197 protein-coding genes, 10 tRNA genes and 1 pseudogene (2 of these 208 running past the window's edge) are annotated in these 230,686 nt (G+C 39.5%); 93 read left to right on the top strand and 115 right to left on the bottom strand.

The genetic code is table 11. The features are described from left to right. Window positions 1-187: the start of a glycerol kinase GlpK gene (glpK, locus tag ACYU0V_RS04195; protein ID WP_461849160.1), read on the bottom strand. It extends 1,322 nt beyond the left edge of the window; the window shows 187 of its 1,509 coding nt (coding positions 1-187); the start codon lies at window positions 185-187; its stop codon lies off the left edge, out of view. 373 nt (window positions 188-560) lie between these two features. Here glpK and ACYU0V_RS04190 point away from each other — a divergent pair, with 373 nt between their 5' ends. Together ACYU0V_RS04190 and ACYU0V_RS04185 are read left to right on the top strand one after the other, a co-directional pair. Next, window positions 561-1,892, top strand: a complete 1,332-nt coding sequence (locus ACYU0V_RS04190; RefSeq protein WP_461849158.1) for an MFS transporter — start codon at window positions 561-563, stop codon at window positions 1,890-1,892. 117 nt (window positions 1,893-2,009) lie between these two features. Further along, window positions 2,010-2,432: a hypothetical protein gene (locus tag ACYU0V_RS04185; protein ID WP_002115580.1), complete on the top strand. Its 423-nt coding sequence runs from the start codon at window positions 2,010-2,012 to the stop codon at window positions 2,430-2,432. A gap of 22 nt (window positions 2,433-2,454) precedes the next feature. Here the strand turns inward: ACYU0V_RS04185 and ACYU0V_RS04180 are convergent, their stop codons facing one another. Both ACYU0V_RS04180 and folD read right to left on the bottom strand, forming a co-directional pair. After that, window positions 2,455-3,123: a class I SAM-dependent methyltransferase gene (locus tag ACYU0V_RS04180; RefSeq protein WP_078221306.1), complete on the bottom strand. Its 669-nt coding sequence runs from the start codon at window positions 3,121-3,123 to the stop codon at window positions 2,455-2,457. A gap of 256 nt (window positions 3,124-3,379) precedes the next feature. Beyond that, complete coding sequence (gene folD, locus ACYU0V_RS04175; protein WP_002115552.1) at window positions 3,380-4,228, bottom strand: bifunctional methylenetetrahydrofolate dehydrogenase/methenyltetrahydrofolate cyclohydrolase FolD; 849 nt, start codon at window positions 4,226-4,228, stop codon at window positions 3,380-3,382. A gap of 152 nt (window positions 4,229-4,380) precedes the next feature. On the opposite strand from folD, the gene ACYU0V_RS04170 reads away from it, so the two are divergent. Both ACYU0V_RS04170 and ACYU0V_RS04165 read left to right on the top strand, forming a co-directional pair. Beyond that, a tRNA-Cys gene (locus tag ACYU0V_RS04170) sits at window positions 4,381-4,454 on the top strand. Between the two features lie 11 nt (window positions 4,455-4,465). Next, window positions 4,466-4,551 (top strand) — tRNA-Leu (locus tag ACYU0V_RS04165). A gap of 107 nt (window positions 4,552-4,658) precedes the next feature. Here ACYU0V_RS04165 and ACYU0V_RS04160 read toward each other — a convergent pair. Next, window positions 4,659-6,425, bottom strand: coding sequence for an alkaline phosphatase D family protein (locus ACYU0V_RS04160; protein WP_284115234.1), 1,767 nt, complete (start codon window positions 6,423-6,425; stop codon window positions 4,659-4,661). 196 nt (window positions 6,426-6,621) lie between these two features. On the opposite strand from ACYU0V_RS04160, the gene ACYU0V_RS04155 reads away from it, so the two are divergent. Beyond that, window positions 6,622-6,707, top strand: a tRNA-Leu gene (locus ACYU0V_RS04155). Window positions 6,708-6,747: 40 nt separating this feature from the next. Next, window positions 6,748-7,125, top strand: a complete 378-nt coding sequence (locus tag ACYU0V_RS04150; protein ID WP_228287688.1) for a hypothetical protein — start codon at window positions 6,748-6,750, stop codon at window positions 7,123-7,125. Here the strand turns inward: ACYU0V_RS04150 and ACYU0V_RS04145 are convergent, their stop codons facing one another. From ACYU0V_RS04145 to rlmE, 4 genes are all read right to left on the bottom strand, one after another. Then, entirely contained in the window at window positions 7,126-7,440 is a 315-nt protein-coding gene (locus ACYU0V_RS04145; protein ID WP_005067609.1) for a DUF5713 family protein, read from the bottom strand. It abuts the gene before it with no gap. A 135-nt stretch (window positions 7,441-7,575) separates the two neighbouring features. Next, window positions 7,576-8,427, bottom strand: a complete 852-nt coding sequence (gene folP, locus ACYU0V_RS04140; RefSeq protein WP_461849154.1) for a dihydropteroate synthase — start codon at window positions 8,425-8,427, stop codon at window positions 7,576-7,578. Between the two features lie 132 nt (window positions 8,428-8,559). Continuing rightward, window positions 8,560-10,455, bottom strand: coding sequence for an ATP-dependent zinc metalloprotease FtsH (gene ftsH, locus ACYU0V_RS04135; RefSeq protein ID WP_005803954.1), 1,896 nt, complete (start codon window positions 10,453-10,455; stop codon window positions 8,560-8,562). Window positions 10,456-10,588: 133 nt separating this feature from the next. Continuing rightward, window positions 10,589-11,239 carry a 23S rRNA (uridine(2552)-2'-O)-methyltransferase RlmE gene (gene rlmE, locus ACYU0V_RS04130; protein ID WP_000235573.1) on the bottom strand — a complete coding sequence of 217 codons (651 nt, stop codon included), beginning with the start codon at window positions 11,237-11,239 and terminating at the stop codon, window positions 10,589-10,591. Window positions 11,240-11,438: 199 nt separating this feature from the next. Here rlmE and yhbY point away from each other — a divergent pair, with 199 nt between their 5' ends. Both yhbY and ACYU0V_RS04120 read left to right on the top strand, forming a co-directional pair. Beyond that, window positions 11,439-11,762, top strand: a complete 324-nt coding sequence (gene yhbY / locus ACYU0V_RS04125; RefSeq protein ID WP_002115576.1) for a ribosome assembly RNA-binding protein YhbY — start codon at window positions 11,439-11,441, stop codon at window positions 11,760-11,762. A 16-nt stretch (window positions 11,763-11,778) separates the two neighbouring features. After that, window positions 11,779-12,315, top strand: a complete 537-nt coding sequence (locus ACYU0V_RS04120; protein ID WP_002115550.1) for a DOMON-like domain-containing protein — start codon at window positions 11,779-11,781, stop codon at window positions 12,313-12,315. Window positions 12,316-12,374: 59 nt separating this feature from the next. Here ACYU0V_RS04120 and ACYU0V_RS04115 read toward each other — a convergent pair whose 3' ends face one another. Continuing rightward, window positions 12,375-12,962, bottom strand: coding sequence for a hypothetical protein (locus tag ACYU0V_RS04115; RefSeq protein ID WP_005072962.1), 588 nt, complete (start codon window positions 12,960-12,962; stop codon window positions 12,375-12,377). 29 nt (window positions 12,963-12,991) lie between these two features. Continuing rightward, window positions 12,992-13,150, bottom strand: coding sequence for a hypothetical protein (locus ACYU0V_RS04110; protein ID WP_002115567.1), 159 nt, complete (start codon window positions 13,148-13,150; stop codon window positions 12,992-12,994). A gap of 124 nt (window positions 13,151-13,274) precedes the next feature. On the opposite strand from ACYU0V_RS04110, the gene carA reads away from it, so the two are divergent. The 5 genes from carA (at window position 13,275) to ACYU0V_RS04085 (ending at window position 19,492) form a co-directional block, all read left to right on the top strand. After that, window positions 13,275-14,414, top strand: a complete 1,140-nt coding sequence (gene carA / locus ACYU0V_RS04105; RefSeq protein WP_017402807.1) for a glutamine-hydrolyzing carbamoyl-phosphate synthase small subunit — start codon at window positions 13,275-13,277, stop codon at window positions 14,412-14,414. 14 nt (window positions 14,415-14,428) lie between these two features. Then, window positions 14,429-17,659, top strand: coding sequence for a carbamoyl-phosphate synthase large subunit (carB, locus tag ACYU0V_RS04100; protein ID WP_005067595.1), 3,231 nt, complete (start codon window positions 14,429-14,431; stop codon window positions 17,657-17,659). An 88-nt stretch (window positions 17,660-17,747) separates the two neighbouring features. Continuing rightward, complete coding sequence (gene greA, locus ACYU0V_RS04095; protein WP_002115570.1) at window positions 17,748-18,224, top strand: transcription elongation factor GreA; 477 nt, start codon at window positions 17,748-17,750, stop codon at window positions 18,222-18,224. A 74-nt stretch (window positions 18,225-18,298) separates the two neighbouring features. Beyond that, window positions 18,299-18,931 carry a CatB-related O-acetyltransferase gene (locus tag ACYU0V_RS04090; protein WP_069123928.1) on the top strand — a complete coding sequence of 211 codons (633 nt, stop codon included), beginning with the start codon at window positions 18,299-18,301 and terminating at the stop codon, window positions 18,929-18,931. 123 nt (window positions 18,932-19,054) lie between these two features. Then, the gene (locus ACYU0V_RS04085) at window positions 19,055-19,492 is read left to right on the top strand and encodes a universal stress protein (protein WP_049837314.1); all 438 of its coding nucleotides are present in this window, start codon (window positions 19,055-19,057) and stop codon (window positions 19,490-19,492) included. Between the two features lie 70 nt (window positions 19,493-19,562). On the opposite strand, the gene ACYU0V_RS04080 is transcribed toward ACYU0V_RS04085, so the two are convergent. Then, window positions 19,563-19,892 carry an MGMT family protein gene (locus tag ACYU0V_RS04080; RefSeq protein WP_081309557.1) on the bottom strand — a complete coding sequence of 110 codons (330 nt, stop codon included), beginning with the start codon at window positions 19,890-19,892 and terminating at the stop codon, window positions 19,563-19,565. A gap of 81 nt (window positions 19,893-19,973) precedes the next feature. On the opposite strand from ACYU0V_RS04080, the gene ACYU0V_RS04075 reads away from it, so the two are divergent. Continuing rightward, window positions 19,974-20,690: a zinc metalloprotease gene (locus ACYU0V_RS04075; RefSeq protein ID WP_461849146.1), complete on the top strand. Its 717-nt coding sequence runs from the start codon at window positions 19,974-19,976 to the stop codon at window positions 20,688-20,690. Here ACYU0V_RS04075 and ACYU0V_RS04070 read toward each other — a convergent pair. From ACYU0V_RS04070 to ACYU0V_RS04045, 6 genes are all read right to left on the bottom strand, one after another. Beyond that, a complete protein-coding gene (locus ACYU0V_RS04070) occupies window positions 20,687-22,417 on the bottom strand; it encodes a CapA family protein (RefSeq protein ID WP_461849145.1) in 1,731 nt (576 codons plus the stop codon). The genes ACYU0V_RS04075 and ACYU0V_RS04070 overlap by 4 nt on opposite strands. Before the next feature lie 14 nt (window positions 22,418-22,431). Continuing rightward, entirely contained in the window at window positions 22,432-24,069 is a 1,638-nt protein-coding gene (locus ACYU0V_RS04065) for a poly alpha-glucosyltransferase (protein WP_461849144.1), read from the bottom strand. Between the two features lie 144 nt (window positions 24,070-24,213). Then, on the bottom strand, window positions 24,214-48,681 hold the full coding sequence (locus tag ACYU0V_RS04060) for a BapA/Bap/LapF family large adhesin (protein ID WP_461850297.1): 24,468 nt from the start codon (window positions 48,679-48,681) through the stop codon (window positions 24,214-24,216). A gap of 458 nt (window positions 48,682-49,139) precedes the next feature. Beyond that, window positions 49,140-50,642 carry a cation:proton antiporter gene (locus tag ACYU0V_RS04055; RefSeq protein WP_002116022.1) on the bottom strand — a complete coding sequence of 501 codons (1,503 nt, stop codon included), beginning with the start codon at window positions 50,640-50,642 and terminating at the stop codon, window positions 49,140-49,142. 239 nt (window positions 50,643-50,881) lie between these two features. Then, a complete protein-coding gene (ypfJ, locus tag ACYU0V_RS04050; RefSeq protein ID WP_002116484.1) occupies window positions 50,882-51,781 on the bottom strand; it encodes a KPN_02809 family neutral zinc metallopeptidase in 900 nt (299 codons plus the stop codon). 27 nt (window positions 51,782-51,808) lie between these two features. Continuing rightward, a complete protein-coding gene (locus ACYU0V_RS04045) occupies window positions 51,809-52,738 on the bottom strand; it encodes a DUF808 domain-containing protein (RefSeq protein ID WP_461849142.1) in 930 nt (309 codons plus the stop codon). 208 nt (window positions 52,739-52,946) lie between these two features. Between ACYU0V_RS04045 and trpS the strand changes: the two genes are divergently transcribed. Beyond that, the gene (gene trpS, locus ACYU0V_RS04040) at window positions 52,947-53,960 is read left to right on the top strand and encodes a tryptophan--tRNA ligase (protein ID WP_002116097.1); all 1,014 of its coding nucleotides are present in this window, start codon (window positions 52,947-52,949) and stop codon (window positions 53,958-53,960) included. 407 nt (window positions 53,961-54,367) lie between these two features. On the opposite strand, the gene sucD is transcribed toward trpS, so the two are convergent. The 10 genes from sucD to sdhC all read right to left on the bottom strand — a co-directional run bounded on the left by sucD (window position 54,368) and on the right by sdhC (window position 66,025). Further along, window positions 54,368-55,258 (bottom strand): succinate--CoA ligase subunit alpha, encoded by an 891-nt coding sequence (gene sucD / locus ACYU0V_RS04035; RefSeq protein ID WP_000114637.1) that lies wholly within the window; start codon window positions 55,256-55,258, stop codon window positions 54,368-54,370. A 14-nt stretch (window positions 55,259-55,272) separates the two neighbouring features. After that, complete coding sequence (gene sucC / locus ACYU0V_RS04030) at window positions 55,273-56,439, bottom strand: ADP-forming succinate--CoA ligase subunit beta (RefSeq protein WP_001048573.1); 1,167 nt, start codon at window positions 56,437-56,439, stop codon at window positions 55,273-55,275. A gap of 148 nt (window positions 56,440-56,587) precedes the next feature. After that, window positions 56,588-58,021 carry a dihydrolipoyl dehydrogenase gene (gene lpdA, locus ACYU0V_RS04025; RefSeq protein ID WP_017386755.1) on the bottom strand — a complete coding sequence of 478 codons (1,434 nt, stop codon included), beginning with the start codon at window positions 58,019-58,021 and terminating at the stop codon, window positions 56,588-56,590. 61 nt (window positions 58,022-58,082) lie between these two features. Next, window positions 58,083-59,276, bottom strand: a complete 1,194-nt coding sequence (gene odhB / locus ACYU0V_RS04020; protein WP_016143315.1) for a 2-oxoglutarate dehydrogenase complex dihydrolipoyllysine-residue succinyltransferase — start codon at window positions 59,274-59,276, stop codon at window positions 58,083-58,085. Continuing rightward, a complete protein-coding gene (locus ACYU0V_RS04015) occupies window positions 59,276-62,116 on the bottom strand; it encodes a 2-oxoglutarate dehydrogenase E1 component (RefSeq protein WP_039763331.1) in 2,841 nt (946 codons plus the stop codon). Before ACYU0V_RS04015 ends, odhB begins: the two co-directional genes overlap by 1 nt. A gap of 157 nt (window positions 62,117-62,273) precedes the next feature. After that, the gene (locus ACYU0V_RS04010; RefSeq protein ID WP_086265650.1) at window positions 62,274-62,402 is read right to left on the bottom strand and encodes a hypothetical protein; all 129 of its coding nucleotides are present in this window, start codon (window positions 62,400-62,402) and stop codon (window positions 62,274-62,276) included. A 283-nt stretch (window positions 62,403-62,685) separates the two neighbouring features. After that, window positions 62,686-63,396: a succinate dehydrogenase iron-sulfur subunit gene (locus tag ACYU0V_RS04005; protein WP_002116292.1), complete on the bottom strand. Its 711-nt coding sequence runs from the start codon at window positions 63,394-63,396 to the stop codon at window positions 62,686-62,688. Between the two features lie 14 nt (window positions 63,397-63,410). After that, complete coding sequence (gene sdhA, locus ACYU0V_RS04000) at window positions 63,411-65,246, bottom strand: succinate dehydrogenase flavoprotein subunit (RefSeq protein ID WP_002116225.1); 1,836 nt, start codon at window positions 65,244-65,246, stop codon at window positions 63,411-63,413. A gap of 12 nt (window positions 65,247-65,258) precedes the next feature. Further along, window positions 65,259-65,624 (bottom strand): succinate dehydrogenase, hydrophobic membrane anchor protein, encoded by a 366-nt coding sequence (gene sdhD / locus ACYU0V_RS03995; RefSeq protein WP_000833672.1) that lies wholly within the window; start codon window positions 65,622-65,624, stop codon window positions 65,259-65,261. Then, complete coding sequence (sdhC, locus tag ACYU0V_RS03990; protein ID WP_075384165.1) at window positions 65,624-66,025, bottom strand: succinate dehydrogenase, cytochrome b556 subunit; 402 nt, start codon at window positions 66,023-66,025, stop codon at window positions 65,624-65,626. The genes sdhD and sdhC overlap by 1 nt, the downstream gene beginning before the upstream one ends. 472 nt (window positions 66,026-66,497) lie before the next feature. Here sdhC and ACYU0V_RS03985 point away from each other — a divergent pair, with 472 nt between their 5' ends. Both ACYU0V_RS03985 and gltA read left to right on the top strand, forming a co-directional pair. Then, window positions 66,498-66,623, top strand: a complete 126-nt coding sequence (locus tag ACYU0V_RS03985; RefSeq protein ID WP_081038229.1) for a hypothetical protein — start codon at window positions 66,498-66,500, stop codon at window positions 66,621-66,623. 343 nt (window positions 66,624-66,966) lie between these two features. After that, complete coding sequence (gltA, locus tag ACYU0V_RS03980) at window positions 66,967-68,241, top strand: citrate synthase (protein WP_002116327.1); 1,275 nt, start codon at window positions 66,967-66,969, stop codon at window positions 68,239-68,241. A 74-nt stretch (window positions 68,242-68,315) separates the two neighbouring features. Here the strand turns inward: gltA and ACYU0V_RS03975 are convergent, their stop codons facing one another. Further along, complete coding sequence (locus ACYU0V_RS03975) at window positions 68,316-68,801, bottom strand: DUF1289 domain-containing protein (RefSeq protein ID WP_005064555.1); 486 nt, start codon at window positions 68,799-68,801, stop codon at window positions 68,316-68,318. A gap of 111 nt (window positions 68,802-68,912) precedes the next feature. Here ACYU0V_RS03975 and trhO point away from each other — a divergent pair, with 111 nt between their 5' ends. Then, complete coding sequence (gene trhO / locus ACYU0V_RS03970) at window positions 68,913-69,845, top strand: oxygen-dependent tRNA uridine(34) hydroxylase TrhO (protein WP_002116523.1); 933 nt, start codon at window positions 68,913-68,915, stop codon at window positions 69,843-69,845. Window positions 69,846-69,969: 124 nt separating this feature from the next. Here the strand turns inward: trhO and ACYU0V_RS03965 are convergent, their stop codons facing one another. Further along, entirely contained in the window at window positions 69,970-70,494 is a 525-nt protein-coding gene (locus ACYU0V_RS03965) for a YecA/YgfB family protein (RefSeq protein WP_002116105.1), read from the bottom strand. Window positions 70,495-70,568: 74 nt separating this feature from the next. Next, window positions 70,569-70,775, bottom strand: coding sequence for a PA3496 family putative envelope integrity protein (locus tag ACYU0V_RS03960; protein WP_002116495.1), 207 nt, complete (start codon window positions 70,773-70,775; stop codon window positions 70,569-70,571). 358 nt (window positions 70,776-71,133) lie between these two features. Here ACYU0V_RS03960 and rpoD point away from each other — a divergent pair, with 358 nt between their 5' ends. The 6 genes from rpoD to ACYU0V_RS03930 all read left to right on the top strand — a co-directional run bounded on the left by rpoD (window position 71,134) and on the right by ACYU0V_RS03930 (window position 77,713). Further along, entirely contained in the window at window positions 71,134-73,020 is a 1,887-nt protein-coding gene (gene rpoD / locus ACYU0V_RS03955; protein ID WP_461849140.1) for an RNA polymerase sigma factor RpoD, read from the top strand. A 97-nt stretch (window positions 73,021-73,117) separates the two neighbouring features. Further along, the gene (locus tag ACYU0V_RS03950; protein ID WP_002116017.1) at window positions 73,118-73,405 is read left to right on the top strand and encodes a YbeD family protein; all 288 of its coding nucleotides are present in this window, start codon (window positions 73,118-73,120) and stop codon (window positions 73,403-73,405) included. A gap of 202 nt (window positions 73,406-73,607) precedes the next feature. Next, window positions 73,608-74,261 carry a lipoyl(octanoyl) transferase LipB gene (lipB, locus tag ACYU0V_RS03945; RefSeq protein WP_005064548.1) on the top strand — a complete coding sequence of 218 codons (654 nt, stop codon included), beginning with the start codon at window positions 73,608-73,610 and terminating at the stop codon, window positions 74,259-74,261. Between the two features lie 81 nt (window positions 74,262-74,342). Further along, entirely contained in the window at window positions 74,343-74,876 is a 534-nt protein-coding gene (locus tag ACYU0V_RS03940; RefSeq protein WP_005072911.1) for a hypothetical protein, read from the top strand. Between the two features lies 1 nt (window position 74,877). Further along, entirely contained in the window at window positions 74,878-76,062 is a 1,185-nt protein-coding gene (locus ACYU0V_RS03935) for an iron-containing alcohol dehydrogenase (RefSeq protein ID WP_017386748.1), read from the top strand. Window positions 76,063-76,327: 265 nt separating this feature from the next. Continuing rightward, window positions 76,328-77,713 (top strand): APC family permease, encoded by a 1,386-nt coding sequence (locus ACYU0V_RS03930; protein WP_014207482.1) that lies wholly within the window; start codon window positions 76,328-76,330, stop codon window positions 77,711-77,713. A gap of 37 nt (window positions 77,714-77,750) precedes the next feature. Here ACYU0V_RS03930 and ACYU0V_RS03925 read toward each other — a convergent pair whose 3' ends face one another. Continuing rightward, complete coding sequence (locus tag ACYU0V_RS03925; RefSeq protein WP_005064539.1) at window positions 77,751-78,311, bottom strand: flavodoxin family protein; 561 nt, start codon at window positions 78,309-78,311, stop codon at window positions 77,751-77,753. 117 nt (window positions 78,312-78,428) lie between these two features. Between ACYU0V_RS03925 and ACYU0V_RS03920 the strand changes: the two genes are divergently transcribed. Further along, a complete protein-coding gene (locus ACYU0V_RS03920) occupies window positions 78,429-78,809 on the top strand; it encodes a winged helix-turn-helix transcriptional regulator (protein WP_002116344.1) in 381 nt (126 codons plus the stop codon). A gap of 62 nt (window positions 78,810-78,871) precedes the next feature. On the opposite strand, the gene ACYU0V_RS03915 is transcribed toward ACYU0V_RS03920, so the two are convergent. The 7 genes from ACYU0V_RS03915 to rplU all read right to left on the bottom strand — a co-directional run bounded on the left by ACYU0V_RS03915 (window position 78,872) and on the right by rplU (window position 84,665). Continuing rightward, the gene (locus ACYU0V_RS03915; RefSeq protein WP_002116042.1) at window positions 78,872-79,345 is read right to left on the bottom strand and encodes a tRNA (cytidine(34)-2'-O)-methyltransferase; all 474 of its coding nucleotides are present in this window, start codon (window positions 79,343-79,345) and stop codon (window positions 78,872-78,874) included. A gap of 43 nt (window positions 79,346-79,388) precedes the next feature. Beyond that, window positions 79,389-80,762: a siroheme synthase CysG gene (gene cysG / locus ACYU0V_RS03910; RefSeq protein ID WP_206224171.1), complete on the bottom strand. Its 1,374-nt coding sequence runs from the start codon at window positions 80,760-80,762 to the stop codon at window positions 79,389-79,391. A 67-nt stretch (window positions 80,763-80,829) separates the two neighbouring features. Further along, complete coding sequence (gene serS, locus ACYU0V_RS03905; RefSeq protein WP_005072887.1) at window positions 80,830-82,101, bottom strand: serine--tRNA ligase; 1,272 nt, start codon at window positions 82,099-82,101, stop codon at window positions 80,830-80,832. Window positions 82,102-82,219: 118 nt separating this feature from the next. Then, window positions 82,220-83,020 carry an RsiV family protein gene (locus ACYU0V_RS03900; RefSeq protein ID WP_141315993.1) on the bottom strand — a complete coding sequence of 267 codons (801 nt, stop codon included), beginning with the start codon at window positions 83,018-83,020 and terminating at the stop codon, window positions 82,220-82,222. Between the two features lie 114 nt (window positions 83,021-83,134). Then, on the bottom strand, window positions 83,135-83,830 hold the full coding sequence (gene lolA / locus ACYU0V_RS03895) for an outer membrane lipoprotein periplasmic chaperone LolA (protein WP_004789378.1): 696 nt from the start codon (window positions 83,828-83,830) through the stop codon (window positions 83,135-83,137). Between the two features lie 247 nt (window positions 83,831-84,077). Beyond that, complete coding sequence (rpmA, locus tag ACYU0V_RS03890; RefSeq protein ID WP_002116037.1) at window positions 84,078-84,335, bottom strand: 50S ribosomal protein L27; 258 nt, start codon at window positions 84,333-84,335, stop codon at window positions 84,078-84,080. Between the two features lie 18 nt (window positions 84,336-84,353). Next, window positions 84,354-84,665 carry a 50S ribosomal protein L21 gene (gene rplU, locus ACYU0V_RS03885; RefSeq protein ID WP_000271409.1) on the bottom strand — a complete coding sequence of 104 codons (312 nt, stop codon included), beginning with the start codon at window positions 84,663-84,665 and terminating at the stop codon, window positions 84,354-84,356. A 441-nt stretch (window positions 84,666-85,106) separates the two neighbouring features. Here rplU and sdsA point away from each other — a divergent pair, with 441 nt between their 5' ends. From sdsA to ACYU0V_RS03845, 8 genes are all read left to right on the top strand, one after another. Beyond that, window positions 85,107-86,084, top strand: coding sequence for an All-trans-nonaprenyl-diphosphate synthase (gene sdsA / locus ACYU0V_RS03880; protein WP_002116233.1), 978 nt, complete (start codon window positions 85,107-85,109; stop codon window positions 86,082-86,084). Between the two features lie 14 nt (window positions 86,085-86,098). Then, complete coding sequence (locus ACYU0V_RS03875) at window positions 86,099-88,159, top strand: site-specific recombinase (protein ID WP_461849129.1); 2,061 nt, start codon at window positions 86,099-86,101, stop codon at window positions 88,157-88,159. A gap of 182 nt (window positions 88,160-88,341) precedes the next feature. Further along, window positions 88,342-88,968, top strand: a complete 627-nt coding sequence (locus ACYU0V_RS03870; RefSeq protein ID WP_086265312.1) for a phosphatase PAP2 family protein — start codon at window positions 88,342-88,344, stop codon at window positions 88,966-88,968. 24 nt (window positions 88,969-88,992) lie between these two features. Then, window positions 88,993-90,240 (top strand): multidrug efflux RND transporter periplasmic adaptor subunit AdeI, encoded by a 1,248-nt coding sequence (gene adeI / locus ACYU0V_RS03865; RefSeq protein ID WP_002116482.1) that lies wholly within the window; start codon window positions 88,993-88,995, stop codon window positions 90,238-90,240. Window positions 90,241-90,252: 12 nt separating this feature from the next. After that, window positions 90,253-93,429: a multidrug efflux RND transporter permease subunit AdeJ gene (adeJ, locus tag ACYU0V_RS03860; RefSeq protein WP_086265311.1), complete on the top strand. Its 3,177-nt coding sequence runs from the start codon at window positions 90,253-90,255 to the stop codon at window positions 93,427-93,429. After that, the gene (gene adeK / locus ACYU0V_RS03855; RefSeq protein WP_002116015.1) at window positions 93,429-94,880 is read left to right on the top strand and encodes a multidrug efflux RND transporter outer membrane channel subunit AdeK; all 1,452 of its coding nucleotides are present in this window, start codon (window positions 93,429-93,431) and stop codon (window positions 94,878-94,880) included. Before adeJ ends, adeK begins: the two co-directional genes overlap by 1 nt. Window positions 94,881-94,988: 108 nt before the next feature. Next, window positions 94,989-95,339: a YbjQ family protein gene (locus ACYU0V_RS03850; protein ID WP_416660578.1), complete on the top strand. Its 351-nt coding sequence runs from the start codon at window positions 94,989-94,991 to the stop codon at window positions 95,337-95,339. Between the two features lie 7 nt (window positions 95,340-95,346). After that, on the top strand, window positions 95,347-95,781 hold the full coding sequence (locus ACYU0V_RS03845) for a YbjQ family protein (protein WP_016143192.1): 435 nt from the start codon (window positions 95,347-95,349) through the stop codon (window positions 95,779-95,781). On the opposite strand, the gene ACYU0V_RS03840 is transcribed toward ACYU0V_RS03845, so the two are convergent. From ACYU0V_RS03840 to ACYU0V_RS03830, 3 genes are read right to left on the bottom strand one after another with little or no spacing between them, the layout of a single operon-like run. Beyond that, window positions 95,778-96,212 (bottom strand): nuclear transport factor 2 family protein, encoded by a 435-nt coding sequence (locus ACYU0V_RS03840; RefSeq protein ID WP_461849128.1) that lies wholly within the window; start codon window positions 96,210-96,212, stop codon window positions 95,778-95,780. The two genes, ACYU0V_RS03845 and ACYU0V_RS03840, sit on opposite strands and share 4 nt — an antisense overlap. A 53-nt stretch (window positions 96,213-96,265) precedes the next feature. Beyond that, the gene (locus ACYU0V_RS03835) at window positions 96,266-97,072 is read right to left on the bottom strand and encodes an SDR family NAD(P)-dependent oxidoreductase (RefSeq protein ID WP_461849126.1); all 807 of its coding nucleotides are present in this window, start codon (window positions 97,070-97,072) and stop codon (window positions 96,266-96,268) included. A gap of 25 nt (window positions 97,073-97,097) precedes the next feature. Further along, window positions 97,098-97,769 carry a hypothetical protein gene (locus ACYU0V_RS03830; protein WP_002116504.1) on the bottom strand — a complete coding sequence of 224 codons (672 nt, stop codon included), beginning with the start codon at window positions 97,767-97,769 and terminating at the stop codon, window positions 97,098-97,100. Between the two features lie 196 nt (window positions 97,770-97,965). On the opposite strand from ACYU0V_RS03830, the gene ACYU0V_RS03825 reads away from it, so the two are divergent. The 3 genes from ACYU0V_RS03825 to ACYU0V_RS03815 all read left to right on the top strand — a co-directional run bounded on the left by ACYU0V_RS03825 (window position 97,966) and on the right by ACYU0V_RS03815 (window position 103,074). Beyond that, window positions 97,966-100,863: a valine--tRNA ligase gene (locus tag ACYU0V_RS03825; RefSeq protein WP_461849125.1), complete on the top strand. Its 2,898-nt coding sequence runs from the start codon at window positions 97,966-97,968 to the stop codon at window positions 100,861-100,863. 65 nt (window positions 100,864-100,928) lie between these two features. Further along, a complete protein-coding gene (locus ACYU0V_RS03820; protein ID WP_461849123.1) occupies window positions 100,929-102,392 on the top strand; it encodes an AAA family ATPase in 1,464 nt (487 codons plus the stop codon). Next, window positions 102,385-103,074 carry an HNH endonuclease gene (locus ACYU0V_RS03815; RefSeq protein ID WP_461849122.1) on the top strand — a complete coding sequence of 230 codons (690 nt, stop codon included), beginning with the start codon at window positions 102,385-102,387 and terminating at the stop codon, window positions 103,072-103,074. The genes ACYU0V_RS03820 and ACYU0V_RS03815 overlap by 8 nt, the downstream gene beginning before the upstream one ends. Before the next feature lie 34 nt (window positions 103,075-103,108). Here ACYU0V_RS03815 and ACYU0V_RS03810 read toward each other — a convergent pair whose 3' ends face one another. Together ACYU0V_RS03810 and ACYU0V_RS03805 are read right to left on the bottom strand one after the other, a co-directional pair. Further along, window positions 103,109-104,125, bottom strand: a complete 1,017-nt coding sequence (locus ACYU0V_RS03810) for a molecular chaperone DnaJ (protein WP_461849121.1) — start codon at window positions 104,123-104,125, stop codon at window positions 103,109-103,111. 94 nt (window positions 104,126-104,219) lie between these two features. Further along, complete coding sequence (locus ACYU0V_RS03805; protein ID WP_461849119.1) at window positions 104,220-105,125, bottom strand: AEC family transporter; 906 nt, start codon at window positions 105,123-105,125, stop codon at window positions 104,220-104,222. A gap of 115 nt (window positions 105,126-105,240) precedes the next feature. On the opposite strand from ACYU0V_RS03805, the gene ACYU0V_RS03800 reads away from it, so the two are divergent. Then, window positions 105,241-106,125 carry a LysR family transcriptional regulator gene (locus ACYU0V_RS03800; RefSeq protein WP_461849118.1) on the top strand — a complete coding sequence of 295 codons (885 nt, stop codon included), beginning with the start codon at window positions 105,241-105,243 and terminating at the stop codon, window positions 106,123-106,125. A 303-nt stretch (window positions 106,126-106,428) separates the two neighbouring features. Next, window positions 106,429-107,616 carry an ammonium transporter gene (locus tag ACYU0V_RS03795; protein ID WP_032006525.1) on the top strand — a complete coding sequence of 396 codons (1,188 nt, stop codon included), beginning with the start codon at window positions 106,429-106,431 and terminating at the stop codon, window positions 107,614-107,616. Between the two features lie 48 nt (window positions 107,617-107,664). Here the strand turns inward: ACYU0V_RS03795 and ACYU0V_RS03790 are convergent, their stop codons facing one another. Further along, window positions 107,665-107,826 carry a hypothetical protein gene (locus ACYU0V_RS03790; RefSeq protein WP_417890439.1) on the bottom strand — a complete coding sequence of 54 codons (162 nt, stop codon included), beginning with the start codon at window positions 107,824-107,826 and terminating at the stop codon, window positions 107,665-107,667. A 69-nt stretch (window positions 107,827-107,895) separates the two neighbouring features. Here ACYU0V_RS03790 and ACYU0V_RS03785 point away from each other — a divergent pair, with 69 nt between their 5' ends. Beyond that, window positions 107,896-108,603 (top strand): phosphatase PAP2 family protein, encoded by a 708-nt coding sequence (locus ACYU0V_RS03785; RefSeq protein WP_461849116.1) that lies wholly within the window; start codon window positions 107,896-107,898, stop codon window positions 108,601-108,603. 1 nt (window position 108,604) lies between these two features. Here ACYU0V_RS03785 and ACYU0V_RS03780 read toward each other — a convergent pair whose 3' ends face one another. The 6 genes from ACYU0V_RS03780 to ACYU0V_RS03755 all read right to left on the bottom strand — a co-directional run bounded on the left by ACYU0V_RS03780 (window position 108,605) and on the right by ACYU0V_RS03755 (window position 115,571). Further along, the gene (locus ACYU0V_RS03780; RefSeq protein ID WP_002116013.1) at window positions 108,605-109,939 is read right to left on the bottom strand and encodes a two-component system sensor histidine kinase PmrB; all 1,335 of its coding nucleotides are present in this window, start codon (window positions 109,937-109,939) and stop codon (window positions 108,605-108,607) included. A 23-nt stretch (window positions 109,940-109,962) separates the two neighbouring features. Next, on the bottom strand, window positions 109,963-110,637 hold the full coding sequence (locus ACYU0V_RS03775) for a DNA-binding response regulator PmrA (protein ID WP_002116411.1): 675 nt from the start codon (window positions 110,635-110,637) through the stop codon (window positions 109,963-109,965). A gap of 14 nt (window positions 110,638-110,651) precedes the next feature. Then, window positions 110,652-112,301, bottom strand: coding sequence for a phosphoethanolamine transferase (locus ACYU0V_RS03770; protein ID WP_461849113.1), 1,650 nt, complete (start codon window positions 112,299-112,301; stop codon window positions 110,652-110,654). A 180-nt stretch (window positions 112,302-112,481) separates the two neighbouring features. Next, window positions 112,482-113,774, bottom strand: a complete 1,293-nt coding sequence (locus ACYU0V_RS03765) for a DcaP family trimeric outer membrane transporter (protein ID WP_461849111.1) — start codon at window positions 113,772-113,774, stop codon at window positions 112,482-112,484. A gap of 272 nt (window positions 113,775-114,046) precedes the next feature. Further along, window positions 114,047-114,238, bottom strand: coding sequence for a hypothetical protein (locus ACYU0V_RS03760; RefSeq protein ID WP_014207513.1), 192 nt, complete (start codon window positions 114,236-114,238; stop codon window positions 114,047-114,049). A gap of 73 nt (window positions 114,239-114,311) precedes the next feature. After that, complete coding sequence (locus ACYU0V_RS03755; protein WP_461849110.1) at window positions 114,312-115,571, bottom strand: MFS transporter; 1,260 nt, start codon at window positions 115,569-115,571, stop codon at window positions 114,312-114,314. Between the two features lie 128 nt (window positions 115,572-115,699). Here ACYU0V_RS03755 and ACYU0V_RS03750 point away from each other — a divergent pair, with 128 nt between their 5' ends. The 4 genes from ACYU0V_RS03750 (at window position 115,700) to ACYU0V_RS03735 (ending at window position 118,760) form a co-directional block, all read left to right on the top strand. After that, window positions 115,700-116,326, top strand: a complete 627-nt coding sequence (locus ACYU0V_RS03750) for a lysophospholipid acyltransferase family protein (RefSeq protein WP_002116508.1) — start codon at window positions 115,700-115,702, stop codon at window positions 116,324-116,326. Window positions 116,327-116,392: 66 nt separating this feature from the next. Next, on the top strand, window positions 116,393-117,310 hold the full coding sequence (locus tag ACYU0V_RS03745; RefSeq protein WP_014207516.1) for a patatin-like phospholipase family protein: 918 nt from the start codon (window positions 116,393-116,395) through the stop codon (window positions 117,308-117,310). Window positions 117,311-117,415: 105 nt separating this feature from the next. Beyond that, complete coding sequence (locus tag ACYU0V_RS03740; protein WP_086265300.1) at window positions 117,416-117,877, top strand: NfeD family protein; 462 nt, start codon at window positions 117,416-117,418, stop codon at window positions 117,875-117,877. A gap of 28 nt (window positions 117,878-117,905) precedes the next feature. Next, window positions 117,906-118,760: an SPFH domain-containing protein gene (locus ACYU0V_RS03735; RefSeq protein ID WP_032006515.1), complete on the top strand. Its 855-nt coding sequence runs from the start codon at window positions 117,906-117,908 to the stop codon at window positions 118,758-118,760. A 78-nt stretch (window positions 118,761-118,838) separates the two neighbouring features. Here ACYU0V_RS03735 and ACYU0V_RS03730 read toward each other — a convergent pair. From ACYU0V_RS03730 to prpF, 3 genes and pseudogenes are all read right to left on the bottom strand, one after another. Then, window positions 118,839-119,198 (bottom strand): annotated as a pseudogene (locus tag ACYU0V_RS03730) (MmcQ/YjbR family DNA-binding protein); the annotation flags it as partial. A gap of 58 nt (window positions 119,199-119,256) precedes the next feature. Further along, window positions 119,257-120,168, bottom strand: coding sequence for a polyprenyl synthetase family protein (locus tag ACYU0V_RS03725; protein WP_032006512.1), 912 nt, complete (start codon window positions 120,166-120,168; stop codon window positions 119,257-119,259). Window positions 120,169-120,332: 164 nt separating this feature from the next. Further along, on the bottom strand, window positions 120,333-121,520 hold the full coding sequence (gene prpF, locus ACYU0V_RS03720; RefSeq protein ID WP_461849108.1) for a 2-methylaconitate cis-trans isomerase PrpF: 1,188 nt from the start codon (window positions 121,518-121,520) through the stop codon (window positions 120,333-120,335). A 378-nt stretch (window positions 121,521-121,898) separates the two neighbouring features. Here prpF and ACYU0V_RS03715 point away from each other — a divergent pair, with 378 nt between their 5' ends. After that, window positions 121,899-123,278, top strand: coding sequence for an amino acid permease (locus tag ACYU0V_RS03715; protein WP_031946772.1), 1,380 nt, complete (start codon window positions 121,899-121,901; stop codon window positions 123,276-123,278). 79 nt (window positions 123,279-123,357) lie between these two features. On the opposite strand, the gene nudC is transcribed toward ACYU0V_RS03715, so the two are convergent. Beyond that, window positions 123,358-124,137, bottom strand: a complete 780-nt coding sequence (nudC, locus tag ACYU0V_RS03710) for an NAD(+) diphosphatase (RefSeq protein ID WP_461849107.1) — start codon at window positions 124,135-124,137, stop codon at window positions 123,358-123,360. Between the two features lie 287 nt (window positions 124,138-124,424). Here nudC and ACYU0V_RS03705 point away from each other — a divergent pair, with 287 nt between their 5' ends. Both ACYU0V_RS03705 and ACYU0V_RS03700 read left to right on the top strand, forming a co-directional pair. Beyond that, window positions 124,425-125,948 carry a cryptochrome/photolyase family protein gene (locus ACYU0V_RS03705; protein ID WP_461849106.1) on the top strand — a complete coding sequence of 508 codons (1,524 nt, stop codon included), beginning with the start codon at window positions 124,425-124,427 and terminating at the stop codon, window positions 125,946-125,948. A 4-nt stretch (window positions 125,949-125,952) separates the two neighbouring features. Next, window positions 125,953-126,093, top strand: a complete 141-nt coding sequence (locus ACYU0V_RS03700; RefSeq protein ID WP_081410660.1) for a DUF2256 domain-containing protein — start codon at window positions 125,953-125,955, stop codon at window positions 126,091-126,093. An 85-nt stretch (window positions 126,094-126,178) separates the two neighbouring features. Here ACYU0V_RS03700 and ACYU0V_RS03695 read toward each other — a convergent pair whose 3' ends face one another. Further along, a complete protein-coding gene (locus ACYU0V_RS03695) occupies window positions 126,179-126,433 on the bottom strand; it encodes a TIGR03643 family protein (protein WP_461849105.1) in 255 nt (84 codons plus the stop codon). A 308-nt stretch (window positions 126,434-126,741) separates the two neighbouring features. Between ACYU0V_RS03695 and ACYU0V_RS03690 the strand changes: the two genes are divergently transcribed. From ACYU0V_RS03690 to ACYU0V_RS03670, 5 genes are all read left to right on the top strand, one after another. Next, window positions 126,742-126,814, top strand: a tRNA-Arg gene (locus ACYU0V_RS03690). Between the two features lie 170 nt (window positions 126,815-126,984). After that, complete coding sequence (locus ACYU0V_RS03685) at window positions 126,985-128,310, top strand: tyrosine-type recombinase/integrase (RefSeq protein WP_461849104.1); 1,326 nt, start codon at window positions 126,985-126,987, stop codon at window positions 128,308-128,310. A 99-nt stretch (window positions 128,311-128,409) separates the two neighbouring features. Next, window positions 128,410-129,702 (top strand): hypothetical protein, encoded by a 1,293-nt coding sequence (locus ACYU0V_RS03680; RefSeq protein WP_461849103.1) that lies wholly within the window; start codon window positions 128,410-128,412, stop codon window positions 129,700-129,702. A 170-nt stretch (window positions 129,703-129,872) separates the two neighbouring features. Then, window positions 129,873-130,088 (top strand): transcriptional regulator, encoded by a 216-nt coding sequence (locus ACYU0V_RS03675; protein WP_336012997.1) that lies wholly within the window; start codon window positions 129,873-129,875, stop codon window positions 130,086-130,088. Window positions 130,089-130,090: 2 nt separating this feature from the next. After that, a complete protein-coding gene (locus ACYU0V_RS03670) occupies window positions 130,091-130,786 on the top strand; it encodes a phage antirepressor KilAC domain-containing protein (RefSeq protein WP_461849102.1) in 696 nt (231 codons plus the stop codon). Between the two features lie 153 nt (window positions 130,787-130,939). Here the strand turns inward: ACYU0V_RS03670 and ACYU0V_RS03665 are convergent, their stop codons facing one another. After that, complete coding sequence (locus tag ACYU0V_RS03665; RefSeq protein ID WP_153228076.1) at window positions 130,940-131,092, bottom strand: hypothetical protein; 153 nt, start codon at window positions 131,090-131,092, stop codon at window positions 130,940-130,942. Window position 131,093: 1 nt separating this feature from the next. Here ACYU0V_RS03665 and ACYU0V_RS03660 point away from each other — a divergent pair, with 1 nt between their 5' ends. The 4 genes from ACYU0V_RS03660 to ACYU0V_RS03645 all read left to right on the top strand — a co-directional run bounded on the left by ACYU0V_RS03660 (window position 131,094) and on the right by ACYU0V_RS03645 (window position 134,366). Beyond that, window positions 131,094-131,648, top strand: coding sequence for a hypothetical protein (locus ACYU0V_RS03660; RefSeq protein ID WP_461849101.1), 555 nt, complete (start codon window positions 131,094-131,096; stop codon window positions 131,646-131,648). 149 nt (window positions 131,649-131,797) lie between these two features. After that, entirely contained in the window at window positions 131,798-132,619 is an 822-nt protein-coding gene (locus ACYU0V_RS03655; protein ID WP_461849099.1) for a helix-turn-helix domain-containing protein, read from the top strand. Continuing rightward, window positions 132,619-133,992 (top strand): replicative DNA helicase, encoded by a 1,374-nt coding sequence (gene dnaB / locus ACYU0V_RS03650; protein WP_461849098.1) that lies wholly within the window; start codon window positions 132,619-132,621, stop codon window positions 133,990-133,992. The genes ACYU0V_RS03655 and dnaB overlap by 1 nt, the downstream gene beginning before the upstream one ends. Continuing rightward, on the top strand, window positions 133,992-134,366 hold the full coding sequence (locus ACYU0V_RS03645; RefSeq protein WP_461849096.1) for a hypothetical protein: 375 nt from the start codon (window positions 133,992-133,994) through the stop codon (window positions 134,364-134,366). The genes dnaB and ACYU0V_RS03645 overlap by 1 nt, the downstream gene beginning before the upstream one ends. 255 nt (window positions 134,367-134,621) lie before the next feature. Here ACYU0V_RS03645 and ACYU0V_RS03640 read toward each other — a convergent pair whose 3' ends face one another. From ACYU0V_RS03640 to ACYU0V_RS03600, 9 genes are all read right to left on the bottom strand, one after another. Then, window positions 134,622-135,659: a serine/threonine-protein kinase gene (locus ACYU0V_RS03640; RefSeq protein ID WP_417891005.1), complete on the bottom strand. Its 1,038-nt coding sequence runs from the start codon at window positions 135,657-135,659 to the stop codon at window positions 134,622-134,624. Continuing rightward, window positions 135,656-136,120 (bottom strand): hypothetical protein, encoded by a 465-nt coding sequence (locus ACYU0V_RS03635; protein WP_417891006.1) that lies wholly within the window; start codon window positions 136,118-136,120, stop codon window positions 135,656-135,658. Before ACYU0V_RS03635 ends, ACYU0V_RS03640 begins: the two co-directional genes overlap by 4 nt. A 66-nt stretch (window positions 136,121-136,186) precedes the next feature. Beyond that, the gene (locus tag ACYU0V_RS03630) at window positions 136,187-136,621 is read right to left on the bottom strand and encodes a hypothetical protein (RefSeq protein WP_461849093.1); all 435 of its coding nucleotides are present in this window, start codon (window positions 136,619-136,621) and stop codon (window positions 136,187-136,189) included. Then, window positions 136,618-137,124, bottom strand: a complete 507-nt coding sequence (locus tag ACYU0V_RS03625; RefSeq protein WP_461849090.1) for a hypothetical protein — start codon at window positions 137,122-137,124, stop codon at window positions 136,618-136,620. Before ACYU0V_RS03625 ends, ACYU0V_RS03630 begins: the two co-directional genes overlap by 4 nt. A 24-nt stretch (window positions 137,125-137,148) precedes the next feature. Then, window positions 137,149-137,631, bottom strand: coding sequence for a hypothetical protein (locus ACYU0V_RS03620; RefSeq protein ID WP_461849088.1), 483 nt, complete (start codon window positions 137,629-137,631; stop codon window positions 137,149-137,151). A gap of 94 nt (window positions 137,632-137,725) precedes the next feature. Next, window positions 137,726-138,226: a hypothetical protein gene (locus ACYU0V_RS03615; RefSeq protein WP_439915017.1), complete on the bottom strand. Its 501-nt coding sequence runs from the start codon at window positions 138,224-138,226 to the stop codon at window positions 137,726-137,728. Continuing rightward, window positions 138,214-138,726 (bottom strand): hypothetical protein, encoded by a 513-nt coding sequence (locus tag ACYU0V_RS03610; RefSeq protein ID WP_461849086.1) that lies wholly within the window; start codon window positions 138,724-138,726, stop codon window positions 138,214-138,216. The genes ACYU0V_RS03615 and ACYU0V_RS03610 overlap by 13 nt, the downstream gene beginning before the upstream one ends. A gap of 112 nt (window positions 138,727-138,838) precedes the next feature. Then, window positions 138,839-139,321, bottom strand: coding sequence for a hypothetical protein (locus tag ACYU0V_RS03605; RefSeq protein WP_461849084.1), 483 nt, complete (start codon window positions 139,319-139,321; stop codon window positions 138,839-138,841). Between the two features lie 12 nt (window positions 139,322-139,333). Further along, window positions 139,334-139,636 (bottom strand): hypothetical protein, encoded by a 303-nt coding sequence (locus ACYU0V_RS03600; RefSeq protein ID WP_461849082.1) that lies wholly within the window; start codon window positions 139,634-139,636, stop codon window positions 139,334-139,336. Window positions 139,637-140,409: 773 nt separating this feature from the next. Between ACYU0V_RS03600 and ACYU0V_RS03595 the strand changes: the two genes are divergently transcribed. Together ACYU0V_RS03595 and ACYU0V_RS03590 are read left to right on the top strand one after the other, a co-directional pair. Beyond that, window positions 140,410-141,279, top strand: coding sequence for a DUF2971 domain-containing protein (locus ACYU0V_RS03595; RefSeq protein ID WP_461849080.1), 870 nt, complete (start codon window positions 140,410-140,412; stop codon window positions 141,277-141,279). A 251-nt stretch (window positions 141,280-141,530) separates the two neighbouring features. Further along, the gene (locus ACYU0V_RS03590) at window positions 141,531-141,998 is read left to right on the top strand and encodes a hypothetical protein (RefSeq protein ID WP_461849079.1); all 468 of its coding nucleotides are present in this window, start codon (window positions 141,531-141,533) and stop codon (window positions 141,996-141,998) included. 97 nt (window positions 141,999-142,095) lie between these two features. Here ACYU0V_RS03590 and ACYU0V_RS03585 read toward each other — a convergent pair whose 3' ends face one another. The 5 genes from ACYU0V_RS03585 to ACYU0V_RS03565 form a co-directional block, all read right to left on the bottom strand. Then, window positions 142,096-143,229, bottom strand: coding sequence for a hypothetical protein (locus ACYU0V_RS03585; RefSeq protein ID WP_461849077.1), 1,134 nt, complete (start codon window positions 143,227-143,229; stop codon window positions 142,096-142,098). Window positions 143,230-143,689: 460 nt separating this feature from the next. After that, the gene (gene hchA / locus ACYU0V_RS03580; RefSeq protein WP_461849075.1) at window positions 143,690-144,565 is read right to left on the bottom strand and encodes a glyoxalase III HchA; all 876 of its coding nucleotides are present in this window, start codon (window positions 144,563-144,565) and stop codon (window positions 143,690-143,692) included. Window positions 144,566-144,773: 208 nt separating this feature from the next. Further along, window positions 144,774-145,784 carry an NAD(P)H-quinone oxidoreductase gene (locus ACYU0V_RS03575; protein ID WP_337078454.1) on the bottom strand — a complete coding sequence of 337 codons (1,011 nt, stop codon included), beginning with the start codon at window positions 145,782-145,784 and terminating at the stop codon, window positions 144,774-144,776. 31 nt (window positions 145,785-145,815) lie between these two features. After that, on the bottom strand, window positions 145,816-146,712 hold the full coding sequence (locus ACYU0V_RS03570; protein ID WP_461849072.1) for an AraC family transcriptional regulator: 897 nt from the start codon (window positions 146,710-146,712) through the stop codon (window positions 145,816-145,818). Window positions 146,713-146,870: 158 nt separating this feature from the next. Then, window positions 146,871-147,689 carry an undecaprenyl-diphosphate phosphatase gene (locus ACYU0V_RS03565; RefSeq protein ID WP_016143164.1) on the bottom strand — a complete coding sequence of 273 codons (819 nt, stop codon included), beginning with the start codon at window positions 147,687-147,689 and terminating at the stop codon, window positions 146,871-146,873. 353 nt (window positions 147,690-148,042) lie between these two features. Between ACYU0V_RS03565 and ACYU0V_RS03560 the strand changes: the two genes are divergently transcribed. Both ACYU0V_RS03560 and ACYU0V_RS03555 read left to right on the top strand, forming a co-directional pair. Further along, on the top strand, window positions 148,043-148,843 hold the full coding sequence (locus ACYU0V_RS03560) for a PaaX family transcriptional regulator C-terminal domain-containing protein (protein ID WP_461849071.1): 801 nt from the start codon (window positions 148,043-148,045) through the stop codon (window positions 148,841-148,843). Between the two features lie 105 nt (window positions 148,844-148,948). Then, entirely contained in the window at window positions 148,949-149,941 is a 993-nt protein-coding gene (locus ACYU0V_RS03555; RefSeq protein WP_461849070.1) for a fatty acid desaturase family protein, read from the top strand. 48 nt (window positions 149,942-149,989) lie between these two features. Here ACYU0V_RS03555 and ACYU0V_RS03550 read toward each other — a convergent pair whose 3' ends face one another. Then, window positions 149,990-151,015 carry an AraC family transcriptional regulator gene (locus ACYU0V_RS03550; RefSeq protein ID WP_461849068.1) on the bottom strand — a complete coding sequence of 342 codons (1,026 nt, stop codon included), beginning with the start codon at window positions 151,013-151,015 and terminating at the stop codon, window positions 149,990-149,992. 160 nt (window positions 151,016-151,175) lie between these two features. Here ACYU0V_RS03550 and ACYU0V_RS03545 point away from each other — a divergent pair, with 160 nt between their 5' ends. Further along, window positions 151,176-151,874 (top strand): NAD(P)H-dependent oxidoreductase, encoded by a 699-nt coding sequence (locus tag ACYU0V_RS03545; RefSeq protein WP_347746215.1) that lies wholly within the window; start codon window positions 151,176-151,178, stop codon window positions 151,872-151,874. Between the two features lie 597 nt (window positions 151,875-152,471). Further along, window positions 152,472-153,836 carry an outer membrane protein transport protein gene (locus ACYU0V_RS03540; RefSeq protein ID WP_060466062.1) on the top strand — a complete coding sequence of 455 codons (1,365 nt, stop codon included), beginning with the start codon at window positions 152,472-152,474 and terminating at the stop codon, window positions 153,834-153,836. 58 nt (window positions 153,837-153,894) lie between these two features. Here the strand turns inward: ACYU0V_RS03540 and thrH are convergent, their stop codons facing one another. Further along, window positions 153,895-154,512 (bottom strand): bifunctional phosphoserine phosphatase/homoserine phosphotransferase ThrH, encoded by a 618-nt coding sequence (gene thrH, locus ACYU0V_RS03535; protein WP_068565650.1) that lies wholly within the window; start codon window positions 154,510-154,512, stop codon window positions 153,895-153,897. A gap of 184 nt (window positions 154,513-154,696) precedes the next feature. Here thrH and ACYU0V_RS03530 point away from each other — a divergent pair, with 184 nt between their 5' ends. Beyond that, window positions 154,697-155,431, top strand: coding sequence for a phosphoadenylyl-sulfate reductase (locus ACYU0V_RS03530; RefSeq protein WP_005064416.1), 735 nt, complete (start codon window positions 154,697-154,699; stop codon window positions 155,429-155,431). 171 nt (window positions 155,432-155,602) lie between these two features. Next, the gene (locus ACYU0V_RS03525) at window positions 155,603-156,988 is read left to right on the top strand and encodes a WS/DGAT/MGAT family O-acyltransferase (RefSeq protein ID WP_461849065.1); all 1,386 of its coding nucleotides are present in this window, start codon (window positions 155,603-155,605) and stop codon (window positions 156,986-156,988) included. 27 nt (window positions 156,989-157,015) lie between these two features. On the opposite strand, the gene ACYU0V_RS03520 is transcribed toward ACYU0V_RS03525, so the two are convergent. The 6 genes from ACYU0V_RS03520 to ACYU0V_RS03495 all read right to left on the bottom strand — a co-directional run bounded on the left by ACYU0V_RS03520 (window position 157,016) and on the right by ACYU0V_RS03495 (window position 161,838). Continuing rightward, a complete protein-coding gene (locus tag ACYU0V_RS03520) occupies window positions 157,016-157,189 on the bottom strand; it encodes a PA1571 family protein (RefSeq protein WP_002116397.1) in 174 nt (57 codons plus the stop codon). Window positions 157,190-157,328: 139 nt separating this feature from the next. Next, on the bottom strand, window positions 157,329-158,783 hold the full coding sequence (rng, locus tag ACYU0V_RS03515) for a ribonuclease G (RefSeq protein WP_005064412.1): 1,455 nt from the start codon (window positions 158,781-158,783) through the stop codon (window positions 157,329-157,331). 114 nt (window positions 158,784-158,897) lie between these two features. Next, a complete protein-coding gene (locus ACYU0V_RS03510; protein WP_025465969.1) occupies window positions 158,898-159,458 on the bottom strand; it encodes a Maf-like protein in 561 nt (186 codons plus the stop codon). After that, window positions 159,446-159,937 (bottom strand): rod shape-determining protein MreD, encoded by a 492-nt coding sequence (gene mreD / locus ACYU0V_RS03505; protein ID WP_002116279.1) that lies wholly within the window; start codon window positions 159,935-159,937, stop codon window positions 159,446-159,448. Before mreD ends, ACYU0V_RS03510 begins: the two co-directional genes overlap by 13 nt. Further along, window positions 159,924-160,781, bottom strand: a complete 858-nt coding sequence (mreC, locus tag ACYU0V_RS03500; RefSeq protein ID WP_161282936.1) for a rod shape-determining protein MreC — start codon at window positions 160,779-160,781, stop codon at window positions 159,924-159,926. The genes mreD and mreC overlap by 14 nt, the downstream gene beginning before the upstream one ends. Window positions 160,782-160,797: 16 nt before the next feature. Beyond that, a complete protein-coding gene (locus tag ACYU0V_RS03495) occupies window positions 160,798-161,838 on the bottom strand; it encodes a rod shape-determining protein (protein WP_000601379.1) in 1,041 nt (346 codons plus the stop codon). Window positions 161,839-161,971: 133 nt separating this feature from the next. Between ACYU0V_RS03495 and gatC the strand changes: the two genes are divergently transcribed. The 4 genes from gatC (at window position 161,972) to ACYU0V_RS03475 (ending at window position 166,035) form a co-directional block, all read left to right on the top strand. Then, complete coding sequence (gene gatC, locus ACYU0V_RS03490; RefSeq protein ID WP_000107699.1) at window positions 161,972-162,286, top strand: Asp-tRNA(Asn)/Glu-tRNA(Gln) amidotransferase subunit GatC; 315 nt, start codon at window positions 161,972-161,974, stop codon at window positions 162,284-162,286. A 53-nt stretch (window positions 162,287-162,339) separates the two neighbouring features. Beyond that, window positions 162,340-163,818: an Asp-tRNA(Asn)/Glu-tRNA(Gln) amidotransferase subunit GatA gene (gene gatA, locus ACYU0V_RS03485; protein ID WP_461849058.1), complete on the top strand. Its 1,479-nt coding sequence runs from the start codon at window positions 162,340-162,342 to the stop codon at window positions 163,816-163,818. Beyond that, a complete protein-coding gene (gatB, locus tag ACYU0V_RS03480; RefSeq protein ID WP_461849056.1) occupies window positions 163,818-165,287 on the top strand; it encodes an Asp-tRNA(Asn)/Glu-tRNA(Gln) amidotransferase subunit GatB in 1,470 nt (489 codons plus the stop codon). The genes gatA and gatB overlap by 1 nt, the downstream gene beginning before the upstream one ends. Before the next feature lie 169 nt (window positions 165,288-165,456). Continuing rightward, entirely contained in the window at window positions 165,457-166,035 is a 579-nt protein-coding gene (locus ACYU0V_RS03475; protein ID WP_216076521.1) for a DJ-1/PfpI family protein, read from the top strand. A gap of 79 nt (window positions 166,036-166,114) precedes the next feature. Here the strand turns inward: ACYU0V_RS03475 and ACYU0V_RS03470 are convergent, their stop codons facing one another. Together ACYU0V_RS03470 and ACYU0V_RS03465 are read right to left on the bottom strand one after the other, a co-directional pair. Next, a complete protein-coding gene (locus ACYU0V_RS03470; RefSeq protein ID WP_445405761.1) occupies window positions 166,115-166,633 on the bottom strand; it encodes a hypothetical protein in 519 nt (172 codons plus the stop codon). A gap of 83 nt (window positions 166,634-166,716) precedes the next feature. After that, on the bottom strand, window positions 166,717-167,784 hold the full coding sequence (locus ACYU0V_RS03465) for a DUF1176 domain-containing protein (RefSeq protein WP_461849054.1): 1,068 nt from the start codon (window positions 167,782-167,784) through the stop codon (window positions 166,717-166,719). A gap of 124 nt (window positions 167,785-167,908) precedes the next feature. Between ACYU0V_RS03465 and ACYU0V_RS03460 the strand changes: the two genes are divergently transcribed. After that, on the top strand, window positions 167,909-168,658 hold the full coding sequence (locus ACYU0V_RS03460) for a DUF4850 domain-containing protein (protein ID WP_461849053.1): 750 nt from the start codon (window positions 167,909-167,911) through the stop codon (window positions 168,656-168,658). Between the two features lie 43 nt (window positions 168,659-168,701). Here ACYU0V_RS03460 and ACYU0V_RS03455 read toward each other — a convergent pair whose 3' ends face one another. The 7 genes from ACYU0V_RS03455 to ACYU0V_RS03425 form a co-directional block, all read right to left on the bottom strand. Then, on the bottom strand, window positions 168,702-170,750 hold the full coding sequence (locus ACYU0V_RS03455; protein ID WP_461849051.1) for a M13 family metallopeptidase: 2,049 nt from the start codon (window positions 170,748-170,750) through the stop codon (window positions 168,702-168,704). Window positions 170,751-171,016: 266 nt separating this feature from the next. Next, window positions 171,017-172,210 (bottom strand): peptide antibiotic transporter SbmA, encoded by a 1,194-nt coding sequence (sbmA, locus tag ACYU0V_RS03450; RefSeq protein WP_461849049.1) that lies wholly within the window; start codon window positions 172,208-172,210, stop codon window positions 171,017-171,019. A gap of 238 nt (window positions 172,211-172,448) precedes the next feature. Next, the gene (locus ACYU0V_RS03445; protein ID WP_461849047.1) at window positions 172,449-173,684 is read right to left on the bottom strand and encodes a threonine ammonia-lyase; all 1,236 of its coding nucleotides are present in this window, start codon (window positions 173,682-173,684) and stop codon (window positions 172,449-172,451) included. A 203-nt stretch (window positions 173,685-173,887) separates the two neighbouring features. Beyond that, a complete protein-coding gene (locus tag ACYU0V_RS03440; protein WP_033850753.1) occupies window positions 173,888-174,862 on the bottom strand; it encodes a patatin-like phospholipase family protein in 975 nt (324 codons plus the stop codon). A gap of 170 nt (window positions 174,863-175,032) precedes the next feature. Then, window positions 175,033-176,508: an alanine/glycine:cation symporter family protein gene (locus tag ACYU0V_RS03435; protein ID WP_005064394.1), complete on the bottom strand. Its 1,476-nt coding sequence runs from the start codon at window positions 176,506-176,508 to the stop codon at window positions 175,033-175,035. 99 nt (window positions 176,509-176,607) lie between these two features. Beyond that, window positions 176,608-176,748, bottom strand: a complete 141-nt coding sequence (locus ACYU0V_RS03430) for a hypothetical protein (RefSeq protein WP_086265163.1) — start codon at window positions 176,746-176,748, stop codon at window positions 176,608-176,610. Between the two features lie 183 nt (window positions 176,749-176,931). Next, window positions 176,932-177,135 carry a hypothetical protein gene (locus ACYU0V_RS03425; protein ID WP_005064392.1) on the bottom strand — a complete coding sequence of 68 codons (204 nt, stop codon included), beginning with the start codon at window positions 177,133-177,135 and terminating at the stop codon, window positions 176,932-176,934. 510 nt (window positions 177,136-177,645) lie between these two features. Between ACYU0V_RS03425 and ACYU0V_RS03420 the strand changes: the two genes are divergently transcribed. Then, window positions 177,646-178,353 carry a nitroreductase gene (locus tag ACYU0V_RS03420; protein ID WP_199977930.1) on the top strand — a complete coding sequence of 236 codons (708 nt, stop codon included), beginning with the start codon at window positions 177,646-177,648 and terminating at the stop codon, window positions 178,351-178,353. Between the two features lie 25 nt (window positions 178,354-178,378). Here the strand turns inward: ACYU0V_RS03420 and ACYU0V_RS03415 are convergent, their stop codons facing one another. Continuing rightward, window positions 178,379-179,593, bottom strand: a complete 1,215-nt coding sequence (locus tag ACYU0V_RS03415; RefSeq protein ID WP_461849043.1) for a multidrug effflux MFS transporter — start codon at window positions 179,591-179,593, stop codon at window positions 178,379-178,381. 127 nt (window positions 179,594-179,720) lie between these two features. Between ACYU0V_RS03415 and yccS the strand changes: the two genes are divergently transcribed. From yccS to ACYU0V_RS03395, 4 genes are all read left to right on the top strand, one after another. Further along, the gene (yccS, locus tag ACYU0V_RS03410) at window positions 179,721-181,895 is read left to right on the top strand and encodes a YccS family putative transporter (RefSeq protein WP_017400237.1); all 2,175 of its coding nucleotides are present in this window, start codon (window positions 179,721-179,723) and stop codon (window positions 181,893-181,895) included. A gap of 100 nt (window positions 181,896-181,995) precedes the next feature. Continuing rightward, complete coding sequence (locus ACYU0V_RS03405; protein WP_461849040.1) at window positions 181,996-182,571, top strand: SdpI family protein; 576 nt, start codon at window positions 181,996-181,998, stop codon at window positions 182,569-182,571. A 155-nt stretch (window positions 182,572-182,726) separates the two neighbouring features. Continuing rightward, a complete protein-coding gene (locus tag ACYU0V_RS03400) occupies window positions 182,727-185,315 on the top strand; it encodes a PepSY domain-containing protein (protein ID WP_461849039.1) in 2,589 nt (862 codons plus the stop codon). 114 nt (window positions 185,316-185,429) lie between these two features. Next, window positions 185,430-186,215, top strand: a complete 786-nt coding sequence (locus tag ACYU0V_RS03395) for a YdcF family protein (RefSeq protein WP_461849037.1) — start codon at window positions 185,430-185,432, stop codon at window positions 186,213-186,215. Between the two features lie 378 nt (window positions 186,216-186,593). On the opposite strand, the gene ACYU0V_RS03390 is transcribed toward ACYU0V_RS03395, so the two are convergent. From ACYU0V_RS03390 to ACYU0V_RS03355, 8 genes are all read right to left on the bottom strand, one after another. Beyond that, window positions 186,594-186,669 (bottom strand) — tRNA-Val (locus ACYU0V_RS03390). Window positions 186,670-186,735: 66 nt separating this feature from the next. Next, window positions 186,736-186,812, bottom strand: a tRNA-Asp gene (locus ACYU0V_RS03385). A gap of 36 nt (window positions 186,813-186,848) precedes the next feature. Continuing rightward, window positions 186,849-186,924, bottom strand: a tRNA-Val gene (locus tag ACYU0V_RS03380). 89 nt (window positions 186,925-187,013) lie between these two features. After that, window positions 187,014-187,090 (bottom strand) — tRNA-Asp (locus tag ACYU0V_RS03375). Between the two features lie 47 nt (window positions 187,091-187,137). Then, window positions 187,138-187,214 (bottom strand) — tRNA-Asp (locus ACYU0V_RS03370). Window positions 187,215-187,238: 24 nt separating this feature from the next. After that, a tRNA-Val gene (locus ACYU0V_RS03365) sits at window positions 187,239-187,314 on the bottom strand. A gap of 206 nt (window positions 187,315-187,520) precedes the next feature. Further along, complete coding sequence (gene elsL, locus ACYU0V_RS03360; protein WP_342063648.1) at window positions 187,521-188,024, bottom strand: cell wall-recycling L,D-carboxypeptidase ElsL; 504 nt, start codon at window positions 188,022-188,024, stop codon at window positions 187,521-187,523. Window positions 188,025-188,236: 212 nt separating this feature from the next. Then, a complete protein-coding gene (locus ACYU0V_RS03355; RefSeq protein WP_017400240.1) occupies window positions 188,237-188,605 on the bottom strand; it encodes a YbaN family protein in 369 nt (122 codons plus the stop codon). Between the two features lie 103 nt (window positions 188,606-188,708). Between ACYU0V_RS03355 and ACYU0V_RS03350 the strand changes: the two genes are divergently transcribed. The 3 genes from ACYU0V_RS03350 to dapE all read left to right on the top strand — a co-directional run bounded on the left by ACYU0V_RS03350 (window position 188,709) and on the right by dapE (window position 191,120). Continuing rightward, window positions 188,709-189,590, top strand: coding sequence for a DUF1853 family protein (locus tag ACYU0V_RS03350; protein ID WP_069124004.1), 882 nt, complete (start codon window positions 188,709-188,711; stop codon window positions 189,588-189,590). Between the two features lie 123 nt (window positions 189,591-189,713). Then, the gene (locus ACYU0V_RS03345; protein ID WP_014207555.1) at window positions 189,714-189,857 is read left to right on the top strand and encodes an entericidin A/B family lipoprotein; all 144 of its coding nucleotides are present in this window, start codon (window positions 189,714-189,716) and stop codon (window positions 189,855-189,857) included. A gap of 126 nt (window positions 189,858-189,983) precedes the next feature. After that, window positions 189,984-191,120 (top strand): succinyl-diaminopimelate desuccinylase, encoded by a 1,137-nt coding sequence (gene dapE / locus ACYU0V_RS03340; protein ID WP_005072799.1) that lies wholly within the window; start codon window positions 189,984-189,986, stop codon window positions 191,118-191,120. A 134-nt stretch (window positions 191,121-191,254) separates the two neighbouring features. On the opposite strand, the gene ACYU0V_RS03335 is transcribed toward dapE, so the two are convergent. From ACYU0V_RS03335 to pilG, 7 genes are all read right to left on the bottom strand, one after another. After that, window positions 191,255-192,136 carry an alpha/beta fold hydrolase gene (locus tag ACYU0V_RS03335; RefSeq protein ID WP_461849034.1) on the bottom strand — a complete coding sequence of 294 codons (882 nt, stop codon included), beginning with the start codon at window positions 192,134-192,136 and terminating at the stop codon, window positions 191,255-191,257. Between the two features lie 304 nt (window positions 192,137-192,440). After that, window positions 192,441-192,908 carry a hypothetical protein gene (locus tag ACYU0V_RS03330; RefSeq protein WP_069124007.1) on the bottom strand — a complete coding sequence of 156 codons (468 nt, stop codon included), beginning with the start codon at window positions 192,906-192,908 and terminating at the stop codon, window positions 192,441-192,443. Beyond that, window positions 192,905-197,434: a hybrid sensor histidine kinase/response regulator gene (locus tag ACYU0V_RS03325; RefSeq protein ID WP_069124011.1), complete on the bottom strand. Its 4,530-nt coding sequence runs from the start codon at window positions 197,432-197,434 to the stop codon at window positions 192,905-192,907. Before ACYU0V_RS03325 ends, ACYU0V_RS03330 begins: the two co-directional genes overlap by 4 nt. A gap of 147 nt (window positions 197,435-197,581) precedes the next feature. Then, a complete protein-coding gene (locus tag ACYU0V_RS03320; RefSeq protein ID WP_068565018.1) occupies window positions 197,582-199,663 on the bottom strand; it encodes a methyl-accepting chemotaxis protein in 2,082 nt (693 codons plus the stop codon). Between the two features lie 46 nt (window positions 199,664-199,709). Beyond that, on the bottom strand, window positions 199,710-200,246 hold the full coding sequence (locus tag ACYU0V_RS03315) for a chemotaxis protein CheW (protein ID WP_069124013.1): 537 nt from the start codon (window positions 200,244-200,246) through the stop codon (window positions 199,710-199,712). 56 nt (window positions 200,247-200,302) lie between these two features. Continuing rightward, a complete protein-coding gene (locus ACYU0V_RS03310; RefSeq protein WP_046811934.1) occupies window positions 200,303-200,665 on the bottom strand; it encodes a response regulator in 363 nt (120 codons plus the stop codon). Between the two features lie 23 nt (window positions 200,666-200,688). Next, complete coding sequence (gene pilG, locus ACYU0V_RS03305) at window positions 200,689-201,072, bottom strand: twitching motility response regulator PilG (protein ID WP_000389061.1); 384 nt, start codon at window positions 201,070-201,072, stop codon at window positions 200,689-200,691. A 284-nt stretch (window positions 201,073-201,356) separates the two neighbouring features. Between pilG and ACYU0V_RS03300 the strand changes: the two genes are divergently transcribed. The 4 genes from ACYU0V_RS03300 (at window position 201,357) to ACYU0V_RS03285 (ending at window position 208,061) form a co-directional block, all read left to right on the top strand. Then, entirely contained in the window at window positions 201,357-201,995 is a 639-nt protein-coding gene (locus tag ACYU0V_RS03300; RefSeq protein WP_044100316.1) for a hypothetical protein, read from the top strand. A gap of 68 nt (window positions 201,996-202,063) precedes the next feature. Then, entirely contained in the window at window positions 202,064-203,173 is a 1,110-nt protein-coding gene (locus ACYU0V_RS03295; protein ID WP_461849899.1) for an efflux RND transporter periplasmic adaptor subunit, read from the top strand. 15 nt (window positions 203,174-203,188) lie between these two features. Continuing rightward, window positions 203,189-206,287 carry an efflux RND transporter permease subunit gene (locus ACYU0V_RS03290; RefSeq protein WP_461849027.1) on the top strand — a complete coding sequence of 1,033 codons (3,099 nt, stop codon included), beginning with the start codon at window positions 203,189-203,191 and terminating at the stop codon, window positions 206,285-206,287. Between the two features lie 58 nt (window positions 206,288-206,345). After that, window positions 206,346-208,061, top strand: coding sequence for a proline--tRNA ligase (locus ACYU0V_RS03285; RefSeq protein WP_461849025.1), 1,716 nt, complete (start codon window positions 206,346-206,348; stop codon window positions 208,059-208,061). Between the two features lie 53 nt (window positions 208,062-208,114). On the opposite strand, the gene ACYU0V_RS03280 is transcribed toward ACYU0V_RS03285, so the two are convergent. From ACYU0V_RS03280 to ACYU0V_RS03265, 4 genes are all read right to left on the bottom strand, one after another. After that, window positions 208,115-208,456 carry a YegP family protein gene (locus ACYU0V_RS03280; protein ID WP_016143125.1) on the bottom strand — a complete coding sequence of 114 codons (342 nt, stop codon included), beginning with the start codon at window positions 208,454-208,456 and terminating at the stop codon, window positions 208,115-208,117. A 211-nt stretch (window positions 208,457-208,667) separates the two neighbouring features. Continuing rightward, window positions 208,668-209,012 carry a zinc ribbon domain-containing protein YjdM gene (locus ACYU0V_RS03275; RefSeq protein WP_064786062.1) on the bottom strand — a complete coding sequence of 115 codons (345 nt, stop codon included), beginning with the start codon at window positions 209,010-209,012 and terminating at the stop codon, window positions 208,668-208,670. 91 nt (window positions 209,013-209,103) lie between these two features. Next, window positions 209,104-209,460 (bottom strand): DUF488 domain-containing protein, encoded by a 357-nt coding sequence (locus ACYU0V_RS03270; protein ID WP_461849023.1) that lies wholly within the window; start codon window positions 209,458-209,460, stop codon window positions 209,104-209,106. 147 nt (window positions 209,461-209,607) lie between these two features. After that, window positions 209,608-210,060, bottom strand: a complete 453-nt coding sequence (locus tag ACYU0V_RS03265; RefSeq protein ID WP_014207573.1) for an SRPBCC family protein — start codon at window positions 210,058-210,060, stop codon at window positions 209,608-209,610. 38 nt (window positions 210,061-210,098) lie between these two features. Between ACYU0V_RS03265 and ACYU0V_RS03260 the strand changes: the two genes are divergently transcribed. The 4 genes from ACYU0V_RS03260 (at window position 210,099) to ACYU0V_RS03245 (ending at window position 212,863) form a co-directional block, all read left to right on the top strand. Next, window positions 210,099-210,215 (top strand): hypothetical protein, encoded by a 117-nt coding sequence (locus ACYU0V_RS03260; RefSeq protein ID WP_081309740.1) that lies wholly within the window; start codon window positions 210,099-210,101, stop codon window positions 210,213-210,215. A gap of 59 nt (window positions 210,216-210,274) precedes the next feature. Next, window positions 210,275-210,997, top strand: coding sequence for a CAF17-like 4Fe-4S cluster assembly/insertion protein YgfZ (gene ygfZ / locus ACYU0V_RS03255; RefSeq protein WP_461849020.1), 723 nt, complete (start codon window positions 210,275-210,277; stop codon window positions 210,995-210,997). A 146-nt stretch (window positions 210,998-211,143) separates the two neighbouring features. After that, window positions 211,144-211,854, top strand: a complete 711-nt coding sequence (locus ACYU0V_RS03250; protein WP_461849019.1) for a DsbC family protein — start codon at window positions 211,144-211,146, stop codon at window positions 211,852-211,854. 184 nt (window positions 211,855-212,038) lie between these two features. Continuing rightward, window positions 212,039-212,863 (top strand): tetratricopeptide repeat protein, encoded by an 825-nt coding sequence (locus ACYU0V_RS03245; protein WP_199992968.1) that lies wholly within the window; start codon window positions 212,039-212,041, stop codon window positions 212,861-212,863. Window positions 212,864-212,894: 31 nt separating this feature from the next. On the opposite strand, the gene ACYU0V_RS03240 is transcribed toward ACYU0V_RS03245, so the two are convergent. The 4 genes from ACYU0V_RS03240 to ACYU0V_RS03225 all read right to left on the bottom strand — a co-directional run bounded on the left by ACYU0V_RS03240 (window position 212,895) and on the right by ACYU0V_RS03225 (window position 217,824). Further along, window positions 212,895-213,818 (bottom strand): AEC family transporter, encoded by a 924-nt coding sequence (locus tag ACYU0V_RS03240; protein ID WP_461849017.1) that lies wholly within the window; start codon window positions 213,816-213,818, stop codon window positions 212,895-212,897. A 56-nt stretch (window positions 213,819-213,874) separates the two neighbouring features. After that, a complete protein-coding gene (locus ACYU0V_RS03235; protein WP_461849015.1) occupies window positions 213,875-214,984 on the bottom strand; it encodes an NADH:flavin oxidoreductase/NADH oxidase in 1,110 nt (369 codons plus the stop codon). A 9-nt stretch (window positions 214,985-214,993) separates the two neighbouring features. Beyond that, the gene (locus ACYU0V_RS03230) at window positions 214,994-217,123 is read right to left on the bottom strand and encodes a TonB-dependent receptor family protein (RefSeq protein ID WP_461849013.1); all 2,130 of its coding nucleotides are present in this window, start codon (window positions 217,121-217,123) and stop codon (window positions 214,994-214,996) included. Between the two features lie 134 nt (window positions 217,124-217,257). Next, a complete protein-coding gene (locus ACYU0V_RS03225) occupies window positions 217,258-217,824 on the bottom strand; it encodes a DNA-3-methyladenine glycosylase (RefSeq protein ID WP_461849011.1) in 567 nt (188 codons plus the stop codon). A gap of 75 nt (window positions 217,825-217,899) precedes the next feature. On the opposite strand from ACYU0V_RS03225, the gene mutM reads away from it, so the two are divergent. Next, the gene (gene mutM, locus ACYU0V_RS03220) at window positions 217,900-218,724 is read left to right on the top strand and encodes a bifunctional DNA-formamidopyrimidine glycosylase/DNA-(apurinic or apyrimidinic site) lyase (protein WP_461849009.1); all 825 of its coding nucleotides are present in this window, start codon (window positions 217,900-217,902) and stop codon (window positions 218,722-218,724) included. Window positions 218,725-218,743: 19 nt separating this feature from the next. Next, a complete protein-coding gene (locus ACYU0V_RS03215) occupies window positions 218,744-219,034 on the top strand; it encodes a peptidylprolyl isomerase (RefSeq protein ID WP_002051379.1) in 291 nt (96 codons plus the stop codon). A 14-nt stretch (window positions 219,035-219,048) separates the two neighbouring features. Here the strand turns inward: ACYU0V_RS03215 and ACYU0V_RS03210 are convergent, their stop codons facing one another. The 3 genes from ACYU0V_RS03210 to typA all read right to left on the bottom strand — a co-directional run bounded on the left by ACYU0V_RS03210 (window position 219,049) and on the right by typA (window position 222,051). Beyond that, entirely contained in the window at window positions 219,049-219,393 is a 345-nt protein-coding gene (locus tag ACYU0V_RS03210) for a gamma-glutamylcyclotransferase family protein (protein WP_119684672.1), read from the bottom strand. A 135-nt stretch (window positions 219,394-219,528) separates the two neighbouring features. Continuing rightward, window positions 219,529-219,960 carry a large conductance mechanosensitive channel protein MscL gene (gene mscL / locus ACYU0V_RS03205; protein ID WP_002116334.1) on the bottom strand — a complete coding sequence of 144 codons (432 nt, stop codon included), beginning with the start codon at window positions 219,958-219,960 and terminating at the stop codon, window positions 219,529-219,531. Window positions 219,961-220,215: 255 nt separating this feature from the next. After that, window positions 220,216-222,051, bottom strand: coding sequence for a translational GTPase TypA (gene typA, locus ACYU0V_RS03200; RefSeq protein ID WP_002116501.1), 1,836 nt, complete (start codon window positions 222,049-222,051; stop codon window positions 220,216-220,218). Between the two features lie 178 nt (window positions 222,052-222,229). On the opposite strand from typA, the gene ACYU0V_RS03195 reads away from it, so the two are divergent. The 5 genes from ACYU0V_RS03195 to ACYU0V_RS03175 all read left to right on the top strand — a co-directional run bounded on the left by ACYU0V_RS03195 (window position 222,230) and on the right by ACYU0V_RS03175 (window position 227,780). Beyond that, complete coding sequence (locus tag ACYU0V_RS03195) at window positions 222,230-223,588, top strand: uracil-xanthine permease family protein (RefSeq protein WP_002116159.1); 1,359 nt, start codon at window positions 222,230-222,232, stop codon at window positions 223,586-223,588. 63 nt (window positions 223,589-223,651) lie between these two features. After that, window positions 223,652-224,665, top strand: a complete 1,014-nt coding sequence (locus ACYU0V_RS03190; protein WP_461849006.1) for a methyltransferase — start codon at window positions 223,652-223,654, stop codon at window positions 224,663-224,665. A gap of 21 nt (window positions 224,666-224,686) precedes the next feature. Beyond that, the gene (locus tag ACYU0V_RS03185; protein WP_086265197.1) at window positions 224,687-226,147 is read left to right on the top strand and encodes an amino acid permease; all 1,461 of its coding nucleotides are present in this window, start codon (window positions 224,687-224,689) and stop codon (window positions 226,145-226,147) included. Between the two features lie 265 nt (window positions 226,148-226,412). Then, window positions 226,413-227,618: an RtcB family protein gene (locus ACYU0V_RS03180; RefSeq protein WP_461849003.1), complete on the top strand. Its 1,206-nt coding sequence runs from the start codon at window positions 226,413-226,415 to the stop codon at window positions 227,616-227,618. An 18-nt stretch (window positions 227,619-227,636) separates the two neighbouring features. Continuing rightward, window positions 227,637-227,780 (top strand): hypothetical protein, encoded by a 144-nt coding sequence (locus ACYU0V_RS03175; protein ID WP_171254252.1) that lies wholly within the window; start codon window positions 227,637-227,639, stop codon window positions 227,778-227,780. A gap of 121 nt (window positions 227,781-227,901) precedes the next feature. Here the strand turns inward: ACYU0V_RS03175 and omp38 are convergent, their stop codons facing one another. Continuing rightward, window positions 227,902-228,972: an outer membrane protein Omp38 gene (gene omp38 / locus ACYU0V_RS03170; RefSeq protein WP_031949255.1), complete on the bottom strand. Its 1,071-nt coding sequence runs from the start codon at window positions 228,970-228,972 to the stop codon at window positions 227,902-227,904. Window positions 228,973-229,351: 379 nt separating this feature from the next. Between omp38 and ACYU0V_RS03165 the strand changes: the two genes are divergently transcribed. Beyond that, on the top strand, window positions 229,352-229,867 hold the full coding sequence (locus ACYU0V_RS03165) for a GspH/FimT family pseudopilin (protein WP_461849001.1): 516 nt from the start codon (window positions 229,352-229,354) through the stop codon (window positions 229,865-229,867). Window positions 229,868-229,975: 108 nt separating this feature from the next. Next, on the top strand, window positions 229,976-230,686 hold the 5' portion of the coding sequence (locus ACYU0V_RS03160) for a thiolase family protein (protein ID WP_461849000.1). It continues 465 nt past the right edge of the window; 711 of the gene's 1,176 nt are visible here — the first part of the coding sequence; its start codon is at window positions 229,976-229,978; its stop codon lies off the right edge, out of view.

Genomic DNA, 230,686 nt, shown 5'->3' with positions numbered 1-230,686 from the left:
AAACAGCACTTTGCGTAGCCCAAATTTCCATAGGGTCATGCTCAACCCAGCCAGACTGAGGATAAATCTGAGTAAATTCTTTTTGAGCAATACTGACAACATTAGCATCATGGTCTAAAACAATTGCTCTTGAGCTTGTTGTTCCCTGATCAAAAGCAACAATATATTTTTTCGGGCAATTTGACATCTGAATGTCCCTTTCATTATTCACACACATCTAGTCCACAATGCCAAGACATCATGCCTAACTATATTTACTTAAAATTTTCTTTGGAATATATCATTATTTTTAAGGGGTATAGGTTTTCTTCGCCCAAACTCTACTCATTCTTTATCAATTTTTACTACTTGGAAAAAAATAATATGCCAAAGATCTCCACAATATTATAAACGTGAGCTGATCGGCTAATTTGAAATCACATAAATATTCAACTTATTCCTTTGCTTAAATAATAAACATTGTTTTACAGACATAAAAAAAATAAAGTGAAATACTCCTCTAGAAAATATGTAAAAACGGAATAAATCTTCTCTTTTTTAGCATTCAACCCAAGCGAAACATGGAGCGACTCATGGTTGATCAACCTTCTACCGCAACAACGCCACATTCTAATTTAGATACAAAAACTCGTCTAAAATCAATTTTGGGCGGTTCTGCCGGTAACCTTGTTGAATGGTACGACTGGTATGTATATGCAGCTTTCACGCTCTATTTTGCTCATGCTTTTTTTCCAAAAGGTAGCCAGACGGCTCAACTCCTTCAAGCGGCCGCAATTTTTGCTGTAGGCTTTTTAATGCGCCCGATCGGTGCATGGATTATGGGAATCTATTCCGACCGTAAAGGACGCAAAGCGGGTCTCACCCTTTCCGTCACTTTAATGTGTATAGGTTCGCTGCTTATCGCCGTGACACCAAGTTATGAAAGTATTGGTGTATTTGCCCCTCTTCTTTTAGTTGTCGCTCGTTTAATTCAAGGCTTAAGTGTAGGCGGTGAATATGGTGCTAGTGCTACCTATTTAAGTGAAATGGCTGAAAGAAATCGACGTGGTTTTTTCTCTAGCTTCCAATATGTAACATTGATTGCTGGTCAGCTCACAGCCCTATGTGTTCTATTAATATTACAAATGGTATTAACTGAAGAACAATTACATGATTGGGGATGGCGTATCCCATTCTTTATCGGGGCTTTACTCGCGATTGTAGTTTTCCGCATTCGACGTGGCCTATTAGAAACTCAATCTTTTAAAAATGCTCAGGCAGAAACAGACCAGCCAAAATCAGGCATGTTTGCTTTATTTAAACATTACCCTAAAGAAGCTTTCACAGTATTATTCTTAACAGCTGGCGGGACTTTAGCTTTTTATACTTACACGACTTATCTGCAAAAATATCTGGTCAACACCTCTGGATTCACCAAACCTGAAGCCACTCAAATTACAACTTTAGCGCTATTTATTTTTATGTGTCTACAGCCTTTAGCGGGTGCTCTGTCGGATCGTATTGGTCGAAAACCCCTTATGATTTTCTTCGGAATAACAGGTGTTTTATTCACATACGTTCTATTCGATGCACTTGCAAATACACATAATTACTGGACAGCTTTCTGGTTATGTTTTGGGGGTCTCGTAATGGTGACTGGTTACACTTCAATTAATGCCGTGGTTAAAGCTGAGCTCTTCCCTGCACACATTCGCGCTTTAGGAGTTGCATTACCTTACGCGATTGCCAATACATTATTTGGCGGAACAGCAGAGTTCTTTGCTTTAAGTTTTAAAGAAGCTGGGCATGAATCTTGGTACTTTATTTATGTAAGTATCATGATCTTCATTTCTCTCATTATTTATATTTTTATGAAAGACACCAAGCATCACTCAAAAATTAAAGAACACTAATATTTTATCAATAAGGGCTAATATCGTTCGCCGATGTTAGCTCAAATCATGAGATTAAGCCCCAACAACCTTTGTATTTTATGAGATACTAGCTATAAGAAAATAAGGACGATACTGATGAATAGAAGTATTTTATGCTTGGCATTAAGTAGTATGTTTGTTTTAACTGCTTGTCAGACTACCCCTCGACAATATAATGGTTCAACTGGATACCAGATTGAAAACCAAACAAAAACTTCGGCGACTTTAGCTTACACTTTAGCGGGTCGTAATAACCAGCAACTCGATGAACGTAAATTACAACGCGCTTGTCAGAATGTGCTAGGTGCTCAGAAAGTTTATAAATTATCAATTTTGAGTATCAATGAAATTCCTAATCCAGCGAAAGATGAGCATTATGGAATTCAACTCGGCGAAACTCGTGCTTCTTTTGGCTTATCAAATACACCTAGCTTAAATAATGGTGAAGACTATGCGACTCGCCAAGCGCTTGAAGCACGTCCAAGCACACTAAAAGTTGTTCGTTATACTTGTTCATAAAATAAAAAAAGACGCTGTTCTTTTACAGCGTCTTATAAAAACTTACATTTCTAAACTCTTTAGCTTCATCTAGATCAGGCCATGTAGAAGCACTTCTTTCACCAATCTTTTGATATTTGGGGTGACTAAAATTCTTAACACGACTATCAGCCACCCAGACTTCTGGTGCAAACTTTAAAAATTCATCTAAGAAAAAGCGGTTACATTGATCATATAAAACATCAGCTGCTAGCAAAACATCAACTTGCTCTGCTTTATACAAATCGTCCAGATATTCCAGCTCAACATCATTCAACAAAGCATTTTCACGGCAGGCAGCAAGACTAATTTGATCAATATCACAACAAATTACTCTTTTAGCACCAGCCATTTTAGCTGCGATTGCAACAACACCTGAACCAGCTCCAAAATCCAAAACAACTTTATCTTTAACATGTTGCGGCTCTGCAAGTAACCACTGTGCCATCGCTAAACCAGATGCCCAACAAAAAATCCAATACGGCGTGTCATTCCAAATACGACGAATAACTTCATCATCTAAGCGATCAGTTGGAAAAACTGGTGGAATCAACCATAAAGAAATAGGCGTTTCTGGTAATTGTTGTACCATCAACTCACAATTAGGAATAACTTCATTTAGTGCTTGAAGTAAATGTTCAGGGGCTTTAGACAGTTGAAAAGTGCAGCTCATCAGATTTCTTTTAATTCATTTTTATAACAAGCATAACAGAGTCATTCCATTATGATTTGAATTTTTAGAATAACCTTTGGTTGGACCTACTTTTCTTTCGGGAAAAGTAGGCAAAACCATTGTCATCCGCAAAACTCAGCAGATACTCTCTAGAATCGAAAGCATCGCAGAAACATTAAATTTTTAACGTATTTCTGCCTCAAACAATTGCGGATGACGGTTACGCGTATCAAATAACAGCCTAGCGTTAATTAAATTAACCTAAAGCTTTTTCAGCAGCTTCTACAGTTTGACGAATCAAAGTTGTAATAGTCATTGGACCAACACCACCAGGTACTGGTGTGTAAGCAGAAGCAATTTCTTCAATACCTTGTAGTTGAATATCACCTACACCACCGCCATCACGAGGATGGAAACCAGCATCTACAACCACTGCACCTTGTTTAATCCAATCTTTTTGGATAAGTTCAGCTTTACCTACAGCACCAACAATAATGTCAGCTTGTTTCACAAGCTCAGGTAAGTTTTGTGTGCGTGAATGGCAAATCGTTACTGTTGCATTCGCTTGCAATAGCATCATTGCCATTGGTTTGCCTAAAATTGCAGAACGGCCAACCACAACCGCATGTTTACCAGCAATTTCGATATTGTTTTCTTTTAAAATGGTCATAATGCCCGCAGGAGTTGCTGAACCATATGCAGCTTCACCCATAGCCATACGGCCAAAACCAAGACAAGTTACACCATCAACATCTTTAGCTAATGAGATTGCATCGAAACATGCACGCTCATCAATTTGCTCTGGAACAGGATGTTGTAAAAGAATGCCGTGTACATCTGGGTTAGCATTAAGTTTTTCAATTTCAGCTAATAATTGTTCTGTTGTCGTTTCTTGTGGCAATTCAATTTTTAAAGAGTCCATGCCTACTCGACGGCAAGCATTTCCTTTCATGCGTACATAAGTTGCAGATGCGCCATCATCCCCAACTAAAATAGTCGCCAAAATTGGGGTACGACCTGTTTTAGCTTTTAAAGCTTCAACACGTACTGACAAATTTTCTTCAATTTGCTTTGCTAATGCGCGACCGTCTAAAACCAATGCCACAGCACATCTCCAAGGTAGACATGAATTTAATGTGCCAATAATACATGATTATTTGGACAAATTTATTCTAGATGTTGCTTTTATGTTCATCTTATCTCAAAACAGTATTGTTTTTTTTGTAAAGGTTGCTAATATGTGCATCACCAAATGTAGGCGGGGTGGCAGAGTGGTCATGCAGCGGACTGCAACTCCGTGGACGCCGGTTCGATTCCGACCTCCGCCTCCAAATTTGGTAAAGCCCGGGTGGTGAAATAGGTAGACACAGGGGATTTAAAATCCCCCGCCCACAAAGCGTGCCGGTTCGAGTCCGGCCCCGGGCACCATTTTCTAGTACAGAAATTGGTGTCATAAAGAATCCAGCGAAAGCTGGTTTTTTTATGTCTAAAAAAAGGATACTTATTAGTTAGCATCCCTTTCTCGCCCCATATATTTAAGCAGTTTTTTGCTTATCTTTTTCAGGTGTTAAATTCGTATCCAACACCAATTGATAACCTCGACTAGAATCTACTTTATATTCTGCATTTTTAATTGAATCTACAAAAATCCAATCCGACAGCACCTGCTTATCATCTAGTGTAACCATCAAATAACCCCGCTGATTTAAATTACAATATGCCAATTCATCAATAAGCGTAGTAAAGGCAAATTCAAATTGCTGCAACTGAGCTAGCGGAATACTTAAATATTTTTCAAGACCTGGTGAAGAAACCGAACTTGTCGCCAGTTCAACACCGACATATTCACCCTTTTGGCTATATAAGTAAGATGTCCACGCATTATGGGTATCGCCTGCCAAAACAATAATTTTCTTATTAAACTCTGCCAATTTAGTGTAAAAAAACTCTCGCTCAGCATAGTAACCATCCCAAGCATCAAGGTTATATGGAACTAAAGTTGTGACTCGAGCTTTTTCCTGAACGGTCAAAGTTGGATCGCCCTGCTCTAATCGTAATTTTAATGTGACTAATTCTGTAATTTGCGCATTCATTTTAGCTAAAGCATCAGGTGAAGTTCCGCCTGAAGTAATTTGCCCCAGCGATGCCAATAACTCAGCTGGAATCCACATTTTACTCATTAAGACTTGCTGACCAATCACATTCCATGTTGCTGTAGATTGCTTTAATTTATCGACCAGCCAATCCCTTTGCGTATATCCCATTAAAGTACGCTTTGGATCTGTTAAATCAGCCTGAAACTTTTGAGCATCTAAACCTGAAGCTGTGATGTAGTCTTTATATTCAAGCTGTTTATCTCGCGCAATAATACGTGTATCCAACATCGTCAGCTCAACTAGTGAGCCAAAATTAAATTGACGATAAATATTCAAATGATCGGTACTAGAAACTGGGCGAATCGGCATCCATTCAAAATAAGCTTGTAGAGCAGCTAATTTACGCTCTAAGAAAGGGCCTTCATTACTTTGATGATTCTCTGCACCTTCGCGCCAAGTATCATTCGCTAACTCATGGTCATCCCAAATTACAATAAATGGGTGACGCTGATGAACCGCCTGTAAGTCTTTATCTTGACGATAGAGCGCATAACGTTTGCGATAATCATCTAATTTAATAATTTCTTTATTATTATCGGACGATAAAGTACGGCCCAGCTTTGCAGCATCTTCTGTCGCATAGCCATCAGCCCCATATTCATAAATATAATCGCCCAAATGAATGACTACATCCACATTCTGTTTTGCCATTTCACGGTAAACGTAAAAATAACCCGCAGGATAATTAGAACAAGAACATACTGCGAAGCTGACCTTATTGGTAGTTACAGGTAATGTTTTTGTTTGCCCTACTGGCGAGACTTTGCTACCAAATCGAAAGCGATAATAATAAGTCGTACCCGCTTGTAGACCTGTTGCATCCACCTTCACCGTAAAATCGTCAGTTTTAGTCGTTTGAACCGTACCAGTCTTTAAATTCTGCTTGAACTGATCATCGGTAGCAATTTCCCAAGTAACTCTAAGACGCGCATTAAGGTCTACTGGTGTTAACCGCGTCCATAAAATTACTTTATCTTGCAATGGGTCGCCGCTCGCAACTCCATGTAAAAAATCTGCTTGTGTTTCTGAACCCTCCTCCTCATCGGAACCATCATTACACCCCGTAAAAGCTACAGGCAAAGATAGCGCCCCAAAACCGAACAGACTTTTTTGAATTAATTCTCGGCGTGAAATTTTCTCTGACATAAAATTACCTAAGTTTTAAGCAATGAGTGTCTTAAATTTAGGTAGATAAGATGAACAACTGATCTCAGTTTAATGAACAAATAATGACACAAATTGGTTAATTTATATAAATACCAACAAGAACTGATTGAAAATAAAGCAAACTCTCTGATTTTCTCTTGCCAATCGCGCACTTGTCCTCTATTATTGCGCACATGCCCGGGTGGTGAAATAGGTAGACACAGGGGATTTAAAATCCCCCGCCCACAAAGCGTGCCGGTTCGAGTCCGGCCCCGGGCACCATTTTCAAATATTGAATTTGGTGCTACAAAGAATCCAGCGTATGCTGGTTTTTTTATGCCTAATCAAAATGAATTTTATGATAAGAATATTATTACTCTTTTGCACTACCCTTTTTATAACAAAGGTTTACGCCACAGATCTTTTCTCTGGTACCCTTTCTTTCAAAGACAACCATTGGTATTTTTCACGTTGCTCTATTACCAAAGATGATTATTTAGTTAAAGCACCCGAACAGATAATAGATAAATTTAAAAAGCTGGAACAAAAACGAGAAACTTATTGGGTCAGTTTGTTAGCGGACGCAGATTATCAAGAGAAAGGTGTTTTAGTTTTAAAAGTTAAAGAAATAGACGAAATACATTTAAAGGCATCTTGCCACTTGTTAGATGTATTTGAAGATATTGAAAATCGAGAGTAATCACCACTCTCGATTCATCACCAGCTCTTCCATTTCTAGATCTAAATATCCAGCTTCCTGTGCTACCATCATCATTGCTTCAGCAATATAGTCAGCAGCACTATCATCTAAAGAAGAATCTAGATCTTCGAACTGAGGTTTCATCTCATTAATTTCAATTACAGTTTGATGAGCATATCGATAGATATCCTGCTCAGCTAAGGCAGGCTTCTGAACTTTTTTAGCAAATTGTTCAATGAGCTGCTTGAGTTCAGCGACCAAAATATCTGGATAATATTCATCATCAAACATCGGGAGAAGTAAGTCTTCGAACATACAAAAGTTTACACAACAGCAAAAACTTGCCGCTTATAACATATTTTCAAAAGAATAACGATATTTTTCCCTGACTCAATCATCTAGCTCATTAAATTAATGAGCCACGACCTGATTTTTATAAAGCCTACTTTATTAAGCTTGTATCATCGCCTTCCAAACTAGAATTGCATCAGTCATTGCTTTGACATCATGCGCTCTAACAATGCATGCTCCTTGCTGAATACTAAGCAAATGCCCCGTAACGCTTCCTACCGCACGCTGATCTGCAGTTGCACCCTTTAATGCTTCACCAATAAAACGTTTACGAGAAAGGCCAGATAAAATCGGATAACCCATTTCACCAAGCTTCCAAAATTCTTTGAGTAGTCTTAAGTTTTGCTGCGCATTTTTTGCAAAACCAAAGCCAGGATCAATAATAATATTATGTTTTTTCACGCCCGCATTTAAAGCTTCATTCACGCGCTGCTGGAGTTCCGCTATAACATCTAAGGTTACGTCCGTATATTGGTCTAACTGATTCATTGTAGTCGGCTCACCACGCATATGCATGATCACTACGGGTATATCCAGATCTGCTGCCGTTTTTAAAGCATTGGGACGAGTAAGCGCACGTACATCATTCCAAATATGTGCTCCTGCTTTTTTCGCTGCGCGAATAACATCAGGCTGACTTGTATCAATTGATAGAACAATATTATGTTTAGCTAAAGCTTCAACTACGGGCACAACTCTTCGTATTTCTTCTTCTACGCTTACTTCAGATGCTCCTGGACGGGTAGACTCACCACCAATATCAATAATGGTAGCACCTTGCTCTATCATGGCTAGTGCATGAACAATCGCTTGATCTACTTGATTATGCTTTCCACCATCACTAAAAGAATCTGGTGTGACATTTAATATACCCATAACGTGAGGCTGTGATAGATCTAACTGAAGCTGTCCACACTGTAAAATTTGTTGAGGCAAAGGCATTAGTTGCATAAAAAGCTCCAGTTTAAAATCAGGCTGTATTTTAGCAATTATCATCTATGTATGGTGTTGATTTGTTTTCAGCTTTTAACAAAATCAAACCCATAAAAAAAGCCACATGACTGTGGCTTTTTTATTAACTAATTAGTTCATTGCTGGCAATGGTGGCGGTGTAGATGGACCATCTTTTGGTGGTTCAAATGCAGCCACTGGGTTTTCAGCAACATATACTTTAGGCGGTTGTGGCTCACGACCTTCCATAATGTCACGGATTTGATCACGATCAATAGTTTCCCATTCCATCAAAGCTTTTACCATCGCATGTGCAATATCTTTATTACCTTCTAAGATATTACGTGCAACTTTATATTGCTCATCAAGAATACGACGTACTTCTTCATCCACTAACTGTTGAGTTGCTTCAGAAATCGTACGGCTTCCTACATTACCAAAGAAACCATTTTGGTTTTCATCTTCGTAAACCATTACACCCATTTTGTCAGACATACCGTACTTCGTAACCATTGCACGCGCCATTTTAGTAGCTCGCTCAAAGTCATTTGAAGCACCAGTAGATTGCTGTTGGATAAATACTTCTTCAGCAATACGACCACCAAACAAAATTGCAATTTCGTTTAGCATCTTGTCTTTATAGTGGCTAATTTGGTCTTGTTCAGGTAACTGCCAAGTTACACCTAAAGCCCAACCACGCGGCATAATCGTTACTTTATGAACAGGATCTGTACCCGGTAAAATCTCAGCAACAATCGCATGACCAGCTTCATGATAAGCAGTTGCACGACGTTCTTCTTCACGTAAAACCATCGATTTACGCTCTGGTCCCATGTAGATTTTGTCTTTTGCATCTTCAAAGTCATGCATGTCGACAGTGTTCTTATTACGGCGTGCAGCAAATAATGCAGCTTCGTTAACAAGGTTTGCCAACTGTGCACCAGAGAAACCTGGAGTACCACGAGATAGAACTTTAACATCCACACCCGTAACTGAAGGTAATTTTTTCAAATGTACATTCAGAATCTGCTCACGACCACGAATGTCAGGTAAACCCACCATTACTTGACGGTCAAAACGACCTGGACGTAATAATGCTTTATCCAAGACATCAACACGGTTCGTCGCAGCAATTACGATTACACCTTCGTTACCTTCAAAACCATCCATCTCTACGAGCATTTGGTTCAAGGTTTGCTCACGCTCATCATGACCACCACCTGTACCTGAACCACGGTGACGTCCTACTGCATCAATCTCGTCAATAAAGATAATACAAGGCGCATGACGCTTCGCTTGCTCAAACATATCACGGACACGGGACGCACCCACACCCACGAACATTTCGACAAAGTCAGAACCTGAAATGCTGAAGAAAGGAACTTTAGCTTCACCAGCAATTGCTTTGGCTAATAACGTTTTACCAGTACCCGGAGGACCAACCATAAGTACGCCACGAGGAATGGTAGCGCCCAAACGTTTGAATTTTGCAGGATCTTTTAAGAAATCTACAATTTCAACAACTTCTTGTTTTGCTTCATCACAGCCGGCAACGTCAGAAAAATTAACTTTGATTTGGTCTTCAGAAAGCATTTTTGCTTTCGACTTACCAAAACTCATCGGTCCATTTTTTCCGCCTGCACCACCACCCATGTTACGCATAAAGAACATGAATAACAGAATGATTAACAGTACAGGGAAACTAGCAATGAGAAGTTGCATCAAAATGCCTTGACGTTGAGGAGCTGTTCCCTCTACAACAACATTTTGCTTATTTAAGCTCGGCATAAGCTCAGTGTCTTCAACTTGCGGACGAACAGTTTCAAACTGTGATCCGTTAGTTTTTTCACCATTAATATTTAAACCGTCAATTGTGACTTGCTTAATTTGGCCAGCATTCACCGCTGCAACGAAATCTGAGTATTTCATCGCAGTAGGCTTATTGCGGTCACTGATATTACTGAAAATTAAAATCAGAACACCAAGTATTATTAGCCACAATACGGCATTCTTGAAGTAATCGCTCAAAGCTTTATTCCCATATCGATCTAATTTGATCATGCCCAATCTTGGCTGATCGTCATAAAAACAGCAACTGTATTGCTTGCGGATAACCTAAAAGTACAAAATGCACAATTTTTAGGAGCTTGGCAAGTAAACTTTATTGCAATGCTTTCTTACGCCCTTGTCCAACCAAAAAAACTTCTTTAGAGCGCGCCCGAGAAGCTGCTGGTTTTGCTGTCTTTAACACATCAAAACTATCAACCACTTGTTTACGAAACTCATCGAATCCTGCGCCTTGGAACACTTTAACCACAAACTGTCCATTAGGACCAAGAACCTTTTGAGCAAAATCTAAAGCCAGTTCACATAAGTAAATCTGTCTAGGTTGATCAACAGCCCTATTACCTGATGTATTGGGGGCCATATCAGAAATTACAATGTCTACTTGTCGCCCATTTAAAATATTTAACAATTTTTCAAATACAGCTTCTTCTCTAAAGTCGCCTTGTAAGAAAGTGACATCAGGCAAAGCATCCATGGGCAAAATATCGGAAGCAATCACTAAACCTTTGCTACCCACAAGTTTTCCAGCAATTTGAGACCAGCTACCAGGAGCTGCACCCAAATCGACTACCGTCATGCCTGGCTTGATCAACTTATATTTTTCTTGGATTTCAAGAAGTTTATATGCTGCTCGCGCACGATACCCTTCCTTTTGTGCTTTTTTTACAAAAGGATCGTCTAGATGTTCCCTCATCCACGCACGACTACTTTTCGACAATTTCTGGTTTGTAATGCGTGTTGCCATAACTCACTAAATATCAAAAAAACTTCTGATCGTTCATTGTACGTGAAAATTACTCTCATTACAGTACGGATGTAGCGTAATCTCACCAAGTTTTACAGTTTTTTTCCAATAATGTTGATCGATTATTTATACAGTTTTTCGTACATCTGAATTTAAGTTTTTTGCTATACTAAGTCGTTTTTAAAATCAGGTATTTTTAATGGCCGCTTTATCTATCCATGAACGTAAACGTTTACGTCAAATTGGTCATGTGCTTAATCCGGTTGTCATGATTGGTGGACAAGGCTTAACAGATGCTGTTATCGAAGAAACTCTTCGTGCTTTAAACGACCACGAACTTATCAAAGTTAAAGTTGCTGGTGAAGACCGTGAAGCACGTACTGCTGTAATTGATGCAATTGTAGAAGCGACTGGCGCAGAAGCTGTGCAAAAGATTGGTAAAATTGTTTTACTTTACAAAAAAGCAGCTAAGCAAAACCAGCATTTGTCTAATCTTGTTCGCCACGCTCATTTAGCAAACTAAGTTGATTTGACAAACTATGGCAAGTTACGAACTTTCAGCTTTTGATCGTTTTCATGCTGTTTCTGTTGTTGGCGCAATTGAACAGCAAGCACCGCACACCTTAAATGTCGGTTTTTGGATTCGTGATCCAAATCAACTCATTGTCTGGCCCCAAGAAGTCGCGGCTCATCCTCGTCAGGATTTTTTGTGGGAAGAAACTTGTTTCGAAATTTTTGTTGGCGTGCATGATGAAGATTATTATCGGGAAATTAACCTTTCCCCTTCTCAAGCATGGCAGTCTTATCAGTTTGAAGAATATCGCTATCCAGAAAGTATGCCTCCCCTTGCTGCTTACGATATTGAACTGAACCATCTCAAGCGTACTCATTATGGCTTAAATGTTAGTCTTGATTTGGGACAATTTATGCAACAGCATCGCTTGAAATGGGCAAACCTTTATTTAGGTTTAACTGCAGTTTTAAAAACCAAAGAAGGTATGCAGTACTATGCAATGCAGCATAGTGGAAAAAGTGCAGATTTCCATAATAAGCGTGACTGGTTACATCAGTTTTAAAAGTAAAAAAGCGAGAAATTAATTCTCGCTTTTTTATAGCTAGCTAAAAGCTAAGATCATTAGTTATCTCTTGCTTTATTCCAAGCTTCAACTGCATTATTTTTAGTACGCTTAATACTTTCACTTAAAGAATCTTTGTGCTTCAAAGAAATCTGGCTAATATCCCCTTTAAGTTCTTTACTGACTTTAGTCAAATCTTCGATAAGCGCGTTAATTTCTGCTTTCAAAGCATTTTTAAGTTCAGATAATCCTTCTTGTGAGGTGCTAAACTGAGCTTTAATCACATCAAGACGTTGTAGAATATCTTGCTTAATTTGAACAAATTGATTTTGAATATTCTTGTTTAACTCATGAGTTTCAGCTTCAATTTTTTCTTGAGTTTCGCTTAAAACTTCTTTGACCTGCTCTTGAGTTTCAGTAATAGCTTCTTTCACCTGAGTTTTCGCTTCTGTAGCAACTTCTTTAATCTGCTCAGTTTTCTCGGCAACACTTTCTTTTACTTGCGCAGTTTTAGCAGTTACTGTTCTTTTCGCTTTAGTTGTAGTAGCAGCTACGGTTTCTTTCACTTCATTCACCTCAGCTTTTACTGAATCAACGACTGCTTGAGCTTTCTCGCTCACATCTTTTGAAACTTGATCATTACTCATGCTATTTCCTCATATTGTTTATTTTTTAACTAGCAATACAATAAATCCAGTTCTAAAAATTCAGCCAGCAAATTGTTAGACAATTTATCAAAAGTAACTGATTCGGATGAGCGGATAATTTTTTTGTAAAAATCAAGCAATGAATTATGTTTTTTAGCAGAAAATAAATAGACTTTTTGAGGTTCCATGCGTATAATGCGCTGTTAAGTTACAAGCGAGCAGACCGATAGGGAGGGGCATGTTTTATCACAACATCGCCTATCTTTTTTGGGTCTACTCGCTTTTTTACAGCCGAAATTCAGGAGCTTTGGTTTGAGCACCCCCGCCATTTTAGCCCTCGCAGATGGAACGATCTTTAAAGGAACGTCAATCGGCGCAACGGGAAGTACGACTGGAGAAGTCGTTTTTAACACAGCCATGACAGGCTATCAAGAAATTTTGACTGACCCAAGTTATGCACAACAAATTGTGACATTAACTTACCCTCATATCGGAAACACTGGCTGCAACGCAGAAGACGTTGAATCTGGTCGTATCCATAAAGTATGGGCGAATGGTTTAATTATCCGTGACCTTCCTCTACTACACAGTAACTTCCGTGCTGAGCAGTCTTTGAGTGAATATTTGCAAGAACACAATGTTGTTGCAATCGCGGACATTGATACACGTAAATTAACACGTATTTTGCGTGACAAAGGTGCACAAAATGGTTGCATCCTTGCTGGCGAAAATATTACTGAAGAAGAAGCAATTGCCAAAGCTCGTGCTTTTGGTGGCTTAAACGGTTTAGACCTTGCAAAAGAATGTTGCGATCCAACTGGTTTTGAATGGTCTGAAGGTTCATGGACTCTAGGCCAAGGCTTCTCTCAACCTGAATTCAAATATCATGTAGTTGCATACGATTACGGTGTCAAAACCAACATCTTGCGTATGCTTGCAGACCGCGGTTGCAAATTAACCGTTGTACCTGCAGAAACTCCGGCTGAAAAAGTATTGGCACTTAATCCGGATGGCGTATTCCTTTCAAATGGCCCTGGCGATCCAGCTGCTTGTGATTATGCAATCGAAGCTGTAAAAACTATTGTTGAAACCACAACATTACCTGTATTTGGTATTTGCTTAGGCCACCAAATCTTGGCACTCGCTTCTGGTGCAAAAACTGTAAAAATGAATCATGGTCACCACGGTGCTAACCACCCTGTACAAAATCTTGAAGATGGTACAGTGATGATTACTTCACAAAACCATGGTTTCGCTGTAGATGCTGAAACTTTACCGGCTAACTTAAAAGCAACGCATAAATCATTGTTCGATGGCACCTTACAAGGGATTCACCGTACAGACAAACCAGCTTTCAGCTTCCAGGGTCATCCTGAAGCAAGCCCAGGTCCACATGATTGTGCCCCATTGTTCGATCATTTCATCGAACTTATCGAAGCATCTAAACAGTAATTAAGGAGCGAATAATGCCTAAACGTACGGATATTAAAAGCATCTTAATTATTGGTGCTGGCCCGATTGTGATTGGTCAGGCATGTGAGTTTGACTACTCAGGTGCTCAAGCGTGTAAAGCGCTTCGTGAAGAAGGCTACCGTGTTATTTTGGTTAACTCTAACCCAGCAACCATTATGACAGACCCTTCAATGGCTGATGCAACTTATATTGAGCCAATTACTTGGCAAACAGTTGCACAGATTATTGAAAAAGAACGTCCAGATGCAGTATTGCCAACTATGGGTGGCCAAACTGCGTTGAACTGTGCTCTTGCACTTGATGAGCACGGCGTTCTTGAGAAATATAATGTTGAATTAATTGGTGCAACTAAAGACGCAATTGAGAAAGCCGAAGATCGTAAACTCTTCGATATCGCTATGCGTAAAATTGGCTTGGAATGTCCAAAAGCTGCCATTGCTGAAACAATGGAAGAAGCTTTAGAAATCCAGTCACGCTTTGGTTTCCCGGTAATTATCCGTCCATCATTCACAATGGGTGGTTCGGGTGGCGGTATTGCATATAACCGTGAAGAATTCCTTGAGATTTGTGAACGTGGTTTTGATCTCTCTCCTACTCACCAGTTATTAATTGATGAATCTTTAATTGGTTGGAAAGAATACGAAATGGAAGTTGTTCGTGACAAAAACGACAACTGTATTATCGTATGTGCCATCGAAAACTTCGACCCAATGGGCGTACACACTGGTGACTCAATCACTGTAGCACCAGCTCAGACATTAACTGACAAAGAATACCAATTGATGCGTAACGCTTCGGTTGCAGTTCTTCGTGAAATTGGTGTTGAGACAGGTGGGTCTAACGTTCAGTTCGGTATTAACCCGAAAGACGGCCGTATGGTTGTTATCGAGATGAACCCTCGTGTATCTCGTTCATCTGCGCTTGCTTCTAAAGCAACAGGTTTCCCGATTGCTAAAATCGCAGCAAAACTTGCTGTTGGTTATACTCTTGATGAATTGAAAAATGACATCACTGGTGGCGTGACTCCTGCAAGCTTCGAACCATCAATTGACTATGTTGTAACGAAGATCCCTCGTTTTAACTTCGAGAAATTCCCGCAAGCTGAACCAGTTCTTACCACTCAGATGAAATCTGTGGGTGAAGTGATGGCTATTGGCCGTAACTTCCAAGAATCTGTACAAAAAGCATTACGTGGTCTTGAAGTTGGTGTAAGCGGTTTTGATGAAAAAATCGAAGCTGGTGCAACAAATGCAAAAGAAATTATTCTAAAAGAACTTAAAGTTCCGGGTCCTGAGCGTATCTGGTATGTAGCGGACGCTTTCCGTCATGGTTTCTCTTTAGATGAAGTTTTTGAAGCGACTAAGATTGACCGCTGGTTCCTTATCCAAATTCAAGACATCGTTAAAACTGAAGCTCAAGTGAAAACTTTAGGTTTTGGTGACTTAAACGCTGACAACATCCGTTCGTTCAAGCGTAAAGGTTTATCTGACCTTCGTATTGCTCACCTCATGGGCATTTCACAAAAGCAATTCCGTAAACAACGTTGGAACTTGGGTGTTTATCCAGTTTACAAACGCGTTGATACATGTGCAGCAGAGTTTGAATCTGGTACTGCATACATGTATTCAACTTACGATGAAGAATGTGAAGCAAATCCATCAAACCGTGACAAGATCATGGTCATTGGTGGTGGTCCAAACCGTATTGGTCAAGGTATCGAATTTGACTACTGCTGTGTACACGCTGCCTTAGCTATGCGTGAAGACGGTTATGAAACAATCATGGTGAACTGTAACCCTGAAACTGTTTCTACCGACTATGACACATCTGACCGCCTATACTTCGAGCCTGTAACACTTGAAGATGTACTTGAAATCGTACGTACAGAGAAACCTAAAGGTGTAATCGTACAGTACGGTGGTCAAACTCCGCTTAAATTGGCACGTGCTTTAGAAGAAGCAGGCACTCCAATTATCGGTACATCACCAGATGCGATTGACCGTGCTGAAGACCGTGAACGTTTCCAACAAATGATTCAACGTTTACAGCTTCGTCAACCAAACAACAGCATTGTAAAATCTGCTGAAGAAGGTATCTCTGAAGCTGCAAAAGTAGGTTATCCGCTTGTTGTTCGCCCATCTTATGTATTAGGTGGTCGTGCAATGGAAATCGTATATAACGAAGAAGAACTTAAACGTTACCTTCGTGAAGCAGTTCAGGCATCTAACGAAGCCCCTGTTCTTCTTGACCGTTTCCTAGATGACGCAACTGAAGTTGATGTTGACTGTGTATCTGACGGTAAAGACGTTGTGATCGGCGGTATCATGCAGCATATCGAACAAGCGGGTATTCACTCAGGTGACTCTGCATGTTCAATTCCTCCTTATTCTTTATCAAAAGAAATTCAGGATGAAATGCGTCGTCAAACGATTGCGATGGCAAAAGAACTTGGTGTTGTCGGCTTGATGAACGTTCAGTTCGCTGTAAAAGGTGACGATATTTACGTTCTAGAAGTTAACCCACGTGCTTCACGTACAGTTCCATTCGTATCTAAGTGTATTGGTGATTCTTTAGCGAAAGTTGCTGCGCGTTGTATGGCAGGCCAATCTCTTGAGTCTCAAGGATTTACTAAAGAAATCATTCCAACTCACTTTGCTGTGAAGGAAGCCGTTTTCCCATTCGCTAAATTCCAAGGCGTAGACCCTATGCTTGGACCTGAGATGAAATCTACAGGTGAAGTGATGGGCGTAGGTAAAACATTTGGTGAAGCATTCTATAAAGCTGTTCTAGGCTCGAATGAACGCTTACCTGGTTTACCAACTGAAGGCGAAGTAAAGCATGCTTTCTTATCAGTACGTGAATCTGACAAGAAATATATCGCTGATATCGCTAAGAAATTAGTTGAATATGGCTTCAAGCTTGTTGCAACAGGTGGTACTTACCAAGTGCTTAAAGAAGCAGGTTTAGAATGCGAATCTGTAAATAAAGTTACTGAAGGTCGTCCACATATTGTTGACCGCTTGAAAAATGGTGAAATACACCTTATTGTCAATACCACTGAAGGTAAACAGGCTCAATATGACTCTGCAATGATTCGTCGTGCTGCCCTACAAGGCAAAGTGTATTACACAACGACCATCAATGGCGCAGAAGCTGTTTGCCAAGCCTTTGCTGTGAAATTGCCAATGGATGTATACCGCTTGCAAGATTTAACTGTAGGTTAATTTTTTTACCGATAAGTCCCGTCACCTTATCGGTGGCGGGATTTTTTCATTTTTTTAACTGTGTTTTCTCAACTTAAGAGGGACCGAAATGCAACGTTATCCAATGACCCCTGAAGGTAAAATCGCCTTAGAGAAAGAATTACAACATCTGAAATCTGTTGAACGTCCACGTATTACTCAAGCAATTGCTGAAGCACGTGAACATGGGGACTTAAAAGAAAATGCAGAATACCATGCTGCTCGTGAACAGCAAGGTTTCTGTGAAGGACGCATCCAAGATATCGAAGGAAAATTGGGTGCTTCACAAGTCATCGATGTTAAGGACTTAGAACAAAACGGTCGTGTTGTATTCGGTGTTACGGTAACGATTGAAAACCTTGATACTGAAGAACGCAAGACTTATAAAATTGTTGGTGATGATGAAGCTGATTTTAAAATCAATAAAATCTCAGTGAACTCACCAATCGCACGTGGCCTTTTGAGCAAGAGTGAAGGTGATGAAGTAAAAATCGTTACTCCTCAAGGCGAAGTGGAATATGAAATCGTAAGTGTAGAATATCTCTAAGATAATGCACAACTAGCCCCTCTTTATGAGGGGTTTTTATTCACTACCATCGATATATTTTTGGGAAATCACACATGGATAACTCTTTAATTAACACTCCAGTTCGTCATTGGTGTGAGTTTGAATTTATCCATAAAACTGTTAAAAACCCCAATATCCATATCAGTGGTCATTATTCTTATTATTCAGCCTATTGGGATCAAGGTTTTGAACGTTGTGTCGTGCGTTACTTACATGATAAAGCCTCGACACCAGACAAACCGATTGACCAACTTTATATTGGTAATTTTGTTTGCTTTGGCGCTGAATGCGTCATTATGATGGGTGGTAACCAACTTCATAGACCAGACTGGATTTCGACTTTCCCTTTTGATACCCGTAGTTTTTTAGCAGCTGGTAATACTGTAATTGCCGATGGATGCTGGATTGGTAGCCGTGCAATGATTATGCAAGGGGTCAAACTTGGTGAAGGTGCAGTGGTTGCAACCGGAGCTGTGGTCACTAAAGATGTTCCCCCCTATGCAATTGTAGGTGGCGTGCCTGCGAAAATTATTAAATATCGTTTTCCTCAAGAACAAATCGACAAACTGCTTGCTTTAAAACTTTATGATTTGGATGAGAAACAAATTTTAAAAATACGCGAATATTTACAAACTGAGGATATAGATGCTTTATCTACATATATGGAAAATTTGCGGAATCTATAAAAATATATCTACAAAAATTTGTTGGTATAAACTCACAAATGATTACGTGCTTGAATTTAAATCGTCAAAAAATAAGTATAAAGTATTGAATAAATAAGCATCATTACAATAAGGAAAACACTCATGTTATATCAACATATTCTTGTACCAATTGACGGTTCTGAAACTTCTTTAATTGCCATGAAAGAGGCAATCAAACTGGGAAAAGCGTTAAATAGCAAAATTACGGTTGTGCAAGTTATGGCTCTTGATCCGTTTATTGCTGACGCCTATGTAAAAACTGGTCAAACGAATGATTTGATTGAACGGACAAGAACCTATTTACTCGATATTTTAGAACACGCAAAACAAGAATTTGCCGATGAAGGCATTACTGTCGAAACCAAACTACTTGAAGGTTTTGTTGTACATGAAGAAATTATTCAGGCAGCTCAAGACTTAAATGCAGATCTGATTGTTATGGGTTCTCATGGCCGTACAGGGGTCCGAAAACTTGTACTGGGTAGTGTTGCACAAAAAGTCTTAGGCGAAAGTCATATTCCTGTTTTAATTGTTCGATAATTTCAATATTGCCTATTTTGTTAATTCTAATAATTTAGGCAATGATTTAAAAAAAGCCTTTTCAGGATCTTTAAGGCTGCCAAGCAAATTGCTTTAAGTTTACTTTACCGTTTAACAAATAGACTCCTTCAGCTTCTAGCTTTAACTGCTGAACATTTTCACCTTTGTCATTAAATTTACTTAGGCTAATTTTGCCTTGAGAATTAATTACACGATACCAAGGAACTTGATGATCAGCTTCAAGATGTTTCAAAACATAGCCGACTAATCTTGCATGTTTTGGTAATCCTGCCATACGAGCCACTTGTCCATAGGTTGCAACTTTTCCGTAAGGAATCAAAGCAATGACTTCTAAAATTTGCCGATGTAGTTCATACTGAGTTGTCAAAATGGACTCCATAAAAATTGACATCATTCATATCATATAAAAAATTTTGAACAAAACTAAATGCAATCCAAGGTGGGCTTGAGGGAAATCTGCATGAAAAAAATATTACTGGTGATTACTGGCACTTTACTATGCGTTTCTTGTACTACACGCCCTCCTCTTCCTTTAGGAGAAACACCTAAAGTCTCTGCAGATGGCCGTCCTCTTATTCCAGTCACTTTTGTTTTTACAACCAACTCTCCAGAAGCTATAGAGTTTGATAATTATCAACAGATGCGTAAGGAAATTAAAATATTAAATAAATACTATGTAGATGATAAAAATAATAAAATTTTTAAATTTAAGTTACATCGTTATATTCCTTATGAAGAATTTTCAAAATTACATTGTGATTTAAAACAACAGATTAATCAGCCCTACCCAATTACGATTGAAACCATTCCTGCCAGTGTAAATACGTGTTTTCCGAAACGAACTGCAAGTAAAGAAGTGATTGTTTTTATTTATAATGCCTATTCAACGAAATGGAAATTTGAAGATGTAACGAGTAGAGCCTTTCGTAATAATGGCAAACCCTTTATTTTATTAGACTGGAACCGCCTCAATTATAATATTCAGGCTGGTAGCGTGCATGAAATGGGACATGTGTTTGGTCTAAAACATGTTTGTGCGCCAAAAGCTACAAAACGTACTCCAACCAACATCATGGCAAGCGCCGAATGTAAATTAGGCAGTGGTGGCTTAAGAAATTTAGGATTTACGCCGGTACAACTTCAAACGATTTTATCAACGTACAAACAATATCCCTAAAATTTAATTTCAATATAAGTCCCTAAGTTATCTTGGGTAGCGATGTAATTTTCAGGGGTCAGTAAAGATGTCATGTAGGTACTAGCCTTGAAGAAATCTTCAGCATCGACTGGATACGGCTGCCAAAATGTTTTCAAATTATTGGTGTAAATTGGATAAAGGCGAAGTAAGTCTTTTGATAAATCTAACCTTGCTATACAGCCAAATGGTAAAGCATTGTGTTTTTCATATTCGCCATTGCTATTAAACACAGCATTGCCAATACCAAATACGACTGGCTTTTGGTTGATGATCTGGACAGGTTGAATAGTATGGGCACCATGGCCAATGATCAGGTCAGCGCCAGCTTGGATTAGAATCGTAGCAAGCTTACTCTGTTCTTTCGTAATTGGCTTAAAGTCGACACCCCAATGGCAAATAACAATAATTTTATGTTCAGGATGAATCAGCCTATAGCGACCTATTTGTTCAAGCAAAACACCATTTAAACACGCGACCCCACTCTTATGACCTAAAGCATAAAAATCATAATCGAGATAGGCAGTGTCTCTGTGCCAGTATCCGTTAAAAATAGCATAACGCTTATTTTCAAAAGAGAGTTGAAAGTAGTTATGAGCATCTTTTTGGTTTACACCTGCCCCGATATAAGAAATGTTAGCCTGATCCAACTGTTGTAATGTATAGGTCAGTCCACGATCCCCATAGTCTTTTAGATGGTTGTTTGCCAACACCACATGATTAAGGTGAATATTTTTGAATGCTGCTAATGTTTGTTCAACATCAGCTTTAAGAATAAATGGCTTTTTATGACCTAAAGGAGATTGGTTTTCTAAAGAAAATACCGCTTCAAAATTAGCAATATTTAAGTCATGTTCACCTAAAAAAGCTTTTATTTTTTTAAAAGAATAGTCATATCCATACTGTTGCAGAGCATCTATTTGCCCTCTAGCCTTACGTTTTTCAGTGTAGATTTCCCCAAAGTAGGTATCCCCTAAAATGTTAATAATGCCACTTGGAGCAGAGCAAACTTTAGGTTGTACGTTCTGTGCTTGAAAACAATGATAGTAAGGAACCAGGTGCTCAGCACGATGAATATCATCTAAAAAGGAAAAGAAACCGATCGTTTGGTTTTCTTCAAAGAACGTCAGATAAATTTTTCTAAATGAGTTTGTAAGATATAAGACCTCTACTACATTCTGTCCCATTAATGGTGTCTGAGGGAGATAAGACTTTCCTTGAAAATTCAGCTCTTTTATATAGAATTGTTTTCTGATTTCAGCTGGATAGCTATAAATTTTTCTGAGCAATAAAAACAAATGCTTTAGCTGATTTCGTAAACCTTCTTTTTTTAATGTTAAGTGATAGACATCAGCCCTTTCGGACAAAATTAAATGTGCTTTTTCACTTTTACCGAAGAGCATATTACTTAAAGCTTCTTTTACATCTACTGCTTGAGTAAAAATTAAGAACTGGAACAGTTTAGTAAATGTATACTTTTCAGATGCTTTTAAACCTAAATTTTGCTGCCCAATGTGCTTACTCATATTTTGTGGCACAACATAGACGTCTTGAGCCAGTACACTTTTTTGCTGAAATTGTTCTAATGCATAGTCGATCAGCAATAACATGGAGATGTCATCGTCAAATTCGAATTGCCATACAGCTTCATCAAAATTTGTAGTGTCGATATGAGTTAATAACTTGATTTCAACGGGTTGATACTTCATAGCTCATCACCTTTCTAATCTTTAACGTAAGCGATGTAACCCGATAAGTTATGCTCTTGGTCATCAATCCTTACTCGAAAACGGTCATGACGAATATAAAATGCATGTAAAATTTTATCTGGTCGTGCCATATACATAGCCACTTCTGGATAAAAAAATCCTGTTGTTTGAAAATCAGCTCTAAACTCAATTAATTTTTGAAGCTCTGGCATGTAAGCCTGCTCAAAAAGTGCTGTACGTCCCTGCTCTTTTAAGCGGCTAACCATTTTATAAGCAGCCATTAACATTTCTAATAAAGTCGCATAAGTTGTTTTTCGGTTACGAATAAAAATAAAATGTTTTAAATAATTATTTAAACCAAAAATAAAATATTTATCTTCATGGCATATTTTTGTAAGCTCATTAGTACAATAACTTAACCAATGGTCATGATATTTTTCATATCTCTTTTCAATAAAACATTCAAACATTAATTTAACAGTTTCTAATAATTTTTTATCCTGATTAATTTGATATAACCTTAATAAAGCTAAAGCTGCTTCACCATCATAATAAATAATTCGGAATTTTTCTTTTAAATCATAATCTGGATAATTTAATACGTGAGTTGTTGAGCCATTTGAATCTACTAATTTCAAAATACCATTTGCTAATTTCTCTGCATATTTTTGATAATCAGTTTTTTGAGTAATTTCTTGATATTTAGTGAACATTAAAATAGCAGCCGCATTGGCTCCTAATTTAATTTCAAATTCCCCTTCTTTACCATCAATCATAAAAGCAGTTTCTGAGTCTTTTTCTTTATAAAAGTTGGTCAATGCATATTGGATAGCAGCATGTATCTTGGGCCAATATTCTGGTTTGCTCTGCACTTCAAATGTTTCCAACAATGCATACACCGAGGTACAGTGGCGTACAGTATTGTAGTTACGAATATTGCGATCATAGGCAGAAAAATAGCCATAGATAAATTTGCCATTTTCTTGAATTTGATCATGCAAAAATGCCGAATTTTTTTCAATTAACGACTGAAAATGCTGTTTCTTATTGCTCGAAATCGCCCTAATACCATTCGCATCATAACCGCTCGCTAAATTAATGAATTGCCCATTTTCATAAAATGCTGCGTAGGTATCAAAAGTCCAAATGTCTTGTAGCTCTTGTAGTTTAATCTGTGGTTTAGTCGCGTTATATTTTTGCTTAATTGCATAATTTAGGTTTGTTTCATCAAAAAAGTTGGGTTTGTCATAGCTCAAACCTCGTATAATTGCCTTTCCATAAATCTCTTGCTCAAGAAAAACCACTGAACAGTGTTCATCAAACCCAATACCTTTACGGTAGTGGTTATTGTGAAATTGCTGATGGACCTGCTGCTCTACTACTTGCCAAGCTTGCTTCGTTAAATTATATGCAATATCAATTTTTATATAATCAGTAAGTATTTCCTGTGCAAACTGGTCATTAACGAAAGCTAATAATTGTATTTTTGCTTGTGAAAAGCTTGTTTTTTCACTATGCCATACGTTACATCTTTGGTCTTTAGGCCCATAAGATATAAATAAAATTGTTTCATCCTGAAAAGCGGAAGCATGTGGAGCGATATGTTCTAACCAAAGGTTCAGTTGTCTTTGGAAGTTTAAAAATGCTGTCACTCGAAATCAGTCCCTATCCGTTATTTGTTGTTCTATAAAGTTTTCAATCCATCATAGCATGAACATATAAAAAGCTAAGTTAACGTATTGTTTAAACATAAAAAAAGAGCCCTAAGGCTCTTTTTTTATTTGGTTAATTATCTATTAATAGATAATTTGACCATTAGCAAGTAACTCTGCCTCACTAGTAGTAACACCTTGTAAAACCAACAGATTCGTAAAGTTATTAGCCGGAATAAATCCTGTTAAACCATCACGGTCAATCTGAATAGTTGTATTACCACCACTTACAGTGACATTTAGATATTGTCCAATATTGGTGTCTGTTTGATCTCCATCGAGTAATGCTCTGATATCAATTAAATCAGCTTGCTGATCTGTAGCAACATTACCCACATGGAAGTTAGCCCAAGTATCTACACCATTACCGCCAGTAGTTGCACCATTACTAGCTGTTGCTGCACTTCCATTCAACACATGGTAGATCAAAGTATCTGAACCAAAACCAATCGTGCCAGTATCTGTATTGAACGTATCATTCGCTGCTGTGCTAATTACATGAGTATTGTAATCAGAAGTAGTCAGGTTAACCGTCAATGATGATAAAGACTCGGAACCATTCGCTGCCACTAACTTGTAGTTAATGGTATCGGTTGGGTTCGTTAATGTTAACGACGAAGTATTGGCACGATAATCATAGTCACCATTCGAATTGATCACAAATGTACCATTCGCAGTAGTGATAGATTGACCAGTAGCCTCAACATACACACCAGGACTTGTTTCAACATAGAGTTTGACACCATCAGCAGTAAAGGTACCACTGTCTGCAACCCCACCTATTGTGTCACCATCTATAATGTTGCCATGGATCCAATCAGATGAGTAATTGTTCAAGTGCGTTGTAGTAGTCGTTACTTGTGTATCCAACGTTGTTGTACCAAGTGTAATCGCTGTCAACGTATACTCAATACGGTATGTACCAGCTCCTAAGTGCAGAACAGCATCTTGGAAAGCCACTGTTCCGAGACTAATACCACCCACACTGGCAAGCGCTGCCGCCGAACCAGTATAAGTTGTATCAACCCATACTCCACCAACAAATTGTTGAACAACATAACTCACTGTTGGTAATGCACTTAATAATGGTTGATTAGCATAAGTTGCTGCTACCTGTACATCTACCAGATCTCCTGCCGCAACAGTGAAGCTATTAGAAACTACAGAAGTCGAACCAATCAAGTTGATTGTTATGTTCGGACTTGGAACATCTACAGGTGTATCAGTTGAGTTACTAAAATCAACTGTTGCAACAGCTTGGTCTGCATTGGCAACGATTTGAGTCGTACCATCCGTTCCAGGACTAGCAGTATTCCAAGTAATGCTGACATCAGGTGATCCAATCTGTATGTGCAATACCGCTGTACTAGTACCACCTGATACAGGATCAGTAATGGTGTAAGTGAAGCTGTCTACTTTACCAATGTTTGCGGCATTGGCAATTGGTGTATAGCTATATGAACCATTTGCAGAGATAGTAAGTGTTCCATAAGCTCCTGTTACTGGGGTTGAAGAACCAATAGGTGTTAATATCGCGCCTACTTGCTCACCAATCACTGTAGATACCACTGTAGTTCCAGTGATTGTATCTTGGACATATGAAGGACCATATATAGTCGAATCATCATCCGTAAGCACATTACCGCTCACTGTTGCTGCACTATATGTAGGTACTACTGTGTGATTATAATCATCGCGAACCACACTCATTGTGCCTAACAATCCTGCACCCACACCGGTATAGACCATAAACGCTCTATAAGAACCACTTGCCAAGTCTGTGATAGTCGCACCGAATCCATTACCACCAAGTATTCCGACGTTAATTAGCCCAGTACTAGCATCACCTGCAACATTCTGCCAAGAACCATCTGGTGCTTGTTTTTGTAAAACAATTTTATAGTCGTTAAGCAAAGACAAACTTAATAAAGCGCTATAGCTAATCGTTGCATCTGAAGTATGTCCAGCTGCAATACTGAAGCTCACACTCGGAGTACCAAGAAGCGATACGTTGAGATTTTCAGTTACACCTATCAATGCTAGATAGGTTGCAGAACCAGCATTAATACCCGTTGTAGTTAATGGAACAATATCAATTGCCACACTATCTACATTGTCATGTGCAGTAATTGTTGGCACAAGAACAAGGCCAGCAAGATTAGCGCCTGTACCCAAGTTACCTGCAAGGTCAGTATAGGTGTTATCCGCAACACTGATGCTTGGTGCTGTCGCAGTGCCATCTTGTGTGAAGGTCGCTGTCCAGGTCAATCCACCATCTGCTGTGCTCAAGCCTGCTAATGTACCGCCTGCCAAAGTCACATCCGATGCATCAAAGCCAGTCACTGCTTCACTGAAGGTGAAGGTTACTGTCGTGCTTTCACCAAGACCCAGATTCAGGTCAGTTGCTGTGATCGCAAGTGTCGGTGCCACCACATCTGAGGTCAGGCCAGCCAAGCTTGCGCCTGTACCCAAGTTACCTGCAAGGTCAGTATAGGTGTTATCCGCAACACTGATGCTTGGTGCTGTCGCAGTGCCATCTTGTGTGAAGGTCGCTGTCCAGGTCAATCCGCCATCTGCTGTGCTCAAGCCTGCTAATGTACCGCCTGCCAAAGTCACATCCGATGCATCAAAGCCAGTCACTGCTTCACTGAAGGTGAAGGTTACTGTCGTGCTTTCACCAAGACCCAGATTCAGGTCAGTTGCTGTGATCGCAAGTGTCGGTGCCACCACATCTGAGGTCAGGCCAGCCAAGCTTGCGCCTGTACCCAAGTTACCTGCAAGGTCAGTATAGGTGTTATCCGCAACACTGATGCTTGGTGCTGTCGCAGTGCCATCTTGTGTGAAGGTCGCTGTCCAGGTCAATCCGCCATCTGCTGTGCTCAAGCCTGCTAATGTACCGCCTGCCAAAGTCACATCCGATGCATCAAAGCCAGTCACTGCTTCACTGAAGGTGAAGGTTACTGTCGTGCTTTCACCAAGACCTAGATTCAGGTCAGTTGCTGTGATCGCAAGTGTCGGTGCCACCACATCTGAGGTCAGGCCAGCCAAGCTTGCGCCTGTACCCAAGTTACCTGCAAGGTCAGTATAGGTGTTATCCGCAACACTGATGCTTGGTGCTGTCGCAGTGCCATCTTGTGTGAAGGTCGCTGTCCAGGTCAATCCACCATCTGCTGTGCTCAAGCCTGCTAATGTACCGCCTGCCAAAGTCACATCCGATGCATCAAAGTCAGTCACTGCTTCACTGAACGTGAAGGTTACTGTCGTGCTTTCACCAAGACCTAGATTCAGGTCAGTTGCTGTGATCGCAAGTGTCGGTGCCACCACATCTGAGGTCAGGCCAGCCAAGCTTGCGCCTGTACCCAAGTTACCTGCAAGGTCAGTATAGGTGTTATCCGCAACACTGATGCTTGGTGCTGTCGCAGTGCCATCTTGTGTGAAGGTCGCTGTCCAGGTCAATCCGCCATCTGCTGTGCTCAAGCCTGCTAATGTACCGCCTGCCAAAGTCACATCCGATGCATCAAAGTCAGTCACTGCTTCACTAAACGTGAAGGTTACTGTCGTGCTTTCACCAAGACCCAGATTCAGGTCAGTTGCTGTGATCGCAAGTGTCGGTGCCACCACATCTGAGGTCAGGCCAGCCAAGCTTGCGCCTGTACCCAAGTTACCTGCAAGGTCAGTATAGGTGTTATCCGCAACACTGATGCTTGGTGCTGTCGCAGTGCCATCTTGTGTGAAGGTCGCTGTCCAGGTCAATCCACCATCTGCTGTGCTCAAGCCTGCTAATGTACCGCCTGCCAAAGTCACATCCGATGCATCAAAGTCAGTCACTGCTTCACTGAACGTGAAGGTTACTGTCGTGCTTTCACCAAGACCCAGATTCAGGTCAGTTGCTGTGATCGCAAGTGTCGGTGCCACCACATCTGAGGTCAGGCCAGCCAAGCTTGCGCCTGTACCCAAGTTACCTGCAAGGTCAGTATAGGTGTTATCCGCAACACTGATGCTTGGTGCTGTCGCAGTGCCATCTTGTGTGAAGGTCGCTGTCCAGGTCAATCCACCATCTGCTGTGCTCAAGCCTGCTAATGTACCGCCTGCCAAAGTCACATCCGATGCATCAAAGCCAGTCACTGCTTCACTGAAGGTGAAGGTTACTGTCGTGCTTTCACCAAGACCCAGATTCAGGTCTGCTGCTGTGATCGCAAGTGTCGGTGCCACCACATCTGAGGTCAGGCCAGCCAAGCTTGCGCCTGTACCCAAGTTACCTGCAAGGTCAGTATAGGTGTTATCCGCAACACTGATGCTTGGTGCTGTCGCAGTGCCATCTTGTGTGAAGGTCGCTGTCCAGGTCAATCCGCCATCTGCTGTGCTCAAGCCTGCTAATGTACCGCCTGCCAAAGTCACATCCGATGCATCAAAGCCAGTCACTGCTTCACTGAAGGTGAAGGTTACTGTCGTGCTTTCACCAAGACCCAGATTCAGGTCAGTTGCTGTGATCGCAAGTGTCGGTGCCACCACATCTGAGGTCAGGCCAGCCAAGCTTGCGCCTGTACCCAAGTTACCTGCAAGGTCAGTATAGGTGTTATCCGCAACACTGATGCTTGGTGCTGTCGCAGTGCCATCTTGTGTGAAGGTCGCTGTCCAGGTCAATCCGCCATCTGCTGTGCTCAAGCCTGCTAACGTACCGCCTGCCAAAGTCACATCCGATGCATCAAAGCCAGTCACTGCTTCACTGAAGGTGAAGGTTACTGTCGTGCTTTCACCAAGACCTAGATTCAGGTCTGCTGCTGTGATCGCAAGTGTCGGTGCCACCACATCTGAGGTCAGGCCAGCCAAGCTTGCGCCTGTACCCAAGTTACCTGCAAGGTCAGTATAGGTGTTATCCGCAACACTGATGCTTGGTGCTGTCGCAGTGCCATCTTGTGTGAAGGTCGCTGTCCAGGTCAATCCGCCATCTGCTGTGCTCAAGCCTGCTAATGTACCGCCTGCCAAAGTCACATCCGATGCATCAAAGCCAGTCACTGCTTCACTGAAGGTGAAGGTTACTGTCGTGCTTTCACCAAGACCCAGATTCAGGTCTGCTGCTGTGATCGCAAGTGTCGGTGCCACCACATCTGAGGTCAGGCCAGCCAAGCTTGCGCCTGTACCCAAGTTACCTGCAAGGTCAGTATAGGTGTTATCCGCAACACTGATGCTTGGTGCTGTCGCAGTGCCATCTTGTGTGAAGGTCGCTGTCCAGGTCAATCCGCCATCTGCTGTGCTCAAGCCTGCTAATGTACCGCCTGCCAAAGTCACATCCGATGCATCAAAGCCAGTCACTGCTTCACTGAAGGTGAAGGTTACTGTCGTGCTTTCACCAAGACCCAGATTCAGGTCTGCTGCTGTGATCGCAAGTGTCGGTGCCACCACATCTGAGGTCAGGCCAGCCAAGCTTGCGCCTGTACCCAAGTTACCTGCAAGGTCAGTATAGGTGTTATCCGCAACACTGATGCTTGGTGCTGTCGCAGTGCCATCTTGTGTGAAGGTCGCTGTCCAGGTCAATCCGCCATCTGCTGTGCTCAAGCCTGCTAATGTACCGCCTGCCAAAGTCACATCCGATGCATCAAAGCCAGTCACTGCTTCACTGAAGGTGAAGGTTACTGTCGTGCTTTCACCAAGACCTAGATTCAGGTCTGCTGCTGTGATCGCAAGTGTCGGTGCCACCACATCTGAGGTCAGGCCAGCCAAGCTTGCGCCTGTACCCAAGTTACCTGCAAGGTCAGTATAGGTGTTATCCGCAACACTGATGCTTGGTGCTGTCGCAGTGCCATCTTGTGTGAAGGTCGCTGTCCAGGTCAATCCGCCATCTGCTGTGCTCAAGCCTGCTAACGTACCGCCTGCCAAAGTCACATCCGATGCATCAAAGCCAGTCACCGCTTCACTGAACGTGAAGGTTACTGTCGTGCTTTCACCTGCCGCGAGTGCAAGGTCATCTGTGCTAATCGCAAGTGTCGGTGCTGTCGCATCAACAGTCACTGTACCTGTAACCGGTGTTGAAACGTTGCCTGCCACATCTGTTGCAGTCACGCTCACTGTGTGTGGAGCATCCGTCAACGCTGGAAGTGTATTGTCTGCAAGCGTCCAAGTACCGTCGCCATTGTTAGTCGCTGGGTAATCCACGCCATCCACAGTCACCACAATCGTTGCTAGCGGATCATCAACCGTACCCGTTAACGCTGGTGTAGTGTCATTGGTTGATACATCCGGGAAGGTCACAACCGGTGCAACGGTGTCGATTGTTACAGTACCTGTATCCGTACCCACATTACCTGCCAAGTCTGTTGCTGTCACAGTCACACTGTGCGCACCTTCTGACAAGCTTGGTAAGATATCGTTCGGTAAAGTCCAGGTGCCATCGCCATTGTTCACTGCTGGATAATCAATACCATCCACAGTCACTACAATCGTTGCATTCGGATCATTGATGCTACCTGACAAGTCCGGCGTTGCATCATTCGTCACTTCATCCGTTAACGATACCACTGGTGGTAAACCATCTCCGTCAACAATCTCTGTACCTGGCAATGAAGTATTGCCTGCAGGGTCAGTCGCTGTTGCTGAAATTGTATCTCCATCCACCAGGTTACCCGGGTTTGGTACTGACCATGTGCCGTCTGGTCCTGCAACTACAGTTGCTGTCGTACCGTTAGGGACGCTTACAGTCACGGTTGAATCTGGTTCTGCTGTACCTGTAATCGGATCTACCGCATTTACTGGATCGATGTCCGGTGCATTCGGTGCAACGGTGTCGATTGTTACAGTACCTGTATCCGTACCCACATTACCTGCCAAGTCTGTTGCTGTCACAGTCACACTGTGCGCACCTTCTGACAAGCTTGGTAAGATATCGTTCGGTAAAGTCCAGGTGCCATCGCCATTGTTCACTGCTGGATAATCAATACCATCCACAGTCACTACAATCGTTGCATTCGGATCATTGATGCTACCTGACAAGTCCGGCGTTGCATCATTCGTCACTTCATCCGTTAACGATACCACTGGTGGTAAACCATCTCCGTCAACAATCTCTGTACCTGGCAATGAAGTATTGCCTGCAGGGTCAGTCGCTGTTGCTGAAATTGTATCTCCATCCACCAGGTTACCTGGGTTTGGTACTGACCATGTGCCGTCTGGTCCTGCAACCACAGTTGCTGTCGTACCGTCAGGGAAGCTTACAGTCACGGTTGAATCTGGTTCTGCTGTACCTGTAATCGGATCTACCGCATTTACTGGATCGATGTCCGGTGCATTCGGTGCAACGGTGTCGATTGTTACAGTACCTGTATCCGTACCCACATTACCTGCCAAGTCTGTTGCTGTCACAGTCACACTGTGCGCACCTTCTGACAAGCTTGGTAAGATATCGTTCGGTAAAGTCCAGGTGCCATCGCCATTGTTCACTGCTGGATAATCAATACCATCCACAGTCACTACAATCGTTGCATTCGGATCATTGATGCTACCTGACAAGTCCGGCGTTGCATCATTCGTCACTTCATCCGTTAACGATACCACTGGTGGTAAACCATCTCCGTCAACAATCTCTGTACCTGGCAATGAAGTATTGCCTGCAGGGTCAGTCGCTGTTGCTGAAATTGTATCTCCATCCACCAGGTTACCCGGGTTTGGTACTGACCATGTGCCGTCTGGTCCTGCAACCACAGTTGCTGTCGTACCGTCAGGGAAGCTCACAGTCACGGTTGAATCTGGTTCTGCTGTACCTGTAATCGGATCTACCGCATTTAATGGATCGATGTCCGGTGCATTCGGTGCAACGGTGTCGATTGTTACAGTACCTGTATCCGTACCCACATTACCTGCCAAGTCTGTTGCTGTCACAGTCACACTGTGCGCACCTTCTGACAAGCTTGGTAAGATATCGTTCGGTAAAGTCCAGGTGCCATCGCCATTGTTCACTGCTGGATAATCAATACCATCCACAGTCACTACAATCGTTGCATTCGGATCATTGATGCTACCTGACAAGTCCGGCGTTGCATCATTCGTCACTTCATCCGTTAACGATACCACTGGTGGTAAACCATCTCCGTCAACAATCTCTGTACCTGGCAATGAAGTATTGCCTGCAGGGTCAGTGGCTGTTGCAGTCACTGTATCGCCATCCACCAGGTTACCTGGGTTTGGTACTGACCAGCTGCCATCTGTGCCTGCCACGACTGTTGCAGTGGTGCCGTCAGGGAAGCTGACTGTCACTGTAGAACCCGCTTCTGCTGTACCGCTCACCGGGTCAGTTGCATTGATTGGATCAAGTACAGGTGCATTTGGTGCTGTGGTATCAATGGTCACCACTGCTGTATCGGTACCTGCATTGCCTGCTGCATCTGTTGCCGTCACGGTAATGGTGTGTGGGCCATCAGTTAACGCAGGAAGTGCATTGTCTGCAAGCGTCCAGGTGCCGTCACCATTGTTCACTGCAGGATAATCAATACCATCCACATTCACCACCACAGTGGCTGTCGGATCGTTCACTGTACCAGTGAGTGCTGGTGTGCTGTCGTTAGTCAACACATCATCAAGTACAACCACTGGCGGTGTGATGTCTGCAGAGACTGTGCCTGTACCTGGCAATGAAATATTGCCTGCAGGGTCAGTGGCTGTTGCAGTCACTGTATCGCCATCCACCAGGTTACCTGGGTTTGGTACTGACCAGCTGCCATCTGTGCCTGCCACGACTGTTGCAGTGGTGCCGTCAGGGAAGCTGACTGTCACTGTAGAACCCGCTTCTGCTGTACCGCTCACCGGGTCAGTTGCATTGATTGGATCAAGTACTGGTGCATTTGGTGCGGTGGTATCAATGGTCACTACTGCCGTATCGGTACCCGCATTGCCTGCTGCATCTGTTGCCGTCACGGTAATGGTATGTGGACCATCAGTTAACGCAGGCAGTGTATTGTCTGCAAGCGTCCAGGTGCCGTCACCATTGTTCACTGCAGGATAGTCAACACCATCCACGTTCACAACCACAGTGGCTGTCGGATCGTTCACTGTACCGGTGAGTGCTGGTGTGCTGTCGTTCGTGAGTACATCATCCAGCGCAACCACCGGCGGTGTAATGTCTGCAGAGACTGTGCCTGTACCTGGCAATGAAGTATTGCCTGCAGGGTCAGTCGCTGTTGCAGTCACGGTATCGCCATCCACCAGGTTACCCGGGTTTGGTACTGACCATGTTCCGTCTGTGCCTGCCACGACTGTTGCAGTGGTGCCATCAGGGAAGCTCACCGTCACGGTTGAACCAGCTTCTGCTGTACCGCTCACTGGGTCAGTTGCATTGATTGGATCAAGTACTGGTGCATTTGGTGCGGTGGTATCAATGGTCACCACTGCTGTATCGGTACCCGCATTACCTGCAGCATCAGTTGCCGTCACGGTAATGGTGTGTGGACCATCAGTTAACGCAGGCAGTGTATTGTCTGCAAGCGTCCAGGTGCCGTCACCATTGTTCACTGCCGGATAGTCAACACCATCCACGTTCACAACCACAGTGGCAGTCGGATCATCCACTGTACCAGTGAGTGCTGGTGTGCTGTCGTTAGTCAACACATCATCAAGTGCAACCACCGGCGGTGTAATGTCTGCAGAGACTGTGCCTGTACCTGGCAATGAAGTATTGCCTGCAGGGTCAGTCGCTGTTGCAGTCACGGTATCGCCATCCACCAGGTTACCCGGATTTGGTACTGACCAGCTGCCGTCTGTGCCTGCCACGACTGTTGCAGTGGTGCCATCAGGGAAGCTCACCGTCACGGTTGAACCCGCTTCTGCTGTACCGCTCACTGGGTCAGTTGCATTGATTGGATCAAGTACAGGTGCATTTGGTGCGGTGGTATCAATGGTCACTACTGCTGTATCGCTACCCGCATTGCCTGCTGCATCAGTTGCCGTCACGGTAATGGTGTGTGGACCATCAGTTAACTCAGGAAGTGCATTGTCTGCAAGCGTCCAGGTGCCATCACCATTGTTTATTGCCGGATAGTCAACACCATCCACATTTACAACCACAGTGGCAGTCGGATCGTTCACTGTACCAGTGAGTGCTGGTGTGCTGTCGTTAGTCAACACATCATCAAGTGCAACCACCGGCGGTGTGATGTCTGCAGAGACTGTGCCTGTACCTGGCAATGAAGTATTGCCTGCAGGGTCAGTCGCTGTTGCAGTCACGGTATCGCCATCCACCAGGTTACCCGGATTTGGTACTGACCAGCTGCCGTCTGTGCCTGCCACGACTGTTGCAGTGGTGCCATCAGGGAAGCTCACCGTCACGGTTGAACCCGCTTCTGCTGTACCGCTCACTGGATCAGTTGCATTGATTGGATCAAGTACTGGTGCATTTGGTGCGGTGGTATCAATCGTCACCACTGCTGTATCGGTACCCGCATTGCCTGCTGCATCAGTTGCCGTCACGGTAATGGTGTGTGGACCATCAGTTAATGCAGGCAGTGTATTGTCTGCAAGCGTCCAGGTGCCATCACCATTGTTCACTGCCGGATAGTCAACACCATCCACGTTCACAACCACAGTGGCTGTCGGATCGTTCACTGTACCAGTGAGTGCTGGTGTGCTGTCGTTAGTCAACACATCATCCAGCGCAACCACCGGCGGTGTAATGTCTGCAGAGACTGTGCCTGTACCTGGCAATGAAGTATTGCCTGCAGGGTCAGTCGCTGTTGCAGTCACGGTATCGCCATCCACCAGGTTACCCGGGTTTGGTACTGACCAGCTGCCGTCTGTGCCTGCCACGACTGTTGCAGTGGTGCCATCAGGGAAGCTCACCGTCACGGTTGAACCAGCTTCTGCTGTACCGCTCACTGGGTCAGTTGCATTGATTGGATCAAGTACTGGTGCATTTGGTGCGGTGGTATCAATGGTCACTACTGCCGTATCGGTACCCGCATTGCCTGCTGCATCTGTTGCCGTCACGGTAATGGTATGTGGGCCATCAGTTAATGCAGGCAGTGTATTGTCTGCAAGCGTCCAGGTGCCATCACCATTGTTTATTGCCGGATAGTCAACACCATCCACGTTCACAACCACTGTTGCTGTCGGATCATCCACTGTACCAGTGAGTGCTGGTGTGCTGTCGTTAGTCAACACATCATCAAGTGCAACCACCGGCGGTGTGATGTCTGCAGAGACTGTGCCTGTACCTGGCAATGAAGTATTGCCTGCAGGGTCAGTCGCTGTTGCAGTCACGGTATCGCCATCCACCAGGTTACCCGGATTTGGTACTGACCAGCTGCCGTCTGTGCCTGCCACGACTGTTGCAGTGGTGCCATCAGGGAAGCTCACCGTCACGGTTGAACCCGCTTCTGCTGTACCGCTCACTGGATCAGTTGCATTGATTGGATCAAGTACTGGTGCATTTGGTGCGGTGGTATCAATCGTCACCACTGCTGTATCGGTACCCGCATTGCCTGCTGCATCAGTTGCCGTCACGGTAATGGTGTGTGGACCATCAGTTAATGCAGGAAGTGTATTGTCTGCAAGCGTCCAGGTGCCGTCACCATTGTTCACTGCAGGATAGTCAACACCATCCACATTCACAACCACAGTGGCTGTCGGATCGTTCACTGTACCGGTGAGTGCTGGTGTGCTGTCGTTGGTCAATACATCATCCAGTGCGACTGTCGGTGCAACTGCATCCACCACAGCTGTTGCTGGACCTGAGGTATTGCCCGCTGGATCTTCTGTTACTGCTGTTACCGTGTCACCATCATTTAAGCCTGGGTTTGGCACAGTCCAAGTACCATCCGGTCCTGCTACAACACTTGCTGTACTTCCGTCCGGATATGTCACAGTCACAGTTGAACTAGGTTCTGCTGTACCTGTAATTGGATCTGTCCCGTTAACCGGGTCAATCACTGGTGCTGCTGGTGCTGTTGTATCAACTGTCACCACTGCTGTATCGGTACCCGCATTACCTGCAGCATCAGTTGCCGTCACGGTAATGGTATGTGGACCATCAGTTAATGCAGGAAGTGTATTGTCTGCAAGCGTCCAGGTGCCGTCACCATTGTTCACTGCAGGATAGTCAACACCATCCACGTTCACAACCACAGTGGCTGTTGGATCGTTCACTGTACCAGTGAGTGCTGGTGTGCTGTCATTCGTCAACACATCATCAAGTGCGACTGTCGGTGCAACTGCATCCACCACAGCTGTTGCTGGACCTGAGGTATTGCCCGCTGGATCTTCTGTTACTGCTGTTACCGTGTCACCATCATTTAAGCCTGGGTTTGGCACAGTCCAACTACCATCTGGTCCTGCTACAACACTTGCCGTACTACCATCTGGATATGTCACAGTCACAGTTGAACCAGGTTCTGCTGTACCTGTAATTGGGTCTGTCCCGTTAACCGGGTCAATCACTGGCGCGTTCGGTGCAGCTGTATCAACTGTCACAACACCTGTATCTGTACCTACGTTACCTGCTGCATCTGTTGCAGTCACGGTAATGGTGTGTGGACCATCAGTTAACGCAGGCAGTGTATTGTCTGCAAGCGTCCAGGTGCCGTCACCATTGTTTACTGCCGGATAGTCAACACCATCCACATTCACCACCACAGTGGCTGTCGGATCGTTCACTGTACCAGTGAGTGCTGGTGTGCTGTCGTTAGTCAACACATCATCAAGTGCTACTGTCGGCGCAACCGCATCAACCACAGCTGTTGCTGGGCCTGATGTATTGCCAGCAGGATCTTCTGTTACTGCCGTTACTGTATCGCCATCATTTAAGCCTGGGTTTGGCACAGTCCAAGTACCATCCGGTCCTGCTACAACACTTGCTGTACTACCGTCCGGATAAGTTACTGTTACTGTTGAACCAGGTTCTGCCGTACCTGTAATTGGGTCTGTCCCGTTAACTGGGTCGATCACTGGCGCGTTCGGTGCAGCTGTATCAACTGTCACAACACCTGTATCTGTACCTACGTTACCTGCTGCATCTGTTGCAGTCACGGTAATGGTGTGTGGACCATCAGTTAACGCAGGCAGTGTATTGTCTGCAAGCGTCCAGGTGCCGTCACCATTGTTCACTGCAGGATAATCAATACCATCCACATTCACCACCACAGTGGCTGTCGGATCGTTCACTGTACCAGTGAGTGCTGGTGTGCTGTCGTTCGTCAACACATCATCAAGTACAACCACTGGCGGTGTGATGTCTGCAGAGACTGTGCCTGTACCTGGCAATGAAATATTGCCTGCAGGGTCAGTGGCTGTTGCAGTCACTGTATCGCCATCCACCAGGTTACCTGGGTTTGGTACTGACCAGCTGCCATCTGTGCCTGCCACGACTGTTGCAGTGGTGCCGTCAGGGAAGCTGACTGTCACTGTAGAACCCGCTTCTGCTGTACCGCTCACCGGGTCAGTTGCATTGATTGGATCAAGTACAGGTGCATTTGGTGCTGTGGTATCAATGGTCACCACTGCTGTATCTGTACCTACGTTACCTGCTGCATCTGTTGCAGTCACGGTAATGGTGTGTGGACCATCAGTTAACGCAGGCAGTGTATTGTCTGCAAGCGTCCAGGTGCCGTCACCGTTGTTCACTGCCGGATAGTCAACACCATCCACATTCACCACCACAGTGGCTGTCGGATCGTTCACTGTACCGGTTAACTCAGGTGTGCTGTCGTTAGTCAACACATCATCAAGTGCTACTGTCGGCGCAACCGCATCAACCACAGCTGTTGCTGGGCCTGATGTATTGCCAGCAGGATCTTCTGTTACTGCCGTTACTGTATCGCCATCATTTAAGCCTGGGTTTGGCACAGTCCAAGTACCATCCGGTCCTGCTACAACACTTGCTGTACTACCGTCCGGATAAGTTACTGTTACTGTTGAACCAGGTTCTGCCGTACCTGTAATTGGGTCTGTCCCGTTAACCGGGTCAATCACTGGTGCTGTAGGAGCTGCTGTATCAACTGTCACAACACCTGTATCTGTACCTACGTTACCTGCTGCATCTGTTGCAGTCACGGTAATGGTGTGTGGACCATCAGTTAACGCAGGCAGTGTATTGTCTGCAAGCGTCCAGGTGCCGTCACCGTTGTTCACTGCCGGATAGTCAACACCATCCACATTCACCACCACAGTGGCTGTCGGATCGTTCACTGTACCAGTGAGTGCTGGTGTGCTGTCATTCGTCAACACATCATCAAGTGCAACCACAGGTGCTGTGATGTCGGCAGAGACTGTACCTGTACCTGGCAATGAAGTATTGCCTGCAGGGTCAGTTGCTGTTGCAGTCACGGTATCGCCATCCACCAGGTTACCCGGGTTTGGTACTGACCAGCTGCCATCTGTGCCTGCCACGACTGTTGCAGTGGTGCCATCAGGATATGTCACAGTCACTGTAGAACCAGGTTCTGCTGTACCGCTCACTGGGTCAGTTGCATTGATTGGATCAAGTACTGGTGCATTTGGTGCGGTGGTATCAATGGTCACCACTGCTGTATCTGTACCCGCATTGCCTGCAGGGTCAGTTGCAGTCACGGTAATGGTGTGTGGACCATCAGTTAACGCAGGCAAAGTATTGTCTGCAAGCGTCCAGGTGCCGTCACCATTGTTCACTGCCGGATAGTCAACACCATCCACATTGACAACCACAGTGGCTGTCGGATCGTTCACTGTACCAGTGAGTGCTGGTGTGCTGTCATTAGTGAGTACATCATCTAGTGCAACCACAGGTGCTGTGATGTCTGCAGAGACTGTGCCTGTACCTGGCAATGAAGTATTGCCTGCAGGGTCAGTTGCTGTTGCAGTCACGGTATCGCCATCCACCAGGTTACCCGGGTTTGGTACTGACCAGCTGCCATCTGTGCCTGCCACGACTGTTGCAGTGGTGCCATCAGGATATGTCACAGTCACTGTAGAACCAGGTTCTGCTGTACCGCTCACTGGGTCAGTTGCATTGATTGGATCAAGTACTGGTGCATTTGGTGCGGTGGTATCAATGGTCACCACTGCTGTATCTGTACCCGCATTGCCTGCAGGGTCAGTTGCAGTCACGGTAATGGTGTGTGGACCATCAGTTAACGCAGGCAAAGTATTGTCTGCAAGCGTCCAGGTGCCGTCACCATTGTTCACTGCCGGATAGTCAACACCATCCACATTGACAACCACAGTGGCTGTCGGATCGTTCACTGTACCGGTTAACGCAGGTGTGCTGTCATTAGTGAGTACATCATCTAGTGCAACCACAGGTGCTGTGATGTCGGCAGAGACTGTGCCTGTACCTGGCAATGAACTATTGCCTGCAGGGTCAGTTGCTGTTGCAGTCACGGTATCGCCATCCACCAGGTTACCCGGGTTTGGTACTGACCAGCTGCCATCTGTGCCTGCCACGACTGTTGCAGTGGTGCCATCAGGATATGTCACAGTCACTGTAGAACCAGGTTCTGCTGTACCGCTCACTGGGTCAGTTGCATTGATTGGATCAAGTACTGGTGCATTTGGTGCGGTGGTATCAATGGTCACCACTGCTGTATCTGTACCCGCATTGCCTGCAGGGTCAGTTGCAGTCACGGTAATGGTGTGTGGACCATCAGTTAACGCAGGCAAAGTATTGTCTGCAAGCGTCCAGGTGCCGTCACCATTGTTCACTGCCGGATAGTCAACACCATCCACATTGACAACCACAGTGGCTGTCGGATCGTTCACTGTACCGGTTAACGCAGGTGTGCTGTCATTAGTGAGTACATCATCTAGTGCAACCACAGGTGCTGTGATGTCGGCAGAGACTGTGCCTGTACCTGGCAATGAACTATTGCCTGCAGGGTCAGTTGCTGTTGCAGTCACGGTATCGCCATCCACCAGGTTACCCGGGTTTGGTACTGACCAGCTGCCATCTGTGCCTGCCACGACTGTTGCAGTGGTGCCGTCAGGGAAGCTCACAGTCACTGTAGAACCAGGTTCTGCTGTACCGCTCACTGGGTCAGTTGCATTGATTGGATCAAGTACTGGTGCATTTGGTGCGGTGGTATCAATGGTCACCACTGCTGTATCTGTACCCGCATTGCCTGCAGGGTCAGTTGCAGTCACGGTAATGGTGTGTGGACCATCAGTTAACGCAGGCAGTGTATTGTCTGCAAGCGTCCAGGTGCCGTCACCATTGTTCACTGCCGGATAGTCAACACCATCCACATTCACCACCACAGTGGCTGTCGGATCGTTCACTGTACCAGTGAGTGCTGGTGTGCTGTCGTTAGTCAACACATCATCAAGTGCTACTGTCGGCACAACCGCATCAACCACAGCTGTTGCTGGGCCTGATGTATTGCCAGCAGGATCTTCTGTTACTGCCGTTACTGTATCGCCATCATTTAAGCCTGGGTTTGGCACAGTCCAAGTACCATCCGGTCCTGCTACAACACTTGCTGTACTACCGTCCGGATAAGTTACTGTTACTGTTGAACCAGGTTCTGCCGTACCTGTAATTGGGTCTGTCCCGTTAACCGGGTCAATCACTGGTGCTGTAGGAGCTGCTGTATCAACTGTCACAACACCTGTATCTGTACCTACGTTACCTGCTGCATCTGTTGCAGTCACGGTAATGGTGTGTGGACCATCAGTTAACGCAGGCAGTGTATTGTCTGCAAGCGTCCAGGTGCCGTCACCGTTGTTCACTGCCGGATAGTCAACACCATCCACATTCACCACCACAGTGGCTGTCGGATCGTTCACTGTACCAGTGAGTGCTGGTGTGCTGTCGTTAGTCAACACATCATCAAGTGCTACTGTCGGCACAACCGCATCAACCACAGCTGTTGCTGGGCCTGATGTATTGCCAGCAGGATCTTCTGTTACTGCCGTTACTGTATCGCCATCATTTAAGCCTGGGTTTGGCACAGTCCAAGTACCATCCGGTCCTGCTACAACACTTGCTGTACTACCGTCCGGATAAGTTACTGTTACTGTTGAACCAGGTTCTGCCGTACCTGTAATTGGGTCTGTCCCGTTAACTGGGTCGATCACTGGCGCGTTCGGTGCAGCTGTATCAACTGTCACAACACCTGTATCTGTACCTACGTTACCTGCTGCATCTGTTGCAGTCACGGTAATGGTGTGTGGACCATCAGTTAACGCAGGCAGTGTATTGTCTGCAAGCGTCCAGGTGCCGTCACCATTGTTTACTGCCGGATAGTCAACACCATCCACATTCACCACCACAGTGGCTGTCGGATCGTTCACTGTACCGGTTAACTCAGGTGTGCTGTCGTTAGTCAACACATCATCAAGTGCTACTCTCGGTGCAACCGCATCAACCACAGCTGTTGCTGGGCCTGATGTATTGCCAGCAGGATCTTCTGTTACTGCCGTTACTGTATCGCCATCATTTAAGCCTGGGTTTGGCACAGTCCAAGTACCATCCGGTCCTGCTACAACACTTGCTGTACTACCGTCCGGATAAGTTACTGTTACTGTTGAACCAGGTTCTGCCGTACCTGTAATTGGGTCTGTCCCGTTAACCGGGTCAATCACTGGCACGTTCGGTGCAGCTGTATCAACTGTCACAACACCTGTATCTGTACCTGCATTGCCTGCTGCATCTGTTGCAGTCACGGTAATGGTGTGTGGACCATCAGTTAACGCAGGCAGTGTATTGTCTGCAAGCGTCCAGGTGCCGTCACCATTGTTTACTGCCGGATAGTCAACACCATCCACATTCACCACCACGGTTGCTGTCGGATCGTTCACTGTACCGGTTAACTCAGGTGTGCTGTCGTTAGTCAACACATCATCAAGTGCTACTGTCGGCGCAACCGCATCAACCACAGCTGTTGCTGGGCCTGATGTATTGCCAGCAGGATCTTCTGTTACTGCCGTTACTGTATCGCCATCATTTAAGCCTGGGTTTGGCACAGTCCAAGTACCATCCGGTCCTGCAACCACAGTTGCTGTCGTACCGTCAGGGAAGCTCACAGTCACGGTTGAGCCCGCTTCTGCTGTACCTGTAATTGGGTCAGTTGCATTGATTGGATCAAGTACCGGTGCATTTGGTGCAGTGGTATCTACAGTCACTACAGCAGTATCAGTACCCACATTGCCTGCTGCATCTGTTGCAGTCACGGTAATGGTGTGTGGACCATCAGTTAACGCAGGCAGTGTATTGTCTGCAAGCGTCCAGGTGCCGTCACCGTTGTTCACTGCCGGATAGTCAACACCATCCACATTGACAACCACTGTTGCTGTCGGATCGTTCACTGTACCGGTTAACGCAGGTGTGCTGTCATTGGTCAACACATCATCAAGTAGAACCACAGGTGCTGTGATGTCCGCAGAGACTGTGCCTGTTCCTGGCAATGAAGTATTGCCTGCAGGGTCAGTTGCTGTTGCTGTAACAGTTTGACCGTCAGTTAAGTCACCTGGGTTTGGTACTGACCATGTGCCGTCTGGTCCTGCAACCACAGTTGCTGTCGTACCGTCAGGGAAGCTCACAGTCACGGTTGAGCCCGCTTCTGCTGTACCTGTAATTGGGTCAGTTGCATTGATTGGATCAAGTACCGGTGCATTTGGTGCAGTGGTATCTACAGTCACTACAGCAGTATCAGTACCCACATTGCCTGCTGCATCTGTTGCAGTCACGGTAATGGTGTGTGGACCATCAGTTAACGCAGGCAGTGTATTGTCTGCAAGCGTCCAGGTGCCGTCACCATTGTTCACTGCAGGATAGTCTGTGCCATCTACATTCACCACCACAGTCGCACTTGGATCGTTCACTGTACCAGTGAGTACTGGTGTGCTGTCATTGGTCAACACATCATCAAGTAGAACCACAGGTGCTGTGATGTCCGCAGAGACTGTGCCTGTTCCTGGCAATGAAGTATTGCCTGCAGGGTCAGTTGCTGTTGCTGTAACAGTTTGACCGTCAGTTAAGTCACCTGGGTTTGGTACTGACCATGTGCCGTCTGGTCCTGCAACCACAGTTGCTGTCGTACCGTCAGGGAAGCTCACAGTCACGGTTGAGCCCGCTTCTGCTGTACCTGTAATTGGGTCAGTTGCATTGATTGGATCAAGTACCGGTGCATTTGGTGCAGTGGTATCTACAGTCACTACAGCAGTATCAGTACCCACATTGCCTGCTGCATCTGTTGCAGTCACGGTAATGGTGTGTGGACCATCAGTTAACGCAGGCAGTGTATTGTCTGCAAGCGTCCAGGTGCCGTCACCATTGTTCACTGCCGGATAGTCAACACCATCCACATTCACCACCACAGTCGCACTTGGATCGTTCACTGTACCAGTGAGTGCTGGTGTGCTGTCATTGGTCAACACATCATCAAGTAGAACCACAGGTGCTGTGATGTCCGCAGAGACTGTGCCTGTTCCTGGCAATGAAGTATTGCCTGCAGGGTCAGTTGCTGTTGCTGTAACAGTTTGACCGTCAGTTAAGTCACCTGGGTTTGGTACTGACCATGTGCCGTCTGGTCCTGCAACCACAGTTGCTGTCGTACCGTCAGGGAAGCTCACAGTCACGGTTGAGCCCGCTTCTGCTGTACCTGTAATTGGGTCAGTTGCATTGATTGGATCAAGTACCGGTGCATTTGGTGCAGTGGTATCTACAGTCACTACAGCAGTATCAGTACCCACATTGCCTGCTGCATCTGTTGCAGTCACGGTAATGGTGTGTGGACCATCAGTTAACGCAGGCAGTGTATTGTCTGCAAGCGTCCAGGTGCCGTCACCATTGTTCACTGCAGGATAGTCTGTGCCATCTACATTCACCACCACAGTCGCACTTGGATCGTTCACTGTACCAGTGAGTACTGGTGTGCTGTCATTGGTCAACACATCATCAAGTGCAACCACTGGCGGTGTAATGTCTGCAGAGACTGTGCCTGTACCTGGCAATGAAGTATTGCCTGCAGGGTCAGTTGCTGTTGCTGTAACAGTTTGACCGTCAGTTAAGTCACCTGGGTTTGGTACTGACCATGTGCCGTCTGGTCCTGCAACCACAGTTGCTGTCGTACCGTCAGGGAAGCTCACAGTCACGGTTGAGCCCGCTTCTGCTGTACCTGTAATTGGGTCAGTTGCATTGATTGGATCAAGTACCGGTGCATTTGGTGCAGTGGTATCTACAGTCACTACAGCAGTATCAGTACCCACATTGCCTGCTGCATCTGTTGCAGTCACGGTAATGGTGTGTGGACCATCAGTTAACGCAGGCAGTGTATTGTCTGCAAGCGTCCAGGTGCCGTCACCATTGTTCACTGCAGGATAGTCTGTGCCATCTACATTCACCACCACAGTCGCACTTGGATCGTTCACTGTACCAGTGAGTACTGGTGTGCTGTCATTGGTCAACACATCATCAAGTGCAACCACCGGCGGTGTAATGTCTGCAGAGACTGTGCCTGTACCTGGCAATGAAGTATTGCCTGCAGGGTCAGTTGCTGTTGCAGTTACCGTATCGCCATCCACCAGGTTACCCGGGTTTGGTACTGACCATGTTCCGTCTGTGCCTGCTACCACTGTTGCAGTGGTACCGTCAGGGAAGCTCACAGTCACTGTAGAACCCGCTTCTGCTGTACCGCTCACTGGGTCAGTCGCATTGATTGGATCAAGCACAGGTGCATTTGGTGCGGTGGTATCAATGGTCACCACTGCTGTATCTGTACCTGCATTGCCTGCTGCATCTGTTGCAGTCACGGTAATGGTGTGTGGACCATCAGTTAACGCAGGAAGTGTATTGTCTGCAAGCGTCCAGGTGCCGTCACCATTGTTCACTGCCGGATAGTCAACACCATCCACATTCACAACCACAGTTGCTGTCGGATCGTTCACTGTACCGGTAAGTGCTGGTGTGCTGTCATTCGTCAACACATCATCAAGTGCAACCACCGGAGGTGTGATGTCTGCAGAAACTGTACCTGTACCTGGCAATGAAGTATTGCCTGCAGGGTCAGTCGCTGTTGCTGTAACCGTATCGCCATCCACCAGGTTGCCCGGGTTTGGTACTGACCATGTTCCATCTGTGCCTGCCACGACTGTTGCAGTGGTGCCGTCAGGGAAGCTGACTGTCACTGTAGAACCCGCTTCTGCTGTACCGCTCACTGGGTCAGTCGCATTGATTGGATCAAGTACCGGTGCATTTGGTGCTGTGGTATCAATTGTATAAGTTTGTGTATCATTAACAGTGCTGCTATTACCTACTGCATCAGTGAAGGTTACTTTGGCATCAATTGTTTTATCTGCATCCGCTGTTAAACCGCTACCAGGCACACTTACTGTCCATGTACCTGCTGCACTGTCTACAGTTGCATTATAAGTTACCCCATTAATAACAACTGTAACGGCTGTAGTAGCCGCATCTGAAGGAACGTTTGTCAGAACACCAGTAATCGTGACATTGCCAGCCGCTTCTGATGCATTAATTACATTGTCAGCTGTTACTGAATCAACTGCGAAGTTGACACCATCGGTATTTGGGCCAACTGCATCGACAATAGCTGTGCCTGGTAATGATGGGTTACCTGCTGGATCTGTAGCAATCGCTTCAACTTCATCGCCATCATTCAGGCCAGGGTTTGGCACAGTCCACGTACCGTCTGGTCCTGCTACAACACTTGCTGTACTGCCGTCAGGATAAGTCACAGTCACTGTTGAACCAGGTTCTGCTGTACCTGTAATCGGGTCTGTCCCGTTAACCGGGTTAATTACTGGAGCATCAGGTGCAGTGGTATCGATTGTATATGTTTGTGTATCGTTAACACTGCTGCTATTACCTGCTGCATCTGTAAACGTTACTTTGGCATCAATTGTTTTATCTGCATCCGCAACCAAACCGCTACCCGGCACACTTACTGTCCATGTGCCTGCTGTGCTATCTACAGTCGCAGTATACGTCTGGCCATTAATCACAACAGTGACCACTGTATTTGCTGCATCTGCCGGAACGTTTTTCAATACACCTGTAACAGTAACGTTGCCTGACGCTTCTGACGCATTAATCACATTGTCAGCTGTTACTGAATCAATCGCAAAATTTACTGACCCTGTATTCGGTGCAGCTGTATCAACTGTTACAACCCCTGTATCGGTACCCGCATTGCCTGCTGCATCTGTTGCAGTTACGGTAATGGTGTGTGGACCATCAGTTAACGCAGGAAGTGTATTGTCTGCAAGCGTCCAGGTGCCGTCACCATTATTCACTGCCGGATAGTCAACACCATCCACATTCACCACCACAGTTGCTGTCGGATCGTTCACTGTACCAGTTAACGCAGGTGTACTGTCATTGGTCAATACATCATTAAGCGCTACTGTCGGCGCAACCGCATCAACCACAGCTGTTGCTGGGCCTGATGTATTGCCTGCCGGATCTTCTGTTACTGCTGTTACCGTATCACCATCATTTAAGCCTGGGTTTGGCACAGTCCAAGTACCATCCGGTCCTGCTACAACACTTGCTGTACTACCGTCCGGATATGTCACAGTCACTGTTGAACCAGGTTCTGCTGTACCTGTAATCGGGTCTGTCCCGTTAACTGGGTCGATCACTGGCACTGAAGGAGCAGCTGTATCAACTGTCACAACACCTGTATCTGTACCTACGTTACCTGCTGCATCTGTTGCAGTCACGGTAATGGTGTGTGGACCATCAGTTAACGCAGGAAGTGTATTGTCTGCAAGCGTCCAGGTGCCGTCACCATTGTTCACTGCCGGATAGTCAACACCATCCACATTGACAACCACAGTGGCTGTCGGATCGTTCACTGTACCAGTTAACGCAGGTGTACTGTCATTCGTTAATAGATCAGTTATAACAACTGCTGGTGCAACTGCATCAACAGTAGCTGTACCTGGTAAAGATGGGTTGCCTGCTGGATCTGTAGCAATTGCCTCAACTTTATCACCATCATTCAAGCCTGGGTTCGGCACAGTCCAAGTACCATCCGGTCCTGCTACAACTGTTGCTGTGTCACCATTAGGATAGGTTACTGTTACGGTTGAACCAGGTTCTGCTGTACCTGTAATCGGGTCTGTCCCGTTAACAGGGTCAATCACTGGCGCTGAAGGAGCAGCTGTATCCAGTGTATAAGTTTGTGTATCGTTAACTGTGCTGCTATTACCTGCTGCATCAGTGAAGGTTACTTTAGCATCAATCGTTTTATCAGCATCAGCAACCAAACCGCTACCTGGTACACTTACTGTCCATGTACCTGCTGCACTGTCTACAGTTGCAGTATAAGTTACCCCATTAATAACAACTGTAACGGCTGTAGTAGCCGCATCTGAAGGAACGTTTTTCAATACACCAGTAATCGTGACATTGCCAGCCGCTTCTGATGCATTAACCACATTATCAGCTGTTACCGAATCAACTGCGAAGTTGACACCATCGGTATTTGGACCAACTGCATCAACAATAGCTGTTCCTGGTCCTGATGTATTGCCAGCAGGGTCTGTTGCTACAGCTGTAACTTCATCACCATTATTCAAACCAGGGTTTGGTACAGTCCAAGTACCATCCGGTCCAGCTACAACAGTTTTCGTACTACCGTCCGGATAAGTCACAGTTACTGTTGAACCAGGTTCTGCTGTACCTGTGATCGGGTCTGTCCCGTTAACCGGGTCAATCACTGGTGCATTTGGTGCAGTCGTATCAATTGTATAAGTTTGTGTATCTTTAACAGTACTGCTATTACCTGCCGCATCTGTAAACGTTACAGTAGCATCAATGGTTTTATCTGCATCAGCTGTTAAACCACTACCCGGTACACTTACTGTCCATGTACCCGCTGTTTTGTCTACAGTTGCATTATAAGTTACCCCATTAATAACAACTGTAACGGCCGTATTGGCCGCATCTGCTGGAATGTTTTTCAGAACACCAGTAATCGTGACATTACCTGCTGCTTCTGATGCATTAATTACGTTATCTGAAGTAACAGGGTCAACAGAGAAAGTGACTCCATCTGTATTTGGTGGAGTGGTGTCAGCAGGTGTTGAGTCATCATCATTATCACTATTCGATGCTGCAGCGATAATACCGCCCGCAACTAAAGGAATAGCTGCCCACAACCATGGGTTTACACCTGCATCGTGATAAAGTAATGGTTCAATTGAAGAAATAGGCTGGTAAATAACATCAGACACCAACTCTTGTGGCGCTTCTGCCGGTAAAGCAGCAAGTAAATCCTCAGCTACCAGAGCTTGTGGCTCAACATCACTGTCTGCATCAGCGTCCGCATCAGCATCGGCGTCCGCATCATTTTCAGCATCTTTGAATTTTGCCCAAATCAACTGTCCATTTTCATCTTGAAAAACAAGACTGTTATCTTTAGGCTCAGCTGTTCCACTAAAGAAGCCTTCAATAACAATAGTCTCGCCATTTTTCAGGCGAATGACTGCATTGGTACCCTCCCTATTCACTACCAATACATCACTGGCAGCCACTTTTACCAATACGACCGACGCTTCTGAAAGCTTCGCAGAAGTTCCCTTGATTGTTGACAAGGTATCGTGACTATCCTTGGCAATAATTTGTATTTCAGGCATATCTGTATTCCTTTTATATTATTGATTTAAATGATTTTATGTATAATTCTTTTTACTTAATCTTTCTAAGTTTTTGACCTACAACTTAAAAACATTAAGTAATGTGATCATTTTTACATTAAACACTTTAAAATAAAAAAAACAAATACTAAAGTACCTAAAGAAAAAATTTTAATTAATAGAAATTATATATAAGTCTTAGTTAAGTTTTTCTTATGTTAATTTAATGAAAAATCACGTTAAACGTTTTATATATAAAACAAATTTATTATTTTTCTATTTACCATTTGTTGAAAAAATCATTTAATTAAAATATTCATATAACAATTATTAATATCTTAATAAAATAAAATATATTATTAATGATATATATAGAAAAAAAAGGCTTTAGGTAATATTTTACTATTACACTAAAACCTCATTTTTAAATATCTTATAAATTTTAAAACTATTTATATTTAGAAATTATCTGGACTCTCAAATCTTTTTACTTCTTGTAACTTATTCGGGTCATGCATTGTTGCAATTCCATCCTCCGTTTTTTGGTCTACAAGAATATCTGGATTATAAACGGTGATTGTTTCTCTACCCAGCGCATCCTCCCCCACAATATACTGAAAACCTCTTCGGTTCATCTTATGGCACAACCTTTGATAGAAGCCTTTTAAGCCTTCAGTTTCTTCGTTGGGGTTGTAATAAAAAGCATTCATCACAGCTGGTAAACCTAGGCCGCACACAATACCTGATAACAATACACTAATAAATGTATATCCAATCAGGATACTACTATAGGGACTTAAGGCAGGGATATTGGCTACTGCCAAAATCAATGCAAGTGAAATTCCTCCTCGTACCCCACCCCAAGATAAAATAGTCAAACTACCGTTGTAGCTTTTAGTTCTACGCATTGTGGGAAAAAAAGCGAAAGCCATAAAGTTGGCAGCAAAACGAGAAATATGAAGAATAAAGAACGCAACAATACCGCCTAAAATCAGGCTAAAGTTTAGATCAAGAATAAATAACTCTAAGCCAATTAAAGTAAATAAGAATGAGTTAATGATTCCTTCTACTGTATGCCAAAAATGATTAACTTCTTGAATCTCTCGCTCTTCTCGTATTTCCTTCCATTTGTTTCCAACAATTAAACCGCCAATTACACAAGCAATCGGTGCTGATGCATGTGCAAACAAAGCAACCAAATATGCTCCACTTGCAAGTAAAGCTGTTGTTAAAATTAGGGACTCCATTTCGTGTTTACCACGTAATAGACGCAACACCCCTACCCCAAATGCCCAACCAATGCCGACGGCGACAACAATTTCATAAAGTAGAGCTTCTAATGTTGCCACTAATGAGAAATGTTCACCTTGCAAAACATTAAGCAAAGTCATAAACAATGCAATACACATTGCATCATTAAATAATGATTCACCTTCTAGCTTAACAATTAAATGATGAGGTGCGCGAATCGAACTAAGCACACCTTTAATACCAATTGGGTCTGTTGCCCCTAAAGCTGCACCTAAAAGTAACAGCACCAGAATTGGCACATGATATCCAACCAGTAATTGGAATCCGTAGAGTAAACTGCCAAATAATACGGCGCAAAGCACTAAGGCAATTGTTGCCAAAATACTAATTTGTTTCCAATAACTTTTTAGATCTGAAATTTTAAATTTGAGTGCAGAAGAAGTTAGAATAAAGCAAATAACACCATTAATTAAAAAATCATAAAAATCGATATGGCGTACAGCTTCCTCAATATTATGAATGTTAATGGTAATAAACTGGTTACCATTTAGTAGGCTGGCACCCCACTGTAGAATAAAGACAAAAATTGCTGAGACCAGAGGAACACCAATCGCCTGCGGAAAGCCTAAAATACGCTTATTAAAGATCGTGGTTGCTATTGATAATGCAAAAACCACTGTAAACGCTTGTAATAGAAAAAAATTACCCATGAATACCCTTCTTCTGGGTCAACGACCAAATAAGAAAATTTTGCTAGGTCGACCAAACTAAACAAAATGCAGGCATTAATAATGCCATGATCATAAAAAATGAAAATTCGGATGCAAGTTTAACGAATTGATTGAACAATCTATCAATCTGTTAAATTTCTTAACATTATTTATAGTTATGATCTGAAAAAAAGATGAGCTTATTAAATTATGTTTAACAAGACTCATCCTATAAAATTTTAAACTGGATTATTAAAAGTATCACATTGATTAATATCACCAGTTTTTAAACCAACCTGAAACCAATGCATTCGCTGTTCACTACTACCATGAGTAAAGCTGTCTGGAACGACCTGCCCCGTAGAGCGCTTCTGTAAATAATCATCTCCAATTTTTTGAGCAGCATCCATCGCTTCTTCAATGTCACCTTGCTCTAAAAATTGAGTTCGCTGTTGATTATGGCTCGCCCAAATACCCGCTAAACAGTCAGCTTGTAATTCTTGACGAACAGATAATTGGTTACCTTCTCTTTGGCTGACTTGTGCACGGGCTTGCTGTACTTGTGACGAAATACCCAGCAAGGTTTGAACATGGTGCCCTACTTCATGTGCAACCACATAAGCTTGTGCAAAATCCCCAGCTTGATCTTCTCTAGAAAGTTCAGTTTGGTTCTGCTCACCAGAAATTCCCATTTGCTGACGCATATCTTTAAAGAATTCTGTATCGATATAAACCTTTTGGTCTGCAGGACAATAAAATGGCCCCATTGCAGATTGAGCAGTACCACATCCTGACTGAACCATTCCACTAAACAATACTAATGTTGGTGGAGTATAGCTTTTACCTAACTGTTTAAATATGGGGGTCCAAGTATCTTCTGTATCAGCCAAAACCGTTCCAACAAAATCCGAGGCTTCTTTTTGCTCGGCCGTTAAACTTTCTGGCGCAGTTGCATTTGATTGTTGTGAAGCAGTAACTTGCTGCGTTGCTTGATAAGCCTGCTGTGGGTCAACACCAAAGAACTTCCACGCAACAAATGCAACAACCAAACCAATAATACTGATACCGCCAGCTCTAACACCGCCACCACCTCGACGGTCCTCAACATTGCTACTAATTCGTCGACCTTTCCAGCGCATAATTTCCCTCTTCTTTTTAGAATGGCATCATGAACCCGATGCTTTTTTAGGCCACATTTTTTGTATTAAGCTCACAATTAATAGAACAATTGCACCTGCAACAAGTCCTATTCCAAAGTTAATCAATGTTGGTGTTAAAGCACCAATGATATTACCTACCGCTGGTATTGTTTCCACATGATCCACTGTGTCTTCAGTTAAGTGATGAAGCAATGGAATCGTATGATTAATAATCCCGCCACCCACTAAAAACATTGCAATAGTGCCCACGATTGAAAGTAATTTCATCAAAATAGGAGCAAAAGCTAATAGGCTTCGACCTATAGTTTGTTTAAATGAGGTCGACTGTTCTGTTAAATATAATCCCAAATCATCAATCTTAACAATCATACCAACTAGGCCATAAACGCCAATCGTCATTACAACTGCAATAACACTTAAAACGCTTACTTTGGTCATTAAAGTAGCCGTAGCAACTGTACCGAGCGTAATCACCACGATCTCAGCCGATAAAATAAAATCAGTTCTTACTGCGCCTTTTATTTTTTCTTTTTCAAAAGTTGCTAAGTCTAATTCTTCATTTTCAAGCTCTGCTTTTGCCTCCTCTGATGTAGAAGCTTTTTTATGCATAATGGTATGAAGAACTTTCTCTACTCCCTCATAACATAAAAATAAGCCTCCGAGCATTAATAGCGGATTAATAAGCCAAGGTGCAATCACACTAATTAACAATGCTAAAGGAACTAAAATAAGCTTATTAACAAATGAGCCTTTAGCCACCTTCCAAACAATAGGTAGTTCACGATCTGCGCGCACACCTGTTACTTGCTGAGCATTTAAGGCCAAATCGTCACCTAAAACTCCGGCAGTTTTCTTGGCAGCCATTTTGCTCATTAAAGCAACATCATCTAAAATTGTTGCTATATCATCTAGTAATAAAAGTAAGCCACTCGCCATTTCTTATCCAAGTTTGTATTTATTAAGGCTATTGTAAGATGATTTTTTTGAATTTCTGTAATTTTACTGAATATATTCACAATATTATTTTAAGAAAAGTTTCCCCAATCGCTGACGAAAAAAATTTATTTCCCGTACAATAATGCCAATCTTTTATATTACAGGGCTTACTACCCCTGATTAAGCCAATACGATAGTGGAATAAATAATGAGTAATGTTGATCAGCGTCCAATTATTTTGACAGGCGACCGCCCAACCGGACAACTTCATCTTGGGCATTTTGTCGGTTCTTTGCGTTCTCGTGTAGGTTTACAGGATAGCCATCATCAACATCTCTTATTAGCAGATGCACAAGCACTAACAGATAATGCAGATAATCCAGATAAAGTTCGTCGTAATATTTTAGAAGTTGCTCTAGATTATTTAGCTGTAGGCATTGATCCAACAAAAACCACCATTTGTGTTCAATCTTGCTTACCAGCACTCAATGAACTCACAATGCTCTATCTTAACTTTGTGACAGTAGCGCGTTTAGAACGTAACCCCACCATTAAATCTGAAATTCAAATGCGTGGTTTTGAGCGTGACATTCCAGCTGGTTTCCTCTGCTACCCTGTTGCTCAAGCGGCTGATATTACTGCTTTCAAAGCAACTGTGGTTCCAGTGGGTGAAGATCAAATTCCAATGATTGAACAAACCAATGAAATCGTACGTCGAGTAAATCGCCAAATCGGTCAAGATCTTTTGCCTGAATGTAAAGCTTTGCTTTCTAATATGGCACGTCTACCTGGTTTTGATGGTAAAGCGAAAATGTCTAAATCATTAGGCAATACCATCGTTTTAAATGCTTCTGATAAAGACATTAAAAAAGCTGTTAATGCGATGTACACCGATCCAAATCACCTTCGTATTGAAGATCCAGGTCAAGTTGAAGGCAATATTGTATTTACTTATTTAGATGCATTTGATCCAAATAAAGAAGAAGTTGAAGAATTAAAAGCTCACTATCGTCGCGGTGGTCTTGGTGATGGTACGGTTAAAAAACGTCTTGAAGGTGTCTTAAAAGAGTTAATTACACCTATTCGTGAACGTCGCGAAGAACTTGCTAAAGATCCTGACTACATTATGGATGTTTTACGCCAAGGTACAGATAAGTGCCGTCTTATTACTCAACAGACTTTAGACGAAGTTAAAGATGGCTTAGGTTTATTTAAATTTTAATCCTCTTTAAAACTAAAAGCCCTTCGGGGCTTTTTATTTATTAGATTCATAATATTCATTTTTTAGAATTACTAACGTATTGATAGTTATTCACAGGCTTTTACCCTATTAACGTGAAGTAACACTTATTAACGCTAATAGCGATGAAGAATATCTTAACTTTATCTATTATCCTTTATGTAGGTTACATCATATGAGCCTCACGACATTTCTCCTTAAACCGAAACTGTTTTTACAGATTCGTTGTTCTACGCAATGATCACCCCAATCATTGCGTATTTTTTTGCCTAAAAATTTTATTTATGAATTAGCTATACTTATAAAAACTCTTATTTTTCTTTAATAAATAAAAAAAACACCGCATCATTTTTCAGATACGGTGCTTTTTAAGATTCAGCGTAAAGCGATTAAGCTAAACCTTTCTCTTTTAAAACTTGCAACATAGTTGAACCAAGCTCAGCTGGGCTACGAGTGTAAGCCATACCTGCTTTTTCAAATGCAGCGAATTTCTCTTCAGCAGTACCTTGACCACCAGAAATGATCGCACCAGCGTGACCCATACGCTTACCTTTAGGAGCAGTTACACCAGCAATGTAACCTACTACAGGCTTAGTCACGTTAGATTTGATGAATTCAGCAGCTTCTTCTTCCGCTGTACCACCGATCTCACCGATCATGATGATTGCATCAGTATCTGGATCGTCTTGGAACAATTGAAGCGCTTCGATTTGGTTCATACCTGGGATTGGGTCACCGCCGATACCGATACAAGTAGATTGACCTAAACCAAGCTTAGTTGTTTGAGCAACAGCTTCATAAGTCAATGTACCTGAACGTGAGATGATACCAATACGACCTGGTTGGTGAATGTGACCAGGCATAATACCAATCTTACATTCGCCCGGAGTGATCACGCCTGGACAGTTAGGACCAACTAAACGAGTACCGTTACCGTTAGTTTCTAAATAGCGTTTTGCTTTAAGCATGTCGATTGTTGGAACACCTTCAGTGATCACAACGATTAGGCCAACACCCGAATCAACCGCTTCAACGATTGAGTCTAAAACGAATGGAGCTGGTACATAGATTACAGATGCATCTGCATTTGTTTCACGTACAGCTTCTTTCATTGTGTTGAATACTGGTAAGTCAAGGTGAGTTGTACCACCTTTACCTGGAGTAACACCACCAACAACTTTTGTACCGTAGTCTAAAGCTTGTGCAGAGTGGAAAGTACCGTTTTTACCAGTAAAACCTTGTACCAATACTTTAGTGTCTTTATTAATTAATACGCTCATGATTGATACTCCCCTTACGCTTTAACTGCAGCTACAACTTTTTCTGCGGCATCAGACAAGCCGTTTGCAGAAATTAATTTCAAACCAGATTCATCAAGTAATTTAGCACCTAACTCAGCGTTGTTACCTTCTAAACGAACAACAACTGGAACAGTTACATTTACTTCTTGAACCGCTGCAATAATCGCTTCAGCAATCATGTCACAACGTACGATACCACCGAAGATGTTGATTAAAACACCTTGTACAGATGTATCAGCAAGGATGATTTTGAACGCTTCGATTACACGCTCTTTAGTTGCGCCGCCACCAACGTCAAGGAAGTTTGCAGGCTGACCACCATAAAGTTTAATGATGTCCATAGTTGCCATTGCAAGACCAGCACCGTTAACCATACAACCGATGTTACCTTCTAAAGCAACATAGTTAAGATCAAATTCAGATGCTTTTAATTCACGCTCATTCTCTTGAGATTTGTCACGTAAAGCAGCAACTTTAGGTAAACGGTAAAGCGCGTTAGAATCGATACCTACTTTCGCGTCTACACATAAAATTTCGCCATTTTCACGAACTGAAAGTGGGTTAATTTCAAATAATGCAAAGTCATTTTCAACAAATGCTTGGTAAGCAGCTGTCATGATTTTTACAAATTGACCGATTTGCTTGTCTTTCAAACCTAAAGCAAACGCTACTTCACGTGCTTGGAATGGTTGTAAGCCAACTAATGGATCAACTTCAACTTTGATAATTTTTTCTGGAGTTTCTTCTGCAACTTTCTCGATTTCTACACCACCTTCTGTAGAAGCCATGAAAGTAATACGACGGCTAGAACGGTCTACAACCGCGCCCAAATAAAGCTCACGCTCAACTGGATATACGTCTTCAGCAACAATGATGCTGTTTACTGGTTGACCATTTGCATCTGTTTGATACGTTACAAGACGAGTACCAATGATATTGTTTGCAAATTCGATAACATCTTCTTTAGATTTTGCAACTTTAACGCCACCAGCCTTACCACGACCACCAGCATGAACTTGCGCTTTCATTACCGCGAATTTACCACCAAGCTGTTCAAATGCAGCAACTGCTTCGTCTGCATTGGTAGCCAAGATACCTTCTTGTACTGGCATACCATATTCTTTCAATAACGCTTTAGCTTGATACTCATGTAAGTTCATTTAGTTACCTACTTAACTTTGTTTGTTGTCTTCAATTTGCGCAACATTCTCATGTTACATATACAAATTGCTGTCTACGTCTTTCACCTTGATGCTTTTTTAATCACACCATCGAATGTGAAAAAGAGCGGAGAACCCGCTCTTTATTTTATTTACGCTTACGTTGAATCGCGTGAATTGCACGACCATCTACAGCAAGTGCAGCTTCATGAACAACTTCAGAGAATGTTGGGTGACCAAAAGTCATCAACTGAAGATCTTCAACTGAAGATACAAATTCAAGAGCGATCATACCTTGGTGTACGATATCAGATGCAGCAGGTCCAATAACATGCATACCTAATAAACGGTCAGTTTTTGCATCAGCAACAAACTTAACAAAACCAGCACCTTCACCCGCTGCTAAAGCACGACCATTTACAGCAAAACCGAATTGACCAGTTTTAACTTCATGACCTTTTTCTTTAGCTTGTTCTTCAGTTAAACCAACCCACGCCGCTTCCGGATGTGTATAGATAACTGAAATGATTGTGTCATAGTTCACTTGAGCTGCATGACCGTGGATACGCTCAACAGCCATTACACCTTCTTCCATTGCTTTATGAGCAAGCATTGGACCGCGAACCAAGTCACCAATCGCATAAACACCTTCTACAGAAGTTGCACAGTGATCGTTTACTTCTACTAGACCACGTTCAGTCAATTTAATGCCTGAATCTTCAGCCAATAAACCTTCAGCATAAGCTTTACGGCCAACACAAACGATTAACTTGTCAAAAGTTTGAGTTTTTTCTTCGCCGCCTTGAGTGTATTTAACAGTCACTTCACGACCATTAATTTCAGTACCAGAAACTTTAGCACCGATACGAATATCAAGACCTTGCTTAGTTAAAAGTTTTTGGTAGTCTTTTGCCAAAGCTTTATCAGCCATTGGTAGGAATGCATCCATTGCTTCAAAAACAACAACTTCAGCACCAAGACGACGCCAAACAGAACCAAGCTCTAAACCGATTACACCTGCACCAATTACACCTAAACGCTTAGGTACTTCTGGGAAGTTCAATGCACCAGTTGAATCAACAATAATATCTTGATCTACAGGAGCTACTGGAATATTTACAGGTACAGAACCAGACGCAAGAATAACGTATTTAGGTTCTAAAACTTGAGTTTCACCCTCATGAGAAACAAACTCAACTTTTTTACCAGCAAGTAATTTACCTGTACCTTTTAACCATTCAATGCCATTGCCTTTAAGCAATTGATCGATACCACCAGTTAATTGGTCAACAATTTTGTCTTTACGAGCAAGAAGCTTAGCAAGATCAAAATTCACTTCACCTGTAGTGATACCGTGATCAGCTAAGTGATGTACTGTATCTTCATAACGGTGAGAAGAATCAAGTAATGCTTTAGAAGGAATACAACCTACGTTTAAGCATGTACCACCTAAAGATGGCTTACCGTTGTGAATACGTTTTTCGATACAAGCGACTTTAAAACCTAGTTGAGCAGCACGAATCGCAGCTTCATAACCACCAGGACCACCGCCAATAACAACAAGATCAAATTGTTGAGACATTGTTTATCTCCATGGTCCGAGATAGAGGATCACTCTACCTCGGTAATATTATTCGAAGAAATTAAAGATCAAGGATGAGTTTAGCTGGTTCTTCTAACAATTCTTTGATTGCTACCAAGAAACCTACAGCTTCTTTACCATCGATCATACGGTGGTCATAAGAAAGTGCTAAATACATCATTGGCAAGATTTCAACTTGACCATTTACCGCCATAGGACGCTCTTGGATTTTGTGCATACCCAAGATACCAGTTTGCGGTTGGTTCAAAATAGGAGTTGAAAGTAATGAACCGAAAGTACCACCATTAGTGATTGTGAAAGTACCACCAGTCATTTCTTCGATAGATAATTTACCATCACGTGCTTTACCAGCGTAAGCAGCAATACCTGCTTCAACTTCTGCATAGCTCATACGATCAGTATCACGCAATACTGGTACAACAAGACCACGATCAGAAGATACTGCAACACCGATGTCATAGTAACCGTGATAAACGATATCATCGCCATCAATTGAAGCGTTTACAGCTGGGTAGCGTTTAAGCGCTTCAGTTGCTGCTTTAACGAAGAATGACATGAAGCCTAAACGAGCACCATGGCGTTTTTCAAAAGCATCTTTATATTGCTTACGCAATTCCATGATTGGCTTCATGTTAACTTCGTTAAATGTAGTTAACATTGCAGTTTCTTGAGTTGCAGCAAGAAGACGTTCAGCTACACGCTTACGTAAACGAGTCATTGGAACACGTTTTTCGATACGCTCACCAACAGCTACGCTCAATGGAGTAACGTTAGCAGCTGGTTTAGCTTGATGGTTTGCAACATCTTCTTTAGTGATACGACCACCACGACCAGTACCTTGTACGTCAGCAGCAGCAATACCAGATTCAGTTAACGCTTTACGAACCGCAGGAGCTTGATCAGATACAGTTTCTGTACGTTCAACAACAGGAGCTGCACCAGCTTGAGTTTGAGCAACTGCTTGTTCTACTGCTGCAGGAGCAGCAGCTGCGCCAGCACCAGCTTCAAATTGAGCAATAACTTCGTCAGAAAGAACTGTATCGCCTTCATCTTTAATGATTGCAACCAAGCTACCATCTGCAGGAGCAACAACTTCTAAAACAACTTTGTCGGTTTCAATATCACAGATTACTTCATCGCGTGATACAGGTTCACCCACCTTTTTGTGCCAAGTTGCGATGGTTCCATCTGCAACAGACTCTGGGAATACCGGTGCTTTAATTTCGGTTGCCATTATTGAGAATCTCCTGATTGTTCAGCTTCGATTGCCAATGCATCATTAATTAGCTGAGCTTGTTGTTTTGCATGCAAGTACGGTGAGCCACAAGCTGGTGCAGCAGAAGCTTCACGACCTGCAAAACTGATACGGATTTGTTTGCCAGATTTTAAGATATCGTCATATAAACGCGGTGCGATAAATAACCATGCGCCTTGGTTCTTCGGCTCCTCTTGTGCCCAAACAAGTTCTTTCACGTTTGGATATGCAGCCAAGATTTCCGCAAGACGTTGCTCTGGATATGGATACAACTGTTCAATACGTACAATTGCGACATTAGTTAAGTTTTGTTCACGACGTTTTTCAAGTAAGTCGTAATAAACTTTACCGCCACAAAGTACAAGACGAGTTACATCTGACTTGTTAATTTGATCGATTTCGTCAATTACAGTTTGGAACGAACCATTTGCAAGCTCTTCTAAAGTAGAAGTAGCAAGTTTATGACGGAGTAAAGATTTCGGTGACATTACAATCAATGGCTTACGAATTGGGCGTACAGCTTGACGACGTAATGCATGGAAAATCTGTGCAGGTGTCGTTGGAGTGATCACTTGCATGTTGTCTTCAGCACATAACTGTAAGAAACGCTCTAAACGAGCTGATGAGTGTTCTGGGCCTTGACCTTCGAAACCGTGCGGTAACAACATTGTTAAACCACAAACACGTTCCCACTTAGTCTCACCAGAAGCAATAAACTGGTCAATCACAACTTGAGCACAGTTTACGAAGTCACCAAATTGTGCTTCCCAAATAATCAAGCTCTTAGGAATTGTAGTTGCGTAACCATATTCGAATGCAAGAACTGCTTCTTCAGATAAAAGAGAGTCATAAATCGCAAAACGTGGTTGGTTCTCTTTCACATGACAAAGTGGAATGTAAGTTGAACCATCAGCTTGATTATGCAATTTCGCATGACGGTGTGAGAAGGTACCACGACCCACATCTTCACCAGTAATACGAACTAGATAATCTTCATCTAATAAAGTTGCATAAGCTAAAGTTTCTGCTGCACCCCAGTTTAATGGAGTTTCACCAGTTTGCATTTTTACGCGATCTTCAATTACTTTTTGAACCTGACGCTGCATTACAAACCCTTCAGGAAGTTTGCTCATGCCCTCGCCTAATTCTTTTAAGCGATTTAAGTCAAATGAAGTATCCCAATCGTCTGTGTAGTCATGGCCCAAATATGGAGTCCAATCAACAAACATTTTGGTATTTGGTTCAAGAATCAATGCATTTGCTACATGATTACCTGCTTCTAAATCAGAACGGTAATCTTCAACCATTTGGTCTGCTTCAGCACGATCAAGTACTTTCTCTTGAACAAGTTGATCAGCATAAAGTGTACGAGTAGTCGCTTTCTTCGCAATTACTTGATACATCAATGGTTGTGTACCAGATGGCTCATCTGCTTCGTTATGGCCACGACGACGATAACAGAACAAATCGATAACAACATCTTTACGGAATTCGTGGCGGAAATCATGTGCTAATTGAGTAGCAAAGATAACAGCTTCAGGATCATCGCCATTTACATGGAAAATTGGCGCCTGAATCATTTTAGCAACGTCTGTACAGTATTCTGTAGAACGCGCATCACGAGGATCAGAAGTTGTGAAACCTACTTGGTTGTTCACAATAATATGAACTGTACCACCAACCGTATAGCCACGAGTTTGTGACATCTGGAAGGTTTCCATATTCACGCCCTGACCTGCAAATGCCGCATCACCATGAACAATAACTGGTAAAACGTCATCACCGCCAATGTCTCTACGACGTACTTGACGTGCACGTACAGAACCTTCAACTACAGGACCAACAATTTCCAAGTGAGATGGGTTAAATGCTAATGCCAAGTGAACTTCGCCACCTGGAGTCATTACATTACTTGAGAAACCTTGGTGGTATTTAACGTCGCCAGAACCTTTTTTATGAATTGATTTACCTTCGAACTCACCAAATAAGTCCGCAGGGTTTTTACCCATAATATTCACAAGAAGGTTTAAACGGCCACGGTGTGGCATACCGATAACAACTTCTTTACAACCTACAGCACCAGCGCGCTGAATAATCTCGTTTACCATAGGAATAAAAGATTCGCCGCCTTCAACACCAAAGCGCTTAGCACCGACGTATTTATTACCAAGATATTTTTCAAGACCTTCAGCAGCAGTTAAACGCTCTAAGAAGCCTTTCTTTTGATCATTTGTGTAATTGAATTTACCACGGGCACTTTCAAGACGTTGTTGAATCCAACGTTTTTCTTTTGTGTCCACGATATGCATGTATTCAACACCGATCGAACCACAATAGATTGCTTCCATTGCTTCAATCATTTCAGCAAGCGTTGCTTCGCTTTTGCCGATTTCAAGATTGCCGGTATTAAATACAGTGTCTAAATCTGATTTGGTTAAACCGTGAGCTGAAAGATCTAAATCTGGAATCTCTTCACGCTTAGCAAGACCTAATGGATCTAATTTAGCTTTTTGATGTCCGCGATTACGATAAGCAGCAATAAGTTGTAAAACGCCAATTTGACGACGCTCATGCTCAGTACTTACAGTACTTTGTACAACAGGTTGAACACGGTTAGCATTACGTCCTAGTAATAGGAATTGCTCACGCACAGCGCTGTGTGGTTGGTCACCCTTTGGATATTTATCGAAATATTGGCGCCAGTCCTCAGCTACAGAGGTTGGGGAAGTCAGGTACTGCTCGTAAAGTTCTTCAATATACGCTGCACTATCAGCGGAAAGTTCAGTGTCAAGACGCAATGCGTCAGCAACTTCTTGCATTTGTGGACCCATTTCCTATTGCAAAAAATATTACAGGCTGCCTTTTAAGCACACCCATGATGCATAATGCCAAATTGGTAAAAAAGGCATTACTTACCCAACAGGTCTCTAAGACCATGGGGCGTCATACTACCTAGAGAGAAAACTCCATAGGTAATTAATGAATCACAACGCCCTCAATGGCATCATCACTCACCTTATACTCGATTAAAACCGAGCAATTTTTTGCAAATCTTTTTAGAAAAATTAACGTTAAAATTAACTTTTCTAAAATGACTTTAACCATAAAAATTAAGCACAGATCTAAGATCGTGCTACTTAAATTAATTTCACTAGTATACGCTTTTTTCACCTATAACTTTGTGGCAAATCGTATCATGTTCTTAAACAACGATTGATTTTTTTGACACATACCACCTATAAATTGGCGAAATACATAAGCGATTTTATCTTTTAATATATAGTGCAATATATAAAATCCTCGCTCTTTTCGACCAAAGTCTAAAGTTTACATTATAAAATTAAAAAAAAACGCACATCAAGGATGCGCGTTTTCTATTTGTGCAGAATTAACCCGCTTGATCTAATAGCATGTTACGGATGTGACCGATTGCTTTAGTAGGGTTTAGACCTTTAGGACATACTGACACACAGTTCATAATACCTTTACAACGGAACAAACTGAATGGATCATCAAGACGAGCCAAACGGTCTGCAGTAGCAGTATCACGAGAGTCGATGATAAAACGGTATGCATTCAACAATGCTGAAGGACCCAAGAATTTATCAGGGTTCCACCAGAATGATGGACATGAAGTTGAACAACATGCACAAAGAATACATTCATACAAACCATTTAAGTGTTCACGCTCTTCAGGAGACTGTAAACGCTCTTTAGGTGGAGCTGGTTGGTTATTGATCAAGAATGGCTGAATTTTGTCATATTGATCATAGAATTGGTTCATATCAACAACCAAATCCTTAACAACCGGCAAACCTGGTAATGGACGAATTACGATTTTCTCAGGCAGGTCGTTTAAATTCCATAAACAAGCCAAACCATTTTTACCATTAATGTTTACACCATCCGAACCACAAATACCTTCACGGCATGAACGACGGAACGTTAATGATTCATCTTGAACCTTCAAAGCAAGTAATGCATCAAGCAACATACGGTGCTTATCAGTCAATTCAAGCTTGAAAGTTTGCATGTACGGCGCTTTATCCTTATCAGGATCATAGCGGTAGATTTCGAATGTACGAGTACCTCTACTCATCTTTATACTCCCGATTAGAATGTACGTGGTGCTGGTGGAATTGCATCAACAGTCAACGGTTTGAAGCGCACTGGCTTATATTCCAAACGGTTATCTGATGAATACCATAAAGTATGCTTCATCCACTCATCATCACGGCGACCGTATGAATAAGTTGGGTGATCAGCTGGCAATTCATAATCAACTACAGTATGCGCACCACGACATTCTTTACGTGCAGCAGCTGAAATTAATGTAGCTTTTGCAACTTCATATAAATTTTCAACTTCAAGCGCTTCAACACGTGCAGTGTTAAATACTTTAGATTTATCTTTCAAGTGAATGTTGCGCACACGTGGTTCAAGAGCAAGAATCTCTTTAACACCTTTATCAAGTAAAGCTTGAGTACGGAACACACCAGCGTGGTCTTGAACGATATCACGAATCGCATCAGCAACTTCTTGTGCATTTTCACCAGAAGTTGATTCATCCAACTTACGTACGCGATCTAAAGTTTGCTCTAATACATTTGTTGGAAGTGGCGCATATTCATCACCATGATGCTTAGTTACGTAGTCGATAATGTGCTCACCAGCAGCTTTACCAAATACAACCAAGTCAAGAAGTGAGTTAGTACCTAAACGGTTCGCACCATGTACAGATACACAAGAACATTCACCAATTGCATAGAAACCTTTTACAGGTTTAGTGTAGTTGTCTGTACCTGCTTCAGGTAAGCACACTTGACCATGCATATTTGTAGGAATACCGCCCATTTGATAATGGATTGTTGGTACTACAGGAATTGGTTCTTTAGTGATGTCAACGTTCGCGAATTTTTTACCAATCTCAAATACAGATGGTAAACGCTTCATGATTGTGTCAGCGCCCAAGTGAGTCATATCAAGTAAGATATAATCACCTTTTGGACCACAACCACGACCTTCTTTAATTTCTTGGTCCATAGAACGTGATACGAAGTCACGTGGAGCCAAGTCTTTTAAAGTTGGTGCATAACGTTCCATGAATGGTTCGCCGTCTTTGTTACGAAGGATCGCACCTTCACCACGACAACCTTCAGTTAACAATACGCCTGCGCCCGCAACACCCGTAGGGTGGAATTGCCAAAATTCCATATCTTGTAGTGGAATACCAGCACGAGCAGCCATACCAAGACCGTCACCAGTGTTGATATAAGCATTTGTTGATGCACGGTAAACACGACCAGCACCACCAGTAGCAAACAATGTCGCTTTTGCTTGGAATACTGCGATATTACCAGTTTCTTGGTCAATCGCTGTTACACCAAGAACATCACCTGCTTCGTTACGGATCAAATCAAGAGCGATCCATTCAACGAAGAACTGAGTACCCATTTTCACGTTGCTTTGATAAAGCGTGTGTAATAATGCGTGACCAGTACGGTCAGCAGCAGCACAAGCACGTGGAACTGGTTTATCACCATAGTTCGCAGAGTGACCACCGAACGGACGTTGGTAAATTGTACCATCAGCGTTACGGTCAAACGGCATACCCATGTGTTCAAGTTCATACACAACTTTTGGTGCTTCACGACACATAAATTCAATTGCGTCTTGATCACCTAACCAGTCAGAACCTTTTACCGTATCGTAAAAGTGGAAGTGCCAGTTATCTTCTTGCATGTTACCTAACGACGCACCAATACCGCCCTGAGCAGCAACTGTATGTGAACGTGTTGGGAAAACTTTAGTAAGTACTGCAACTTTCAAACCTGCTTGAGCAAGTTGGTAAGAAGCACGCATACCAGAACCACCACCACCAACGATAACTGCATCGAAAGTGAGGTTTTGAATATTTGAATAATCTTCTTTAGGGGTTATCGCGCCCATGATATCTTCCTATCAATTCGCCCAGAAAATCTGGATACCCCAGATTGCGTACACAAACACTGCAATAATGACAGCCGTCGTCAGTACAAGGCGTAAACCTTTCGCTGAAGGACCCATTTGACGAGTAGTGACATAGTCAGTGAAAACTTGCCACATACCAATCCATGCGTGTGCGATAAGCGATAAAATTGCTAATAAAGAAAAAATCTTCATTGGTAATGTCATCATGAAACCAGCCCACTGTTGATAGTCAAATCCACCTTTGCAGAGAATCCAACCAAAAAGAACAACAGTATAAGCTGCTAATACAACCGCACTTACACGCTGGATAAACCAATCACGAGAACCTGAACCAGTTAAACCTGTAGCACTTTTCATTAGAACATAATCCATACAAAGGCTGCGATAATGGCTACCACAGATAAGATCAATGAAATTGTCGCTGCAATACGACCACTTTGCAGTTCTTCAGCAAAACCTAAATCTGCAAGTAAGTGCTTAACTCCAGCAATAAAGTGGAATATTAGGCCGGCTGCAAATACCCAAACAACAAAACGTACAAGGATATTTCCAAAAACGACATTTTTAACGTAGTCAAATCCTTCTGGTGAAGATAATGATTTATCTAGAATCCATAAGAGAACTGGTACTAATAAGAAAACGATGACACCTGATAAACGGTGTAAAATTGATGCAATAGCCACGGGTGAGCGTAAATTTACCGCTAACACCTGACCCATGGACAAATTGACAGGTCTGTTGCTTTTCACAGCGGGCATCCTGTAGGTAGAAACTCCGACCGGAGTTTGTTGAATTAATTCCAAGGAAAGCTGGCATTGTTAGGCAAGCACAGCTCATGCCTAACCTATAAACGACACTGAATTATAAAACGCGAAGTATCAAAATACAAACAATCCACTTTGCCATTTCAGCAAAAAACCATTAAATAAGAATCATTCAAAACAATATTAGATTATTAGGTCAATAAAAAAACTATACCTATATACATCATGTCCTTGTTTAAAATAACTTTTTATTTAATTTCATTTTTTCTGAAATTTCTTTTAAATAAGCCGATTTTAGACTAAAGATAAAGTTATAAATTCCTCATATCAATAGAAAAATGATCATAATCCCCTATATTTTCAATGTGAACCACATTTCAAATAAGTGAACAGACTTATATTTCAGATAGATATTAAGCGATCTACACTAGTTTTTCGAAAGTGAATTTCATTAAAAACAGTTCTTATGATTTTAAACTCATCTGATAAGCTATTTTTTATACAATTAAACTTAAAAAAAGAACAATATTCTTTGTTACAACTAAATAGAAATACAATTTTTTTTGAGTATAAATTTGAAATTACATCATGAGTTTTATGATTTTTTTAAGGGGATTGGCATTTTCTACCGTCTTATTATTTTGAATTGCAATTTATAAATTTGCTTACAATTGTACTCATCCTTCATTTTTTTTCTGCACGTTCTTGTTGAATTGACTTATTATACCATCCCGATGCAGTGATTTTACTGACTTTTTTGCTCGGGTCTTGATGACTAACTCTCTGTGGGAACGTCATTTTTTATCCATAAGTATAATTGACAAAATTTCAGTACTCACTAATCTTATAGCAAATTTTGACACCGTCTGATTCGCACATGAGAACATTAGGATTTCGAGTCAGATCAACATTCACCAGGACAGGAGATCTATTGAATGTCTGAAGCAAATGGCAAAAAAGCCGTATTACATCTTGATGGCAAAGAAATTGGATTACCAATCTACAGTGGCACTTTAGGTCCAGATGTAATTGATGTCAGCAGCATACTGAAAGAAGGTCATTTTACTTTCGATCCTGGTTTTATGGCGACAGCCGCATGCGAATCTAAAATTACTTTCATTGATGGTGACAAAGGTATTTTATTACACCGCGGCTACCCAATTGATCAGTTAGCAACTCAAGCAGACTACCTTGAAACTTGTTATTTATTATTAAATGGCGAGCTCCCAACTGCTGAACAAAAAGTTGAGTTTGATACGAAAGTACGTGCTCACACTATGGTTCACGATCAAGTTAGCCGTTTCTTCAATGGTTTCCGCCGTGATGCTCACCCAATGGCAATCATGGTTGGTGTTGTAGGTGCATTATCTGCGTTCTATCACAACAACCTAGATATTGAAGACATCAACCACCGTGAAATCACTGCAATTCGCTTAATTGCAAAAATTCCAACACTTGCTGCTTGGAGTTACAAATACACAGTAGGTCAACCATTCATCTATCCACGTAACGATTTAAGTTATGCGGAAAACTTCTTACACATGATGTTTGCTACTCCTGCTGACCGAGATTACAAAGTTAATCCTGTTCTTGCTCGCGCAATGGATCGTATCTTCACGCTTCATGCTGACCATGAACAAAATGCTTCTACATCTACAGTACGTCTTGCTGGTTCTACTGGTGCAAACCCGTATGCATGTATCTCTGCTGGTATCTCTGCACTTTGGGGCCCTGCTCACGGTGGTGCAAACGAAGCAGTTCTTAAGATGCTTGATGAAATCGGTAGCGTTGAAAACGTTGCAGAATTCATGGAAAAAGTTAAACGCAAAGAAGTTAAGCTTATGGGCTTCGGTCACCGCGTTTACAAAAACTTCGACCCACGCGCTAAAGTAATGAAGCAAACTTGTGACGAAGTTCTTGAAGCTTTAGGTATCAACGATCCTCAATTAGCACTTGCTATGGAACTTGAGCGTATCGCATTGAACGACCCGTACTTCGTTGAGCGTAAACTTTACCCTAACGTAGACTTCTACTCAGGTATCATCCTTAAAGCGATTGGTATCCCAACAGAAATGTTTACTGTAATCTTCGCTCTTGCTCGTACAGTTGGTTGGATCAGCCACTGGTTAGAAATGCACAGCGGCCCTTACAAAATCGGTCGTCCTCGTCAGCTTTATACTGGTGAAACTCAACGCGACATCAAACGTTAATATTCGAAAGAAAATTAATGAAAAAAAGCTGCCTTCTGGCAGCTTTTTTATTTATGTCTTTTTCTACTCTAGACTTATTCTTCTTCATACATAGTTAACAAGTGATGGCTAATTCCATCTGCTCTTAACCAAGCCAACTCATAGCTCGCTTTAGCCAAAGCTAAAACACGTCGTTCAAACTCAACCCATATGGTTTTGACTTGAGACTCCGAAATACCCAAACCACTCTCGTGTGCTAGATGTTTATTCTTTTCACATATTTTTAAGGCATGGTAAAGCTTACGCCCCTGGCTCGCCCCTTCCATCAAACGAACACGCTTACTTAAAATAAAGCCCTCAACATGCTGTAAGTCTGCATGAGGCAACATCGGTACTAAGATTTGATTCAATTGATCATCTAAACGCTTCCATACAGCCAAACGCTGCTCTGCCGTATAAGTGTTCCATTGAATCACCTCGTGGTTAAAACGGCGACAACCACGACAAACCTGATCACCAAAAACTGTTGAACAACGCCCTGCACATGGGGTGAGAGAGAGCGTTCGATGATCATTACTCAAAACAAACTCCTTAAATAAACCATATACTTTTTATGGTTTTCTCGCTTATTACTAATTTTCGCGCTAAAATATGCGCCTTAAATTTCTATCTTAATACATTTGGAGTTTTCCATGAACGCTACTGTAGAACAGCTTGCACCTGTAGAACAGCAAGCGACCGCAGGTTGGGTTGTTGCAGCACTATATCAATTTAAAGAAGTTCAAGATCCTGCCGATCTTCAACAACGTTTATTAGACTTAGTGAAAACAATTAACCTTTGTGGAACTCTGATTGTAGCAGGTGAAGGAATTAATGGTACTGTTGCTGGTGATCGCTTAGCAATTGATACACTACATCAATTTTTGCTCAATGAAGGCTTTGGTGCTATGGAATACAAAGAATCCCATAGTTCTGACAAACCTTTCCGCAAAATGAAAATTAAACTTAAAGAAGAAATTGTGACTTTAGGTGTTGAGGTTAAACCTCGTGACTTAGTCGGTCACTATCTTGATCCTAAAGAATGGAATGATTTAATCGCACGTGATGATGTAATTTTAATCGACACACGTAATGATTACGAATATAAAGCGGGTACATTTAAAGGTGCAATTGACCCTAAAACAGAAACATTCCGTGAGTTTCCAGAATACGTTAAGAAAGAGTTAGAGCAACATAAAGACAAAAAAATTGCGATGTTCTGTACTGGTGGTATTCGCTGTGAAAAATCAACTTCTTTACTTCTTCAAGAAGGATTTAAAGAGGTTTACCATCTTAAAGGCGGTATTCTTAAGTACTTAGAAGAAACCCCTGCTGATGAAAGCTTATGGGAAGGCGAATGCTTCGTATTTGACGGACGTACTGCTGTAACTCATGGTGTAGAGGAAGGCGTGAATATTAAATGTCATGCTTGTGGTTGGCCTTTAACTCCTGAAGAGTCTGCTCTACCAAGTTACGAACACGGTGTTTCTTGCGTTTATTGCATCGACAAAACCACTGAAAAGCAAAAAGCTGGTTTCCGTATGCGCCAGTCACAAATTGCTGCTGCAAAACGTAAACGCCTATAAAACCATAATATAGTTTTTTAAAGGGCATTTAGATTTCTAACTGCCCTTTTTATTTGTACAAATTAATTTTTTTACAATAAAAAACGCCCTAGAAAGGACGTTATTTATTATTTCTTCTAATACATTAATTTGGCGTATGATACATCAAGTATAATTCATTCAAATTATCTGGGATTTCTTCTGCCAGTTCATCCATTAACTGTCCATTACGACGGAAAGATTCCATCTGTGGATCTTCTTCATCAATTCCACTAAATACCATCATTGGTAAAGTTAAATCAATTAATTGTTCTTCATATTCAGGTGCAAACCATGCATCTTCATTTAAGAACATCGCATCAACAAATCCAACACTCCAATCGCCTAAGCTAGACTCAACATCGGCTTCTTCAATTTCAAACGGAAATTCAATTCCATTTTCATTTGCTAAGTCTTGTCGAATTGACTCTAACCACGCTTTGATCTGCTGAATAATTTCGGCAGGAACTTTTTTATGGTTATTATCAAATAATTCATCTAACCAACGATCAAACTGAGGGCCTACTGCAATTGCACACAGAAAACCATGAGTTGCAGCGAAATCCAGACCATACTCATTGTGGTCTCCATCTAGATATTCACTTAATTGGTCTAAATCTAACGCACTCATTGTGTTACCTGACTATAAAAAAGAAATCTACGATAGCATAGCATCTAAGCTGACGATGCCCTATTCAGATTTGATTAGTCTTCATCATCAAGATCATCATCGTCTAAATCATAATCAAAATCTTTTAACTCACGCTCTAAACGGCGTTGGGCTAATAGATCATCAATTAATCTACGTTTTTCTAATGATTCTTTCGCAGTGATTTTGCCTGATGACTCATCAAAACCGACATCATCATCATCACCGTAGTTATCATCTAGTTCAAAATCTGTAGAAGACACTAAAACTACCTCTAATGAAAAAATGTGAATGGGTCTAGCCGCTATTTATCTTTCTTATTTAACTGTGTCAAGTTTTATTTATATTTTTTTCATTAAACTGCATATTTGTGCTTTTTTTCACCCAAAAAATTGTGTATTTATAAAGCTGAACTATTTTTTTGATCAAAAAAAAATTCTATGATCTTTTCGATGATTTAAGCTTGAAAAAAATGATTTTAGCCCAATATTCAAAAAACAGACGTGAATTCAAAGATATTTTTTATTTAACGGTTACTGATCAAAGCCAAAACATTTCAAGCAAATTGTGCTATCATGCACGGTTTTTCACTGCCACAGATTCAACAAAGAGTAAGCAAAGATGAGCGATATGCATTCCCCTACTTCTCAAGTAGCGGCTCTGATTAGCCGAGGCAAAGAACAAGGTTACTTAACTTACGCTGAGGTTAACGATCATCTGCCGGACTCGATTACTGAAAGCGAACAGATTGAAGACATCATCCAAATGCTTCAAGACGTTGGTATTCCTGTACACGAGCGTGCACCTGAATCTGACGATACCATGTTCGGTGAGTCGGCTGACGCAACTGATGAGGTTGCTGAAGAAGAAGCTGCTGCCGTACTTGCATCGGTTGAAAATGAGCCTGGACGTACGACAGACCCTGTACGTATGTACATGCGTGAAATGGGTACAGTTGAGCTGTTAACCCGTGAAGGTGAAATCAGCATTGCCAAACGTATTGAAGAAGGTATCCGTGATGTCCTTAATTCAATTGCTTACTGGCCAAATGCTGTTGAAGTTGTATTAAAAGAATATAATGATTTTTTAACTGGCGAACGCCGTCTTGCAGATATTTTATCTGGCTACCTCGATCCTGAAACCGATGAAGATATCCCTGAAGTTTTAGAAGAAGTTGAAGAGCTTGAGGAAGAGGACGAATCATCTTCAAAATCAACCAAAGAAGTTAAGCTTGATGATGACGATGAAGAAGAAGAGTCTGAAGGTGATGATGACTCTGAAGGTGATTCAGGACCAGACCCAGAAGTTGCAAAAGTTCGTTTTACTGAACTTGAAGCTGCTTGGACTAAAACAAAAGCTGTTGTTGAAAAGCATGGTCGTAACAGTCCAGAGGCTGAAGAAGCTTTAGAAGCTTTAGCTACTGTGTTCATGATGTTTAAATTTACACCACGTTTATTTGACATCATCTCTGAAATGATTCGCGGTACACATGAGCAAATTCGTGCCAATGAACGTGAAATCATGCGTTATGCAGTACGTCGTGGCCGTATGGACCGTACTCAATTCCGTACATCTTTCCCTAAACAAGAATCTAATCCAGCTTGGTTAGATGAACAAATTGCTAAAGCACCTGCTGAAATTAAGGCGCATTTAGAAAAAGTTCGTCCAGATGTTTTAGCATTCCAGCAAAAGATTGCAGATATTGAGAAAGAGCTTAGTTTAAGCGTTGCTGAGATTAAAGATATCTCTAAACGTATGGCTATTGGCGAAGCGAAAGCACGTCGTGCCAAGAAAGAAATGGTAGAAGCCAACCTCCGTTTGGTAATTTCGATTGCGAAGAAATATACTAACCGTGGTTTACAGTTCCTTGACTTGATTCAAGAAGGGAACATTGGTTTGATGAAAGCTGTAGACAAGTTTGAATACCGTCGTGGTTATAAATTCTCGACTTATGCAACTTGGTGGATTCGTCAGGCGATTACCCGTTCGATTGCCGATCAGGCTCGTACGATTCGTATTCCAGTACACATGATTGAAACGATTAACAAGATCAACCGTGTATCTCGTCAATTGTTACAAGAAATGGGGCGTGAACCAACACCTGAAGAATTAGGTGAACGTTTAGAAATGGACGAAGTTAAGGTTCGTAAAGTACTTAAAATTGCTAAAGAGCCTATCTCAATGGAAACACCTATTGGTGATGATGAAGATTCACATCTTGGGGATTTCATTGAAGATCAAAACATCACTTCTCCAATTGATGCTGCGACTTCAGAAGGCTTAAAAGAAGCAACTCGTGAGGTATTGGAAAACTTAACTGAACGTGAAGCAAAAGTATTGAAGATGCGTTTTGGTATTGATATGCCAACCGATCACACACTTGAAGAAGTAGGTAAACAATTTGATGTAACACGTGAACGTATCCGTCAGATTGAAGCGAAAGCATTGCGTAAATTACGTCACCCTTCTCGTTCTGAACACTTACGTTCTTTCTTGGAAAATGACTAAGTTTTGAAAGCTTGAAATTTCAAAACCAAGCCCCATTTAATAGAAAGAGCTATAAACGCCTGCGATAATGCAGGCGTTTCAAATCATGAGGTAACTTATGTTAGACCGCACTCCATCTCGCGAACTACAAGAACATCTTTGGGTATTTCCGATGGATTATCCAATTAAACTTATTGGCGATGCGGGTGAAGAATTACGTGTTGCTGTAGTCGATATTTTGGTAAAGCATTTTCCAGACTTCGACCACTCAACATTAAAAGTTCAAGAATCTCGCACCGGCAAGTATCATTCTTTAACAGCACAATTGCGCTTTGAAGAATTGGAACAAGTTCATGCACTTTATGCTGACTTGGCTGCTTGTCCGCAGATTAGAACTGCGCTTTAATTTTAAGTTCTTCAATAAATACCACAGTCAGGCATTCTTACTGTGGTATTTTTTTGGAAATTTTACAACCTAACGACCACGAAAAACCTTACAAATATTTAGAATTCCTTTTATAAAATCCTTTAAAATTACAGGGTTTTCGGCTTTTATCTAGTAGATATGATCTGGGTGCCGCATAAACTAATTATAGGAAGATATTGTGATGAGCCTTGATAAACCTAACTTAATCATTCGGCAATGGAACGATTTACAAGATTATCAAAGCAAATTTGAAACCATGAAACTCTTAACAAATGAGCGAGATCAAGATACGCCCGATGAGTTATGGTTACTTCAACATCATAATGTTTTAACTCAAGGTCAAGCTGGTAAACCTGAACACATCCTAATTTCATCAGATATTCCTGTAGTACAAACTGACCGTGGTGGACAAGTGACTTGGCATGGACCCGGTCAACTTGTGGCTTACTTCATGTTTGATCTTAATCGTCTAAAGTGGAACGTACGCACATTGGTCAGTTTTGCTGAACAATTCATGATAGATGTTTTAAAAAAATACGGAATTGAAGCGTATGCAAAGCCAGATGCACCAGGAGTTTATGTGGATGGTCGTAAGATTGGTTCCCTAGGTTTTAAAATTCGTCGTGGCCGTAGTTATCATGGATTAGCATTAAACTTGGACTGTGCTTTAGATGGGTTCCAAACTATTAATCCTTGCGGTTACGCAGGCTTAGAAATGGTGCGTATACAAGATTTGGTGACTCCTTATCCATCATTCACTCAACTTTGCCAAGACTTTATTGAGTATATTAAGAACACTGGGTACTTTAATGACCCAGAAGTCAAAACTGAATAAATCGCTTTGCGATGAAATAAAAATAGATTAGAGTAATTACTCTAAATTTGCTTTTGCATAATTTTAACAAGGGATACGCGAGTGATTTCAACAAAAGCTGTAAAGCCTACTCTGCAACTTGCCTACGTTAAGCTCATGATGGATGTTGTTGGTCGTGGCTTAGTCATGGCAAGTCAAGTGGACACTGAAATACAAGAGGAAGTATCTAAATTTCCTGTTCACTTTGTACTTTCAATGAATGTTTTCCCAAATGGACCAGCATTTTTTGCTCGAGTCACAGAAGACAAACAGTTAGAGCTACTCAAAAGAGCTGAAAGAAAGCCAGACTTAACGATTACATTCAAACATGTAACTCATGCATTTTTAGTATTTTCTTTTCAAGAAAGTACTGCTCAAGCATTTGCGAATGACCGAATGATTGCTGATGGTGATGTATCTGCTGCCATTCGCCTAGTACGCTGTCTAAATAAAATGGAATCTCTTATTTTACCTAAATTGGTTGCGTCTCTTGCAGTCAAAGAATACCCAACCGAACTCACCCTAAAAGAAAAATTCAACGAAGCTGCAAATATTTACTTAAAAGTAGCTAAGTCCTATTTCAAGCGGAGCGCATAACATGGCTAAACCATATTACGAATTCTTTTGTCCTGTAAAAGTCATTGCTGGTAATGCTGCGTTAGAACATATTCCGTTTGAACTTGCGACTTTAGGCGCAAAACGCCCTCTTATCATTACAGATAAAGGTGTGCGCGCAAATGGCTTACTCAACCCGATTGAAGCTGCATTCAGCACGACTGATGCTGTCATTGGTCATGTGTTTGATGATGTTCCACCAGACTCAAGTTTAGAAGTCGTTCGTCTTGCCGCAGAAGCTTATCGCAAGAATAAATGTGACGCGATTATTGCGGTAGGTGGTGGTTCAGTTATTGATACCTCAAAAGCAACTAACATTTTAGTGTCTGAAGGCGGAGATGACTTACTTCAGTATTCTGGTGCACACAACTTACCAAAACCATTAAAACCATTTTTCGTAATCCCAACTACATCAGGTACGGGATCTGAAGTGACTATGGTTGCCGTGGTTTCAGATACGCAAAAGAATGTTAAATTGGCATTTGCCTCTTATTACTTAATGCCACATGCAGCGATTTTAGATCCACGCATGACACTTACACTGCCACCTCATTTAACTGCAATGACAGGTATGGATGCCTTAACACATTGTGTTGAAGCATATACATGTATGGCTGCTAACCCACTTAGCGATGCTTATGCAAGTGCTGGAATTAAAAAGATTAGTGAAAATCTATTTAATGTTTTAGAAAATCCAAACGACTCCCAAGGTCGATTAGAACTAGCACAAGCCTCTACAATGGCAGGTATTGCGTTCTCTAACTCAATGGTAGGCCTTGTACATTCTTTAGGTCATGCTTTAGGTGCTGTTGCTCACCTGCCTCATGGTTTATGTATGAATTTATTCTTACCGTATGTACTTGAATATAATAAGCAGGTAAATGGCCAAAAAATTGGTGAATTACTATTGCCATTAGCTGGTGCTGATATCTATGCACAAACTCCAGCAACTCAACGTGCAGACAGAGCGATTGCAACAATTTTAGCAATGCGTGATCGTTTATTTACTTTAACCAAGTTACCACGTACTTTACGTGAAACTGGCAAAGTAACGGAAGCACAGCTCGATGAAGTTGCAGAAAAAGCACTAAATGACGGCTCAATTATTTACAACCCTAAAGAAGCAAGCCTAAAAGATATCCGAGAGATCTTACAAAAGGCATGGTAATTCGATAGGTTAAACTCGAGACTTAAATCTAAAGACCTGATTTTTATATAAAATCAGGTCTTTTTTATCACTGTGAATTTTTATTCATCTTTTTATTTGGAAATATGGCAAAAAATTTGCTAAAAAATCGATGAAAGTACTGACAATTTGCATCAATTTAGGATAGATTGGCGCACTTTATCTTTTTCTGTAGGGGGGATCGTTCGTCTCAAACGATCCTTAACACCAAGCTGATCCTTGATCAACGATTATGAGGATAACGCCGTTGACAAATTTATCTGGGACTAAACCAACAGCTAAACTTCAAAAGAATCTTGTGCTTTGGCACATTATTATTATTGGTTTAGCTTATATTCAGCCATTAACGTTATTCGATACTTTTGGTTTAGTATCAGAGCGAAGTGGCGGTCATGTACCAACTTCCTACATCTTTGCATTAGTCGCAATTTTATTAACATCGATCAGTTATGGACATATGATTAAGCGCTACCCTTCTTCTGGGTCAGCTTATACGTATGCTCAAAAATCAATTCACCCTAATGTTGGTTTTATGGTGGGTTGGTCTTCTTGGTTAGACTATTTACTGTCACCGCTTGTTAATATTATTTTGGCAGATATTTATCTAAGAGCTCTTTTTCCAGAGGTAAATAACTGGTTATGGGTGATTGGTTTAACCACCCTAATGACTGTTATTAACTTATTTGGTGCACGATTTGTCGCACGCTTTAACAGTACGATCGTTATTATTCAGCTTGGCGTAATTTTTTATTTCGTTTATCAGGTATACATTTTACTCACTCAAGGTGTATATGCAGATGGAACTTTAAATCCGGATAAAGCTGCCTTGTGGTCATTAACTCCTTTTTGGAACGACATGACATCTGTAAGTGCTTTAATTGCTGGTGCAACTGTACTCTGCTTCTCTTTCACAGGGTTTGATGCCTTATCTTCTCTTGCTGAAGAAACAAAAGATGCAGAGAAAACGCTGCCAAAAGCTATTTTTACGACAGCATTACTTGCAGGTATTATTTTCATTGTAAGTACTTACTTCATCCAATTATATTTCCCTAGTAACCCAAATACTTACTTCAATCCTCTGGATGAATCACAGCCTGTGATGGTTGCTGCGATTGGTAGTATTGCGTTTAAAACTTTGGTTTTATATTTTGCTGTAGTTGCTGTTATGGCATCAGGTATTTCTGCTCATGCTGGTGTATCTCGTTTAATGTATGTAATGGGACGTGACGGCGTAATCAATAAGAAATTATTTGGTCATATTAGTCCAAAATTGCATACTCCAACTTACAACATTCTTATTGTAGGTGTAGTTGCTTTATCTGCTGGTTTCTTAGATCTTGAGCATATTGTCAACTTGATTAGTTTTGGTGCTTTAACCGCTTTTAGTTTTGTTAACTTCTCTGTTATTTCTCGCTATGCATTAAGAGATGGCAAGAACAAAACGTTTAAAGACATCATCAACTATATTGTTATACCAACACTTGGTTTTGCCAGTGTGTTTATGATGTGGCTAGAAATTGATAAGCTTGCCTTACAAATTGGCTTAGCTTGGGCCGTTATTGGTGTAGGTTATTTGGCCTACAAAACCAAAGGATTCAAATATAATGCTCCACAGCATAATGAACATGAATAATAAAAAAGGCGCTTAAAGCGCCTTTTTTATGGTCAAATTAACCAAAAATTTTGTTCACAATATTTTGTACACGTTGAGCATAGAGTTTCGCTGTTTCAAGGTCTCCAGCAGGAACTTCCTCTACACTTGCATCAGAAGGCGATTGAACTAAAAGTCCAACTGAACCACCTAAGTTATTTACATCTTCACGTGTTGCATCTTTTGTATTCGCTGGTAATAAACCAAGGCTTACCCAAATTCCACCATGTTGCGATGCTAAAGTCTGTAATTGAATAAGAGTAACCTGCTTATCCCCATTTAAGCTCGCGCTGTTTGTAAAGCCTGCAAATACTTTATCTTGCCAACCACGCGTAAACCAAACTTTTGAAGTTGCATCAGCAAACTTTTTAAACTGCCATGGTGCTGTACCCATATAAGTTGGAGCACCAAAAACAATCCCCTTCGCATCATTTAATGTCTGCCAATCTTGCTCAGTAATATTACCCTCTTGATCAATTTGGATGAGCTGAGCATTAATTTCGTTTGCAAACGTTTCAGCCACTACTTTGGTATGGCCATAACCAGAGAAATATACAACCGCGATATTAGAGTTAGACATGGGAGCAAACCTTTGTTTTATTAAATTCCACTTTATGATATATTTTAGAAACTAGGTGTCAATTAGTTACTAACTGGTAACTATGGTAATTTTTTAAGAAATTAGCAGGTAAATAGTATGAATGAATGTCTAAAATATAATGTTTTTCAACAACATTGCCCTGCTCGTTTATTTTTTGAAAAAATTGCAGATAAGTGGGTTTTATTAATTTTAAATGTGCTTGAAGAGGAAACTCAGCACTTCAACTTGCTCAAAAAGAATATTCAAGGTATTTCGCCTAAAGTCTTATCACAGAAGTTAAAAATGCTGGAAAGAGACGGTTTTATTGAGCGTAAAATTCAGAATACATCTCCTATTCGTGTTGATTACTCACTCACTTCTCTGGGGCAAAATGTCGCTTCAATGGCGTTCCAATTAAAGGAATGGGCCGAAACCAATATTGAACAGGTTTTAGCAGCCCAAATGACTTATGATGAAAAAGTGCTAGAACAGGCTTAATTAGATTTATATAAAAAATAAGGCCACAACTGTGGCCTTATTCTTATTTAAAAACTATTAACTTATCCTAAGTTTTTAAAACCCTGCTGACGCCATGCTTCATAAACAATCACAGCCGTTGCATTAGATAAATTTAAACTTCTTGAATTTTCCGCCATTGGCAAACGAATCCACTGTTCTTGTGGAAACATCAAGCGAACATGCTCAGGCAAACCGCGTGTTTCTGGTCCCATCAGTAAAGCCACAGGTCGATTCAAATCAACTGTATGTGGAGTTGCAGAACCTTTAGTGGTGAGTGGAAAAACATGCTCAACCCCTTTAGCTTTCAAGTCGGCAAGGCAAAGTTCTATGTTGTCCCAAATTTGCATACGTGCCCATTCATGATAATCAAGGCCTGCTCGTTTGAGCTTTTTATCATCCAATTCAAAACCTAAAGGCTTGACCAAATGTAACTGTGCACCAGTATTAGCACATAAACGAATGATATTGCCTGTATTGGCAGGAATTTCAGGCTCGTATAGGACAACATGAATCACAAATTTTCTCGACTTTAATAACCAGCAATAAACTCAAATGAACTTATTGCCATTTTAACTGTTCACGTAAATTCACCACTTCACCAATAATGGTTAAAGTTGGTGCTACGATATGATGTTCAGACACTTTTGTTGCGATATCAGCTAATGTTCCAACTACAACTTTCTGGTCTGGTGTGGTTCCCTTAGAGATTAAAGCTACCGGCATATCAGCACGTTGGCCATGAGCAATAAGTTGCTCACAAATGCGTTCTAAACCAACTAGCCCCATATATAAAACCAAAGTTTGATTTTCATAAACCAACTCATTCCAAGGAAGTTCAGGTGAACCTTCCTTTAAATGCCCAGTCAAGAAACGAACACTTTGTGCATAATCACGATGTGTTAATGGGATGCCCGCATAAGCTGAACAGCCTGATGCTGCTGTTATGCCTGGTACAACTTGGAAAGTGACATTCGCCTCAACGAGCTCTTGAATTTCTTCACCACCACGCCCAAAGATAAACGGATCACCACCTTTTAGACGACAAACACGCTTTCCTTTTTGAGCATATTCAACCAGTAAAGCATTGATGCCATCTTGGGGAACAGAGTGATTCGAACGCGCTTTACCCACATAAATTTTGGTCGCATCACGACGGCAAAGTTCTAAAATGGGTGCAGAAACAAGACGATCATAAATCACAACATCAGCTTGCTGCATAAGACGTAATGCTTTTAGTGTCAGTAACTCTGGATCACCCGGCCCAGCGCCTACCAAATAAACTTCACCTTTAGGTGCAGTCCATTCTGTTAAGGCTTGCTGAATCAAACCATTTGCAACTTCTAAATTGTCATTGAAAACTTGTTCTTTCAATGGGCTAGCATAGAGGTTTTCCCAAAAAATCCGACGCTCATCTGGATTGGGAATTTTTTCTTTTACCTTCTTACGCCACTGACCAGAAAACTCAGCCAACTTACCCATGCCATGCGGAACAATTGTTTCTATTTGAGTACGAAGTTGTCTTGATAAAACTGGTGATGCACCATTTGAAGCGACAGAAATAATTAACGGAGAACGATCAATAATAGCTGGAACCATAAAGCGACAATGTGGAATATCATCAACACTATTGACCAATAAATTACGCGCTTCACATTGTTCAAAAACAGCTTTATTCACTTGCGCATCATTAGTTGCAGCAATCACTAATCGATATGGTGTATTTAATATTTTTTCAGCAAAGGACTCGGCAAAATACTCTCCGCCTGTCGTTTTGACTAACTGTAAAAGCTGCTCTTCAATTGCGGGAGCAATAATATCGATTACTGCTCCCGCCTTGGCTAAAAGGTTTGCTTTGCGCAATGCAATATGCCCACCACCCACAATCAGACAATGTTGCTGTTGCAACTTTAAAGAGATTGGAAAAATATCCACCTTAAACCTCTACATTAATCATCTGATTTGGGTTAAGCAAAAACCGTGCACAATTTAGATGCAAAGCTTAGTCAATAAACGTTGCACCACCCATATATGGGCGTAATACTTCTGGAATCTCGATAGAACCGTCTTCACGTTGGTAATTTTCCATTACAGCAAGCAAAGTACGTCCAACTGCCAGACCTGAACCATTTAGTGTGTGCACCAATTCGGTCTTCTTTTGATCCATTCTGTAGCGTGCTTTCATGCGGCGTGCCTGAAAATCACCCATATTAGAGCAACTAGAGATTTCACGATAAGTATTTTGGCTTGGAACCCAAACTTCTAAGTCGTAAGTCTTAGTTGCACCGAAGCCCATGTCACCACCACAAAGCAGAATTTTGCGGTATGGCAAACCTAGTGCCTGCAAAATGCCCTCAGCATGTGCAGTAAGCTCTTCAAGTGCTTGCATAGATGTTTCAGGTTTAACGATTTGCACCATCTCAACTTTATCAAATTGGTGCTGACGAATTAAACCACGGGTATCACGTCCATAAGAACCAGCTTCACTACGGAAACATGGCGTATGCGCTGCATATTTTAAAGGCAAACGTTCGGTATCAATAATCTCATCGCGAACGAAGTTAGTAACTGGAACTTCTGCTGTAGGGATGAGGTAATATTCTTTTTCACCTTGAAGTTTGAATAAATCTTCTTCAAATTTTGGCAACTGACCAGTACCACGAAGTGAATCAGCATTGACCAAATAAGGCACGTAAGCTTCTGTATAGCCATTCTTTAAAGTATGGGTATCAAGCATGAACTGTGTTAATGCACGTTGTAGGCGTGCTAAAGAACCTTTCAATACGCTAAAACGTGAACCAGTCAATTTAGTAGCGGTTTCAAACTCTAAACCACCCATCCACTCACCTAAATCAGTATGATCTTTGATTTCAAAATCAAACTGACGAGGTGTACCCCATTTTGAGATTTCAACGTTATCATCTTCATCTTTACCAGCAGGAACAGACTCATCTGGTAAGTTAGGAATACTCAGCGCTTTTTGTTCAATCTCGTTTTGTAACTCTGACAAAGCAACTTCAGCAGCTTTGATTTCGTCACCAATGGCTTGCATACGCGCCATGATTTCAGAAGCATCACCACCGGATTTTTTAATCTGACCCACTTGTTTTGCACCGGCATTACGTTCTGCCTGCAATTTTTCAGTTTTTGATTGCAAATCTTTACGGCGAGTTTCTAAAGAAGCCCATTCTTGAACATCTAATTGAACACCGCGTTTTGCCAAAGCCGCATTAACGGCTTCAATATTATTTCTGAGTAACTTAGGGTCGATCATAATCAATCATAATATGGGTAAAAAACTGGCTATAGTGTAAGGCCTTAACACTAAAAAATATAGTGATCATCTTCATAACGAATAGCTTTCACACAATTGTTAGAATAGATCACTAGTTTTACAAGTTATAGTTTGGCACACTTGGTAAGTACTCAGGTTTAATGAACTTATTCGCCTCAAAATACGGCAGGGTTAATTCAGACATTCCCTCTGCATATGAAGCTAGCTCATAAATTGGATAGACAAATACAATGCCATTAGCACCATAGTAGAAATTATCGCTTAATTGCAGTTTTTCACGAGTAATATTGTGCTCTTGAAGCCAGTTGGTATTTGCTTCAAAAAGTGCATCAACCAACTGTTTTTCAACATCTGGCTTAATAAGCTCTTCAACAGTAATGTGCTTTTTATTTAACAAATCAAAATTTACAAATTCTTGATGAGACATGCCATGTGCAGCACCTGCAGAATAGGAATAGGTCTGGAATGCAAAAGTTGCAAGATTATAATTTTGTCCTAAATAGCGAACATAAATTGCACTTTGGCTCGAACGAGGCTCGCCTTCAGGTACTTCGACTGGTTGATCTGCCAGATTTGCAAAAGCGTTCGGATCTGCTTTCTTTATACGATTGGTGAAGTAATCATTAATCCACTTCTGATTGGTTTGTACCGTTTGAAAGTCATACTCAGTACAACCATCTTCTAAGCAAACTTTTGATTTTGGCAATTTTACTGGGATTACTTTTGCTTGAATTACAGGAACACCAGCCTCTTTCGTTTCTTTAACTTTTGCAGTCGAAGCAGCCTGCTCTTCTTTGGCTGCCGACTTTGGTTGACAACCAGTCACAATTGCCATTGCAGCCATTAATGGAAGAATACAAATAATTTTCTTATCGTAAAGTCGCATAATAATCCCCATGAATTTACCTATAACACTATACAAAGCGTAAGAATAAGACGGGGTTAAAAAATGTATCTGTCTCTCTTATATAAAAAAGCTACCGTGAAGGTAGCTTTTTTGAAGAGGCTTTAATTATTGGTCAATAACATCTGTACCTTTTGGCGGCGTAAAGTTAAAGACTGATGCCGGAATTGAAGCATTTACTTTAACGTTCTTAAAGCGTACATAGGTGGTTTGACCTAATGAGTCTTGTAATACCATAAGTGTAGGCGCTTTATTTGCTCCGAAGCTAATCGTTAAGCTTTGGAATGCCCCATCTTCTTTTTTAGGGAATAATGTGAAATAAAGTTTAGATTTATCGGGTTGTGTTACACGATAAGACTTCATGATTTGGTTGGTATTACCAGAGAGTAATAATGCTGGTGTATCTGCAACCTGATCATCTAAGCTTTGGCGGACCGCTTGTTGTAAATCTGGATCATAGATCCAAACTGTTTTTCCGCTCGTTACAATTGTTTGTTTAGCAGGACTTACTGTTTCCCAATAAAATTTCCCCGGACGTTCAACTTTCATTGAACCTTTAAATGTCTGGTTCATATGCTGTGCACTTAAACTCTTTTTCTGTGCCACAGTTTTTGTATTGGCTTTAGTTGTTTGTTCAAAGTCGGCAGTCAAACGCTGTAAACCTGATAACTGATTAACCAGGTTCCCAATTGCCTGTTGCTCCGGTGCTGCTACAGGCGCAGCAAACACTGTAGTACTCATTACAGGAGCAAGCACTGACGCGCTAAGTGTAATAGCACACATAGTTTTACGAAGCATATTCATGTCATCACCTTTTTAGTTGCTGTAAGACAACTTACTCTCTTTCAAAGTTATAAAGTTACGAAACTGAGTAAGCTCTTAATTCAAGACTCATATTAACCGACAAACTCTGTGCTAATCATTGAGAAAATAAGATATTTTGTTATGTTATTCATGTTGTTTGTAGAATTTCATTCATCATGATGAAGATGAATAAAAATAAATGCCATAAAAAAAGCCCACAAAATGTGGGCTTTTTTCGAGCTAAAACTTATACAGTTTCAACTTTTACGTAGCGACGGCCAAATTGACCTTTCACTTCGAATTTTACTACGCCGTCAGCAGTAGCAAATAAAGTATGGTCACGGCCCATACCAACATTTGCACCAGCGTGGAACTCTGTACCACGTTGACGAACGATGATGTTACCAGCAGTTACAGCTTGACCGCCGTAAACTTTAACACCTAACATTTTTGGGTTTGAATCACGACCGTTCTTCGTCGATCCACCGGCTTTTTTAGTTGCCATGTCTCTTACTCCTCGTGATTAGCCTGAAATACCAGTAATTTTCAACTCAGTGAACCATTGACGGTGACCTTGTTGTTTACGGTAGTGTTTACGACGACGCATTTTGATAATGCGGATTTTGTCGTGACGACCATGACCAATCACTTCTGCAGTTACTTTAGCGCCAGCTACAACTGGAGCACCGATTTGAATGTTGTCACCGTTTACAACCATTAATACATCATCAAATGTAATAGTCGCACCAGATTCAGCTTTCAATAATTCAACTTTAAGGGTTTCACCCTCAACTACACGGTGCTGTTTACCACCGCTTTGGATTACTGCGTACATAATGTACTCCAATCAGCCCGTGTCGTCGTGTCGATAAAGGGATATATCGATCTTAAAACGAACGCCACTGGGGTTATACAAGGCGACAGATTTTAAGTGAAATTTGATCAAACGACAAGTATTTTCTATATATCAATAAAGCATGTTCCCCTATTCTTACAAAATCAAACAGCTTGAACTCGAATTTAGCAGTTTTCATTGATTCTGAATGAAAATTAAAATACAGTTCCAGACACAAATTGCGTCAAGAACAAGTTGTATTAATGCTGATGTCATTAAATTTATTGTTTTGCCGGAAATATCGTATTTTGCTTAAATAAAGAACAAAGAACGCTAAAAGACAATAGAAATGATTAATATCAGCCACTTGTTAACCTATGCAACACATCTTTAATTGATACACTAACGCCACTTATCTACCAATACGGGGTTTTTCTTCATATGGTCATCGATTTCAAGCAAGACATTCTTGCGCCTGTTGCCTCAGACTTTGCTGCGATGGATCACTTGATTAATGAAGGAATTAGCTCAAAAGTCGGTTTAGTCATGTCTGTCAGCAAACATGTAGTTGAAGCTGGCGGAAAACGTATGCGCCCAATCATGTGTTTACTTGCAGCACGTGCTTGTGGTTTAGATAACATGGCAAATGCACAGCGTTTAGCTGCAATCATTGAAATGCTGCATACTGCGACACTAGTCCATGATGATGTGGTAGATGAATCTGGCCTTCGTCGTGGTCGTCCTACAGCAAATGCAACATGGAACAATCAGACAGCCGTTTTAGTCGGTGACTTCCTGATTGCTCGTGCTTTCGATTTACTGGTCGATTTAAACAACATGACTTTATTGAAAGACTTTTCAACAGGTACATGTGAAATTGCTGAAGGTGAAGTATTACAACTTCAGTCGCAGCATCAACCAGATACAACTGAAGAAACTTATTTAAAAATTATTCATGGTAAAACGTCTCGCCTGTTTGAGCTGGCTACAGAAGGTGCTGCTATTTTGGCGGGGCAAGAAGCGTACCGTGAGCCATTAAGATTGTTTGCCGGTCATTTTGGTAATGCATTCCAAATTATTGATGATATTTTAGACTACACCTCTGATGCTGAAACATTAGGTAAAAATATTGGTGATGATTTAATGGAAGGTAAGCCAACTTTACCGTTAATTTCTGCATTAGCACGCTCAACAGGTGAAGAGCATGCGATTATTCGTCGCAGTATCGCAACTGGTGGAGTAGACCAACTATCTCAGGTCATCGAAATTGTACAGAAGTCTGGTGCTTTAGATTATTGCAACCAACGTGCCCAAGAAGAAACAGAAGCAGCACTGCAAGCTTTATCAAACCTACCCGATACACCGTATCGTCAGGCTTTGATTAACTTAACTCAGCTTGCGTTACATCGAATACAATAGATATTATTTTGCCTATGCATATAAATTTTTCAGATCATTTTTTAAAAATAGAGAAGCAGCTTGAGGATCCTCAAGCTGTCATTGATGAAAATCTACTTATTGAACTCGTCAATGCCGTCCGCCCATCCAACCCACAAGATACGGATGAAATTAAGGAAAAAATACAGGCTTTAATTGAAAGTCTTTTGCGCACACCTACAGCGCCCTTCTTACTACAAACTTTTTTATTACGTTTAATTAATCGCTATAAACAAGTTAGTTTATATGCCGATAGCGGAATCTTGTCTTTAGATGGTTTCTGGAACCAGCTTGGGCAAAGACTCGGAGCACATTTTTTACCATTAATCGAAGACTCCAGCCAACTCAAAATATTAATTGGAAAAATTTTCTATCTAGAGAGTGACAAAATCTGGCTCAATAATATTGATGATGAAGATTGGGCAAATTTATTTAGTCTTATTGGGCAAAGCCAGAGTAATGTCGAAGAGAAGTTAGTCATTCAAAGTGAAATGATTAAAGCCATTACAGTCCTATCCTATCGAATTAGTGGAATTGGTCTTTATCCCGAATTTATTAACGCTCAGCCAGAATTAACAGAATATGAGTCGCCATTTTTAGTTCAGAACCGTGAAATTATTGAGTTTATTGAAAAATATAAAAAACAAGAAATTTCTGAACATGAAATTGCAGTTATTTCCCCGCCCGATGCATCACAAGCATTTGTTATGTTGGAACAGTGCCGAGATGTCGTTTTAAAAATTCGCCGTGCGACCAAAAGAATTGGTGTCAGCTTAAGTTTGACTTACTTACTATCATTACTTGAACAATGTCTTGATCGAATTGAGTTATTACTTTATCTGGTCGTAGATAACACTAAAGGAAAATATGTTTCTTTAGGACATCTTATTTCCGATTTAACCAAGGCACATTACAGCGAAAAAAGTGTTCGCTCATTACTCAGTACGACTAGTGAACTCATTGCCTTTCAGGTAACAGAAAATGCTAGCCGAACAGGTGAGCATTACGTAAGTACAGATACCAAAGGCTTCTGGGGAATGTATAAAGCTGCCGCTGGTGCAGGTGTCATTATTGCCTTTATGGCATCTTTAAAAATTCTTGCTGCAAGAATGACAATGGCCCCGCTCATGCAAGCCTTTACGTTCAGTATGAACTATTCGCTAGGTTTCATTCTGATTCATGTTCTGCATTTTACAGTTGCGACCAAGCAACCCGCTATGACGGCGGCAGCTCTTGCTGCAACAGTACAGCAACGTAAAGGCTCTAAAACGGCTCAAATTGCGGAGTTAGCGGCGCTTATTATTAATATTATCCGAACGCAATTTATTGCTATTTTGGGTAATATTTCAATTGCGATTCCTACTGCTGCACTCATTACTTTTGCTTGGCAGTTTTACCTTGATGAACCATTATTAACCCATACTAAAGCAACTTACCTCCTACACAGCCTAAATCCCTTTACTTCACTAGCAGTTCCACATGCGGCAATTGCTGGAGTATGTCTGTTTTTGTCAGGTCTCATTGCAGGATACTTTGACAACATGGCTGTTTACCGAAAAGTCGGCCCGCGTCTAAGAGCACATCGCCGGTTAGCTAGCTGGTTTGGACAAGATCGCCTTAACCGTTTTGCTGAATATATTGAACGTAATTTAGGTGCGTTAGCCGGTAACTTCTTATTCGGTATTATGTTAGGAAGTATGGGAACCATAGGCTTCATCCTAGGTCTACCTTTAGATATTCGTCATATTGCCTTTGCATCAGCTAACTTTATTCAAGGTTTAATGACTATTAACGGCAGCCCAGATATCGGTCTAATTATCGTGTCGTTTCTCGGTGTGCTATGTATTGGTCTCACCAACTTATTTGTGAGTTTTACATTAACGATTATTGTAGCACTACGGGCCCGTCGAGTTCGCTTTGAACAATGGAAACCTTTAGCCAAATTGGTCATGACTCATTTTCTAACTCGCCCAAGCGATTTTTTCTGGCCACCTAAACAACCATTAGAACTTGAAGAAAATACACCGACAAATCACGGGAAAAAATCGGATCACTAATAATTTGCTTTGTACACAGAATGTGAGTTTCGTCAATTTTGTTGTGATTGTTTTTCCAAATGTTAAAAAATTTTCAAAATGAATTTACGATGATCTATCAGGCTTGAAAAAAAGTGTACTGGCAAGTACACTTTTAACGGCTTTCAGTAGTGGACACTGCTTGAATAAGCAAAGGTATATACATGCCCTATATATTGCTTTTTATTGGTTGTATTTTTTTAGGATTAGGTATTCTTGGTCTTTTTGTGCCAAGACTTCAATCTTTGGATCTTCTCACCGTTCAAATATTGAGTGAAAATCGTTCAGATTATCTTAACTCTATTGCAATCTTTTTAGCACGTATAGGCGGTATGCCTTTTGTATGTTTTTTATCCTTTCTGGTATGTCTATATCAAGCATGGTATAAAAAATATATTACTGTTATTTTCATTAGCGTGGGTGTTCTTGGCAGTATCATCACGGGTTGGCTGCTCAAGTGGTGTGTTGACCGTCCAAGACCTCCACTGGCGTATCATATTGTCGAAAGTTATGGTGCATCGTTCCCAAGTGCACATAGTGTTTATGCATCAACACTGGCTTGTATGGCAATGATAATGTTATGCCATAAGCCCAACACTAACTCTCCTTATATCATTTTGATTTCCTGTCTTTGGTTTATCTGTATGGGGCTTTCAAGAATATATGCTGGAGTTCATTTTCCAACAGATGTACTCGCCGGTTGGGGCATAGGTTTTATTTGGATTGCACTGCTTTGGCTCTGGTTATTACAAACACAAAGTAGGTTAAGTAGAAAACAAATATATTTTTAGATTTTATCTAAACGAGGTGGAACAATGATGTCGGCTAAGCTTTGGGCTCCTGCCCTTACTGCTTGCGCATTAGCAACAAGTATCGCACTTGTTGGTTGTAGCAAAGGCTCCGATGAGAAACAGCAAGCTGCTGCTGCTCAGAAAATGCCGCCTGCAGAAGTAGGTGTTATTGTTGCTCAACCACAAAGTGTTGAACAAAGCGTTGAACTTTCCGGCCGTACTTCAGCATATCAAATTTCTGAAGTTCGTCCTCAAACAAGTGGTGTGATTTTAAAGCGCTTGTTTGCTGAAGGAAGTTATGTTCGTGAAGGACAAGCTCTTTATGAGCTCGATTCTCGAACTAACCGTGCAACGCTTGAAAATGCAAAGGCTACCCTTTTACAACAACAGGCAAATCTAGCTTCACTACGTACTAAGTTAAACCGTTATAAACAGCTTGTTTCGAGTAATGCTGTGTCTAAACAAGAATATGACGACTTACTTGGTCAGGTTAATGTTGCCGAAGCACAAGTTTCTGCAGCAAAAGCTCAAGTAACGAATGCAAATGTTGATCTTGGCTACTCTACAATTCGCTCACCAATTTCTGGTCAGTCTGGACGTTCTTCTGTAACAGCAGGTGCTTTAGTCACTGCAAACCAAACTGATCCTTTAGTGACGATTCAACAGTTAGATCCAATCTATGTTGACATTAACCAGTCTAGTGCCGAGTTATTACGTTTACGTCAACAACTTAGCAAAGGTAGTTTAAACAATAGTAACAACACGAAAGTAAAATTGAAGCTCGAAGACGGTTCAACTTACCCAATCGAAGGACAACTTGCTTTCTCTGATGCTTCTGTGAATCAGGATACAGGAACGATTACTCTACGTGCCGTATTCTCGAATCCGAATCATCTGTTACTTCCAGGCATGTATACCACTGCACAGATTGTTCAAGGTGTAGTTCCTAATGCTTACCTGATTCCTCAAGCTGCAATTACACGTTTACCTACAGGTCAAGCTGTAGCAATGCTTGTTAATGCCAAAGGTGCTGTTGAGAGTCGTCCTGTTGAAACCTCTGGTGTTCAAGGACAAAACTGGATTGTGACTAACGGTCTTAAAGCTGGTGATAAAGTGATTGTTGATGGTGTTGCCAAAGTGAAAGAAGGGCAAGAAGTTTCAGCAAAACCTTACCAAGCTCAACCAGCGAATCCACAAGGTGCAGCTCCAAATGCGACAAAACCGGCTCAATCAGGTAAACCTCAAGCAGAACAGAAAGCATCTAATGCATAAGGGGTAGATTGAATGGCACAATTTTTTATTCATCGCCCCATTTTTGCGTGGGTGATTGCATTAGTCATTATGTTGGCGGGTATTCTCACGCTAACAAAAATGCCTATTGCACAGTATCCGACGATTGCACCACCGACAGTTACAATTGCTGCAACTTACCCTGGTGCATCGGCTGAGACTGTTGAAAACACTGTAACCCAGATCATTGAACAACAAATGAATGGTCTAGATGGTTTACGTTATATCTCTTCTAACAGTGCTGGTAACGGTCAGGCCTCTATTGAATTAAACTTTCAACAAGGTATTGATCCGGATATTGCACAGGTTCAGGTTCAAAACAAACTGCAATCTGCAACTGCACTTTTACCTGAAGATGTACAACGTCAAGGTGTAACAGTAACTAAATCTGGTGCAAGCTTCTTGCAAGTTATTGCATTTTACTCGCCAGATAACAGCCTTTCTGACTCAGACATTAAAGACTATGTAAACTCATCAATTAAAGAACCACTGAGCCGTGTTGCTGGTGTGGGTGAGGTAACAGTCTTTGGTGGTTCATACGCGATGCGTATTTGGCTTGATCCAGCTAAGTTAACCAGTTATCAGCTTACTCCTAGTGATATTGCGACAGCTTTACAAGCGCAAAACTCACAAGTTGCTGTAGGTCAGTTAGGTGGTGCACCAGCGGTACAAGGTCAAGTGCTTAACGCAACAGTGAATGCTCAAAGTTTGTTGCAAACACCTGAACAGTTTAAAAATATCTTCTTAAAGAACACAGCATCTGGTGCTGAGGTTCGTTTAAAAGATGTTGCACGTGTAGAGTTAGGTTCTGATAACTACCAGTTCGATTCGAAGTTTAATGGTAAACCTGCTGGTGGTCTTGCAATTAAAATTGCAACTGGTGCCAACGCACTTGATACAGCAGAAGCAGTTGAGCAACGTTTATCTGAACTACGCAAGAACTATCCAGCGGGTCTTGAAGACAAACTGGCTTATGACACGACCCCATTTATTCGTCTTTCAATTGAAAGTGTCGTACACACATTAATTGAAGCAGTAATTTTGGTATTCATTGTCATGTTCTTGTTCTTGCAGAACTGGCGTGCAACGATTATTCCAACACTTGCTGTACCTGTTGTTGTATTGGGTACATTCGCTGTTATTAATATCTTTGGCTTTTCAATTAACACCTTAACCATGTTCGCCATGGTATTGGCAATTGGTCTTTTAGTCGATGACGCCATCGTTGTAGTGGAAAACGTCGAACGTGTTATGAGTGAGGAGCATACCGATCCAGTCACGGCGACGTCACGATCAATGCAACAGATTTCTGGCGCGTTAATTGGTATCACGAGCGTATTAACAGCTGTATTCGTACCAATGGCATTCTTTGGTGGTACCACTGGTGTAATTTACCGTCAATTCTCGATTACCCTTGTAACAGCAATGGTTCTATCGTTAATTGTTGCATTAACATTTACACCGGCACTTTGTGCGACCATTTTAAAACAGCATGATCCTAACAAAGCACCAAGCAATAATATTTTTGCTCGTTTCTTTAGAGGCTTTAACAATGGTTTTGACCGTATGTCGCATAGCTACCAAAATGGTGTTAGCCGCATGCTTAAGGGCAAAATCTTCTCTGGCGTACTTTACGCTGTAGTTATTGCTTTATTAGTGTTCTTGTTCCAGAAACTCCCATCTTCATTCTTACCAGAAGAAGATCAGGGTGTGGTAATGACCCTTGTTCAATTACCGCCAAATGCAACGCTTGACCGTACAGGTAAAGTGATTGACACCATGACAAACTTCTTCATGAATGAAAAAGATACTGTGCAATCTATTTTCACGGTTTCAGGTTTCTCATTCACAGGTGTTGGTCAAAATGCTGGTATTGGCTTCGTTAAATTGAAAGACTGGAGTGAACGTACTTCACCAGAATCTCAAATTGGCGCCTTGATTCAGCGTGGTATGGCATTGAATATGATCGTTAAAGATGCATCTTACATCATGCCATTACAGCTTCCTGCAATGCCTGAACTTGGTGTAACAGCCGGTTTTAACTTGCAGCTTAAAGATTCAAGTGGTCAAGGTCATGAGAAACTTATTGCCGCACGTAATGCAATTTTAGGTTTGGCTTCACAAGATAAACGTCTTGTAGGGGTACGTCCTAATGGACAAGAAGATACACCTCAGTATCAAATTAATGTAGATCAGGCTCAAGCTGGTGCCATGGGCGTTAGCATTGCCGACATTAACAATACGATGCGTATTGCATGGGGTGGCTCATACATTAACGATTTCGTTGACCGTGGTCGTGTGAAAAAAGTTTATGTTCAAGGTGATTCGAATAGTCGTATGATGCCTGAAGACTTAAACAAGTGGTATGTACGTAATAACAAAGGCGAAATGGTACCGTTCTCTGCATTTGCTACTGGCGAATGGACATATGGTTCTCCACGTCTTGAACGTTATAACGGCGTGTCATCGGTTAACATTCAAGGTACACCTGCACCTGGCGTGAGCTCTGGTGACTCGATGAAAGCAATGGAAGAAATTATTGCTAAGTTACCATCTATGGGCTTACAAGGTTTCGACTATGAATGGACAGGTTTATCACTTGAAGAACGTGAGTCTGGTGCTCAAGCCCCATTCTTATATGCGCTTTCATTGTTAATCGTTTTCCTTTGCTTGGCTGCATTGTATGAAAGCTGGTCTATTCCGTTCTCGGTTTTACTTGTAGTACCACTCGGTATTATTGGTGCAATCGTATTAACTTACTTGGGTATGATTATTAAAGGAGATCCAAATCTCTCAAATAACATTTACTTCCAGGTAGCGATGATCGCGGTAATCGGTCTTTCTGCAAAAAATGCGATCTTGATTGTTGAGTTCGCAAAAGAGCTGCAGGAAAAAGGTGAAGACCTCATTGATGCAACTTTACATGCTGCAAAAATGCGTTTACGCCCAATTATCATGACTACCCTTGCCTTCGGTTTCGGTGTACTTCCGCTTGCCCTTTCAACAGGTGCAGGTGCTGGAAGTCAGCACTCTGTTGGTTACGGTGTACTCGGTGGCGTACTCAGTGCAACGTTCTTAGGTATCTTCTTTATCCCTGTATTCTATGTGTGGATTCGTAGTATCTTTAAGTACAAACCAAAAACCATAAACACTCAGGAGCATAAATCGTGATGCAAAACGTATGGTCTATTTCAGGTCGTAGCATTGCGGTATCTGCACTTGCGCTTGCTTTGGCAGCTTGTCAAAGCATGCGCGGCCCAGAACCAGTCGTGAAAACCGATATTCCACAAAGCTATGCATATAGCGCTTCTGGTACGTCTATTGCTGAACAGGGTTACAAACAGTTCTTTGCTGACCCTCGTTTGCTCGGAGTGATTGATTTGGCACTTGCCAACAACCGCGACTTACGTACAGCAACGCTCAATATCGAACGTGCTCAACAGCAATATCGAATTACACAGAACAACCAGCTTCCAACAATCGGAGCAAGTGGTAGTGCAATTCGTCAGGTTTCTCAAAGCCGTGATCCGAATAACCCCTACTCTACTTATCAAGTAGGTCTGGGTGTAACTGCCTATGAGCTTGATTTTTGGGGCCGCGTACGTAGCTTAAAAGATGCTGCGTTAGATAGTTATCTTTCAACACAAAGCGCACGTGATTCGACTCAAATCAGTCTAATCAGTCAAGTGGCTCAAGCATGGTTGAACTATTCTTTCGCAACTGCCAACTTAAGACTTGCAGAGCAAACACTTAAAGCACAGCAAGATTCTTACAATCTCAACAAAAAACGTTTTGATGTGGGCATCGACAGTGAAGTTCCACTACGTCAGGCACAGATTTCTGTAGAAACTGCGCGTAATGATGTAGCAAACTACAAAACACAGATTGCTCAAGCACAAAACTTGTTGAACTTGTTAGTTGGTCAATCAGTTCCACAAAACTTGTTGCCAACCCAACCTGTAAAACGCATTACGCAACAAAATGTATTTACAGCGGGTTTACCAAGCGACTTACTTAACAACCGTCCAGATGTAAAAGCTGCTGAATATAACTTAAGCGCTGCCGGTGCGAATATCGGTGCTGCAAAAGCACGTTTATTCCCAACCATTAGCTTAACGGGTTCTGCAGGTTATGCATCAACTGACTTAAGTGATCTATTTAAGTCAGGTGGTTTTGTATGGTCAATTGGACCAAGCTTAGACTTACCAATCTTTGACTGGGGCACTCGTCGTGCCAATGTAAAAATTTCTGAAACTGATCAGAAAATTGCATTGTCTGATTATGAAAAATCAGTTCAGTCTGCGTTCCGCGAAGTTAATGACGCACTTGCAACTCGTGCCAACATTGGTGAGCGTTTAACAGCTCAACAACGTCTAGTAGAAGCAACTAACCGTAACTACACACTTTCAAATGCCCGCTTCCGTGCTGGTATTGATAGTTACTTGACGGTTCTTGATGCACAGCGTTCATCTTATTCAGCAGAACAAGGTTTGTTATTACTTCAACAAGCAAACTTAAACAACCAAATCGAGTTATACAAAACTCTAGGTGGTGGTTTAAAAGCAAATACTTCAGATACAGTGGTTAATCAACCATCTAGTGCTGAACTTAAAAAGCAATAAGTTTTAAATAACTTATTCACAAAAGCTCACTTCGGTGGGCTTTTTTATTGCAACTCATCTGAATATTTTTTATCTTGAAACCTTAAGAATTTAGATTGATAAAAAACAATGTTATTGAGTAATTTAGAAAGTGTTCCAGGCCACCAAATTTTAAAGCAGCTGGATGTTGTTTACGGAAGTACTGTGCGTAGTAAACATGTTGGCCGTGACTTGATGGCAAGTTTAAAAAATATCGTGGGTGGTGAACTTACGGGTTATACCGAATTATTAGAAGAATCTCGCCAAGAAGCCATGCAACGTATGATTGTAAAAGCCCAGCAACTTGGTGCGAATGCAATTGTGGGTATTCGCTTTTCAACTTCAAATATTGCCCAAGGTGCTTCTGAGTTATTCGTATATGGCACAGCAGTGGTTGTGCAGCCTCAAGCACCTCATCTACCCGATCCATTTAATACATAGGTAGAAAATGGACAATCTTATTTTTCAGCTTGTTATTTTTCTCATTCTTTTCAGTATTGGTTGGGCTTTTGGCCGCCATATTGAACGAAAACATTTGAATGAACTTCTAGAAAAAGAGCAACAATTTGCCCATATCAGAATTGATACCAATCGTTTTGCAACGAGTGATCAACTAGGCCACTTTATTAGCAGTAATGTTGTGATTTCTCATGATTACTTTAAATATGTATTGGCATCTATAAAAAACGTTTTGGGCGGAAGACTGACCAGTTATGAAAGTATTGTTGAGCGTGCTCGCCGTGAAGCCATTGTTCGCTTAAAACAACAAGCCCATACCGCAGGAGCTAACCATATTATGGGAGTTCGGCTGAGTACAACCGAACTCGGAATGCAAGGCGGAATGGTCGAAGTTTTTGCTTATGGAACAGCAGTTAAAGATTAATACTGCCCAACCTCAGAAAAATGAATACGTGGATTGCCAATATTTTTAGTTAAATGTTGGCAAATTCGGGTAATTTTCCAACGGTCTTGTTGTTTCGCCAAAGTAAAATAATAACGACCAAAAGAATGAAAATAATCATTTTCTGAAAAACGATAAATTTGATAATTACATTCTAGCCATGCTTGACCTTGTTCAATCCGAATAAGAGGATTACTCAAATTGTGCTGTAGTCGCAAATGGGACAAGGCTTGCTGCCGAGAACCTTTATATTCATGACAAGACACGACACATAAAGGCTCTCTTCTAAATTGGAAATAGTCCACCTCAAGTTGATCTGCCAACAACTCATCAAAAGCGTCCCAATTTTTCTGATCAAAGACCAATTGAAAACGCGTGACGACTTCTAAAATACGGTGATAATCCTGATCCATGGTGAACCTTCTATGCGGGTTTTTCACCAATTTAGCACGGCAAAATCACTTTTTTATTTTACTTTTGTTTTCCGAATCATTTTATAAAGAAGTTTTGGTGACATCCGAGAAACCATTACACCTAGTTTTTCTTTGGCCCCACCCACAACAATATATTCTTGACCCTGTACTAACGCTTTTACAGCCTGCTCTGCAAAAACATCTGCCTCTAAACCATTTTCAATTGCTTCGTCTTGGTGGCCTTGAGGTTCCCCTGCACCATTGAGTGCATTAAAAGAAACATTAGTTTTTACAAAACCAGGGAAAATAACTGAAACTTCAACACCTTGATCTGAGACCTCAGCACGTAAACTATTTGCCCACATGTGAATCGCTGCTTTAGCAGCCGAGTAGCTTGCACGGTACTGTGTGCCTAGTAAACCCGCTACACTCGACACAAATACAACTCGGCCAGACTTTTGTTTTAGCATGGTCGGTAATACGGTTTTGGTTAACGCGACTTGTGAGAAATAATCGACTTCCATAATGGCGCGTTCGGTTGCCATTGTCGTATCTTTAATTAAAGCGCGTTGGCTTAAACCTGCATTATTGATGAGCCAGTCAATGCGGCCTTTCGCCTTTAAAATCTGCTTGTAAGCCTCTTGAACCTGCTTTTCATCAGTAATATCTGCAACGACAGACAAATGATGATCGGGATTTAATAAACCAACCCGAACTTCTTCTAATTCTTCAAAACGACGTGAGGTTAAAATCACTTCGGCCCCTTGCAAAGCCAACTCACCGGCTAAGGCCTTACCCAGACCAGAAGATGCTCCCGTAATCCATACCACTTTATTTTGCAAAGTATCAAGTTTGGCCATGTGATGTTCCTATTATCTTTTTAAATTATGCTGCTTGATGCATGAAGGCCAAAAAGTGATTGATATAATGAGTTGCTGTGGTCTGATCGACCTGTGTCCCTAACTTTTCCAAACGTTTATAGCCCAAATGCGTCGTCATGTTGATGACTCCGTTAAGAGTTTTATCGACAACCAAATTAAATTTTAAACGCTTTTTAGGCTCACGTACTAGGCTTGTTACGCCTAAATCCACAATTTGTATGAGCGTTTCAAATGCAGCCGTAATGCTTTGCATATTACCGTCACGAATTTGCTGGGTAAGAGTTTCGGCTTGTTGCACGAGTTGAAGCGTGACCGGATAGGTAATATAAACTTGCTGCCCTTGCTCTTTCATGAGAGATGTCATGTAGTCAACTAAGGGTAAGAGACGTTCATTTCCAAAGAATGAAACCGACCAAGGCATGTATTTTCGAAAAGTCTCTAAAACTTGCTGAATAACTTTTTCAGACTCAGCTTGTTGTTTTGGAGACATGCTTGCATTTCCTGACTGTAAAAGCACAGAAAAAACCTGCTCAATAATTTCACAAGAAAGGTCAGACAATACATCCCCCAAAACTTTTGCCTGACTTTGACTTACTCCATCATGTAGTTTTTGCCGAATAGCCTCGAATTGGGTATAAGTCGAATCGGAAATTTTCAAAAAAACTTCATAACTCATCAGCAGCATCCTTTTTCAATTCTTTTGTAATTTTTGTGCCGTGTCGCCACACGATTAAATTGTGATCCATCTTTCATAAATCTACCGTTTTTTGAAAAAAATACAAAACCGTTTATCTGTTTTCAGCACATTAATTTCGAGGCATTTTTTTGCTACAATAGATGCAATTTTTTATGCATATTCGATCTAAGCTACTATGACTGACGCTCAAACCGCTCAAAATATTGCAACCACATACGATCCAACCGAGATCGAAAAGAAGTGGTACAAAACGTGGGAAGAACAAGGTTACTTCAAACCTTCTGGTCACGGTGAATCATTCTGTATCATGATTCCACCACCAAACGTCACTGGTAGTTTGCACATGGGCCATGGCTTTAACAATGCCATTATGGATGCCCTCACCCGTTATAACCGCATGATGGGTAAAAACACTTTGTGGCAACCGGGTACAGACCATGCTGGTATTGCAACTCAAATGGTTGTTGAGCGTCAACTTGGCCTACAAGGCGTAACTCGTCATGACTTAGGCCGTGAAAAGTTCATCGAAAAAGTTTGGGAATGGAAAGAACAATCTGGCGGCACAATCACTAAACAAATTCGTCGCTTAGGTTCTTCGGTAGACTGGTCACGTGAACGCTTCACGATGGACGAAGGTTTATCAAACGCAGTTAAAGAAGTATTCGTTCGTTTGCACGAAGACGGTTTAATTTACCGCGGTAAGCGCCTAGTAAACTGGGACCCTAAACTGCAAACAGCACTTTCTGACCTTGAAGTAGAAAGCAAAGAAGAAAAAGGCTCACTTTGGCACTTTAAATATTTCTTTGAAGACAAATCAGTTAAAACTCAAGACGGCAAAGACTATTTAGTTGTTGCAACAACTCGTCCTGAAACTTTACTTGGTGATACGGCAGTTGCTGTTCACCCTGAAGATGAGCGTTATGCACACCTTGTTGGTAAAAACATCGTATTGCCAATTACGGGTCGTTTAATTCCAATCGTTGCCGACGACTACGTTGAGAAAGACTTCGGTACTGGCTGTGTAAAAATTACCCCTGCTCATGACTTCAATGACTATGACCTAGGTAAACGTAATAGCTTGCCAATCATTAATATCTTCAACAAAAACGCCGAAGTTTTAGGTGAGTTTGAATATATTGCAAAAGCTGGCGAACAGATTTCTAAAACCATTACTGCACCTGCGGAATATGCTGGTTTAGAGCGTTTTGAAGCACGTAAAAAACTAGTTGCCCAAGCTGAAGCTGAAGGCTGGTTAGATCAAATCCAACCATATGACTTAAAAGCGCCACGCGGCGACCGTTCAGGCGTGATCATTGAGCCATTACTTACTGACCAATGGTACGTAAAAATTGCACCTCTTGCTGAGCCTGCAATTGAAGCAGTTCAAGATGGCCGTATTAAGTTTGTTCCAGAGCAGTACAGCAACATGTACATGGCGTGGATGCGTGACATTCAAGACTGGTGTATTTCACGTCAGCTTTGGTGGGGGCACCGTATTCCAGCTTGGTACGATGCAAATGGCAACATCTATGTTGGCCGTAACGAAGAAGAAATACGTGCGAAAAACAACATCGCGGCTGACGTTGAACTTAAACAAGACGAAGACGTTCTTGATACATGGTTCTCATCTGCACTTTGGACATTCTCAACTTTAGGTTGGACTGGCGACGCACAAAAAGACGCAGCAAATGATTTCTTAAAAACTTTCCACCCAACAGATGTGTTGGTGACTGGTTTTGACATCATTTTCTTCTGGGTTGCCCGCATGATCATGATGACCCTGCACTTCATGAAAAATGAAGATGGTTCATCTCAAGTTCCATTTAAGACTGTTTACGTTCACGGCTTGGTACGTGATGGTGAAGGTCAAAAAATGTCGAAGTCTAAAGGTAACGTACTTGACCCATTAGACTTGATTGACGGTATTGATTTAGAAAGCTTAGTTGCGAAACGTACAACTGGCCTCATGAATCCGAAAGATGCTGCGAAGATTGAAAAATCAACACGCAAAGAGTTCCCAGAAGGTATTAATGCTTACGGTACTGATGCAGTTCGTTTCACGTTCTGTGCGCTTGCAAACACTGGTCGTGACATCAAGTTCGACTTAAAACGTGTTGAAGGCTACCGTAACTTCTGTAACAAAATCTGGAACGCGACTCGTTTCGTTCTCATGAATGTTGAAGGTCAAACTGTTGGTCAACAAGCTCGCCCTGATCTATGGGAACTTCCAGAACAATGGATCATCAGCCGTCTACAAAAAGCTGAAGCTGCTGTACATCAAGCGTTTGCAACATATCGTTTAGACCTTGCTGCTCAAGCGATTTACGACTTTATTTGGAATGAATACTGTGACTGGTACGTTGAGTTAACTAAACCAGTTCTAAACGATTCAGAAGTTTCAGAAGAGCGTAAAGCTGAAGTACGCCGTGTATTACTTGCTGTGATGGAAGCTTCATTACGTTTGGCTCATCCGTTAATGCCGTATTTGACAGAAGAAATCTGGCAGACTCTTGCACCAATGCTTGGTCAAGGCGGCCCAACAATTATGACTGCTCAATACCCTATTCCTGAGCAAGCAAAAATCAATGAACAAGCTGAAGCAGATATGCAATGGCTTCAAGGTTTGATTGGTGCAGTACGTAACATTCGTGGTGAGTTAGGCTTAGGTAATGCGCGCTTATTGCCAGTATTACTTCAAAACACTTCTGACGCTGAACGTGAACAAATCATTCGTATTGAAGCATTGTTCAAAGCATTGGCTAAAGTTGAAAGCATTGAGTTCTTGAATAAAGACCAAGAGCCACCTTTGTCTTGCTCTAGTGTTGTAAGTCATGCATCGGTATTTGTACCAATGAAAGGCTTAATTGATCCTAAAGCTGAGCTTGCTCGTTTGCAAAAAGACTTGGATAAAATCCAAAAGCAACACGACCAAATCGCGGGCAAACTTGCAAACGAAGGCTTTGTATCTAAAGCACCAGCGGCTGTTGTTGAAGGTGAAAAAGCGAAGCTTGCTGAGTTTGCTGCTCAGTTAGAGAAAGTTAAAGCGAATATGGAGCAAATTGCTGCGCTTTAAGGTGTTGTTAATTTAATCCAATTTGTGTATAAAAGGCTGATTATTCAGCCTTTTATATTATCAAAATGAAATATATTCAAAGTATTAATGCAAAATTAGATTTTTTAAACCACAATGTAAATATTGAGTTAAAAGGGCGAAATTTAATTTTAACGGGGAAAAATGGTGTAGGTAAAACCAGATTCCTAAATCAATTAAATAATACAGTTTTAAGTAAACTTATTCATGATATCCCCCATATTTTTCAGCATCATTACATGCAGAAAGTTAATATTATAAATATTCTAAAATCAGAAACATCTGATTTAGAAAATAATTTTTATTATAAAAATCACATAGAAAATTTAAAAAACAATATAAACTCCTTAAATATTTTAAATTTTCTAGAGGAATTATTAGGTAAATCCGATTCTTATAATCCTCAAGAAACTGAAGAATTTATTAAAAAAGCGACAGAATTAAAAAATATAATTTTAGAATATAAAACTTTTCTACAAAATAGTAACCCCAATTATTTACATGCACACTCACCTATATATGATATTGATTATCTTATTAATGAAATAGGTTCTACTCATAATCAAGAAAATATTAGTTTAGCTGTGAATGGAATAGGAAACTTAAACCAAAACATACAAGCATCAAAGGTTACATTTAATTTTTTCCCCGCCCATAGACAATCTCAAATTACACCCTCTACAAATACTACAGATTTAAATCAATATATTAATAGTGCAAAGCATGAATATTCCTCTAAATTAGGACAATTTCTAGAACAATATTTATTAAATATTAGAATTGAAAAATCTCTTGCTTTATCTGAAGAGAATGACAATCAACATGCAGATCAAATTGATTCTTGGTTCCAAAAATTTGATGAGGATTTAAAATTTTTATTTGAAGATGAATCAACTAAATTAAAATTTGATTATAAAACAAGAAAATTTAGTCTAATGCAGTCTCATCGCGAATTTACATTCCAATCTTTGTCTTCAGGCTTTACAGCAATATTTGATATTTATAGTGATTTATTAATGAGGTCTAGACTTTTAAATATTCTGCCTAATGAACTAAATGGGGTAGTTCTAATTGACGAAATTGATGCTCATTTACATATTTCACTTCAGAAGAAAATCTTACCATTTCTTACCAAATCATTTCCTGAAGTTCAATTTATTGTAAGCACGCATTCTCCTTTCGTGATCACTTCAACAAATAATGATACTGTAGTTTATGATATTTCTAGTGGTGAATTTTTTGAAGAGGATTTGAGTAGATATTCTTATGAAGCAGTTATCAAAGGGTTATTCCACGTAAACCCTATTAGTTCAGACATAAATGAGTCTATTGAAACCCTAAAAGACCTTTTAAATGAAAGGTCAATTAACTATGATAATATAAGATCTATTGTCAAAGGTCTAATTCGATTAGAAAGAAATGGTCTATTAGACAAAAAGTTAAAAAATCTTTATTTGCAGGCCATCAATCTACTTGCAGATCATAATCAGTTGGAGGATTTAGATGTTTAAAGTATCCAAATCTCCTAGACCAACAGACTGGACTACTAAAGACTATAAAGATCCTGCTGTTGTTAGGCAGTTAAAAAAAGATTTTCATGCGAAATGTTATATATGTGAACAAAAACATTTCCCAAATTTGAATGTTGAACATTTTATTCCACATCTAGATGATGAAAGCTTAAAACTTGATTGGAACAATCTCTATTATGCTTGTTCAAGGTGTAATTCTATTAAAAATAAATATTATGATGATATGCTCGATTGTTGTAATCAAGATCACTTAGTCGAGGAATGGATAAAAGTCTATTACAGAATGCCTGATGAAGACATTGAAGTAATTAATGCCTGTCCAAATGATCATGTATATCATGCTAAAACTGAGACAGCTAAGGAACTAATATCTAAATGCTTTAATAATGCAAATAGCGGTATCCAAGAAGTAAGCAAAGAAGATTTAAGAGAAAAAATTTTCGAAGTTCATAATGACTTTCTAGCTTTAAGAAGAGAATTCTTTAGAGAACTAGATAACTGGCAAGAAGCAGAGAAAATTAAAAAAGCAGATGATATTAAACATCGACTCAAATCTCATTACGCATTTTCAGCTATTCTTCGTGGTTATTTAGAAAAAGATAGCACATGGCGTACTGCTCTTGAAGAAATTGAACAATTAAAACTTAAACAATCTGCGTAATTTTTATAGCTACCTCTCCCTTTGTGATAGATAGCTATAAAACCCCACCACCCAACAACATCTCTAACCCACTCACCTTTTTCATATGCTTTAAACGTTCTTTTTCCCACTTCAACTGCTGCTTTAACTCAGCACAATCAGCATCTACAGCTTTATAAACATCACTAATATGTACATGCTCTGCTTTTACATTCTTGGCTAACTGAAAAGAGTCCAAAATTTCAGCTATTTGACTTTCAAGCTGCTGACTTTGTGCATCCAAAGCCAGTTTATAAAACCGCAATTGCTCGGCAGATAGTTCTTTAGCACCTAGCCCCTTATTCTGTTCAAGTTGTAACTGGAGTTTGAGTAAATAAAACAAATCCTGCTTTTCATAGGACTGACTTGCCTGTTGAAACAACTCAGTTTTTTCTTCTTTTTTGGTTTCATCTTGCTCACGGTCTGGGTGAATCATCGCGGCAATTTTTAAATAGACTGTTTTGAGTGACTGCGCTGCCATTTGCTCAGCTTGTTCACGTTTCTGTTGCTGCCTTTCCTGTTTAGCTTGTTCTCGCGCTTGTTGTTGCTCAGCAGCATACTGTTCAAAGTCTTCTTCTAACTCTGCACTTTGCTCAGCACTTTCATCATATTCAGATTTTATTGGCTGAGCTTTCTTATTCTTTTTTACCGACTCCCCTGCATGTTGCTGATAAAAGGTATCGATCTGCTTCACTAGCTCTAATTGTTCAGCAGATAGCATTTTGGAGCGCTTCAACATTTGTGCAAGTTGGGCAATTTTTTCATCTAGTTGTTGCATGTCTGCTTTGGAAAACTCATGGCTATGCAACATATTCCAAAGTTGATCCAACTGCTGAAAGAGCACAACATGCAAATCGCTATACACAGGCATCAGTTTTTGCCGAATGTGCTGTTGAATCTCGGCTTGCGCATTTTGCCAAGTGCTCAGGCTAACTTTTTGCTGCTCTATTTTATCAATCAGGCGATTCAGTTTTTTCTGCTGTGCAGACGGTTCAGACCTTTGCTGCAAGCTCACTTTGAGATCAAAGGACATACTCATCCACCTGAAAAAGAAAAAAGTGTAGCAATAATCAGATGAGGAAGGTAGCTAGCATTCTTTAAGTGTTAAGAGACCTAAAATTTATATCTTAAGAAATCCACCAAATCACCAGTGGTAAAGTCACGGCAGCACATAGAGTTTGAAAGCTAATCACGGCTGCCATAAGCTGACTATCGCCACCCAAAACTTTGGTCAAAATGTATGAAGCTGAAGCAGTCGGTAGCGCAAAGAAAATAACTAGAATTTGAGTTTGTAAGCTTGGTAAACCAAACCACATGCAGACCGCGTAAGCCAAAGCAGGTACTGCTAAAAGTCGTGCAAACGTATCTGCCGCCAATACCACAATGTCTTTTTTAATTTGCATAAATTGTAAAGCTGCGCCAACACATAACAACCCTAGTGGCAAGCTCGACACTGAAAAAAGCTTAATAAACTGAGTAAAGCCTTCCCAAATTGGGATATGAAGCGCATTGACTGCTGCCCCAACTACACACGATGCAATTAAAGGATTTTTAAGGAGTGCAATCAAAACAGGTTTAATTGCCATATGTTCTTTAGAGGTTAGAGCAAGCACCGAAATAACGTTCACGAGCGGAATGCAAAGCGCCAATAAAATTGCCAGTATTGCCATTCCTTCACTTTTAAAAAGCGAAGTGACTAAAGCCAAACCAATATAGGTATTAAAGCGAACCATACTTTGTACATGCACACCAAAACGTGCAGGCGGTATGTGCCAAAACATTCGGAGGATGTATAAAAAGACGGTGACTGCCAAGACAACAATTAACATCGCAATGATGGCTGTACTCAAGCTTTGTAAGTCAATTTTTGCGGTCGATAGCGTATTAAAAAGCAAAGCTGGAAATAAAATATAGTAATTGAGCTTCTCTGCCCCAGCCCAAAACTCATCGCTAAAAAAGCGATATTTTTTAAATAAGTATCCCGATGCAATTAATGCAACTAAGGGAAAAAGAGATAAAACAATACTATTCATTTCTTTACTCGAGTTTTGTGGAGGTTTGCTGTTTGGCAATAACCTTGACTTACTCATATATTAAAGATAATGAAAACTCATGATAAAATGAGTTTTTACTCATAACAAATACAACATGACATTTACCCAACTTGAAATTTTCGCACTCATTGCAGAACTAAAAAGCTTTACGGCTACAGCAGAAAAGTTGGGAATTTCTCAGTCAGCAGTTTCCCATGCGCTTAAATCATTAGAACAACAATGGGGTATTAACCTGATTTCAAGATCCCAGAGTGATATTGAGCTCACCACGACAGGACAGCAGCTTCTTACGCATGTAAAAGAGCTATTGAGTATTTCCGATACCTTAGAAAAAGAAGTGGCTGCCATCCATGGTTTAAACGAAGGAACATTACGTATTGGCTCTTTTGGTGCTTCATCATCTATTTATCTATTGCCTGAAATTTTAGAAACCTTTCGGCAGCGCTACCCTAAAATCGAAATTTATATTGATGAAGGTGAAGATAAAGAAGTTGCTCAGTGGTTATTAGAACGGCGCATAGAAGTCGGTTTTTTGATTATGCCAGATGAGCGTTTTGATACTTTCCCCTTAATTGAAGATCGTTTTGTTGCCTTAATTCCCAATCAATTTCCACTCGCACAACAACTCTATATTGATCCAGCCCAGCTAGAAAATTACCCTTTTATTATGACAATGGCGGGTAGTCGACATCAGGTCGAATTAATTTTAAAAAACTTTAATGTGAAACCAGACATCAAATTTTATGTTTCACAAATTCTAAGTATCGTTAGCATGGTTCACAATCAATTAGGGATTTCGATTGTCTCTGATATGGTGCTCACCAAAGAGTTACTCTCACTCTATCCAAATGTAGTTAAACGTCCTTTTAAACCGAACCTTAAACGTTCTATTGGCCTCGCAGTCAAAAATAAAAAGCACATGAGCCCCGCTGCGAAAGCTTTTATTGAAGTCGCGCAATCGGTTTGGTCTGATCATTAATTGAATATAGATAATTTTTAAAAAATTTAATAACGATCTCTTTCAGGACAATTTATGAGCGTATTAGATGACTTGTAACGTAAAAAGCGCTAAAACTGCCCCTCTTTAACCAAATCAACGCACCATTTATCGCCAAAAACCCCTTATTTAATCCAAATTGGTGCGCTTATTGCATATTCACTTTTATGCAATTGAGTTTGTTTCGACAAGCTTAGGTTTTTAGATTCCTTAAATCTATTTTGGTGCAATTTACAGACCCAGATTTGTTCCAAAATGGAATTTAGCACTTTTTTCGAGCATGCTATGCAAAATGTAGATCTATTTTTCTTATTACTTGGTGCAGTTTTGGTTCTTGCCATGCACGCAGGTTTTGCATTCTTGGAACTTGGTACGGTTCGCCATAAAAATCAGGTGAACGCACTTAGTAAAATTCTGACTGACTTTGCCCTTTCTGCAATCGCATATTTCTTTGTTGGCTACTACATCTCTTATGGCCAGCACTTCTTCCATGATGGTACGGTTTTATCAAGTGATCATGGCTATAACCTTATGCGTTGCTTCTTTTTACTCACTTTTGCTGCGGCAATTCCTGCCATTATTTCGGGTGGTATTGCTGAACGTGCAAAAATGCGTTCACAAGCAATTGCCACACTCGCTTTAGTTGCGCTGGTATATCCATTTTTCGAAGGTATGGTCTGGAATGGCAACTACGGTCTGCAAAAGTGGTTAGAAGCAACCTTTGGCGCAGCTTTTCATGACTTTGCGGGTTCAGTCGTAGTTCATGCCATGGGCGGTTGGATTGCACTTGCTGCTGTGATTTTATTGGGTGCACGTTCTGGCCGTTATAAGAAAGATGGTCGTGTAAGTGCTCATCCACCTTCTTCTATTCCATTTTTAGCGCTTGGCTCATGGATTTTAATTGTTGGCTGGTTTGGCTTTAATGTGATGAGTGCGCAGCGTGTTGATGCTATTTCTGGGTTAGTTGCTATTAACTCGCTCATGGCAATGGTTGGCGGTACAATTACAGCCAATGCGATTGGAAAAAATGACCCAGGCTTCTTACACAACGGTCCTCTTGCTGGTTTAGTGGCAATCTGTGCAGGCTCTGATATTGTTCATCCAATCAGTGCACTTGTTATTGGTGGTGCAGCTGGGGCTATGTTTGTTTATCTATTCACCTATACTCAAAACAAACTTAAAGTTGATGATGTGTTAGGTGTGTGGCCACTACACGGCGTATGCGGAGCATTTGGTGGTATTGCAGTAGGCCTATTTGGTCAACAATGGCTGGGTGGTTTGGGAGGTGTCTCATTCATCTCTCAACTCATCGGAACAGCACTCGCAATAGCCATTGCGCTTGCTGGCGGCTTTATTGTTTATGGAATTCTTAAAGCGACCATTGGCATTCGCTTATCTCAAGAAGACGAGTTTCGTGGTGCAGATTTATCTATTCATAAGATTTCAGCAAATTCTGAAGAAGGTATGTTTTAATTCTGTGTAGGCACGACAGAGTCTTTTCTTCTGTAATAGCAAATAACATCAGTTAATTACGTTACTTTTGTTTCGGCAAAAGTAACCAAAACCATTTCCATTCACAAAACCTGTTCCTTGTTTATTACTATTCAAATAGTTTGCAAAAACTTTAAACTTCTTATGCTCAACAGGTTGTGAATGGATACACTCACTCATCATTTTGATCACGAAATTAAATTTAGTTTAAGAGCAATTTAAGTTTTATTTTATGTAATGCCTCTACTCACAATCTAATTGATGTTGCATGGCATGAATCAACAAAAACAATTTTTCCAGATTAATATCATTCTTCTGTTTTTCAGTTTTTTCCTGCTTTTAATTGTTTTTCCAGTGGGTGGGAAAATTGATATGTACCTCATCCAGCCTTGGATTGATTCAACAGGTCATTTTTTCAATCGAGACAATTGGTATCTAGAAAGACTTAATCATGAAATTGTAAAACAGATCATTACTGGTATTTATGTCATCTTTTTTGGCCTATGGCTTGCGTCATTTAAAATTGAGAAATTAAAGCTTTATCGCTGGCAATATGGTTATATGTTTTTTGTGAGCATGATTGGTAGCGGTATAGTTGGCTTATTAAAATCACAATCAGCTCATGCCTGCCCTTGGAATATGGTTCATCCGACTGCTTTAAGTTATGTATGGGATTTTACTGCGAAACATGGGCATTGTTTTCCGGGCGGCCATGCAAGCGCTGGCTTTATTTTAATGACAGGTTATTTTGTTTATCGTCTTGAGCAACCGAAACGTGCCTATTTTTATCTCATTGCAGGCATTCTATTAGGCTTTATGATGGGATGGGCACAAATGATGCGTGGAGCACATTTCCTAAGTCATAATTTATGGACAGGTTGGGTCATTTGGGCGGTAAATATTTTATTTTACGCCGTTTGTATTCACCGCTTTGAATTTGAGAAACAAATCAAACAAGAACTTGCATAAATCAAGTTCTTGTTTCGTGAACATGTAAAATCTTTGGAAGTTTAACCAAGACCGAAAGTCCACCAAGCTCTAAACTTCGGTCTAGTGTCAGAGTCCCACCTAAACGTTGAGTTGCTCGGTCAACAATAGATAGACCTAAGCCACTGCCCACTTCAAGGTGGTGGTGTACACGATAAAAACGTTTTAAAACTTTATCATAATGTTCTGGGTCGATCCCCGCGCCGCTATCTTCAATTTGTATACATGCATCGCCATCTGTAGCCGTGAAAACTGAAATATTAATCATCCCTTCATGAGGCGTATATTTAATTGCATTATCAATTAAGTTAAAAATAATTGAATGAACTGTTGGCTCAACACTATGCATTTCAATTGGCTCGTTACGAACAAAGCCCAAGTCGATCTCTTTTTGCATAGCTAAATTAACAAGCTGTTCAACACAATTCAAAGCGACATCATTAAGCTGAAAAGCTCTCGTCGGTTCAATCACACTTAAAGATACATCCTGCTTAGCCAGCGCTAAAAGCTGTGTCACCAAGTGCTGAATACGTGCTAATCCTTTACTCAAATTTTGCAGCGATTCCTGTTCAGGAAATTGACTAATTAAAATCTTGGTTTGTAAATTTAGAGCAGTCACAGGAGTTCTGAGTTCATGGGCTGCATCTGCAATAAACTGTTTCTGCTCATTTTGCGCTTTAGAAATGCGCTCAAAAAGTCGATTCATTTCATCAATTGTGGGTAACAATTCTTGAGGATAATCTACAACTTCAATAGGCGTCAGCTCTTCTGAGTCACGATGAGTCAGTTCATTTTTAAAGTCATCGATCGGCTTCAGCCCACGACGAATAATTGCAGCTAAAGCAAAAATCGCAAATGGTAAGATAATCAAATATGGAATGAACATGCTACCTGCAAGTTCCCAAGCAAAAGCCTCACGAACCTTTTCTTGCTGGCTAATCTGAATCTGGTAATCCTTTAACGGCAAAACATAGGTACGGATTAAGCCGTTACTGGTTTTATGTGAGTAAAAGCCAGCTTGTGCAACAGGTGGAACCAATAAATGGAGATGGTGTGATAAATGGGCTTGATCTTTATAAGCCCAAATATCTACAAATAGATCTTCTTCATGATAAGTTTTATGAAAATCAAATTCACTGCTTACCGTTTTTAATGGATATTCAGCTGTTCGCTCAGCTAAATAACGCATTTGGGTATCTAAAATTTCATCAACTTCTTGCAGTGCAACTTTATACGCACTAAAAATTAATATACAACCTAAGATGACACTGAAAATTGAGGTGCCCCAAATCAGTCGTTTTTTTAATGAATAATGCACTGTTATGAAGTTCCAAAATTAAGTTACGATTGCCCTAAACGGTAACCCAATCCTCGAATAGTTCGGATAAAGTCTTTCCCGAGTTTAGCTCTCAGGTGATGCACATATACTTCAATCGTATTACTGGTCACATCACTATCGAAATCATATAACTTATCTTCAAGATTTGCTTTAGAAAAGATTTTATTTGGGTGACTCATTAAAGGAATCAGAATTGCCCATTCACGATTAGACAAATCAATACGCTGTCCTTTAAACGTTGCAATATGTTGTTCAACATTTAAAACCAGATCACCACTTTGTAATAGTTGCTCATGATTCGCAAGCTGAGCCTCTACGCCACTACGGCGCAATAGCGCATGAATACGGGCAAGTAATTCATCAAACTCGTATGGTTTGATCAAGTAATCATCTGCACCATGGTTTAAACCATCAACACGGTTTTGTAACTGATCTCGCGCTGAAATAATTAAGACGGGAGTTGCTGCTCTTTGGCGAATTTGCTTTAAGACCTGCATGCCATCCATCATAGGTAGCCCTAAGTCCAAAAGAATTAAATCGAATTTATTTTTAGCCAACTGAGCCAGACCGTCTAAGCCATTATTGACCCACTCCACTTCAAATTGATGATATTGCAGCAACGTTATTGTTGACTCTGCAATCATAAAATCATCTTCAATCATCAAGATTTTTGTCATGTTCTAGGCTCGCTTTAATTCACATGGGCACAAGAGTGCAGCATATCCAGTTGAGGGTTGATGACCTGAGTTTTTACACCTAACAAACTCAGTAAGCTTGGGAATAAATTATCCTGACTTAACTTTTCTTTAGTTTGTTGGCCTAAACAACTCACTTGTGCAAGGTTGTGTTGTTTCCAGCTATCAGAAAACCACATCATCATTGGTACATGCGTTTGTTGGGTCGGTGCAATTGCATACGGTGAACCATGTAAATATAAACCATGTTCACCCGTCGATTCACCATGATCAGATAAATACCATAAACCTGTTTGATATTTCGATAATTCTTTTAGGTTATTAATGATCTGACTTAACACATGGTCTGTATATACAATCGTGTCATCATAACTATTTAATAACTCTGTTTGAGAACAACCCTGTATCGCATTAGTATCACAAGTCGGTTTAAACGGTTGATATTGGGCAGGTGCACGCTTGTAATAGGCTGGACCATGACTTCCGACTTGGTGTAAAACAATGAGTCGCGGACGAGTGTCTTCTTTAGGAATAGTCGCTAAATACTCATTTAAGCTATCAATTAAAATATCATCATAGCATTCGCCATCTTTACACCATTTTTGCTTTAACTTTTCTGGTATTTTGTACTGTTCAACACGATCACAAGTACCTTTACAGCCAGAGTTATTATCAATCCAAGTTACTTGGTAACCCGCACGTTTAGCAATGTCCAATAGACCTTCACGGTGACTTGCTAACTGTTCATCATAGTCAATGCGAGGCATTCCAGAGAACATACATGGAACCGACACAGCAGTTGCTGTACCACATGAGCTGACTTGGGAAAAATTCAAAATATCTTGTTTAGAAAGTTCCGGATTCGTATTTTTCGAATAACCATTTAATGCAAAACTTTCCGCACGAGCTGTCTCACCAACAACGAGAACCATTAATTTAGGCAAGTTGCTTTGTACTTGCTGAACTTGATGAGCATCTTCTCCATAATGTATAAGTGGCAAGTTCTTCTTAGGCGCCATTTTGTGATAATAAGACATTAAAGATGAAATACTATTTTGTGGTGAGATCATACCTTTCAAATCACGATGCTCACGGAAAATAGATGCAAAATCAACATAGTAAACAAATAGTAAAATACCCACGATTGCACATGAGGCTACAATCGAACCAAGCTTTTTCATCAATAAATAAGATACTTTTTCTTTTTTAAGCTTTACCTGAGTAATTAAAATAATCGGCAAAACAACAAAGAAAACTGTCCAGAGTCCGAAACGTAATGAAATTAGATCAGAAACTTCAGATACATCGGTTTGTATCATATTTTGAATCTGATCGGGCGAGATAATTACGCCCAAAGTATTCACGAAATAAGAGCTAAAACCACCAATCACGACCAGTAAAATTGCAAAAATTTTAGCGGTCCATTTCCAGTTTAAAATCTGTAAAATCGCATAATAAGCAGCAACCACAATAAGTACAGTAGCAGCTAAAAATAGAATAGCCTTTATTCCAAAATATGGAGTTAAAAGATGGACTTGGCGATAAAAACCAATATTGAGAATAGCCCCTAACCAAATGGCTATAATAAAGTTAAACATAAACAGTGAAATCTGTTTATTTTTTAAAGTGGAAAAAAAATTCAGCATCTTGAGTGACTACAATCTTTTTATGATGCTTTACTGTAGAAATGGAAACTTAAAAATGACTTAAATAAAAAATGATCTAATTCAAAGACCTTAATACATGCTACTTTTTTAAATTTTGTATAATAAAAAGACGAGGTTAAATTTAACCTCGTCTTGTGAGCTTTTAACTAAATATTGTTGTTAGAAGCTATATTTAGCCATTAAACCAACACGGTTGTCTTTGTGGTCATCACCAGCAAAAGTCTCGCGTTTACCGTTAACGTATTCAATACCTAAGTCAATTGGTTTAACTGGTGTGTAAATGACGTTAAGCCATGCTTGTTGAACTTTTTCATTTGCAGATGCATTAAATCTTGCATAATCAGTACCGTCATCAGCAAATTGAGCACCGTACGCTAAAGTAGCACGTAAGTTAGGTAAAATCTTATATGTTCCACCCACTTGTACTGCTACAAATTCATTTTGCTCAATATTATCATTAACTAAAGTATAAGCAGAATTACTACCATATAAGTAGTTACTGTTACCTACTACATATGATGCATCAGCAAATAATTTTAAAGGATCAGATACTTTAAAGTCGGTACCTGCAGCAACGCCCCAACCAGTTTGGTCATCACCTTTACCTGATTTATAGTTTTCAACAAAAGCTCGAGCAGAAGCATTACCATTACCATCTGCATAACCTTGAGTAATTTTAGCTGTTAATACAGGTAATCTGTATTTAACTGAGTCACCTGTTGCTGAACTATTACCTTCCTCAGCTGAAACAAATAATTGAGTCGCAGGAGCTAATTTATAGTTATAACGTACTTGTGGAATACGTGTTGTACCACCACCAATGTTCGTCGAAAAGTCGATCATTTCTGGTGCGTGGCTCGCCAAGAAGTTAGACGTTGTTTGACCAAATAGCCAGTTGTTATAAGTTAAATAAGCATGACGAATACGTACGTTTTCAGATTTGTTATTGTCACCACTTGCAAAGTCCAACTCAATTTTACCACCAACTTTGGCATTGCTTACAGGAGCAGTAAAATCTAAACCTAGACGAGTCGTTTTAGCAGTAGCACGCAATTTATCTTTTGCTTCACCATTAGACTTACTTACATCAGCGAAGTCACCATCCGCACCTTCGATAATATAGTTAGCATCGCCACGAACAAAACCATATAGATTCACATCAGCACCAGTTTTAGATTTTAATGATGCTAATGGAGAAGCTGGTGCAGCAGCTTGAGGTTGTGCCTTAACTTCAGCTAACTGTACTTGCTGTTGTTGCTGTACTTGCTGTTGTTGTTGCTGAACTTGACGTTGTTCTTGAATTAAAGCTTTTAACGCTTCAACTTCTTTACGAAGCTGTTGAATTTCCGCTTTGTCGGAAGTCGCAGCATGTGCCCCACTCATCATTAAAGCTGTAACTGTAAGAGCTAAACTTTTAATAACGAAAGATTTACGATTAAGGAATAGATCCATCAAAAACTCCTAAAAATATATTTTATGTTGCCTATCCATGCCAAGTTGATTTACGCCATTAAATTAGGGGCTAAAAAATCAACTCTCCTCCACATTGGTTACATTAATTTTATTACCGCAACCAAAACCAATTTCAACGTTGTGCAAGACTAAAACCGATAAACAAAGACATAAAAAACATACTTTGATTTACAGATTTTTACCTTAACTTCATGTTGTAACGAATCCTACACAACTCTCTTATCTTATAGAATGATTAAATCGTTATTTCATTATTCTTTTTTAGACTTTAGGCTAATAACCAATCTAATTGAACATTTTTCTGCCCATTTTGATTGATTCACATGATTTTTCTTGTTATCCAAATCCATTTTTTCTCCATTTAGCTTCCATTTGCTACCCACACAAGATGGCACAATTAATTGAGCATTTAAATAGCTAAAAATATACATTTTTAAAAACATAGACAAAGGTAGTAGATAAAGCTTAGATCACTGCTTGAGCAATATTAAAGTTCTTTATTTCATTTAGTTAACATTATTTTTCCTGTAGTTTCTCATGTTTCCAGAGGAAAATAGGCAGTAAACTGATCACTGCAATAATGACAATAGCTATCAAATAATGGAAATAACCGAGTAAATCTCCAATCACACCGCTAAAACTATAAAGAAGACCGCTAACAGTCGCCATAACTGAAACCTGAAAGGTAAAATCTGTCCCCGCATATTCTTTTCGACTGTAATGCATGACTAGAGTCAACATAGCTACCAATAGCATTGCCGAGAATGCATCTTCTAAAGCATTGACTGTATATATAACCCAGACATTCAACTGAATTTTTTGTTCATAGGCATAGGCTAAATAAGCATAGGCTCCTAGACTCATAATTTTAAAAATTGAAAAGCCAATTAATGCTGCTGGTCTTGAAAAGTATTTAAGCACGCCTCCTGCTATTGCCGCCCCAGCGAGTGCTGCTACTGCACCGAGCATCGTGATGTAAACACCAATTTGAGTAAAACTTAACCCCATATCAACCATTAAAGGTTTAAGTAATGGTCCAGCTAAGCCGTCTGCTACTTTAAAAGTGATCAGTACCACCAACCAAGAACGGAGTTCTTTATTTTGAGAGAAATATCTTAGGTAAGCTTTAATTTTTAGGACTAAATTTTGCTGATTAAGTTTGAGTTCGCGACTCGCATGAGAAGTATGTTGAGGCTCTTTAAATAACCAAATAGGTAAAGTATTTAAAAATACTATGGTTGCTAATAGCAAGAAAGTGGGTTGCCATGTTAACCAGTCTAAGCACCAAAGTACGGCACCTCCCCCAACAATAAAACCTAAGCGTGAACCAATGACCTGAAATGTATTGCCCCAATGCTGCTGATCATGTTTTAACAAGTTGACTGCTAAAGCATCGGTAGCAATGTCTTGTGTTGCTCCAGTTAAGTTCATAAAAAGAAGGGAAATAAAAAATGCGAATAAATAAATAGGTTGATCTAAAGCTTGAACAGGGAAAAAAGACAAAATACACAGTACACCCACAGTCAAAAACTGAGTAGGTAGAATCCAACTACGATAATGTCCTAAACGGGAAAGTGCGTGTCGGTCGACCCATGGCGCCCAAAAAATCTTGATTGACCATGGCAACATTAATAAGCCAAAGCCACCAATGTGGGCGAGTGACACACCTTGTGCTCTTAAAATCACGGGTAAAGCATGGGTCATAAACCCGACAGGCAGTCCTTGTGCCCAATATAGAGAAAATAGCAGAAGATAAAGATTTTGCTGCCGCAACATAGAAACCTACTTTTTATTTGTTTAATGAGGAATAACATCAAATGTCATGTTGTTCTTACATTTTGCCAATGAAGCATATATTTCAAAAGATTAAGATAAAACTAGGACAAGTTAAAATTTAAAAAAATATGGATCAACATTTCCCTAATTTACCTGATTTAGTACCTCAACGCGGTACTGCTTTAAGCCGAGCGCTATTTAAAAAACTTTTTTTAGCGCAAGGTTGGACAATTGAAGGTGAAGTTCCTAATTTGCCAAAAGCAGTGGCGATTATTTCCCCTCATACTTCCAATATTGATGGATGGTATGGATTTCTTGCGATTTTCGGATTAGGTATTCAAATTACGGTGTTAGGTAAAGATGCTCTTTTTAAACCACCATTTAAACGAGCTTTAGATTGGGCTGGGGTCATTCCAGTTAAACGCGACACAGCCAATGGACTTACTGAGCAAGTTGTTGCAACCATTCAAAAATATGACAAGATCTGGATTGGAATGGCGCCCGAAGGCACACGTAAAAAAGCAAAAAAAATGAAAAGTGGTTTTTACCATATTGCTGCGAAAGCCAATATTCCCATTGTGATGTTTTCTTTTGATTATGATCACAAGACGATTCACTGCTTAGGTCACCTAAACCCAAGTGGCAACTACGATGAAGATCTCACCAAGATTTTTGAGCGTTATGAAGGAAAAATTTCACCTAAAAATCGTAATTGGCTTGCTGAACCTTTACAAAATCTAGTGAAAAAAACCTAGCAAAAATTGAGCAAATCTGGTCTCATGAGCCCTCTTAATTTATCTCGACGTAGATTATTTTTAAAGATGAAAATTGCTCAATTTGCCAGTATTGGATTTATCTCTCTAGCACTATTTGGCTGTGATAAATTTAGCAAAACACCAACACCGACAACCTCAATGAAAGCCCGTGAACCTGTGATTGCACTTGCTTTAGGTGGCGGTGGAGCAAAAGGATTTTCACATATTGGTGTAATTAAGGTTTTAGAGTCTCACGGAATTAAACCTAAAATTGTCACGGGTACCAGTGCCGGTAGCTTTGTTGGAAGTATCTACGCAAGTGGACAAACGCCTTATCAATTGCAAAGTCTGGCTCTAAAGTTACAAGAGTCAGATATCCGCGATTTAACACTTAATCGTCAGGGTATTATTCTTGGACAAAAGTTACAGGACTACGTTAACCGTAATGTAGGCAATAAACCGATTGAGAAGTTTCCAATCCGTTTTGCTGCCGTGGCAACACGCCTTGATAATGGTCAAAAAGCTGACTTCATTAAAGGTAATGCAGGCCAAGCAGTACGTGCATCTTGTAGTATTCCAAATGTGTTTGTACCAGCGACAATTGGCAAGCAGAAATATGTCGATGGTGGATTGGTTAGCCCAATTCCTGTTAAAACAGCTCGTGACATGGGTGCAGATATTGTGATTGCTGTTGATATTTCTGCACGTCCAGCAGGAAACCGCCCAGCCAATATGTGGGGATTACTTGATCAAACCATTAATATCATGGGTCAACAAAGTATTAATGAAGAGCTCAAGCAGGCCAATGTTGTCATTCAACCTAAAGTTGGTCATCTAGGTACCCTTGATCTCAAATCAAGTAACCAAGCAATTTTGGAAGGCGAAAAAGCAGCTCAAGCGCAAATACGCCAAGTTGAAACTGCAATTGCAAACTTCAAAAAATCTCCAGCTGCGTTTAAGCCTGCACCACGCCCTAAATTCTAATTGAGGTGGTTTTTTTCTATCCACACTCCCCATCATCTGCTACAGTGGTAAAAGTGATATTGAGTCACTTTTACCCATCATAAAGATATATAAAAGAGCAGATCTATGGAGTTTGTTATACAACCTTGGCACTGGTTTGTATTGGGTATCTTACTTATTCTTTCTGAACTGATTCTACCCGCCTTTGCCGCGCTTTGGTTTGGTATTGCCGCCATTATGGTGTGCTTTCTCTACTGGTTATTTCCAGATATTAGCCTCACAACGCAAATTGTATTGTGGATAGTTCTGTCAGTGCTATGCACCATTCTTTGGTTCAAATTTATTAAACCATTATCAATTGATAAAACTAAAGCGGGATTACCCCGTGAAGCGACTATTGGTCAAATTGGTATGGTGATTCAAACTGGCCTTGATCATGATCAAATTATTGTTCGCTTTCCAATGCCTATTTTAGGGGCTGATGAATGGAACTGTCGAAGCACTAATCCGGTCAAAGTCGGTGATCGTGTGAGAGTTATTGATATTTCGGGTAATGACTTAATTGTCCAGTCCCACGGTACTTCATAAACATTAAAGATAAAGAGAGGGTATTTTCATGCCAGTCGGTACTATTATTGTTTTAGCTTTTTTGGCTTTTGTGGCTGTCACCATTTTTAAAGGGGTACGTATTGTTCCTCAGGGTTATAAGTGGATTGTTCAACGTTTAGGTAAATACCATTCGACCCTTAATCCTGGGCTTAATTTTGTGATTCCCTATGTAGATGAAGTGGCATATAAAATTACCACGAAAGATATTGTGCTTGATATTCCATCTCAAGAAGTAATTACACGTGATAACGCCGTATTACTAATGAATGCAGTGGCCTACATTAATTTAACCACACCAGAAAAAGCGGTCTATGGTATTGAAAACTATACATGGGCGATTCAAAACCTTGTACAAACTTCGTTACGTTCTATTGTAGGTGAAATGGATCTAGATGATGCATTGTCTTCACGAGATCATATTAAAGCCAAGCTCAAAGCTGCGATTTCTGATGATATTTCAGATTGGGGTATTACTTTAAAAACTGTTGAAATTCAAGATATTCAACCTTCTCACACCATGCAAGCGGCTATGGAAGAGCAAGCTGCGGCAGAGCGTCAACGTCGTGCTGCCGTTACAAAAGCCGATGGTGAAAAACAAGCTGCTATTTTAAGTGCAGAAGGTCGTTTAGAAGCATCTCGTCGTGATGCTGAAGCTCAAGTGGTCTTAGCAGAAGCATCTCAAAAAGCAATTGAAATGGTAACCAGTGCGGTTGGTGATAAAGAGATTCCTGTTGCTTACCTTTTAGGTGAACAATATGTGAAAGCGATGCAAGATATGGCGAAATCAAGCAATGCTAAAACTGTGGTTTTACCTGCCGATGTTTTAAATACAATTCGCGGTATTATGGGAAAACATAATTAATGTGTTTACTTTAAATAAGTATTTGAAAACAAAACGGCGACTACTATGTCGCCGTTTTTTATCTTTTATATTATTGGTTTTTAATCTTTTCTGATCTTTCAAAGGGAGTTTTTTTACAACCAAATCATAAGAGTCGCGAATTAAATCTTGAAGTAAATCTCTTGTTAAGTTCTTATGCGGTGTAATCGAAATCCAGTGCTTTTTATTCATGTGATATCCAGGAATAATAAATGAATAGAGCTCCTGATATTCCTGACTTTTATAGGGATCACATTTAACATTAACCATTTTGACGCCAGCTACTTCTGCGGTCAACATGAACATTTTCTCTAAAATTTTAAAAACTTCATAGTCTGGCCCAAATGGATGGGTCTGTTGGCTAAAGGGAAGATTACGCGCGATTTCAATTGCTTTTTGATGAAGCTGAGCACCATTCATTCTTTTCTCCCTTATTCACTTCGCATGAATAGAAGTTATGAATATTGATTTAATATTATTAATTGGTACGTGCTAAAAGGAATTGTGAAATATCTACTAATTCTTTCGCATCGTCACCAAAATGCGCTAAGGCTTCAAAGGCTTGATCATGCAATTCTTTAGCATAGACCTTTGCTTGTTCGAGCCCCATTAGGGCTGGATATGTCGATTTTTGTACTTGTTCATCCTTACCTGCAGTTTTACCCAAGGTTTCGGTACTCGAAGTAATATCTAGAATATCATCTAACACTTGAAAAGCTAGTCCAATTGTTTGTCCATATTGACGTAACTTTGGAATTGCTTGATCTGTTCCAGAGAAGATTGTCACTGCACCCATCATAATGGCTGCCTGAATGAGCGCACCGGTTTTATTACGATGGATATTTTCAAGTTCGTCTTGAGTAATTTGCTTGCCTTCAGCTTGCAAATCTAAAACCTGTCCAGAAACCATTTTGGAGCTAGCAGTTGCTAAAATCTGCATTTGTTTTAATACAATCGCAGCATCAGTACCCTGCCCTTGTTCATCAAACAAACGGCTACCTAAAACCTCAAAAGCCATTGATTGTAAAATGTCACCAGCAAGCAAAGCAGTATCTTCACCAAACGCAACATGACAAGTCGGCTGACCACGACGCAGTAAATCATTGTCCATACAGGGCAAGTCATCGTGTGCTAGGGAATAACAATGAATAAGTTCAACTGCAACCGCAGCACGGCGGGCCGCAGCAAAATTTGGATTTGGCTGTAAAGAAGCAGTGGCATAACACAAAGCCGGACGCACACGTTTTCCACCAAGCATGACTGCATGGTGTACCGCACTTTTTAAAGGTTCTGGAATTGAAAATGCGGCCAGTGTCGTCAATAAATCTTGTTGAATACGTTGTTGAGCTTGTTTTAAAACATCCGCATTAACTTGAGAGAGTGATGACACAGTCGCCTCGATAAAATCAGTAGAGAAATTTTATTGAATGTCTTGAAGCATTCATGCGCTACATCATACACGATTCAATGTGAAAAGTGCGTGATGAGTTTTCGAAGGCCCATGTAAAAAAGCCTCTACAAAATGGAGAGGCTTTTTTCATTTTTAAGTGACTTTTAGAAGCTGTCACCTGGGACGCGTACCCAACCTTCCATTAACACACGTGCACTACGACTCATAATCGCCTTTTTAACAACCCACTGGCCATTTGTAAGTTCAGCTTGAGCACCAACACGTAATGTTCCAGAAGGATGTCCAAAACGCACTGCTTCACGTTCACCACCGCCAGCTGCTAAATTTACTAATGTACCCGGAATGGCAGCTGCCGTACCAATCGCAACTGCTGCTGTTCCCATCATTGCATGGTGAAGTTTACCCATCGACAAAGCTCGAACAAGTAAATCGACATCATTCTCTGAAACGTTTTTACCGCTTGATGCTGTGTAATTTTTTGGTTTAGAGACAAAAGCAATTTTTGGTGTGTGCTGACGCGCTGCTGCTTCTGAAATATCTTTAATTAAGCCCATCTGAACTGCGCCATAGGCACGAATTTTTTCAAAACGTGCTAGTGCTGCTGCATCACTATTAATATGATCTTGTAACTCAGTACCTTCGTATCCTAAATCTTCTGCATTTAAGAAAATGGTTGGAATACCAGCATTAATAAATGTGGCTTGAAAACTACCAATCTCTGGAACATCTAATTGGTCAACAACATTCCCTGTCGGGAACATATCACCGCCCTCTTCACCATCATCGGCAGGATCTAAAAACTCAATTTGGACCTCAGCGGCAGGGAAAGTCACCCCATCCAGTTCAAAATCTCCAGTTTCTTGAACCTGTCCATTGGTAATAGGCACATGCGCAATAATGGTTTTTTGAATATTTTTTTGCCAGATTCGAACGGTACAGAGACCATTTTCCGGAATACGATCGGCATCAACTAAACCATTTGAAATCGAAAAAGAACCAACAGCCGCAGTCAAATTACCGCAGTTACCACTCCAATCTACAAAAGCTTGATCAATTGAAACCTGACCAAATAAATAATCGACATCATGATCTGGTTGCGTACTTTTAGCGAGAATAACTGTTTTGCTGGTACTCGAAGTAGCTCCGCCCATCCCATCAATTTGTTTTCCATAAGGATCTGGACTACCAATTACACGTAGTAAGAGCTGATCTCTTGCTTGACCTGCAACTTGAGCTCTTTCTGGCAAATCATCAAGTTTAAAAAAGACACCTTTACTCGTTCCACCACGCATATAAGTTGCTGGAATTTTAATTTGCGGTACTGAGCTCATATCAACTGTTATCCTTACTATTATGTTCTTCTATATCAAAACAAGCATTCTTGTTTACCCTTCTCTTCATCTTAAATTGTTTTAAGGCTAAGAGATAGCGATCTGCTTTATACATCAATCGTATTGACGTGAGCATATTTTGTGAATTTAACAATACTCTTGCAATGACTTCATCTAAGCAAAATCTAAGAAAAAAAGTCTATCTGAAATTATATTTTTTAGAGTACTTTTCACTCGAAATAGAAATATTAAAAGCAAGATTATGATTTTAAATAGTTTTTATAATTACTTTTCAGTCACTGCTTATTAATTTGTAGTCTAGGCTAAAATAACTCCATCTATTAGAATAATTTACTTATTCATAGTGAGTGAAGACCTTTGACCAACGAATCTTCTACACTTCAACGAGGACTAAAAAATCGACATATCCAATTAATTGCTATGGGTGGAGCAATTGGTACCGGATTATTTTTAGGCTCGGCGCAAGTGATTCAATCTGCGGGACCATCCATTATTTTAGGATATGCCATTGGTGGCTTAATTGCTTTTTTAATTATGCGCCACCTGGGAGAAATGATTGTTGAAGAACCTGTTGCAGGATCGTTCAGCCATTTTGCGTATAAATACTGGGGGAAATTTCCCGGATTTTTAACCGGATGGAATTATTGGATACTCTACGTTCTGGTTGCGATGAGCGAACTCACCGCAGTGGCCAAATATATTAATTATTGGTGGCCTCATATTCCAGCGTGGACGTCTGTCTTATTTTTCTTTGTCGTGATTACGGCAATTAACCTAACAAACGTCAAATTTTATGGTGAGTCCGAATTCTGGCTCGCTATTATTAAAGTTGCTGCGGTCATCTCTATGATTGTTTTTGGACTCTATTTGCTATTTACAGCAGATGTAGGCTCAAATATTTCATTTAGTAACCTTTGGTCTCATGGTGGATTTTTTCCGAATGGCTTTAGCGGCCTCTTCTATATGTTGGCTTTCTTGATGTTCGCTTTTGGTGGTATTGAACTGATTGGTATGGCCGCAGCAGAAGCAAAAGATCCGAAAAAAACGATTCCAAAAGCAATTAACCAAGTCGTTTTCCGTATCTTGATTTTCTATATCGGTTCACTAGCGATCTTACTTTCATTAGTGCCATGGAACCAATTAGATCTTGGCGGTCTCGATAAAAGTCCATTTGTTATGATTTTTAGCCAAATGGGTATTGGTTGGGCTGCACACTTACTTAACTTTATTATTTTAACTGCTGCTTTATCTGTTTATAACAGTGGGATGTTTGCAAATAGCCGTATGCTCTACAGTCTCGCTCAACAAGGTAATGCACCAAAAGTTTTTGCAAAAACCAATAAACAGGGGGTTCCTATTCCCGCTGTTCTGCTTTCTGCTTTATTAATCTTTGGTTGCGTTCTTTTAAATTACTTTGTACCTGAAGATGCTCTTGGGCATCTCATGTATGTTGTGGTTGGTGCACTTGTTCTAAACTGGGCAATGATATCAATTACACATTTGAAGTATAGACGCTTTGTTAAGCACGCGAATATTAAGACATCTTTTCCAGCGTTATGGTCACCTTTTAGTAATTACTTAGTTTTAGCGTTTATTGCTGTGGTTCTCTATATTATGTGGACTCAAGGCTTCAAAGAGTCAGTAATGATGATCCCTATTTGGATTACTGCAATGCTTGTACTTTTTGACTATTTAAATCCTAAAAAATTAGATTCCATTGAGAATCCGGAAGAATAAATAAATCTAAAAAGCCATTGTCTAGACAATGGCTTTTTTATTTAAAACTATAAGATTAAAGCCATATCTGAATCTCAGTTTAAAGCCACTGTTTCGTATCATCAGCGACAGGTGTGCCATGAATAACGTGCATAATCATTGCATGAGCAATACTGCCCTTAAATGGAATTTCAGGTAATTGATTAAATTTGAAAAACTGAGCATCGCTAAGTTCTTTCTCCTGAATTTCAATTTCGCCCGCTTCATATTCAGCTTTAAAGGCCAACATTAAGTTACTGGGAAATGGCCATGGTTGACTCGCCAAATACTGAATATTCTTAATGTGTAATCCCACTTCTTCTAATGTTTCACGTCGAACAGCATCTTCTAGTGTTTCCCCTACCTCGACAAAGCCAGCAATTAAACTGTACATCTGGCTCTTATTTCTAGCATTTTTAGCAAGCAAAATCTCGCCCTCACCACGCGTAATAATGGTAATTACACAAGGATTGACCCTAGGATATTGACTAAAATTACATGCTGGACAAGTCATCGAATATTCAGTCTTATGCTGCTGGGTTTTATGTCCGCAACGACTACAAAACTGATGATTACGGCGCCACTCTAGCAACTGAAAAGCGCGACTTGCCTGTTCAAACTGCGGTTTAGTCCAATACTGTAAGAGTTGGCGAATAGGTATGAACTGATATCCATTTGGAATAAGTTCGCCTTCTTGGAAATCTCTTGCTATTACTAGAGGGTCTGCTTGTATAGGTAAATCATATTCCTGCTGTTGAAGGCAAGGTAGATTAAAATTCGCATCAACCAAAAGTTGTTGCTGCTGAAAAATATAAGCAATAGGATGGTTGTTGGTATCCATTTATATACTCGAGTGAAGAACCTTTCGCTGGACTCTATTGCTCCTTCAAAAGGATCAAGCTTAAACATATTTTTTTAAAATCTTACGCATATTAGCGAACACCTTCAATTCATTTAATTTGTATCTTTTTGATTAAATTCACATTTTATTCACATGCGTTATGTTTTTAAGTTGTCTTTATCTTTTTATAGCTAAGTGACTAGTGATGAAGTTAGAAGCTCTGCTTCACATAAAATTGATCTCTGAAAATATAGACTAGTTTTAGTTCCATCTCATGAAGCAAAAATATGCGATTTGGTTTAATTCTGGGTGATCAATTAAATCACCAACTCGCAACGCTCAAGTATTTAAACCGGAATGAAGACGTTATCTTGATGGCTGAAGTATTTGAGGAAACATCTTATGTTGCTCATCATCCACAAAAAATAGCACTGATTTTTAGTGCAATGCGGCACTTTGTAAAAGAATTAAAAGCACAGGGTTGGAAAATCCGTTACCACACATTTAAGCGCGAAAGTCATATAAAAAAGTTAGTCGACTTTATTGCTTTGCAGCAGCAACACTTCTCGGCGAATGCTCTCGTCATTACCCAATGTGGTGAGTATCGCTTACAACATGAAATCGAAAATTCATGGGCTAACAAGCTAAAACTACCTGTTATTTGTTTAGAAGATGATCGATTCTTTTGTACCGTAGAACAATTCAAGCAATTGGCAAACAAATATAAGACACTAAGAATGGAATACTTTTACCGAGAAATGCGCAAGCAAACTCACTATTTAATGCATGACCAACAACCCGTTGGCGGGCAATGGAACTTTGATCAAGCCAATCGAAAAGCGTGGTCAGGCAATCCATCTTTGCCACCAAAATTAGCCTTTGAGCATGATCAAATTGATATAGATGTTATTCAACTGGTCAAGAAAGAATTTTCACAACATATCGGCAATATCAACTCCTTTCAATGGGCAACTACCCGTCAAAATGCCCTACTTGCTCTAGATCATTTTATTTCTAACATCTTACCTCACTTTGGCGATTATCAAGATGCTATGGTTTATGGTTCAGATTTTATGTTTCATAGTCTGCTCTCACCTTATTTAAATTGTGGATTGTTGTTGCCAAAAGAAGTGTGTGACGCTGCTCAAACAGCCTATTACAGCGGACAGGCTCCCTTAAATGCAGTAGAAGGATTTATTCGGCAGATATTAGGATGGCGGGAATATGTGCGTGGAATATATTGGTTATCTATGCCTGACTATAGCGATCAAAATACCCTTCATGCCAGCACGCCGCTGCCACAATATTACTGGACTGGTAATACAAAAATGGCATGTATGGCCGAGTGTTTCAGAAATACCTTTGAACATGGCTATGCTCACCATATTCAGCGTTTAATGATTACAGGCAACTTTGCACTTTTAGCAGGTGTAATTCCATCAGAAATTTGCAAATGGTATTTAGCAGTCTATGTAGATGCTTATGAATGGGTCGAATTACCGAATACTTTAGGCATGGCAATGTATGCAGATGGCGGCATCATGGCAAGTAAACCCTATGCTGCATCAGGTAATTACGTACATAAAATGTCAAATTATTGTCAGCACTGTACATATAACGTCAAAACAAAAACTGAGTCTGACAGTTGTCCATTTAACAGTTTATATTGGTATTTTATGAGCCGACATGAGGCCATATTTCGTCAGAATCCCAGAATGGCTATGGTCTATAAAAACCTTGATCGTATGAAAGATAAAGCTTCTGTCATGCAGCATGCCAAGTTACTTATTCATCAACTTGATGAGCTTTAAGACCATGAAAAAACAGTATCTCCCCCAGAAAATATGTGCCTATTGTCAACGTCCTTTTGACTGGCGAAAAAAATGGGAACGTTGCTGGGAAGAAGTAAAATATTGCTCTGAAAGATGTAAAAGACAAGCCCGATCAACTAAGTAGATATTTCACTCGATTGTTTTAACTGATTCAACACTACTCTTAATTGTTGAATCAGCTGGTTTTCAATTGATTATATCTGATGATGTTAAGTATATTTATACTGACGAGAGCAGTAAGCTCGTTCAACGTCTGGTGAACGTAATTGTTGATGCTTAGTTTTACGCCCTGCCATACGTTTACGCCAAAGTTTAAAACTATTGGTTTTTAGGTTGTATCTCATTAAACGAATCACTTCGCTTTCGCTTAAGCCATACTCTCGCTCAATTGCTTCAAATGGAGTGCGATCTTCCCATGCCATTTCAATAATTCTAGATAAGTCCTGTTCATCAATTTTTTTCATGCTCTGCCCTTTTGAATTATAGGTAGCTAAATCTGATTTTTAACAAACAACCTTTTGGGAATAGTTTCATCTACTCAATTGCTTGTCTTAAACCTTTTCGTGTTTTGCTTCAGATCATAGAAAGATAAACATGAAGTTTTTGTGATTTTTTAGCTTTCTAAACTGTTTTTCTACAGATATAAGTGTTTGAAACCTTTGAATGGTTCAACTTTATCTTTATTGGCCACTCTGGCAAAAGTTTTAATAACTAAAACGTAAAAAAGCCATTGCCTTAGCAATAGCTTTTTTGTTTATAATCATAAAATTATGCGCCCTTAGCTTAACTGGATAGAGCAGTTGCCTCCTAAGCGACCGACGTGGGTTCGAGTCCCGCAGGGCGCACAAACCCAACAGCAAAATATAAAATAATTTAGTTAAAAGTAATTATTATTCAAATATTTATACATAAATCATAGAAGAATATAGATAAATACATAAGGATATAGTTGCAATATTTAAGGATATGATTGAGGATATATAAAGTTCTACTCAATATGTATCCTTATTCTGCCATGGCTAAGAAAACTATTCCGCTATCCGACTCTAAATGCACTGGTGCAAAGCCGCAGGAAAAAGATTATTCCCTATATGATGGTCATGGACTGATTCTATTCATTCGTAAAAGTGGCTCAAAAGTATGGCGATTTAAATATAAAAGAGCTAATGGTAAAGATGGCTTAATGACATTAGGTAACTTCCCTGCTTTAAGTTTAAAAGCTGCCAGAGATAAGCGCCGTGAATTGGAGACACTATTAGCCAATGGAATAGATCCAATTGAATACAGCGAAATACAAAAGGCTAAACTAGACAATAAATATAATTTTGAATCTATAGCTCGAGAATGGCATACAGCATATAAAAATACTGGACGCTGGGGAACTGAAACAGCAGAAAGAGCTCTTAAGAATATGGAAGAGTATGTTTTCCCAAAACTTGGGAAAAAACCTATTGATGCAATCAAGCCAAAAGAACTGATTCAAGTAATTAAAAGTATTGAAGACTTAGGTTATACCGAAGTTGTAAAAAAAACCCGGCAACGGCTAACAAGTATTTTTGCATTTGCAATGTCGAAAGGATTTATTGAAAGCAATCCAGCCTATGGTCTTCAAGATATTTTCATCCTTTCAAAAAAAACCAAACATCACCCTCAATTACCATTAGAAAGATTGCCCGAGCTGCAAGCTAAATTAGCTTCTGATACTGGCCATCCACTTACTCGACTATGTGTTGAATTTGCTTTACATACTTTTGCTCGTTCAAGTGAAATTAGATTTGCAAGATGGAAGGAGTTTGATTTTGAGAATGCTATCTGGACCATTCCCCCAACTAGAGATTTTGTAGAAGGTTACAAATATTCTCATCGCGGTGCAAAAATGAAAACACCTCATTTAATTCCTCTATCGAACCAGGCACTAGCTATAATAAAAGAGATCTACAAATACAGCGGACACACTCAAAATGTTTTTCCTAAAAACGGTGATCCGCATGGTTTTATGAGTGAATCCACTATCAATAAAACTCTACGCCGTCTTGGATATGACACAAACACTGAAGTTTGTGGCCATGGATTTAGAGGTATGGCCTGTGCAGCCCTAATCCAAAGTAAACTATTCCAAAAAGATGCTGTTGAAAAACAAATGAGTCACCAAGAGCGTAATAATGTACGACTTGCATATACCCATAAAGCAGAGTTCTTAGAAGAAAGAAAAACAATGCTCAATTGGTGGAGTAGTTATTTAGATGCGACTAAAGAAACAAGTATTAGTCCATATGATTATACAGCACAGATTTTAGGTGAAGAGATCATACAATTTAAGTATGCAAAATTGATGAACTAATCAATTTTAACAGTTTGCTAAGCCTAGCTCGACGGAGCGAAAGTCGGATACCCAATCCGATTGGCTTAGCTCCTAACTGGGTATGCCGTGGGAGGCAAAATGCAAAAAATATTTTCATTAAATGAGCTTATAGAAGCTTCAAAGAATAAATTGAATATTCATACAATCAAAGATTATTGCAGACGCGGGGAATTACACCCTTGTGTTTATTTTGAAGGAAATATTGTTTGCATTCTTGATGAGCGTTTTCAAGACAGTATTGATAAGCGTGATCCAGTTGCTCATATAGAAACCGTAAGCTGGACTAGAAAATTTAAAGGATATGTCTTTGCCTCAAATTTTATAGAATATATTGGCTATACAGATCCTAATACTTGCGACTTTTTTTTTAATATTGGAAAAATTATTGAGCATATTTCATCAATTAGCGATTTTCCCGCTCTTCAAAAAGATGAATATCTAAAAGCTTTTCCTCCACTAATAGATGAAGATATACAAGAAAAAAGATGGTTATATGAAATCAAAGATTTTAAAGGAAATATTTTTAAAGCTCATGAAATAGTCTTTCATATTTCTGAGGTTGAAAAACTTTTGTTGCAGCTCAATGGTCCATCAAAAAAACCTCTTAAGTTTCTAAATCATTCAGATAAAACTTTTCTTTCTAGTATCTTAAATAAAGAAGAGTTCTCTGCTTTAGAAGCAGCTTGTCTTATGACTGGCGATAATCCTCAAGCCTTAGAGTTATTAAAAGAAAATAATTTAGAGAATTATCAAAAACATTATCCCGAGAATGAAAAAGCTCTGAACCTCATTTTAAGAGCAATTGAAATGAATGTTCTAGAGATGAAAGATAATTTGATTGATGAATTACTTCTAAAAGAATTCTTAGTAACTAGAGGATATATTATAGAAAATTTTAATAGAACCAGTTATGAAGGTACTCATGTTATGTATACACCTCTGATGAGATTGGGTAATCATGAACCAAGACCTAAACCAGAGGTTCTAGACTTTTCAAAAATTGAAGATCCTTTATCAGAGATTAATTATTTACGTTTTAAAGTAGCTAAACAACGGATTGAAATAGAAAAATTAAGCTTTCTTTCTAGCACTATATCGGGAACTAAAGGGACGCAAGTAAATACTATATCCACTCAAGTGAATCCAAATCAGTACTTAACGCCCGCATTAAAAGCTATAACAGGAGTAATCCAAGAATTTTGGATAAAATACAATCCAGAGACAGATATAGCTCCGAAACAAAGCACTGTAATGGCTTGGATTGGAGATAATTATCCAGAGTTTATGAATAATGACTATATGAAAAAGTGTATAGACAAGATTTGCCGTCACCCCAATGCAAAAACTGGAGGTAACTCCAAAATAAAATAATTATAAAGAAAAAAAACTAAAGGAATTACTGCATAAAAATCACCAAATACAAATACTTAAATTTGGGGTTACGCCAAAAAATAATAATACAGTTACCCCTTTGGGTCTTCGTTACCCCAATAACTTTCTGATTAATTACAACTATGCTTTACAAATACATGGTTGTAATTATGCTTCAAATAACTCCAATTCGAATTCAATTTAGTACTGCTTGCCAGCTGCTTGATGTAACACGTGAATCCCTCCGTCACACTATACGTAAAGATCCTACATTTCCACGTCCGATGAAAATGGGTACATCAAAACAAGCGCCTGTATTCTTCGACTATGCAGAATTGGTTGAATGGCATAACAGCAAGAAAACTGCTGCAGAAATGGAGGCCTAACAATGAATGCTCCTATTAGTATAATTTTACCTTCTCAACAAATGTTGAGTTCAGATATCGCTCTCATTACCAATACACGCTTAGATTCAGTCAAAAGAACAATTGAACGTTTAGCAGAACGCCGTGTTATTACTTTACCACCAACGGTGGAAAAGCCTACAGCTGGGCGCACAAGCACTGAATATGTATTTTCAGGTGAACAAGGTAAGTTGGATTCGATAACAGTAGTAGCTCAACTCTGCCCAGAATTTACTGCTGCGATTGTGAAACGTTGGTATGAACTTGAACAGCAAACACCAGCATTTGATATCAACAATCCACAGCACCTTTTGCAAGCTATCGAAATTCAAGCCAAACAGAATCTACAGTTAACTTCAGAAAACAAAGCCTTGTCACAAGCAATAGAAACTATCACTCATACTGAACATGGCGTGAAGTTCCAGCAAGCATGTAAAATTCTGAATGTTAAGCAGCAAGTGTTAGCTGAATGGCTTAGAAAACATAACTGGGATCGCTATCTAAATAATGCGAGGGCTTCAACGTACTACAGTGAAAATCGAGGATACTGTGAAACTAAATATTCACTAAAAGAAGGTGTAAAAGCCTCTGGCCAACCATATAGTTATACCCAAACCGAGTTTTTCATTCTGCCCAAAGGCATGCAAATTTTGGCTAAAAGATTTGGAGAATCTGTATGACATATCCAACTATTTTTAGCCTTGCCCTTTTCAAATTAATTTTATTGATCTATATTAAGTCTGTCTGGTGCAAAATCACTAGATTAGCTTTGGTCGGCTATAATTACACAAGCGCATACAGTCCGCTTCGGGCTTTTTTTATGCGTAAAATCTCTATGCTTCTGCATTTCTATGGTGAAGCTGGAGAGGGACATCTTCGGATGTGCGGGTCTCTTGTGTACCTGTCGACCAACCCTTTTCAGCTTTGCCACCCTCACTTGGTCGTGACTGGTAAAGCTCCGAAACAAACACAAGGAGCGCATTCATCATGAACGCTAAAGTACAAATTCAATTACAAGAGCAATTAGTCCCCTTCTATACTGCTACTGATTATTTAAATGCTTATAAAATTGCATATGAAACGGCTACTCAACTTCGCACTCTACTCAATAAAATTAGTAAGACTGCAGCGTTCGTTAAAGATTATGCCGAAAGACATGATTTCGATAGTTCACTCTTCACAGAGTGTGAAAATTTAATCGCAATCTCGCTTCAACTTTCCAACTCTTATGTTGATATATATAGCGCTGAAATAAACAGACATCGTCAAGAACCATATGATCGGTATGACGCGGGCGATCTATTTGGGGCTTACTCACTTGCTCAAGAAAATATAGCTTGGCTAGAAACTTTAATTTCTCAAATTCAACTCGAAGTTGAATTGAGTAAAGAAGCAGTAAAGGATGTCATTCACAGCGGTGTTTTTACGACACTTGAGCATTTAATTAATATTGCTGAATTCTTCGCTGAAGCCAATGTTAATACTTTTTCTACTGAAAGTGAAAAATTTGAATCTGAATGGGAGGTATCTAAAAATGGATAAACCCCAAGTTTCAGTCAATAAAAATTCGGTTCAGCCAACTACAGAACCGAAACTAACTTCACAATCTTCTACATATGTAGAATCCGTTCGCATAACACCAGATCGACTCATTACCGCCGTCATTAAAAATATTAGGCAAGGAGGATCTGATGAGCATTGATGCAACCCGGTGGTCATGGACAGCTTCTGTTAAAACTTCTGCTCAACGCTTGGTTCTGCTTTCATTAGCAGACCGGGCTGGTGAAGAACATACCGCATGGCCTAGCATTGATCGCTTAGCTGCTGACACTATGCTAGACAAAAAGACAGTTCAAAAGGTTATATTAGAGCTCATAAAAATTGGGCTAGTTAGCGATACTGGTGAACGTACAGGACCAACAAAAAGAGTCCGTATACTTAAATTAAACGGCGTAAAAGGCCGTGAAGAATATAACCCGAATCTGGCTAATTCAGTTTCAAAAAATGATACTGAATCCAGAACAAATATACCCCAAAGTGGGAACATTAAACATTCCCAAAAACGGAATGATTCCAATAATGGAAATATCCCCGAAAACGGGATTTTGAATAATCCCAAAAACGGTACGTTGAATGTACCCAATTCTGGGATGCAGAACCTATCAGTGAATCTATCAATGAATCTCTCTCAAGAACACGAGTGGATTCCAGATCGAGATCAACTAATTAGCATCCTAAATATAGCGGGACAGCAGCAGAATTTAGAATTAATTTTTGGGTTACCAGATTTCGAATTTCAACTCGGTGCTTTCAATGCTCACTATGCAGGCCAAGCGATGCCTAATGCTAAAAAACTTTATTGTTTTGCCCGTTGGATCATTGATAAATTTGAACGTTATCAAAAAGCAAATCCGAATTATGTGAAGCAATCTGAAACTCATCCTACTATCACGACTCAACCTATAATTAATTTAGTAGACAGCAAACCTAAAAGTTTACTGGGGAGTATGTAATGAATACAAATACTCTTCCAATTCATAATCTTCAAATTGAACAAGCGGTTCTTGCTGCATTAATGACCGTAGCTGGATCTTATGCACAAGTTGAAAATTTATTATCTGAAAACGATTTTTATGCAACACGTCATAAGTTGATCTTTAGCGCAATCGTAGACCTTGATGAAAAAGATTCTCCATACGACGCCGTACTCGTAAACCAATGGTTAGAAATGCGTAACTACGGTGAAGCATCAGGCGGTGATAAATATCTTATACAACTAATGAATGATGCTCCTTCTAGTTTCTACAATCTGCAATCATATGCAGAAAAATTAAAGGATTTGACCATATGTCGTCAGGTTGAAGCTGAAGCAATGAAAATAATCCAGCAAGCACGACATTTGACTGTAAATCGTGGTGAACTGGTACAGAATGCACAAACTGCTTTTGCCAATCTAAATACCGAATCAGGGAGCGAATCCCTATTTCATATCCATGATGCTGCATCAAATACTTTTGTCGAAATAAGCAAAAAGATGGAAGCCGCTATTGCCGGTACAACACTAATCAAAGGTATTCAAACTGGCATTTTTGATCTTGACAAAAAACTTGGTGATGTAGAACCTGGCTGCTTAATGGTTGTGGCAGCAAGACCAGCTATGGGTAAAACGACAATGATGCAAATAATTGCAAATCATGTCTCCGTAGTTCAGAAAAAACCAGTACTAATTATGTCTGGTGAAATGCCAAAAGAACAAATCGCAATGCGCTTATGCTGTGCTATAGCACCTGCGGACATTAGCCTAGTGCGGAATTCTCCTCACCTACTCCCTAAAGAAGAATTCACAGCATATACAAACGCTGTAGGGCGGCTAAAAAATATTCCAATGCAGATCAATGATACTTCACGCCCATCGATAGCGAACATCAGAGAATCGATCCGAAAAGTACTTCATCAATATGGCTCAGTAGGATTAGTTCTAATTGACTATCTACAGATTATGAAAACATCTAAGCAATTTGCTCGAGAAGATTTAAAGATTGCTTACTTCACTGGTGAACTCAAGGCTATGGCTAAAGAATTTAATTGTGTCATTGTCCTTTTATCACAGCTCAATCGTGAGTTAGAGAAACGACCAAACAAGCGTCCAATGATGTCAGATCTACGTGAATCTGGTGCCATTGAACAGGATGCAGATCAAATTGTTTTCCTTTATCGAGACGAAGTTTACAATAAGGAATCTCAATTTCGTGGAATTGCTGAAGCCATAGTTGGTAAGAACCGCCACGGAGAGGTTGGAACTGCCTATATGCATTCTCAATTGAAATACTGCCAATTTGCTAACCTAGATCATGATGCCCTAAATCAAATTCAGGGGATTCAATAATGATGTTTATAAATAATTGTGGCATGGATAGTACAGTTTTTAAAAAAGCTGATGCTGAAAGATTTATCAATTTACGGCAGCAAAAAAAGGTTAAAGAATTTCTATCAAAACGCCGTACTTACAAACGCCCAGACTTCAATAGAATGATTCTAGATTTAGGCCGATTAGGTTGGACACATGAAAAGATAGCTTTTGTTTTACCTGTAGCTGGGGCTTCTACAATCTCAGAGTGGGCTCGAGGCGGAGTTCCAAATTATGAACACGGCGAAGCTTTAATTGAATTGTGGTGCAGTGAAACTTGTATTGAGCGTGTACCGCGTGAGGGTGAATGGCAAACTTATAAATATGAAATTGGCCAATTAGAGTTGCTCTGAATATGAACCACAAAGATAGACTAATTATATAAAAATATGGGAAAAAAATATAAACAATAGACCCACTTAATTAAGTGGGTCGAGAATTAAGATTCATTTTTTCAACAATGAAATATGCTTAGAACCAAAGAAGTCTAAGTCTTTGGTTCTTTTTTTAAGAACTTCATCAGAAAGAAATTTAATTTGAGACTGATTAGTTGAGGGTAACAATTTCTCTCTTGAAAGCATGGCTCTGTTAACTCTCTTAGTGCTCATCTAGTGCTTTTCCAAAAAATCACGAATTTCTTCTACATCAATCCGTTTTTTGCAGTATGCACTAATCCTAGTTTCCCTGTCATTAACTTCTTTTGTGGCAATTGATGAATGGTCAGTAAGTACTTGTAACTTAAATCGCCTACCATCAACTATTTTTTCCCAAATACGTATTTGACTCGTCTCATCAAATGTATACTGCCAATCTAGTATATTTCCATCTATATCAGCTAAAGCATTTATAATTTCTAATGCAGATCTCGCACGACTAATAGGCTGAACCTGCAAACATTTATTAATTATTGCTACCAACTTTTTAGGAATATGAGGTAGATGAGCGTTCCTTACAGGAAATCTGCCGGAAGTAATAGCTTTAACTAATGCTTTATGATCAGGCCAATAAGAAAAAAATTGTTCATCAAAATTTTTGATTCCTGTACATAACATATATAAAACTAAGCCAGCTTGATAAATATCATATGTTCTGTCAACAACTTGGTCTTCAGTAAAATATTCAGGAGGTAAAACTTTAGGATAAGCTTTATCGGCTTCAGTAAGCCCATCTAGGTTAAGATGCTGAGATAAACCGAAATCAGATAGTAAAGCCTCATTTCTGTCAGAAAGTAAGATATTATCTGGTTTAATATCCATATGAATTAAATTTTTTGAATGAATATTATGTAATCCACTTAAAAATTCGGTTGCATATTTTATTATTTCTCGAACAGTTAAATTTCTAATACTAACTAACTTTTTTAATGAACCATTCTTATAAAAAGGCATAGCTATATATATCTTTTCATCATCCTCACAAGCATAAGAGACTTGAACGACATTAGGATGTGAGCTTTTGTAAAGCTTTCTAGCCTCATCGAAATATAAGCTATTATCTTCAAACGAAGATTTTAAAATTTCTTTAATTACTATTTCACCATCTAGATTACTATCCTTGGCAAAATAAACTTTTGAATTTCTTCCCTCTTGTCCTATTTCAGAGATGTATTCAAATGAAACCTGGGCTTTTTGACATGGATAAATCATAGTAGTGCTCCATATCCAACTAAAGCAGCTTCTTTAATTTCATTATTAGTGCATGATGACCAGCCATTAATTCTTGCAAAAAGTGAACCTGACTTCACAAGCGATTTATATTCATCTTTACTAATATTTAATTTTCTTGATATAGACATGAGCTGACCAGTAAAGTAACTTTGTACTGAACTACTCGAAAAAGCTTCCTGTATAACCCCTTCAATATGCAACCGATTAATATTTACATTATCAGAATTAGATTCGGCAATTCTTATTCCCGCAACCTCTATACCATACTCTCTAATAATATCTAGCACAGTATTTCTCACATATTTTAATTTAGCAGGAAAATCTAATGAAACAGGTATTTTAATTGCTTCAACATTTAATATATTTGCTTCATTTTCAATATAATCAATCACTACAAATGTAACTTTCTTAGGTTCAACTCTAATCCCTAATGCTCTCATAAAATAATTTCTTCCCAATTAATATAAGCAGTACTTGGATAACGGCTTATCAAATTAAAACTTAATTTATTTGCTTATTTTAAACCTCATAGGCTGAAAATCATCAATCATTACTTGCTTCGTTTTCACCAAGTCTTCACGTTTCCCCTCAATTACCAATACTGCACGCTTAACCTGAATTGTCCAAGTACGGTCTGCCTCACACATATCTTCAGACTCTATAAATACTTTGCCAAATGCTTTACCAGAAAGGTTCTGAACATCATCATAAGTAATGATATCTTCAGAGGTTCCTTTTATTTTCCCAGCTTTATCCTTTGCCACAAGATCCAAATACAGCTTGTCATTGGTTCCAAGAAAATCATGAATCGTTATATCCACCACGGCGGAACAAATTCCTGAATTTACATAGCCGGTCTTGGCGTGCTGCAAAGTAATTGGAGTCGCTAAAACTACTGAACTAATAAAAGTTAATAGTGAACAGATTAATATTTTTTTCATAATGGAAGGCTACTCTGAATTAAGGTCATAAGTGAATCTAAGTTATCCCATCCAACATCTACAATTTTTGTTGTTAAATGCTTTAGACCTTCTGCAGGTAATTCTTTAATTGCATCAATCATAGTTGTTTTACGTTCAGGACTAAGATCAGAACTCATGATTTTTGCAGCCAAAATAGCCTTTAGCTGCTCAGTTTCAAACTTGATAGTCACGGTACCTAAGATTGCAGATAGTCCACCGTCATCTGCTAGAAAGTCCATTCCTTTGTGATTTAGCCTAGTACTTCCCAAGTTCCAGCTTCCTATACCGTCCAGGCTAGTAGTGTAGTGAATACTCTTTGGTTCTAATAATCCATGAGATTGTAAGTAGTAGAGATTTGAATAAAGCTTATGCTGATTTTCTTTATCTCGATAATCAAGATCAGTCCAAAAGTTATATGCGGCTGGGTACACTTCAGCCATCTTTTTCATAATTTCGAGTTGGAATTCGCGGTCTAAAATCATATTCAATTTCCAAAAAGTTCTTTTCTATTTCATTTCTAATAAAATTTTGGCACATCCGTTCTTAGCGTACGACTCTTTAGACTTTGAAAAATATTTATCAGAGCCTTTGGCATCAAAGTCATATGTAATTGCTTTGGTATTGTCACTGACTTTTTGAAAGATAGCCCCCAACATAAAATCCACATTAGGCGTAAACTTCAACTCGGGGTACATGACGCCTGGAATATATCTTCGTTTATCATCTTGGTTAATTTTTGCATTTAACAAACCTTGCACATATACGCGCCCATGATCATATCCATTTAATAAAAATGTTTCACTTGCCTTTTGATCCTCCATTAGTTCAGCCCATATAGAACAACTAAAGCTTTCTAAAGCGAGAATAGATTTATTGGCCAACTCTTTAGATGTAAGCACCTCATATGTGGCATATACGTCATTTGCATGGCCTAGTGAGCTAATAACACTAATAAAGCAGATTCCCAATAAAGCTATTTTTCTTTTCACTTCAATTCACTTTTTTATCTAACTCGAAAATACCATACAATAAAAAAGGAGCTAAAGCTCCTTAATCAATTGATTAATAATTAATATACTTGGATTATTTCCAGCCCCCTGTTGTTTTTGGTGGTGCCGCGGTCATAATTGCAGTCTGATTCTTAGATGCCGTGTCTTTCTTTGCCTTGGTGTGGTCACTATACCCCTTAGCGCCAACTGCTACAGTATCTAACATCCCAGTTGCAGCTGCTGTATTTGCATTGCTCTTATAGATACTTGCTTCTGCTCTTAAGCGCTGAGATGTGTTGTACCCTGAAATTTCAGCCATAGCCGCATCATATTGTGCATCTTGCTCAATCTTGTCATTGATCGTGACTGTTGTGCCCTCATTGACACTTAGGCCATTTTCAGCCGCTTGAGCTCGTGCCGCCGATTGGACTCTATCTTTCTGTTTTCTGATACGTTCAGCTTCTAAACGACCACTCGCTTTAGCTGCGTCAGCATCGGCCTCAGCCTGTTCTTCTTGAGTTTTACTTGTTGAATAAGCTGAATATGTAGCAATAGCAGTACTTAAAACTGCGGCGCCTGTTGCTAACCAAGACATAATGCGATCTCCTTAGGCGTATGACCAATCGATGCAAGAAACTCCTCAATTTCATGTTCTGGAACAATCACATCACGTTCGATAGCTTCCAGATCAGTTTCGTTAGTAGGATGAATGGTGAGCCAAGAAGTATCTTGATGAAAGTACCCTATTCGCATTGTTCCAGCTCGAGATTTAAGAACCTGTGGAGCTTCTAAATACTTCAGTCCATCTTCAGTGATAATGGTTAGTGCACCTTTCAATAAAACATTTATATGCTCTGTGCGATGCATCTTGCTAATGCAGAAAGTACCCGCTTTAGCGTCCATCTGTCGTGAATAAACACCTGGTGCAAAATAGTGTGTTACTGGGAAATCGGCTGACTCAAGTTCGCCTGATTCTAATTTTTGCTCTGTTTGTTGTTTTAAATCTCGTACGACATCAATGTAGAGCTTGTTATGTATATCTCCCAAAACATAAGTTAAAAGCTCTTTGTTGTCTGGTGATATAACTTCAGTCATATTTATCCTGTATTTTTACCTGTCTAAATACAGAATAGAGCTACTTATATACGAAAAAATGGGTGTATTTAAAACATAAAAAAGGGCTTCCAAAGCCCCTCTCATAACTTATTCATGCACGAGATCTAAAATCTGATACTGGGCGCTCAATGCCCCTATTACTAGAATTACCCTTACTTAAACGCTCTAAAATCTGTTTCACAAAATCCAATTTCTTTAGGATTAAATTTACTTCAAAAGAAAATGTATTCTTATTCAATAAGCGCTTATATTTATTCTCAGAATCAAGATAATACGCCGTAATAATTAAAGCATTAGATATATTGCTAACAGCAGCTAAAGCTGTCCTTAAAGAGGAATAATAAATATCTTTTGGCTTCGCCATAACTAAAAGCAAGTGATTTAACTCTTCTAGGTCATTTGTTATAGCTAATAGCTGGCGAGTAAATTGCTTCTGAAAAAGCTGATTAGAATCCAAATAATGAATATCTTCCTGAAAATTATTTAATTTTTCGGGAATGCTTTTACTTAGATCAATAGCTCGATTAATTTCAATTCCTGTAATCGGTTCAAAAAACTTCTTTTTAGATCCCATATTTAAGTCCTTCTAAGCTATAAGGTAGCGATTAATTCGAGGTATTTCTTTTTCTGTTTTACTAGTTAACTGCATCCAGAGTTCTATCAATGCAGCGCCGTTGTCATAGTTAGGAAAACTACCACGTGCCCACTCTGAGATTGTAGAAGCTCCCGAAATCGGCAGTACGTGCGCAATCTTTTCATGTGTCCAATCTAAATTCGTCAAATCGATAATCATACGGTTGAAGTCTGGAGCCAAATAGTTTGGAAATTTTTTATTGAAAAAAAGATTTTTAGGTGTGGAGAAACAGCATAGTTCGACAAATATATTCATAGTTCAGCCCCTTCAATTTATCTAATTAAGACTTGGATTAGGTCCACAAAAAATGGGTATATTTTCAATAAAACGCGCGCGCGCGCGAGGGAGACTGTAAAACACCCTATTTCTCTTACTTTTCCTATCTGTAAAGCCCCTAACTCTGGCCAACAAATCTCAAACCTAATCACCCCACTGTTAAACGCTTTATTCGCCTTCTTAAGCTCTTAATAATTATTCATGTACCTTGATTCATTTTTCTTTAAAAAAGCTGACAGAACTCAAACCAGTGAGAAATTGAGCTATTTTCTTAATTGGTTTTTGAGAAGGAACAATTCAAATCTATTTATCTATATTATTTTGACTATCTCAAATGCTGTAATTTATTGAGCCAATAACTCTTTTAGAGTGAATGATCGATTCTATGATTGATTCATTGATAGGTTCTGCATCCCAAAATTGGGGTGATTCTACATCCTATTATTGGGAGCATTCAAAATACCAATAATAGGAATATTACCGTTTTTGGAATAATCCCAATACTGGATTAGTTAGAGGCTAGAAATGAGAGTAGTCAATTTTGATTTAAAATTTTTACTTTTAGATTTTGATGTAGTAACAGCATTTTTTTGATGTAGTAACATAATCAGCGTATATAAAATAATCAAAATTATGAATATTTAATATCTTCTAACGACCATTATTTTTATATCAAACAAGGTAAAAGTTTTACAAAAATATCTTATACTAAGCACTGAATATTAATAAAAAATCTAATTATAGAGGTTGACTTGAACGATTTGAAATCCGTAGCAATGGGACTGTTATCAATAATAGATACTGATGATGCCTTTTCAGACTATGAAAACTTAAGATGTGATAAGGATTTTTACTACATATACAAACATCTAAGCTTTGACCAATATTTTAAAGTATTAGAAATATTTACAGAATGTCATTTAAAGTTTACTCCTCCAGGTCGTTTCAATGATCCTTATGACTGCGTAGCAGTAACTGAAATTGAAGGTAACAAGCCTACTGAGTTACTTCAAAAAGCTCTCACTGAAAAATTAGCAGTTACATGCTTCAACAATAATCCCTTAAGTATTCTAATGTGGTCACATTATGCACAATCACATCAAGGATTTGTTATTGAATTTAGAATACCGCATCCTTTCATTTACGGTCCAGCTCCTGACGCCTTTACTCTACTAAAAGTCATCTATACGGATAACTTTCCTAAAACAGTCTTACCACCTACCCCATTTACTCCATGGTCGGATGATTTTCTTAGACTTATGCATACAATGGTAAAAAATCAATTCTTGACGAAATCTAGTGAGTGGGAATATGAAGAAGAATTTCGGGTGCTTAAACATGATTATGATCCCAACAATGAAAATTCATTGTTAGTAAAGTTTCCGCCCCTGAGCATAGCGTCAGTAATTCTAGGAGCTAAACTAAATTCAGATGATGAAAAATATAACGCACTCTTAAACGCTATAAATCAATATAATGTATCAAATAAATGTAACTTACCTGTGTACCAAACCCAATTACAGCCAAATAGTTTCAAGTTAGCAGTTCCAGACCATCCACGCCTTAGTAAAGAAGCTTTTACTATTCGTCATTTCTATGAAAATTTAAAGGCGCAAGAATAAAAATAGTAACGTTACATTATTTTATTTTCTCAGTCCTTAATAACCGTCCCGTAACATATCCAAATGATATTATGGCTGGTTTTATACTGTCGCATTTGCAGCTCGGACCGTAAAAAGAGCCCAATTTTGATAACTTAATGAAGATGGGTGAAGAATATATATATCTACCAAGCCTCTAAGAATACGTGTAGATGTTGTGCAATAATTGTTAAATGAGACATAAATTTTTAGTCAATTTAAGAGGAAAAAGAGTGCAAATTGAAATCACTATTTCAGACTGGATAACTATTATTTTTGGATTAATGGGGCTATTAGGTACAGCCTATACCATATGGTCGAAATGGGATTCAAAACGAGAAAAATTAGAAATAAAAAAAAGTTTTGGATTTCTGACTTATCCAAATGGGATATCCAAAGAATATTATCTATTTTTAGAATGTATCAATCACGGTGAGAAAATACTAAGCCTCTCATCATGCTATTTAGAACTACCTAATAAAAAGAATATTCCCGCATATCTAGACAATGTATTTGGCTTAAATTTTCCATATGAACTTAGTTCAGGAAAAAACTTTAGATATGCTTTCAATACCGAAAACTTAACAAATACTTTAATAAAACAAGGCTATAAAGAACAGGTTAAATTAAAACCTATTTTTACTACACAGAAAGGAAATATATTCGAAGGAAAAATTTTTGACTATCCTTTAAATGATTAAGCCTACATCCACTCTCCAACCAAAACCCCATTAACTATGAATAGGGCCAATGCTAAATTTAGTTTTTTGCATTGTATGACTTATTTTTGAGACAATATTATTTTCCGTAATATTCTAAGATATCAGTTTTAGCTTTATTAAATTCAACTGTTATATCAAAACCCTCTAACTGATTAGTCCACACATCAACAAATTTTAATACATCCCACTCTGCGTAATTCATAAAGGGATTTATTCCTATGACGTTTCCTAAATCCATATTTGTTATTTTATCAATAGGAGCAATTCTTTCATTATGCATGCTAAGAGAAGCATCAATATCCCATTTATTGATGAATAAAAGTAAAGCAGCATAAGCCATAATCGAGTTTAATTTTCTAACTTTGGTATGGGTGCTTCGGCCATATTTTTTAAGTAATTCAGGAACAGAACTAACTATTTTGTACGCTACATGCCAGGCTTTTTTGTAATTTTCTTTCAACAGGGTTCTATCATATGTATAAGTCTGATCATCTTTAATAGAAATTTTAATTGCTTTTTCAATAACAGTTTTGGATCCTAAAGAATAATATACCCAATTCTCTTTAATATTATTAGGATCTGGCAAACCATTCAAAGGAACTCTAAAAGAGAGCAATTTTAGTGCTTCAGCATCAATGTCAATTAATTCTCTCGGCTCATCACTGTAAAAAAATTGTTTTTTATTTCTCCCCTTGTTAATAATCATTTGGCGTAATAATTTAAGCTTTAACTTGCTTTCTTTCACGAAAAGCGATTTAGTTGATTTCAGTTCAAAAAACCACTGCCTCATAGCTAAAATATCTCTTTGACTAAAGACATTATTTTCAATTCCAGCGCAAATAAATCTTCTAACTGTTTCAGTTAACAAATCGTTAGATTCTCTCAATCTAACCATGCACTCATTAGTAGTTAAGATTTCCCTATCCAATCCAGAATAAAAATCACAAAATTTTAGATGAGAATCCAAACCATCATTATTTTTAAAAGCAAAATGTGCTTGTTTCACAGGTTCGTTGGAAACTTTAGAAAATCCTTGACTTACAACAATAGCATTAGATGTATTACAACATGGGCAAAGAACATCTGACTTAACAAATGCCCTAAAATCCTTATCGAGTTGTAATTGTTCCTTAAACTTTGCATGTAAATTTTCAAGTTGATCGACCTGAAACTCGCCATTAAAGGTTTTTGAATACGCTGTTGTTGGCATAAATCCCCCGAGCTAATATTTTTTATAATGCAAAACATAATAGTCTAAGTTTAAAAAAAATATGAATTCCCCATTCATCTTTTCTTAGTTTTCCGGTCTAACTGGCCAAAAGCGCCATTCTCTATCAAACTTATCTAATTGCCTACATTGTACTTGTACGTAGTCCACTTATCCTCAGATGGATAATATTTTTCTCCTATTTCTCTACGCTATCGCTCAAAAAATCATTTTTGCTTAAAAGTATCTATCCTCTCCTATAACAACTCATAGTGATTCCAGCAATTCGAATCCCTATTTAGGATTCAAACCCACATCCATAATAGTATTTCACCAATACAAGTACTTAAGGAAATAAGGATACAAATGGGGATATATTGATAAAAATATCCCCACTTCTACCTTATATATTAAAGTCTATAGAAAATAGTTCGAGTCCCGCAGGGCGCACATACTTAATACGTTAATCCTTCACTTCAGCCAACAATGTTTCAGCTGCAAGTTTGCCTAAATTATTAGAAGCAAGCGGACTATCACCAGTTAGCAATTTACGGTCTCTATGACATTGACCTGTAATGCCCTTATTTAAAATTTCCACGCCAAGTTTTTCAAGGTTTTCACCCACTAGCCAAGGTAAATCTCCAGGCATATAACCGATATCAATATTTGCTCCCTTATCTAATGAATCAGGGAATACACAAATTTGATAGCCTTTAAAAATATAGTTTTCTGGCTGTTCATCTACAGCCGCAGCAAGTAATGAAGCTGGACCATGGCATAATGTAATAATAAATTTATCTTGTTCAACCGCCCATTTAAGAACTTTTTTCACCTCAAGGCTATGTGGAATTTTAGCTAATACGCCATGCCCACCCGGAATAAATACAGCCGTATATGGTGAGTTTTCCCCCACTGCGTTTTCTAAAATATCAGTTAGCTTTAATGGATTTTTTAATTTGTCTGCATATTTCTGAAAAGTGTCTAATACTACTTGTTCTTGCTTTGGCATCGCCCACATTTCAAGTTTGGCAGGGTTCCCTGAAAGTGTCGCAATATCAATTTCAAAACCCGCATTATCTAAATGAAACATCGGTAAGAGCATTTCTACAGGATGGTTGCCTGTTGAAAAGAACTTACCATTTTGCATCTGAATATAACGTTCATCAGTCGCAATCATTAAGACCTTTTTATTGCCTGAATACGGCTTTGAATAAGTCGTGCCATCGTAATCGGTTTTAGGAGCAGTATATTGACTCAGTGAATAAGGTGATGGGAAAAAGGCATTATCTTCAGCCAAATCTGGAGTAGGATTTTTATCATCAATATTTGCGGTATTCATTGTTACTATCCTTTTTCATCAGTATGGAAAGAAATAATAAGGTAAGAACCAATTGTTATTTCTTACTCAATTTATAGGTGAAGTTATAGAACGGGTGCAATCTGCCAATAGAATTTGGCAATTTTTATAGAGAAATAGGCAGAATCTAGAATTATAAAATTCAGTTTAGGCGAATCTGTCGTTCGCCCAAACTTCAATGATTACAGTGTTACGCATTCATTTCTAAAACGATCTTTCCAATATGATCACCTTGTTCCATACATGCGTGAGCACTTTGTACATCTGAAAAAGCATACATTTTATAGATTTGAGGTAAACATTTACCTTGAGCCAATAATGGCCATACATGCTCATGCAAAGATTGTGCAATCTCTGCTTTTTCTTGGCTATTACGTGCTCGCATCGTTGAACCCGTAATTGTGGCACGTTTTAAAATTAGTTTTTGTAAGTCAAATTCTTTTGCGATTCGACCACCCATAAAACCAATAATGACAAGTCGGCCATCACGTTTTAATAGGTTTAAATTTTTCGTGAAATAAGAACCACCCACAATGTCCAAAATAACATCAACACCTTGGTCTTGAGTATGTTTCAAAACTTCTTGCTCAAAATCTTGGGTTTTATAGTTAATTGCTGTGGTGAAACTAGAGAGTGCTTCAACTTTATCTTCACTACCAACGGTCGCAAAAGTTCTAATTCCTAAAGCTTGGCAAATCGCTAAAGCTGTGGTTCCAATACCACTTGCCCCACCATGAATCAGTGCGGTTTCATCTTTCTTTAAACGGCCAATATCAAATAAATTTGCCCAAACCGTAAAAAATGTTTCCGGAATAGCAGCAGCTTGTGTAAAAGATAAATTTTCAGGTATTGGCAATACTTGAGTTGCAGTTACCGCACAGTACTCAGCATAACCGCCGCCATTTGTTAGGGCGCAAACTTTATCACCAACCTTAAAGTGATCTACTTGGTCACCTACAGAAACCACAACACCAGCGACTTCAAGTCCTGGTATTTGAGTAACACCTTTAGGCATTGGATATAATCCCATACGCTGCAAAACGTCAGGACGGTTAATTCCAGCAGCCTTTACCTCAATTAAGACTTCATCTGCTTGAGGTTTTGGAATATTAGCATCTTGAACTTTTAGAACCTCAGGTCCACCAGGAGCCGTAATTTCAATAATTTTCATGGTTGTTGGAAGGGTCATAAAATGCTCCATGTTTGATTTATATTTCAAATACTAATCTACGTTAAATAATTGAGGACTTGGGTGGAACGCCAAACAGTCGTTTAAATTCTCGGCTAAATTGTGAAGCACTAACATATCCAACTTCATAGGCGGCTTCTGCGACTCCCATTTTATTGTTCATGATTAAGTCACGTGCCTTATGTAACCGAGTAATTTTGATGTACTGTAAGGGCGAATAATTCGTCACCTTTTTAAAAGTTTGATGAAAAAGCGAGATGCTCATGCCTGCTTGTTTCGCCAACTCTTGAACCGTTAAGTTATGATAATAATCACGCTGAATAATTTCACAAATGGTGTAAATCACGCCATTTCGACTTGCCATAGCAGATAAGCTTTCGACTAGACTGTTACCTGAAGCCTGCACCACACGATAAACCAATTCTCTTTTAACTTGCTCACCCAATATAAAAGTATCTTGTTTAGAACGAAGTAAATTGAGTAATCGTAGAGCAACCTCTGAAATGGTCGCATTCATGTCAATCACTCTAAGCCCACAACTTAATTTTAAATCTTCTGAATGAGCATCTTCAGTAACCACTTGTTGCTGTTTATCCATTTTAGTAATGAGATCAGCCATCATTTGTGGTTCAAACTTTATTGCGATTGCCAACATGGGTTCATTATTTTCAACTACAGTATCGCAATCAAACGGTATTGCAATTGAGATAAATAAACACTGTCCTTGTTGAAACTGAAAGATTTCTTTACCAATATATCCGCGCTTTAATCCCTGTATCACTAAAACAATTGAAGGTTCTTGCAGCACGGCAATAGGTGGTGTGGAATGATCTACCCGCATTAAGGTGATGTTAGAGATAAAAGTAGGATAGAGACCTTCTGCTGGAGCCAAGTGCAAAAATGCATCGACCAAATGTTCTGTAAGATGATTTTGCGACATAGTTTTATTGTGAGAGGTAATCTAATAACCAATATAACAATGAACCTAAAATGAAAACATCTGTCTTACGTTTACTTTGTATAAATAGGCAATTCAAATAAATTTTTAGGCATAAAAAAACCTAGAGCATTCTAGGTTTTTTCACTTTATTAGGCTATTTAAGCCGATAAATTAAAGAACATTGCTGCAATCAAAATAATTACACCAAGTACAATTCGGTACCAAGCAAATACACGTAACGTATGACGTTCTACAAACAGTACCAATGCTTTTACAACAAACAGCGCGGCAATAAAAGCAGCTACGAAACCTACCCCAATATTAATCATATTGTCTGAGGTGAGTACGTCAGCATTTTTAATCAAGTCAAAAGTCGCAGCCCCCAACATGGTCGGCATAGCAAGGAAGAAAGAAAATTCTGTAGCAGCTTTACGTGATAAACCTGCAAACATTCCGCCTACAATTGTTGCGCCTGAACGTGAAGTTCCTGGAATCATCGCCACACATTGAGCAAGACCTACTAAAAGCGCTTGTTTAAAAGTAATTTTAGTTGCATCGAGTGTCTTATGTTCAAATTGTCTAGATTCAACCCAGAAAATGATAAGAGCACCGACAATTAAAGCAATCGCAACCACAATTGGGCTAAATAGAACACTTTTAATAAAGTCGACAGCTAGAACACCAATAATGACTGCTGGAAAGAATGCAATAAGCACACTAATCGCAAAATGACGTGACTCCACATCACCGCTAAAGAATCCCTTAATCAAGTTAATAATTTTTTGTCGGTATAACCAGCACACTGCCAAAATAGCACCTAACTGGATTACGACCTCAAATACACGACCGCCGTCTGAGTGGAAATCGATAATATGACCAAATAAAATTAAATGGCCTGTACTCGAGATGGGTAAAAATTCAGTTAAGCCTTCGACAAAGCCTAAAAACAGTGCTTTTATAACTTCAAAATTTTCCATAACTTGCTCAAAGAAAGTTAATCATTAGAACGACCTAAAATTTGTTTTATCGAAATTGGTAAGTCCCAAATTAGACTTAACACATGTTCAATATCAGATCATTTCTAACGTTTGTGGTTATTGCCCCTAGTTAAAGGCAGTTTATTTAAAGTGCGATAATGTATCACATCATGATGACAAACTTGGGTTAACTATCGTAAAAAGATAAAACTTGGTTAAGAACTGCCAAAGTTTTTCTTGTTATAGACAAAGCTTTTTACCTTTACTTACTCTACAAAATGATCTTAAAAAGTCCTTAAAAAAACATGATATTATTCTGACCAAATGCAACTCATATCAAAAATTCAATCTGAATGAAAAATACCAAAATTAATGCACGCCATCTTATTATCGATTTATTTCTTTCCTCGGCCTACCCTCAACTCACCATTAAACAAATATTAATTGCCGCTAAACTTTTTAATATGAGTGACAACGGTATTCGTGTGGCTACAACGCGGCTATTAAATGAAGGCATGATAGAAAGTGTCGAACGCGGTATTTACCAACTTTCGCCATCAACCAAAGAATGGGCAAAAGTCATTTTGAATCGTAAAAATGGCATTAAGCAGACTAAAGAATGGCAACAACACTATCTGGCAGTATTTACGGGGACATTAGGTCGTATTGATCGAACCGCTTTAAAAAAGAGAGAACACGCTTTACGTCAATTTGGTTTTAGAGAGCTCGAAACTGGAATTTATATACGTCCAGATAATTTAGCGTATAGCTTTGAAAAAACATGTGAAGAACTTGTTTTAGCGGGGCTTGAAAATGAAGCTAAAATTTCTATTATTCAAAAATTTGACGCAAAAACAGTTTCGTTAATTCATTCTTTGTGGGATACCAAGCAGCTTGAAAAAAATTATGAGATGTATAGTCAAGATATCCAAGAATGGCTTTTAAATTATAAAAATTTATCCTTAAACGAGGCCGCCACTCAAGCTTTGTTATTAGGACGCGAAACAATTACCTTACTCATGAATGATCCTCTGCTCCCCCCTCCATTTGTTAATGAACATGCCCGCAATCAGTTTGCTCAAAATGTACAACAGCTCGATTCGATTGGACAAAAGCTATGGCAAAAACTTTATGAAAATGAATTAGCCCACTAACAGGCGATTTATTTTTTTACAAACAAATATTTCACTTTTTAAAATTTTATGATTATATTTGTAATATAAAATATGAATGCCAAAATCTGATTTGGGAGAATAAAAATGAATGCACAAGTGAGTGTGACCGATCTATTTAGCAGAGAAGAAATACAGGAGCTCACACAACCCTCAGATGCATACGGCGCTTGGGCTGTTGCAAGCACATGGGCTGTTATTGGCGGAACATTTGCAAGCTTAATCATGATGTGGGATTACTTACCTAACTGGGGCAAATTACTTGCTTGTATGCTAGCTTTGGCCATATTGGCGGGTCGCCAGTTATGTCTAGCAATTTTGATGCATGATGCATCTCATAAAAGCTTGTTCAAAAATAAGAAAATCAATGACTTTGTAGGTGAATGGTTATGCGCCCGTCCAATCTGGAATGATCTACAAAAATATCGCGTACATCATGTGCGTCATCATGCAAAAACCTCTACTCCAGATGACCCCGATCTTTCTTTAGTTTCTGGTTTTCCTGTAAGCAAAAAATCGCTTACTCGTAAATTTTTACGCGACTTAACAGGTATGACAGGATTAAAGTTTAGCTTTGGTCGAGTGTTAATGGACCTAGATCTAATGAAATGGACTGTTGCAAATGATCAAGTCTGGCTAGATCGAAGCAATAAAGATTTCGTTGATTATGCAAAAAGTCTTATAAAAAACAGTAGCGGAGCTATTGCAACCAATGTAGCTCTTTATGGTGTTTTAAAAGCTTTTGGTCAACAACGGTTTTATTGGTTATGGCCCCTAGCTTATTTAACACCGTTTCCATTATTTTTAAGAATTCGCTCAATGGCCGAACATGCAGGCATGCAAACGAGTAATACAGCCTTAACTAATACCCGTACTACACGTGCAGGTTGGATTGCTAGAAGTTTTGTAGCGCCTATTCATGTCAATTATCACATGGAACACCATTTAATGGCTTCGGTGCCCTACTTCAAACTGCCGCGTATGCATCGTCTATTGAGAGACCGCGGACATGTTCCTGCACCGTCTAGCTATTTTGAAGTGATTGAATCACTCTCATCTAAGCCAGAACAATCTACTTAATTGACTCAAATAATAAATGAAAGGCCATGAATTTAAATTTGTGGCCCTTTAATTTGAATCCGCCATTTTATGCTGGGTTTGGAAATATTTAGGCGTCATCCCCATCCAGCGCTTAAACGCACGAGTGAAGTGAGAAGTCTCGGCATAACCCAGCATTAAAGCCACTTTTTCAACCGACATATTATTTTGAGTTAAAAGTTTCTGGGCATACTCCTTTTTCAGTGAGTCAACCAAAAGTGTAAAACTAGTATCATCAAGAGCTAAATAGCGTTGCAAAGTTCGCTCTGATATATTCATGATATGAGCCACTTGCCCAACTTTTAACGCCTCAACATTCCCATTCATAAGCAATTTTTCGGCAACTTGTTTGACTCGCCCTTTCCAACCACTTTTTAAGTTTAATTTCTCTATATCCCGCTTACATTGTGCATTTAACAACGGCGCTAGCATTGGGTCTGCCGTTAATACAGGTTGTGCTAAATAGTCTTTTGGAAATATCCAACGATTACGCTTTTGGTTAAATAAACAAGTCACAGCCAGTTGATGACTGATTTGGTCAAAACCTATTGGCTCTGGCATTTGTAATTCAACTTTTCCCAAATGAGAAAGCCCTGTTAATTTTTTCGCAATTTGAACAAAACCGATTAACAAAAAAATGTTGGCATTTGGGCTCAGCTGAAATGCATTGATGGGCTGATGAATTGACCAACATGCATCATTATTTTCTTGTTTTAATTCCGGTTTAAAAACCTTACAACGTGAAGCAATGAATTGTTCAAGTATTTTTAGCGCTTCTCCTAAATTTGGAGAAACTATGGCAGCCATTCCAACTGAACCATAACATGAAGCTGTCATGCTTAATGCTAAATACCCTGCTAGTGCTGGCTCTTTGCATAACTCAATGGCCCGTTCAATAAGTTGATTTAAGATGTTGAACTCAACATACCAGTAAGGCTTTTCTAATTGGTCTAAGGTTATTCCACTTCCATCTAAAAGCTGCTCATCAGAGACACCCCACCGCTTAATAGTCTCAACGATTAAATTAATATAAGTTCCGGGTAATTCTGGATTCATAAACAACCCATATGAGCAAAATAAAATGGCACGAAATGGTAAAAACTGTCAGTTCATGAACTATGCCATGCTTTTAAATTGATGCATAGTTATTCAAAACAAAATCCGCTGAATTGCACTAGACAGCACAATTTCTAAAAAAGAATATAGGTCCCACCTTATGAACATTCTGATTGTCCATGCTCATCCAGAACCACAGTCTTTCACCACTGCTCTAAAAAGTACAGCTAAGCAAACTTTAGAAAAATTGGGGCACAGCGTAGAAGTTTCAGATTTATATGCGATGCAATTTAACCCTATTGCATCCAAAGAGGATTTCTTAGAGCTTAATCAGCCTGAGTATTTTAACTATGCACTAGAACAAAGAAACGCCAGCAAAAATCAACTTCTAGCTCCAGATATTCAAGCAGAAATTGAAAAAGTTAAGAAAGCTGATTTAGTTATTTTAAATTTCCCACTTTATTGGACATCTGTGCCAGCAATTTTAAAAGGCTGGATTGATCGCGTATTTGTCTCAGGACTTTTTTATGGAGGCAAGCGTTTTTACAACCATGGCGGCATGGCAGGTAAAAAAGCGATGTTGTGTTTAACACTCGGTGGTAGAACACACATGTTTGGAGAAAACTCAATTCACGGACCAATCGAAAATTATTTATCCCCGATTCAACGTGGTACTTTGGCATATGCTGGTTTTGAAGTCCTACCTCCATTCATTGCTTATCATGTGCCGTATATTAGCCAAGAAGCACGACAAACCCTTCTTGAAGACTATGTAATCTACCTTACTCATCTTGACCAGCTAGAGTCATTAAAATTTCCCAAACTTGAGCAATTTGATGAAAAACTATATCCACTCTAATGCTCTGTTTTAGCTCTTAAAATTAAATAACCGAATTTAGATCATTATTTTCGGTTTTTATTACACATAACTTTCAAATATAGAGTCCAAATTCGCTCAAAAAATAGATCAAATGGTAAAAAAATTAAGGTAAACTTTTTCATAAAATAAATAATATAAAATTTAATCAATAATATACAGATGTAGAGAAACTAGACTTATCAACTAAAAATGAAAACCAATACTCATTTCATAATCACTTAATTCATATTTTTACAAAAAAATCTTTGACCATTTTTCTTGGATTTGTGACAAAAATGTCATAAAAACAAAGGCCATCACTAATAGATAAAAAATATAAATATCAATTAATTAAATTAATTTAACAATGCAAATATTCCTTCATATTTCATCCATTATTGACATTATTTGTATAAAAAGTGAGTACTCCTCAGTTCATATAACAGATTTACTCTTATTGTAATTATGCTATTTTTGTTACATGGAGTTATCAAAGCTTCTATTACTTGTAATTAGGAGCTTTGAAGGCAACACAGTTTAAACGGTTTAACTCTGTTACTTTTAAAAAAATGTCTTGAAGTTCAAGGAAAGATTAAAATGAAATTAAAACATCTGAGCACTGCAATGATTTTAGCAACGCTGCCTGCAACTGGGGTTTTTGCAGCAGCATTGGATCGCTCTGGACAATCTATCTCTGCATTTTTGCAGCCTGGTAATTACTTTGAAGCTGGAATTTCTGTTTTAGACCCAGATGTAGCTGGTAAGGAAGCCGGTACAATCAAAACAGGTCGTAATATTGGTGATATGGGAGAAGATTATTACTTCCCAAGCGCAGCCTTAAAACTACAACTTACTGATAAATTCTCTTTTGGTTTACTATACGATCAACCATTTGGAGCCGATGCACAATATTCTGGTAATAATGCTTTTGTAGCAAGCCCATCAGATCCAATTCTTGGCACTTTACCAATTACAACAGGTGCTTTAGGCGGAACTCAAGGTGCTACTTCTGTTGAGGTTGACACCCAAAATATTTCGATGATCTTTGGATTCCAACCCACTGAAAATTTTAACTTTTATGGTGGTGGTGTATACCAAACGATTAAAGGAAATGTTCATTTAAGAGGTTCTGCATATAGCCTATATAATGGCTATGACGCTTCAATTCCTGAAGATGGAGCAGCTGGCTGGTTAGCTGGGGCCGCTTTCCAAATTCCAGAAATTGCACTTAAGGCATCGATTACATACCGCTCAGAAATTGACCATAAAATTAATGCAGATGAAACAATTGCACTTGCAGATTCAATTACAGCCAATGCTGGAGCACTTGGATCAACTATTGGACAATTAGTTGCAGCTGGTCAGTTAACTCCTGCCCAAGCTGGAGCGATTCAACAAACAATTGGTAAAGCTATTGCTGCTAACCAATTAGAAGGCAAGACTACAATTACTACCCCTCAATCTGTAAACCTTGATTTCCAGACAGGAATTATGGCAAATACAGTCGCATTTGCGAATGTACGCTGGGTAAATTGGAAAGATTTCGCAATTCGTCCATATAAATTTGGCAAAGTATCAGAAGCTGTAGGTCCAATAGCAACTCCTAGCCGTCCAAATGGCTTTAATTTAGTGGAATATTCTGATGACCAATGGTCTGTGAATGCCGGTGTAGGTCGTAAACTTAACGACAAGTGGGCGGGTAATGTTTCGGTAGGTTGGGACTCTGGCGCAGGTAATCCTGTAACAACTTTAGGTCCAACTGAAGGTTACTGGAACGTAGGCGTAGGTGTTCAATACAGCCCTACTCCACAAACCTTTATTGCTGGCGGTGTAAAATATTTCTGGTTGGGTGATGCAAAAGCACAAACTGGAGCCCAAGCTGGTAGCGATGATTACTATGTTGCAGAATTCTCTGACAACAACGCTATCGCTTATGGTTTAAAACTTGGTTATAAATTCTAAGTTTAAAAAATTATGCATATAAAAAAGGCGCTTAAAGCGCCTTTTTTATTATTTATTCTCAAGCTGGGATTGTACGCTGTGAAACTGAACGGATTGCTTCTTTTAATGCATCATAACCGTGGATAGCTGGAAATTGAGGAAACTCAGCAATCACATTTGCAGGCGCATCAAATAAGAAACCATGGTCCGCTTCACCAAGCATGGTTGTATCGTTATACGAATCACCTGCAGCGATTACACGGAAATTCAAGCCATGCAGTGCTTTAACACACTCACGTTTTTGATCTGGTTGACGTAGTTTATAAGCGGTAATCATGCCTTCTTCATCTGTCTCTAACTTATGACAGAAAATTGTTGGCCACCCTAATTGCTTCATTAAAGGATGCGCAAATTCATAGAAGGTATCTGACAAGATCACAAGTTGGAAATGCGTACTCACCCATTCAACAAACTCTTTTGCTCCCGGTAATGGCCCCATCTCAGCAATGACTTCTTGAATGTCATTTAAGCCTAAACCGTGTTGTTTTAAAATATTAAGACGCTGAGTCATTAAAACATCATAATCCGGAATATCACGAGTTGTTGCTTCGAGTTCTTTAATCCCTGTTTTTTTAGCGAAATTGATCCAGATTTCAGGAACTAAAACCCCTTCAAGATCTAGGCATACGATTTCCATGAATGCTTCCAACGTTGGTTAAAAATTGCTGTATCATACCATTAAGATTTTCAGTTTTGCGTTGTTATTGATCAAATCAATTTTATTCATAAGGATCGAAATTAAAGTGCTAAGCACTTTATCAACTATCCTTTAGAATATTTTTCATAACTCAATGCGCCCAAGCCTTTTGCCAGGAACACACATGACCGTTATTCCGACTATTGATATCGTAGATGCTCTTGCTGCTGAATATGCAACCAAAAGCCCTCGAGAAATTTTAGAGCTTGCCTTAAGCCAACAAGGTGAAATTGCAATTTCTTTTTCGGGAGCAGAAGACGTTGTGTTAATTGATATTGCTTCACGTTTAGGCAAACCTTTCCGTGTCTTTAGTCTCGACACTGGCCGACTCCACGCTGAGACCTATCAATTTATTGAAACTGTTCGTAAACACTATAATATCAATATCGAAATTTGTTTCCCTGAATCAGAAGCTGTTCAAAACATGGTAAACGAAAAAGGTTTATTCAGCTTTTTTACAGATGGGCATCAAGAATGTTGCGGTATTCGAAAAGTTCAGCCTTTGCGTAAAAAACTTGCGACTTTAGATGGCTGGATTACGGGTCAACGTAAAGATCAAAGTCCTGGTACGCGTACAGAGATTCCGGTCGTACAAGCTGATGCAGGTTTCTCTGGCCCAGGTAAGCAACTCATTAAATATAACCCTCTAGCGAACTGGACAAGTGCTGAGGTATGGAGCTACATCCGTATGATGGAAATTCCATATAACCCTCTTCATGAGCGCGGTTTTGTTTCTATTGGCTGTGAACCATGTACACGACCTGTATTACCAAATCAACATGAGCGTGAAGGACGCTGGTGGTGGGAAGAAGCCACCCAAAAAGAGTGTGGCTTACACGCAGGTAATATGAAAAAGTAATTGGATATCAAAAAACCACTGGCAAATCAGTGGTTTTTTTTATGTCATGTTCCGTACACAAAGTCATATTTTCTCTACTCTAAACGCTATATACTTAATTTTACGGTTCTATAATTCTAATAAGAGCTCATATAAGGGCTTCTTAGAAAAATGCATGAGGCACAATGATTTATGCGTCCATTACACCCAATTGATTTCATTTTTCTGTCACTTGAAAAAAGACAGCAACCCATGCATGTCGGTGGATTATTTTTATTTGAAATTCCTGAAAATGCACCAGAAACCTTTGTACATGATTTAGTAGAAGATATTAAACGCTCAAAAAGCATTCCTATCCCTCCCTTCAATAACCGTTTAAGTGGTCTATTTTGGGATGAGGATGAAGAGTTCGATATCGATCATCACTTTCGCCACATTGCTTTGCCTCACCCGGGCCGTATTCGTGAACTACTGGTTTATATTTCACAGCAGCATAGTTCACTAATTGATCGTGCAAAGCCACTTTGGACTTGTGACATTATTGAAGGAATCGAAGGCAATCGTTTTGCCATGTATTTTAAAATCCATCATGCCATGGTAGATGGTGTTGCGGGTATGCGTTTGATCGAGAAATCTCTATCAAAAACACCAGAAGAGAAACATGTTGTTCCTTTATGGTGTGTTGAGAGCAAAAGAGCTAAGCGTCTAAAAGTACCAACTCCAAGTACTAGTAAAATTAAAAGTATTTTAGGCGGTATTAAATCTCAACTCGACATAGCTCCAAAAGTTATGCACGAGCTATCTCAAACAATATTCAAGGAAATGGGCAAAAATCCTGATTATGTTTCTACTTTTCAGGCACCAGTTTCTATTTTGAACCAAAGAGTCAGTGCTTCACGTCGTTTTGCGGCCCAATCATTTGAATTAAGCCGCCTTAGAAAAATTTCAAAAGCATTAGGCGTGACAATTAATGATGTTGTTCTAGCTGTATGTTCAGGCGCTTTACGTGAATATTTGATTAGCCAAAACAGCTTACCTAAAAAGCCACTTATTGCCATGGTTCCAGCTTCATTACGTACAGATGATTCTGACATGAGTAATCGAATTACCATGATTTTGGCAAATCTAGGGACGCACAAAGATCAACCGTTAGAACGCCTAGAAATCATTCGTCGCAGCATGCAGAATTCAAAGCAACGCTTTAACCGCATGACTGCGAATGAAATTTTAAACTATAGTGCGGTTGTTTATGGTCCGGCAGGATTAAACATCATGTCAGGAATGCTTCCTAAGCGTCAGGCGTTCAATTTAGTGATTTCCAATGTACCAGGACCACGTGAGCCACTTTATTGGAATGGCGCGAAATTAGATGCGCTCTACCCTGCTTCGATTGTCATGGATGGACAAGCTCTAAACATTACCATGACCAGTTATTTAGATAAGCTTGAAGTTGGATTAACAGCTTGTCGAAATGCTTTGCCAAAAATGCAAAATCTTTTGACTCATTTAGAGGATGAGATTCAACGTTTTGAAGAAATTATTGCAGAGAAACAACTGAAACATCATTCAGCAAGTTAGAAAATTAAGGGGCTTTAAATTGGCCCCTTATTTTTTGATTGTGCGGCACTGGTTAAGCAACTGATGACATACTGAACGAATCATTGCAGTTGTGATTGGTACTTCTTTACCTTGGTCATTCAACATATAGCAGCTATTTACTGGCGTGCTTTCTAAAACATGTTTAAGACCGTTGCTAATTAAGTTTTCACTTACATTCATGGGTTATACCTCTTATTGTTTGCTAAGACGTTTAATAGGGAGAACGTCTAGGGCTACTGTATGTAAGTAGTATTTAAAATTCATGAATGAAAGTAAAATTTCAGTTGTAACAAGGATTAAGCGATATCTTGTTACAACTTTAACTTAAAATGATATCGTATTGCTCTTGCGTATATAAATTTTCGACCTGAAATTTAATAACACGGTTAATAAAATGCTCTAAATCGGCTACTGCTGGTGCTTCTGCTGTTAATAATCGGTCAATCACAGAAGGATGGGCAACAACAGTAAAGCCACTCGTTGACTCAAATGCACGGGTATAACGTAATATCTCACGAAATATTTCGTAACACACTGTCTCCGCTGTTTTGACAAAACCACGCCCTTGGCATGTTGGACATGATTCACATAACAAGTGTTCTAATGATTCACGAGTTCGTTTACGCGTCATTTCGACCAGACCAAGTTCTGACACTTGAGTAATTTTGGTCTTCGCGTGATCTCGCTCAAGCATTTTCTCAAACTGACGCATCACCTCTTCACGGTGAGTTGCTTCTTGCATGTCAATGAAATCAATAATGAGAATACCACCCAAATTACGCAGTCTAAGTTGACGCGCGATAACTTGAGTCGCCTCCATATTGGTTTTAAAAACAGTGTCTTCAAGACTACGACCACCTACATATGAACCTGTGTTAACGTCAATCGTTGTCATGGCTTCAGTCTGGTCGATCATCAGATAACCGCCTGACTTCAAAGCTACCCGAGTTTGTAAGGCTTTTTGAATATCTTCTTCAACATTATAAAGATCAAATAATGGTCGCTCCCCCGGATAATGAATGAGACGACTCTTCATATTCGGGACAAACTCATCTACAAACTCAAGCAGTTTTGCATGAATCTCTCGCGAATCTACATAAATCTTTGCGGTTTCTTCGCTTGCTAAGTCGCGAATAATACGTTGAGGTAATGGAAGTTCTTCAAAAATTAAAGAAGGAACAGCAACGTCAGTCTGCTTACGCTGGATATACTCCCACAATTTGCTCAGATAACACATGTCCTGTGCAATTTCTGCCTCATCCACACCTTCTGCAGCCGTACGGACAATCACGCTACCAGGTAAATTATGCTCAGATTGAATACCTTCAATAATATTACGCAGACGATCTCGCTCTTCTTCAGACTCAATACGCTGCGAAACACCAATATGGTTGCCATACGGCATTAAAACCAAATAGCGAGAAGGGATTGAAAGATCTGTACTGAGGCGTGCGCCTTTTGTGCCCAACATATCTTTCATTACTTGGACAGTAAGGGTTTGCCCAGGATGTAATAGTTCAAAGACATTTGGGGTAGGCTGTGAACGAGGCCAAACCATATCATTGATATGTAAAAAGGCTGTTCGAGACAAACCAATATCAACAAAGGCAGCTTGCATGCCCGGAAGCACTCGTACAACTTTACCCTTGTAGATATTGCCGACTAGCCCGCGTTTAACTGTACGCTCGACATACAGTTCATTAACAGTTCCATTTTCGATTAATGCCACCCGACACTCCATAGGCGTGACATTAATAAGTAGTTCTTCTGACATACATAAACTCAAAGCATTATAAAATTTTTTATTAAAGAGTCAGAGAAGCTGTTAACTTTAACGTTGTCTAGTGTTCATCGACAATGCTATTCAATGAAGAATGATAACAACCCCTTATGTCTTTACTCTTTTGAATAACTGTGCAAATTCGTATAAAGGAAGTCCTACCACATTACTATAACTTCCTTGAATTTGGGGAATATATTGCGAGGCAATTCCTTGAATTGCATATCCACCCGCTTTTCCAACAGGCTCACCCGTGGTCCAATAATCTTCCATATCCTGTGTAGTCAGGCGCTGAAACTCAACTTGTGTTTGCACTACCTGACTTAACATCTGTTGTTGAGTCGCAACACACAGTCCCGAAAACACATCATGCCAACGTCCAGATAATTGTTTCCAGATTTCAAAGGCATGATTTTTCGATTCAGGCTTACCAATAATTTGACCATCAAGTCCCAGACTTGTATCGGCAGCAATAACAATAGCTTCTGGAAAAAGCTTCAATACAGTTTGAGCTTTTTCTCTAGCCAACCGTTCAACATAGTGATGAACCAGCTCATTTTCATGAACAGACTCATCAATGTCAGGACTATAGATTTCAAAATCTAAGCCTAGCTGTTGCAACAGCTCCTTCCGACGAGGAGAGCTAGATGCTAAAACTATATGCGCCATTTTGCCAAACAATAATAGACGACCGGCCATGTGATGATACTTGTCATCAAAGGTTGCCAATGTCTAGCAATTGAAAAATGAATTCCACCCATCGTCTGTGTTACCCACATAAATGCTAAATGGGCAATAATGACCAATGTTGCTATCGTCCATAAATTAACAAAAGTTAAAATACGGCGTTCCCGAATTAAAAAACGGGTAAGAAAAGTCACAATTACAAAACTTAAGGCATTGAGTCCTAAAGGTGCATCAAGCAGTAAGTCTGTAAAAATCCCCATCCCAAATGCAAACCAGACCCCACACCATGTTGGCTGGCATACTACCCAAAATAGCATGATCATTAACATGAACAGTGGCCGCCATCCTGAAATATCATAGGATAGCGGATAAACCATGAGTACAGAACCCACAATAACGGAGAGAATAATTCCCCATAATGGATCTTTACGCTTTTCTCGTTTAAGTTTAGCGATCGGCATATGGCTGCTCCTTCGCTAATGATTCAGAGAAAAGTACAACTACATGATGCCCTGTTGCTAATTGTGCTGATGGTGTTACATCAATTTCAGCAAACTCACCTGAATTATGGCGTTTTATTTTGGCAACTGTACCCACTGCGTAACCTGCTGGGAAATGTTCACCCAAGCCTGAGCTAAACACTTTATCACCCGCCTGAATATTCGCACTGGTCGGGACATATTCCATTTTTAAACGGCCCAAATCACCTGTACCAGAAACAATTGCCCGCATTCCAGTACGCTCAAGACGTACCGACAGTGAATGTTCTTTATCTGATAACAACATCACGCGTGAGCTATGAGGATATACATTAATGATCTGCCCCATAATACCTTTATCATCCAAAACCGTTTGACCGACCTTTAGATGGTCCATAGAGCCGCGGTTAATAATGATGATATGACGTAATGGGTCTGCATCTGTTCCAATCACTTCGGCAATTTCCATACGACCATCAATAATTAATGGGGTATCAAGAAGTCCTCGTAAACGGGTATTTTCAGCTGACAGTTCAGAAAGTTTCTGTAAGCGGACTTGAGCTTGTAAAAGCTCAGCCTGCATCGCGGTATTTTCACGACGCAGTTGAGCTTCAGATTTTGTTTGTTGATTCAGCCATTCTCTCGATAGTACCGGATAACTAGCCAATGCATAAATTGGGTTATATGCAGCGTACAAGACATCCCTTGCTGGCTGAATTACATAAGGCATGCGCCAATCAAAGAACAGCACAACCAAACATGTAATAACCGCAATAATGAACGAGCGGAAAGATGGCGGCTGTCTTGAAAAAATATTCGGTTGCACCGCCTAATCCTTAAACTTAACCGACGAAAAGCATGTCATGGTTCGGGTTGTCGAAGAATTCTAATACTTTACCACCACCACGGGTTACGCAAGTAAGAGGATCTTCAGCAACAACAACTGGTAAACCAGTTTCTTGAGCCAATAACTTGTCAAGGTTACGAAGTAGCGCACCACCACCTGTCAACACAATACCGCGCTCAGCAATATCAGAAGAAAGTTCAGGAGGAGTTTGCTCAAGAGCAGATTTCACAGCACTTACAATACTTTGTAACGGATCAGAAATAGCTTGAGTAATTTCGTCAGAAGTTACGGTAATTGCACGAGGCACACCTTCTGCAAGGTTACGACCACGTACTTCGATTTCTAATGTTGTACCATCAGAAACAGCCATACCGACTTCTTTTTTAATAATTTCAGCAGTGGTTTCACCGATTACACAACCGTGAGCTTTACGAACATAATTGATGATTTGCTCATCAAAAACATCGCCGCCGATGCGTAAAGAGTCAGCATAAACACAACCTTGCAATGAAATAATTGCAATTTCTGTTGTACCGCCACCAACATCCACAACCATAGAACCACATGCTTGTTCAACTGGCATACCTGCGCCAATTGCTGCTGCCATAGGCTCTTCAATCAAACGAACATCACGGGCACCAGCATTAAATACTGCTTCTCGAATCGCACGACGCTCGACCAAAGTTGATTTACATGGTACACATACAACTACACGAGGTGCAGGTGGGAACAAACGTTTTTCGTGAACTTTACCAATAAACTGATTCAACATGGTTTCAGTCACTTCAAAATCCGCAATTACACCGTCTTTCATTGGACGAATTGCAGAAATATTCGCAGGCGTACGGCCCAGCATTTGCTTAGCATCTAGACCTACAGCAGCAACAATTTTTTGTGAACCACTGTGACGAATTGCCACAACTGTTGGTTCATTTAATATAATGCCGCGGCCTGGTGCATAAATAAGTGTATTTGCTGTACCTAAATCAATGGCTAGATCCGGCGAAAACAAGCCAATTAGTCGTTTTAGAATCACGGTTCGTTCTCAGTTAAACTTTCATGTGGATGCAAGGTGGCAACTTTAAACTAAATGTGATGATTTGAACAAGTCAATCGCTTATTATAACGCACGATATTTTGAAAATTTTTAATACTGATTAGGTGATGTTATGTCTACATCGGATGCACAGCATTCAGCAGATTTAAATGCACAAACAGTTTCAGCAATCGCCAATCTTGCTCGATTGTCGCTCAATGATACGCAATCTGCTGAATATGCTCAAAGTCTAAATAAAATTTTAGGCATGATGGAAACCTTAAAAGGCATTGATACGGAAGGCGTAGAACCTTTGAAAAGTCCTTTTGACAATCCTCAACCTTTACGTGCTGATGTGGTAACTGAAAGCAATCATCGAGATGAATACCAAGCAGTTGCGCCTGCAACTCAAGATGGTTTGTATCTTGTTCCTCGCGTGATTGAATAACTTTTACTCAATTAACCCATCTTCCCTATTTTGAATGTAAAGAAATTTTACTCATGACTGATTTACATCGCTTATCAATTCGTGAACTTGCTGAGGGCTTAAGCCAAGCGAAGTTTTCATCTCGCGAACTGACTGAACACTATTTAAAACGTATTGCTAAAATTGACCCACTGGTAAAAAGCTACGTGACGGTTACGCCTGAACAAGCTCTTGCTGAAGCCGACGCTGCCGATGCTGCATTAAAAGCAGGTAATGCAACAGCTTTAACGGGTATTCCTCTTGCGCATAAAGATATCTTTTGTACCAAAGGCATTAAAACAACTGCCGGTTCAAAAATACTAGACAACTTCATCTCTCCATACGATGCAACTGTTGTTGAAAAAACTAAAGCAGCTGGTCTTGTCACTTTAGGTAAAGTGAACATGGATGAGTTTGCGATGGGTTCAACTTCTGAAAGCTCGTATGTTGGCGCAACAAGTAACCCCTGGGCACTCGACCACGTTCCTGGTGGCTCATCAGGTGGTTCTGCTGCGGCTGTAGCGGCTGATTTAGCACCTTTTGCAACAGGTACTGACACAGGTGGTTCAATCCGCCAACCTGCATCATTCTGTGGCTTAACGGGCTTAAAACCAACCTATGGTCGTGTATCTCGTTTCGGGATCATTGCTTATGCATCATCTTTAGACCAAGCAGGTCCGATGGCTCGTTCTGCCGAAGACTGTGCTTACTTAATGAATGTAATTGCAGGTCACGATGCAAAAGACTCGACTTCGGTTAAAAAAGAAGTTGATGACTACGTTGCAAACTTAAACAACACATCTGTAAAAGGTCTACGCATTGGTATTCCTAAACAGTACTTTAACGTTGCAGGTTTAGATGCAGACGTAAAAGCTCGTGTTGAAGAATCATTGAAAAAGCTTGAAGAAATGGGTGCAATACTTGTTGAGATCGATCTCAACATGACTGAAGCCTATGTTCCAACGTATTACCTCATCGCGCCAGCAGAAGCATCATCTAACTTATCTCGTTACGATGGTGTTCGTTACGGCTACCGCTGTGAAAACCCAGCTGATTTGATGGATCTTTACAAACGCTCACGTTCAGAAGGTTTCGGTCCAGAAGTTCAACGTCGTATCTTAATTGGTACTTACGCGCTTTCTGCGGGTTATTACGATGCTTACTATGTGAAAGCACAAAAAGTACGTCGTTTAATTCAACAAGACTTCTTAAAAGCATTTGAAAATGTGGATGTGATTGCGGCTCCTGCTGCACCAACAACTGCATATAAAATTGGTGCGAACTTAAGTCCAACTGAAATGTATTTAGGCGATATCTATACACTTGCAGTGAACTTAGCAGGCTTACCAGCAATTAATGCTCCAGTTGGTTTTGATAAAGACAGCTTACCTGTAGGCTTACAGTTGATTGGTAACTATTGGTCAGAATCACAACTGTTGTCGATTGTTCATCAATACCAACAAAACACCGATTTCCATACTCAACGTGCGGCAATTGCTGAGGAGAATGCATAATGGCTGAAGCTCAAAAGTTGAAATTGATTGACGGTTGGGAAGTCGTTATTGGTATCGAGATTCACACTCAGCTTGCAACCAATTCTAAAATTTTCTCAGGTTCATCAACTGAATTTGGTCAAGACCCAAATACACAAGCGAGCCTAGTAGATTTGGCGATGCCAGGTGTATTGCCTGTTTTAAATGAAAAAGTAGTTGATCTTGCTATTCGCTTTGGTTTAGGGATTGATGCCTATATCGATCAAGCATCTGTGTTTGCGCGTAAAAACTACTTCTACCCTGACTCTCCAAAAGGCTACCAAATTAGCCAAATGGACAACCCGATTGTGGGCTTGGGTCACATTGACATCCAACTTGAAGATGGTACGACTAAACGTATTGGCGTAACTCGTGCTCACCTTGAAGAAGATGCTGGTAAATCTGTACACGACCAATTTGAAGGTATGTCTGGCATTGACTTAAACCGTGCTGGTACACCTTTGCTTGAAATCGTTTCTGAACCTGACATGCGTTCGGTTGAAGAAGCTGTTGCTTATATCAAAGCGATTCACACGCTGGTACGTTGGTTAGGTATTTCTGACGGTAACATGGCAGAAGGTTCATTCCGTGCGGACTGTAACGTATCTTTACGCCGTCCGGGCCAACCTTTTGGTACGCGCTGTGAGCTGAAAAACCTCAACTCATTCCGTTTCATTGAGCAAGCGATCAATGTTGAAATTGAACGCCAAATGGAAATTTTGGAATGGGGCGGTGAGATTGACCAAGAAACTCGTTTGTTCGATCCAAACAAAATGGAAACGCGTTCAATGCGTTCTAAAGAAGAAGCAAACGATTACCGCTACTTCCCAGATCCAGACTTGTTACCTGTAATTATTGCAGATGAGCAAATCGAAGCTGCTCGCGCTGCACTTCCAGAGTTGCCTGCTGCTCGCCGTGCGCGCTTTATCGCAGACTTTGGTGTAACTGAGTACGATGCACATGTACTTACGCTCTCACGCGAAATGGCGGACTTCTATGAAGCTGTTGTGGCTGCTGCTGGTGGTGCGAAGCAAGGTAAAGTATCAGCAAACTGGGTGATGGGCGAATTCTCTGGTGCATTAAACAAAGCAGGCTTAGATTTGGCTGATTCACCTGTTTCTGCTGAACAGCTTGGCGCCATGATTGCACGTATTGTTGATAACACCATTAGCGGTAAGATTGCAAAACAAGTCTTTGGCTTTATGTGGGAATCGGAAGGTAAATCTGCCGATGACATTATTGCGGAAAAAGGCTTAAAGCAAGAAACTGACACAGGTGCAATTGAAGCGATCATTAAAGAAGTACTTGCAGCCAATGAAAAAATGGTTGAAGAGTACAAATCTGGTAAAGAAAAAGCCTTTAACGGTCTTGTTGGTCAAGTTATGAAAGCTTCTAAGGGTAAAGCCAACCCTGCTCAAGTAAATGAATTAATGAAAAACTTGATTGGTTAATTTGACTAGCCAACTCAACAAAAAGCCTCGATTTATCGGGGCTTTTTTATATCCTTCTCAAGCACCCTTCGACTAAAGAATGCACTTTTTTCCTAAAAAATTACTCAATGACTGTGCTAATTTAAATTAAGAATTTAGATAACTTATATTTTAAAAAGTGAGATAAATCATGTCTAAAAAGATTTTAATGTTGGTCGGTGACTATGCCGAAGACTATGAAACTATGGTTCCTTTTCAGTTTTTAACTGGTTTAGGTTATACCGTACATGCTGTTTGCCCGAATAAAAAGAACGGCGACCATATTGCGACTGCTATTCATGATTTTGAAGGCGAGCAAACTTATAGCGAAAAACGTGGTCACAACTTCGCGATTAACTATGATTTTGATGCCATTAATACCGAAGACTATGTAGGTCTAGTGATTCCTGGTGGCCGTGCACCAGAGTATTTACGTATGAATGAACGTGTTATTGAAATTGTACGTGAGTTTGATAGAGTGAAAAAACCAATTGCAGCTGTATGTCACGGTGCTCAGTTACTTGCTGCGGCAGATGTGTTAAAAGACCGCCTTTGCTCAGCTTACCCAGCATGTGCGGCCGAAGTAAAACTGGCAGGTGGACAATATGCAGACATTGCCGTGACTGAAGCCGTTACAGATGGACATTTAGTGACAGCACCAGCTTGGCCTGCACATCCAGCTTGGTTAGCTCAATTTGTGAAAGTTTTAGGGGCTACAATTACGATCTAAAGAGATCTCTTTATCCCAAATACAATAAAGCCTGCACTTAGATAGCAGGCTTTATTAATAAAATAAAAAAACTAGATTTTTATCTTGTAATCCCTAATTTATTCCAAATCTCTGGTGTTAAAAACGTCGTCACTAATTTATTTAAGTCGATATAACGCAATGTGCCCTGCAACTGCTGTTTAACGGCCGGGTCTTTAACAATATCTTCACCCGCACTTTGACCTAACTGTTGAAAAGCTTCTCCAACTGCTTTCACACCTTCAGCCTGAATCACAGCTTTAGTTTGGGTTGAACATTGCTCAACAATCACACGTTGTAAAACCTGTGCCAGTTTTTGATCTAACTGATCCTTTTGCTCAGGCGTTACATTACTAAATGCTTTTAAATCGGGATGAGCTGCTAAAGCCGTAAATGTCCATTGAAGTACAGTAGTTTTGTCAGAGGCAGTTGTTGCTTTAACCAGACAGTCACTTAACTGATCAACCGTTGGGCCAGCCATCGCAATTTGGGTAGTTCCCAACACTGCAGCAGCCACACATATTGAACGACTCAGATGTGAAAACTTACGGCGAGCAATAGTGTAAAGATGACGTGACATAGGTCTAGCTCCAATAAACAATCTGTTCTTTTTATCACAGAGTCACTAAAGTTACCTGTTATGACTCTGTAACCGCAAAATACTTATTTCACCACAGACTCTATTCGATCAAGCTCCCACACCCCACCTGCTGCCAAGCCTTTGCACATACCTGTCCACATATTCTTAGTATGCACAAAACTCTTGCCATCCCACACCCATTCTTCACTTACCCAGCAGTCTCCAATGCCTCTTCCCTTTTGAGCACTACTGATCATACCGCTATCAAAATCTGAAGCAGACTCAGTCACAAATGAGGCCTTATCATTTAAGGATTCATCTAGTACCCAAGCACCATATCCTTCGTTATAGGCGCCTCTCCAGCACAACGTAGTCGCCAAAACTTTCTTATTGGTTAGTTTATATAGCTCAATTTTCTGTGGTTCAGCTCCATCGCTATTACCACCATAAACACCTTCACAAAAGCCGTCTTCTTTCGGATTCGGTTTCGCAGCCATCAAACTACGGTATATTGCTTGGTACTGTTTACTCTTAGGCTGTAAAGTTAAATAAGGTTTGTTTGAAGTCTTAATACGTTTAACAAGTAGTTTTGGCTCAGGCATAAGCACTTTGGTTTCATTGGCGCTGCCTTTTTTAACCAAAGCCCCAACAGTTCCGATACGCTTCTGAAAATCATCCATTTTTAATAACACAGCGGTCATTCCAGCATCGGAAATTTTCCATTCATGCTGCGCATTTTTAAATAAAATTTCGGTCTTCTGTTTGGATTGCTGTAGTACAGCATTGACTTGCGAGCTGTTGAGTTTACCCATAAGTGGTAACTCAGTACCATCTACACTCACAGCGCCTAAATCTTTGCCATTTATATAAAAATGAATATTTTTAAGCTGGTTTGCTGGCATGCTTTGTTCATAGTCTGACAAAGCAAATTCAATCTGCACAGGTTGTTTTGGGCCAGCTTTACGTGTTAATAAAATTGAAGCAGGATTGTCACCATTTTCCTCGTTTTGATAACCTGCTGCCTTACAGGTGCCTGTATTACTGCAAGAGATTTCCCACTCTTGGTGAGAAAATGAAATACCTTTGATTTCTTGAGCAAAACTATAAGAACTTATTACTGCCAAACAACCAATTGAAAGTATATTTTTCATTTTTTCATGTCTCTACACGTCTGTTTTATTATGAAGTTAACAATAGCGTTAAATTTTGAGTTACCGTCTAGTTTAAAAGAATATGTTAGATTTATATAAGATTTAAATTGATTACTTTCTAAAAATGAAAAAACTGAATTTTTTATTATTTACTGCATTTACCTGTCTAACCTCATCTGCTTATGCAGAAGTAAAAAGCTTTACTCCCCATTTCCCCAAATTTTATAGCTCTGCTGCGACCCGCAAAGCAGATAATCAGTTCTATTCTCTAGGAGAGGCAAAATTTTTAAACGGTATTACAGTCCCTTTTTATGGTGTTACAGCACAAAGTCCCACAGAGAATGGTTTACTTAAAGACTTTGAAACCTGTAGACCTAAAAGTTGCCGTTTTAATTTTAAACTTGATGCTCAACATGCCAAGCAACTCAAGCTTCTTACATTACCTGAAACAGGTTTAGTACTTGTTCCCAAAAATTGGCACGACGTGCAGGCAAATGCAGGTGCAAATGGAACTGGTTTTGCTCTAATAATGAGTCCAGATCAGAAGCAAGCAATAGAACTTTACGACTCTTCATTTTGCGTTGGATGTGGCTTACCCAATGCAACGCTTTATTTTCCTGAGCTATTAAAAGAAAGTCTGGAAAATGAATTTGGCGGATTTAAAGATCCTAAAAAACTCATCCATATTGTTCACCCATCTAAAAAAGTGGCTTTTTTTAGTTATCAAATTCCACAAGTGAACAATAAAACCCATGGCATTGCCAAATATTATGATGAAGACACTTTTAACTATAAAGAAATTCAAGTCACCTTAGATAAATCCCAACAATCTTTAGTTGGCCCTATCCTTAATTTTTATAATGCAACGCACTAATCCAATACTTAATAAGAAAACCCGCTTTCGCGGGTTTTCTTAATCACCAAATAGTTACCCGCTTCTCTGGTGGTAAATACATCTGATCATCTTCGTTTATTTTAAAAGCCTCATAAAATGGTTTTTGATTCATTAAAGCTCCATTGCCACGCACTTTATCAGGGGAATGAGGATCAGTTTTTAAATAGATAATCGCTTGAGCTTCGCGGGTTTTCGCACGCCAAACTTGAGCCCACCCCATATAAAAACGTTGCTCACCAGTCCGTCCATCAATTACAGGGGCTGGCTTACCATCTAATGCAATTTGATAAGCCTTATAGGCAATTGCTAACCCGGAGTTATCTGCAATATTTTCCCCTAATGTCAATTCACCATTAACATGATAACCAGTAATCGGTTCATAACGATTATATTGTTCAATCAACGCTTGTGTTTTAGCTTTAAAATGCTGATGATCTTCAGCATTCCACCAGTTTCTCATATTGCCCAATTCATCAAACTGACTACCCTGATCATCAAAGCCATGACTAATTTCATGGCCAATCACAGCACCTATACCACCATAGTTCACTGCATCATCTGCCTTTATATTAAAAAAAGGTGGTTGTAATATCGCTGCTGGAAATACAATTTCATTCAATGATGGATTGTAATAAGCATTCACCGTTTGTGGTTTCATATACCATTCATCACGATCAACCGGCTTACCCAATTTATTAAGTTCATATTGGTATCTAAACTCACTTGCACGAATTATATTTCCAACTAAATCATTTTTAGCGATGTGCAGACCAGAATAATTACGCCACTTTTTTGGATAACCGATCTTTATTGACATGTGAGAAAGCTTTTTACGAGCTTGTATTTTCGTCGCAGGACTCATCCAGTCCAATTCTGTAATGCTTTGGTCATAAGCACGAATCAGATTTTGAACCAATAATTCCATCTGTTGTTTTTTCTCAGCAGGAAAGTATTTTTCAACATACAGTTTGCCAATACCATCTCCCAGAATCTTATCAACAAGCTGTACACCCCGCTTCCAACGTGTTTCTTGTTCAGTAATATCTCGAAGTGTCTTGTTATAAAAATCAAATTTATTATCTACAAAAGCGCTATTTAATAATGGAGAAAAATTATTTATCAAATGCAATTTAAAATAAGCTTTCCATATATCTAAGGGTGTATCTTGAATAATTGTATTTAAGCCCTGAAAGTAGTCTGGCTGATTTACCTGAATAGTATCAATTTTTCCTTTTAATTCAGTTGCAGTTAGATAACCTTGCCAATCAAATGCAGGGGTCAATTTATACAAATCTGCGAGTTTATATTTATTGTAGCGTTTTGCAAGATCGCGGTTTTGAACGTTGCTCCACTGTATTCGTGCTAACTGAGTTTCAAGTTTTAAGATTTCCTGAGCATGTTGCGCGGCTTGCGAGTCTCCAGCAAGTGTTAAAGTTTTTTCAATATACTTTAAATACTGTGCACGAGTTTCAATAAATTTTTTATCATCTTTCAAATAATAATCACGGTCAGGTAGACCCAAACCACTTTGCTCCAACCCAGCCACCATTTCAGTAGATTGTTTCATATCCTGTTCAATGCTTAGACGGATTGGGCTATTGACATCAATACGAGCAAAATGTGCCATTAAAATTGCAATTTGATTCTTATTTTTCAATTTATCAATTTGATTTATCTCATTTTTTAGAGGACTAACACCTTGCTTCTCAATACTTTTTTCATCCATAAAGCTAGCATATAGAGTAGCTATTTTCTGCTCTAAACTACCATCCACCCACTTTTGACCAGATAGCTCTTCTACAATTCCATGTACTTGGGTGATTGATAACTCACGGAGCTGATTAAAAGCTCCCCAACTTGCTTTATCAGCTGGGATTTCAGTATTTTTTAACCAAATACCATTTACATGTGAATAAAAATCGTTCTTTTCATTAATAGAGGAATCAATATATTGTTGATCTATACCTGATATTTTTTTGATTTGAGAATTTGTTACTAATTCCGCACGTACCAAATTAGCAGAAGTCATAAGTGCAATCGTAAGAGCACTTTTAAGTAAAATAGATTTCAAAGACTTAACCTCATATTTAAATATTTAATGATCTAAAACAATGGTTTAAAGTGATTATTTTTTATTAATTAAGCGAATGGCAAAATTAAAACCAATATAGAAGCAAGTTTTATACCGCGAAAATATAATATTTTCAAAAATATATTTTTATATAAATCAAAATTATAAACAAAGAAACTTACCAAATCTTTTATTCTACTAAATACTTAATATTCTAAAGATGCCTTGACTTGAACCAAGGCATCTTACAGAGCGATGATTACTTTTTAATTTAAAATTTTCTCAAATATTCTTAAACGCTTATAAATTGAAAGCAGTTCAATAATCGTTTTCCATGAACTAATTAAATATTGGAATGATTCACGGACTTTATCAAAAACATTACTAATTTGCGTAATTAAGCCTAATGTCATTTTGCCTGCTGCAATAGACGGAAATAAAACAACCAAGCTATATAAAATATCTAATTGTAGATACCAGATACTGACTAGGTTGAAATAAGAGTAATGAAGGTATAATCGAAAATAATTAAATCTGACTTTTGAGAATAATTCTTTTAATGTCTTTGGCTGTGCCCGTTCTTCATAGTCTTCGCCATAAACCAACTCTTTACGATAAGCCGCTTCTACCTTCTGGTTATTAAACTGTAAACCAGGTAATTTAATACCAACAACCATTAATAGAACAGTACCAAAAACAGCCCATACAATTGCAGCCCAGACCAATGAATGATCAATTTCACCTACAATAGGTAGTACTTTAACTTGTTTAGAAAGTTCAAAAAGAATAGGTAAAAAGGCAATTAAAACCATTATAGCCTTAACAAAATTTACTCCCAGATCTTCTAAAACAGAGGCGAAACGCATGGTATCTTCTTGAACACGCTGTGAAGCCCCCTCGATATGACGAAGCTTTTCCCAATGCTCTGTGTAATATTCATTCATTGCTGTACGCCAGCGGAATACATAATGACTAGCAAAAAAAGCATTAATAACAGCTAAAGTCACACCGACCATCGCAATTAAAAGAAATGTAACTGTTCCCATATAAAGTTTATTAATATCACCACCACCGTGATCTAACATACTTTGAATGAGATTATAAAAAGGCCCATACCATGCATTAACAGCTACACTAACCTGAACGCTAAACCAGATATTGAATAAAATAAATGCGGAACCCCACACTGACCAACCCTGCCATGGATTATTAGAAACAATTTTCCAAAATCCAGCAAAGAGCGCAGTAGAGACTAAAAACCAGACATAAAACCATAAGAAAGTTGGAGACCAAAAACGGCTCACACCCACTGGTAGTTGAGCATCATGATAGCCTTGAGGAAACCCGATAAAAGTTCCCCACGTGTTTCCACCTGAATACCAGAGCACCATATTGAGCGCGATCCAAATGACCGCAGATATAAAGAAATACCTTGGTGATGGAAAAAATGATTTGAACATTGAGCGTGGATATCCCTATATTTCTTCAAATTTACAATGAAAGGAATACTAAAACCTAAACCTTAAAATTGTGAAGGGTAAAGTTTAGAGAATTGTCAGTTTTTCCTGTTCCATTGAAGGATTTGATCGTTTTTTTGTAAATTAATCCCTTTTTTGGCAATTTAATCCATTTAAATTACCTTGTATATGACTCTTGATAGAGCCATATACAGCTTTTATAACACAGTGATATCAGAGATTAAATCTCTTCCTTACGAACAATATAGCCTTCTAATTGCATTGCTTGAATAAGCAAATCTAGGTCCGAGGCACTTTTTAATTCGACATCAACACTCACAGCGCTTTCTTTGGCACGGCTTGTTGCCGCAAAGCGTTCATGACGCAGCTCATAAATATTACCGCCCTGCTCAGCAATAATGGCTGTTAAACGAGCTAAGGCACCCGGATTATCAGGTAATTCAACACGAATACGAACCATACGGCCTGTACGAGTTAAATGGCGTTGTAATACAGAGACCATAACACGTGTATCAATATTGCCACCTGACAGAACCACACCTAATTTATGACCTAAAAACAGATCAGGGCGCGACATAATTGCAGCAATACCTGTTGCCCCTGCTCCTTCACATACTGTTTTTTCAATATTAAGTAATAGTGCAATAGCCTCTTCAATCATGTCTTCAGTGACAACGACAATGTCATCAACATGTTCTTTAGCAACTTGGGTCGTAAGCTCACCTGGAGTTTTTACCGCAATACCTTCAGCAACTGTAGAGCCCATTGAAACGGCATGTTGATAATTACAAAGTAGTTTTGCCATACTTGGGTATACAACTGATTGCACCCCAATAATTTTAATTTTTGGATTGATCGCTTTAGCAGCAATTGCAATACCAGAAATTAAACCACCACCACCAATTGGCACAACTAGAATATCCAGATCAGGCACAGCCGCAAGCATTTCTAGCGCAATGGTTCCCTGACCTGCAATAATTTCAGCATCATCAAATGGGTGGATAATCGTTAAAGATTCTTCTTGTGCAACACGGTGCATTTCAGCAGCAGCTTCCGAAAAGTCCTGCCCATGCAAAATAACGCGTGCACCATACTCACGTACTCGTTGTACCTTAACGTTTGGTGTCGATTTCGGCATCACAATGGTCGCGGTCACACCTGTCCGCTGAGCGTGGTAGGCTACACCTTGGGCGTGGTTGCCTGCCGAAGCTGCAATAACACCATGTTGCTTTTCTTGCTCAGATAAACACAACAGTTTATTTAGAGCCCCCCGCTCTTTAAATGAAGCTGTAAATTGTAAGTTTTCAAATTTCAACCACATCTCAGCCCCTAAGGTTTTAGAAATGGTTTCTGAGAAAACAAAGGGAGTTTTTACAACTAAACCTTCCAAACGCTCTGCGGCAGCATGAACATCATCTAATGTTGGAAAGCCATTTTTAACCTGTTGCTGTATCATTTATCCAGTCAGCCTCAATACACTACAAATCAATTATTTTTAAAAAACGGCAACAATATTTCATATTGACCATTAGAGTTTTCAGCATATCCAACATGTCTCTAATATACAAAAAATTTTATTCCAAAAATTGAAGATTTAGACTTCCATAAAAAAAGCCCTTTGTGGGCTTTTTATTTAATTTTCAGAATATTAACGTTTATTTATTGGCTTTGAGCACTCAAGCCTTCCGTAGACATATTGTGTTCAGCTATTTTTTCATCAATAGCAAACTGAATATCAGAAAGCTTGGCATTAGCTGCATCTATACCAGATTTCATAGTAGCTTCACGGCCTTTGACATCAAAAATATGTGCTTTTTCTCTTAAATCTGGCTGAATAACAACATCTGCATATTGCAATTCTTCTGCTGCCAAACGTCCTTGCATAATATTAATATTCTGATTAAACAGTCCCCAGACATTCGAAGTTTCTGTGTAAATAGGTTGAGCTAGAATATCAACTGCAATAATGACATCAGCACCTAAATCACGAGCCACTTCAACTGGCACAGGACTCACTAAGCCGCCATCAACATATTCAGATTTACCAATTTTAGTCGGCACAAACATACTCGGAATCGAAGCAGAGGCTCTCACGGCTTGCCCAGTATTGCCGTAGTTAAATACGGTCTTAGTGCCATGCTTCAGTTCAGTTGCCACCACATACATTGGAATCTTCATTTTTTCGAGTGGCATATTATTTACTTGCTGGTTAACGTAGTTCTCTACTTTTTTGCCATCAAAAAAGCCTTTTAAACCGATACTAATATCACGGACATCGCCAGCTTTCATTTTTAAGGCAGTATCACGCAGTTCAGCAGGTGTTTTACCACTCGCATAAATTGCCCCAACAATACTACCCGCACTCGTACCTACAATAAAATCTGGGCGAATACCATGTTGTTCTAAAACTTCAATCACCCCTATATGAGCATAACCTCGTGCCCCACCGCTACCCAATACAAGCGCAACAACAGGACGTTTTTGCATTTTTTTAATTCTTGCAAAAGGTTGATCGACAGGACGAGCATAAGCTTCTGTCGTTTGCGGTTTTAGAGCAGCAGACAAGTGTGTGGTGGTCTGGCATCCTGCCAACACCATAGAGAGTCCGAGAACCCACAATTTAAGCTGTTTCATGGCCCATCTTCGCACTATGAGGTTTAAGTTCGGATTGCAATTTTAGTTGCTACTTTCGTGAAAAGCTGTAGTGAATTTATTTAATTTGTCATGTTTAAAATTTAGACTCAAGTATTTTATTCATCACCTACATGAAAAAGGCCCCTTATGTATAAGAGGCCTTTTGAAAATTACCAGATATCTGAATCAACTTTTTTCTTCAATTCCGGATACTTGTCAATTTTAAACTCAGGCTCTTTGATGCCTCGTTTCAATTGCTCACGGTAATCTTTTAACAAAGTACGTGCCATTGGCGTTAACAGTAAGATCGCAATCAAGTTAATGGTTGCCATAATACCCATAAATAAGTCAGCCATAGACCAAACGAGTGGAACACTACCGATTGCACCGAAGTACACCATCACCAATACGAAAATACGGAAGATGAACATGACTTTCGGGTTGTTATTAATAAACTGTACATTACCTTCTGCATAGGCATAGTTACCTAGTACAGCTGAATAACAGAATAAGAATAATAGAACAGCTAGGAAATCAGATCCCCAATGCCCAACTTGAGTTTCTAAGGCACGTTGTGTTAATTCAACACCAACAAAACCTGCGTCTTGGTAAACGCCAGAAACTAAGATGATGATTGCGGTACTTGTACATACAATGAACGTATCTACGAATACACCAAGCATTTGTACTAAACCTTGGTTTACAGGATGTTTTACATCAGATGCAGCAGCTGCGTTTGGCGCAGAACCCATACCTGCTTCGTTTGAGAACAAACCACGCTTAATACCTTGCATCATTGCCATAGATACAGCAGCACCAAAGAAACCACCTGCCGCAGCATTGAATTGGAAAGCTTCAGTCACAATCAGCTTTAAAATATCCGGCAAAATTGCATAGTTACTAATTGCAATATAGAGAGCAACGGCTAGATAAAGTCCCGCTTTTAAAGGTACAAACATCTCCGCAAATTTAGCGATACGCTTAATACCACCAAAAATTGCCAATGCAACCATAACGACAAGCGCAAGACCAACCCATGAAATTTCTAGATCAACCCCACCTAAATGAGCAATAAGATTAGCTTTGTCCCAACCCCAAGCATGTGAAGAAGCATTAGCAATCGCATTAATTTGGACTGAGTTGAATACAAAACCATATGTAAAGATGAGTGCTAGTGCGAAAACCACACCAAAGGTTTTACTGCGTAAACCTTGGGTAATGTAGTAAGCTGGTCCACCGCGAAACTGTTTAGACTTGCTATCTCTAACTTTAAAAAGCTGAGCAAGTGTAGACTCAATAAAAGCAGAACTCATACCAAGTACAGCAGTTACCCACATCCAGAACACAGCACCAGGACCACCAATTGCGATCGCAATTGCCACACCTGCAATGTTACCCACCCCAACACGGCTCGCAAGACCCGTTACAAACGCTTGGAAAGGTGTAAGTCCATGCTCATCTTCGCCTTCTGTACGGCTGCTTTTCATGACACGGATACTTTGCAAGAACATGCGAATCTGCACTGCCCCTGTTAAGACCGTATAAAAAATACCGACAGCCAGCAAGAAAATAACCAGAAAATCCCATAAAGGATCATTAAAAAATTGTACCCACGACATCAGTGTGGCATTGAGTTGTTCATTCATACTCGGTCCGCTTACGTTCTTGCTAATGTGCTAATAGCACAAGCCAAAATACTGCAATAAACAAAAAAGCCCCTCAAAATAGGGACTTCTTCAGTACATTTAAGAAAAAACTTTTAATGTCACTTGAATAGCAATTAACGTCACAAGTTTAAGCAACATAATGCCCAGCACTAAGCCTTTGAAGGTCGCATGAGAGAAAGCACCCTTCAGATAAAATGAATTCATCGCACCACTGAACATATTCCCATTTGGGTGAACAGAATGCATCGACTCGGCTACAAACTTGGAAACTAACAAATGACCACCGCTAAATCAGCTCGCTTAATGATTCCCATCAATTAATCGAGTTATAAAAATCTGGATTTAAGCCAATAAGCATATTTACATATACTTGAGAGCGAATGTCTAAAATGGATATGAATTTCAAAGACTGTAACGAGCCATCGCCATAACGCGGCTATCTGCGCCCTTTTCCCTCTGATTGGAGAAGAGTGCATTTAGATCTGTACCAAGCTGTTGTATTTCTTGTGGCTCAGTAGTTGCGTGAGTTACGTTCATTTTCATGGTTGCAATGGTAATCGCCAATCCTTGTTTCATGAACTGCTTGTTGATGAGCGGTAAACTCATGTAAAGCTCCTTATTCCTCGTGTATTTCTCCATTTCTACATCCAAATCCTTTTTGTAAAGGGATTTTGTATGCAGCCATTTCTTTCCTAACATGAGTATGGAGAAATCATACCTGCGTAAAAAAGTCGGTATTATGCAGAAATTTAAAATTTTGTGTATGTTTTTCATTAAAAATTTATGTTATTTCCGATTATTTTTTATCCAAAATCATCTGTTTTGTACTGTTTTTAAACATATTATACCTTTTTTTCAATTGAGTGATTTTTAATCCAACTGATGCTATAAATTTATTTTTATAGTCAAAAACATCATACTTTTTTGTCTATTTAGATCTAAAGTGGCATATTCACATTAGAGTTAATTAGACATTATATCCAAACTAAACACATCATCATATCTTTAAGGATATCCCTTTTCTAATATTTTTTGCTTATAAATGAAGTACTTTCAAAACATGAAATTAAACTTCAAAAAAGTATGAAGTATTTAAGAAAAGATATAGGAGTACGCATGAATCTGGAACAAGTTCGTCTCGTTGATGAAGCTATCACTTCTCGACATTCTGTCCGCGCTTTTTTAAATACTCCAATTGAGCCAGAAGTCATTAAAGATATATTACGAGTCGCAAGTCGAGCACCTTCTGGAACGAACACCCAACCATGGAAAGTCTATGTGGTCACAGGTAAAAAGCGTGATGAAATAGTTGAACGTGTCTGTGCTGCACAAATTGAAGTTTCAAAAAATCCTGAACTTGCAGAACGATATAAAGAAACTTTTGCCTATTACCCAGAAAAATGGATATCCCCTTTTATTGACCGCCGCCGCGAAAATGGTTGGGGACTCTATGGTTTACTCGAAATCAAAAAGGGCGAAAAAGAAAAAATGGCTGAACAGCAGCTACGTAATTTTAAATTGTTCGATGCACCAGTCGGCCTTTTCTTTACCGTAAATAAAACTATGGGAATCGGTTCTAAAATGGATATCGCAATGATGATCCAAAACGTGATGGTCGCTGCCAAGGCACGTGGCTTAGATACATGCCCACAAGCAGCTTGGAATCATTTTCACCCTATTGTTTTAGATATAGTGGGTGCATCAGATGATGAAGAACTAGTATGTGCAATTGCGTTAGGCCATGCTGACCCTAATCATATTGTAAATACCTTTATTACACCTAGAGAACCTGTTGAAAATTTCACAGTTTTTCTAGACGAATAAGCTATAAGTGGCCATTCTCTAAAAGCTATGAGAATGGCTTGGTTTCGACCTGTTGTGTCGCTTTCAAGACGACAATAAAACCACTTAGTGTAAATAACACCATCATCACCCCCATATTGAGCGATGCAGACCAAATCAGGAAGTTAAGAAGCACGCCACCTAAAAGGCCACAAGCGAATTGCATACTTCCCATAATTGCACTTGCTGTTCCAGCGCGAGCACCTTGTTTGGACATTGCTAACGCCATCGCATTTGGGCCTGTTAAACCAATGCCTGAAATAGCTAAAAACAACCCTACCATAACCAGCCATAAAGGCGCCGCAGGAATTAAACCCGCAATAAATACAATGGTGGCTCCAGTCACTTGCACAAGTGAACCCGATTTTAAGCGTTTGGTAATTTCAACACGTGTTGTTAAATGCTTGTTTAAAGAAGAGATTAACATAATGCCAAAAGCATTTAGTCCAAATACGTAGGCAAATTCTTGCTGATTAAGCCCGTACTGATCCATAAAAACCGCAGGCGCTGAGCTGATATAGCAAAATAATGCAGCCCCTGTTAAACACCCTGCAAACATAGGTAAGCGGAAACTCGCATCTTTGAAAATAGCTCCATATAAAGTCACCACTTGATAGAGCGATAGCTTAAGCCTTTTATCATTTGCCAGAGTTTCCTTAAAAAAGAAATGTACACACAGCCAACACAGCGCCCCCACAATTGAAAGTGCAATAAAAATAGCCTGCCAAGGGAACCAAATTAAAATCCATGCTCCGATCATAGGAGCCAAAATTGGTGCAAGCCCCATGACAATCATCATGCTTGAAAAAGCTTGTGCAGAGCCTTGTACGTCCAATTTATCGCGTATTGCCGCACGAGCCATGACTACGCCAACACAACCACCTAAGGCTTGTAAAATACGGGCAGCAATCAAGCTCCATTCATTAGTAGCCATTACACAAAATAAGCTTGCGACTGCATAAAGCGCGAGGCCAAAGTAAAGTGGTTTCTTTCTACCGATACGATCGCTTAAAGGACCATAAACCAACTGCCCAATGGCTAAACCAAAAAAATAAGCTGGTAGTGTATTTGCCACCATTTGCGTACTTACCCCAAAATCATGGGCCATTTGTGGTAACGCAGGTAAGTACATATCAATGGATAACGGCCCTAAAGCCGTAAGTAAAGCGAGCAACATAATCCAGCCAATAGAGTATTGACGCTGGGCTGTTTGTTCAGACATAACGATATTTCATTTTTCACTCATTTGCATACAGACAAGCTTACACTGTCTATCGTATGATTTGTGCAACATTGGTGTAGAAATACACAAATCCTTTATCACTCAGGTTGATCAGCAAGGACTTCATTTGAAATCTTGGTTTAAACGCCTAAAAAGAGCGACTTATAACACAACATTTATGTATAACGTGCGAATGCTGATAGCCTTTTCAGGAACTGCTTTCGTGCCTTATTTTTTAGGCTATCAATTAGCAACTATTCCACTCACTTTAGGTGTAGTCGCAGCAGGTTTGAGTGATATTGATGATCGCTTTTCCGTGCGAATCATGAACCTAATTTATACTTATATTGGGTTCTTCGTTACCGCAGCTTCTGTACAACTACTTTTCCCCTACCCAATGGCTTTTGCCTTAGGGTTGATTGCTTCATGTATTGGCTGGATTTTACTAGGTTCATTAGGACGTCGTTACGCCACCATTTCTTATGGCTGTTTGGTTGTTTCGGTCTATACCATGTTGGGTGTTCACCTTTTCGATCACTGGTATATTCAACCTGCTCTTTTAGTTGCAGGCGCTGCTTGGTATGGCCTCATTGCAACGATTAGCTTTTTGTTATTCCCCGTTCGCCAACTTCAAGACAAACTCGCAGCGTCTTATGCCTCTCTAGGTGATTTTCTATTTGCAAAATCAAACTTATTTGATGTAGATATGACTCCTGCCAGCTATCAGCAAAGCATGATTGAGTTGTCATTAGAAAATGGCAAATTAATTACGATTTTTAATGACTTAAAAACAGCTTTATTGACTCGTTTAAAAGGTGACCGTGGACAAAAAGATACACGTCGAAGCTTACATTATTATTTTGTCGCTCAAGACATTCATGAGCGTGCTGACTCAGCCCATATCGACTATCAAAAGTTAGCCAAAATTTTTCAGCACAGCGATATTTTATTTAGATTTCAACGAATTTTGGCAGTTCAAGGTAAAGCTTGCCAAGAGTTAAATGAATGTATTTTACAACGCAAACCTTATAACCATAACAAACGTTTCAAGCAGAGTTTTGAGAACTTAAGACTATCTTTAGAGAAGCTAAGACGTGATCAGCATTATGATCTGTTATGGGTAAATGCTCTTTTCGCTTTATACCAAAATTTAAAATCTATCGACTCTCAGTTACTTAACTTAGAAACGGAACAACACATTCAGTCTGATAAAGTTAAACAAGCAGAGAACCAGCTTAAAGATGATGATTTACAAGGATGGAATGATATTGTCATCCGAATAAAGCAAAATCTAACTCCCGAATCTGTACTCTTCCGCCATGCAATTCGCGTCTCGATTGTTCTTTTTATTGGATATGTGTTGATTCAAATGACCAATATTGAGTACGGCTATTGGATTATGCTTACAGCGCTATTTGTAAGCCAGCCTAACTTCAACGCAACCAAACGTCGCTTACGCTTACGAATTGTCGGAACATTAGTCGGAATTATTGTTGGTCTTACCATTGTATTTCTCGTGCCTTCCGTCGAAGGACAACTATTAATGCTAATCCTGAGCGGAGTACTGTTTTTTGAGTTACGCAGTAAGCAATATGCTCAAGCAACCGCATTTATCACTATTCTTGCATTAATTAACTTTAACCTAGACGGTTCAGCAATGGCTGCTGCTATTCCGCGATTTGTAGATACTTTAATTGGATGTGCTCTAGCTTGGTTTGGAGTGACATTTATTTGGCCTGACTGGAAATTCCGACGCTTACCTCGCAACATCAGACGTTCATTACAAGCTCAATGCAATTATTTAGCTGAAGTTGTTAAACAATATCATGAAGGTCGCAATCATGCGCTGAATTACCGTATTGTAAGACGTGCTGCTCATAATACAGATGCCGAGGTTGCTTCACTTATTTCAACTTTAGCAACAGAGCCAGACTTTGACCCTACCCGTAAGTCGGATATCTTTGAATTTTTATGTTTAAACCATACATTTTTAAGTTATATCGCAGCACTTGGAGCACATCGAGAAAGCATTCAAGATCAAGCTGTTCTTAAACTCTTAGATCAAGCACTGGATGATATTCAGGGTGCTCTATTAAGAGATGAGATGCCTGATCTTACAGCACAAAATATGCTCCAGACGATACGTCAACGTTTGAGCCAAAATAATGAAGAGGATCAAAAATCACTCATTATTTTACAGCAGCTATCACTCATGCTTGGTGTATTGAACCGTTTTAGTATGCTAAAACAACGCCTAAGTCATGATCTTGATAATGATGCCAGCGAGCTTGCATCGTTATAAATTTGAGTCGGAAATTAGTATGAAATTGGCATAATATCCTTTCCTGACTTATGCCAATTAATGCTAAACTTAAAACAGTTTACAATTTGTTATTTGCACTATGACCGCGAAAACTTTATACGCTTATACGCTTCAGCCTGTTCCCTATGACGTGTCAGAAGCTGAACAACGTAATGCACAGCTTCTTATCTGGCGCAGTACCAATAAAATCAGCACAAAAATCTGGGTAATTATGGGTGTGGTTTTAGCCCTAGCTATTTTAGGTCTTGTTTTTATCAAGAACTACTCTACTATTTTTTGCTGGGTTGCTATTGTCTGCGTAGTCCTTTACTACGTAGGACGTAAATACGGATTAGAATGGTACGTTAAACGCAAGATGAATGAATTTCCGGTACAGGAAATCAAAGGTATTCGTTTAGGTGTGCAACCTCATGGTATTGTGATGCGTCAACAAATGGGCTTACAAGAAGGCGTAGGTACTATTGGGTGGAAAAATATCTACGAATGGTACAATACACCTGATTTTATTTTGGTCAATTTCAAAGTAAAAGATCCAAAAGGCCAAGAACAACAAGGTGCTTATATTCTACCTAAGCGCATGGATTCGAAAAACTTCTCGTTCAACACAATTCGCACACACTTAAAAGAATCTGTAGGCGAACCAAAAACCTTGTAATTCTAGATTTTATAAAAAGCCTCCTCACGGAGGTTTTTTATTAAGCTAAAAATAAATGATAATGAAAATTAATATTATCTCCAAAATCCATATTATCTCCCCAATCTTCGGCTATACTTCGTTACAAGATCTCCATCATATTTACATTTTCGACCATGTTTAAAAAGATTTTATTTCAAATTCATTGGTTTCTGGGAATTACTGCTGGCCTCATCTTATCCATTATGGGTGTCACAGGTGCAATTTATTCTTATGATCAACAAATTTTAAAATGGGTGAATTCTGATAGTTATGTTGTTCAAGCTGAAAATACTCCTAAACTAACTCCTGCTCAGCTTTACGAGCATTTCAATACAACTCAGCCTGAAATCAAAATTAATAGCATTACGATTGCTAAGGCCCCCACCTCTTCTTCTGTGGTAAACATTGAAAAAGAAGGTGAACGTCGTGGCTACAATATGATGGTTAACCCCTATAACGCTGAGGTCCTTCCAGATGTTAAAGGCCGAAAGTTATTGTTACTCATACAACAAATTCATCGTAATTTAACAGCCGGCGAAGTTGGTAAACAAATTACGGGTGCCTGCGCGCTCATGTTAATTTACTTTGTACTTAGCGGTTTGTATTTACGCTGGCCTAAGAAGCATTCTGCTCGTCAATGGCTTGCCGTAAAACCAAAACTCAAAGGCCGAAATTTTATTTGGGATCTACATGCGGTTGTTGGTACATGGGTCATTGTTTTTTACCTTCTTTTCGCATGTACAGGCCTATATTGGTCTTATGATTGGTGGCGTAGTGGCATGTTCAAAGTGATGGGCGTTGAACAGCCTAAACGACAAGATCATGGTGCTACTCCTCAAAATCAAAATCGAGGAATGCAGCAAGGCAAACAATCTGGCCGTAATAATGATAAAAAATCAGAGCCTCAATTAGATAATACACAGCTCATTACAGCACTTAATCAAACATGGAGCGGCTTCAATAGCCAAATCGGACGTGATTATTCGACACTAACATTAAGCTTACCGAAAAAAGATGATGGGAAAATTGAGTTAAGCTTTGTCGATGCTATCCCACAACACGAACGTGCACGCAATCAAGCCATCTATAATTATCAAACTGGCAACATTGAAAAGATGGAGCTTTACGAAGACAAAAAGCTTAATCAAAAGATTATGAGCAGCATGTTACCCGTACACCGTGGTAGCTTCTTTGGACCAATTTATCAATTCGTTGCGATGCTTGCTTCTCTAGCAATGCCTTTGTTCTTGGTTACTGGGTGGATGCTTTACCTTAAACGCCGTAAACAGAAAAAATTAACACAGACAGCTCGTCAGTCTTTAGCAGGACAATACATTGATCCAAATGCAAAGCCTTGGCTTATTACTTATGCAACTCAAACCGGCGTAGCTGAACAACTCGCTTGGAGTACGGCAACAAGTTTACAAGAGGCTCATCAACCTGTTCAGGTAAAACCTATACAGCAGCTAACACAAACTGATTTAGAACAACATCAACAGGTTTTATTCGTGATCAGTACTTATGGTACTGGTGATGCTCCTGATCTCGCTACAAGCTTTGCTAAGAAACTTTTAAAATTGAATGTGGATCTTAAGCACATCAACTATGCTGTTCTAGCGCTAGGCTCTAAAGAATATCCAGACACTTATTGTAGTTTTGGCCATGCAGTAGATGCTTGGCTTAAAGCAAATGGTGCCCATGCTCTCTTCAATACAATTGAAGTTGATAATGCAAACCCCTCGGATATTCAAAATTGGAATCAATCTCTCGCGAAGGCAACTAAATTAGATTTGCATGCTGTAAATCTGGAAAAAGTATTTGATAGTTGGACATTACAGCAACGTGACTTACTCAATCCAAATAGCTTAGGTCAGTCTGCTTATAATATTGAACTTAAAGCAAATCATGAAGCGATATGGCAAGCGGGTGATATTGCGGAAATACAGCCAGGCAATAGTGCTGAACGTATCCATGCTTTTTTGCAAAAGCATCATATTCTTAAAAATTCAAAAGTTGATTCATTACAGATTTCAATCGAAAAAGCGCTTTGGAATAAAGATTTAACTGGTGAAATTGAACCATTTGCCAATCTGGATCATTTATTAGAGCAGCTGCCTACTCTACCAACGCGAGAGTATTCGATTGCGAGCATTCCATCTCAGCAAGTCCTTCGTTTGGTTGTACGCCAACAATATGATGCGTCTGGCAATTTAGGTTTAGGTTCGGGTTGGCTGACTCAACATACACAAGTTAATAATGAAATTGCTTTGCGTATTCGTACCAATGAATCATTCCATCTTATTGATGATAATCGCCCTATTATTTGTATTGGTAACGGAACTGGCATTGCTGGCTTAATGAGCCTATTACACACCCGTACACGTCATGATTACACTGAAAACTGGTTAATCTTTGGTGAACGTCAAAGAGCATGTGATTTCTTCTATGAATCAACTATTGAGGCATGGAAAACCACAGGAATGTTAAAACGCCTTGATTTAGCATTTTCCAGAGATCAAGAACAACGTATGTATGTTCAAGATGTAATCCGTCAAAATGCAGCAGAATTAGTAAGCTGGATAGAACGTGGTGCTGTTCTGTATGTATGCGGTAGTATTGATGGTATGGCAAGCGGAGTTGATCAAGCACTTATCGAAATCCTGGGTGAAGAACAGGTAGATGATTTAAGACAACAAGGTCGTTACCGCCGTGATGTTTATTAAAAATCAATAAAAACAAAAACCGAGTAATAGCTTAAATGCTTTACTCGGTTTTTTATTGCATTCAGAATGATTTTGCATACACTGTCTGCAATTTAAATTGCAACTCTAAGCACAATGCAAGTCAGTAAGTGGATCCGTATTTTCCTAGCAATCATTGGTTCGATTTTATTTCTAGATGGATTAGTTCTAATTTGTCTCAATAAAATTAATGTAGGCACCGTTATTCCTTTAATTTTAGGTGCTTTCCTCTGCCTATATTCCTTATTTTATTATCATTTAGAACGCTTTTTCTTCTATCACTATCGCTTACACACACTTTGGCGTTTTGGATGGTTATGCTTCTGGATATGGTTAATTGGCTTAGGCTATTTTTTTAGCTTTATTAAAGAAAATAAAGATACTTCAGATAATATTCCTACAGTAAGAGCAATTATCGTCTTAGGAAGCGGTGTCGAAAATGGTCAACCATCTACAATTCTTGCAAAACGTTTAGATACAGCCGCCCCTTTAGCACTTAAACAACAGCAAGCAAAAGTTGTTTTAACAGGTGGTCTTGATTTTTCAGAAAAAGAAAGCGAAGCATTGGTTATGTCTCGTTATCTTGAACAAAAGTATCATATCGCAAGAGATCAAATGATCCTTGAAGATAAAAGTACCAGCACAGAGCTTAACTTAAAAAATAGTAAACCCTTATTAGAACAGCACCACATTACCTTAGACCAGCCAATCGCTATTGTGACAAGTGATTTTCATATTCCTAGAGCAATAGCAATTGCAAAGAAACAGGGCTATACCCAAGTTTATGGGATAGCGGCCGAGACACCATTAGCTACTCGCTACAATGCATGGTTACGTGAATATTTCGCATATGCAAGTGGATGGCTTTTAAACGAATATTAAAAATAATTTAATAAAAAAACTGCTATTTAAAAAATAGCAGTTTTTTTATTTGTGAAAATATTAGTGATCGGTACAAATACAAAGTTGATCTAAGCTGAAGATCATAAATTGCAAGTTAGATTCTTATCTTTAGTCACTAATAAAGAAATTTAATAAGGAGGAGGAAGCCCATCAACAGCAAGAGTAAAAAAACACTAATGCTAAAAAATTAAAAACTAGCGATCAATAAAAAGAATAACTTAAAGATATAAGGACTTTATTTTTAGAATAGAAAAGTTGTATCTACACTGAGTCACGTAGTAAATAAATTTACATGTAAGTATAAGATATTTATAGATTAATATGAATTTAGGGAATTTAAATTTCTGATAGAAATTATGGTGGGCGCTGACGGGATCGAACCGCCGACATTCTGCTTGTAAGGCAGACGCTCTACCAACTGAGCTAAGCGCCCTTAATGAGAAAAGATAGCGAATGTATCTTTATACTCTACATTCTCTAGACAAGGGAATCAAGAGAATGGCGCAGCGGACGGGGCTCGAACCCGCGACCCCCGGCGTGACAGGCCGGTATTCTAACCAACTGAACTACCGCTGCACTACAATACTTTAAAATAAAGTATGGTCACATATATGGTGGGCGCTGACGGGATCGAACCGCCGACATTCTGCTTGTAAGGCAGACGCTCTACCAACTGAGCTAAGCGCCCCAAGAAGAAAAAACTAATAAATTATTAATTTTTTGATTTAAAACTTTTACATCTCAAATCTTCTTCCAAACACAACCCGAACTGAAAAGTGGCGCAGCGGACGGGGCTCGAACCCGCGACCCCCGGCGTGACAGGCCGGTATTCTAACCAACTGAACTACCGCTGCACTTTCACAATATCGCAATTGTGGGGTAAACGATGTTAAGTCTTAAGTGGCGCAGCGGACGGGGCTCGAACCCGCGACCCCCGGCGTGACAGGCCGGTATTCTAACCAACTGAACTACCGCTGCACTTGAGAGCTTAACGTAAAGGCTTGGTGGGCGCTGACGGGATCGAACCGCCGACATTCTGCTTGTAAGGCAGACGCTCTACCAACTGAGCTAAGCGCCCTTAACGTCTTCATCGTTTGTGAGGTGCATTATAGAGAATCTTTAACAGGTGTCAAACGCTTTTCGACAACTTTTCAAAAAAATGCGAATGAATGATTAAAAATAAGTCATTATTAAGTAAAAAACAATTTTTTGTATTTTATTTAAGCACTTATTTTAATATTTTGATCATTCAGCTAATTAAATAAGAATTTTTAAAATCTTATTTTAGGTTAAAGATTGCTCAGACAAATAAACCAATGCATCTTCAGCGACTAAATCAAACAGCTCAATGATTTCCTCATTACGCATTCGAATACATCCATGTGACATGGGAACACCCATCGGTTCTTTATCAGGTGTGCCATGAATATAGATATAACGCTGCATGGTGTCATGACCTTCGCCTTTGTTAAAGCCTTCTTCTAAGCCATCTAACCAAAGAATACGTGACAATATCCAATCTCGTTCAGGGAATTGTGCTGCTAGTTCACTACTATAGACCTCCCCTGTTGGCTTACGTGCAATAAAAACCGCATTTTGAGGAGATTGTGCACCAATTTTTTTTGCAACCCTATGCCATCCACGTGGAGTCCTACCAGTATTCTCTTGCTCACCGATTCCGTTCTTTCCGGTAGAAATGACATAAAACTTATTATGTTTAGGCAAAGTTAATGTTTGATTTGCTAAATCGATGAGGATATCTGCTTCTTCGAGCTTAAATTGAGACATTGAACTTATTCTCTTATATCAACTCAAATACTTTGAGTTTAAGTAAAAATTTATATGAAGAACTTGTCTTGCGCCAAAATTAAAAGATTATCAATCCTCTTTTATCTACGCGCAGTTTCACTGCTTGTCTTGCGCCAAAATTAAAAGATTATCAATCCTCTCTTATCTACGCGCAGTTTCACTGCTTGTCTTGCGCCAAAATTAAAAGATTATCAATCTTTTAATTTTGGCTCAGGGCGTAGCCATAACCAAACTGCAACGATGAACATGGTAGTATCAGTAAAAACCTTGACCCAAAGCGGTGCTGAAGTAAATAGCATTATAAGGCCACTGATTGCCATCATTATGCTTGCAATCCATTTGGCTTTACGTGGTACTGTACCATTGGCTCGCCAATCACGTAATGTTGGGCCGTATTTGGGATGGTTTAATAACCAATCATCCATTTGTGGCCATCCCTTTGAAGCTGCCCATGCAGCCAGAATCAAAAACACTGTTGTGGGCATACCTGGTAAAATTGCTCCAATAATGCCTAGCGTGATAAAAATCACGACCAAAGAGCGCCAGAACAATGTTCGCATATATAAACCTTAACCTGCTGTTAGCGTTAGTATAAAGTGTTTTTCTAATATTGTTTGTTGATCCCTTATGAAATTAGGATGAATTACTTCGAGTATTAAATATATGAATATTGCCTCAGTGAAAACTTCCTATTTCGAACCATGGCTTCAATTTCAACATCCTATAGTGCGACAGCTAGCTTTTTGTATTGCTAGTCCAAATTTACTTTGCCAATTACCAAAAAGTTTTTCTATACAACACGACTTTAAGCTGCACCCAACCGAAGTATGGGAAGAGCATTTCCAAAATTATTTACCACGGTTAAAAGAGCTAGATCAGTCACCAGAGCCTTTAATCCAGTTTTTATCTCAACTTAAAAGTACACGTTTAGGTTTACGCTTTGAGAATTTACTTTGGTTCTGGCTACAAGAGGATAATTATCATCCTTACCAACTGTTAGGTCATAGTATTCAAAAGATTGATGGAGCAAAAACTTTAGGTGAGCTAGATTTTTTAATTTTAAATAAAGAAACTCAACAAATTGAACATTGGGAGGTCGCGTTAAAATACTATTTGGGCGAGGCAGACTTACATTTAGAACAATGGATTGGATTGAATCGTCAGGATACTTTAAGCAAGAAACTCTATCATTTTACGAATAAGCAATTTCAATTTTCTGAAGCATTAAATTTTAAGATTCAACAACGTTTTGCGGTTTTAAAAGGACAACTCTACCTACCACTTCAACTAAATTTTCAAAAGTCGCTACCAAACTGGATAAATTTAAAGCGTCGATTGGGATATTGGGGCACTAGCATTCCACACTCTTCTTTTTATCGATTGGAAAGACACGAATGGTTGTGTCCAAATAAAGAGCCGACTTCAAATCCAGCATATTGGTGGACAGACGGTTTATATTGTAAAAATAGTGAAGAGGTTTTGTTTTATATGTTTAGACATCCTTCGTACTTAAACATCAAGCCTCAACTGCAAAAATTAAGCTAATTAACAATAAGTTTTAAGCTTCTAGAAACATTTTATAACGTTTTTACTATTAAACAGTCATGTTTCTTTTTCCGTTTGTTTTTTAATCTAAATTTACTTCATTATTAAATTTAAACGGAGAAAATGATGAAAAAAGTTTTAGCTGCATCTGTAATGGTTGCTGTTATTTTAACAGGGTGTAATACGTTTAAAGGTTTTGGGCAAGATGTTTCTAAAGCAGGTGATGCTGTAACAAATACTGCTGAGAAAACACAAGATAAAATGTAAGTTAGAGTTGTTACTTCAAAAACCTTATCATTCCGATAAGGTTTTTTTATTTTTACGTACCCATCCCCTAGAGATTCGCCTATTATATCCGACTATATTTCACCTGATCAGCACGCAATTTTCGGTATGAACCATTCAGACACTCTCTCGCTTAGCTTAGAATTGTTACAACAACCTTCTGTTACTCCTATTGATCATACATGCCAAACCATCATGGCAGACCGTTTAGCCAAAATTGGTTTTCATATTGAACCGATGCGTTTTGGTGAAGTTGACAATCTTTGGGCGCGTCGCGGAACTGAAGAACCTGTATTTTGTTTTGCCGGTCATACTGACGTAGTTCCGACAGGTAAGTTAGAAGCATGGAATTCAGATCCGTTTGTACCTGAAATTCGCGATGGAAAATTATATGGTCGTGGTTCGGCCGATATGAAAACTGCTCTTGCAGCCATGGTCGTTGCATCTGAGCGTTTTGTCGCAAAACATCCTGATCATAAGGGTTCAATTGCTTTTCTAATTACTTCTGATGAAGAAGGCCCTGCTATTAATGGTACGGTTAAAGTGATTGAGACTCTTGAAAAACGTAACGAAAAGATGACATGGTGTTTGGTAGGTGAACCTTCAAGTACTCATAAATTGGGTGATATTGTTAAAAATGGTCGTCGTGGTTCACTTAATGCCGTATTAAAAGTCCAAGGTAAGCAAGGTCATGTGGCTTACCCACACTTGGCGCGTAATCCGATTCATGAAGCATCACCAGCTTTAGCAGAGCTATGCCAAACTGTTTGGGATAATGGAAATGAATATTTCCCAGCAACATCATTTCAGATTTCAAATATTCATGCTGGCACTGGCGCAACAAATGTCATTCCTGGTGCACTAGAAGTTACTTTTAATTTCCGTTATTCAACAGAAGTAACTGCAGAACAACTTAAACAACGTGTGCATGAAATTTTAGATAAACACGGTTTACAGTACGAAATCGTTTGGAATCTTTCTGGGTTACCATTCCTAACACCTGTGGGTGAACTCGTTAATGCAGCGCAAACTGCTATTTTGAACGTAACGGGTACTGAAACTGAACTTTCAACAAGTGGTGGTACTTCTGATGGCCGTTTTATTGCTCCAACAGGCGCACAGGTATTGGAATTAGGTGTTCTTAACGCAACAATTCATCAAATTAACGAACATGTTGATGTACAAGACCTTGATCCACTAACTGATATTTATGAGCAAATTTTGGAAAACTTATTAGCTAAGTAAAAGTTAAGATCGAATGAATTGAAAAAGCGCCCTTTTTGGGGCGTTTTTTATATTTAAAGTATGAGTACATTCTTTAAAAATTTCAAAGATTATTTATATTCAATAAACTAGAAAATTAGTTTTAATAAAATAGCTTAAAAAGTTGCTTTTGAATTCTTATCTATCCATTGCAATATAGTTGGCCAGACTTCTTTAGCAGCATTTTGGCTAAGTACAATTCGACTATGGGAATAATTTTCTAAGTTATTATTGGAATGACCAAATTCTCGAAATATATTATTTTCATTTTCAAAAGCTTGCAAATATTTATAGCATCCTTTAGCAGGGGCAATAAATTTATCGCCAGCCCCGCAAATAGAATATATTGGAACTCTAATAGAGCTCATAAATTTTTTATAATCTATATCTTTAAATTCACTTATAAAATTTTCTTTTAAGTTCCAATTAAACCATGGGCGCATCGTGTAATAGCTTTCATTTACTCGTCCTAATTTAAATTTATTAGCTGGTATCTGGCCTAGACCTTTTACAAGTAATTTTGCAGAAAACACTTTAATAAAATCAAAGGAATTATTTATTGCTCCAAATGCTTGGCAAGCAATAAAAGTAATACTTTGAATATTTTTTAAATATTCAGGATAATTAATCAAGAACATGGTTAAGCATAGACCTCCACCGCTGTGGGTTACGCAGTGTAATGAGGTTATATTAAAATTATGTTGAATATAATGAAACGCAGTTTTATATTCGTATAATGCAACAGTTTCAAAATTAAATGGTGTATCTGTTTTTGGGCTCGTACCATGCCCTCGCCACTCTAAAATAAAACAAATATAACCATGATTTGCCAAATAATCTGCAATGCCTATACAAACATTTTTATCCGAAAATGCACCATGAGATAAGAAAATTGCCTCTTTTTCTGTGATAGAGTCATTTCTTTTAGAAATTCTCCACAAACCAAATTCGCCATGATCGTCTGTTTTTAAAATATGTAGCTCTTTATGAATTGACATTTATTTTCTGCTATAGAAGATTTTATTTTAGGTTATTTCCCTATGATTAATATAATAAAAGTAGGCTCATCCTTTAACTATAATTTCAATTTATCTCCTTTTAAAATTTAGTATGAGGCTTTATTAAAAGTAAATATTGGTAATTTCTTATATTTCAACATTTGGAATACATATAAAATATAAATTCACGATATAAACAAAGCAAGCACTTCAATGATTTTTAAAATAAATTTATACTCTCTAAAAGAATTTCACCTATTTTTTATAAAAAAGGAACTCAAAATGAGTTCCTTTTTTATAAATTTTATAGATGAAGAGAATCTTGAATATATTGCAAATTAGGAACATGGTAGCGTTGATTGTCCATACGGACATATCTAAATATAGTTGGTTGCTGTAAAGACTCTTGTATATCTTCATTTTCATCTACGACTTCAGAAATACGCAGACGAACTGAAACTGGCATCGATTTACACATGAGTGCAAAACGTTGGCTAATGTCTTCACTTTCAATCACTAATGCTACTGCTCGCGAATCAACTCTATTATGCACTGAGTAGACAGGTAGCTTTACATCATGCCATTCAATATGTTTGATACCATTTTTTACGTCCATGGCAGATAACACAATATTTTGCGGTAACAGCATAGGTACCTCATCATTACATTCAATGATATAGGCATCAATAAAACCAGTTGAAACCGTAATAAGATGCTGTAGCTCTTGTTGGTCCATATTACCGATCAAAGATGTATTTACACTACCTTTCATGATTTGACCTCACTTTCAAACGCCACAAGTAAAGCATCGATATTCTCTAATAACTCTTCCTCTTGGAAAGGTTTACCCATATATTGACTTACACCTAATGAGAATGCTCGTTCACGATGTTTTTCACCTGTTCGGGATGTAATCATAATAATTGGCATGTATTGATGCATATCATGATGTCGTACAAGATTAAGAACTTCAAAACCATCCATGCGTGGCATTTCAATATCAAGCAGCATCAGATCTGGCTTAATGTTTTCTAGCTGCTCTATAGCATCCACACCATCTTTAGCGGTCACAACATCATAGCCTTGGCGCTCGAGTAAACGAGAGGTTACTTTACGTACAGTTACTGAGTCATCCACAATCATGATGAGACGTCGCTCATCAGACTCTCGTTGTCTATAAACCGCTTCATTAACCAGCTTAAGTCGACGAGTAGACTGAATTTGGCGAGCAATATTTTGACCATCTAAAATTAAGCAAACTTGACCATCACCTAAAATAGTTGCTCCTGCAATCGCACCGATACTAGAGAACTGCTGCCCAATTGGTTTGACTACAATCTGTGCACGTGATCCAATCAGTTGGTCAACTAATAATGCGACAGTTTGGCCATTATTTGCCTTAATCATTAATACTGGTAATGAATACATCATTCCACTTAAACGCGGAATTGGTTGACTACCAACAAATTCAGATAAATAGCGCAATGGATAGCGTTTATTTTCAAATTCAAAGAATTCTTGTACGCTTCCAAAATATTGTTCTAATGATGCAGGTGAAACTCGTACAATTCGATCAATTTGGGCCAGAGGGATTGCAAATTGCTGATCAGCAACTTTAACCATTAAGGCATCACTAACCGCTACTGTAGTTGGAACACGTATTGTAAAGACCGTTCCCTGCCCATACACAGACTCTACGCTCACATGGCCACCTAGAGCCTTAATATCACTTTGTACTACATCCAGTCCTACACCACGACCTGAAATTTGAGTAACTTGATCAGCTGTACTTAAACCCGGATGGAAAATCAACTGTAAAATATCTTGATGTTCCAATACTTGTTCAGGATTAATTAAACCAAACATCAATGCCTTTTGACGAACCTTTTCGATATCAATACCTCTTCCATCATCCTTAAATGTCACAACAACATCTGTACCTTGACGATGGATATTAAGTTCAATACGTCCAGTTTCTGGTTTTTGTGCTTGTTGACGTTGCACGCGATCTTCTAGACCATGGTCAATTGCATTTCTGAGCATATGCTCAAGCGGGGTCACTAACCGTTCTAAAATATTGCGATCTAACTCACCTTCGGTATTATTTACAAAAAGCTCTGCAGGTCTGTTCAAAGCTGTAGATGTCTGACGGACAATTCGCTGTAAACGCGGCAGTAATCGAGAGAAAGGTACTAATCGCGTTCGCATCAAACCTTCTTGAATTTCTGCTTGAATCCGTGACTGTTGTAAAAGTAAGCTTTCTGTATCTCTGATTTTGTCAGATAATGTATTTTTAAAGTCGACCAAATCCGATGCAGATTCAGCAAGAGATTTTGATAATTGATTTAAAGACGAATATCGATCCATCTCTAACGGATCAAACTCCGTATATCGAGAGTGCTCAATACCGTGTTTTGCAATAATTTGGGTTTCCAATTCACCTTCCATTCGACGCAACTGATCTGCAAGTCGCTGAATGGCCAATTCCATTTCCGCTAGCGTATGTCCAAATTGGCTTAAATCCATTTCAATTCGCGAACGGTTAATCGAATTTTCACCCGACAGATCAATCATTTTTTCAATTAAATCTGCCGAAACTCGGATCATCTCATTATTTTGATCGAGCCGTTGAGTTTGTTCCCATGCTCCCATCATTGGCGGTGGTTCTGTACCATCACCTTGTATAAAGGTCATCACGGGTTCTGAGCTAAACAAATCAGCTTTACTTAACTTAGCTGGAATTTGGATATTCGTTTCAAAGAATTGAATATTTTCTAAACTTTGTTGTAGTCCATCGAAATGCTGGTAGTTGTACTTGAAAATTGCGTCTTTTAGCCATGCAATTGCACTTTCGAGCAAATGGTCATAAATATTCGAGTTGAAGTGATGTAGTGCAAATTGTTCAAAAGCATTCTCAAGTTGATAGGCAATCGCATACACGGCTTCTAAACCAACCATTCGTGCACCACCCTTCAAGCTGTGCACGGCCCTTTGTAATTGAAGCAAGATACTACGATTCGTACGCTGATCAAACCATTGTTTCAATAGCATATCAGCCATTTCTAACAATTCAGCAGCTTCTTCGAGGAATGTCTGCTCAACAACAGCAGTAATGTCCTCTTCATCAACCAGAGCGTCATTCTCGTGCGACGATACAACTGATGTTATTGCTTCAACTGGCGCAGTCAATTCAGTAACAACTGTATCAAATACTTGATCGTGATGAGCTTCTAATTCTTCAATAACAGCTTCAATTTCTGCCGGTACTTCATCTATTAATACTTCAGATATCACCTCTTGTTCAGAGAATATCTCACGTTCAATATCAGATGCTTCAATCTCAGGTGCAGATTGGAAGTTAGAGTTTTGACCTGCTCTTTTCAATGCGTTAATTGTGTAATAAGCTTCATAATCTAGCTGTTTTTCACGCATGATTTGTAGACGGTCAGCCAAGTCATCTTGAACCAGACGTATAAAATCAATCAGAGCAGATGAAGCTATTAGCTGTCTTTGAATTAAGCGCTCATAAATACTTTCCAATTCATGTGCAATTAAGCCAATATAAGTTGCTTGGATCATATTTGCTCCACCTTTTAAGGTATGCAAATAACGCATCAAATTATTGAGAGCCGCAAAGTTCTCTTGATCATTAATCCAAATATTAAGATCTGTATCCATTCCTTCAAGCAACTCATCAGCTTCTTCGAGGAAAATGTCTAATAGATCTGGATCAAAGTTTTGATTTACCTGTGTAGAGGAAATATATTGACGATCTTGCTGTACACTTTGGCTTAATAGGGTCCAGTCAGCAGAGTCTGATGAATTCTCTACTCTAATAACTTCTGGAACTTCAGACTCTAGTTCAATATTGAATAGTGACTCATCAAAAGTAAAATTCTGCTGAGATAAATCATTTTGAATACTAGGTGTATGTAGCGTATAAAGTTTTAATTCTTCTAGAATACTTTGATGTTGCTTAACAATACCGACTCGCTGACCAGCGGCTAAAGCATCGAACAATTGAATAAGTTGTTGATGCGCTTTTTGATAAATTTCAAAAATATAGTCCGATTGCAATAACACAGGTTTATCAAGCAATACATTATAGCTGTCTTTCAATTGGCTCGTATATTCATGTAAACCTAGCATTGCTTGAGAGTGGGTATGCTGTAGCAACAAATCAGCCTGTTCACTTAGACGTTCAAGATAACCAGGAAACTCGTTACGAATTCCTTTCTCAAAATCTAATTCTGCATCGAGTAGCTCAGAAACATCTAACAGTAATAATTGCGATACCAAACCATGTGAAGGCATTAATGGATCTGTTCGATCACTATGCTGCTCAACGTAGACATCCCATGATTGATTAAACTGCTCTAATCTCACTTCAAGCTGTTCACTTGAACTATTGCTAGATAGCAGTTCTAAGCTCTCTCCAATAAAATCGCGATATTCTTGTAATAATAAAATCTCATCTGAATTAGAAGAAAGTTCTTCTTGTAATAAGATTTTAAATAACTGCTCAACTTTGGTACTGGCTTCAAAAATTGTTTCGACCTGCGCCATTGCAGAACTGCCACGCAAAGTATGTAGAGCGCGTATTAAAGCATTGTAACTATCATACTGATGTAGCTCTTGATTTAAGAACTGATTAATTGTCGATAAATGCTCCTCCGCCTCTTCCATAAATAAGGCTAAGGTTTCATTTAGATTTATTTCAATTTCAGTATGTACATCTTCAACAATTGACTCAGCCAATGAATCTTGCTCAAGATAGTCTAGCTCAAGTCCAGTTATTGTTTCGGCAGTAAGCGTATTTGAAAGTTGTAAAAGCTCTTCTAAAGCAGGTTCTAAACTTTGCTGTTGTTGTAATTGTTGTCCCAATAAAATAAGCGGTCTAAAATCTACTGCATGTGCTCTTTTTTGCTTAAAGTTATCTACTAATTTAAGGAAATAGAACTTAAACACTAACTGAACATAACTCTGGATAGCTGGAGTCAACTTAAGGCTTTGATTGATTACTCGATTGAGCGTGTCTTCAACTGTCCAAGCAAGCTCAGCTGAAGATTTAGCACCAATCATTCTCCCAGAACCTTTTAAGGTATGGAAATGGCGGCGAATTTCAGTGAGCGTAGCAATATTCTCAGACCGCATCCATTCATTTAGCAATGGTTGCAAATCAACAAAAATTTCTTCAATTTCTTCGACGAAAATCTCAAGAAACTCAGCATCTTGTTCAGAATAGCTATCTTCAGGTAGCATCATTGCTTCAGTTAAAGTTTTTAATATTTCTTTCATAGCAAAGGCTTCTTTTGCTTACCCCCTGAGTGGGGAAAACTACAGAGTCAACACCAAAAAAATAACTATTTCCCCAATATTTGTTTGGCGCTGCTCATACTTTTAAAAGAATAGCTATTATGAGAATAGCTATTCTCATCCCCCAATTTAGTCAGGTAATTTAAAGTCCGTTACTGACTCACGTAATGACTCCGACATATTCGCTAATTCAGATACAGAACGAGCAGTATCGAAAGTTGCCGTTGTTGTTTGTGAAGTAATTTCTTGTACGACTGTCATGGTTGCAGCAATATGACTTGCAGATGCTGATTGAAGTTTTGCAGCATCAGAAATGCTCGCAATTAAGTTTGCCAAGTCACCCGATACTTTTTGAATTTCATCGAGTGCAATACCCGCATCTTTCGCCAAGTTAGCGCCACGTACAACCTCAGTTGTCGTTTGTTCCATCGAGATAACGGCTTCGTTAGTATCCGTTTGAATCGTTTTAACAAGCGTTTCAATCTGTTTAGTCGCCGAAGCAGAACGTTCCGCAAGACGCTGGACTTCGTCGGCAACCACGGCGAAACCACGGCCTGCTTCACCGGCCATAGATGCTTGAATTGCTGCATTTAATGCAAGGATGTTTGTTTGGTCTGCAATATCGTTAATGAGCGATACGATGTTACCAATTTCTTGTGAAGACTCACCCAAACGTTTAATACGTTTTGAGGTTTCCTGAATCTGTTCACGAATCGTATCCATACCCTCAATAGAACGGTTTACGACTTGTGCACCATTAGAGGCAATATATACCGAACGTTGTGCTACGCTAGCAGATTCGGATGCATTAGACGATACTTGGTCAATAGACAATGCCATTTCATTCATTGCTGTTGATGCACCTGCAATTTCTTGTGCCTGGTGCTCAGATGCTTCTGCTAACTGGTTAGTAATATTCTGTGTATTATGTGTATAACGAGCAACTTCTTGCGAAGTTTCATGAATTCGAGATACGAGGTCTCGTAATTGGTCAATCGCAAAGTTAATCGAGTCGGCAATCGCACCAGTAAAGTCTTCAGATACAGTTGCATATGAGCGCAAGTCACCATCTGCAAGATCGGCAATTTCGTCAAGTAAACGTAAAATAGCATTCTGGTTACGATCATACTCTTCTTGTAATGTAGCTACACGTTGTTTATCTGCTTTACTCCGAAGGGATAAAAGCTTTAAGACAGAACCAATCAAACCAAGAAGTGATAATGTGAGTAATGCAACTAATGCAAAAGCCTTCCAACCATATTGTGTTTGCTCTGAAAGATCACCTAATGCAGTTAACATTGTATCAGACTGTGAGAAGATCTCACTAGATGATTGACGTACGTTTACAATCTGGTTTGTATTTTTAAGAACTGACGTCGCCGCAGATTTTAAAACTTTATCATACTCACTTTTAATACCTTCCAAGGATTCACGAATTTCAGGAGAATCAACTTTAGCTACGCCTAATTCAGCATTTCCGTTTAGCTGCGCCTCTAAGTACACGCCGAAAGTCTCGATATCGATACTAAAGTCATGTGCTGAGTTCTCAGAGTTCTCTGTACTAACGAAAACGGAGTTAATAGATCGTAAAATACGTTCCGCAATAAATACCTGGTTTTTAGCAATCACAACCTGATTACTTGATACTTTTTCGCGAACCATCTTATCAACCATCAAGTTATATTCAGCTTGAATCTCAGGAATAGAATCACTAATAGAGATATTCATATTATATAACTGGTTAATTACGTTCTGTTGTGATGAGATCAAGTCAACGTCATAAGACAAAGATTTCCACAGACTGGCTACTTTTTTGTATTCTTTTGAAGATGTGCCATAAATGTTTTCGACATTTTTAATATTTTTGGCAAAAAGTTGGCGTGATTCAATTAACTCTTTCATCGCTTCAGGCGATCCAGAAGCCGTTGCTTCCGTAGCCTGTCTAGAAATTGTTTGTGATAGTAAGCGCAACTCACCCATACTACGTGTTAATTGGTTATGACGAGGTACACTATAAAATAAATAAGTGAGCGAAGTTGAAGCTAATACTAAACATACAGAAGCTACATAAAGGATAGGCTTGGACTTTTTACTTTCCCCAAATAAACTGGCATATTGCTCAATTTCTGACTGGATTTTCGCAATAAAGTTGACATTCGATTTTTCGTTTAGACTACGATTGCCACTTTTCTTTTTAAGTTTAAAGCCCATACAGCTTCTCCCCAGAAAAATATACTGTTTATTAACAGCATAAAAATTAGTTTATAAATTTTGTCGATGCATTCATATAATGTGGGTTTTGCAATAATCGACTAAATAAAAAGACATGCCAGTGCTGATTGTGCTGGTGAAAATACCCTTGGCAATATTCTTTTAGATTTTCCTCCAAGTTTAAACTTTGAGAAAAAAAGCTTTTTTTATTAAAGTGTTGAATCCCCAAGACTTGATCAACAACCAACCCCACATACTGGTCGTGATGGCTAATACATAATACTTTTTGGGCAGACGAAAATGAACTTCGTTGCCCTGAAATAAAATGCGCCAAATCAGAAACTGAAAGCAATCTTCCCCTGATATTTGCCAATCCCTTTACCCAACTTTGGGTATTTGGAACAGATGTATATTTTGGTGGATAGATAACTTCTGAGATTTCCCCAAGTGGTGCGACGAAGTATTGCCCTCTCATTTCAAAAGCAATTCCTGACCACCGTTCTGCTTCATTTTGGACTGAAGCGTAATTCCTGTTACCTCGTTTAGACAAACGAAGTAACTCGATAAATCCGTTCGCGGCCATACTCGATCCTATAAGACGGGCGTACCCCGCCATTTATGCTTTTATGGTTGGATGAGTTAATTTAGATATTGTTTAATTACATCGATCAATTGCTTTTCTTCGATTGGCTTAATCAAGTAGTCAAGTGCACCTTGACGCTTGCCCCATACTCGGTCGGTTGCTTGGTCTTTAGTACTCACAATAACGACCGGAATATGTTTAGTGTCTTCATCACGAGTAATCTGGCGTGTTGCCTGAAAACCATTTACACCTGGCATGACTACATCCATCAATACAAGATCTGGTTGCTCTGCTTTTGCCAAAGTTACACCATCTGCACCATTAGATGCTTCAAGTACGTCATAACCATGCTTGGTTAAAATTTCTTTAAAACGAAAAGTTTCTGTTGGTGAATCATCTACAATAAGAATACGTGCCATTTCTTTGCCCTTAAATTACTTAATTATGAACTTACATGATTACGAATCGCATTTAGCAATTCATCTTTGCTAAAAGGTTTCGTCAAGTATTCATCTGAACCTACCACACGCCCTTTTGCCTGATCAAACAGACCATCTTTACTAGAGAGCATAATAACGGGAATGTTCTGATAATTTTGAGAGTTCTTAATCAGCGCACAGGTTTGATAACCGTCTAAACGAGGCATCATGATATCGACAAAAACAATATCCGGATTTGCTTCTGCAATTTTGGACAAAGCTTCAAATCCATCCACAGCAGTAATGACTTCACAGCCTTCGCGCTGTAATAAGGTTTCTGCTGTACGGCGAATGGTTTTTGAGTCATCAATCACCATTACTTTCAGATTTTGGAATGCATCTTCCATTTAATCTTCCATCCCCATAAAAATAAAATATAAATGCAATTTAACTTAAATTTGTTTTTACACATTTATACGCATTTTTAACATATCTCACCTTCTATTTTCAATGAGGCATTTTTGTCTACTTTCTCATTTATAAACAATAACTTTTAACCTCATCACACTTTAATTAAAATTATCATTTTTTTTATAATGACTATATTTTTATTCAGCTAAATAATAATTAATATAATGAAGATTAAATATTTAAAAATAAGCGACTTAGCTATCTTTTTTGGGGATTTTCAATGAATGACAGGATGAAATATGCCTTTTACAGGAACTGTTTGTCTGTATCTATAGGCATTATTTCCTTCGGATCACTCTTTTTCTTACCCTTTAGTGTTGCTATTGCCGATACACCTAAAGCGGTTTGGTATCGTTATTATGATCAACATGGTATTGCCAATATTAGTACATCGGTCACACCTGCTCATATTCGTTATGGCTATGAAGCTCTAGATCGTAATATGCAAGTGATAAAAAGAAACCATTCTTATAATGCTGAAGCTGATTTAAATCAATCAAGTCAACGGGCATTATTGGCGCGACATAAAGAACAAGATATCAAATTAAAAAAAGCTTATAGCAATAGTAAAACAGCTTCGATTAAAAGAGATCAGGCATTAGTATCTATAAAAAAGCAAATTAATTATCAACAGGAACAACTTAATCAATTACAACAAGACAAAATTTTATTTAAGCGTCAGGAAATGGAGTATTTCAGAAAAGGAGAACCGATTCCTGAGCGTCATAAGGCGTTGATTGAAAACAATCTAAATAATATTAATCGGGTTAAACAAACACTTGAAACACTTTCCAAGACCTATAACCGAACCAACAATGAGTATGAAAATATTATCGATCGTTTAAAAAAGCTTGAATAACTGCAAAGGTTTATCAAGAATAGGGGCAAAATAAAATTTGAATTATAGGACGATGCTGTATGCACACAATGCATCTCACCCCTTCTACTTTTTTTAAACTGAGTATTATTAGTTTATGTTTAATTTTAGCTGCATGTAATCAGCAAGAAACAACCAAAACTACTGAATCAGCTCCTGTCAAAATTGAGCTTATTCCTCAAGACCTTATTGCAGTTAAACAAGGAGCACTTGACTCCCAAACTGCATTTACAGGAACTATTCGTGCGGTTCAACAAAGTTCCATTCAGGCACAAGTGAGTGCAACGGCGACAAATGTCACTGCAAATGTCGGACAACAGGTACAAAAAGGTCAAGTTCTGGTGAGATTGAATAATCAGGACAATGTTGCACGATTAGCACAAGCACACGCCAACCTTGCATCGGCTCAATCACAAGCTGAACTTGCTCGTAATTTGATGAACCGAAAACAAAGATTATTTAATCAGGGTTTTATTGCTCGTGTCGAGTTTGAACAAAGTCAGGTTGACTATAAAGGCCAGCTTGAAAGTGTAAAAGTACAACAAGCCAATGTTGATATTGCTAAAAAAGCGGATCAAGACGGAATTATTAGTAGTCCAATTTCAGGTGTGATTACTAAACGCCAAGTTGAACCCGGTCAAACTGTTTCTGTTGGACAAACACTATTTGAAATCGTAAATCCTGATCAACTTGAAATACAAGCCAAGTTGCCAATTGAACAGCAATCTGCGCTTAAGGTCGGTAGTAACATTCAATATCAAATTCAGGGCAATTCTAAACAATTAAATGCAACGCTAACTCGCATTTCACCTGTTGCCGATCAAGACAGTCGACAAATTGAGTTTTTTGCTGCTCCTAAAGAAAAAATTGACTCGTTAAGTATTGGAGCCTTCATTAATGGAAACATTTTGCGCAATGACATTCATCAAGGCCAAACTATTCCTTTAGACAGCATTCAAAATATACAACATGATCCATTTGTATGGGTGATACGCAATCACACTATTCAAAAAGTTAAAATTCGGGTGGTTGAACAGCGTTATAACGACAATATTGCTTTAGTCGAAGGTTTACAAAGCACAGATCTGGTCAGCCGTATTCAATTTGAAGATTCCGACATTAATAAAAAAGTGACGGTTACAACCGACAAAAATAAATAAGGTAGCAAATAGCGTATGTGGTTTACTCGAATCAGTGTGAAATACCCCGTTTTTACCATTATGATGATGCTCAGCTTAATGGTACTCGGGTTGGCTTCTTGGAAACGCATGACTGTCGAAGAGTTTCCAAATATAGATTTCCCATTCGTAGTGGTCACTACGCAATATGCGGGTGCGTCGCCTGAAGCGGTTGAGTCAGATATTACAAAAAAACTTGAAGATCAAATCAATACAATTTCAGGAATTAAACAGATTACCTCACGCTCAAGTGAAGGCCTTTCAATGGTGATTGCCGAGTTTAATCTTGATACTTCTTCGGCGATTGCGGCACAAGATGTTCGTGACAAAATTGCACCCGTCACAGCGCAGTTCCGTGATGAAATTGATACACCGATTGTGCAACGCTATGACCCCTCTTCTAGCCCAATCATGTCAGTCGTATTTGAATCAAACAGCATGAGTTTGGCGCAATTAAGTTCGTATGTAGATAAAAAAATCGTACCTCAGCTTAAAACGGTTTCGGGTGTCGGTAATGTGAATTTATTGGGCGACGCTAAACGGCAAATACGAATAAAGATTATTCCTGCACAATTGCAAAGCTACGGCATTGGTATTGATCAGGTCATTAACACGCTAAAAAATGAAAATATTGAAGTGCCTGCAGGGACCTTACAGCAAAAAAATTCTGAACTGGTTGTACAGATTCAATCAAAAGTTATTCATCCCCTTGCATTTGGTGATTTGGTCATTGCCAATAAAAATGGTTCACCCATTTTTTTAAAGCAAGTGGCAACTGTTGAGGACACACAAGCCGAACTACAATCGAGTGCCTTTTATAATGGAAGAACTGCGGTCTCAGTCGATATCTTAAAAAGTTCCGATGCCAATGTAATTAAAGTCGTCGATCAGACTTATCAAACGTTAGAGAAATTAAAAGATCAAATGCCTGCGGGTTTAGATTACAAAGTCGTAGCTGATAGCTCTAAAGGTATTCGCGCTTCAATCAAAGATGTTGTTCGAACCATTATTGAAGGTGCTGCTTTAGCAGTTCTCATTGTTTTACTCTTTTTAGGCTCTTTCCGCTCTACAGTTATTACCGGTTTAACCTTACCGATTACCTTGCTCGGAACCTTAACTTTTATCTGGGCATTTGGGTTTAGCATTAACATGATGACGCTGTTAGCTTTATCACTCAGTATTGGTTTACTCATTGATGATGCAATTGTAGTTCGGGAAAATATCGTCCGACATACTGAACTAGGCAAAGACCATGTGACCGCTGCTCTTGAAGGGACAAAAGAAATTGGTTTAGCCGTACTCGCAACCACGCTTACTATTGTGGCAGTCTTTCTACCCGTAGCCTTCATGGGTGGACTGATTGGACGTTTCTTTTATCAATTTGGTGTAACGGTCAGTACGGCTGTTTTAATTTCAATGTTTATTAGCTTTACGCTCGATCCAATGCTTTCAGCTCATTGGAAAGATCCTGTAAAGAAAAAAGATAATTGGCTACAACGTTTTTTTAACCATATTTCTAATTTGCTAGATCGGCTTACTCATGTTTATGAAAAGCTATTAAAGCTTGCCCTACGCTTTCGTTTTATTACCGTCATCGTTGCAATCGCTTCATTATTTGCTGCATTAGGACTATCTAAACTCATCGGTACCGAATTTGTACCTACACCAGATAAAGGTGAAGTCCGTATCCAGTTCGAGACTCCTGTAGATTCTTCTTTAGAATATACCCAAGCCAAATTACATCAGGTCGATCAAATTATTAGACAATTCCCCGATGTCGTTTCTACTTATGGTGTGGTTAACAGTGAAGTAGACTCTGGTAAAAATCATGCTGGTTTAGGGGTGACCTTAAAACCGAAACAAGAACGTAGCTCAGATCTGAATACTCTCAACAATGAGTTCCGTGATCGTTTGCAAACTATAGCGGGTATTCGAGTGACCTCTGTTGCCGCAGCACAAGACTCTGTCTCTGGCGGACAAAAGCCAATCATGATTTCTATTAAAGGATCTGACCTAAATGAACTACAAAAAATTTCAGATCGCTTTATCGCTGAAATGGAAAAAATTAAAGGCGTAGTTGATTTAGAAAGTTCATTGAAAGAACCCAAACCTACTTTGGGTGTTCATATTAATCGCGTGCTGGCAAGTGATTTGGGCTTATCTGTTTCCCAAATTGCGAATGCCATTCGACCATTAATTGCGGGAGATAATGTCACCACTTGGGAAGACCGTGATGGTGAAACTTATGATGTGAATTTACGTTTAAATGAAAATAAACGTATGCTTCCGCAAGATGTTCAAAATTTATATATCAACTCTAATAAAACCAATGCAGCTGGACAAAATATATTAGTTCCATTGAGTGCAGTCGCAACAACCGAAGAAAAGCTCGGTGCTTCACAAATTAACAGACGTGACCTTGAACGTGAGGTTCTTATTGAGGCGAATACCTCTGGTCGCCCGAGCGGAGATATTGGTCAAGATATCGATAAAATGCAAAAGGCATTTAAGTTACCTGCAGGCTATACATTCGATACTCAAGGAGCAAACGCCGATATGGCTGAATCTGCGGGATACGCTTTAACTGCTATTACCCTATCGATTGTATTTATTTATATCGTGTTAGGTTCTCAGTTCAATAGCTTTATTCATCCCGCAGCAATTATGGCATCTTTACCTTTGTCATTGATTGGTGTTTTTCTTGCCTTATTCCTGTTCCAAAGCACGCTAAATCTGTTTTCGATTATTGGTATTATTATGCTGATGGGGCTTGTCACTAAAAATGCAATTTTGCTGATCGATTTTATTAAGAAAGCGATGGATCAGGGTGTGAGCCGTTATGACGCTATTTTACAAGCTGGTAAGACCCGTTTACGTCCAATTTTGATGACCACAAGTGCTATGGTGATGGGGATGGTTCCCTTAGCTTTAGGTCTCGGCGAAGGCGGTGAGCAAAGCGCACCAATGGCTCATGCGGTTATTGGTGGTGTGATAACCTCTACTCTGTTGACTCTTGTGGTTGTACCCGTCATTTTCACTTATCTGGATGACTTGAAAAACTTTATGCTGCGTCAAACACGACGATTCATGTCATAATGCAGCGATTATCGTATAATCTGCGTTTTTATAACGCTTAACTTTTAGGACTTTTTCCATGCGCGCAAGCCGCTTTTTATTTGCAACGTTGAGAGAAACCCCAAATGATGCTGAAGTGATTTCACACCAGCTCATGTTACGTGCGGGGATGATTCGTAAATTGGCATCTGGTTTATATACATGGCTGCCGATGGGAACACGTGTGCTTAAAAAAGTAGATGCGATTGTTCGTGAAGAAATGAACCGTTCAGGCGCAATGGAAGTATTCATGCCCGTGACTCAACCTGCAAGTCTTTGGGAAGAATCAGGTCGATATGAACAATATGGTCCTGAGTTATTACGTTTTAAAGATCGTCATACGAACCCATTCGTACTTGGGCCAACGCATGAAGAAGTTATTACAGATATGGCGCGTAACGAATTAAAAAGTTATAAGCAGCTTCCTGTAAATTTCTATCAAATTCAAACTAAATTCCGTGATGAAATCCGTCCACGTTTTGGTGTAATGCGTTCACGTGAGTTCATCATGAAAGATGCTTATTCTTTCCATGCAACTCAAGAATCATTACAAGAAACTTATGATGTGATGTACGACACTTATAGCCGTATTTTCACTCGTTTAGGTTTAGATTTCCGCCCAGTACAAGCAGATACAGGTTCTATTGGTGGTTCAGCTTCCCACGAATTCCACGTATTGGCTGCTAGTGGTGAAGATGACATCGCATTTTCAACTGAATCTGATTATGCAGCAAACGTTGAAATGGCTGAGGCTGTTTTAGTTGGTGAACGTGCAGTACCGACACAAGAATTTAAATTGGTTGAAACACCAAACCAAAAAACGATTGATGATGTTTGCCAATTCTTAAATGCTGATCCAAAGCAATCTGTTAAAGCATTATTGGTTCAAGGCATTGCTGATGAAAAAGGTAATGTTCCTGTCGTTGCTCTATTTGTACGTGGTGACCACGAACTTAATGAGATTAAAGCTGAGAAGCATCCGTTAGTTGCTGCGCCTCTTACTTTTGCAACTGAAGAACAACTTCAAGCATTTGGTTTAACTGCTGGCTTTACTGGTCCACAAGGTTTAGTCGAAAAAGGCTTAACCGTAATTGTTGACCGTGCTGCATCGGTTCTTTCTGACTTCGTTGCTGGTGCAAATGAAGCGGACAAACATGCGGTTGGCGTAAACTGGGAACGTGATGCGCAAATTAGCGAAATTTTTGACTTACGTAATGTGGTTGAAGGCGATCCATCTCCAGATGGCAAAGGTACACTACAAATTAAACGTGGTATCGAAGTAGGTCATATTTTCCAGCTAGGTACTAAATACTCTGAAGCTTTAGGCTGTAAAGTTCTAGGTGAAGATGGCAAACCATTTACAGTAACTATGGGATGCTACGGTATTGGTGTAACTCGTGTTGTTGCAGCTGCAATTGAACAAAACTACGACGACAAAGGTATTATCTGGCCTCAAGCCATTGCACCTTTTGAAATTGCAATTGTTCCAATGAATGCGCACAAATCACCACGTACTCTTGAAGCAGCAGAGTCTCTTTATGCAGAACTTCAAGCTCAAGGTTTTGATGTGTTACTTGATGATCGTAACGAACGTCCAGGTGTTAAATTCTCTGACCTTGAATTGATGGGTATTCCACACCGTATTGTAATTGGTGAAAAAGGTTTGGATGCTGGTACTTTTGAATACAAAGGCCGCCGCGATGCTGAAGCGAGTAATTTAACTAAAGAAGAGCTTTTAGCTAAATTAGTGCGTTAATAAATACATAAATAAAAAAGCAGCTTTTAGAAGCTGCTTTTTTATTTCAATTTTTATGCTTGAACAGTTAAATCCTTGATAGTCGTGGATGAACCATTATTTTTAACCGACTCAATTCCTTTATCACGTGAAGCTTCGCTCGCATAGAACTGGCTCGTGCCGATAATCTGATGATTTGCAGCTTTTAAATTGAAATAAGGTTTCCCATTCTTTGCAGTTAAACGCTCATATCGGGCATCATCACCACTGTTTTTCTGAATTGACTCAATACCATTTACAGCAGAAGCTTTTGCCTTATATAGCTCACTATTTAAAATAGGTTCACCATTTCCTGCCTTCAAGATAAAACGGTATTGTCCATCACTCGCCTGTGAAATTTCGTACCATCCTGCCATAAAAACCTCATTTTTTTGTTGGTGTGGGTATGACTTTCGTTATTATTCTGGACGAAAGTTATTTGTTATTAATGACAATATAAAGGCGCGAACACTCCTTGGATAGTCCATTTTTTATACTTTTTCGTAATAAAATTATAATGATGTTAGGAATTTAAAAAGCAGAGATATAAACGTATATCTCTGCTGAAATGTAATAATAATTAACAGTTTAAGCTTTTTTTACAAATTCAGATTTTAATTTCATCTGACCAATACCATCAATTTTACAATCAATATTGTGACCATCACTTGCATCTGGCACTAGACGAATCGTTTTTACCTTTGTACCTACTTTAACGACTGAAGAAGAACCTTTAATTTTTAAGTCTTTGATTACAGTGACGCTATCACCATCTGCCAAGATATTTCCATTTGCATCTTTAATAATTTCTTGTTCTTCAGTTGCTGATGCTTCTCCTTCTTTCCACTCATGTGAACATTCAGGACAAATCAATAAGTCGCCATCTTGGTAGGTATATTCTGATTGGCATTTTGGGCAGTTTGGCAAAGACATGAAAAAAAATCTCAAAAAGTATATTATGCGAGAAATGATTCATTTTTTAAAGTTTTAAATAATAGACTTTTACCAAAAAAAAATTTATATATTATTTTAAGTTTTTACTTAATAAATATTCCTTCAAAATAATTGCGTGATTGTTTTCAACATCTTTGGCTGAATATAAAAGTGTGATCGTATTCTTCAATGCGATTTGTTGTAGCTCTTGAACTGCGGAATTGGTCTCAAGCTCTTTTAAATAGCGCTGTTTAAACTCGTGCCAATGATCTGGTGTTGCAGCATGAAACCATTTTCTAAGCTCGGTCGATGGTGCTATTTCTTTTAGCCACAAATCTAAGTGGGCATTCTCCTTACTAATTCCCCTACTCCATAAACGGTCAACCAATATTCGCTTTCCATCATTGGCACTTACATGTTCATAAATTCTTTTAATGTGTATTTCCATGTCTTTTTCTCACTAGACAGCCTTATTGTTTAGGCCTCATCAACATATTAAATATTTTGTTCTCTTTTAATCGTAATTAAAAAAGAAAAAAGTGAGTAGTTCTCTACTCACTTTTTTCTTTAGGATGTTTAAAATTTTAAAAGGCGATTACTGATCTGGAATTTCAGCTTCAATCAATAAAGTAAGCAAAGATAGGGATTCTTGCCACCCTAAGTAGCATGCCTCTACAGGAATCACTTCTGGTATGCCTTCTTGCGTAATATGCACTTCTGTACCTACCAATACGCTTTTTAATGTAATAGTAACCTGCATAGTCCCGGGTAAATTTGGGTCATCAAACTGATCGTTGTAGCGAATTAGTTCATTTGGAACTAATTCCACATATGTTCCGCCAAAAGCATGGGTTGAACCTGTTGAAAAATTGGTAAAACTCATTTTGTATGAGCCACCAACATTTGCATCAAAACTATGAACTTTCGCAGTAAAACCGTGGGGCGGTAACCACTTGACTAAAGCATCTGGATCTAAAAATGCACGGTAAACTCGCTCGGCTGGAGCTTTAAACACGCGATGAAATTTCACTGTACCTGTTGCCATCATATTCTCCTTATTTTAATTTCCTTAAAATTATTGAAATTATGGCTATTAGCTTAAACCTTCCGATTTATCAGAACGTATATTTTTGGTGTTTTTTTAAACAAAAAAGCCAACTTCAGGACAAACTCAAATTACGAAAACTATGGCTGATTTTTTAGTAAAAATGGAGCAAAATAGTCAGCAATCATAAAGAAACATATTGAATTTGAGATTAATCATGAGTCTGCTCGCTTTCTCCTCATATGCTTTAAACGGTGTAGATGCACAAAAGTTTTTACAAGGCCAAGTTACTGTAGATACTGAACGTTTAGCTGAAAATACAACTCGCTATACAGCCATTTGTGATCTTAAAGGTCGTATTCACTTTGGGCTGTGGCTAAAGAAGATTAATCCTGAAAGTTTTGAAATTGTAGTTACTCAAGATCAAGCCGAAGAGTTTGCCAAGCATATTAAAAAGTATGGTGCCTTTTCAAAAATGACCTTAAGTGAACAAGGCACTGTGTTCCCAAAAGTTCTGAATCATCAAACTGAATTCGCTACTGCTGAAACTGATATTTCCGAATGGCAAAAACAAGCCATTATGACTGGTCAAGCTTGGATTACACAGGCTACTGAACATGAATTCCAACCACAGGAATTACGTTTACATCAACGTGAAGGCGTCAATTACGATAAAGGTTGTTACCTAGGTCAGGAAATTGTGGCGCGTCTTTGGTTTAAAGCAAAACCAAAACACTGGTTACATCTCGTACAAGGTACAGGTGAAGCGCCTGCTTCAGCAACTCAATTAAATAACGATATTGAAGTCGTTAATAGTATTGCAAATGATGAAGGCTATCTTGCTTTAGTTGTTGCGAAACCTGCTGCTCTACAAGAGTTGGGGCTTCAAGTTCTTGAGTTGCCAGAAGCTTTAAGTGGCGACGTTGCAAGACCACAATAATAATTTTTATTAGCTCGAACTGCCCACTGCTAAGTTAGTGGGCTTTTTTATAGATACAAAACACTAATGATTTCATTAGATTAGAACGTCAATTTTTTAAGCTTTATATGCCATCATTAGCCCTGTTGAAATTAAAGAGAAAAAAGATGAAAACTAAACTTGCTACACTCATGTTGAGTCTGGCTATTTTCGGTTCTGCTCATGCTGATGTTAAAACACTTGAACAAAATCTTAAGACGAATTATCCCGATTTGCCTGTAAAAGGTGTTTATCAATCGCCTGTGCAAGGTATTTATGAAGTGTATACAAGCGGCCGCATTGTTTATACTAATCAAGATGCGAAGTACTTTTTTGTTGGTAATTTAGTCGACATCAAACAACAAAAAAATATGACTGAAGAACGTATTACCGAATTGGGTAAGATTGACGTTAAAAGTTTGCCATTAAATCAGGCGATTAAATATGTGAAAGGTAAAGGTGAACGTACAATCTATGTCTTTAGTGACCCAGATTGCCCATATTGCCAGCGCTTAGAACAAAATATGGTTGGGGTTGATAACGTAACCGTATATGTGTTCCTTTATCCTCTTACTAGTTTGCATCCAAATGCTGAAAAAGTTTCAAATCAAATCTGGTGTGCAAAGAATCCGGCAGAAGCTTGGACAAACTATATGCTTAATCGCAAATTGCCAACTAATAGCAAAAGTTGCTCAAGCCCAATTCAGAAAAATATTGCTTTAGGTCAAAAATTAAATATCGATGGAACACCTACCCTGTTCTTGCAAGATGGCCAAAGACTCTCTGGCGTACCAACTGATGCCAAGCAAATTGAAGCATTACTCCAGTCAGCAAAATAATAATATTACCCACTCCATTATATGAATGTGAGTGGGTATTTTTTCTCCACAATTTGCCCAAAGTGCAGTGCTTTATATACAAATCGGCTGTTTACTTTCAGCAATCAATATTTATGATGAGAAATTGAAACTCTTTCATGCATCAATGGATTGATGTAGCTACGAAGTAAAAGGTTAAAAAGAAATGAAGAAATTACTAATCGCAAGCCTAATCACTCTTGCAAGTGCATCAATTTTTGCAGCTGATAACACAGCGACTGCTGCTAAAACCGATGTTTTTAAACAAGCTGAACAACTCTACGCAGCAAAAAATTACTCTGCCGCATTTCAAGAAATGCAACGCCTTGCCCAATCAGGTAACGCCCAAGCTATTTATAACTTAGGCTATATGACTCAAATGGGCCAAGGTACAGCAAAAGACTCTTCTAAAGCTCTTAAATATTATGAGGATGCTTCAAATAAGGGTTATGCCCAAGCGAGTTACACACTTGCACAAATTTATGAGACTGGTGAATTGGGCGTTGCCAAAGACAGCAACAAATTCAGTCAATATATTCAAAAGGCATCGGCTCAAGGCTCTGATGATGCAACTGTGAAAATTGCGACCATTTTATTTGCTCAAAAAAAACCACAGTCACATCAAATTGCCCTTCAAAAATTAGCGCCTTTAATTCGAAAAGGTAACTACCCTGCTATTCAGGTCAAAGCACTCTATGACATTAGCCAAGGCGTTGAAAATAAAAATCCTTTAATGAAACGCCAAGGTATCGAAGCTTTACAATCAATTGCTCAAAAAGGCTATGCGCCTGCGTCTATGGCTTTAGCCACCATGATGGCGAATGGCAATATCATTCCGCAAAATCTACCGCAAGCTAAAAAGATCTTTACTGAACTTGCCAATCAAAATGTGCCTAACGCTAAAGAGTCTTTAGCCTCGGTTGATAAGATTATTGCAGAAAAGAGCAAACAGGCTGCAAATGCTCCCGCACAGCCAGCACCGAAAAAATAATAAATGATGAGCCCCTTATGGGGCTTTTCTTTTACCACCACAAAGCAATCAGCCAGCTCACCCCTATAAAACCAACAATTGTACTAATCATAAGTGGGGTTAAGGCTTTTTCATTTAAGCCATAGGCTTGTCCAAAAATTCCGAAAGCAATCGGCATTGGTAAAGCAGCGATTAATGTTCCTGCGTAAAGCATCTCACGGCTTACATTTGGAGTTATTAAAAAAAGTGCAAAAATAACAGATGGCATTAGCACAACTTTAAATGTCGCTAACAAAATACTTTCTATATTTACCGTTGTAATTCCAATACCTACTAAACTTCCGCCAATTGCAAACAAAGCCAAAGGCGAAGCTGTACGTCCAAGTAACTCTAGAGACTGATCAAGCGTCGCAGGAAGGTTAACATCTAAAAGAATGCATCCCATCCCAACCAAAATAGCGATAATGACAGGATTCTTGAGTAAGTTTAAAAAAGTCTGTTTTAAAAGCGGTAAAAGATTTTGTTGTTGATGTAAACCAGCTTCGGCCAAAATGAGCATCAGCGCCACAATCAATAAATTTTCAATAATAAGTGTTAAAGAAATATAGATTGCAGCGTGATTACCTATCAACATGGTTAGAATAGCTGTTCCCATAAATCCAGTATTGGACATAGATGCCCCCATCGATATGACGGCGCTATGGGTTAAGCTATTTTTAAAATATTTTCGATAGAGAATAAAAGCCAAGAAAAATAAAATTAAAGAGCCGCCACCATAAGCAATAAAATAAGCTGGGTGCCAAATGTCTTGTAAGTTTTTATTTGCCAATGAGTGAATTAAAAAAGCTGGTAAGGAAATTTTAATTACGAATGCGCTAAGAGCCCTGATCTGTTCAGGTGTTACCAATTTGATGAGGACACAAACATAGCCCATCAATAGCAGTATCAAGATAGGTAAAATAACCTGAAAAACCACTGACCGTCCTCACTTAGCGAAAGAAAGATGGGCAAAGATGACTTTGCCCAATACAATTAAAAAGAGTTAAAAAGCTGTTTTAATCCATGAGGTTGGCAACGCAAATACTGAGGTGCAATTTTAACTTCTGCACCTAAAGCTGCTGCTGCATGCCAAGGCCATCTTGGGTCATATAGCATTGCACGAGCAAGACCAATAGCATCAGCTTGCTGGTTTTCCAAAATTTGTTCAGCATGTTCTGGCTCAGTAATTAACCCTACAGCAATAACGGGAATAGACACATGCTTTTTGACTTGTTCAGCAAATGGAACTTGGTAACCAGCCCCAATCGTAATAGATTGATGCTCATGCAAACCACCACTAGACACATGCACATAGGCTGCGCCCAATTGCTCTAAAGCTTTTGATAAGCCCACTGTAGATTCAACATCCCAATGCTCGATACTCTCCAACCAATCGGTCGCAGACAGCCTAACACCAACAGGATAACCTTCTGGTACAGCGAGTTTAATTGCCTGAAGAACTTCAAGGGTCATACGCATACGGTTTTCTAAAGAACCACCATATTCATCAGTACGCTGATTGGCAATTGGCGATAAGAATTGATGTAGTAAATAACCATGCGCGGCATGAACTTCAATCAACTCAAATCCAGCTTCTACAGCACGTTTTGCCGCTGCTGTAAAGTCTTGTTGAACTTGTTTAATCTCAGCAATCGTCAAAGCATGAGGCGCTGCATCATGGACCGAAAAGGTACTTTCACTTGGTGCAACCGTTTGCCAACCATGAGGCTGATCTTTTGCAATCTGACCTTTACCTAACCACGGCTTTTCAGTAGATGCTTTACGCCCTGCATGTGCTAACTGAATTCCAAATGGCATCGGTGAAAGTGTATGAACCTTAGCTAACAACGTTTTAATTTTGTCACGTTGTTGATCATTCCAAAGCCCAAGGTCAGCATAGCTAATCCGACCTTCAGGTTGTACAGCAGTCGCTTCTACAATACAAAGCCCAGCGCCAGATAATGCATAATTCGCCCATTGCTGTTCATGCCAATAGGTAATTTCACCATCATCTGTTGCCGAATATTGGCACATCGGAGCAATTACAATTCTATTGACCAGTTGTAGTGAACCAAAGTTAACCGTTTCAAATAATTTTGCCATTTTTAATTCCTAGAATTGCTTAATTACACGTAAACCTGCACTCCAGTTACGTCCATCTGCTGGTTCAAAGTAACGTCCATTACCATCATTTACGATCACTGAACCTGCATAGTTTTTATCAAATAGGTTATCTACACGGGCAAAGCTATTTACTTTCCAGTCGCCCATTACCCATGCATAACCCACATTAGCTGAGGTTACACTGTAGCTTGGCGCTGCGTCACTGTTGGTATCATTCACGTATACTTTATCCATATACTGTACATCTACACCGCCATATAGCCCGTGTGATGGCTGCCAAGCTAAAGAGGCATAAGCTTGGTTTTTAGCAATTCCAGGGATAGCATTGCCCGCTGGAATTTGAGCAATACTTCCTAAAGCTGGAATATCAGCATCAAAAGTTGCATCTAAATATGTATAGCTAGCAGTCGCAGTTAAATCTCGCCACAACTTTTTACTCCATGCAAACTCTACCCCTTCACGTAAGGTTTTATCTGCATTACGAAACGTTGATCGGCCATTTGAGTTGCCGGCAGAAACGATGTCATCTTTGGTTTTAGTTTGGAAAACCGCCAAAGTGAAATCACCTAAATGATTTTGTGATTTTAAGCCTGTTTCATAGGTATCGCTTGTTGATGCTGTTAAATCAAAATTAAAACCACTTTCTCCATCTGGGCGATATGCCATTTCAGTAAAAGTTGGGGTTTCAAATCCTTTGGCATAACTCACATAAGCCATGAGTTCAGGTAAAATTTGCCAGCTTAAAGCAGCAGAAGGCAAAACTTTATCATAATCAGTCTTACCACTATCGTTGCCATTACTTAAATAGTTATCTTTAGATTTGTAATGGACGTTGCTATAGCGTACTCCCGTGTCTAAACGCCATGTGGGTAGGAACTGCCATGAAGCTTGTAAATATGGATCGATATTCCACAAAGTATTATCTTCATCACGGCGTAAATTACCTTTGACGCCATAAGAAGGTTGTCCGTTTACTAAATTAAAGTTTTCAAAACCTTTACGATCTTCATCCATTGCATCGAGTGCAACACCAACACTTAGAGTAGTATTTGGAAGTAATTCTTTGCCCGTCCAACGGAAGTCAGCGCCATAATAATCACGCTCAAAATCGATCACCCCACCTGCATGATTGATGCTGGCATCTTGTGTCGACTTAGGAATAGATTGATATTGAGTAACTTGGCGATTACCTAAATATGCCATGGCATAGAGTTCATTTTTATCATTAATCGGTTTAGACCACGTCACACCCGTTTGCGTTTGTTCAATATCTTTACGAACATTAAATTGCTTTAAAAACGGAACTTGTTGCTTTGGATTTGCATTCCACTGGTCACGGGTTAAACCCTGCGGATCGTCTGCATGAATTTTTACATAGTTGGTTACCCAGTTGATTTTGCTACCATCATCAAGATTCCAACTGAGCTTTGCATTATTTAGTACTTTTTCTGCACCGCTATGTTCTCGATAACCATCAGTATCGAAATACGATGAACTAATAACATAGCTTGGTTCATTCTCCCCCTTTGCTCCACCTTGTAACACGAGTCCTGCTCGGCTTTTATCGTGACTACCTCCCGAATAGCTCAGCTCAATTGAATCTTTCCCTTGCCCTTCTTTAGTAGACGTTAAAATCGTTCCGCCAGATGAGTTTCCATAAAGTGAAGAAAAAGGTCCTGTTAGAACTTCAACATGGTCCAGACTACTTAAATCAATATTAGAGGTTTGGCCTTGTCCATCCGGCATTGTTGCAGGAATACCGTCTACATAAAGGCGAATACCACGGACACCAAAAGTAGAACGTGCACCAAAACCACGCATAGAGAGCTGTAAATCTTGTGCATAATTTTCACGATTACGAATCTGTAAACTCGGTACACCCTTCACAACTTCAGTTAAATTTACTTGTGAAGAAGTATCAACTTGAGGTGCATCTATTCGAAAAACCGAAGCCGGTGTCTGCAAATAGGTTGTATCGGTACGGGTTGCTTCCACATGTAATGTTGGCAATACAGTTACGTCTTGTGTTAAATCTTCTGCCCAAACAAGTGGGCTAGAAATACAGCCCATACCCATCAAAATACAGTAATGAAGTCGGTCTAAGCGTAATAAGGACATGCTTATTTCCTTTATTTATATTGTAGTTATGATAACAAAAAGCAGTGTCTTGTCTGGATATTGAATTCGATCTGCATTGTTGTAAATCTGGAACATTCTTCATCGATATCTAAAAACTGATTTCCAGATTAAAATTATCGACTCAAAGATGGATGATCTTTCCAGCAATATCGTTCAGGCCAATGTTTTGCTTCTTCGGCATAATCAATTCCAATACGTGGCGTTAGCACTACTTCTGGTTGCGTTGATGCCGCTTCAACCCATAGTCCAGATTCTTCTCCCAAGGTTTGTCCTTTTAAAGATCGATCAATACCTAAATAGTGTGTCAATTTGCCGGGCCCAGCTAAAAGCTTATAGTCTTTTTTGGTTGAAGCATTATTTAAAAACGCAGAACGAATCATCACTCCTTCAGGTACACCCTCTGTTTGAGTAATAATATTAAGCATTTCATACATGCCATAAATTAAGTAGACGTAAATCGTACCACCATGGCCATACATTACCTCTGTTCGAGCTGTACGTTTATCATTGTAACTATGGCAGGCTTTATCACGAACACCCAAATAAGCTTCAGTTTCACTAATTGTACAGCGGATCACTTGGCCGTCAGGTTGTCGTTTACACAATGCGCAACCGATTAAATCATAAGCCACTTCTGAGGTTTCACGTTGAAACCAGCTTAATGGTAAAATATCTGACATAGTAATCTCTGAAATATTACATACCACACGTTATACTTGATTAATCCAGTATATCTGTTAATTCTGCGAGTTGGCATGCCTGAGTTACCCGAAGTCGAAACCACCAAAACCAGTTTATTTCCCTTATTGAATCAAAAAGTTCTTAGTGTTGAAGTACGTAATCCTAGCTTACGCTGGCCTATACCAGCTGATGTTCAGAAACTTGTCGGACAACGTCTCATCGGGTTAAATCGACGTTCAAAATATATTTTGGCAGAGTTTGAACAAGATCAAATGCTTTGGCATTTAGGTATGTCAGGAAGTTTTCGTCTGACCGAGCCAAATGATGAACTGAGAAAGCATGATCATCTGATTATTCAATTTGAAGATCAGCAATTACGTTACCATGACCCTCGCCGTTTTGGTTGTATTCTTTGGCTTAACCACGAGACTCAAGGCAAACTCATAGATACTTTAGGGCCTGAACCTTTAAGTCCCGACTTTCATGCGGAATATTTAGCTTCAAAACTCAAGAATAAGTCTGTCGGCATAAAAATTGCACTCATGGATAATCATGTAGTTGTTGGTGTAGGCAATATCTATGCAACTGAAAGCTTATTTAATGTTGGTATTCACCCAGCACAGCCCGCTGGTGACTTAAGCATGCAACAAATTGAGAAAGTTGTTGTCGAGATTAAGCGCATTTTAAAGTCGGCAATTGATTTAGGTGGCTCGACATTACGAGACTACAGCAATGCCATGGGTGAAAATGGTTATTTCCAACAAACATTACTCGCTTATGGCCGTGCTGGAGAAATGTGTGTTAACTGTGAAACCACATTAGAAAACTTAAAACTTGGTCAGCGTGCCAGCGTATTTTGCCCACAGTGCCAACCGCTTAAAAAGCTGAGAAAGCCTTAATTTTTTGGAGGAAGACAACATGCAAACAGCAATTGTCCGACATATTTTAGTCAAAGATAAAGACTTAGCTGAGCAGCTAAAAAAGAAGCTACAAAGTGGCGCTGACTTTGCCAAACTTGCCAAGCAATACTCTACCTGTAATTCAGCAAAACGTGGCGGTGAACTTGGTGAAGTCAAAAAAGGTCAATTAGTACCCGTCATTGACAAAGTTGTTTTTACGGCTGCTGAACGCGTGTTGCAAGGCCCTATTAAAAGCCAGTTTGGCTATCATCTTTTAGAAGTTAAATTTAGAATGGGCAGCTTACGTTGATTCCATAATTTTAACTATCGTTTTTCAGAAGCCTGTGCATTCAGCTGATATGTCCAGGCTTTAACATAATCGCCTGATTCTAATTTTATATTTGCGATAACACGCTGGTATTGAAAACCTTCAAAGTCATCAAGCATCTGCCAGTTTTCAGCAAGTTTTTCTGTGCTAAACAAATAGCCCTCTACCCAATCTGCTTCCGAATCTAACTCAAGCGCTTTTAACCCTTTGTCTGGCCCCCAATCTAAAATATGAATCACACCTCTTACACTGGCTTTGGTCCAACTACCGCCAATTTGTTCAAGAATATGAGCATTTGCTTTATTCGGACATAAAGTGCCATACACAAAAAGCTGATTCATTAATTTATATACCTTTTACAATATGCTGAGTTGAAATTCTCTCTACTGGCAATGTTACCAATAGTTTTAGTACAACATAAAATACTAAGTAATAAAAAACGGTACTCAAGGCACCGTTTTTTATTTCAAATCTTATTAAGCTTGCTTTTTTAACTCATCACGAATTTCACGCAACAATTGAATGTCTTCTGGAGTTGCAGCTGGAGCCTCTGGCTCTTCTTTATTACGGCGAAGTTTATTTAATAATTTCACCATTAAGAACACAACCCACGCCAGAATAATAAAGTTAATTAAAATGGTGAGGAAATTACCATAAGTTAAAACATTAATACCTGCTTTTTGCAAAGCATCCAAAGATTGCAAGTTATTAGGGTTTGCACCTAATACAATGAATTTTTGTGAAAAATCAACACCACCGCCAGTAATTACAGTGATAAGTGGCATGATAATATCTTTTACTAAAGAGTCCACGATTTTGCCAAAAGCACCACCAATAATCACACCAATGGCTAAATCCATCATATTGCCTTTAACGGCAAATTCTTTAAATTCTTGAATAATACTCATCTAAACATCTCCAGATGTCGGGGGCAGAAACACGTCATATTTTTCTTTTTCATTGGCATCTTATCGAATTAGATAGTTCTCGCCATGATATTGATAATTTAATATTTTTATCAAAAAAAGAAAGCTATTTCACACTTTAACAACATATTCGTTTACAAGAAAAATATGATTTTAAGCTTACTTTAATTTCAAATATAACGATTAAAAAAACCGCTAAATTAATTTAGCGGTTTCTTCTTTTTCAATTAAGAAAAATTATTTATCACGGTTACGTTTACGTTCATTTTCAGTTAAATAACGCTTACGGATACGGATTGATTTAGGTGTTACTTCAACTAATTCGTCGTCTTCAATGAATTCAAGCGCTTGTTCAAGCGTATATTCAATTGCAGGTACTAAAGTTAAAGCATCATCTGTACCAGATGCACGAACGTTAGTTAATTGTTTCGCTTTAGTCGGGTTTACAACCATATCGTCTGAACGAGAGTTAATACCCACGATCATACCTTCGTAAACTTCTAACTGTGGTTTAGCGAATAAACGACCACGGTCTTGTAAACTGAACAATGCATAGCCCAAGCAAGTACCTTGAACCATAGAGATCAATACACCGTTTTGACGTTTCGCAACAGTACCTTGTTTAACAGGACCATAATGTGAGAAGCTTGAAGTCATGATCCCTGTACCAGAAGTCATGGTCAAGAATTCAGAACGGAAACCAATCAAACCACGTGAAGGTACAGTTGCTTCAATACGGATACGGCCTTTACCGTCAACTTCCATATTGGTCATCTCGCCTTTACGGTGACCCATTTGTTCCATTACAGCACCTTGATGCTGTTCTTCAACGTCAAAAGTTACGTTTTCGTAAGGCTCTTGTCTTTCACCATCAATTTCTTTGATGATTACTTGTGGACGAGATACGCCCATTTCGAAACCTTCACGACGCATGTTTTCAATTAAAACTGAAAGATGAAGTTCACCACGACCAGATACTTTGAAACGGTCTGGACTGTCAGTGTCTTCAACACGTAAAGCTACGTTATGAATTAATTCGCGATCAAGACGTTCACGGATATTACGTGAAGTTACGAACTTACCTTCTTTACCAGCAAACGGAGAGTTGTTTACTTGGAAAGTCATAGATACTGTAGGTTCATCTACAGATAAAGCTGGTAATGCTTCAACATTTTTCGGATCACAAATCGTGTCAGAAATGTTAAGTGCGTCGATACCAGTAATACATACGATATCACCAGCAGATGCTGATTCAACATCAATACGCTCTAAACCATGGTAACCCATGATTTTTAAGATACGACCGTTACGTGTATTGCCTTCTTTGTCAATTACAGTAACAGGAGTATTTAATTTTACGGAACCACGTTGAATACGACCAACACCGATAACACCTACGAAGCTGTTATAGTCAAGTGATGAAATCTGCATTTGGAATGGACCATCAACATCAACTGCTGGTGGTTCAACGATGTCTACAATCGTTTCGAACAACGGAGTCATGTCTTCTGCAAGTTCTTCTGGAGCAGGACCCGCTACACCACGTAAACCTGATGCATAAACGATTGGGAAATCTAATTGCTCATCAGTTGCGCCAAGGTTATCAAATAAATCAAATACTTGATCAATAACCCAATCTGGACGCGCACTTGGTTTGTCAACTTTGTTGATAATAACAATTGGTTTTAAACCACGAGCAAAGGCTTTTTGTGTCACAAAGCGAGTTTGTGGCATTGGGCCTTCTTGAGAGTCAACTAAAAGTAATACGCAGTCAACCATCGACATAACACGTTCTACTTCACCACCGAAGTCGGCGTGTCCCGGGGTATCCACGATGTTGATACGGTAAGTTGTATCAGTACGTTTATCTAACCAAGTAATAGAAGTGTTCTTTGCAAGAATGGTAATACCACGTTCACTTTCAAGCGCATTTGAGTCCATGACACGCTCAATCTCGCCTGCTCGTTCACCGAGAGCACCAGATTGCTGAAGTAGTTTATCGACAAGTGTGGTTTTCCCGTGGTCGACGTGCGCAATAATTGCGATATTACGGAGATTTTTGATATCTGACATGAAAATTCGAAACGCCTGAAATTTGAGGGCAAATTATACAGAAAAACACTACTCTTGAGTAGTGACAGTTTATTGACATTGACAAAAAAAATTTCCAATAGCCTGTATTTCGTTTTGTAAAGATAGGTATCTCGATTAGAATAGCGCCAATTTGCAAAATTGCGGCGGACCTACACCCATGTCCAATCAACACTCTCAAGACCATCTTGACCTTGTTTATGGCTTAGATGATCGACCAAAACCACTGATCGCTTTTTTAGCAGCTTTCCAGCATTTGCTTGCGATTATTGTACCAATTGTTACACCTGGGCTTTTAATTTGTTTAGCTTTAGGTGTATCACGCACTGAAACCAACATGATTTTATCGATGTCTTTGGTGATTTCAGGTATTGCTACGTTCCTACAATGTAAAAAAGTTGGTCCATTTGGTGCTGGCCTTCTGATTGTACAAGGCACAAGCTTTAACTTTATTGGTCCAATTATTGGTATTGGTAGTGCAATGGTTGCCGCAGGAACGCCTGTAAACCAAGTTATGGCTGCAATTTTTGGTGTAGTAATTGCTGGCTCCTTTATTGAAATGGGTGTTTCGCAAATTCTTCCATGGGTAAAAAGACTAATTACTCCTTTGGTGACTGGAATTGTTGTTTTATTAATTGGCTTAACGCTTATTAAGGAAGGCTTGATTAGTATGGGTGGTGGCTACCAAGCCATGCAAGACCATACTTTTGCAAGTGCAGACAACCTTATTATGTCATGTACCGTACTTGCTATTATTATTGTGCTAAACCGTATCCGAGTGGTGTGGATTAAAAGCTCAGCAATTTTAATTGCTTTAGTGATTGGTTACATTCTTGCAGGATTTATGGGTTACCTAGATTTCTCAGGTATTAAAGATGCGCCTCTTGTACAGATTCCAACGCCGATGCATTTTGGTTTAAGCTTTTCTTGGGGCTTATTCATTCCAATGGCTTTTATTTATTTAGTCACATCTTTAGAAGCGATTGGTGATGTTACTGCGACCAGTAAACTTTCAAACCAACCCGTTAATGGCCCTGAATGGATGAAGCGTATTAAAGGTGGCGTTTTAGTGAATGGCGCAAACTCTTTACTCGCAGGCTTATTTAACACTTTCCCTAGTTCTGTTTTTGCTCAAAATAATGGTGTAATTCAACTCACTGGTGTAGCTAGTCGTTATGTGGGTATCTGGATTGCTGCTTTACTTATTTTATTAGGTTTATTTCCAGCAGTAGCCGGTGTAATACAAGCAGTTCCTCAAGCGGTTTTAGGTGGTGCAGTGATGGTCATGTTCGGTGCCGTGGCGGCATCAGGGATTAACATCCTCTCATCGATTCATTTAGATCGCCGAGCACTTTTAATTATCGCAATTTCACTTGCATTAGGTTTAGGTGTTGCTCAAGTTCCTCAAATTTTGGAACACCTACCAGAATTATTTAAAAATATTTTTAGCTCTGGCGTAGCGACAGGTGGTATAGCAGCATTAATTTTAAATGTTGTACTTCCTGAAACACACAAATAACTATTTTTTAATTTTGATTACTGCCCAGTTTCCACTGGGCATTCTTCTTCATGAGAGATGTACATGGATCTTAGAAGTGAAGTGGTATTAAGACAACAAGACTATTTAAAAGGTAGAATCTTGTTAATTAATGCACCGAATGATGCCTTAGTCAGTCAATTACCAGCGGATATTGATGCGTCAGTCTGGACATGGAACTATGCCGACTACCAGAGCTTTATAAATAGTGGAACAAATGCGCATTTCTCAGTTGAGTTTCCATTACAAGAATTCGATCAAGCGATCATTTTTGTTCCGAAATCTAAAGAACTGTTAAATTACATACTGCATGTCGTAATGAGCAATCTTAAAACTGCTCAGTCTGTTTTTTTAGTAGGTGAGAAAAAAGGTGGTGTTGAACGCGCTGCCAAACAATTACAAAGCTTCGGCAAAATACTTAAACTTGATAGTGCACGTCACTGTCAGCTATGGCACTTAAAAATTGAAAAAACAGAACAAATTAAACCTCTCGAAAGTTGGCTTAAAACTTACACTGTTCATGTTAATGAACAAGAGCTTACGATTTGTGCCCTTCCCGGTGTATTTAGCCAAAATCATCTAGATGTCGGAACAGCTGTTTTACTCCCTTATCTTAATCAGGTGAAATCAGGTAGAATTGCCGACTTCGGGTGTGGTGCTGGAATTATCAGTTGCTATTTGGCAAAAATAAATTCAAGTAATATTATTCATGCCCTAGATATTGATGCTTTCGCTTTACGGTCAACGGAAATGACTTTTAGTCGAAATGGAATAGGGTCAGACCAGTTGAGATTGCAGCCTGTCACAGGTATTGCAGACGCTCCAACAGAACTCGATGCCATTGTCAGTAATCCCCCTTTCCATCAAGGTATTCATACCAACTATGATGCAAGTGAAGGACTCTGCCAAAACGCTAAAAAACATTTAAAGGCATCAGGTGAGCTATGGATTGTAGCAAACCGTTTTTTAAACTATCCGATCTTAATTGAGAAGCACTTTGGTCAGTGCCAGATTAAAACTGATCTTCAAGGCTTTAAGGTGTTATATGCCTGTGCATAACAAACTATGTAAGGAATCTCCATGAGCGAAACACATGCTCCTGAAAAACTCCAGCGTAAGCTTGGGGCTCGTCATCTGAATATGATCGCCATTGGTGGTTCCATTGGTACAGGCCTCTTCCTTGCTTCTGGATCAACCATTGCAAATGCTGGTCCCGGTGGAGCGCTACTCGCCTACTCTCTGATTGGTATTATGATTTACTTCTTAATGACCAGCTTAGGCGAGCTTGCAACTCATACACCAACATCTGGCGCCTTTTTTACTTATGGCAGTCGTTATGTCGAAGAAGGCTTTGGTTTCGCTCTAGGCTGGAACTATTGGTATAACTGGGCAATTACAGTTGCATTCGAACTTGTTGCAGTCCAGTTTATTATGAAGTTCTGGTTCCCTGATATTCCGGGGTTCTATTGGAGTGCCCTATTCCTTGCCGTTATTTTTATGATTAACGCAATGACAGTAAAGGGATTTGGCGAAAGCGAATTCTGGTTCTCAATGGTAAAAGTGATTGCGATTGTTGCATTCATTATTATTGGCTTAGCCATGATCATCAAGATTATGCTAACTCCTGGTGTTGCAACATTCGGGAACTGGACTTACAAAGAGGCACCTTTTGTAGGTGGTTTACAAGCCATGATTGGTGTAGCAATGATTGCCGGATTCTCTTTCCAAGGAACTGAAATGGTTGGGGTTGCTGCTGGCGAATCAAAAGATCCAAAGAAGACAATTCCACTTGCAATCAAACAGATTTTCTGGCGAATCTTATTATTCTATATCCTATGTATTTTCATTATCGGCACTCTGATTGCCTATGATGATCCAAATTTATTGCAAGCAGCTGCCACTGAAGATATCGCACTTTCTCCGTTTACATTGCTTTATGAAAGAGTAGGCTTTGCTTTCGCTGCAGGGTTAATGAATGCTGTCATTCTTACCGCTATTTTATCAGCAGGTAATTCAGGCATGTATTCTTCAACTCGCATGTTGTTTAAAATGGCTCAAGAAGGCCGTGCACCAAAGTGGTTTGCAAAACTCGATGGTCGTGGCGTTCCGATGAATGCACTCTATGCCACCACATTTATTGCCGCTTTTTGCTTCTTGACGACTTTTATTGGAGAAAAGCAAGTATTTAACTGGCTACTCAATATGTCTGGTATGTGTGGTTTCATTGTTTGGTTAGGAATTGCGATTTCACACTATCGTTTCCGTAAAGGATACATTGCTCAAGGCTATAAATTAGAAGATTTAGCATATCGTGCCAAATTTTTCCCATTTGCACCCTGGTTTGCATTTATTCTCTGCTCAATCATTATCTTAGGGCAAAACTACCAAGCCATTTTAGGTGGAAAAATTGATTGGTTAGGCTTACTTTCAACCTATATTAGCTTGCCACTGTTCTTGATCATTTGGTTAGGTTATAAGTGGAAAAATAAAACCAAATTGATCTCTTACGATCAAATGAACGTCAAACCTGAGCAAGATTAAAACTGGTCATTAAAGTAAATCAAAGATCAAAAGCTTGATCTTTGATTTAAAAAGCGTAAAATGCCGTTCAGATTTTCAACGGCGCTTTTAAATAAGGAGGACATCATGCCATTAGTACAAGGTAAAAAAGATTAAATAATTTGGCACGATGTCAGCTCACGGACAAGTGTACAAATTCACACCACTTGTCCGAATGCTTAAACTTAGAACCTAGCATTCGCTAGGTTTTTTTATGCCTTTCGGACGGAAAAATAAGAGAAAAATTATGGGCATACAAAAAATATTAAACAAGGAGGCACTCTATGGTGTCCCTGTTAAAATTTTCACTCAAGATATAGATAGTGAAAGTATAGAACAACTCAAAAAAATAGCTCAGCTGCAATTCATCTATTCTCACATTGCAGTTATGCCTGATGTGCATGTGGGTAAAGGCGCTACTGTAGGTAGTGTTATTCCAACCAAACACGCCATTATTCCTGCTGCTGTAGGAGTTGATATTGGTTGTGGTATGAATGCAATTCGCTTGAGTTTAAAGGCTTCACAATTACCCGATAACTTAAGTCGTTTACGCGATGCAATCGAACGCAAAGTCCCAGTTGGCTTTGCTTTACATAAACAGGTTAAGGCAAAGGCATCCAGCATTATTCCACTTGAAAAACGCTTAGAGCCAATTATCAAAAAGCATCCTGGCCTTGTTCGTATGCTTCGACAATTTGATGCAACATGGCAAAAGCAACTTGGGACTTTAGGTGGTGGTAACCACTTTATAGAGTTATGTATTGATGAGAATCAAGATGTCTGGGTGATGCTACATTCTGGCAGCAGAGGGCTTGGCAATGTTATTGGCACTTATTTTATTGAGTTAGCCAAAAAAGAAGCTCAACATCGCTTTGGCCATGTTCCAGATAAAGACTTAAGTTATTTTGCTGAAGGCTCAAAAAGTTTTGATGATTATGTAGAAGCTGTGGAATGGGCACAAGAATATGCTTTTGAAAATCGAAAAGAAATGATGCGATTAGTCTTAGAAGCAATTCGACCTCTTCTACCTTCTTTTCAAATGACAAAAGAAGCGATTAATTGTCATCATAATTATGTAAGCCGTGAAACACATTTTGGCGAAAATCTATTGATTACCCGAAAAGGTGCAATTAGAGCAGGCTTAGATGAGTTAGGTATTATTCCAGGTTCAATGGGCGCACAATCTTATATCGTTAAAGGCAAAGCAAATCCTGAATCATTTTGTTCTTGTTCTCATGGGGCTGGGCGTAAGATGAGCAGAAGTAAAGCAAAAGTTCTTTTTAATCAGCAAGATCTTATTGAACAAACCCAAGGTATTGAATGCCGTAAAGACAGTGGCGTTGTCGATGAAATTCCAAGCGCCTATAAAGACATTGATGAAGTCATGGCGAATCAGTCAGATCTGATTGAAGTCGTTCATACTCTAAAACAAGTTTTATGTATTAAAGGTTAAAGTATGAAAATTAAAGAAATGCCAAAGATCAAAGTCCGTAATCAAGTAGCACTATCCCCTTTACTTCACAAAGGTGGTATGCACGAAACGGAAAAACCTCGTGCTCAACATCGCAGAGATAGACAAGACACTAAACAGCAATTGAAGAAAGGTAATTGGTAACTAATTTAAACCAAGATCGAAAGTCATTATTAAGGAGACACAGAAATGACTAAATATTTTAAAAATCGCCATAAAAAAAGCGACTCTAACGAGTCGCTTTTTTACTGTTCAAGAACTCAAATTATTGAGCTGCTGCAGGAGCTGCCGCTTCTTGACCAGGTTGAACAACTACAGTACGGCTACCAGTGATTGTCGCGAATACACGACGGTTCATAGCACGACCTTCTTTAGTTTTGTTGTCAGCAATCGGTTGATCCCAAGCGAAACCTTGAGTAGACAAACGAGATGCATCAACGTTGTATTCGTTTACAAGAGCTGATTTAACAGAGTTAGCACGAGCTAAAGATAAACGTTCGTTCAACTTACGTGGACCAGTGTTATCTGTGTGACCTTCGATACGTGCAGTAGCGTTAGGGTATTCAGTTAACTTCTCAGCAACTTTAGCGATTTCTGGCTTGTATTGGTCTTTGATGTTTGATTTGTTAGTATCAAAGAACACACGAAGTTCCATGTTAAGGTCTTCAGTTAACTCTTGTGGTTGTGGAGCAACTGGAGTTGGTTCAACTGGAGCAACTTCTACTACAGGAGCAGCAGGCTTCAAGTGACCACCAAGAACTACGTTCAAACCAGCAAGAGCTGTATAGTTCCAGAACTCTTCATCAGCGTTATAAGTAGCACGAGCTTCTGTACGAAGAGATAAAGCATCGTTTAAGCGCCAGAAAGCACCAACACCCGCATTACCTAAAGTACCTTCTTCTGAGTTACCACGTGTACCACGGTTTACGCCATCAAAGTCATACTTGTAGTGACCAGCACCTAACAATACGTATGGCTTGATTTTGCTGTCGTAGTTTTTAGTGATTAAATCAGAAGTAACATAGAAGTTACCGTTGATTTGTTTTTGTTTATATTCAGCACCAGCAGCAGCGCCGTCTACGTCGCCTTTAACTTGGTTATATTCAGCTTCGAAACCTAACCATGGTGTTAACTCGATACCAAGAGCTGCACCAACGAATAAATCGTCTTGTAACTCAGGTCCGTTAGTTAAGTTACCATCTTTACCGCCATTGTTGTGTTGGCTGTCTTGGAAAGTGTAACCAAGCAATAATGGAGTAACTGTTACGCCAGCATTAGCAGCAGCTAATGGAGCAGCAACAAGCATAGTAGCAAGTGCAATACGACTCAATTTCATGGATATCCTCCAGAGATAACAATTGTTGTTCAAGCTCAGCCTAAATTTATTGGCCCCTGAGATATTTTCACCCCAGTATTATTTTTAAGCTATTCACATTTGAATCATACAAACACTTGATAGACTTTCCAAGTGCTTGATAATTTTAATCAAGTAAATTATTGACAAAATTACTTACAATTTCCGTTGTAATTCGGTAATTTTTCACTCAACTAGCAAATATGAACAACTTCTTTCTTTCGCTTACGGTGATTTTACCAGTATTCTAGCATCCTGATAACCTTTATTTAATTTTGTGTTTCCTCACTATAAAAATCATTATAAATCATTGATAGAAAGCATAAAATCAAAATATTTCTTTATATATTAAGGAATTTTAATGTTTAAAACTCCCGGTTTCACGTTGTTGGAACTCACTATAACGCTCACAATTCTTATGATCATGGCCACTATAGCGCTTCCTTTATATCATCAATTTATGGCTTCTGTAGAATTAAAAAATTCGTCTCGACTACTCACAATTCATATACAAAAAGCCAAATACGACGCAATTCTACGACATAAGAGTGTCGTACTTTGCCCAAGTGTTGATTTGTCTACATGTAATAGTAACTGGGATACAAGTTTTATAAGCTTTGTAGACACAAATCAGAATCTACAAAGAGAAAACAATGAAGAAGTATTAACCAATGTTGAACTTGCTCATCGCTACGGTTCTTTAAAATTTCATAAGTTTGGAAAAAAACTAAATAGTATTGTATTTCAGGGCGACACAGGACTGCCACGCGAATCCAACGGCACTTTTACTTACTGTTCTTATAACCAGCTTAAAAACTTTAAATTAATTCTCAGCAAAATGGGACACACCCGTTTAGAAGACCTTAAAAATTGTTAGAACTCTACAGTCTAATGCAGAAGATATCTCTCTTTGATTTTTGCAATATACTGCCTAGGTTTTAAACATTTCTTATTTTGAGATTAAGAACAATCGGAGATTACAACAATGACTGACATCGTAATTGTAAATGGTGCTCGTACTGCCATGGGTGGTTTTCAAGGATCACTATCAGGACTTACAGCGCCTGAATTAGGTGCTGTAACGATTAAAGAAGCAATCGCACGAGCAGGTTTACAGCCTACTGATGTCGAAGAAGTCATTATGGGTTGTGTACTGCCTGCTGGGCTAAAGCAAGGTCCAGCACGTCAAGCGATGCGTAAAGCTGGCTTACCAGACTCTACAGGTGCAGTAACAATTAACAAGCTTTGTGGTTCTGGCATGAAAGCTGTTATGCAAGCCGCTGATATGATTAAAGCAGGTAGTGCTGAAGTTGTTGTTGCTGGTGGTATGGAGTCTATGACAAAAGCACCTTATGTTTTACCAAAAGCACGAGCTGGCTACCGCATGGGCCATGGTGAAATTAAAGATCATATGTTCTTTGATGGGCTTGAAGATGCTGAAACTGGGCGTTTAATGGGTTCATTTGCTCAAGATATGGCAAATACTCGTGGCTATACACGTGAGCAAATGGATGACTTTGCGATTCGCTCATTGAAACGTGCTCAAACAGCAATTACTGAAGGTTATTTTAAAGACGAAATCGTTCCAGTTACTGTACCTAGTCGTAAAGGTGATGTCGTTGTTGATCAGGATGAACAACCTTTAAATGCCAAGATTGACAAGATTCCTTCACTCAAACCAGCTTTTGCAAAAGAC

It is taken from the genome of Acinetobacter sp. X9 (genome assembly GCF_054889255.1).
The sequence above is the reverse complement of the archived record's forward strand: the minus strand, read 5'-3'. Positions and strand labels throughout refer to the sequence as shown.

Bases quoted from the DNA above. Each gene is read 5' to 3' on its own strand.
- ACYU0V_RS04190 (WP_461849158.1), top strand. From the start codon at position 561: ATGGAGCGACTCATGGTTGATCAACCTTCTACCGCAACAACGCCACAT.
- ACYU0V_RS04185 (WP_002115580.1), top strand. From the start codon at position 2,010: ATGAATAGAAGTATTTTATGCTTGGCATTAAGTAGTATGTTTGTTTTA.
- ACYU0V_RS04180 (WP_078221306.1), bottom strand. From the start codon at position 3,123: ATGAGCTGCACTTTTCAACTGTCTAAAGCCCCTGAACATTTACTTCAA.
- ACYU0V_RS04160 (WP_284115234.1), bottom strand. From the start codon at position 6,425: ATGTCAGAGAAAATTTCACGCCGAGAATTAATTCAAAAAAGTCTGTTC.
- ACYU0V_RS04150 (WP_228287688.1), top strand. From the start codon at position 6,748: ATGCTGGTTTTTTTATGCCTAATCAAAATGAATTTTATGATAAGAATA.
- ACYU0V_RS04145 (WP_005067609.1), bottom strand. From the start codon at position 7,440: ATGTTCGAAGACTTACTTCTCCCGATGTTTGATGATGAATATTATCCA.
- folP (WP_461849154.1), bottom strand. From the start codon at position 8,427: ATGCAACTAATGCCTTTGCCTCAACAAATTTTACAGTGTGGACAGCTT.
- rlmE (WP_000235573.1), bottom strand. From the start codon at position 11,239: ATGGCAACACGCATTACAAACCAGAAATTGTCGAAAAGTAGTCGTGCG.
- yhbY (WP_002115576.1), top strand. From the start codon at position 11,439: ATGGCCGCTTTATCTATCCATGAACGTAAACGTTTACGTCAAATTGGT.
- ACYU0V_RS04120 (WP_002115550.1), top strand. From the start codon at position 11,779: ATGGCAAGTTACGAACTTTCAGCTTTTGATCGTTTTCATGCTGTTTCT.
- ACYU0V_RS04115 (WP_005072962.1), bottom strand. From the start codon at position 12,962: ATGAGTAATGATCAAGTTTCAAAAGATGTGAGCGAGAAAGCTCAAGCA.
- ACYU0V_RS04110 (WP_002115567.1), bottom strand. From the start codon at position 13,150: ATGGAACCTCAAAAAGTCTATTTATTTTCTGCTAAAAAACATAATTCA.
- carB (WP_005067595.1), top strand. From the start codon at position 14,429: ATGCCTAAACGTACGGATATTAAAAGCATCTTAATTATTGGTGCTGGC.
- greA (WP_002115570.1), top strand. From the start codon at position 17,748: ATGCAACGTTATCCAATGACCCCTGAAGGTAAAATCGCCTTAGAGAAA.
- ACYU0V_RS04090 (WP_069123928.1), top strand. From the start codon at position 18,299: ATGGATAACTCTTTAATTAACACTCCAGTTCGTCATTGGTGTGAGTTT.
- ACYU0V_RS04085 (WP_049837314.1), top strand. From the start codon at position 19,055: ATGTTATATCAACATATTCTTGTACCAATTGACGGTTCTGAAACTTCT.
- ACYU0V_RS04080 (WP_081309557.1), bottom strand. From the start codon at position 19,892: ATGGAGTCCATTTTGACAACTCAGTATGAACTACATCGGCAAATTTTA.
- ACYU0V_RS04075 (WP_461849146.1), top strand. From the start codon at position 19,974: ATGAAAAAAATATTACTGGTGATTACTGGCACTTTACTATGCGTTTCT.
- ACYU0V_RS04070 (WP_461849145.1), bottom strand. From the start codon at position 22,417: ATGAAGTATCAACCCGTTGAAATCAAGTTATTAACTCATATCGACACT.
- ACYU0V_RS04060 (WP_461850297.1), bottom strand. From the start codon at position 48,681: ATGCCTGAAATACAAATTATTGCCAAGGATAGTCACGATACCTTGTCA.
- ACYU0V_RS04055 (WP_002116022.1), bottom strand. From the start codon at position 50,642: ATGGGTAATTTTTTTCTATTACAAGCGTTTACAGTGGTTTTTGCATTA.
- ypfJ (WP_002116484.1), bottom strand. From the start codon at position 51,781: ATGCGCTGGAAAGGTCGACGAATTAGTAGCAATGTTGAGGACCGTCGA.
- ACYU0V_RS04045 (WP_461849142.1), bottom strand. From the start codon at position 52,738: ATGGCGAGTGGCTTACTTTTATTACTAGATGATATAGCAACAATTTTA.
- trpS (WP_002116097.1), top strand. From the start codon at position 52,947: ATGAGTAATGTTGATCAGCGTCCAATTATTTTGACAGGCGACCGCCCA.
- sucD (WP_000114637.1), bottom strand. From the start codon at position 55,258: ATGAGCGTATTAATTAATAAAGACACTAAAGTATTGGTACAAGGTTTT.
- sucC (WP_001048573.1), bottom strand. From the start codon at position 56,439: ATGAACTTACATGAGTATCAAGCTAAAGCGTTATTGAAAGAATATGGT.
- lpdA (WP_017386755.1), bottom strand. From the start codon at position 58,021: ATGTCTCAACAATTTGATCTTGTTGTTATTGGCGGTGGTCCTGGTGGT.
- odhB (WP_016143315.1), bottom strand. From the start codon at position 59,276: ATGGCAACCGAAATTAAAGCACCGGTATTCCCAGAGTCTGTTGCAGAT.
- ACYU0V_RS04015 (WP_039763331.1), bottom strand. From the start codon at position 62,116: ATGCAAGAAGTTGCTGACGCATTGCGTCTTGACACTGAACTTTCCGCT.
- ACYU0V_RS04010 (WP_086265650.1), bottom strand. From the start codon at position 62,402: ATGGTTAAAGTCATTTTAGAAAAGTTAATTTTAACGTTAATTTTTCTA.
- ACYU0V_RS04005 (WP_002116292.1), bottom strand. From the start codon at position 63,396: ATGAGTAGAGGTACTCGTACATTCGAAATCTACCGCTATGATCCTGAT.
- sdhA (WP_002116225.1), bottom strand. From the start codon at position 65,246: ATGGGCGCGATAACCCCTAAAGAAGATTATTCAAATATTCAAAACCTC.
- sdhD (WP_000833672.1), bottom strand. From the start codon at position 65,624: ATGAAAAGTGCTACAGGTTTAACTGGTTCAGGTTCTCGTGATTGGTTT.
- sdhC (WP_075384165.1), bottom strand. From the start codon at position 66,025: ATGCCCGCTGTGAAAAGCAACAGACCTGTCAATTTGTCCATGGGTCAG.
- ACYU0V_RS03985 (WP_081038229.1), top strand. From the start codon at position 66,498: ATGATTTTAAACTCATCTGATAAGCTATTTTTTATACAATTAAACTTA.
- gltA (WP_002116327.1), top strand. From the start codon at position 66,967: ATGTCTGAAGCAAATGGCAAAAAAGCCGTATTACATCTTGATGGCAAA.
- trhO (WP_002116523.1), top strand. From the start codon at position 68,913: ATGAACGCTACTGTAGAACAGCTTGCACCTGTAGAACAGCAAGCGACC.
- ACYU0V_RS03965 (WP_002116105.1), bottom strand. From the start codon at position 70,494: ATGAGTGCGTTAGATTTAGACCAATTAAGTGAATATCTAGATGGAGAC.
- rpoD (WP_461849140.1), top strand. From the start codon at position 71,134: ATGAGCGATATGCATTCCCCTACTTCTCAAGTAGCGGCTCTGATTAGC.
- ACYU0V_RS03950 (WP_002116017.1), top strand. From the start codon at position 73,118: ATGTTAGACCGCACTCCATCTCGCGAACTACAAGAACATCTTTGGGTA.
- lipB (WP_005064548.1), top strand. From the start codon at position 73,608: ATGAGCCTTGATAAACCTAACTTAATCATTCGGCAATGGAACGATTTA.
- ACYU0V_RS03935 (WP_017386748.1), top strand. From the start codon at position 74,878: ATGGCTAAACCATATTACGAATTCTTTTGTCCTGTAAAAGTCATTGCT.
- ACYU0V_RS03925 (WP_005064539.1), bottom strand. From the start codon at position 78,311: ATGTCTAACTCTAATATCGCGGTTGTATATTTCTCTGGTTATGGCCAT.
- ACYU0V_RS03920 (WP_002116344.1), top strand. From the start codon at position 78,429: ATGAATGAATGTCTAAAATATAATGTTTTTCAACAACATTGCCCTGCT.
- serS (WP_005072887.1), bottom strand. From the start codon at position 82,101: ATGATCGACCCTAAGTTACTCAGAAATAATATTGAAGCCGTTAATGCG.
- ACYU0V_RS03900 (WP_141315993.1), bottom strand. From the start codon at position 83,020: ATGGGGATTATTATGCGACTTTACGATAAGAAAATTATTTGTATTCTT.
- lolA (WP_004789378.1), bottom strand. From the start codon at position 83,830: ATGAATATGCTTCGTAAAACTATGTGTGCTATTACACTTAGCGCGTCA.
- rpmA (WP_002116037.1), bottom strand. From the start codon at position 84,335: ATGGCAACTAAAAAAGCCGGTGGATCGACGAAGAACGGTCGTGATTCA.
- rplU (WP_000271409.1), bottom strand. From the start codon at position 84,665: ATGTACGCAGTAATCCAAAGCGGTGGTAAACAGCACCGTGTAGTTGAG.
- sdsA (WP_002116233.1), top strand. From the start codon at position 85,107: ATGGTCATCGATTTCAAGCAAGACATTCTTGCGCCTGTTGCCTCAGAC.
- ACYU0V_RS03875 (WP_461849129.1), top strand. From the start codon at position 86,099: ATGCATATAAATTTTTCAGATCATTTTTTAAAAATAGAGAAGCAGCTT.
- ACYU0V_RS03870 (WP_086265312.1), top strand. From the start codon at position 88,342: ATGCCCTATATATTGCTTTTTATTGGTTGTATTTTTTTAGGATTAGGT.
- adeI (WP_002116482.1), top strand. From the start codon at position 88,993: ATGATGTCGGCTAAGCTTTGGGCTCCTGCCCTTACTGCTTGCGCATTA.
- adeJ (WP_086265311.1), top strand. From the start codon at position 90,253: ATGGCACAATTTTTTATTCATCGCCCCATTTTTGCGTGGGTGATTGCA.
- adeK (WP_002116015.1), top strand. From the start codon at position 93,429: ATGCAAAACGTATGGTCTATTTCAGGTCGTAGCATTGCGGTATCTGCA.
- ACYU0V_RS03850 (WP_416660578.1), top strand. From the start codon at position 94,989: ATGTTATTGAGTAATTTAGAAAGTGTTCCAGGCCACCAAATTTTAAAG.
- ACYU0V_RS03845 (WP_016143192.1), top strand. From the start codon at position 95,347: ATGGACAATCTTATTTTTCAGCTTGTTATTTTTCTCATTCTTTTCAGT.
- ACYU0V_RS03840 (WP_461849128.1), bottom strand. From the start codon at position 96,212: ATGGATCAGGATTATCACCGTATTTTAGAAGTCGTCACGCGTTTTCAA.
- ACYU0V_RS03835 (WP_461849126.1), bottom strand. From the start codon at position 97,072: ATGGCCAAACTTGATACTTTGCAAAATAAAGTGGTATGGATTACGGGA.
- ACYU0V_RS03830 (WP_002116504.1), bottom strand. From the start codon at position 97,769: ATGAGTTATGAAGTTTTTTTGAAAATTTCCGATTCGACTTATACCCAA.
- ACYU0V_RS03825 (WP_461849125.1), top strand. From the start codon at position 97,966: ATGACTGACGCTCAAACCGCTCAAAATATTGCAACCACATACGATCCA.
- ACYU0V_RS03820 (WP_461849123.1), top strand. From the start codon at position 100,929: ATGAAATATATTCAAAGTATTAATGCAAAATTAGATTTTTTAAACCAC.
- ACYU0V_RS03815 (WP_461849122.1), top strand. From the start codon at position 102,385: ATGTTTAAAGTATCCAAATCTCCTAGACCAACAGACTGGACTACTAAA.
- ACYU0V_RS03810 (WP_461849121.1), bottom strand. From the start codon at position 104,125: ATGTCCTTTGATCTCAAAGTGAGCTTGCAGCAAAGGTCTGAACCGTCT.
- ACYU0V_RS03805 (WP_461849119.1), bottom strand. From the start codon at position 105,125: ATGAATAGTATTGTTTTATCTCTTTTTCCCTTAGTTGCATTAATTGCA.
- ACYU0V_RS03800 (WP_461849118.1), top strand. From the start codon at position 105,241: ATGACATTTACCCAACTTGAAATTTTCGCACTCATTGCAGAACTAAAA.
- ACYU0V_RS03795 (WP_032006525.1), top strand. From the start codon at position 106,429: ATGCAAAATGTAGATCTATTTTTCTTATTACTTGGTGCAGTTTTGGTT.
- ACYU0V_RS03785 (WP_461849116.1), top strand. From the start codon at position 107,896: ATGTTGCATGGCATGAATCAACAAAAACAATTTTTCCAGATTAATATC.
- ACYU0V_RS03775 (WP_002116411.1), bottom strand. From the start codon at position 110,637: ATGACAAAAATCTTGATGATTGAAGATGATTTTATGATTGCAGAGTCA.
- ACYU0V_RS03770 (WP_461849113.1), bottom strand. From the start codon at position 112,301: ATGCTGAATTTTTTTTCCACTTTAAAAAATAAACAGATTTCACTGTTT.
- ACYU0V_RS03765 (WP_461849111.1), bottom strand. From the start codon at position 113,774: ATGGATCTATTCCTTAATCGTAAATCTTTCGTTATTAAAAGTTTAGCT.
- ACYU0V_RS03760 (WP_014207513.1), bottom strand. From the start codon at position 114,238: ATGTTTTTAAAAATGTATATTTTTAGCTATTTAAATGCTCAATTAATT.
- ACYU0V_RS03755 (WP_461849110.1), bottom strand. From the start codon at position 115,571: ATGTTGCGGCAGCAAAATCTTTATCTTCTGCTATTTTCTCTATATTGG.
- ACYU0V_RS03750 (WP_002116508.1), top strand. From the start codon at position 115,700: ATGGATCAACATTTCCCTAATTTACCTGATTTAGTACCTCAACGCGGT.
- ACYU0V_RS03745 (WP_014207516.1), top strand. From the start codon at position 116,393: ATGAAAATTGCTCAATTTGCCAGTATTGGATTTATCTCTCTAGCACTA.
- ACYU0V_RS03740 (WP_086265300.1), top strand. From the start codon at position 117,416: ATGGAGTTTGTTATACAACCTTGGCACTGGTTTGTATTGGGTATCTTA.
- ACYU0V_RS03735 (WP_032006515.1), top strand. From the start codon at position 117,906: ATGCCAGTCGGTACTATTATTGTTTTAGCTTTTTTGGCTTTTGTGGCT.
- prpF (WP_461849108.1), bottom strand. From the start codon at position 121,520: ATGAGCTCAGTACCGCAAATTAAAATTCCAGCAACTTATATGCGTGGT.
- nudC (WP_461849107.1), bottom strand. From the start codon at position 124,137: ATGGATACCAACAACCATCCTATTGCTTATATTTTTCAGCAGCAACAA.
- ACYU0V_RS03705 (WP_461849106.1), top strand. From the start codon at position 124,425: ATGCGATTTGGTTTAATTCTGGGTGATCAATTAAATCACCAACTCGCA.
- ACYU0V_RS03700 (WP_081410660.1), top strand. From the start codon at position 125,953: ATGAAAAAACAGTATCTCCCCCAGAAAATATGTGCCTATTGTCAACGT.
- ACYU0V_RS03695 (WP_461849105.1), bottom strand. From the start codon at position 126,433: ATGAAAAAAATTGATGAACAGGACTTATCTAGAATTATTGAAATGGCA.
- ACYU0V_RS03685 (WP_461849104.1), top strand. From the start codon at position 126,985: ATGGCTAAGAAAACTATTCCGCTATCCGACTCTAAATGCACTGGTGCA.
- ACYU0V_RS03680 (WP_461849103.1), top strand. From the start codon at position 128,410: ATGCAAAAAATATTTTCATTAAATGAGCTTATAGAAGCTTCAAAGAAT.
- ACYU0V_RS03675 (WP_336012997.1), top strand. From the start codon at position 129,873: ATGCTTCAAATAACTCCAATTCGAATTCAATTTAGTACTGCTTGCCAG.
- ACYU0V_RS03670 (WP_461849102.1), top strand. From the start codon at position 130,091: ATGAATGCTCCTATTAGTATAATTTTACCTTCTCAACAAATGTTGAGT.
- ACYU0V_RS03665 (WP_153228076.1), bottom strand. From the start codon at position 131,092: ATGAATGCGCTCCTTGTGTTTGTTTCGGAGCTTTACCAGTCACGACCA.
- ACYU0V_RS03660 (WP_461849101.1), top strand. From the start codon at position 131,094: ATGAACGCTAAAGTACAAATTCAATTACAAGAGCAATTAGTCCCCTTC.
- ACYU0V_RS03655 (WP_461849099.1), top strand. From the start codon at position 131,798: ATGAGCATTGATGCAACCCGGTGGTCATGGACAGCTTCTGTTAAAACT.
- dnaB (WP_461849098.1), top strand. From the start codon at position 132,619: ATGAATACAAATACTCTTCCAATTCATAATCTTCAAATTGAACAAGCG.
- ACYU0V_RS03645 (WP_461849096.1), top strand. From the start codon at position 133,992: ATGATGTTTATAAATAATTGTGGCATGGATAGTACAGTTTTTAAAAAA.
- ACYU0V_RS03640 (WP_417891005.1), bottom strand. From the start codon at position 135,659: ATGATTTATCCATGTCAAAAAGCCCAGGTTTCATTTGAATACATCTCT.
- ACYU0V_RS03635 (WP_417891006.1), bottom strand. From the start codon at position 136,120: ATGAGAGCATTAGGGATTAGAGTTGAACCTAAGAAAGTTACATTTGTA.
- ACYU0V_RS03630 (WP_461849093.1), bottom strand. From the start codon at position 136,621: ATGAAAAAAATATTAATCTGTTCACTATTAACTTTTATTAGTTCAGTA.
- ACYU0V_RS03625 (WP_461849090.1), bottom strand. From the start codon at position 137,124: ATGATTTTAGACCGCGAATTCCAACTCGAAATTATGAAAAAGATGGCT.
- ACYU0V_RS03615 (WP_439915017.1), bottom strand. From the start codon at position 138,226: ATGTCTTGGTTAGCAACAGGCGCCGCAGTTTTAAGTACTGCTATTGCT.
- ACYU0V_RS03610 (WP_461849086.1), bottom strand. From the start codon at position 138,726: ATGACTGAAGTTATATCACCAGACAACAAAGAGCTTTTAACTTATGTT.
- ACYU0V_RS03605 (WP_461849084.1), bottom strand. From the start codon at position 139,321: ATGGGATCTAAAAAGAAGTTTTTTGAACCGATTACAGGAATTGAAATT.
- ACYU0V_RS03600 (WP_461849082.1), bottom strand. From the start codon at position 139,636: ATGAATATATTTGTCGAACTATGCTGTTTCTCCACACCTAAAAATCTT.
- ACYU0V_RS03585 (WP_461849077.1), bottom strand. From the start codon at position 143,229: ATGCCAACAACAGCGTATTCAAAAACCTTTAATGGCGAGTTTCAGGTC.
- hchA (WP_461849075.1), bottom strand. From the start codon at position 144,565: ATGAATACCGCAAATATTGATGATAAAAATCCTACTCCAGATTTGGCT.
- ACYU0V_RS03575 (WP_337078454.1), bottom strand. From the start codon at position 145,784: ATGGAGCATTTTATGACCCTTCCAACAACCATGAAAATTATTGAAATT.
- ACYU0V_RS03570 (WP_461849072.1), bottom strand. From the start codon at position 146,712: ATGTCGCAAAATCATCTTACAGAACATTTGGTCGATGCATTTTTGCAC.
- ACYU0V_RS03565 (WP_016143164.1), bottom strand. From the start codon at position 147,689: ATGGAAAATTTTGAAGTTATAAAAGCACTGTTTTTAGGCTTTGTCGAA.
- ACYU0V_RS03560 (WP_461849071.1), top strand. From the start codon at position 148,043: ATGAAAAATACCAAAATTAATGCACGCCATCTTATTATCGATTTATTT.
- ACYU0V_RS03555 (WP_461849070.1), top strand. From the start codon at position 148,949: ATGAATGCACAAGTGAGTGTGACCGATCTATTTAGCAGAGAAGAAATA.
- ACYU0V_RS03550 (WP_461849068.1), bottom strand. From the start codon at position 151,015: ATGAATCCAGAATTACCCGGAACTTATATTAATTTAATCGTTGAGACT.
- ACYU0V_RS03545 (WP_347746215.1), top strand. From the start codon at position 151,176: ATGAACATTCTGATTGTCCATGCTCATCCAGAACCACAGTCTTTCACC.
- ACYU0V_RS03540 (WP_060466062.1), top strand. From the start codon at position 152,472: ATGAAATTAAAACATCTGAGCACTGCAATGATTTTAGCAACGCTGCCT.
- thrH (WP_068565650.1), bottom strand. From the start codon at position 154,512: ATGGAAATCGTATGCCTAGATCTTGAAGGGGTTTTAGTTCCTGAAATC.
- ACYU0V_RS03530 (WP_005064416.1), top strand. From the start codon at position 154,697: ATGACCGTTATTCCGACTATTGATATCGTAGATGCTCTTGCTGCTGAA.
- ACYU0V_RS03525 (WP_461849065.1), top strand. From the start codon at position 155,603: ATGCGTCCATTACACCCAATTGATTTCATTTTTCTGTCACTTGAAAAA.
- ACYU0V_RS03520 (WP_002116397.1), bottom strand. From the start codon at position 157,189: ATGAATGTAAGTGAAAACTTAATTAGCAACGGTCTTAAACATGTTTTA.
- rng (WP_005064412.1), bottom strand. From the start codon at position 158,783: ATGTCAGAAGAACTACTTATTAATGTCACGCCTATGGAGTGTCGGGTG.
- ACYU0V_RS03510 (WP_025465969.1), bottom strand. From the start codon at position 159,458: ATGGCGCATATAGTTTTAGCATCTAGCTCTCCTCGTCGGAAGGAGCTG.
- mreD (WP_002116279.1), bottom strand. From the start codon at position 159,937: ATGCCGATCGCTAAACTTAAACGAGAAAAGCGTAAAGATCCATTATGG.
- gatC (WP_000107699.1), top strand. From the start codon at position 161,972: ATGTCTACATCGGATGCACAGCATTCAGCAGATTTAAATGCACAAACA.
- gatA (WP_461849058.1), top strand. From the start codon at position 162,340: ATGACTGATTTACATCGCTTATCAATTCGTGAACTTGCTGAGGGCTTA.
- gatB (WP_461849056.1), top strand. From the start codon at position 163,818: ATGGCTGAAGCTCAAAAGTTGAAATTGATTGACGGTTGGGAAGTCGTT.
- ACYU0V_RS03475 (WP_216076521.1), top strand. From the start codon at position 165,457: ATGTCTAAAAAGATTTTAATGTTGGTCGGTGACTATGCCGAAGACTAT.
- ACYU0V_RS03470 (WP_445405761.1), bottom strand. From the start codon at position 166,633: ATGTCACGTCATCTTTACACTATTGCTCGCCGTAAGTTTTCACATCTG.
- ACYU0V_RS03465 (WP_461849054.1), bottom strand. From the start codon at position 167,784: ATGAAAAATATACTTTCAATTGGTTGTTTGGCAGTAATAAGTTCTTAT.
- ACYU0V_RS03460 (WP_461849053.1), top strand. From the start codon at position 167,909: ATGAAAAAACTGAATTTTTTATTATTTACTGCATTTACCTGTCTAACC.
- sbmA (WP_461849049.1), bottom strand. From the start codon at position 172,210: ATGTTCAAATCATTTTTTCCATCACCAAGGTATTTCTTTATATCTGCG.
- ACYU0V_RS03445 (WP_461849047.1), bottom strand. From the start codon at position 173,684: ATGATACAGCAACAGGTTAAAAATGGCTTTCCAACATTAGATGATGTT.
- ACYU0V_RS03440 (WP_033850753.1), bottom strand. From the start codon at position 174,862: ATGAAACAGCTTAAATTGTGGGTTCTCGGACTCTCTATGGTGTTGGCA.
- ACYU0V_RS03435 (WP_005064394.1), bottom strand. From the start codon at position 176,508: ATGAATGAACAACTCAATGCCACACTGATGTCGTGGGTACAATTTTTT.
- ACYU0V_RS03430 (WP_086265163.1), bottom strand. From the start codon at position 176,748: ATGTTCAGTGGTGCGATGAATTCATTTTATCTGAAGGGTGCTTTCTCT.
- ACYU0V_RS03425 (WP_005064392.1), bottom strand. From the start codon at position 177,135: ATGAGTTTACCGCTCATCAACAAGCAGTTCATGAAACAAGGATTGGCG.
- ACYU0V_RS03420 (WP_199977930.1), top strand. From the start codon at position 177,646: ATGAATCTGGAACAAGTTCGTCTCGTTGATGAAGCTATCACTTCTCGA.
- ACYU0V_RS03415 (WP_461849043.1), bottom strand. From the start codon at position 179,593: ATGTCTGAACAAACAGCCCAGCGTCAATACTCTATTGGCTGGATTATG.
- ACYU0V_RS03405 (WP_461849040.1), top strand. From the start codon at position 181,996: ATGACCGCGAAAACTTTATACGCTTATACGCTTCAGCCTGTTCCCTAT.
- ACYU0V_RS03400 (WP_461849039.1), top strand. From the start codon at position 182,727: ATGTTTAAAAAGATTTTATTTCAAATTCATTGGTTTCTGGGAATTACT.
- ACYU0V_RS03395 (WP_461849037.1), top strand. From the start codon at position 185,430: ATGCAAGTCAGTAAGTGGATCCGTATTTTCCTAGCAATCATTGGTTCG.
- elsL (WP_342063648.1), bottom strand. From the start codon at position 188,024: ATGTCTCAATTTAAGCTCGAAGAAGCAGATATCCTCATCGATTTAGCA.
- ACYU0V_RS03355 (WP_017400240.1), bottom strand. From the start codon at position 188,605: ATGCGAACATTGTTCTGGCGCTCTTTGGTCGTGATTTTTATCACGCTA.
- ACYU0V_RS03350 (WP_069124004.1), top strand. From the start codon at position 188,709: ATGAATATTGCCTCAGTGAAAACTTCCTATTTCGAACCATGGCTTCAA.
- ACYU0V_RS03345 (WP_014207555.1), top strand. From the start codon at position 189,714: ATGATGAAAAAAGTTTTAGCTGCATCTGTAATGGTTGCTGTTATTTTA.
- dapE (WP_005072799.1), top strand. From the start codon at position 189,984: ATGAACCATTCAGACACTCTCTCGCTTAGCTTAGAATTGTTACAACAA.
- ACYU0V_RS03335 (WP_461849034.1), bottom strand. From the start codon at position 192,136: ATGTCAATTCATAAAGAGCTACATATTTTAAAAACAGACGATCATGGC.
- ACYU0V_RS03330 (WP_069124007.1), bottom strand. From the start codon at position 192,908: ATGAAAGGTAGTGTAAATACATCTTTGATCGGTAATATGGACCAACAA.
- ACYU0V_RS03325 (WP_069124011.1), bottom strand. From the start codon at position 197,434: ATGAAAGAAATATTAAAAACTTTAACTGAAGCAATGATGCTACCTGAA.
- ACYU0V_RS03320 (WP_068565018.1), bottom strand. From the start codon at position 199,663: ATGGGCTTTAAACTTAAAAAGAAAAGTGGCAATCGTAGTCTAAACGAA.
- ACYU0V_RS03315 (WP_069124013.1), bottom strand. From the start codon at position 200,246: ATGGCCGCGAACGGATTTATCGAGTTACTTCGTTTGTCTAAACGAGGT.
- ACYU0V_RS03310 (WP_046811934.1), bottom strand. From the start codon at position 200,665: ATGGCACGTATTCTTATTGTAGATGATTCACCAACAGAAACTTTTCGT.
- pilG (WP_000389061.1), bottom strand. From the start codon at position 201,072: ATGGAAGATGCATTCCAAAATCTGAAAGTAATGGTGATTGATGACTCA.
- ACYU0V_RS03300 (WP_044100316.1), top strand. From the start codon at position 201,357: ATGAATGACAGGATGAAATATGCCTTTTACAGGAACTGTTTGTCTGTA.
- ACYU0V_RS03295 (WP_461849899.1), top strand. From the start codon at position 202,064: ATGCATCTCACCCCTTCTACTTTTTTTAAACTGAGTATTATTAGTTTA.
- ACYU0V_RS03290 (WP_461849027.1), top strand. From the start codon at position 203,189: ATGTGGTTTACTCGAATCAGTGTGAAATACCCCGTTTTTACCATTATG.
- ACYU0V_RS03285 (WP_461849025.1), top strand. From the start codon at position 206,346: ATGCGCGCAAGCCGCTTTTTATTTGCAACGTTGAGAGAAACCCCAAAT.
- ACYU0V_RS03280 (WP_016143125.1), bottom strand. From the start codon at position 208,456: ATGGCAGGATGGTACGAAATTTCACAGGCGAGTGATGGACAATACCGT.
- ACYU0V_RS03275 (WP_064786062.1), bottom strand. From the start codon at position 209,012: ATGTCTTTGCCAAACTGCCCAAAATGCCAATCAGAATATACCTACCAA.
- ACYU0V_RS03270 (WP_461849023.1), bottom strand. From the start codon at position 209,460: ATGGAAATACACATTAAAAGAATTTATGAACATGTAAGTGCCAATGAT.
- ACYU0V_RS03265 (WP_014207573.1), bottom strand. From the start codon at position 210,060: ATGATGGCAACAGGTACAGTGAAATTTCATCGCGTGTTTAAAGCTCCA.
- ACYU0V_RS03260 (WP_081309740.1), top strand. From the start codon at position 210,099: ATGGCTATTAGCTTAAACCTTCCGATTTATCAGAACGTATATTTTTGG.
- ygfZ (WP_461849020.1), top strand. From the start codon at position 210,275: ATGAGTCTGCTCGCTTTCTCCTCATATGCTTTAAACGGTGTAGATGCA.
- ACYU0V_RS03250 (WP_461849019.1), top strand. From the start codon at position 211,144: ATGAAAACTAAACTTGCTACACTCATGTTGAGTCTGGCTATTTTCGGT.
- ACYU0V_RS03245 (WP_199992968.1), top strand. From the start codon at position 212,039: ATGAAGAAATTACTAATCGCAAGCCTAATCACTCTTGCAAGTGCATCA.
- ACYU0V_RS03235 (WP_461849015.1), bottom strand. From the start codon at position 214,984: ATGGCAAAATTATTTGAAACGGTTAACTTTGGTTCACTACAACTGGTC.
- ACYU0V_RS03230 (WP_461849013.1), bottom strand. From the start codon at position 217,123: ATGTCCTTATTACGCTTAGACCGACTTCATTACTGTATTTTGATGGGT.
- ACYU0V_RS03225 (WP_461849011.1), bottom strand. From the start codon at position 217,824: ATGTCAGATATTTTACCATTAAGCTGGTTTCAACGTGAAACCTCAGAA.
- mutM (WP_461849009.1), top strand. From the start codon at position 217,900: ATGCCTGAGTTACCCGAAGTCGAAACCACCAAAACCAGTTTATTTCCC.
- ACYU0V_RS03215 (WP_002051379.1), top strand. From the start codon at position 218,744: ATGCAAACAGCAATTGTCCGACATATTTTAGTCAAAGATAAAGACTTA.
- ACYU0V_RS03210 (WP_119684672.1), bottom strand. From the start codon at position 219,393: ATGAATCAGCTTTTTGTGTATGGCACTTTATGTCCGAATAAAGCAAAT.
- mscL (WP_002116334.1), bottom strand. From the start codon at position 219,960: ATGAGTATTATTCAAGAATTTAAAGAATTTGCCGTTAAAGGCAATATG.
- typA (WP_002116501.1), bottom strand. From the start codon at position 222,051: ATGTCAGATATCAAAAATCTCCGTAATATCGCAATTATTGCGCACGTC.
- ACYU0V_RS03195 (WP_002116159.1), top strand. From the start codon at position 222,230: ATGTCCAATCAACACTCTCAAGACCATCTTGACCTTGTTTATGGCTTA.
- ACYU0V_RS03190 (WP_461849006.1), top strand. From the start codon at position 223,652: ATGGATCTTAGAAGTGAAGTGGTATTAAGACAACAAGACTATTTAAAA.
- ACYU0V_RS03185 (WP_086265197.1), top strand. From the start codon at position 224,687: ATGAGCGAAACACATGCTCCTGAAAAACTCCAGCGTAAGCTTGGGGCT.
- ACYU0V_RS03180 (WP_461849003.1), top strand. From the start codon at position 226,413: ATGGGCATACAAAAAATATTAAACAAGGAGGCACTCTATGGTGTCCCT.
- ACYU0V_RS03175 (WP_171254252.1), top strand. From the start codon at position 227,637: ATGCCAAAGATCAAAGTCCGTAATCAAGTAGCACTATCCCCTTTACTT.
- omp38 (WP_031949255.1), bottom strand. From the start codon at position 228,972: ATGAAATTGAGTCGTATTGCACTTGCTACTATGCTTGTTGCTGCTCCA.
- ACYU0V_RS03165 (WP_461849001.1), top strand. From the start codon at position 229,352: ATGTTTAAAACTCCCGGTTTCACGTTGTTGGAACTCACTATAACGCTC.